We start from the raw sequence: 228536 nt of genomic DNA, 5'->3' as shown, positions 1-228536 counted from the left end.
GGCCGCGCGCGAGGACCACGTCTTCTGGCCGCTGAGCCGCCAGCCGCCGGGGACCCGCACCGCCCGGGCACGCAGCGAGGCCAGGTCCGAACCGGCCTCCGGCTCCGACCAGGCCTGCGCCCAGACGGTCTCGCCGCGCGCCATCGCGGGCAGCACCCGCGCGCGCTGCTCCTCGGTGCCGTGCGCGAACAGGGTCGGCGCGAGGAGACTCACGCCGTTCTGGCCGACCCGGCCCGGGGCGCCCGCCGCGTAGTACTCCTCCTCGAAGAGCAGCCAGCGCACGAGGCCGCACTCCCGTCCGCCGTACCGCCTCGGCCAGTTCACCGCCGACCAGCGGCCCGAGGCCAGTTCGGCCTCCCACGCGCGGTGCGCGGCGAAGCCCTCGGCGGTCTCCAGCGAGGGCAGCGGCTCGGGCGGCACGTGCGCGTGCAGCCATGCCCGGGCCTCGGCGCGGAACGCCTCGTCGGCGGGGGAGTGCGTGAGATCCACGGGCGCTCTCCTACGGGTGTTTTTCGCGGGACCGTTCTTCCCTAACAAGTGTTTGGTAGGTTAGCGTGGCTCCATGACAGGCGTCGAGAGTCCGGCATACGTGCCCGGCCACGGGCTGCTCAGGGGGCGCACCGCCGTCGTCACGGCCGCGGCCGGGGCCGGCATCGGCGGAGCCGTCGCACGGCGCTTCCTGGAGGAAGGGGCGCGTGTGCTGATCAGCGACGCCCACACCCGGCGGCTCAAGGACCACGAGAGCGCGCTGGCCGAGGAGTTCGGGCCGGAGTCGGTGGCGGCCCTGCCCTGTGACGTCACCGACGAGGACCAGGTGCGGGCCCTGTTCGACGCCGCCGTCGCCGCCCACGGCAGGCTGGACGTCGTCGTCAACAACGCCGGCCTCGGCGGCACCGCGCACCTCGCGGACATGACCGACGACCAGTGGAACCGCGTCCTCGACGTCACCCTGAACGGCACCTTCCGCTGCACCCGGGCCGCCCTGCGGCGGATGCGCGACACCGGCGGCGGCGTCATCGTCAACAACGCCTCCGTCGTCGGCTGGCGCGCCCAGGCCGGCCAGGCGCACTACGCCGCCGCGAAAGCGGGCGTGATGGCGCTGACCCGCTGCGCGGCGATCGAGGCCGCCGCCTACGGCGTACGGGTCAACGCCGTCTCACCCAGCCTCGCCATGCACCCGCACCTGGTGAAGGTCACCTCCGCCGAACTGCTGGAGGAGCTCACCGCACGCGAGGCCTTCGGACGGTACGCCGAGCCCTGGGAGGTCGCCAACGTGATCGTGTTCCTGGCGTCCGGCTACTCCTCGTACATGACCGGCGAAGTGGTCTCCGTCAGTGGCCAGCACCCCTAGGCGGACAATGAACGCGTGCCCCCTACGACGCCTCCCACGAAGCCCCCTGCGAAGAAGAAGCCCCAGGTGACCGCCGCGCCCGCCCGGCGCCGCGAACTCCTCGAGACCGCCGCCGAGGTCTTCGCCGAGCAGGGCTACAACGCCACCACCGTGCGCAAGATCGCGGACCACGCGGGCATGCTCGCGGGCAGCCTCTATTACCACTTCGACTCGAAGGAGTCGATGCTCGAGGAGATCCTGCGCAGCTTCCTCGACGAACTGTGGGACGGCTACGACACCGTCCTCGCGGCCCCGCTGGGCCCCCGCGAGACCCTCGAGGCCCTGGTCACCGAGTCGTTCCGGGAGATCGACCGGCACCGCGCCGCCGTCGCGATCTACCAGAAGGAGAGCCGGCAGCTGGTGGCGCAGGAACGGTTCGCGTTCCTCGCCGACTCCCAGCGCAGGTTCGAGACGGCCTGGCTCTCCACGCTGGAACGCGGAGTCGCGGCCCGGGTCTTCCGGGCCGATCTCGACGTCCGTCTCACCTACCGGTTCGTCCGCGACACGGTGTGGGTCGCCGCGTCCTGGTACCGGCCCGGCGGGCAGCACAGCCCGGAGGAGATCGCCCGCCAGTACCTGTCGATGGTGCTGGACGGCATCGCCGTCCGTGAATAGTCCACTGACGTGCCCCTTTGCATGAGGGAGTTGCCATGGCCGAGGCCTACATCGTCGAAGCGGTCCGTACGCCCGTCGGGCGGCGCAGGGGGGGTCTGTCCGGGGTGCACCCGGCGGACCTCGGCGCGCACGTGCTGAAGGAGCTCGTCGCCCGCTCGGGCGTGGACCCGGCGGCCGTCGAGGACGTCGTCTTCGGCTGCCTGGACACGGTCGGACCGCAGGCCGGCGACATCGCGCGGACCTGCTGGCTGGCCGCAGGCCTCCCCGAGGAGGTGCCGGGCGTGACCGTCGACCGGCAGTGCGGCTCCTCGCAGCAGGCCGTGCACTTCGCCGCCCAGGGCGTACTGTCCGGCACCCAGGACCTGGTCGTCGCGGGCGGTGTGCAGAACATGTCGCAGATCCCGATAGCCTTCGCCACCCGGCAGGCCGCCGAACCGCTCGGCTTCACCCAGGGCCCCTTCGCCGGCAGCGAGGGCTGGCGCGCCCGGTACGGGGACCGGCCCGTCAACCAGTTCGCCGGCGCCGAGATGATCGCCGCCAAATGGGGCATCAGCCGGCAGGACCAGGAGGAGTTCGCCCTGCGCTCGCACCGCCGGGCGCTGCGCGCGATCGACGAGGGCCGCTTCACGCGCGAGACCGTCGCCTACCGGGACGTGACGACCGACGAGGGGCCGCGCCGGGACACCTCCCTGGAGAAGATGGCCGCGCTGAAGCCCGTGATCGACGGCGGCACCGTCACCGCCGCCTGCTCCTCGCAGGTCTCCGACGGCGCGGCCGCGCTGCTGCTGGCCTCGGAGCGGGCGGTGCGCGAGCACGGGCTGACGCCCCGCGCGCGCGTGCACCACCTCTCCGTGCGCGGCGAGGACCCCATCCGCATGCTGACGGCCCCGATCCCGGCCACCGCGCACGCCCTGAAGAAGACCGGCCTCACCATCGACGACCTCGACCTCGTCGAGATCAACGAGGCGTTCGCGCCCGTCGTGCTGGCCTGGCTGAAGGAGACCGGCGCGGACCCGGAGAAGGTCAACGTCAATGGCGGCGCGATCGCCCTCGGCCATCCCCTCGGCGCGACCGGCGCGAAGCTGATGACGACGCTGCTGCACGAACTGGAGCGCGTCGGCGGCCGGTTCGGACTGCAGACCATGTGCGAAGGCGGCGGCCAGGCCAACGTGACGATCATCGAACGGCTCTGACGGGCACCACAGGTTCCGACCGGTACGGATGCCCCGGGCGGCGAGGCTGTTCCGGAGCGGAGCGGCGGGAGCGGGGGCGGGGCGGGGGACGGGCTTGCGCGCCGGTCCTCACGTCCTTGCGAGCCGGTCCAGGGCCGTCAGCACGTCCTGCGCCTCCTTCATGATCCGTTCGACCAGGTCCGCGCACGACGGCAGGTCGTCGATCACCCCGGCGACCTGCCCGGCGGCCATCACCCCCGCCTCCGGGCGGCCCTCCACCATCGCGGACCTCAGCAGCATCGGCGTGTTCGCGGCCAGCAGCACCTGACTCCAGGCGAGGTCCTTGCCGTGGCGCAGCGCCAGTCCGTCGCGGACCATCTGCCGCCAGGTGAGACCGGACAGCCTGCGGAAGCCGGCCGCGTGACGCGCCGCCCGCAGCAGCGCCCTGCCCCGGCCCGCGTCCTCCAGGCCGTCGACCAGCGGCGTGCGCAGCATGCGGTGCGGAAGGCCGTCCACCGCCCGGGTGACGGTGACGTCCCGTACCGTCGCCACCAGGTACCGCGCCTTCACCGCCTCCGGGACCGGCGAGTCCGACGTGAGCAGGAACCGCGTGCCCATCGCGACGCCGGCCGCCCCGTACGCCAGCGCGGCCGCCAGCCCCCGCCCGTCGAAGAAGCCGCCCGCCGCCACGACGGGGATGTCCACCGCGTCCACCACCTGCGGAAGCAGGACCGTCGTCGCGACCTCGCCGGTGTGGCCGCCGCCCTCGCCGCCCTGCACGATCACCGCGTCCGCGCCCCACGCCGCCACCTTCTCGGCGTGCCGGCGGGCCCCCACGGACGGGATCACGACGACCCCCGCCTCCTTGAGGCCGGCGATCAGCTCGGCGGAGGGGGCGAGTGCGAACGACGCGACCCGCACCCCCTCGTCGACGATGATCCGCACCCGGTCACCGGCGTCCGCCGCGTCGGCCCGCAGATTGACGCCGAACGGCGCGTCCGTGCGCGCCTTCACCTCCCGCACCGCCGACCGCAGCTGGTCGGGGGTCATCGTCGCCGAGGCCAGGACGCCCAGCCCCCCCGCGTCCGCCGTCGCCGACACCAGCCGCGGGCCCGCCACCCACCCCATGCCGGTCTGCACGATCGGGTGACGGACCCCGACCAGCCGGGTGAACGCCGTCTCCATCAGGCCGGCACCTCCCGGGCCCGGGCGCCGTCCGGGTCGATCACCTCACGGATCAGCCGCAGCTCCGCAGCGGTCGGCTCACGGGTGTACGGCACCTCGTCCGCGACGGCCAGGTCGAACCCCGTCGCCTCCCGGACCTGCTCCACACTCACCCCGGGATGCAGCGAGGCCAGCCGCATCGACCGGTCGGGCGTGGCGAAGTCGAAGACGCCCAGGTCGGAGACGACCCGCGGGATGCGGTGATACCGGGCTCCGGCCGCACGGTCGTACCCGACGCCGCACACCATGTCGACCTTCGCGACGAAGACCCGCCGGGAGTGCCTCGGGATCCAGTAACTCGTCGGATTGTTCAAGGTGTTGACGGGCGCACCGCGCACCCCGAGGAGCTGGCGCACCGGCTTGGCCCAGTCGCCGACGCAGGAGATGTTCTGGTTGCCGTACCGGTCGATCTGGCTCGCGCCCATCATCACGTGCCGCCGGCCGCCGGTGACCAGCTCCAGATGCTGCCGGTAGGGCAGCCAGCCCTCCGTCGTCCCGTCCGGGCGCACGATCAGCGCCTCGCCGTCGGTCAGCAGGAGATCCGGCGAGAAGGTGAGCCGGGCGAGCCGGGCGCCGGCCGAGGGGATCACGCCCATGGGGCTCGCCAGGATCTCGCCCCCGCCCCGCCAGGCCTCGGCGCAGGCGATCACGCAGTACTCGGCACGCGTGGTCCCGCTCACGAGTCCTCCCCGACCGCCGACCGGTACGCCTGTTCGTCCCCGGCGAGGTAGCGGGCCGAGAACTGCGCCCAGGGCGTCGTCGCGTACCGCTTCTGGAACGCCTCGTCCCGGCCGTAGTCGGGGGCGCAGGACGTGAAGTGCGCCCCGTTCGGGGCCTCCACCACCCCCGTCACCGTGTGCCGCTTGATCAGCAGCGACTGCGGCGGCGCCTCCTTCGTCAGCTCGGCCGTGTCGACGACGCGTTCGCAGCTGACGTACGCCGTGTCCGCCGCCTCGCAGAACAGGTCGTCGAAGTACGGGTCCGGGCCCAGGTACTGCCCGTTGCCCAGCCGGTCGGCCCGGTTGACGTGCACCAGCGCCGCGTCGAGCCGCAGGGCGGGCATGGCCACGAACGTCTCCCCGTCCTCGTACGGCGACGTCACCGTCCGCAGACCGGGGTTGACCCGCATCACGTCCGAGCCGAGGCCCGCCCGCACGGGCAGGAACGGCAGCCGGTGCGCCGCCGCGCGCAGCCCCCACAGGAACATCGCCTCGTCGACCTCCGTCAGCTCCAGCGTCCCGCGCTCGCGGGCCGCGCGGTAGTGCGGCTCCAGCGGGATCGAGTCCAGCGTGGCGAACGCGGCGACCAGCCTGCGGATCCGCCCGGCCGCCGCGAGCATGCCGACGTCCGGGCCGCCGTACGACACCACGGTCAGGTCGGTGACCTCCGACCGCAGCAGCGCCCGCACCAACGCCATCGGCTTACGGCGCGAGCCCCAGCCGCCGATGCCGAGAGTCATGCCGCTCTCCAGACGGGAGACGGCCTCCTCGGCGCTCATCGTCTTGTCACTCACCCGGGCCCTCCTCCCGTGCGACCCTGCCGAAGGCGTCCCGGACCCGGTCGGCCACTCCACCGACGCTCGCCTCATAGGTGAAGCCCTGCTCGAAGCGGTAGCTGCGACGCACGTCGACCGGATCGATGCCGTTGATGGCGGCCTTCGCCAGACGCACCAGCTCGCCGTCCTTCGCGGCGATCTCGCCGGCCACCTCCAGCGCGGCCGCGCGCAGTTCACCGGCCGGCGCCACCCGCCACACCGAGCCGTGCGCCTGCAGTTCGGCCGCCGTGACCGTGCGCGAGGTGTAGTAGAGGGCGCGCAGCAGATGCTGGGGCACCAGCCGGGCCAGATGGGTGGCCGCGCCCAGCGCGCCCCGGTCCAGCTCGGGCAGCCCGAACACGGCGTCCTCGCTCGCCACGATCACGTCCGCGTTCCCCGCGAGGCCGACGCCGCCGCCCAGACAGAACCCCTGCACCGCCGCCACGACCGGCACCTCGCACTCGTACACCGCCGCGAACGCCTCGAAGCAGCCGCGGTTGGCGCCGATCAGCGCGCCCGGCCCGTGTGCCTGGATCTCCTTGATGTCGACGCCCGCGTTGAAGCCCCGCCCCTCGGCGGCCAGCACCACGCACCGCGTGCCCGGATCGCGGCCGGCCGCGCGCACGGCGTCGGCCAGGGCGAACCAGCCGTGCACCGGCAGGGCGTTCACCGGCGGGAAGTCGACCGTGACGAGCGTGATTCCCTTTTCCGCCCCCTTTTCCGGGGACGAGGTGGAGACACCCATGGAAGCATCAGCTACCTTTCCACCAAACGTTTGTTAGGTAGGAAGGTAGCAGCCGATGAAGCTGGACGGGAAGGTCGCCGCAGTCACCGGCGGCACCCGGGGAGTGGGCGCCGGGATCGCACGCTCCCTCGCGCGCGCCGGCGCCGAGGTCGTCGTCTGCGCCCGCCGGCCCCCCGACACCCCGGTTCCCGGAGCCCGCTTCGCGCCGCTCGACGTACGGGACGCCGACGCCGTGCACACCTTCTTCGCCGGGCTGCCCCGGCTCGACGTCCTCGTCAACAACGCGGGAGGCGCCCCCTACCGGCCGCTCGCCGAGGCCGACGCGCACCGCCACGCGCGCGTGATCGAACTCAACCTCCTCGCCCCGCTCACGGTGTCCCTCGCCGCCCACGACCACCTCAGGCGTGCGCGGGGCTCCATCCTGATGATCGGCAGCGTCAGCGGCAGCCGCCCCTCACCCGGCACCGCCGCCTACGGCGCCGCCAAGGCAGGCCTGGAACACCTCGCACGGTCCATGGCCGTCGAATGGGCGCCGGAGATCCGCGTGAACACCCTGGTCGTCGGCATGGTCCACACCGAACGCACCCACCTCCACTACGGCGACGACGACGGCGTCGAGGCCGTCGCCCGCACCGTCCCCCTGGGCCGCCTCGCCCTCCCCGACGACGTCGGCGACGCGGCCGCCTTCCTCGCCTCCGACGCGGCCGCCTACATCAGCGGAGCGAGCCTGCTCCTGCACGGCGGAGGCGAACTGCCCGCCTTCATCGACGCCGCGACCGCCAACAAGAAGACCTGAGACGCCCGGGACGACCTGAAGGACTGGCAGACGCCAGAGACGCCAGAGACGTGAGAGGAGAACCGCGATGAGCGGAATCTGCGACGGACGGGTCGTCGTCGTCACCGGCGCCGGACGCGGCCTCGGGCGCGCCCACGCCCTCGCCTTCGCCGCCGAGGGCGCCCGGGTCGTCGTCAACGACCTCGGCGTCGGACTCGACGGCGTCCCCGGCCCCGACAGCCCCGCCCGGCAGGTCGCCGACGAGATCCGCGCGGCCGGCGGCACCGCCCTCGCCCACGGCGGCGACATCGCCACCCCCCAGGGCGCCGCGTCCCTCGTGACGACCGCCCTGGAGACGTACGGCCGGCTCGACACCCTCGTCAACAACGCCGGCTTCCTGCGCGACCGCATGCTCGTCAACCTCGACGAGGACGACTGGGACGCCGTCCTGCGCGTCCACCTCAAGGGCCACTTCCTCACCCTCAAACACGCCGCCTCGCACTGGCGCGCCGAGGCCAAGGCAGGCCGCACACCCACCGCCCGCGTCGTCAACACCGCGAGCGGAGCGGGACTGCTCGGCTCCCTCGGACAGGGCAACTACAGCGCCGCGAAAGCCGGCATCGTCGGCCTCACGCTCGTCGCGGCCGCCGAACTCGCCCGCTACGGCGTCCAGGTCAACGCGATCGCGCCCGCCGCCCGCACCCGCATGACGGAACACACCTTCGCCGCCACCATGGCCGCCCCCGAGACCGGCTTCGACGCCATGGCCCCCGGCAACGTCTCCCCGCTGGTCGTCTGGCTCGGCTCCACCGCCAGTGAAGGCGTCACCGGACGCGTCTTCGAGACGGAGGGCGGCCGGATCACCGTCATGGAAGGCTGGCGGCCCGGCCCGACAGCGGACACCGGAAGACGCCGCAGCCCCGCCGAGGCGGGAGAGACCGCACGCAAGCTCCTCGCGGAAGCGGAACCACCGGGACGCGTCTACGGCGCGTGACACCCGCACCGCCGCACGGGCCCGTGCCCCTCCGCCACCGCACCACACCTCACGTGTCGCACTCCAGCACCGTCCCGCACAACCCGCAGCGGGCCCGGACCCGCCCCCTGACCGGAACCCGAATCCGCTGCCGACAGGTAGGACAGGGGAACATCACCCGCAACGGCCCCTGCGGATCGTGCACGAACACATACGGGGCGCCCGCGTCCCCCGACCCCGCCCGCACCCCCTGCGCGTGCCGCCGGTCACGCGCGTAACGCCGCCGGCCCGCCCACCCCGCCGCCGTCAGCGGCGGCTGCCGCTCGTCGAACCGGGCCCGCTCCAGACCCCGCCCGTACGCCTCGTACGCCTGCGCACTCGTGAACCACACCGACGGATCCTCACCGAACACCAGCGACCGCTTCGCCAGCACGTACCCGAACTCCTCCGGCGTCAGATACCCCAGCTTCTGCGACGACGCCCCGTCCACCCGGTACGCGTCCAGCAGCAGCCAGCCCGCCCCCAGATACGTCGTCGCCGTGTCCGTCAGAATCTCGTCGTCCCGCGTCCCCGCGAACGACAACCCCACCCGGTGCAGGTAGACATGCATGATCTCGTGTGCCAGCGCCGCACCGATGTCCCGACGATGCGTCCGGAAACGGTCGTTCAGCTCGACGAAGTACTCCGGCCCCGCCGCGAGCTCGATGTGCGCCGCATGCTCCATCTCCCGGAACGCCACCACCATCCGCGCGTCCGGCAACCGGTAGTGCCGCACCAGCTCCCGGGCCACCCGCTGCGCCCCCAGATGCAGATCATCGGTGTCGCAGAACGCCACGTCGGCCGGGGCCACACTCGTCGCGAACTGGTGGATCGTGTCGTACGACAACCGCTTGTACAGCGCCGTCAGCGCCGCCCGCACCGTCTCCAGATGCGGGTAACCGTGCTCGACCGGCCCGCCGTTCGCCACGCCGCACCCCCAACACGCCGAGGACCCCATTCCACTGTACGGGCAGCCCGCAATGCCTGTCGGGACATGCCCTAGGGTGATCGCCCATGACCACCAGCAACACCCACGCGCCCGGCGCCGGCGACGTCGACCCCGCCGTCCGCGAGGAGCTCGCCCGGCTGCGCGACAGCATCGACAACATCGATGCGGCCGTCGTGCACATGCTCGCCGAACGCTTCAAAGCCACCCAGCAGGTCGGCCACCTCAAGGCCCGCCACCAGCTCCCGCCCGCCGACCAGGCCCGTGAGGCCCGCCAGATCGCCCGGCTGCGGACCCTCGCCGAGAGCGCCAAGCTCGACCCCGCGTTCGCCGAGAAATTCCTCAACTTCATCATCGCCGAGGTCATCCGCCACCACGAGCGCATCGCCGAGGACACCGCGGCGCCCCCACGCGACTGACCCGAACCGGCCCGCACCCCACAAGCCGAGGCCGCACCACCGATGCGGCAGCACCGGGACCGCAGCACCGGGACCGCGCACCCGATGCCGCACCGGCGCGCACCGGCACACCGCACGGCCGCCGCCGACGCCCACGACAGGCATGTGACCGGCACATGCCCGGCACCTGCCCGGCGCGGAATCGCCACAGGACCGGCGCTCCGGCGCGAGAAGGGACATAGGGCGCGTACCGATCCGCCCCTGTGCCCGGCCAGCGGCATCAGGCAGCATGTCGTGCATGTCCGTACTGACGCGCGACGAAGCGCAGAACCGTGCCAAGCTCATCGACGTCCTCCGCTACACCATCGAGCTCGACCTGACGACCGGCGACGAGACCTTCGAGTCCAGCACCGTCATCCGGTTCGTCGCGCGCACCCACGGGGACACCTTCGTCGAGATCAGGCCCGCCGCACTGCACTCCGTCACCCTCGACGGCGAGCCCGTCGACCCCGACACGCTCGACGACAACCGGCTCCCCCTGACCGGCCTCACCGCCGGCGAGCACGAACTGCGCGTCCGCGCCGGTATGCGCTACTCCCGCACCGGCGAGGGCATGCACCGCTTCACCGACCCCACCGACGGCGAGACCTACCTCTACACCCAGCTGTTCATGGAAGACGTCCAGCGCGTCTTCGCCGCCTTCGACCAGCCCGACCTCAAATCGGTCTTCGAGCTCACCGTCCAGGCCCCCCAAGGCTGGACCGTCCTCGCCAACGGCATCACCGAACACCTCGGCGACGGCCGCTGGCAGGCCGCCCCCACCCCCCTGATCTCCACCTACCTCGTCGCCGTCGCCGCCGGCCCCTGGCACTCCGTACGCACCGAACACCGCGGACTGCCCTTCGGCCTCCACTGCCGCCGCTCCCTGGCCCCCTACCTCGACGCCGACGCCGACGAACTCCTCGACATCACCCGCGCGTGCTACGACCGCTACCACGAGAAGTTCGAGGAGCCCTACCCCTTCGACTCCTACGACCAGGCGTTCGTCCCCGAGTTCAACGCCGGCGCCATGGAGAACCCCGGCCTCGTCACCTTCCGCGACGAATTCGTCTACCGCTCCGCCGTCACCGACACCGAACGCCAGACCCGCGCCATGGTCATCGCCCACGAGATGGCCCACATGTGGTTCGGCGACCTCGTCACCCTCCAGTGGTGGGACGACATCTGGCTCAACGAGTCCTTCGCCGAGTACATGGGCTACCAGACCCTCACCGAAGCCACCCGCTTCCACGGCACCTGGACCGAGTTCGGCGTCGTCCGCAAACCCTGGGGCTACGACGCCGACCAACGCCCCTCCACCCACCCCGTCGCCCCCGAGAACGTCGACGACACCGCCTCCGCACTCCTCAACTTCGACGGCATCTCCTACGCCAAGGGCGCCTCCGCACTGCGCCAGCTCGTCACCTGGCTCGGCGAGAAGGACTTCCTCGCCGGCATCAACACCCACTTCGCCCGACACCGCTTCGCCAACGCCACCCTCGCCGACTTCATCGACTCCCTCGCCGCCCACACCGACCGCGACGTCCACGCCTGGGCCGACGCCTGGCTGCGCACCACCGGAGTGGACACCCTCCTCCCCACCGTCAGCGGCTCCAACGGCGACCACACCCTGACCGTCGACCACCAGGGCAGCCGCCCCCACCGAGTCGGCGTCGGCCTCTACGACCTCGACCTCGCCGACGAGGACCGCCACCTCACCCTGCGCCGACGCCTCGAGATCGACATCCCGCAGAGCACTCCCGCACCCCTGGGCAAACGCCCCGCCCTGGTCCTCCTCAACGACGGCGACCTCACCTACGCCAAGGTCCGCTTCGACCCCGGATCCTTCGACACCGTCCGCGCCCGCCTCAGCGGCCTCCCCGACCCCCTCACCCGGGCCGTCGTCTGGAACGCCCTGCGCGACGCCGTCCGCGACGGCGAACTCGCCCCCGCCGCCTACCTCGAGACCGCCCGCGCCCACCTCCCGTACGAGACCGACCTCGCCCTCGTCCAGGGCGTCCTCACCTTCGCCTCCACCCAGGCCGCCGACCGCTACGCCACCCCCGAACAGCGCCCCGCCGCCCTCGCCGCCCTCTCCGCGCTCTGCCGCGACCTCATCCGCCGCACCGAGGACGGCGACCACCCCAGCCTGCGCCTCATCGCCGTACGCCACTTCATCGCCGTCGCCGCCCACCCCGAGACCATCGCCGCCTGGCTCGCCGACGGCACCGTCCCCGGCGGCCCCGAACTCGACCCCGACCTGCGCTGGCGCGTCCTCGCCCGGCTCGCCGTCCTCGGCGCCGTCGACGACGCCGACATCACCGCCGAACTCGACCGCGACCCCTCCGCCACCGGCCGGGAAGGCGCCGCCCGCTGCCGCGCAGCCCTGCCCGACGCCGAGGCCAAACGCACCGCCTGGGTCGCCATGTTCGAGGACGACGACCTCTCCAACTACCTCTTCACCGCCACCGCCCAGGGCTTCTGGCAGCCCGAACAGGCCGACCTCGTCGCCGACTACGTCCCCCGCTTCTACCAGGACGCCGTCGCCCTCGCCGCCCGCCGCGGCCCCGCCATCGCCGAGGCCGCCGGCCGCTGGGCCTTCCCCGGCCACGCCGTCGACCCCGACACCCTGCGCCTCGGCGAACAGTGCCTCGCCGACGCCCACCCCATCCCCGCCCTGCGCCGCAAACTCGTCGACCAACTCGACGACCTCACCCGCGCGTTGCGCGTACGCGAAGCCCGCCAGGCCTGACACTCCGGCCACGGCCCCCGTAGGGCCCCGCACGCCCCGGTCGGCGTGCGGGGCCCTACGGCCGCCGAGCCTCAACCCGGCCCGCCGCAAAGCCCCTTCGCGCGGCCCCGACCGCCGGTCACCGAGCGTCCCGGCACCCGGAGGACCCGGCTCCGCCACGGTGAAGCCCAGCCGCTGGAGGAAACGTTCCCCCGGCACCCCACCCGCACAACCCCACCCGCACAACCCCATCCGTGCGCACCGCGCCGAAATACCCACTTTCGGGTTCCTGTCGCCGGGCTTTCCGGGCGCGTCGCCGCCCCACCCGACAAGCTGGACCTCCCCGCTGCGGGCATCCGCCCCCGGCCCCGGAGGAACCCCCGTGAGCATGCCGCCCCTCGCCTCAGGCCCCGAAGGCTCCGACGCCCTGCGCCCCCTGCTGGCGACCGTCCTCGACGCGCTCGACGCCGGCGCACGCTCACGCGGAGGACCACTGCCCGCAGGCGGACCGCACACGGTGGCCGCACACGTCCGTGAGGCCCTCGGCGAGCCACTGCCCGAAGACGGCGACCCCGACGCCCTGCACACCCTCGTCCGCACCCTCGCCGCAGGCGCCGCCGACCCCGCCCACCCCCTCTGCGCCGCCCACCTGCACTGCCCGCCCCTCGCCGTCGCCACCGCCGCCGACCTCGCCGTCTCCGCCCTCAACCCCTCCCTCGACTCCTGGGACCAGGCCCCCGCCGCCTCGGAACTGGAAACCCTGCTCACCCAAGCCCTCGCCGCGGAGATCTACGGCCACCCGAACCCGGCACCCCCCACGGGCCCCACGCCCGCGCCCAAGGGCCCCACACCCACCCCCAACGACCTCACGGCGCCCACCACCCGCCGCCGGCCCGCCACCGTCCCCACGCCCCCCGCCGACGCCCTCGTCACCACCGGCGGCACCGAAGCCAACCACCTCGCCCTGCTCCTCGCCCGGGAAACACACGGACCCGCCCTCCGGCTCGTCTGCGGCGCCAACGCCCACCACTCCCTGCCCCGCGCCGCCTGGCTCCTCGGCCTCCCCGAACCCGTCATCCTCCCCACCCCCACCGGCGTCCTCGACCCCGCCACCCTCCACCACACCCTCACCACCCGACCCGGCCCCCACCTCGTCGCCGCCACCGCCGGCACCACCGACGCCGGACTCATCGACCCCCTCCCCGCCCTCGCCGCCCTCTGCCACACCCACGGCGCCCGCCTCCACATCGACGCCGCCTACGGGGGCGGCCTCCTCTTCAGCGACCGGCGCCGCCCCCTCCTCACCGGCCTCGAAGCAGCCCACACCGTCACCCTCGACCTCCACAAACTCGGCTGGCAACCCGTCGCCGCCGGACTCCTCGCCGTCCGCGACCCCCACGACCTCACCGCCCTCCACCACCACGCCGACTACCTCAACGCCGACGACGACACCGAAGCAGGCCTCCCCGACCTCCTCGGCCGCTCCCTGCGCACCACCCGCCGCCCCGACGCCCTCAAGATCGCCGTCACCCTCAAAACCCTCGGCCGCAGCGGCCTCGGCGCCCTCGTGGACCGGGTCTGCGACCACGCCCGGCAACTCGCCGACCTCATCACCGCCCACCCCGGCCTCGAGCTCCACGCCCCACCCACCCTCAGCACCGTCCTCTTCCGGCCCGCACACGCCACCGACAACGCCGTCGCCGACATCCGCCGCCGCCTCCTCATCCACGGCCACGCCGTCCTCGGCCGGGCCCGCCTCGACGGCCGGCTCTGGCTCAAGACCACCCTCCTCAACCCCCACACCCGGCCCGCCGACCTCACCGCCCTCCTGCGACTGGTGGAAGGAAACACCCCCGCATGAACACGCCCCACCCCGACGCCGACACCCCCCGCGACCTCGTCGGCATCGGCGTCGGCCCCAGCAACCTCTCCCTCGCCGCCCTCGCCCACCCCCTCGCCGAAATCGACGCCGTCTTCTACGAACAACGCCCCCGCTTCGACTGGCACCCCGGCCTCCTCCTCGACGGCGCCCGCATCCAGGTCCCCTTCCTCGCCGACCTCGTCACCCTCGCCGACCCCACCAGCCCCTGGACCTTCCTCAACTACCTCAAAACCCACCACCGCCTCTACCCCTTCTATTTCGCCGAGCGCTTCCACATCCAACGCGCCGAATACGACGCCTACTGCCGATGGGTCGCCGACCAACTCCCCGGACTCCATTTCCGCCACCAGGTCGACTCCGTCCGCTGGAACCCCGAACGCGACGTCTTCGAAGTCGACTACACCCAACTCGACACAGCCGGCGAAGCCGAAGCCCTCGGCCGCACCCACACCCGCAACGTCGTCATCGGCATCGGCACCACACCCCACATCCCCGACCCCCTGCGTCCCCTCGCCGACGCCCCCGGCGTCCCCGTCCTGCACGCCGACGACTACCTCACCCACCGCGACACCCTCCTCACCGCCGGCCACATCACCGTCGTCGGATCAGGACAGTCCGGCGCCGAAGTCTTCCTCGACCTCCTCCGCCACCGCCCCACCGGCCACGAACGACTCCACTGGATCGGCCGCACCGAAGCGTTCGCCCCCATGGAGTACTCCAAACTCGGCCTCGAACACTTCACCCCCGACTACACCCGCTACTTCCACGCCCTCCCCGAAAACGTCCGCGACCGCCTGCTCGCCGGCCAATGGCAACTCCACAAAGGCATCGACGCCGACACCCTCGCCGCCATCCACGACGAGCTCTACCGCCGCACCCTCCACGGCGGCTGGCCCGACACCGTCCTCACCCCCGGCGTGACCGTCCGCACCGCCGGCCGTATCTCCACCACCCAGATCGAACTTCACCTCGAACACACCCAGCAGAACACCCGCAGCCGCCTCACCACCGACGCCGTCATCCTCGCCACCGGCCACCGCGAACACACCCTCGACCGCATCCTCGCCGGCCTCGACCCCTACATCCGCCGCGACAACAGCGAACGCCCCCGCATCGACGCCCACTTCCGCCTCGTCCTCGACCCCTCCATCACCGCCACCGGCTGCAACGTCCACGTCCAGAACGCCGAACGCCACACCCACGGCGTAGGCGCGCCCGACCTCGGCCTCGCCGCCTGGCGCAGCGCCACCATCCTCAACGCCCTCACCGAAAAGGAGACCTACCCCCTGCCGACCCGGACCGCCTTCACCACCTTCGGACTCGAACAACCCCAACCCTCACCCCGCGTCCCCACCGCCCGCCAAGCACCCACCCTCACCCCCCTCGTCGACCGACGCTAGACACCACCAGCACACGAAGAAGGGCGGTGCGCACACGGTGACCCACCGGGCCACCGCACGACACACCGCCCCAGGGAACCAGGGAACTCAAAAACCCCTAGAACACCGGCGTACCGTCACGCGTCAGCTTCCAGTCCACCGACGCGAAGTCCTTCGGGTCCAGCACACCCTTCGCCGTCACCCACTCCGAGATCCGCGTACGGATCTCCGTCGACTCCGACCACAGCTCCTGCGCCGACGCCACATGCGGGAACGCGCCACCGCCATTGGCCCGGTAGTTGTTCACCGCCAGCACGAACTGCTGCGCGTCGTCCAACGCCGCCCCGTTGTACGTGAGGTTCCTGATCCGCGAACCCGCCGCCTGCGCGATGTCGATGTCGTACGACAGACCCGACACATAGTCGTAGTTGTAGTCCGGACGCCCCGCCGCGTTCGTCAGCTTCTCCGTGTCGACCACCGCACCCGCCGCCGTCCGCACGAAGTACTCCGCCGAGTACTCCAGGTACGCCCGCACCTGCGCACCCGTCATCAACTTCGCCACCAGCGTGTTGTCGTACACATACAGACTCGACAGATCCCGGATCGTCACCTGCCCCGCCGGGATCTCCGATGTCCGGGAGAACGGCGACGCCTGCGCGATCACCGGCAGCGACGCATACGACGTCCCCGCCAACGCCGCCTTGACGACGTCCTCCTGCACCTTCGTGATCAGATCGATGATCGGCGCGTCCTTGAACCGCGCCTCCACCGTCGTCAACGTCTCCGTCGCCGAACCCACCACCTGGTTGACGTACGCCACGACCTTCGCGTGCTCGTCACCCAGCAACTTCGTGATCTTCGGGTCGTCCGCGACCGAGTTGGAGTTCAGCACCTTCGAAGACACCGACTCGACCGACCACCGCCCCTTCTCGAACACCAGCTCCACATCGAACACCGACAGCCGCTCCGCGTACGCCAACGGCTCCGACAGCACGACCGTCTTCCCGGTCTTCGCGTTGACGACCTTCAGCTCCGGAATCTCCACATGCGCGTGACCCACCAGCACCGCGTCGATGTCCGGCACCTGCTGCGCCACCAACGCCGCCGAGTTCTCCACATACGGCAGCTGGTCACCGTACGACGACGTACCCGACGAACCCGAGTGCGCCGACACGATCACCACATCAGCACCCAGCGACTTCAGCTTCGGCACCCACTTCGCCGCCTGCTCCTCCAGACCCGGGAACGCCAGCTTCCCCTGCACATACGCCTTGTCCCAGATCGCGATACCCGGGTTCGTCAGGCCCAGCACCGCCACCTTCACCGGCGGCGCGCCCTTCACGCAGAACGTCTTGATCACATACGGCTGGAACGCCGGCCGCAGCGTCTTCGCGTCCACCGCGTTCGCCCCCAGCAACGGGAACCGCAACTGCGACTCGAACTTCCGCAGCGTCTCGATGCCGTAGTTGAACTCGTGGTTGCCCAGCGCCGCCGCGTCGTACCCGATCGCGTTCATCGCCTGCGCCATCGGATGCACCGGACCGCCCTTGGCGGTGATCGGGTCCACCTTCGCGTAGTAGTACGTCAGCGGAGTGCCCTGGATCGTGTCACCCGCGTCCAGCAGCAGCGTGTTCTCCCGCCCCTTCTCCGCACGGATCCCGTTCACCAGCGTCGAGATCCGCGCCAGCCCCTGCGCGTTGCCGGCCGCGTCCTTGTACTCCGCGTCCTTGAAGTAGTCCCAGTTGAAGACGTGACCGTGCAGGTCCGTCGTACCCATCACGGTCAGCGCGTACCGCTTCGGCTGCTTGACCGGCTTCCCCGGCAGCTTCGCCGCCGCGGCCTGCGCCGACGGAGCCGCCACAGCTCCCGCGATCGCCACCCCCGCCCCGGTCACGGCGGACTTCTTCAGGAACTTCCGGCGGTTCAACGACATGACTCGTGCTCCTCGGGGATGGCGGACGACGCGCGTAGACCAACGCGCGTAGATTGTGCACCGCCCACCACCGACCGCAACAGGTCACGGAGGTTTCGATCTGATGACCGGAACCCTCCCCCCACCCACCGAAACGGCAAAGCCGGGACAACCTGGGACGTACGACTTCCCCACCCACCCCCCCGACGACCTCACCCGCCGCGACATCACTGCCCTCGACCTCCTCGAGTCCTGCGGCGACTCCGTCGAACCCCAGTGCATCCACGTCCGCGCCGAAGACGCCGCACGCTTCACGGTGAATCCACCACGCCGGTGAATTCACCCGTTCGGGGAATTCACCTACAAGAGGAAATAATCCCCACGGAAAACAACCCGCGCTCAGAAGAGCGGCACCCCGCACACTTTAGAAGTTGTCAACAACCCTTCACCCAAAGGTTGTTGAGCAGTCACGTGCCCCCAATTCGCTACCCACCGGTAAGACATAAGCTCGAAACATGCGCCGAGCAAAAATCGTCTGCACCCTGGGCCCCGCAACCGACTCCTACGACCAGCTCAAAGCCCTCGTAGAAGCCGGAATGGACGTCGCCCGCTTCAACCTCAGCCACGGCACCCACGCCGAACACGAGGAGCGCTACCGCCACGTCCGCAAAGCCGCCGACGAAACCGGCCACAGCGTCGGCACCCTCGCCGACCTCCAAGGCCCGAAGATCCGCCTCGGCCACTTCGCCCAAGGACCCGTACTCCTCGAACGCGAAGACACCTTCACCATCACCGTCGAAGAAGGCATCGCAGGCGACACCACCCACTGCGGCACCACTCACGCAGGCCTCGCCGACGACGTCACCCCCGGCGAACGCATCCTCGTCGACGACGGCAAAGTCACCCTCGAAGTCACCCACGTCGACGGCCCCCGCGTCCACACCCGCGTCGTCGAAGGCGGCGTCATCTCCGACCACAAAGGCCTCAACCTCCCCGGCATCGCCGTCTCCGTCCCCGCCCTCTCCAAAAAAGACGAAGACGACCTGCGCTGGGCGCTGCGCACCGGCTTCGACGTCATCGCCCTCTCCTTCGTCCGCAGCGGCCGCGACATCCTCGACGTCCACCGCATCATGGACGAGGAAGGCCGCCGGCTCCCCGTCATCGCCAAGGTGGAGAAGCCCCAGGCCGTCGAGAACATCGACGAGATCGTGGCCGCCTTCGACGGCGTCATGGTCGCTCGCGGCGACCTCGGCGTCGAAATGCCACTCGAACAGGTCCCCATCGTCCAGAAACGCGCCATCAAACTCGCCAAGCGCAACGCCAAACCGGTCATCGTCGCCACCCAGATGCTCGACTCCATGATCGAGCACTCCCGCCCCACCCGCGCCGAAGCCAGCGACGTCGCCAACGCCGTCCTCGACGGCACCGACGCCGTCATGCTCTCCGGCGAGACCAGCGTCGGCAAACACGCCGTCCAGACCGTCCGCACCATGGCCAAGATCGTCACAGCGGCGGAGGAGGACCTTCTCGCCAAGGGCCTGCCCGAGTTGACGGAGAACAACAAACCCCGCACCCAGGGCGGAGCCGTCGCCCGCGCCGCCGCCGAGATCGGCGACTTTCTCGGCGCGAAGTTCCTCGTCGCCTTCACCCAGAGCGGCGACACCGTCCGCCGCCTCTCCCGCTACCGCTCCCCGATCCCCGTCCTCGCCTTCACCCCGGAACCGGCGACCCGCTCCCAACTGAGCCTGACCTGGGGCGTGGAGACGTTCCTCGGCCCTGCGGTCGCCTCCACGGACGCGATGGTCGACCAGGTCGACGAACTGCTGCTGCGGTACGGCCGCTGCGAGAAGGGCGACGTGGTCGTGATCACGGCAGGTTCCCCGCCCGGCGTCGCGGGCTCCACGAACCTGGTCCGAGTCCACCACATCGGCGAGGACGACAGCCCGAGGTAGGGCTCGGTATGTGCGCTGATGCAGCCGTCGCCGAGAGAGAAGCCCAAGAGGTAGGCGTACGCCGCCGGGTCCTCAGGGTGACCTGGCAGGACTCGGCAGTGGGGGCACGGCTGGCCCGTACGTCGACGAGGCTCAACGCGTGCATGCCGCGAACGGATCGCTGCGCGGGAGACACCGGTTTCCTTGCTGACAGAGTTCAGGCTGCGCCCCTGCGCGACCAGAGAGATTGCTCGCTTGCGTGTAGTGACGTCGTACATGCGGCCACTGTGTGAGAGAGATCGCGACGACACGCAGCAAAAAGCGGATGCTCACGAGAACGGGAACATCCGCTTCCAGGTGTACACCTTGGATTCGAAGGAAAAGTGCCCCAGGTGGGATTCGAACCCACACTGTCCGCTGTTTGAGAGCGGCCTCTCTAACCAAGTTGGAGTACTGGGGCCTTCGAAAGGAAGGAGGAGTCCAACCCCTCGCGCACCCACCTTACCGCAGCTAGGTAGGCTCTTGTCAGCAGTACCCCTGCCCCTGAACGAGGAGCCCCCGTGACCGCCCCCGAGTCGCCCCAGCCCGTGGACGCGCCCGACGACGACAAGTCGCACGTACCTCCGCTGACGACCCGTGTCGTCATCGCCGAGGACGAGGCGCTGATCCGCCTCGACCTCAAGGAGATGCTGGAGGAGGAGGGCTACAGCGTCGTCGGAGAGGCCGGCGACGGTGAGCAGGCGATCGAGCTCGCCCGCGAGCACAAGCCGGACCTCGTCATCCTGGACGTGAAGATGCCCAAGATGGACGGCATCTCCGCGGCGGAGAAGATCGCCGAGGAGCGCATCGCGCCGGTGCTGATGCTGACCGCGTTCTCGCAGCGCGACCTGGTCGAGCGGGCGCGTGACGCCGGCGCGATGGCGTACCTCGTGAAGCCGTTCAGCAAGAGCGATGTCGTCCCGGCGATCGAGATGGCCGTCTCGCGTTTCACGGAGCTGCGGGAGCTGGAGAACGAGGTCGCGGACCTCACGCTGCGGCTGGAGACGCGCAAGCTGGTGGACCGGGCGAAGTCGATTCTGCAGACGGAGTACGGGCTGACGGAGCCGGCGGCGTTCCGGTGGATCCAGAAGACGTCGATGGATCGTCGGATGTCGATGCAGCAGGTGGCGGAGGCCGTGATCCAGGACGCCGAGGAGAAGAAGGCGGACAAGGCGTAGTCCGCGAGACGGAGTCGGACGTCCGCGTCACATGGACGCGTACACGACGAGGCCCGCGCCCGGAGAAGGGGCGCGGGCTTCGTCGTGTGCGGGTGGTTCAGTCCTCGCCGAGGTAGGCCTTGCGGACGGACTCGTCGTGGAGGAGTTTCTGGCCGGTGCCGGAGAGGACGATCTTGCCGACCTCCATGACGTGGCCGTGGTCGGCCAGGGAGAGGGCCGCCTGGGCGTTCTGCTCGATGAGCAGGATGGTGGTGCCCTGGGACTTGAGTTCCTGGATGGTGGCCATGATCTTCTGCATCATGATCGGTGAGAGGCCCATGGAGGGTTCGTCGAGCATGAGCAGTTTGGGCCGGGACATGAGGGCGCGGCCCATGGCGAGCATCTGCTGTTCGCCGCCGGAGAGGGTGCCTGCGGCCTGCTTTCGGCGTTCTCCCAGGATGGGGAAGAGGTCGTAGGCGCGCTGGATGTCCTTCTCGATGTCTTCCTTGTCGTTGCGGAGGAAGGCGCCGAGGCGGAGGTTGTCCTCGATGGTCATGCGGGGGAAGATGTGGCGGCCTTCGGGGGAGTGGGCCAGCCCCAGCGAGACGATCTTGTGGGCGGGGATCTTGTTGAGCACCTTGCCGTCGAACTTGATCTGGCCGCCGAGGGGCTGGAGGAGGCCGGACAGGGTGCGCAGGGTGGTGGTCTTGCCGGCGCCGTTGGTGCCGATGAGGGTGACGACCTCGCCTGCGGCGACCTTGAAGGAGATGCCCTTGACCGCCTCGATCTTGCCGTAGGCGACCCTGAGGTCTTCGACCTCGAGCAGTGCGGTCACTTCTCGTCTCCTTCCGTGGTGCTGTGCGCCTCGGCGGCCTCCGCGGCTTCGACTTCGGCGACTTCTTCCGCTCCTGGTGCGCCCTCGAAGGGGGTGCCGAGGTAGGCGGCGATGACGCGTTCGTCTGCCTGGACGACTTCGGCGGGGCCTTCGACGATCTTCTCGCCCTGGACGAGCACGGCGACGCGGTCGCAGAGGTTCATGATGAACCGGATGTCGTGCTCGATGACGAGGACGGCGATGCCCTGGTCGCGGATGGCGAAGATGAGTTCTTCGGCCGCGCGCGTTTCCTGGGGGTTCATGCCGGCGGTGGGCTCGTCGAGGAGGAGGAGGCCGGGGTCGCTGGCGAGGGCGCGGGCGATTTCGAGCTTGCGCTGTTCGCCGTAGGGGAGGTTGCGGGCGAGGTGGTCGGCCTTGGCGGCGAGGCCGGTGAACTCGAGGAGTTCCATGGCTCGTTCGCGGGAGGCGTCTTCGGCCTTCTTGAAGCTGGGCAGGCGCAGGAGCGCGGACCAGAGGCCTTCGTGGGTGCGGGTGTGGCGTCCGACGAGCACGTTTTCCAGGACGGTCATGTTGGCGAAGAGCCGGATGTTCTGGAAGGTGCGGGCGATGCCGGCCTGGGTGACCAGGTGGGGCTTGGGCGGGAGGACGGTGCCTTTGTAGCTGACTGTGCCGGTGGTGGGGATGTAGAGGCCGGTGAGGCAGTTGAAGAAGGTGGTCTTCCCGGCTCCGTTGGGGCCGATGAGTCCGACGATCTCGCCGCTGTTGACGGTGAGGTCGACGGAGCGTACGGCGGTGAGGCCGCCGAACTGCATGGTGACGCCGGAGGCGTCGAGGACCGTGGTGGTCGTGGCGGTTGTCGTGGTGGTGGTCATCGCGGTCACGCCCCTGCCTTGGCGACGCCGGTGGCGGTCTCGGGCAGGCCCTTGTCGTCGGGTACGTCGAGCTGTCCGGTTTCGTGGAATTCGAGCTGCTTCCTGCGGTCGGCGACGAGGCCTTCGGGGCGGAAGCGCATGAGGAGCATGAGCGCGACGCCGAAGAGGAGCAGCTGGTACTCCGCCATGAACTGGAGTTTGGCGGGGATGAGGTAGAGCAGTGCGGCGCCCACGAGCGGCCCGCTGATGGTGCCCATGCCGCCGAGGATGACCGCTGCGAGCAGGAAGGCCGAGTTGGGCGGCACGGAGCCGGCGAACTGGTACTGCTCGGGGGTGACGCTGTAGGAGACGTGTGCCTGGACGGTGCCGGCGAGGCCGGCGAGGGAGGCGCCGAGGGCGAAGGCGAGGAGCTTGAGGCGGAAGCCGTTGATGCCCATGGCGGTGGCGGCTGTCTCGTCTTCGCGGATGGCGACCCAGGCGCGGCCGATGCGGGAGTCGGCGGAGCGGCGGAAGACCGTGACGACGACGAGGGTGCAGAGGAGCATCAGCAGGTAGTAGTTGCCGGAGCGGGTGAGCTCCTGGCCGAGGACGTCGTGCGGGATTCCGAGGTCGAATCCGAAGATCTCCAGGTCGGGGATGTTCGGGATGCCGTTGGAGCCGTTGGTGACGTCGGGTCCGCTGTTGCCGTTGAGGTTGTTCATGGTGATGCGGAAGATCTCGCCGAAGCCGAGGGTGACGATGGCGAGGTAGTCGCCGCGCAGCCGCAGGGTCGGGGCGCCGATGAGGACGCCGAAGATCAGTGAGGCGGCGGCGCCGGTGAGGACGGCTGCCCAGAACGGGAACTGGACGCCGATGCTCGACTGGGGGGAGCCGGAGACCAGGGCGGCGGCGTAGGCGCCGACGCCGAGGAAGGCGACGTATCCGAGGTCGAGGAGGCCGGCGAGGCCGACGACGACGTTGAGGCCCAGGGCGACCGTGGCGAAGATGAGGATGTTCGCGCCGATGAGGGCGAACTGGTCGTTGGTCTGGGTGAAGGGGAAGCAGATCGCGGCGACGAAGGCGGCGGTGAGGGTGACGGTGCGGTATTTGGCCGTCAGTGCCGAGAGCCGCTTGAGGAGGCCGGCGCGGGTGAGTGCGGTGAAGCTGAACCCGGTGATGATGAGGAAGCCGATGAACAGTTCGGGGTTGTCGGTGTCGATGCCGATGCCGAAGGAGAAGACGTAGAGGCCGATGCCGAAGGCCGTGGAGATGATGAGGATCTCTGCCCAGGAGGGGAGTTCCTTGGCGCGGCCGGGTTCGGGGGCGGCGAGGCTGTGGCGGAATCGGGCCCAGGGGTTCGTCGCGTCGTCGGCGTCGCGGGGGACGTCGGCGGGGAGTGCGAAGGCGCCGAGGGCGGCGATGAGCGCTCCGATGGCGGAGACCCAGGCGCCGGGTTCGAGGTTGACGACGCCGCCGAGGACGTAGCTGATGGCGCCGAGGGCGTAGCCGGTGGCGCCGAGGACGCCGAGGCTGGTGGCGCGGGCGGGGCTGTGGGTGCCGCCGGGGGTGAGCCAGCGCAGGCCGCGGATTCCGTACCCGGAGAGGGCGAAGAGGATGGTGAGGGCGGCGCCGATGAGGGTGAGGACCTGGAGGCCGCCGGGGTAGCCGGTGATGGTGAGGTTGCCGGGGAACTCGTCGGTCCAGGTCCAGGCGAGGAAGGTGCCGGCGAGGGCGACGGCGGATCCGGCGAGGGTGAGGACGCGGGCGAGGGCCGCGGGCAGCGGGATGAGGGGGGCCGTGTCGCCGGTGGGCGTCTTGACGGCGTCGGTGCTCTTCTGGGTGGGGATGTTGGTGGTCATCGCTATCACGCCCGATCCGCGACGCGTTCGCCGAGCAGGCCTTGTGGCCTGAACAGCAGGACGAGGATGAGGAGGGCGAACGCCCAGACGTCCTTCCAGGCGCCGCCGCCGAAGAGGTCCATGCCGGGGATGTCGCCGATGTAGCCGGTGGCGAGGGATTCGGCGACGCCGAGGACGAGGCCGCCGAGCATGGCGCCGTAGATGTTGCCGATGCCGCCGAGGACGGCTGCGGTGAAGGCCTTGAGGCCCATGAGGAAGCCCATGCGGAAGCCGACCTGGCCGTTCTTGAGGCCGTAGGCGACTGCTGCGATGGCGGCGAACGCGGCGCCGATGGCGAAGGCCATGACGATGATGCGGTCGGTGTTGATGCCCATGAGCTTGGCGGTGTCGGGGTCCTGGGCGGTGGCCTGCATGCCGCGGCCGGAGCGGGTCTTCGTGACGAAGAAACCGAGGGCGACCATGCACAGGGGTGCGGCGATGAGGACGAAGAGGTCGCCGCGCTGGATGTTGGCGCCGAGGACGTCGATGGGGCCGCCGTCGAACTGGGGGAAGGGGCGGTCCTTCTTGGCGTCGGGGTACCACATCCATACGGCCTGCTGGAGGACGATGGAGAGGCCGATGGCGGTGATGAGGGGTGCCAGTCGCGGGGCGGTGCGCAGGGGCCGGTAGGCGAAGCGCTCGGCCGCGGTGGCGACGGCGACGGAGACGACGACGCCGCCGAGGATCATGAGGGGTATCGCTGCGCCGAGGGCGAAGCCGCCGGGGAGGATGAGCCAGACGGTGAGGGCCCCGAAGCCCCCGACCATGAAGATCTCGCCGTGGGCGAAGTTGATGAGCTGAACGATGCCGTAGACCATCGTGTAACCGATCGCGATGAGTCCGTACATCGCGCCGAGGATGAGTCCATTGGCCAGCTGTTGCGGCAGTTCGTGCACCGCAGGGCCTCCGTGGAGTGGTTCGGATATGGCGCCGCGCGGGAGCGCTGGTGGGCACTCCCGCGCGGTCTGATCACTGCGTGAAGTGGGGAGGAGTGGTTGCTCCTGCTTCGTTCAGCTGACGTTGGGTGCGGCGCTGTATTCGGGCGTCCACGCGCCGCCGGTGACCTTGTAGGCGGTCATCATGTGGTTGGTGGTGTCGCCGAACTCGTCGAAGGAGATGGTGCCGGTGACGCCGTCGAACTTGACCTTCGCCATGGCGTCGAGGACTGCCTTGCGGCCCTCGGCCGGGACCTTGCCGTCATTGCCTTCGACGGCCAGCTTGACGGCCTCGATGACGGCCCAGGTGGCGTCGTAGGTGAGGCCGCCGTAGGCCTCGTAGGCGTCCTTGTAGCCGGCCGTCTTGTAGTTCGCGATGAACTCCTTGGCGGAGGGCAGGTCTTCGACGGGCTTGCCGACGGAGGTGGCGAGGTCGCCTTCGGCCTTCTTGTTGAGCTTGGGGAACTCGCCGGAGTAGATGCCGTCGCCGCCCATGAGGGGGATGTTCTGGCCGCTGTCCTTGAGCTGCTGGCTCAGGGGTGCGGCGGCGGGGTATTCGCCGCCGTAGTAGAGGGCGTCGGCGCCGGTCTTCTTGATCTTGGCGACGACGGCGTTGAAGTCGCGGTCGTCGGGGTTGACGTGGTCGGTGCCGACGATCTGGCCGCCGAGCTTGGTGAAGTTCGCCTTGAAGGAGGCGGCGAGGCCGGCGCCGTAGGTCTTCTGGTCGTCGATCAGGTAGACCTTCTTCTTGCCGGCCTTGGAGAAGAGGTACTCGGCGGCGAAGGCGCCCTGGATCTCGTCCGTGGTGGCGGTGCGGAAGAACGTCTTGAAGGGGCGGACCGAGTTGCCGGTCTTCCAGCCGTCGCCCTGGGTCAGCTCGGTGCCGGTGTTGGCGGGGGAGACCTGGGTGAGGCCTGCGTCGCTGAAGGGCTTCTGCATCTGCTGGGAGACGCTGGAGTTCAGCGGGCCGACGACGCCGAGGACTTCCTTGTCGCTGATGAACTTCTGGGCGTTCTGCTGGCCGACGGAGGGCTGCGCCTGGTCGTCGAGGGCTTCGATCTTGAATTCGACGCCCTTGACGTATTCCTTCTTGTTGGCGGTCTTCGCGGCGAGGTCGGCGGAGTTCTTGATGCCGAGGCCGAGCGCGGACAGGTCGCCGGTGAGCGGGGCGTCGACGCCGATCACGACGGTGGTCTTGTCTCCGCTGCTGCTCTTGCCGTCGTCGTCACGCGACCCACAGGCAGTGAGTGTCAGCGATCCCGCCGCGAGTGCGGCGGTGATGGCGATGATCGAACGTTGACGCACGAATCAGGTCCTTTCCCTGGCACGGCGGTCCCCCCTGGAACTCGCCGAGTCGAGCGCTGGGCCGAATGGACTTCGAAACCGGTGGCGCGGTGACTGGGCGTGACTCTAGGCGCGGGGAGGGAACTCGGAGGAGGGTCTGACCAAGGCTGTGACGCTCTTGTTATGACACGAGGTAATGCAGAGCGGTACTTGGAGGGTGGAAGAGTGGAGATAGCACCGATTCGTCCTGTCCACATGGTGAGAACGTGCAGGACGAACCCGGCGGGGTTCAGGTGTCTCGAGCATTTTGGTAATGACCAGGATTTGTTGCTGGAGGCGACCTGTAGGGCCCCGAAGGGCTTGCGCGCAGAGGGCGGGCCGGGGCCGGAACCCCGTTCTCGCATTGCGCCCGCATTACGTAGAGTTACGTCCGGGAAAGAAAGTCCGACGTTGAGCGACGCTTTTCCGTGGGGAGTTGCCTGCGCCGCTTCGAAAAAATCGGCGGATGCGGGCCGGGGCGGGGTGAGTTGAGCCCGGGCGGGGTGCGCCGTCGGCTTCCCGGGGGTGCCGGAAGGCGTGGGACGCCGGCCGGCGCACCCCGCGGGCGTCAGTCGCTCGAGGGGAGGTGGGCCCCGTCGCCGGCGCGGACGTCGCGCAGCAGGCAGGTCAGCCGTGCCGTGCACACGCGGCGTTCGTCCTCGTCGCTGATCACGATCTCGTAGGTGGCGGTGGAGCGTCCGCGGTGCACCGGTGTGGCCACGCCGGTGACCAGGCCGGAACGGGCTCCGCGGTGGTGGGTGCAGTTCAGGTCGACGCCGACGGCGATCTTGGAGCTGCCGCCGTGCAGCATGGCGCCGACCGAGCCGATCGTCTCGGCGAGGACCGCGGAGGCGCCGCCGTGCAGCAGTCCGTAGGGCTGGGTGTTGCCCTCGACGGGCATGGTGGCGACGACCCGGTCGGCGGAGGCCTCGAGGATCTGCACCCCCATGCGGGTGCCGAGGTGTCCGGCGGAGAACAGGGCGAGGATGTCCACGCCGAGCGCGGCGTACTCGTCGATGACTTCCTGCGGGAACTTCACGTGCTGCTGCTCGCCCATGGGGCCCGGCTCCGTTCGTCGATACAAGTCCGGCGGTGACTTAAGCGAACGCTCAGTCGGTCGCCGATTGTTCCAGACGGACCACGACGGACTTGCTCGCGGGCGTGTTGCTGGTGTCCGCGGTGGCGTCCAGCGGCACCAGCACGTTGGTCTCCGGGTAGTAGGCGGCCGCGCAGCCCCGCGCGGTCGGGTAGAGCACCACGCGGAAGCCCGCGGCGCGCCGCTCCACGCCGTCCCGCCACTCGCTCACCAGGTCCACGTACACGCCCTCTGCCAGGCCCAGCGTGCGCGCGTCCTCGGCGTTCACGAGGACGACCCGGCGGCCGTTCCTGATGCCCCGGTAGCGGTCGTCGAGGCCGTAGATCGTGGTGTTGTACTGGTCGTGCGAGCGCAGCGTCTGCAGCAGCAGGCGGCCTTCGGGCAGCCGGGGGAACTCGACCGGCGCGGCGGTGAAGTTGGCCTTGCCGGTGGCGGTGGGGAAGCGGCGCTCGTCGCGCGGGGCGTGCGGCAGGGTGAAGCCGCCGGGCCGCGCCACGCGCGCGTTGAAGTCCTCGAAGCCGGGGATCACGCGCGCGATGCGGTCACGGATCGTCCCGTAGTCCTTCTCGAACTCCTCCCACGGGGTCCTGCTGTCCGCGCCGAGGACCCGGCGCGCGAGGCGGCAGACGATGGCGGGCTCGGACAGCAGGTGGGCGCCGGCGGGTGCGAGGCGGCCCCGGGAGGCGTGCACCATGCCCATGGAGTCCTCGACGGTCACGAACTGCTCGCCGCCGCCCTGCAGATCGCGCTCGGTGCGGCCCAGGGTCGGCAGGATCAGGGCACGCGCGCCCGTGACGACGTGCGAGCGGTTCAGCTTCGTCGACACGTGCACGGTCAGCCGGGCGCGCCGCATGGCCGCCTCGGTGACGTCGGTGTCGGGGGAGGCCGCCACGAAGTTGCCGCCCATGGCGAAGAACAGCTTCGCCTCGCCGTCGCGCAGGGCGCGGATGGCCCGTACGACGTCGAAGCCGTGCTCGCGCGGCGGCGTGAAGCCGAACTCCTTCTCCAGGGCGTCCAGGAAGGCCGGCGCGGGCCGTTCGAAGATGCCCATGGTGCGGTCGCCCTGCACGTTGGAGTGGCCGCGCACCGGGCACACGCCCGCGCCCGGGCGGCCGATGTTGCCGCGCAGCAGGAGGAAGTTGACGACCTCGCGGATGGTGGGCACGGAGTGCTTGTGCTGGGTGAGGCCCATGGCCCAGCAGACGATGGTGCGCTCGGAGGCGAGCACCAAGCGCAGGGTTTCCTCGATCTGCGCGCGCGTGAGGCCGGTCGCGGTGAGCGTCTCGTCCCAGTCGGCGGCGCGGGCGGCGTCGGCGAACTCCTCGAAGCCGTGGGTGTGTTCGGTGATGAACGCCTCGTCGAGCGCGCCGTCCGTCTCGAGGACGAGCTTGTTGAGGAGGCGGAAGAGGGCCTGGTCGCCGCCGATGCGGATCTGCAGGAACAGGTCGGTGAGCGCCGCGCCCTTGAGCATGCCCTGCGGGGTCTGCGGGTTCTTGAAGCGCTCCAGGCCTGCCTCGGGCAGCGGGTTGACGCTGATGATCTTCGCGCCGCCCGCCTTGGCCTTCTCCAGCGCGGAGAGCATGCGCGGGTGGTTGGTGCCCGGGTTCTGCCCGGCGACGATGATCAGGTCGGCCTGGTGGAGGTCCTCGAGCAGGACGCTGCCCTTGCCGATGCCGATGGTCTCCGACAGTGCCGAACCGGACGACTCGTGGCACATGTTGGAGCAGTCCGGCAGGTTGTTGGTGCCGAGTTCGCGGGCGAAGAGCTGGTAGAGGAACGCGGCCTCGTTGCTGGTGCGGCCCGAGGTGTAGAAGACGGCCTCGTCGGGGGAGGCGAGGGCGGCGCACTCCTCGGCGACGATGTCGAAGGCGCGCTCCCAGGTGACCGGCTCGTAGCGGTCCGCGCCTTCGGGCAGGTACATGGGGTGGGTGAGGCGTCCCTGCTGGCCGAGCCAGTAGCCGCTGCGGCCGGCGAGGTCGGCGACGGTGTGCGCGGCGAAGAACTCGGGGGTGACGCGGCGCAGGGTCGCCTCCTCCGCGACCGCCTTCGCGCCGTTCTCGCAGAACTCGGCGGCGTGCCGGTGCTCGGGCTCGGGCCAGGCGCAGCCCGGGCAGTCGAAGCCGTCCTTCTGGTTGACGCGCAGCAGCGTCAGCGCGGTGCGCCTCACGCCCATCTGCTGCTGGGCGATCCGCAGGGAGTGTCCGACGGCCGGCAGGCCCGCCGCCGCGTGTTTCGGCTCGGCGACGAGCGGCGCGTCCTGGACCGGATCAGCCTTCGGCGGCTTCGTTGCCATCGCACGCTCTCCTTCGACCTGCCACGGGTGCGGTATGCCACCGATCCTCGCACGCGGCGCCGACATCGAACCCGGGCGGGCCGGGTCCCCCCGGGGCAGGCCCGCGAAGCGGGGGAGCGGCGGGTTCCGCGGGGCGGTTCCGCGAGGCCGGGTGGCGGGATCCGTGGCGGCCGGGACCGAGTGTCAGTGGGGCGTGGCAGGATCGGGGGCGTGGCAGAGACAGCATCGAAGAAGACCGAGACCCCCTCCGGCGAAAGCCGTCCGCGCCTGATGCTCATGGACGGGCACTCGCTGGCCTACCGCGCGTTCTTCGCGTTGCCCGCGGAGAACTTCACCACCGCGACGGGCCAGCCCACCAACGCGATCTACGGCTTCGCGTCGATGCTCGCCAACACGCTGCGTGACGAGGCGCCCACGCACTTCGCGGTCGCGTTCGACGTCTCCCGCAAGACGTGGCGTTCCGAGGAGTTCACCGAGTACAAGGCGAACCGCTCCAAGACGCCCGACGAGTTCAAGGGCCAGGTCGAGCTGATCGGCGAACTGCTCGACGCGATGCACGTCTCCCGCCTTCGCGGTGGACGGCTTCGAGGCCGACGACGTCATCGCCACCCTGGCCACCCAGGCCGAGGCGGCGGGTTTCGAGGTGCTGATCGTCACCGGCGACCGCGACTCCTTCCAGCTGGTCTCCGAGCACACCACCGTGCTGTATCCGACGAAGGGCGTCTCGGAGCTGACCCGGTTCACCCCGGAGAAGGTCTTCGAGAAGTACGCGTTGACCCCGGCGCAGTACCCCGACTTCGCGGCCCTGCGCGGCGACCCGTCGGACAACCTGCCGGGCATTCCGGGCGTCGGCGAGAAGACGGCCGCGAAGTGGATCAACCAGTTCGGTTCGTTCGCGGAGCTCGTCGAGCGCGTCGAGGAGGTCAAGGGCAAGGCCGGGCAGAACCTGCGCGACCACCTGGAATCGGTCAAGCTCAACCGCCGCCTCACCGAGATGGTCCGTGACGTCGAGTTGCCGAAGTCGGTCACCGACCTGGAGCGCATCCCGTACGACCGCACCGCCGTCGCGATGATCCTGGACACCCTGGAGATCAGGAACCCGTCGCTGCGTGAGCGGCTGCTCGCCGTGGACCCGGGGGGCCAGGAGGCCGAGGCCGCCCCGGTGATCACCGGCGGTGTGGAGCTGGACGGCACGGTGCTGGGCGCCGGCGAGCTGGCCGGCTGGCTCGCCGAGCACGGCGCGCTGACCCTGGGCGTGGCCACCGTCGACGCCTGGGCGCTGGGCGCCGGCTCGGTCACCGAGATCGCGCTGGCCGCCTCCGAGGGAGCGGCCGCCTGGTTCGACCCGACGGAGCTCGACGAGACGGACGAGAACGCGTGGGCGGCCTGGCTCGCCGCCGAGGACCGCCCCAAGGTGCTGCACGACGCGAAGAGCGCCATGCGGGTCTTCGCCGAGCACGGCTGGTCAGTCGCCGGCGTCCTCATGGACACCGCTCTCGCCGCCTACCTGGTCAAGCCCGGCCGCCGCTCCTTCGACCTGGACGCGCTGTCCCTGGAGTACCTGGGCCGCGAACTGGCTCCGGCCGCCGCGGCCGACGGCCAGCTCGCCTTCGGCACGGACGACGGCGCCGAGGCCGAGGCGCTCATGGTGCAGGCCCGCACCATCGTGGACCTCGGCGCGTCCTTCCGCGGCCGGCTGGACGAGGTCGGCGCGGCGGACCTGCTGCGCGACATGGAACTGCCGACGTCGGCCCTCCTGGCCCGTATGGAGCGGCACGGCATCGCGGCCGACCGCGCCCATCTGGAGGCCATGGAGCAGATGTTCGCGGGCGCGGTCCAGCAGGCCGTGAAGGAGGCGCACGCGGCCGCCGGCCACGAGTTCAACCTGGGGTCGCCCAAGCAGCTCCAGGAGGTGCTGTTCGGCGAACTGGGCCTGCCCAAGACGAAGAAGACCAAGACCGGCTACACCACCGACGCCGACGCGCTGGCCTGGCTCGCCGGCCAGACGGACAACGAGCTGCCGGTCATCATGCTCCGCCACCGCGAGCAGGCAAAGCTCCGTGTCACCGTCGAGGGCCTGATCAAGACCATCGCCGCGGACGGCCGTATCCACACGACCTTCAACCAGACGGTCGCCGCGACGGGCCGCCTGTCGTCCACCGACCCCAACCTGCAGAACATCCCCGTCCGCACGGACGAGGGCCGGGCGATTCGCCGCGGGTTCGTCGTCGGCGAGGGCTTCGAGTCGCTGATGACGGCCGACTACAGCCAGATCGAACTGCGCGTGATGGCCCACCTCTCCGAGGACGCGGGTCTCATCGAGGCGTTCACCTCCGGCGAGGACCTGCACACCACGGCCGCCTCGCAGGTGTTCGGCGTCGCGCGGGACGCGGTGGACGCGGAGATGCGCCGCAAGATCAAGGCCATGTCGTACGGGCTGGCGTACGGTCTGTCGGCGTTCGGCCTGTCCCAGCAGCTGAACATCGAGGCCGGTGAGGCCCGCGCCCTGATGGACGCCTACTTCGAACGCTTCGGCGGAGTACGGGACTACCTGCGCCGCGCCGTCGACGAGGCGCGCGCGACCGGCTACACGGCGACCCTGTTCGGCCGCCGCCGCTATCTGCCCGACCTCAACAGCGACAACCGTCAGCGTCGTGAGGCGGCCGAGCGCATGGCTCTCAACGCGCCCATCCAGGGCACGGCGGCGGACATCGTCAAGATCGCCATGCTCAAGGTGGACGCCGCGCTGCGGGCGGCGGACCTCAAGTCGCGCATGCTGCTCCAGGTCCACGACGAAATCGTCCTGGAGATCGCGCCCGGCGAGCAAGCGGCGGCGGAGGAGCTGGTCCGCCGCGAGATGGCCGTGGCCGTCCAGCTCAGGGCCCCTCTCGACGTGTCGGTCGGCGCGGGCACGGACTGGGAGTCGGCGGCGCACTGACCTCGCCGGCCGGGCGGCCCCGCGGAGTCCGGCCGGCCCGCGGAGTCCGGCCGGCGGAGGTCGACCGGCCCGCGGAGGCCGGCCGGGCCCCGGTGGCCGGCCGGCCGCTCGAGTCCGGTGGGTTTCCGGGCGCATGCTTCCCGCTTGCGGGCGTCCGGCTCGTGCCTGCGTCGGTGACCGGCCGGGCTTCCGGCAGCCGATCGGGCGGCGACGTGACGTCGTTCCCACCCCGGGTACGACGTGGGGCCGTTCAGGGTCCCGGCGCGGTCAGCGGCCGGCTCTGGCTCTCCGGCGGTCGGACGGTCTTGCCTCGGCGGCCGGCGGGGTGGGTACTCCGGCGGCCGTTCCGCGTTCCGGAGGTCGGGGCGGGTCCACCGCCGGTGGATCGGGCTGCCCGTCGATCGGGCTGCCGGCCGTCGGCACGGTGGCTGCGCGCGATCGGGCAGCCCCGGGCGGTCGGTGGCGCTTCGCGTGTCCGCAACCGGGGGCGGCCCTGTCGGCGGTGCTCTGCCGACGCGGACACGGACGCCGGGGACCGGGCCCCTTCCCCCACCGAGGAGCCTCACCCGCGTGGCCCCCGAGAACAGGACCGGACCGACTCCGGCCGTCAGGATGCGGCCATGGGTATACGCATGCTCCACCGCCGCAAGGCCCACGCACGCGTTCACGCCACGGCCGCCGCGACCGGGCGGCTCCGCCCCGGCAACGCTCCCTGGAGCCGCCCCCGCCCCGCCCGCGCCCCCCGGGCCGCCACTCCCCGCATCCCGAGCACCCCCGACGCCGCCCTGCGCACGGCCGCCGTACGGCTGCGCGGCACGGGGCCCGCCCGAATCGTGCCCCCGTCGCCGGCCCGGCTCGTCCGTCCGTCCGTCGGCCCGTTCGTCCGTCGGCTCGTCCGGCGCGGCGACGCCTGGCGGCAGTGGGGCGAGGCGGCGCACGGCCGCCTGGCACGCGTCCTCGGCGCCCTCAGCGTCCTCCGTGTCCTCGGTCGGCTCCGCGGACCGCGCAGGCAGGCTGCCCGCAGCCCTCTCTTCGTCGCGCCCCCCGCGCCTCTCACCGGGCCCCGGGACGGCTTCCTCCCGCGCTGACCTCCGCCGACTCCGGCTCCCCGGCGCGCCCGCCGGGGGCGGCCGGACGCCACACCCGCACGCCGACGGCGTACACCAGCAGACCCAGGACCAGCCCCGACCCCGCGCCGAAACACACCGTCGGGACGAGCTCCCACGGCTTGGCGTTTCGCGCACCCCAGTAGTCCCACCATCGCGTGGCCCGCCGTACCGCTGCGACCAGCGCACAGCCGCCGATCACGGCGGCGGCCCACCACCGGTCCGCCGCCGACAGCACCGTGACCCCGACCGGCTCGGCATCGGGCGCCCGGCGCACCGCGCGCACCAGGAACACGGCGATCACCACCGCCGCGGCCGCGGACCCGCCGTACTGCAGATACCAGTACAGGGGCGAGCCCGCGATCTTCTCGCCGAGCACGGGGAACAACCGCATGCCCCAGCGGTCGAGGTGGGTGAACGCGTCCCACACCACGTGAGTCAGCGCGCCGAGCACCGCAGACACGTACCACCACAGGGCCGTGGACGCCCGGGCACGCGCGCGGGGTGCTCCGCAACGGGTCAGTGCGGCCGTTCGGCCCTGCCGGGCGCGCGGCAGCAGCGCGACCAGTGGTTCGCGCACCAGCAGCCACATCCCGACGAGCGCCCACGCCAGCGGCACGTCGACCGTGAACACGCCGGTGAAGGAGTGCGTGACGTCGCCCAACTCCATGGCCTCGGGCCGGACGCTCGCCGCGTAGTAGGTCAGGTCGGGGGCGAACGACCCCGCCACGAGAACGGCAGGCACCAGCCGTCCGCGGCCGGAGCCGTCGGTGCGCACGGCGGGCAGCACGGCCGCGGCGTGACTCAGAGTGAACGGCAACGGGGCTCCCGGGGGCGGATGTCGACGGGCCGGCCGACCCGATGATCAACGACGTCCGGTGTGCGGGGCGCGGTTCCCGGCACCCGTCACGTGGGCGGCCGGTGAAAACGACGCTCGAACGGGTGCCGGTCAAAAAGAAGTTGTCGTAGGGTCGCCTGGGTCGCCGCGTCCGAAGGCGTGCCGAACAGAAGAACAGAACAACGCAAACCGCCCACGTGTGCAACCTGCGGGGCGGGTTGATCGTCACACGAGTGGCAGTTGATTCGTCACGCGAGTGGCAACGGCGACACCGGGAGGGTCTCACTTCATGTCGGCGCACTTCGGCACCAGGCTGCGCAAGGGGGCGGTCAACACGACCGTGGCCGCACTGGCGGTCGCGGCTCTGGCCGCGTCCCAGGCACCGGACGTCACGGCCGACACCCAGGGCAGACGGACCGCCGCGGACACGCCCGCCACCGAGGCCGGCGCCGACGCCGGCACGGACGACAGCGCCACCGGCAACTCGCCCTACTACACGGACCTGCCGCCCCTGCACAGCCCCAACCCGGCGCCGACCCAGAGCTCCGCCACCACTCCGGCGGGCGGCGGCGCCGGCGAGGCCGGCATCCCCGCGACCGTTCTGGACGCCTACAAGAAGGCCGAGGCCCAGCTGGCGCAGGCCAAGCCGGGCTGCAACCTGCCCTGGCAACTCCTCGCCGCCATCGGCAAGGTCGAGTCGGGCCAGGCGCGCGGCGGCGACGTCACCGCCGACGGCACGACCGTCTCGCCGATCCTCGGACCGGTCCTCAACGGCAGCGGATTCGCCAACATCAGGGACACCGACAACGGCGCCTACGACGGCGACCGGACCTTCGACCGTGCCGTGGGCCCCATGCAGTTCATCCCGTCCACCTGGGCGTGGGCGGGCCGCGACGGCAACGCCGACGGCAAGAAGGACCCCAACAACATCTACGACGCCGCCCTCGCCGCCGGCCACTACCTGTGCCGTTACGGCTGGGACATGGCGACGACGTCCGGGATGCGCACCGCGATCCTCAGCTACAACAACTCCACGGACTACCTGAACACGGTCCTGTCGTGGCTGGAGTACTACCGCAAGGGCTCGCACGAGATCCCCGACGGCACCGGCACCGTGCCGACCGACCGCAGCGACGACTACACGCCGTCCCCGCCGTCCGTCCCGACGACGCCCGGTACGCCGTCGGTCCCGAACGCGCCCGGCAGGCCGACGAAGCCGTCCACGCCGGGTAAGCCGACGAAGCCGTCCACGCCCACCAAGCCGACTCCGACGCCCACGCCGGCCCCCACGCCGACCGAGACGGTCCACCACCTCGAGGCCGCGGGCCCGGCGAAGATCACCGCCATGGCGGGCGACGTCTACACGGACCGCGTCAGCGCCCGGGCGGAGACGGCGGCCGGCAAGGCCGTCGCCAAGGTCAGGATCCGCTTCACCATCGTCGGCGACACCGACGCCGAGTTCACCGGCGGCGAGAACGTCGCCACGATCGTCACCGACAGCAAGGGAATCGCCCTCGCGCCCGCCCTCCAGGCGGGCGAGAAGAGCGGCGCCTTCACCGTCCGCGCCACCGTCCTCGGCCGCACGCTGTCCGCGCTCGACTACGCGGCCACCGTCACCCCCCGCGCCGCCGACGTCCTCACCCGCACCGGCGACACCGCACTCACCTGCACCGTCGGTGGGGAGTTCGCCGACGCGGTCGAGGTGAAGGCCACGTACAAGGGAACGGCGGCGGGCAAGGTCGCGGCCACCGCCACCCTGGTCAAGGCGGCCGACGACCCGACCGTGAACGACAAGGGCCCGTACTTCAAGGGCGCCGCCGACAGCCCCGTCCGCACCCTGGACCTGCAGACGGACGCCGACGGCCTGCTGCGGCTGCCCCAGTTGTACGCGGGCGACACCGCCGGCGCCTACCTGCTGCGCATCACCACCACCGGCGGAGCCGTCCTCACGGTCGAGCTGACCGTCACGGCCGCCGAGACGTCGACGCCGACCGCCGCACCCGTCGAGTCGGAGCCGGAGGCGACGCCCTCCGCTTCGTAGGACCGGGCGGCGGGGCGGCCGGGCCGCAGCCGCCCGCACGTCCGTACCCGCCCGCACGTCCCATGCGGTCCGCACCGCTCTCCGCACGATGACGGCGGCCCCTCTCCGCACCGAGGGGCCGCCGTCGTCGTGTCCGACGTGTTCTCATCTCGCGCGCCCGTTGCTACGGTGCCCGACCTGACGCCCTGTCAGTTCGTGCGAGTTCCGCCGCTTCAGGAGGCCCCGATGCGCGCTCTGATCGCCGCCGCGACCGGCCTCGCCCTCGCGCTCGCCCTGGTGTTCGCCCTCACCGCGCTCGGCGCCCCGGCCGGCCGGACCTCCCCGAAACCCCTGCTGACCACCGTCCCCGCCCACCCCTGACCCCACCGCCGCCCGCGAAGGAGGCCGAGATGCGCCGCACGACAAGTCTGATCCTGCTCGCCCTCGCCGTGTTCTTCGCGGCGCTCTCCCCGCTCATGCGCTGGTACGCCTTCCCCCGCCTGGCCAAGATCCCCGCGAACGAGTACCAGACGATGGTCCTGGAGGCCAGGAACGCCACCCTCCTCGACTACGGCAGCCTCACCGCCCGCACGGTCCCCCGCGTCACCATCGTGCAGACGCTCAAGGGAGACGTCGAAGCCTCCGAGAAGATCGAGAAGACGGCCGGCCGGGACGTCGTCGTCTGGGACGGCCTGTCCTACGTCCAGGGACCCGACGGCAAGATGGTCTCCCAGGTCCCCGAGCGCTACATCTTCGACGCCCACACCCAGGAACCCGTCCACGCCACCGGCGAGATGGTCGACGGCGACCCCGTCCGCCGCAAGGGCATCGAGTTCAAGTGGCCGTTCCTGACGGAGAAGCGCGACTACGAGTACTTCGACGCCCAGACCCGCACCAGCGCCCCCATCCACTACCAGGGCACCCGGACCTTCCGCGGCCTGACGGTCTACTACTTCGAGCAGACCGTCCCCTGGACCCAGGTCGCCCTGCCCAAGGCGATGCCGGTCAAGGGCATCACCCCGGCGGACGTCGCCAGGACCGGCACCACCCGCTGGTACACCACGGTCCGCAAGTTCTGGGTCGAACCCGTCACCGGAGCACCCGTCAACGGCGAGGAGATCCATCAGGAGGAACTGCGCGGCGGCACCCTCCTCGGCGGCCGCGCCAAGGTCACCGCGTTCGCCGGACACGTCAAGATGCGCGAGGACTACATCGATCACACGGTGTCCGTCGTCAAGGCCAACCGCACCCTGGTCCTGCTGCTGACCTCCTACCTGCCGTGGAGCTTCCTCCTGCTGGCCGTCCTGCTCCTGTCGCTCTCCCTGTACCTCGAGGCCCGCGCCCGCCGCCCCCGGCCGCCCGCTGCCGCGGCCCCCGCCGCACCGCGGCCGGTCACCGCCTGAGCCGCGCGTTGGTGTGCCGGGTCGGCTCCGCGCCCGCCGGATCCTCCGGCCAGGGATGCTTCGGGTACCGGCCGCGCAACTCCGCCCGCACCCCCTTGTATCCCTCCCGCCAGAAGGACGCGAGGTCCGCGGTGACGGCCACGGGCCGCCCGGCGGGCGACAGCAGGTGCACCAGCAACGGCACCCCCGCCACCCGCGGCGACTCCTGCAGTCCGAACATCTCCTGCACCTTCACCGCCAGCACCGGCCGCTCCGGATCCGCGTAGTCGATCCGCACCCGGGACCCGCTGGGGACGGCGATCCGCTCGGGCGCCAGCTCGTCCAGCCGGCCCGCCGCACCGGACGCCCACGGCAACAGCCTCCCGAGCGCCGCCCCCGCGTCGATCCGCCCGAGATCGCTCCGCCGCCGCGCCCGGCCCAGCTCCGGCTCCAGCCATTCGTCCACGCGCGCGTGCAACGACGCGTCGCCGACGTCGGGCCACGGCTCACCGAGCCGCAACCGCAGAAAAGCCAGCCGCTGCCGCAGGACGGCCGCCTCGGCCGACCAGCGCAGCAGCCCCAGCCCCTCCTTCTCCAGCCCCTCCACCAGCGCACCGCGCACGAGCGCCGGGTCGGCGTCCCGCAGCGGACGCGCCCCCAGCTCCACCGCCCCGAGCCGCTCCACCCGCCGCGCCACCACATCCCCGTCGGCCCAGTGCACCTCGTCCCGCTCGTCCAGCAGCGCGCCGGCCGCGAGCCGGGCCACCTCCTCGTCCACCACCGCCGCCAGCTGCACGCGCGCGTGCCCCCTGCCCACCGGCCGGTCCGCGACGGCCACGGCCAGCCAGCGGGCGCCCCGCAGACCCGACCCGTCCCGCACCTCCGCCCGGGTCCCCGAGACCATCAGCCAGGACCCCCCGTCGGACCTCGCGACCCGCTCCGGGAAGGCCAGGGCCACCACACGGCCGACGGTCAGATCCTCACCGTCGGCCGCCCCGCCCCTCGAGGCTCCCGCAGCCGACGACGCCCGCCGCGCGGGCGGCACGTCGACGTCCGCCGCGACGGCCCGCAGCCGCCGCACCTCCGACCGCCACCTCCCCGCATAGGCGTCGCCCCCACGTAGGGCGCCACGCAGCGCCGCCGCCAGATCGTCGCCGTACTCCCGCGGCGCCTCCTCGCTCAGCAGCGCGACCACCTCCGCCGCCCGCTCCACCCCCACCAGCGCCGCCCCGTCCAGCAGCGCCCGCCCCAGCCGCGGATGCAACCCCAGCCGAGCCAGCCGCACCCCGCGGGACGTCGCCCGGCCCGCCGCGTCGACCGCGCCGATCGCCGTCAGCAGCTCCCGTGCCGCCGCCATCGCCCCGGCCGGCGGTGCGTCCAGCAACGCCAGCCCCGACGCGTCCGGATCGCCCCAGCAGGCCGCCTGCAGCGCGAACGCCGTCAGATCGGCCACCTTGATCTCCGGAGCCGGGAACGCCGGCAGCCGGCCGTCCTCCGCCTGCGCCCAGCACCGGTACACCGCCCCCGGCGCCTCACGCCCGGCCCGCCCCGCCCGCTGCCGTCCCGCCGCCTGCGAGGCCCGCACGGTCGTCAGCGCGCTCAGCCCACGCGCGTGGTCCACCCGCGGCTCCCGCGCCAGACCCGAGTCCACCACCACCCGTACCCCCGGCACGGTCAGCGAGGACTCCGCCACGGACGTGGCGAGCACCACCCTGCGCCGCACACCGGGCGACAGCACCGCGTCCTGCACCTGGGCCGGCGACCGGCCGTGCACCTGCAGCACGTCCACTCCCGGCGGCGCCCCCAGCTGCCCCGCGACCCGCGCGATCTCCCCGACGCCCGGCAGGAAACACAGCACGTCCCCCGACCGCTCCGCGAGCGCCCGCCGCACCACCGACGCCACATGCGCCAACAGAGCCGGATCGACCCGCATCCCGTGCGGCGGGCGCACGGCGCGCACCGGCGGCGCCCACACCACCTCGACGTCGAACGCCGAGCCGTGGGCCCGGACCACCGGCGCCCCGCCCAGCAGCCGCGCCCAACCGGCCGTGTCCGTCGTCGCGGAAGCGGCCACCAGCCGCAGCTCGGGCCGCAGCGTCTCGCGCACGTCCCACAGAAATGCCGCCGAGGCGTCCGCGTCGAGATGGCGCTCATGGCACTCGTCCAGCACCACCACGTCGACACCCGTCAGCTCCTGGTCGCGCTGGAGCCGCTGCAGCAGCACGCCGGTCGTGACCACCTCCACACGCGTGTGCCGCCCCCCGACCCGCTCCCCACGCACGGTGTGACCGACGCTGTCCCCGGGCCGCTCGCCCAGCAGCCAGGCCATCCGGCGCGCCGCGGCCCGCGCCGCGATACGCCGCGGCTCGGCCACCACCACCCGCCGCGCGGGCCCCTCGCCCAGCAGCCCGGCCAGCACCAGCGGCACCAGCGTCGTCTTGCCGGTGCCGGGCGGCGCGGCGAGCACGGCCGCGCCGTGCCCCTCCAGGGCGTCGTTCAGGTCGGGCAGGGCGGCCCGCACGGGCAGCGCGTCCAGGGCGTCGAAACGGGGGATCACGCACCCAGTGTCGTACGCCCCGCCCTCCCTGCACGTACGCGCGCGTGCGCGGACGGCCGTATACGAACGCGCGCGTAGGCGGACGGGCGCGATGGACAGCGAGGCGCGACGGGACGGCAGGGCGGAGCGAGCGGTCGGGCACGGTCGGACACGTCCCTGGCCAGGGGCGTGTTTCGAAAGTCCCGCCTGCCCGGCGGCGTCTGGCACGCACGCTCGCCCTAGTCGCGCTCGCAGACGAAGACGGCCGTCCCCGGGATCAGGTTTCCGCGCAACGGGGACCAGCCGCCCCACTCCGACGAGTTCCAGGCCGGCCACTCGGGCTCGACCAGGTCCACCAGCCGGAAGCCGCCCGCCACGATGTCGCGGACCCGGTCGCCGAGCGTGCGGTGATGCTCCACGTACACGGCGCGGCCCTGATCGTCCTGCTCGACGTAGGGAGTGCGGTCGAAGTAGGAGGCGGACACGGACAGGCCCTCGGGACCCGGCTCGTCGGGAAACGCCCAGCGGATCGGGTGGGTCACCGAGAACACGAAGCGCCCGCCCGGACGCAGCACCCGCCGCACCTCCCGCAGCACCAGCACCGGATCGGCGACGAACGGCAGCGCTCCGTACGCCGAGCAGGCCAGGTCGAAGGAGGCGTCCGCGAAGGGCAGCGCGCCCGCGTCGGCGCACACCAGCGGGAACGAGCCGCCGATGCGCAGCGCGTGCTGGAGCTGCCGGTGGGAGAGGTCCAGGGCGACCGGACGGGCGCCCTGCGCGGCCAGCCAGCGCGCGCACTGCGCCGCACCCGCGCCGATCTCCAGGACCGACCGTCCCTTCAGTTCCTCCGGCGGGCCGAGCAGCTCGGCCTCCACCTCGTCCAGACCCTCGGGTCCCCACACGAAGCGGTCGTCGCCGAGGAAGGTGCCGTGCTCGACCTGGTATTCGTCCGCGTTGCGGTCCCACCAGCCCCGGTTGGCCCGGGAGCTCTCGGCGACGTCGGCGTCGCGTCGGGTGGCTTCCGGCTCGAGGGCCGGCTCGGACGATGCGGGCTCTTGGATGATGGGCTCCCTCGTCGTACTCTTCCGTGCAACCCGCCCGACGGCGCACCGAGGTGTCGCCGGAGGGGCTTCCTGCGGCCTGCATGGCCTCAGGAGAAAGGTTGTGTGCCGGGTATGCGGTGTTCCGCCCCGGGTGTGCGCCTTCGCGCATTGACCCTGCCCGGCTGCCCCCGTATGCTACAAGTTGCGCTGCGAGCCTGCGCACCTCAGACGTAGCAGGCTGCGCTCGCATCTGTTGTATGTCCCTCGGTTTTCGAGGCGTCGTCACCGGTTCCTGGTGGGGCGCGTCCTTGGCTGTCCGGCTTCTTCAGAGCGACACGGGCTCCCGGCGTAGCAGTACCTACGACTTTCTGTCCGTAACCGGAGCCCTTTCCCACATGACGAGCAGCACCGAGACCACCGCCACCACCCCGCAGGTTGCGGTCAACGACATCGGTAACGAGGAAGCCTTCCTCGCCGCGATCGACGAGACGATCAAGTACTTCAACGACGGCGACATCGTCGACGGCGTCATCGTGAAGGTCGACCGGGACGAGGTCCTGCTCGACATCGGTTACAAGACCGAAGGTGTCATCCCGAGCCGCGAACTCTCGATCAAGCACGACGTCGACCCCAACGAGGTCGTCGCCGTCGGTGACGAGATCGAAGCCCTTGTTCTCCAGAAGGAGGACAAGGAAGGCCGCCTGATCCTCTCGAAGAAGCGCGCCCAGTACGAGCGCGCCTGGGGCACGATCGAGAAGATCAAGGAAGAGGACGGCATCGTCACCGGCACCGTCATCGAGGTCGTCAAGGGTGGTCTCATCCTCGACATCGGCCTCCGTGGCTTCCTGCCGGCCTCCCTCGTCGAGATGCGCCGCGTCCGCGACCTCCAGCCCTACGTGGGCAAGGAGCTCGAGGCCAAGATCATCGAGCTGGACAAGAACCGCAACAACGTGGTCCTGTCCCGCCGCGCCTGGCTGGAGCAGACCCAGTCCGAGGTGCGCCAGACGTTCCTCACGACCCTCCAGAAGGGTCAGGTCCGCTCCGGCGTCGTCTCCTCGATCGTCAACTTCGGTGCCTTCGTGGACCTGGGTGGCGTCGACGGTCTGGTCCACGTCTCCGAGCTGTCCTGGAAGCACATCGACCACCCCTCCGAGGTCGTCGAGGTCGGCCAGGAGGTCACGGTCGAGGTCCTCGACGTCGACATGGACCGCGAGCGCGTCTCCCTGTCGCTGAAGGCGACCCAGGAAGACCCGTGGCAGCAGTTCGCCCGCACCCACCAGATCGGCCAGGTCGTGCCCGGCAAGGTCACGAAGCTGGTTCCGTTCGGTGCGTTCGTCCGCGTGGACGAGGGCATCGAGGGTCTGGTCCACATCTCCGAGCTGGCCGAGCGCCACGTGGAGATCCCGGAGCAGGTCGTCCAGGTCAACGACGAGATCTTCGTCAAGGTCATCGACATCGACCTCGAGCGTCGTCGGATCTCGCTGTCGCTGAAGCAGGCCAACGAGTCCTTCGGCTCCGACCCGGCCTCGGTCGAGTTCGACCCGACGCTCTACGGCATGGCCGCGTCGTACGACGACCAGGGCAACTACATCTACCCCGAGGGCTTCGACCCCGAGACCAACGACTGGCTCGAGGGCTTCGAGTCGCAGCGTGAGGTCTGGGAGAACCAGTACGCCGAGGCGCAGACGCGCTTCGAGCAGCACCAGGCTCAGGTCATCAAGTCCCGCGAGGCGGACGAGAAGGCCGCTGCCGAGGGCGGCGACACGGCGGGTGCGGCTCCGGCCGCGTCCAGCGGTGGCGGCGGCTCCTACTCCTCCGAGGGTGCCGACACGTCCGGCGCGCTGGCCTCGGACGAGGCGCTCGCCGCGCTGCGCGAGAAGCTGGCCGGCGGCCAGAGCTGATCGCAGCAGACCGCAGCAACCGCTGCGATCGCAGCCACTGAGGCGTAGCACGTAGCCGAGGGCCCGCACCTTTCGAGGTGCGGGCCCTCGGTGCTGACCGCGGCCCACGCCCCGCACGAGTCGTCCGATCATGGAGCTCGGACGGGAATGCCCACGCTGCCACGGGCGTTGTTCCAAAGGAACACGAGGAGGAGCGGTCCAAGTGCTTGATCCGCAGAGTCTGTACGCATGGGAGCCGAAGGGCCTGGCAGTCGTCGACATGGCGCTGGCCCAGGAGTCGGCCGGACTTGTCATGCTCTACCACTTCGACGGATACATCGACGCGGGCGAGACCGGCGACCAGATCGTCGAGCGGCTGCTCGACTCGCTGCCCCACCAACTCGTCGCCCGCTTCGACCACGACCGGCTCGTCGACTACCGCGCCCGCCGCCCGCTGCTCACCTTCAAACGCGACCGGTGGAGCGAGTACGAGGAACCGGCCATCGAGGTACGGCTCCTCCAGGACACCACCGGCGCGCCCTTCCTCCTGCTGTCGGGCCCCGAGCCGGACGTCGAGTGGGAGCGCTTCGCCGCCGCCGTACAGCAGATCATCGAACGGCTCGGCGTCCGCCTGTCCGTCAACTTCCACGGCATTCCCATGGGCGTACCGCACACGCGACCCGTGGGCCTCACCCCGCACGGCAACCGCACCGACCTCATGCCCGGCCACCGCAGCCCCTTCGACGAGGCCCAGGTCCCCGGCAGCGCCGAGGCGCTCGTCGAGTACCGCCTGATGGAAGCCGGCCACGACATCCTGGGCGTCGCCGCGCACGTGCCGCACTACATCGCCCGCTCCGCGTACCCCGACGCCGCCCTGACGGTCCTCGAGGCGATCACCGCGGCGACCGGACTGGTCCTGCCCGCCGTCGCCCACGCCCTGCGCACGGACGCACACCGCACGCAGACCGAGATCGACCGCCAGATCCAGGAAGGCGACGAGGAGCTGACCTCACTCGTCCAGGGCCTCGAGCACCAGTACGACGCCGCCGCCGGCGCCGAGACCCGCGGCAACATGCTCGCCGAGCCGGTCGACATCCCGTCCGCCGACGAGATCGGGCTGGAATTCGAACGCTTCCTCGCGGAACGCGAGGGCGAGGGCTGAGCAGCCCGCTGCCTCCCGGGCGACGCCGCACACGGACGGGCGCCCGGGAATCGGTGGGCCGGGACCGCCGGGCGCGCCGTCGCCGGCAGGCCCTAAGCTACCGCTCATGCTGAAGGTGGGCCTGACCGGCGGGATCGGCGCCGGCAAGAGCGAGGTGTCACGGCTGCTCGTCGAGCGAGGAGCCGTGCTCATCGACGCGGACCGCATCGCACGCGAGGTCGTCGCCCCGGGCACCCCGGGTCTCGCGGCGGTCGTCGACGCCTTCGGGAAGGACGTGCTGACGCCCGACGGCACCCTCGACCGTCCCCGGCTGGGATCCATCGTCTTCGCCGACCCCGAGCGACTCGCCCTCCTCAACTCGATCGTGCACCCCCTCGTCGGCGCCCGCTCCCACGACCTCGAGACGGCGGCCCCCGACGACGCCGTGGTCGTCCACGACGTCCCCCTCCTCACCGAGAACGGCCTCGCCCCCCTGTACGACGTCGTGATCGTCGTCGACGCAGGACCCGACACCCAGCTCGACCGGCTCGTCCGGCTGCGAGGCATGACGGAGGAGGACGCCCGCGCCCGCATGGCCGCCCAGGCGACCCGTGAGAACCGCCGGGCGATCGCCGACATCGTGATCGACAACGACGTGCCGTGGGCGGAACTCGAACAACGCGTGCAGGACGTCTGGGACGACCTCGTGCGCCGAGCACACGCACGGCGCGAGGCCTCCCCGGAATAGCGCCGCCGGCTCCGCGCGTTGAACCCTTCCAGCAAGGGAAGGATTTTTCCGTGCCCAATACCGCAGGTTCGACCGGACGTACTCCGGAGACGCACGTCATCGACTTCCGTGCCGCGGAACAGCTCCTCGCCGCACGGGACCCGCGGGGCGCGGTGAAATTGCTCGACTCGGTCATCGCCGCACACCCCGAGAACACCGCCGCCCGGCTCCTGCGGGCGCGCGCCTTCTTTGCCGCCGCACAACTGCGCCCCGCCGAGCTGGAGTTCACGGTCGTGCTGGAGCGGGAGCCGGACAACGCGTTCGCGCACTTCGCACTCGGCCGCACCTACGAGCGACAGGGCCGCGGCGACCAGGCCAAACGTCACTTCCGGCTGGCCGCCGCACTGGACCCCAACCCCGAGTACCTGAAGGCCGCCCGCTTCGACAGCTGAAGCGGGCCCTTCACCACGGACGACGCTCCGGCGGCCGGTACGGAGGAACGTCCCGGCCGGGCTGGTAGTGGGGGCCCTGCCGCAGGTGCCTGACGACGACCACCACGTCGACGGTGATCACCAGCCACAGCACCCCGCAGGCCGCCGCCCACCCCGTGCGCCCCACCACGGCGAACGCGGCCGTCCCGAAGACCGCCCAGGCCAGTCCCCACAGGGACAGCCACAGACGCATCCGCAGCGCACTGCGCGCTGTCGTCGGCTCACTGCCCGTACGCATCCCGATCACCGCTCCTCATCTCAACGTACTCCTCCGCCCCGACGTCATCCACAGGCCCTCGCGCTCCCACAGGTGCCCTCGAACAGCGGGTCATCCCTCGAACGGGTGAACCGGCGCAGAGCGGGAACGGCCCCCGGCAACCCGCCCGTTGGACGGGTATGACACGAGGAATGCGCGACGGATACAAGGGAACCGGCCCCGGTGCGATCACCCCCGACGGCTGCGCGGTCGAGGTCTACACCCGGCTCCCGGTCGGGAACGAGCCGGACGTCATCGCGACGGCGGCACCCGCCGGCGCCCACATCCTCGAGCTCGGCAGCGGCGTCGGGCGAGTGACCCACGCGCTGCTGCAGCGAGGATTCACCGTCACCGCCGTCGACGAATCCGCCGAGATGCTGGAACACGTCCGCGGAGCACGCACGATATGCGGTCCCATCGAGCACCTCGACCTGGGCGAGACGTTCGACGTGGTCATGCTCGCCTCCTTCCTCGTGCACAGCGGAGACGTCGAGGTCCGGCGCGGGCTGCTGCGCACGTGCTCACGCCATGTCGCCGAGGGCGGATGCGTGCTGATGCAACGCGAGGGCGAGGACTACCACACCGACCTGCCCCGCGAACGGGTCTACCCCAGCGGCTTCACGACGCGGATCGTCTCCGCCGAGCCCGCCGGGGACGGCGTCCGCTCCGTGCACGCGGAGTACGAGTTCTCCGGCGCCGTCTGGACACAGACCTTCCTGTCCAGGCCCCTGACCCGGGAACAGTTCGAGGAGGCACTGGCCGAAGCCGGCCTGCGGGTGGACCGGTACCTGACCGAGGACAGGGTCTGGGTGCGGGCGGTGCCGATGACGGCACGGTAACCCGACAGGGCGGGAAAACCTGGTGTGAGGCGATGAGTTGTGTGCCGGAGGCCGGTCTACCTCTGCGACAGGCGACACCATTGCGGACCGCTCACCACAGGAGAACCCCATGTCCGACACCACCGCTCCGCTCACCCCCGCGACGGACTCCCCCTCCGTTCCCACCGGCGGCCGCCGCGCCAGGATCGCGCTGCGGGGCCTGCAGGTGATCCTCGCGCTGTTCTACGGGATCGCCAGCGCGCTGCCGAAGCTGATCGCGCACCCGTCGGCTTCCGAGGCCTTCGACACGCTGGGCTGGGGCAGCGCCGGCATGTACACCATCGGCGCTCTCGAACTCGCCGGTGCGGTCGCCCTGCTGGTCCCGGTCCTCCAGTCCGTGGCGGCGATCGGACTGGCGGCGCTGATGGTGGGGGCGTTCGTCGTCCAGGTCACGGTCTTCGACGGGCAGAACGCGGCGACACCGCTCGTCCTGCTGGTGCCGCTCGCGCTCATCGCCTGGACCCGACGCGAGTCGAACGCGGGACTGCTGAGGCTTGCCCGACGCCGGGGGTGACGGGGAGGGGGTGGGGGAGAGGGGGAGGGGAGGGGGAGGCCCCCCAGGGTTGCTCGAGGTGGTCTTACGGTGGAGGCATGGACGCCTCCGACGCCTCCCACACCCCCGACTCACCCGGCACTCCCCGCGCCCGCTCGGGTCGCTCCGGTCGTTTTGCCGTTCCCGTCGAGGCGGGGGGCGGGTCCGGGCCGGCCCTTGTGGAGCTTGACCGGCGTGTCGCGGGGTGTGGGGCGTGTCCTCGGCTGGTGGCCTGGCGGGAAGAGGTGGCGCGTGACAAGCGGGCGGCGTTCGCGGACTGGACGTACTGGGGGCGGCCCGTTCCCGGGTTCGGGCCGGCCGATGCGCGGCTGTTGATCGTCGGGCTGGCCCCGGCCGCGCACGGCGGGAACCGTACGGGGCGGATGTTCACGGGCGACCGTTCCGGGGACGTGCTGTACCAGGCGCTGTACGACGTGGGACTGGCCTCGCAGCCCACCGCCGTCTCCGTCGACGACGGCCTGGAGCTGTACGGCGTCCGGGTCACCTCGCCGGTGCACTGCGCGCCGCCGGCCAACCGGCCCACTCCGGGGGAGCGGGACGCGTGCCGGCCCTGGCTCGTACAGGAGCTGCGGCTGCTGCGACCGACGTTGCGGGCGGTCGTGGTGCTCGGCGCCTTCGGCTGGCAGGCCGCGTTGCCCGCGTTCGCCGCGGCGGGCTGGGTCGTGCCGCGGCCGAGGCCGGGATTCGCGCACGGAACGCGGGTGCGCCTGGACGGCCCGCAGGACGGTGACGGTCTCGATGTCTTCGGCTGCTTCCATGTCAGCCAACGCAACACCTTCACCGGTCGGCTCACCCCCGAGATGCTGTGCGACGTGCTGCGGAAGGCCGCGGGGGCGGCGGGACCGGAGTAGTCCGCCGCGTCAGCCGTTGGTGGGCGACGGGTTGCGGGTGACCCGCCGCGTGGCGGGAACCGCACGGCGGGTCACCGGTCACCCGTCATGGTCAGCGGGGGGCGCCCCGCGGTTCAGGCGGACGACGGGGCTTCGGGGACGTGCCCGAAGAGGTGCCGCACGGTGGAGCGGTAGTTGGCCTGCACATGGTGGAGGGCATGGGTGCGGGCGCGATCGGGGTCGCCGGAAGCGATGGCGTCGTAGAGCTCCTGGTGTTCGGTGAGGAGCTGGGGCCATTCCTCGTTGCGTCGGGTGAGCCATTGCAGGCGTCCGGCGACGGGTTCCATGACCGAGATCAGCAAGGCGTTGCCGGCCATCGCGAGGAGACGGTCGTGGAAGCGGGTGTTGATGTCGGTGATCGCCTCGGCGTCCCCGGCTTCGGTGGCGCTCGCCGCCCGTGTCAGGAGTTCGCGCAGCTCGGCGAGGTCCTCCGGGGTGGCGCGGGCGGCGGCGAGCCCGACGGCGTAGACCTCCAGGGCCTCGCGCAGTTCGAAGAGCTCGTTGACGTCGGTGGGGCTCAGGGGGCGTACGACGGTACGGCGCGGGGTTTCGAACAGGACGAAGCCTTCGGCCACGAGGGCCCGGATGGCTTCCCGCACCGGAACTCTGGAGACGCCGAACCGTTCGGCGAGCTCACGCTCGACGAGTCGGTCTCCGGGGCGGAGACTGCCGGCGATGATCTCCTGCCGAAGGGCGCCCAGCACCCGTTCGCGCACCGCTCCGAGCGGTTCGATCTTCGTCATGGACCCATCCTCGCCGATGCGAGGGGGCTTTTACGGGGCCGTAACGGGACGGACATCGGTCAGAACGCTTGACGGCGGGACCATGTCCACAGTTTGGTATACCAAACGGCCGGTCGTAGTCCTCCTCCTCCGTCCCCTCGCCCAGGGAGGCCCCGTGTCCCTCGCCGACAGCGCCGAAGTCACCGGCGCGCCAGCGTTCGTCCCCGATCCCCGGCTCACCAACGAAGACCTCGCACCCGCCGACAAGCGGAACTGGAAGGTCTTCGACCTCTTCGCCATGTGGATGTCGGACGTCCACAACCTCGGCAACTACACCTTCGCCGCCGGTCTGCTGGTCCTCGGCATGAACGTCTGGCAGATCTTCACGTCGCTTCTCGTGGGCTTCGTGCTCATCTACGTCGGCATGAACTGGATGGGCAGGATCGGCCAGCGGCACGGGGTGCCCTTCCCGGTCGTCAGCCGTATCAGCTTCGGAGTCTGGGGAGCCAACATCCCGGCTCTCATCCGGGCCGTGATCGCCATCATGTGGTACGGCATCCAGACCTACCTCGCCTCGGTCGCCGTCAACGTGATGCTGCTGGCGGCCTGGCCGGGCCTCGAGTCCTGGACGCACAGCTCGTTCCTGGGCCTCGACGCGCTCGGCTGGGTGTCGTTCGTGTCGCTGTGGCTGATCCAGGCGCTGATCATCAGCCAGGGCATGGAGTCGGTGCGCAAGTTCCAGGACTTCTGCGGTCCGGCGATCTGGATGGTGATGATCGCGCTGGCGGTGTGGGTGCTGTCCAAGGCCGGCTGGACCATCTCGCTCACCTCCACCCCGCACCCGGTCTCCGTGGGGGAACAGTGGCGGCAGTGGTTCGGCGCGATCGGCCTGATCCTCGCCACCTACGGCACGCTGATGCTGAACTTCTGCGACTTCTCCCGCTTCGCGCCCGACTACCGGACGGTCCGGCGCGGCAACTTCTGGGGTCTGCCGCTCAACTCGACGGCCTTCGTGGTGGTTTCCGTGATCGTGACGGCCGGCTCGCTGGAGGTGTTCGGCGAGGCCATCACCGACCCGGCGGAACTGGTCGCCAAGGTCGGCAACACCTGGGTGCTCGTCCTGGGCGCGCTCACCTTCGCCGTCGCGACCATGGGCGTCAACATCGTGGCCAACTTCGTCTCGCCCGCGTACGACCTCGCCAACGTCTGGCCGCAGAAGATCACGTTCAAGGTCGGCGGCATGATCAGCACGGTTGCCGCCCTGGTCGTCACGCCCTGGAACCTCTTCTCCAACCCGACCGTCGTCAACTACTTCCTCGGCGGCCTCGGGGCCTTCCTCGGCCCCCTGTTCGGCGTGATCATGGTCGACTACTACTGGGTGAAGCGCGGCCGGGTCGACGTGCAGGAACTGTTCGACGGCCGGCCCGGCTCCCGGTACTACTACCGCAAGGGCGTCAACCCCCGCGCCCTGTGGGCGTTCCTGCCCTCCGCGGCGGTCGCGGCGGTCCTCGCGCTGGTGAAGACGTTCAGCGACGTCGCTCCCTATTCCTGGTTCATCGGGACGGCCCTCGGCGCCGGCCTCTACGTCCTGCTGTGCCGCGACGAGCGGACGCCCGGCGCCGTGGCCGTCGACGAGAAGCCGGTGGAGGTCTGACCAGGGTGCGGAACGTGCGGATCGTCGTCACCAACTGCAACACCACGCGGGAGATGACCGAGGAGATCGTACGAGGCGCCCGGGCCGCGGCAGGCCCGGGCACCGCCGTGACCGGGCTGACCCCCGCGTGGGGGCCCGAGTCGGCGGAGAGCTGGCTGGACAGTTATCTCTCCGCGACGGCGGTCATGGACGCGCTGCGGACCTATGACGGACCGCCCTACGACGCCGTCGTCATGGCCGGTTTCGGCGAGCACGGCCGGGAGGGCGTGCGGGAGCTGGTCGACGTGCCCGTCGTCGACATCACCGAGGCCGCGGCGCATCTGGCGTGTCTGCTCGGGCGCCGGTACGGGGTGGTGACCACGCTGGAGCGCTCCTGCGGTCAGATCGAGGACAGCCTGGAGCTCGCCGGAGTGGGCCGCAACTGCGCCGCCGTCGTCGGCACCGGGCTCGGCGTTCTCGACCTCGGCGACTCCGGGCGCACCCAGGCTGCCTTCCTGGCCGCGGCCGAACGGGCCCGGCAGGCGGGGGCCGAGGTGCTGGTCCTCGGGTGCGCCGGGATGACGGGACTCCAGCGGACGGTGGAGGACAAGCTGGGGCTTCCGGTCGTCGACGGGGTGGGGGCGGCGGTGAAGCTGGCGGAGGGGCTGGTGGGCTTGGGCCTGACGACCAGCCGGGCGGGGAGCTTCGCGAAACCGGAGCCCAAGGGAAGGACATGGCGGCCCGCACGGACGGACGGCCCGGGGCCGTCCGTCCCGTGACGTGAGGCCGGCAGGGTGAGGCGCGGGCGCCGGTCCCGGAGCGGGCGCGGCAGCTGACGGCTCACGGAGTCACCTCCGCCCGCGCCGCTGCCGATCACGCCGCTGAGGCGCACCCGCGGCGATTTAACCGTTGGACAGCGCGGACCGTCTTCGCCAGGCTTCTGCCATGCGCAGCAAGAACCTGGGCCGTTTCACGGCGGCGGACTTCTAGCGGGCCACGCCGGAAGTCCCGGCGGGCCGCAGGAGGTCTGCCATGTCCCGAACCGTCCATCACGTCCCTCCCCGGCATCGCGTCGAGCCCCTTGACCTGCCGGTCGGGGGCGGGCACCTCGTCACCGGGCACCGTCTCGCGGAACTCCGTTACCGCGCCGCGGACTTGACCCGTGCGCGGCGTGAGGGGCGACGTCCGACGCCCGTACTGCTGGTCCGGGCGTTCCGCGCCCACACCTTCCCCCGGAGCCTGAACGAGAAGGTCGACGGCCCTTACGAGCGGCGTGCCCGCGCGGCCCTGGCCGTTTTCCGCTCGACCGCCCGCAACCGTCTGCGTGCGGCTCCGCCCGGCGCTCTCCTCGCCGAGGCCGAGGAACTGGACCATCCGCCGACCCGCCACCGTCACCAGAACCTGTGGTGATGCTGACCGGCACGACGCAGGCAAGGCCGTGCGCGTGAGGGTCGACGACGACGCCGGCGCGGTGCGCCCCGCCCGTGCGCCCCGCCCGGCGGGAGGAGCGGGTGGATCGGACGGGACGCCCCGTTTCGGTACCAGAGGCGCTCTTCGGGCGTTGCGTTCATAAAGAACCCGGGATCGGTCGCAGCCGTCACCTCGTCGCAACGCAACGGCCCCGCTTCGCACAGAACCACCACCTACCGTGGACACCGCAGCTCACCGCTGACCGCCCCGGCCACCGTCGCCCGAAGGCGCACCCCGCCCTCGCCCCGACAGGAGCTCCGTGTTCCCGCGCCCGCACATTCCCGCTCGCGCACATGCCGTTCTGCCGCCCTGGCTCTCCCACGCCCTGCGCACCCAGCGCGGGCCGGTGCCGTGGAGCGCGGTCACCCGCGGAGCGCTGTCGGCCGGCCCCCTTCTCCTGGCCGCCCTGCTCGCCGGCCAGATCTCCCTCGGGGTCGTCGCCGCCATCGCCGCCATGCTCGCCGGGATCAACGACCGGCCCGGCAGCCGGCGTGCCTCCGTCAAGCGGCTGGGGGCGCCCGCGTTCGCCGGGGCGGCCGGACTGGTCGTCGGCACGTACGGCGGGGACCGGCTGGGGGCCGTCGCGCTGACGGCGGTCCTGACCGGCCTCGGGCTCGTCGCCGGCGGGATGAGCGCGATCGGGCCGGTCGCCTCCGCGGCGGGTACGCAGTTGCTGGTCGGCGCGGCGGTCGGGGCCGGGATGCCGTTGCCGGAGGCGGGATGGACGCGTGCCCTCGCCTACCTCGCGGGGGCGGGGTGGCTGCTGGCACTGCGGCTCGCCCTGCCCACGCCGGGCGCGCTGGCCGGCGACTTCCGCTTCGACGGGGAGCGGGACGCGGTGGCCCGCGTCTACGACGCCGTCGCGGAGCTGCTCGACACCGTCGGCACGGGGCGCGCCACCGAGCGCCGGGCCGCGCTCACCGCCGCCCTCGACCATGCCCAGGACGCCCTGGCCGGGCCCCGGCTGCGCCGCCGGGCGGGCTCCGCGGCCGAGCGGCGGCTGCACGCGCAGTACGGCGCCGCACTGCCGCTCGCCGAGGCCGCGACCGCGCTGGCCTGGACCGGGGAACCGCTCTCGGACCGGGCCTCCGTCGGACCCCGCCGGCTCGCCGACGCCGTACGCCGGAACGCGCCCACCGGCCCGCTGCCGGCGCCCTCCCGGTCCGCCCCCGCGCTGCGCGCCCTCGACGACGCCCTGCTGCACGCCGCCGACGCCTTCGACCAGGGGCGTGGAAGCGATCTGCACACCCGGCGGCGCGGCGCACGCGACCTGCTGCGCGCCGCGTTCGGGGCGGGCGGCCGCGAGTACGGGCTGCGGGTCGCGCTGTCCTTCGGCGCCGCCGTCGCCGTCGCCCAGGCCCTGTACCACTCGCACGGGTACGGGCGGCACCCGCACTGGTACTGGTTGCCCGCCACGGCCGTCTTCCTGGTGAAACCCGACCTCGGGCCCCTGGTGTCCCGGGTCCTCTGCCGGGCGGCGGGGACCGTGCTCGGTGCGCTGCTCTTCGCCGGCTTCGCCGCCGTGCTGCCCCGGCCGGAGGGACTGGTCGCGCTGGTCGCCGTATGCGGTGCGCTGATACCGGTCGCCACCCGGCACTTCGCCGCGCAGACCGCCGTTGCCACCGTCCTCGTGCTGGCGCTGGTGATGGTGGGCGGGGAGCCGCAGGCCTCGGTCAGCCGGATCGTGGAGACCCTGCTGGCCTGCGCGATCGTGCTGATCGTCGGGCATCTGCCGATGCCGGCGGAGCGCGGCGGGCAGGTGCGCGCCCAACTCGCCACGGCCGCGGACGCCGCCTACGCCTACCTCGCCCACGTCCTCGGCGGTTCCGACGACGGCTTGGTTCCCGGCACCTTTGTACTCGGCGGGTCGGACGGCGGCTCGGTTCTCGGAACCTCCGTACTCGGCGGTTCCGACGACGGCTCGGTTCTCGGCGGCTCCGACGACCGTTCCGTCCGCTGGACGCTGCGCCGGGAGGCCTACCGCACGCTTTCCGAGGCTCGCACCGCCATCGCTCTCGCCGCCCACGAACTGCCCGCGCTCGCCCGGCACTCGAAGGGCACGGACGAGGTCGCCGCCGTCCTGGAACGGCTCGTCGACACGGCCACCGCCTGCGCGGTCCACCTCGACGACACGGGACGGCTCACCACCCGGCACCGGAAACGCCTCACCGAGCTCCTCGGCGAACTCGCGGCGGGCAGCGCACGGGTGGGGCTGCCCGGCCCGGCGCCTTCCCTGCCTTCCGCGACGCGGGCGAACCTGTCCGCCCCGGGCTGAGGATCTCCGCGACGGCGAGGAGTTCCGGACGACCGGACGGCCCGTCGGTGGTGGGAGGCCGGCTGTGCGGGCTGAGCGCGCACGGGTGGACGGTCCCCCGGTTCTCGTCCGCCGTAATGGCGCGTACGACTGTCCGCCGTCACGGCGCGTACGACTGCTGACACGCAAGGTGCCGGGGATGCTCGGCAGGTGACCGGATTCTCACACTCCGCACCCAACGCGTGTCACCTATGTCTCAGTCCCGCAACCGGGCGAGGCGATCGGCCTCCGTGGAGCGTTAACTCCTACAAGTACGACGCTGATCGGAGGTGCGAGATGGTGAACGGGCGAACCGTGCTCGAGCGCTTTCCCGCGGGCGGCCCGCGCGGGTCGTGGCCCGCGGAGGAGTTCGCGCACGCGCGGCGCATGGAGGGCATGGCCGCCGAGGTCGTCATGGACCTCGCCACGGACACGTTCCTGGTGGTCGTCCGCAGCGTCGACGCCACGCGGTGAGGCAGCCGGCCGGTGCCCCGGTCGGCGGCCGGTGGCCGGCGGCCCGATGCCGGCCCGCCGGTGACCGGGGCGGCCGCCGGTGAGGGGTGTCAGGCCGACGGGGACCGGGCCGGAGTCTGCACCGTGAACTGCTCGGCCTGCAGCGCGTACAACTCGGCGTAGACGCCCCCGCCCGCCAGCAGCTCGTCCGGTGTCCCGGACTCCACCAGCCGGCCCTGGTCGAGGACGTGCACCAGGTCGGCGTGCCGGACAGACGCCAGCCGATGGGTGATCAGGACGACCGTCTGACCGTTGCCGGCCAGCGCGCGGATCTTCTCGAAGACCTCCAGCTCGGCCCGGGCGTCCAGGGCCGCCGTCGGCTCGTCCACGATCAGGATGCGTCCGCGCCGGTACGCCGCCCGTGCGATGCCCAGGCGCTGCCACTGGCCGCCGGACAGCTCGTGTCCGCCGCTGAAGTGCCGGGCGAGCAGGGTGTCCAGACCGCGCGGCAGATCCGCGACGACCTCCCCGGCCCCGGCCTCCGCGATCGAGGCGGCCAGCCGTTCCTCGGTCAACGGCGCGGCGGAACACCCGACGGCGATGTTGACCCGGGCCGTGAACGGCCACCGTTTGAAGTCCTGCGCCACCATCGCGATCCGCTCGGCGAGTCGGTGGCGGTCCGCCTCGGCGGCGTCCACACCGTCCCACAGGATCCGTCCGCCGTCCGGCTTGTACAGCCCGGCCAGCAGTTTCACCAGCGTCGTCTTGCCGGAGCCGTTCTCGCCGACCAGCGCGATGATCCGGCCCAGCGGGAGCGAGAGGGTGACGTCGTCCAGGGCGGGGCGTGCCGACTCGCCCGGATAGCCGAACGTGACGTTCTCGAAGCGGATCTCGCGCGGATCCTCCGGGAGGGCCACGCCGCCCACCGGGATCGCCCGTTCGGCCGCCTCGACGTACAGCCGCTGCAGATCGCCCACGAACAAGGCTTCCTCGTGCAGCTGGTTGACCTCCAGGACCAGGGTGTTGAGGCTCGCCGAACCGCTGCGGATCGCGATGACGGCCGTCCCCGCCACCGCCAGCGCCATCGTCCCGGTGAACAGCAGTCCGCCGAGCGTGGCGTATGTGGCCAGTGTGGCCACCCCTGTCCAGGTCGCCGCGACCAGTCCGGTGCGGGCGGCGAGCCGGGCCAGCCGGGCCTGTTCCGCCTCGGCGGTCTCCGACATCGCGCGGAAGTGCCGCAGCAGGAACGGACCGACCCCGTGGACGCGGATCTCGGGCGCCGCCGCCGGCTCGGTGAGCAGACTCGCGATGAGGTGCCCCGCGCGCGCGTGCTGCACCCAGGTGTGGAAGGACTCGTAGCGGCGCCGGGCGTTCGTCAGGGCGCTCCAAGCGCTGGGCAGGGTCATCGTCACCAGCAGGGGCAGCAGGAGCGGATGCAGCACCGTCAGGACGCCGGCCGAGGCGATCAGCGAGATCAGCGCGTTCACCACGCGCGTGCCGTGGCTGATCATGTAGCGGCTGGAGCGGGCTCCGTACTGCGCGGTGTCCAGCAGCTTGTGGAAGGCGTGGTCCTCGATCGCGGCGAGCTCGACCGCGGCCGCCCGCTCCAGATACAGCTCCGTCGCCACCCGCTCCACCTTGGGCTCCAGCCGCCCGGTGGCGTACGTCGACGCGGCCCTCAACAGCGCCGCGAGCAGGAGCACCGCGGCCATCAGGGCCAGCGCGGGGGCGGCGCCGCGCAGCCGGTCCTCGATCACGCCGCCGGTGATCAGCCTGCCCAGCACGGCGTTCATCGCCAGCAGGCCGACCGCCTGCGCCGCGCCCCGGGCGATCTCGGCGGCCAGAACGATGCGGGCGGCTCGCGGGTCGGCCTGCCGGGCCAGACGGAGGGTGGCGGTGAGCAGGGACGGCAGGCGGGTCACCATGGCCCGGAAGTTGAGCTCCAGGAAGGCGTCCTGGTGCTGGTTCCAGCCCGTGTCGTAGCGGAGCGGTCCGCCGAACAGCAGCCGCTCCGACTCGGAGACGTCCCGCTCGTCGGGCCGCGCCCCCTGAGCCTCCGGCCGTTCGTGCCCTTCCTGATCTTCGCGCCCCTCCTGTTCCTCCCGTTCCTCCGGTTCCTTCTGTCCCTCTCCCCTGGTGTTCTTCTCGCGCTGCTTGCCCCGCGCCTGTCCTTCCCTCGCCCCGTGCCCCGCCTGCGGCGCCTCCGCCGCCCGTCGTGCCTGTCCCACCGTCGGCCTCCCCGGTCGCGATCGCGGACGACGGCCACTATCGCGGGAGGAGGAGGCCCGAGGGCAGGGCGCAGGAGGAGGGAGACGGCACGCGCGGGCGTGCGCCTGGTCGGCGGTCATGACGGCCGCTCGCCCGGGGTCGGGAAGGCGTCGCTCAGGCGCTGATCGGCCGCGACCAGGAGGGCGTCGTGCCCGTGAGGCGGCACAGGGCCAGGTACAGGGGTATCGGCGGGGTGTACGGCAGGGTGCCGTCCGGTCGGTGGAGGAGACCGGGGACCTGCGGGGAGTCCGTCAGGAGCGCGCCGGTGGTGTACTGCGCGGGCGCGGGCCATTCCAGCGCGTAGTCGGAGTCCGCGGGGACCAGCCACCACCAGTGCGCCTGGTCGGCGTAGACACAGCCGATGCGCGGCAGCCGTGACATCAGCGGCGGGCCCAGCCGGGCGGGGACGGAGACGGCGTCGCAGCCCAGCGGGGCGGTCATGCCCTCGGGGACGGCGAGCCGGCGCGGGGGTGCGGCGCCGGGCGGGCTGCCCGGTCCGCGGCGCAGGCGCACCAGTGTGTCGAGCGTGCGCACCGGGGCCCGGCCGGGGCCGGGGCTCACGTCCTTCCCCGCTCGCGACCGTGCTCGAGCGGGTGGGGGAGCGGGAGCGGGAGCGGGAGCGGGAGCGGGAGTGCGGCCGGGGGGCGGCCGGGCGCCCGGCCGTGTCGGGCGTCGCGGCCCTCGACGGCGTTGTGATCGGCCGCGCGGTGCTGCCACTGCGGTGTGACCCGGGCGGCCAGGACGCCCGTGCCGGACGCGGGGTGCGGGCGGGCCGCCGCCGGGCCGCCCGGCGCGTGGATTCGCTGTTCGGCGGGCTCGTTCTCGTCAGCCGGGTCGTCGCCCGTCCCCGGCTTCGGGCGGGCGCCCCAGCCGAGGTCGTTGCGCGGTCCTGCGGGGCCGGCGGACGGCTGTGCGGGGCCGTCGTGGAACTCGTCCCGGGTGTCGAGGAGGCCGCCGAGGTCGCAGGGGTGCGGTGCGGCGGTGTCGCCGTCGAGGCGGTTGCAGGGTTCGGCCGGGTCACGAGGCACGTCGGCCTTGCGCAGCAGGTCGGCCCAGACCAGCAGGCCGGGCCCGTGTTCCTGGGCGCCCCAGGAGTGACAGAGGGCCTCGACCAGGATCAGTCCCCGCCCGTGCTCCTCTTCGGGCCGCTGCGGAGAGGGGTGCGGCTCACCGGGCGCGCAGCCCTGGTCGCGCACGGCTATGCGGACCAGGTCGTCGCCGTCGTGCAGCTCGCAGACGACGATGTCGCTCGCGGTGTGCACGATCGCGTTGGTGACCAGCTCGGAGACGACCAGGACGGCGGTGTCGCAGGTGTCCTCGCACACCGACCAGCCCGTCAGCCGGGCCCTCGTCAGGCGTCTGGCCTGGGCGGGGGAACCCGGGTGGGCGGCCAGTTCGAATCGGAACCGGCGCTCGGCAGCGGCCTGGTCGGGGCCTGCTCCCGCGCTGGCACCGAGACCCTGGGGGCGGCCTGCGGCGGCGTCTGTTCCTAAGGGCGCGGACGGAATCACGCTTGCCACTATCGCCCCGCCGTGAACACTTGGCAAGTGTCACTCTGGAAAATGCAGAGTGCTGTGTGACGCGGTGGAGGGCCGTGGCACACTGCTCCGCAACAGCACGTAGAACGGCGCCGGTCGGGATCGCCGGAGATCCGCACTCACCTGTACTCATCCGTACTCACCTGTACTCATTCGTACTCATCCGTACAGATCTTGGGACATGTCCTCGAGTGGCGCCGTAGGGCTGTCGGGATTCTTTCGTGGACCGGCCGGGGCGGGGCTCGTGGGCCCCCGCGCGACCGGCCGGGCTCTTCGTGGAGGTGGAGCGTGAGCGAACCGCGGTCCGCGCCGACGGTCGGACAGGTCGTCCTCGGTCGGCGTCTGCTGGACCTGCGGGAACGCGCCGGGCTCAAGCGCGAGGAAGCCGCCGGCATCCTGCGCGTCGCGCCCGCCACGGTCCGCCGTATGGAGATGGCGGAGGTCAGCCTCAAGATCCCCTACCTCCAGCTGCTGCTGAAGGCCTACGGGGTCACCGACGAGGAGGCCGAGGGCTTCGTCCAGCTCGCCGAGGACGCCAACAAGCCGGGCTGGTGGCAGCGCTTCCACGACGTCCTGCCTGGCTGGTTCTCGATGCACGTCAGCCTCGAGGGCGCCGCGGCCCTCATCCGCCAGTACGAGCCCCACTTCGTCCCCGGACTGCTCCAGACCGAGGACTACGCGCGGGGGGTCCTCAAGTCCGGCGCGATCGGCCAGACCCGGCCGGAGGACATCGAGCGCCTTGTCGCGCTGCGCATACAACGCCAGGATCTGCTCACCCGCGAGGACGCGCCCCGGTTGTGGGTCGTGATGGACGAGACGGTCCTGCGCCGCGCAGCCGGCGGCCCGGAGGTGATGCGCGCGCAGATCGACAAACTGCTCGAGACCGCGGAGCTGCCGAATGTGACGTTGCAGGTCGCCCCGTTCGCGAACGGGCCGCACCCGGGCACGTACGGGCCCTTCGTGCTCTTCCGATTCGCCATGCCGGAGCTTCCGGACATGGTCTACAGCGAGTACCTGACCGGCGCGGTCTATCTCGACGCGCGCACCGAGGTGGCGACCCACCTCGAGGTCATGGACCGCATGGCGGCGCAGGCCGCTACAGCACATCGCACGAAGGAGATCCTCCGGGATCTCCGCAAGGAGTTGTGAATGGATCGCATCAAGCCGCGCAAACGGGTCTACAACGGCATGCCCGCGCGGGACTTGGGCAGCGAAGGCTGGCACAAGCCGTGGAGCGGCGGGAACGGCGGGAACTGCCTGGAGGCGATGAAGCTCGCCGACGGCCGGATCGCCGTCCGTCAGTCCACCGACCCGGACGGTCCGGCGTTGATCTACACCACCGACGAGATGACGGCCTTCATCGAGGGAGCGAAGGCGGGAGAGGCGGACTTCCTGTTGTCCTGACGTGACTGCTGTGACGTTTCTGCGATGCCGCGGCGTCCATCGATTGTCTTTTCCCGCTCGGCTTCCTAATTTTGGCACTGAATTGATCTTCATTGACCGCATCAGGCGCTCACGGAGCGCCTCCTGACCTGGAAGGATCCGACCCCCGGAGGCCGGGACCGCTGCCCCGTCGAGGTCCAGCACCCCGTCGACGGACTGCTGTGGCTCATCCGTCGGCGGGGTGCCGCCGCGGGTACGGCGGGAGCCCTTGGCACAGTGCGTCCAGGGCCGCCCCGTAGGCGTGGTCCGGCGGCGTCGCGTATCCGACGACGAGTCCGTCCCGCACCGCCATGTCCGTGGCCGGATGGCGGAAGGCGGCCAGGCCGTCCAGCGCGACGCCCTCACGTGCGGCAGCCTCCAGCGCCGACCGCTCGGTGCCCGGCGGCAGCCGCAGCACCGCGTGGAGACCGGCCGCCATCCCGGTGACCTCGACGTGCGGCGCCTGCGCGGCGAGCGCCTCGACCAGCCGGTCCCGGCGACCGCGGTACCGCTGCCGCATACGCCGTACGTGACGGTCGTACGACCCGGACGTGATGAGGTCGGCAAGGCCGAGCTGGTCCGGAACGCTCGCCCACGCCTCCCGCTCGCCCTTGGCCGCGAGGACCCCGTCCACGTACCGCCCGGGCAGCGCCATCCATCCGAGGCGCAACGCGGGCGACAGGCTCTTGCTGACCGAGCCGAGGTAGATCACCCGCTCGGGATCGAGTCCCTGGAGCGCACCGACCGGCTTGCGGTCGTAGCGGAACTCCCCGTCGTAGTCGTCCTCCAGGACGACGCCGCCACGCGCGCGTGCCCAGTCGATCACTGCCGCCCGGCGGTTCGCGTGCAGCGGGCCGCCGGTCGGGAACTGGTGCGCCGGCGTGAGCAGCACCGCCCGCTCGCGCCCCAGTTGTCCGACGCACGCCCCGTCCTCGTCCAGGGGCAGGGGCGTCGTCCGCACGCCCGCCGTCGCCAGCAGCTCCCGGTGGAAGCCCAGCCCGTAGGCCTCCACGGCCAGCGGACCGCGCAGCACCCCGCTGCCGGGAGCGAACAGCAGACGCAGTGCGTGAGCGAAGCCCGAGCAGATCACGAGGCGCTCGGGCACGGTGCGCACGCCACGCGCGCGTGCCAGGTACTCGGCCAGGGCCTCCCTCAGCTCCCGGCGTCCGGCGGGGTCGCCGGGCCCGAACGCCTCGGCGGGGGCCTGCTGGAGGGCGCGCCGGTAGGAGGCCAGCCAGGCCGCACGCGGGAACGACGAAGCGTCCGGGACGCCCTGCCGCAGATCGTGCCGGGGGCCACGCGCGCGTGCGGGCGCCCCGACGGCCGCGCGTTCGGACCGGCGCAGCGGCTCGGCCCGTTCGGCCACCCGCGTGCCGGAGCCCTGCCGGGCGGTCAGCCAGCCCTCCGCGACCAGCTCCGCGTACGCGTCGGCCACCGTGTTGCGGGCGACGCCGAGGTCGGCGGCGAGGGAACGGTAGGGCGGCAGCCGGGCTCCCGGAGCGAGCCGTCCGGTGCGCACGGCCTCGCGCAGCGCCCGGATGAGCGCGGCGCGCCGCCCGCCCGGCCCGGACAGCTCCAGATGCAGGTCCGCGCCGATCCGCCGCGCGGAATCGACCCATGAATCCGCCATGGGGATGCACCCTACCGGCGGTCTTTTCTCACCCAGGGGACCGGACGACGTCTACGCCGGGGCCGGGCCCGCTTCGACGCGTGCGCACCGGCCCAGTCGTCGTCCCCTCCGCACGATCACCACAGGGGAACCGTCTAGACGCTCATCGGCCGGTCGTACGGTCCGATCGGCGCCGGCAGCCGGGAACTCCCCGTCAGACGACGGTCCACGGCCGCCGCCACCGCCCGCCCCTCGGCGATGGCCCACACGATCAGCGACTGGCCGCGGGCCGCGTCCCCCGCGGCGAAGACGCCGGGGATGTTCGTCGCGAAACCGGCGTCCCGCGCGATCGTCCCGCGCGGCTCCAGGGCCAGCCCGAGCTGCTCGACGAGCCCGTCCTCCAGGTCGGGCCCCGAGAAGCCGAGGGCGAGCAGCACCAGATCGGCGCGGAGGGCGCGGGCCGTGCCCGCCACCGGCCTGCGTCGCGCGTCCACCTCGGTCAGGTGCAGGGACCGCACGTGACCGGTCCCGTCGCCGGTGAAGCGGAGCGTGGACGCGGCGAACAGCCGGGCGTCCGCGTCCGCGACCGGCGCGGACTCCAGATCGCGCGCCTCCTCGTGCGCCGCCGAGAGCCGGTAGATCTTCGGATACGTCGGCCAGGGGTCGGCGTCCTCGTCGCGTTCCGCGCCGGGCTGTGCGTAGATGTCCAGCTGGGTCACGGACGCGGCGCCCTCGCGCACCGCCGTGCCCAGGCAGTCGGCGCCCGTGTCGCCGCCGCCGACGATGACGACGTGCTTCCCCGAGGCGGACATCGGAGACCTCTCCAGATCCCCCTCGCACACCCGGTTGGCCAGCGGCAGATACTCCATCGCCTGGTGTATGCCGGTCAACTCCCGCCCCGGGACGTGCAGTTCGCGCCACTCGGTCGCTCCGGTGGCGATCACCACGGCGTCGTAGCGGGTCCGTAGATCCGCGGCCATGACGTCCCGCCCGACGGTGGTCGAGGTACGGAACTTCGTGCCTTCGGCCCGCATCTGCTCGATCCGTCGTTCGAGATGACGCTTCTCCATCTTGAACGCGGGAATGCCGTACCGCATCAGCCCGCCGACGCGGTCGTCCTTCTCGTAGACGGCGACCGTGTGCCCGGCCCGGGTCAGCTGCTGCGCGGCGGCCAGTCCGGTGGGCCCGGAGCCGATCACGGCCACCGTCTTCCCCGACAGCCGGTCCGGCGGCCGCGGCGGCGTCAGACCGTCGGCCCAGGCCCGGTCGGCGATGGCCGCCTCGACGTTCTTGATGGTGACGGCGGGCTGGTTGATGGCCAGGACGCAACCGGCCTCGCACGGCGCGGGACACAACCGGCCGGTGAACTCGGGGAAGTTGTTCGTCGCGTGCAGCCGCTCGGCGGCCGCCCGCCAGTCCTCCCGGGACACCAGATCGTTGAAGTCCGGGATCAGATTGCCGAGCGGGCAGGCGTCGTGGCAGAACGGCACGCCGCAGTCCATGCACCGGTCGGCCTGCTTGGTGATGAGGGGCAGCAGCGCTCCGGGGACGTACACCTCGTCCCAGTCCGCGACCCGTTCCTCGACCGGCCGACGGGGCCAGTCCCGGCGCGGTGTGGTCATGAATCCCTTGGGATCGGCCATGGGCGTGCCCCTTGTGTACGCGTACGACAGGCCGAGCGTCGTCGGGCGGCACTCTTTCGGCCACGATACGTTCTGTCGGCCCCCCGTGCAGAGGGGAGTGACGGGGGTGCTTCGGTCAGATCAGGGCGAGGAGGTACACGGCCGCCGAGGCCGCGGACGCCAGCGTGCGCACATGGTTCCACCGCGTCCACTCCCGCAGGTAGACGGGCCAGTACGCGACGGCCTCCGGCGTGCCCGGCTCCTTCCGCATCAGCGTCTCGTTGCGCGGCACGTTCGCCACGACGGTCACCCCGAACGCGCCGCACAGGTACAGCGCGCTGCCCACCAGCAGGCGTGCGGTCCCGTGGTCCGGCCACAACACGAACGTCACCACGGTGATCACCGCGCACAGCGCCGCGGAGCCGAGGAACAGGACCACGAACACCGGTGTCATGGCCGAGGCGTTGATCGCGTTCATGGCGGTGACGCCCTGCGCGGGCGGCAGTGCGGCGAGCCCCCGCATCACCAGGACGGAGAAGGCGCAGAAGACCCCGGCCATCAGTCCCGTCGTCAGTGCGCCCAGCACCGCGAGCACCACATACGGTCCCTCGATCATGACAACGTCAACTCCCACCCGTCGAGCGTGATCCTGCCCGGTGCCGTCTCTCACCTCAAGTGAAATCCCGGTCAAGATCGTTTGACCATCGTCGAGACGCGCGAGGACATGCGCGGCCGTCCGGGCCCGCGCCGTACGTACCCCGCTTCTATGCCGCGGTTCCGTCCCGGGCCGTCCGGGCGTCCCGGTCCTCACCCCATGTGCGGATCAGGGTCTCCACGTCCGCCGCGATCAGGCGGCGCGCCTCGTACCGTGGCACGCCGCTCATCAGCAGCCGGTCGTACGGCGTGTCCACATGCCGGACGGACGCCCTGACCGCGAAGACGACCGCCGCCTCGGACAGGGCCCTCCCGGCGGCGCTGCGGCCGACCCGGCCGCTGCCGCGCAGTGAGGCATGCGCGGCGATCCCGCGCGCCCGGTCCGCCGGACAGCCGGGGAACAGCCGCAGGATCTCAGCCGCGAACAACTCCGCGAAGTGCGCGTCCTGTGCCGACCGCAGCCGGGCGTCGCGCGCCCGACGCCGGCGCCGGGCCTCCGCGTCCGCCAGGCACCGCTCCTCGGCGCGGGCGAGCGCCGCCTCCTCGACCAGGACGCCCTCTCGTTCGTAGCGCCCTTTGCGCCGGTTGAACCGGACGACCACCACCGACAGCCCGCTCTCCTCCCGTGACCTGCGCGTCAGCGCCGTGTCGCCGCGCGGCAGGTACACCAGGTGCCCGAGGTCGGCGCAGTCGAGGCAGCGCGGTGCGGCGTCCTCCAGGACCAGCATCGACAGCGGCCCACGCCGGCAACCGGCGCAGTGTTTCCGCCGCAGCGGCTGGACGACCAGAAGACCGGCCCCGAAACCGACCGCGGGTCCGGGGCCGCCGGTACCGACCGCGGACCCGATTCCGGGTGCGGGGCCGGGGACGGGTGCGGGTGCGGGTGCGGGGACGGGGCCGGGTGCGGGTGCGGGGACGGGGCCGGGTTCGGGGGTGGGGAGGGCTGCGCTTGCCATAGCGGCTTCATTCCCCGTCCCCGGCGCGGCGGCACCTGCCCCGTCGCCCGTCACGAACCCCGTCGCCGGTCCTCAGGCCGCGTACCGTCCGCGCACTGCCCGTCACGAGCCCCGCCGCCCGCCATCAGGCAACGCATCGCCCGTGCACCGCCCGTCACGAGCCCCGTCTCCCGCCCGCTGGAGACCGCCCGCAGGCCGCCGCTGCGGGCGCCTGACGCATCATGGCGGTGTGCGACTCGAAGCGATCACCTGGGAACGGCTCGGCGACCTCCTCACCGAGCGCCTGCTCGACCTGGAACCGGACGACGGCAGCCCCTGGCGGCGCATCGCCTTCGACGGCGCGCCGGCGGCCCGCCCCGGAGAGCTCGCCGAGCGCGTCGCGGAAGCGCTGCGCACCCGCGGCCGGCCCTCGTGCGTCGTGGACACGCACGGCTTCCTGCGCCCGGCCTCCCTCCGCCTGGAGTACGGCCGGTACGACGTGGACGCCTACCTCGACGGCTGGTTCGACACCGGCGCCCTGTGGCGCGAGGTGTTCAACCCGCTCGAAGCCGACGGCGACGGGCGGATCCTGCCCGACCTGCGGGACCCCGTCACCGACCGTGCCACCCGCAGCGGTTACGTCCCGCTGCCCCCGGGAGGCTTTCTGCTGCTGCACGGACCGCTCCTTCTGCGGCACTGGTTCCCCTTCGACCTGACGATCCACGCCCTCCTTTCCCCGGCCGCCCTGCGCCGCCGCACCCCCGAGGCCGACCACTGGACGCTGCCGGCCTTCGAGCGGTACGCCCAGGAAACCGACCCCGCCGCCACCGCGGACGTGCTCGTCCGCGCGGACGACCCCCGCCACCCGGCCTGGGGCGGCTGACCTCCGGGACCGGCCGGCCGGCTTCCGTGCCGACGACCGCACACGGCCGGCTTCCGTGCCGACGACCGCACACGGCCGGGACGTCACCGAGCGTCTCCGCCCGAGCAGCAGCGCGGAGTTGAGATGCGTCGGCCCGGCGGCGCGGCGAGAATGAAGGGCACCGGGACTGCGGCGCCCCCCGCGCCACGCCGGCCGTCCGGCACCGGGAGGTACGTCATGACCACCGCCGGAGACATCATGCACCGGGGCGCCCAGTGGATCCCCGCCCGCGAGACCCTCGACCGCGCCGCGCAGCTGATGCGCGAACTGAACGTCGGGGCGCTGCCGATCAGCGACGAGAACGAGCGGCTCTGCGGCATCCTCACCGACCGGGACATCGTCGTCGGCTGCGTGGCCGTCGGACGCGACCCGGCCCAGGTCACCGCCGGAGACATGGCGCACGGAACGCCACGCTGGGTCGACGCGGGCGCGGACGTCGGCGAGGTGCTGCGGGAGATGAAGGACCACCAGATCCGCCGGCTTCCCGTCATCGAGAACAAACGCCTGGTGGGCATGATCAGCGAAGCCGACCTCGCCCGGCACCTGACCGACGACCAGATCGCCGCATGGGCGGAGAGCGTCTACGCGCGGAGCGGACCGACCCCGGCATGACGACACCCCGGGCCTTCTGGGTCAGAGCCAGCCGTTGCGCCGGAAGCCGCGGTGCAGGATGCGGCAGCCGACGGATATCACCACGATGACCAACGGATAGCCGAACCTCCAGTGCAGCTCCGGCATGGTGTCGAAGTTCATGCCGTACACCCCGCAGATCATCGTGGGCACGGCGATGACCGCCGCCCAGGCCGTGATCTTGCGCATGTCCTCGTTCTGCGCGACCGTGACCTGCGCCAGATGCGCCTGCAGGATCGAGTTCAGCAGTTCATCGAAGGCCGCGATCTGCTCGGTGGCACGCAACAGGTGGTCCGAGACGTCCCGGAAGTAGGCCTGTATCTCCTGGTCGACCACCCGCACCGGCCGGTCCGCGAGGTCCAGGAGCGGACGGCCGAGCGGGACCACCGCCCGTTTCAGCTGCAGGAGTTCCCGCTTGAGCTGGTAGATGCGCCCCGGGTCGGCGCGCGCGCCGTTCTCCGCGAACACGTCCGTCTCGACCTGGTCGATGTCCGCCTGCACGGCGTCGACGACGTGGAGATAGTCGTCGACCACGTGGTCCGCGACGGCGTGCAGCACCGCCGACGGCCCCTTGGCCAGCTGCGCCGCGTCCGACTCCAGCTCCTCGCGCAACGGTCCGAGCGAGCCGTGCCGTCCGTGCCGCACCGTGATCACGAAGTCCCGTCCGACGAACACCATGATCTCACCGGTGTCGACCACTTCGCTGGTCGCGGTGAGCTCCTCGTGCTCGACGTAGCAGACCGTCTTGAACACCGCGAACAACGTCTCGCCGTACCGCTCGACCTTCGGTCGCTGATGGGCCTCGACGGCGTCTTCGACGGCCAGCGGATGCAGGTCGAAGAGCTGGGCGACGCCGCCGAACTCGTCGTTCGTGGGCTCGTGCAGACCGAGCCACACGAAGCCGTGACCGCTCCGGCGCATCCGCTCCACCGTGTCGACCAGATCCACGCCGTGGCCGGCCCGCACGCCGTCCCGGTACGTCACGCAGTTCACCACCGAGGACCCCAACGGGGACCGTGCGTGATGACTCAGGTCGACCCGCGGGCGTTGCCGCGCCAGCCTCGCCACCCCCCGCAGGCCGCCGACCCTTCCGAGGCCCGTGACCTTCCGCAGATTCCCCGCCATGGTCATCCGGGTCTCCTTGCGTGTGTCCCCTCGCGCCGCGACCTGCGCCCTTCAGCGCCAGTCTGCCAGGCCCGCGCATGGCGTGGGCAAGCCTGTGGAAAGGAAGGATTCCGTTCTGTTCCCACCTGTGGACGAAGGCACTTCGGGCTGCTCAGGAGAGCTGCGACCGCCCCTCCCGACACGCGATCCCGGCCGCGTCGACCACCTCCGGCGGGTCGCCCGGCTGGGATGATCGGCGTATGACGCGATCCGACGGATACCTCCTCGACAACCGGCAGCCCGAGGCGGGGGAGCGCTTCGACGCCTTCGCCGCCCTCTTCGACCCGACCACGTTCCGTCATCTCGAAGGGCTCGGGGTCGGGCCCGGCTGGCGCTGCTGGGAAGCCGGCGCGGGCGGCACCTCCGTCGTGTCCTGGCTCGCGAAGAAGGTCGGTCCGACGGGCAAGGTAGTCGCGACCGACATCGACACCTCCCGCCTGACGTCGGCCGCCCGCCCACCGGTCGAGGTCCGCGTCCACGACCTCGGCGCCGGCGAGCCGCCGATGGAGGGCTTCGATCTGGTGCACGCCCGGCTCGTGCTGGTCCACGTACCGGACCGGGAGCGGGCGTTGCGGTCGATGGTGGGCGCTCTGCGCCCGGGCGGACGGCTGCTGATCGAGGACGCCGACCCCGCCCTGCAGCCTTTGCTCTGCCCCGACGAGCACGGCCCCGAGCAGCAGCTCGCGAACCGTCTGCGCCACGGCTTCCGCCAGCTCCTCGCCGGCCGGGGCGCCGACCTCTCCTACGGCCGCAAACTGCCACGCCTGCTGCGCGAGGCCGGACTGCGCCGCGTCGAGGCCGACGCCTACTTCCCGGTCACCTCGCCCGCCTGCGCCGCCCTGGAGTCCGCGACGGTGCGCCAGATCCGCGAGCAGCTCGTCGGGGCGGGCGTCGCGACGGACGAGGAGATCGACCGGCATCTGGCGAACGTCGCCGAGGGCAGCATGGACCTGGCGACGGCCCCGATGATCTCGGCCTGGGGACGCAAGGGGTAGCGAGGCCGCAGAGCCGCGTACGGACGAAGGCTCGCCGCGCCGGAAGACGCAGCGAAGGCGCACGGGCGGGGACGGACGGCTCGGCGCCGGACAGGGGGACCCGTCCGGAGCGCCCGCCCGGAGCGCCTGGCAGGGGCGCGCCGCAGGGGCTCGCGGCGTCAGCCCGCCACGCTGGTCCGGTCCGTCGTCGTCGCGCGCTCTTGCGGGGTCGGCGGTCTGCCGCCCACCCGTTCCACGGCCCGGGCCCCCGCCCGGCATCCCTCGACCGCCGCGGCCGCGGCGTCGACGCCGGCGAGCAGTGCGGCGAGGAACGCGCCGGTGAAGGCGTCGCCGGCGCCGGTGGTGTCCCGGGGAGTCGCGGGGACCGCGGGAACGCGGGCGAGGACCGTGCCCCCACCGGCCACCAGCGCGCCGTCCGCCCCCTGCTTGGCCACCACCAGCGGTACGTGGCGGCTCAGTTCGGCCGCCGCGTCCGCCCCGTCGGGCACCCCGGTGAGCAGCCGGGCCTCGTCACGGCTGGGCAGCAGCACGTCCACGTCCGCGACGAGGCCCAGGAAGCGGGGGAGGCCCAGCTCCACCAGAAAACCCGCCGACGCCGGATCGAGGCTCACCGGGATTCCCCGCGCGCGTGCCGCCCCCGACGCCGTACGCACCAGTGCCCGCCCCGACTCCGAGAACAGCAGATAGCCGGAGAGATGCAGCCGGCCGACGCCGTCCAGCAGCGAGTCCGACCAGTCCGCGGGGGCGAGGCGCAGGGAGGCGCCGCTGTCGGTGAGGAACGTCCGCTCCGCTGCCGCGTCCGCGTCGACGAGGCAGATCACCGTGCCGGTCGACGCCTGTGGATCCACGACGAGAAGGGGCCGCACCCCGCCGGCGGTCAACGCCCGTTCGTGCCAGGCCGCCGATTCCGCGCCCACCCTGCCGAGCAGCCGGACGTCCGCGCAGCCCCAGTGGGCGGCCCAGCAGGCCACGTTGGCGCCCGCGCCGCCCGGCAGGGTCCGGATCACCGCGACCGTGTCCGTTCCCGAGGCCAGCGGACCCCGGTGCCGGGCGACGACGTCCGTCACCACGTCCCCGACGACCAGCAGCGCCCCGCCCCCCGCCGGCGCGCGACCGGACAGAGCCTCGGACAGGCCCTCGGACAGGCCCTCGGACAGGCCCGTCGCCTCCGGGCCGGCCGACGCCCCGGATCCGGCCCGCACGTCCGCGCCCGACGTCTCCTCCGCGCCGGGCGTCGGCGTCGCGCCCGACGGCGCGTTCGGGCTCCGGACGGGGCCGGCGTGATCACGGCTCGCCCCGTCCGGTCGCGCCGTCATGCCTCGGACCACGCCGTCGCGATCCGCGCCGCCAGACGTACGTTGCCGCGCACCGCCGCCAGATTGGCGCTCAGGGACGCGCCGTCGGTGTGCCGGACCAGGTAGTCGAGCAGGAACGGCGTGACGCCCTGGCCAAAGACGCCGGCCTCCTCGCACGCGTGCAGGGCGTCGGCGAGCACACGCGCGTGCAGCGCGGGATCTAGCTGCTCCTCCTCGGGGACCGGATTGGCGACGATCAGAGCCGAGCGGGGCGCGCCGAGCGCGTCCTGGGCCCGCATCACGTCGGCGACCTGCCGGGGACCGTGCACCGTCCAGTCCACCGGATGACCCGAGTCGGACAGGTAGAACCCGGGGAAGCGGTCGGTGCCGTACCCGGCGACCGCGACGCCCAGCGTCTCCAGCCGTTGCAGGGTCGCGGGCACGTCCAGGATCGACTTGACCCCCGCGCAGACCACCGTGATCCGCGTGTTCGCCAGCAGCCCCAGGTCGGCCGACTCGTCCTGGGTGACCGTCCACTCCCGGTGAACTCCGCCGAGGCCGCCCGTCGCGAACACCCGCAGGCCCGCCAGCGACGCCAGCAGCGCCGTCGCCGACACCGTGGTCGCGCCGCTCGCACCGGAGGCCACCGCCAGCGGCAGGTCGCGGTGGCCCAGCTTGCGGAACCCGTCCTCGTCGGCGACCCGCTCCAGCTGCTTCTCGTCCAGGCCCACATGGGGCCGCCCGTCGAGCACGGCGATCGTCGCCGGCACCGCGCCCTCGGCGCGTACGACGGCCTCCAGCTCCGCCGCCACCTGAAGATTGCGCGGGCGGGGCAGCCCGTGCGAGATGATCGTCGACTCCAGCGCCACCACGGGTTGACGCGCGTCGACCGCGTTCCGCACCTCTTCCGACACCACCAGCACCACGCGCCCGCCTCCTGTCCGTCGGTCTCCTTTCATCTCTGGCGGGCGGCGCGCCCGGTCAAACCCTTGCGTCCTGTGGGGCAGGACACCAGCCTGGAAGGCATGACAGAGCACACGGCACGCCTCGACCACGTCGTCCTGTGGGTGCGCGATCCGGCGGCCGCAGCCGTCTTCTACGAACAGGCCGTCGGGCTGACGCCCGTCAGACTTGCCGAGTTCATCGCGGGCGAAGAGCCCTTCCCCTCCGTCCGCGTCAGCGAGGACTGTCTGCTCGACCTGATGCCGTCGGCGGCGGCGGAGCACATGAAGATGCTTCCCGGCGCCGCCGACAGCGCGGGGCATCCCGTCAACCATGTCTGCCTCGCCCTGCCCAGGGGAGACTTCGACGCCCTCCGCACCCGTCTGGAGGAGCGCGCCGTCCCGGCCTCGGACGTCACGCACGGCTCCTTCGGCGCCCGGGGCGACGCCACGCGCAGCTTCTACTTCCGCGACCCGGACGGCAACGTCGTGGAGGCGCGGCACTACGACTGACGAGTGCCGCCTTCGCCGCCGCGGCTCCCGTTCCGGGTGAACAGCGCCAGGGCGGCCAGCGGGAGGAGCAGGGTCGCCGCGGCAACGTTGAGCCACCCGTAGCTCGCCCGCGCCACCACGAGCCCGGCGATCGCCCCGCCGACACCCGCCGAGGTGTTCATGGTGAGGTCGGAGATGCCCTGGGCGGCGGCCCGCGCGGACTGCGGCACCGCGTCGGTGAGCAGTGCCGAACCGGACACCAGCCCGGCCGACCAGCCGAGGCCCAGGACGAACAGTCCGGCGGCGGTCTGCCGGTGGTCGTCGCCGGCCGTCCCGGCCAGGAACAGGGCCACGGCCAGCAGCCCGGCCGCGAGGCCCGTCACCGAGAAGCGCCCCACCCGGTCGGCCAGCCGCCCCATCAACGGCGCGAACGCGTACATGCCGGCGATGTGCCCGCTGATGACCAGCCCGATCAGCTCGACGCTCGCGCCGTGGTGGGAAAGGTCCACCGGGGTCATCGACATGACCGAGACCATCGCCGTGTGCGACACCGCCACCGTCACCAGCGCCAGCCGTGCGTGCGGCGAGGCGGCGACGGCCGTCAGACCCGCCCGCAGGGAACGGGCCTCGGGGGAGCGCTCGTCCTCCGGGGCGAGCGCGCGGGCCGTCAGCAGCGGGTCCGGGCGCAGCAGGACCGCCACGACCACCGCGGCCAGGACGAAGATGCCGGCCGCCCACAGGAAGGGGCCCGCCGCCTCGGGTATCCCCAGCCCGGCGATGCTGCGTCCGGCGGGCGCGGCGATGTTCGGGCCCAGGACCGCGCCGATGGTCGTCGCCCACACGACATGGGAGATGGCCCGGGCCCGATGCTGCGGCTCGGCGAGGTCGGCGGCGGCGAACCGGGCCTGCAGATTCGCCGAGGAGGCCGCGCCGAACGCGGCCATGCCGCACAGCAGCAGCGGGAAGTTCCCGAGGCGCGCCGCCACCACCACGACCCCCGCTCCCAGGGCGCCGACGAGGTAGGCCAGCACCAGCCCCGGCCTGCGCCCGCGCGCGGTCATCAACGCGGCCATCGGCATCGACAGCACGGCCGTACCGGCGACGGTCGCGGTGGGCGCGAGTCCGGACAGGGCCTCGGTGCCGCTGACCTGCCGGGCCAGGACGGCGGCCAGCGCGATGCCGGTGGCGACGCCGAGCCCTCCGAGGATCTGGCTGGTGATGAGCACGACGGTCGTGCGACGGCGCAGGGCGGGCAGCCGCACCGCGTCCACGTGCGGCACCGCGGTGCGCTCGGCGGCGGTCACATCAGGCTCCTCTCCGCTGCACAGGCCGGCATCGCCGCACGGACGACCCGCACCACGACAGGGACCCGCGCCGCCGCGTGGCCGTGCGCGACGGCCTCGCCACGCCGACAGACGGACATCCGGGTCACCGGCGCAGTCTCCCCCCTCCGCTCCCCGCCGCCCAGACCTCCGGCCGAGCGGCTCGGACCACCGAGACGAACGGTTCAGAACAACGGCTCGGGCAGGACCCCCTCCAGAGCGAGCAGCTTCCTCTTGGTCTCCAGACCGCCGCCGAAGCCGCCGATGCCGCCGTCCCTCTCCACCACCCGGTGGCAGGGCACGACGACCGGCAGCGGATTGGACCCCATCGCGGCTCCCACCGCCTGCGCCGCCCCCGGCTGGCCGACCCGCTCCGCCAGATCGCCGTAGCCCACGACCGCCCCGTAGGGAACGCCGGTGGCCAGCTCGCGCAGCACCTGGCGGTTGAAGCCCGAGATCAGGGACCAGTCCAGGGGCAGCTCGAAGACCTGCCGCTCTCCCGAGAAATAGGCCTGGAACTGGCGTATCGCCTCAGCCAGCAACGGGGAGCCGGGCGCCTCGACGGGCTCCGTGCCCAGCCGCTCCGCCAGCCTGGCGAGCGCCTTGTCGCGAACCGCGTCGGTGGCGTGGAAGACCACGTTGAGCAACCCCTCGGTGCTCGCCACCAGCATCAGCGGTCCGATGTCGGTGCCCACGACGGCCCACACGACCCGCCGCCCGTACTCCGCATGGCTGTCCATGCGCCCACGGTACGGGCAGCCACCGACAACGCACCGTGAGGGCCGCACGTCAGTACCAGTACAGCGCCCGCCGCACCACGTCCGGCCGGTCGGTGATGACGCCGTCGACGCCGTACCCGGCGACGGCCCGGGCGGTCGCCGCGTCGTCGACGGTCCAGGTGAAGACCTTCATCGGCCGCCCGTGCGGCCCGGTGAGCTCGTGCACCGCGGCGACGTACGCCTGGGAGAGGGCGTGGTAGGACGGGTTGATCTGGTCGGCGAACACCGAGAACCGGGGCAGGTCCGACAGAGCCGGCATGCCGAGCAGGCCGATGCGCACCGCGGGCACCAGCTGGTGGACCGTCCGCAGGCAGTCGGCGCTGAAACTCTGCACGATCAACCGGTTGGCGAGGTGGCGCTCGTCCAGCCACCCCTCGTCGCCCAGGAGTTTGAGGACCTCCTGCTCGATGCCCGGGTAGATCTCGGGATTCTTGATCTCCAGGAGCAGCTTCTGGTGGTTGCGGTCGACCCGGTCGACGTACTGCGTCAGCGTCGGCACGCGCACGCCCGCGTAGTCGGGGCCGAACCAGCTTCCCGCGTCGAGCCGCGCGATCTCGGCGGCGGTGAAGTCCTTCACCCTCCAGGGAGCGCGGCCCGGAAAGACCTCTTCGACGTCGGTCGTCCGACGGAGGCTGTCGTCGTGGACGACGACGAGCTCGCCGTCCCGGGTGCGCTGGACGTCGTTCTCCACCCAGAGGGTGCCCAGCGACGCCGCGCGGTCGACGGCCTCCAGGGTGTTCTCCGGGGCGACGGCGGAGGCGCCCCGGTGGGCGACCACCGCAGGCCGCAGCGCGCTGCCCGCGCGGGCGCTGTGGACGGGGAGCAGGAGCGCCACGGCGCCCAGGACCGCGGTGGTCGTGACGGCAACTATGCGTGTGTGCATGCGTACTCCTCGCGTCGAGCGATCACATACAGCTCAACTGTGACAGCGAAGGGTCCACGACGAGGGGTGATGCGGGACGGTCACACGGGAGGAGGAGGCGCCGGACGCCGTCACCGGTGCCGCACATGTGGGGCAAGGACGTGTTTCTTTGCCGGAAAATCGTTCGACCATTCCGGTGGGAGTCATACTTTCCCTCAGCCTTGACCGCGCGCAGCGGTCCTGGAAGGCCGCGTTCCAGAGGTATCGGGCAAGATCCGGCAACAGGGCGAAGGGCAACCGCGCATGCACGGCACGGTCGACGGTTTCAGCTACGGACTCGTCACCCCGCTGGTGGCCTACGTCATGGCCTGCCTCGGCGGTGCGCTGGGTCTGCGCTGCACCACCAGAGCCCTGCTCGTCGCCCACACCTGGCGGCCGGGCTGGCTCGCCCTCGGCTCCGCGGCGATCGGCTCCGGCATCTGGACCATGCATTTCATCGCGATGATCGGCTTCACCGTCCGGGGCGCCCCGATCCACTACGACAAACCCATGACCTACGGCAGCCTGGGCGTCGCCGTCGTCATGGTGGGCGTCGGGGTCTTCATCGTCGGCTACCGCGGCGCGACCGGAACCGCGCTGTTCACCGGAGGGACCCTCACCGGCCTCGGCATCGCGTCCATGCACTACCTCGGCATGGCCGGGATGCGCCTGAACGGCACGTTCACGTACAACACGCTCACCGTCGCCGTCTCCGTCGCCGTCGCCATGGCCGCCGCCACCGTCGCCCTGTGGGCCGCGGGGCAGGTCAGGGGCTTGCTGTGGAGCGTGGGCGCCGGCCTGGTCATGGGGCTCGCCGTGACCGGCATGCACTACACCGGCATGGCCGCCCTCAGCGTCCATCTGCACACGGGCGGCGCCCCGGCCGCGGGCGACTCGCCGGCAACCCTGCTCGCACCCATGCTGATCGGCCCCCTCGCGTTCCTCTGCCTCGCCGGCGCCGTCGTGCTGTTCGACCCGCTCATGGTGCTGGGCAAGCCCGACCGGGCCCCCGCCCCGCACCCACCCGGCGTCCCGGCGCACCAGACCGTCGGGCATCCGGCGCGCGGCGCCCGCCTCCGCGGCCGCCGGGACGTGGCCCACCGGGAGTCCCGCACCCCGCAGAACCGCTGAGCCGGCGCCTGCGAACGCCCCGGAACCCTTGATCGGACCCCGTTGTCAGTGGGGGGTCGTACGGTGGATGGCATGCGGCCCGTTTCCCACATCGAACGCACGGTGGCGCCCTTCGAGGTCGTCAGTCCCTACCAGCCCAGCGGCGACCAGCCGACGGCCATCGCCCAACTCGCCAAGCGTGTCGAGGCGGGCGAGAAGGACGTCGTCCTGCTCGGCGCGACCGGCACCGGAAAGTCCGCCACCACCGCGTGGATGATCGAGAAGCTCCAGCGCCCCACCCTGGTGATGGCGCCGAACAAGACCCTGGCCGCCCAGCTGGCGAACGAGTTCCGAGAACTGCTGCCGAACAACGCGGTCGAGTACTTCGTCTCGTACTACGACTACTACCAGCCCGAGGCGTACGTCCCGCAGTCGGACACCTACATCGAGAAGGACTCCTCGATCAACGAGGAGGTCGAGCGCCTGCGCCACTCCGCGACCAACTCGCTGCTCACCCGCCGTGACGTAGTCGTGGTCGCCTCGGTGTCCTGCATCTACGGCCTCGGCACCCCGCAGGAGTACGTGGACCGCATGGTCCCCCTGCGCGTCGGCGAGGAGCTCGACCGGGACCAGTTGCTGCGCCGCTTCGTCGACATCCAGTACACGCGCAACGACCTGGCGTTCACCCGCGGCACCTTCCGGGTGCGCGGCGACACCATCGAGATCTTCCCGGTGTACGAGGAGCTCGCCGTCCGCATCGAGATGTTCGGCGACGAGATCGAGGCCCTGTCCACCCTGCACCCGCTCACCGGCGAGATCATCAGCGAGGACCAGCAGCTGTACATCTTCCCCGCCACCCACTACGTGGCGGGCCCCGAGCGTCTCGAGCGGGCCGCGAACGACATCGAGAAGGAGCTCGGCGAGCGTCTGGCCGAGCTGGAGAAACAGGGCAAGCTGCTGGAGGCCCAGCGCCTGCGCATGCGCACCACGTACGACCTCGAGATGCTCCGCCAGATCGGCTCCTGCTCCGGCGTCGAGAATTACTCGATGCACTTCGACGGCCGCTCGCCCGGCTCCCCGCCGAACACGCTGCTCGACTACTTCCCGGACGACTTCCTGCTCGTCATCGACGAGTCCCACGTCACCGTGCCGCAGATCGGCGCCATGTACGAGGGCGACGCCTCCCGTAAGCGCACCCTCGTCGACCACGGCTTCCGGCTGCCCTCGGCCCTCGACAACCGCCCGCTGAAATGGGAGGAGTTCCAGGAACGCATCGGGCAGACCGTGTATCTGTCGGCGACGCCCGGCAAGTACGAGCTCTCACGCGGGGACGGCGTCGTGGAGCAGATCATCCGCCCCACCGGCCTCATCGACCCCGAGGTCGTCGTCAAGCCCACCGAGGGCCAGATCGACGACCTGGTGCACGAGATCCGGGAGCGCGTCGAGAAGGACGAGCGCGTCCTGGTCACCACGCTCACCAAGAAGATGGCCGAGGACCTCACGGCCTACTTCCTGGAACTCGGCATCCAGGTGCGCTATCTGCACAGCGACGTCGACACGCTGCGGCGGATCGAGCTGCTGCGCGAGCTGCGCGCCGGCGAGTTCGACGTCCTGGTCGGCATCAACCTCCTGCGGGAGGGCCTCGACCTGCCCGAGGTGTCCCTGGTGGCGATCCTCGACGCCGACAAGGAGGGTTTCCTGCGCTCCGGGACCTCACTGATCCAGACCATCGGCCGCGCGGCGCGCAACGTCTCCGGTCAGGTCCACATGTACGCCGACAAGATCACCCCGGGCATGGAACGGGCCATCGACGAGACCAACCGGCGCCGGGAGAAGCAGGTCGCCTACAACACGGCCCACGGCATCGACCCGCAGCCGCTCCGCAAGAAGATCAACGACATCGTCGCGCAGATCGCCCGCGAGGAGGTCGACACGGAGCAGCTGCTCGGCTCCGGCTACCGCGCGAAGAAGGACGGCCGCGCCACCAAGGCCCCGGTGCCCTCCCTCGGCGACAAGGCGGGCAAGGGCGCGAAGTCCGGGCAGGCCAGGGGCAAGGCCGGGGCGACGGTGCCGACCGACCGTCCGGCGGCCGAACTCGCCGAGCAGATCGAGGAGATGACCGAGCGCATGCGGGCCGCAGCAGCGGACCTGCAGTTCGAGGTGGCCGCCCGGATCCGCGACGAAGTCTCCGAGATGAAGAAGGAATTGCGCCAGATGAAAGAGGCGGGTCTGGCCTGACGGACCCGTGCGACTCCTGTGCCCCGGCCCCGCACGTGCTGTGTTGCAAGACCGACACAAAGTGCGGGCCTGGGTGCGGCACTGTCAGTGCCTTTGCGTAGGGTTTCCGTCAACCGCGGGCGCCGCGGCAACAGGGGACAGTCCGAGAGGGGAATCAGCGCGTGACCGTCAACATGACCAAGGGTCAGGCCATCAGTCTGCAGAAGAACGACGGGGGCAGCCTGACCGCGGTGCGCATGGGTCTCGGCTGGCAGGCGGCCCCGCGGCGCGGCCTGTTCGGCTCCCGGACCCGGGAGATCGACCTCGACGCCTCCGCCGTTCTGTTCGCGGACAAGCAGCCGGTCGACGTCGTCTTCTTCCGTCACCTGGTGAGCGACGACGGCTCGGTCCGCCACACCGGTGACAACCTGGTCGGCGGCGTCGGCCAGGGCGGCGACGACGAGGCGATCCTCGTCGACCTCGCGCGCGTGCCGGTCCACATCGACCAGATCGTCTTCACCGTGAACTCCTTCACGGGCCAGACGTTCCAGGAGGTGCAGAACGCCTTCTGCCGCCTGGTCGACGAGACCAACGGCCAGGAGCTGGCGCGCTACACGCTCGCGGGCGGCGGCGCCTACACGGCGCAGATCATGGCGAAGGTGCACCGGGTCGGCGCAGGCTGGAACATGACGGCCCTCGGCACTCCGGCCAACGGCCGTACCTTCCAGGACCTGATGCCCGCGATCCTGCCGGCGCTGTAAGGCCGTCGGCCGGCGAGCGGCATCACCACAACACCACACGTGACGCAGGGGGACGACAGGCGATGACGGCCGAGCTGGTGCGGGGGCAGAACCACCCGCTCTCCCAGGTCCGGCTCGAGATCCGGATCTCGGCCGGCAAGCCCGTCGTGGCGACGGCCGTTCTCGGCGACGAGAGCGGCAGGATCCACGGCGTCGAATGGGTGGCCCATCCGGGCGTGCCCACACTGCCCGGCCTGGAGGTCTCCCGCCAGGCCGCCGCGGACCACCGCCTCGCGGTGGACCTCGACGCCGTGCCGGCGGCCGTGCACCGGGTCGGCGTCGTGCTGGCGCTGCCCACGGGAGTCGGCGGACCGGTCGGCTTCGGCTCGGTCGCGGCCCCCTTCGTCGCGGTCACCGGCCTCGACGGGGCCGAGATCGCCACCTTCACCCTCACCGGCCTGGACGCGGAGTCGGCCGTCATCGCGCTGGAGCTGTACCGGCGGCAGGGCGCCTGGAAGGTGCGCGCCGTCGGTCAGGGCTATGCGGGCGGCCTCGCCGAACTCCTCACCGACCAGGGCCTGCCGCAGGCGCACCGGCTCGCGACCGAGATCAACGAGGCCGTGGTGCGGGGCCTGGCCCGCTCGGTGCCGGCCCCACCGCCGCGCCCGTCCGACGCCGACCGCTCCCGCCAGACGGCCGCGTCCGCGCTCGGCCCGGACCAGAGCGGCTCGCCGTACAACTCTCAGAACACCCCCGGAGCCCAGGGAACGCACGGCGCCCAGGGCATCTCCGGCAGCCAGGGCACCGGCGGCCCCTACGGAGCGACGCCGAGCACCCAGGGGACCGCGAACCAGACCGGCGGCGCCACGCCGTCCGACCCCGAGCCCGCGCAGTCGGCGTCCGCGCCCGCCGCCGGCGGTCCGATCGACTACAGCCATCCGCGCCGGCAGACCACCGCTCCGCCTCCGCCTCCGCCCACCGCGCCCCCGGCACAGCCAGGGGAGCCCGCCCGGCCGGTGGCCGGCGACGCGACCGGCTGGTCCATGGAGGAGCGGCTGTACAACCAGGTCTGGGGCATGTTCGAGGACCTGGCCCGCAGCACCGCCGCGTACCGCAGCGCGGTCGACTTCGCCGACGCGCGGATGGAGAAGGAGCTCGACCAGGCCCTGTCCGACCCGCGCAGCAGGATCGGCGGCCAGGGCGAGGCCGCCCGCGAGGCGGCGCAGGCCAAGCACAGCCGGCTCGTCGACCAGGCCCGGGAGGCCCTGGACCGCGACCTCGGCCAGCTCGGCGCCGAGGCCGACGTCGTGGAACCGGCGCTGCCCGCCGCGTACGCGCGCTGGGACAGCCCCGTGTGGCACGCCTACCGCGTCCCGATGGAGATGCCCATGGCGCTGCGCCTGGGCGACCTCCACGTGCCCGAGAGTGAACCGCTGCGCATCCCCATGCTGGTTCGGCTCCCGCTCGAACGCGGGCTGTGGATCGACAGCGGACGCACCGGCTCGTCCGACGGGCTGTTCACCGACGCGCACGACATGCGCCGCCTGGCCATGGAGTCGGCCGTGGCGCACACGGCCCGGCTGCTCGCCGTGCATCCGGCCGGCGAGTTCACCGTGCACGTCCTCGACCCGGCCGGTTCGGCCGCCGGGGAGCTGTCGCCGCTGGTGCGGTCCGGGGTCCTGGCGGCTCCGCCCGCGGCCGGCGCGGCGGGTGTGGCGGCGGTCCTCGGGCAGCTCACCGAGCGCGTCGACCTGGTGCAGATGGCGGTGCGCGGTGGAGTGGCCGACTCGCTGCCGCCCGGGTTCGACACCGCCCAGCAGTTGCTCGTCGTCAACGACTTCCCGCACGGCTTCGACGACCGTGCCGTGACCCAGTTGCGCTATCTCGCGGACGAGGGCCCGGCCGTCGGCGTGCACCTGATGATGGTCGCCGACCGGGAGGACGCGGCCGGTTACGGTCCGTTGCTGGACCCGTTGTGGCGCGGGCTGCTGCGGCTGACCCCGGTGGCCGACGACCACCTCGCCGACCCCTGGGTGGGGCATGCGTGGACGTACGAACCGGCCCTGGCGCCGCCCGGAAGTCAGGTGCTGCACCAGGTGCTGGCGCAGGTGGCGGCGGCCCGTACCAACTATTAGTAAACTCTCCTGACCTGCGGACTTGGCCTTTCTTTTGCCAAGCGCTTTACCTTCTCTTGGTGATTGGGGTACTCTTCTTCTCACGGAGGGGAGTACTCCCTGCTGCGGCGTACCCGTCAATACGGATCAGGCCTGATCCCGGGGCGTCGGCCCGTCTCGGGTGGAAGAGACCTCCGGCAGCGCGACGGCGCTGTTCACCTGCCGTTACGTACTGCCGGAGGCGCAGTGGATGTTTCCGTGAACCTGTGGGTTCTGACCATCGTCGGCCTGGCCGCCCTGATCGCGGTCGACTTCTTCATCGGCCGCAAACCGCACGACGTCTCGATCAAGGAAGCCGGGATCTGGACGGTCGTCTGGATCGCCCTGGCCGGGCTGTTCGGCCTCGGCCTCTTCCTCTTCTCCGGGGGACAGCCCGCCGGAGAGTTCTTCGCGGGCTTCATCACCGAGAAGTCGCTCAGCGTCGACAACCTCTTCGTGTTCGTCCTGATCATGGGCAAGTTCGCGGTCCCGTCGCAGTACCAGCAGCGGGTCCTGCTCGTCGGCGTCCTCATAGCCCTGGTCCTGCGGGCCGTCTTCATCGCGGCGGGTGCGGCGATCCTCGCCAGCTTCGCCTGGGTCTTCTACCTCTTCGGCGCCTTCCTGATCTGGACGGCCTGGAAGCTCATCCAGGAGGCGCGCGCCGACGACGAGGACGAGGAGTTCGAGGAGAACAAGCTGCTCAAGGCCGCGGAGCGAAGGTTCGGCGTGGCGGACCGCTACCACGGCACGAAGCTGTGGATCGAGCAGAACGGCAAGCGGGTCATGACCCCGATGCTGGTCGTGATGCTCGCGATCGGCACCACCGACGTGCTCTTCGCCCTCGACTCCATCCCCGCCATCTTCGGGCTGACCCAGGACCCCTACATCGTGTTCACCGCGAACGCCTTCGCACTGATGGGTCTGCGGCAGCTGTACTTCCTCATCGGCGGTCTGCTGAGGAAGCTGGTCCACCTCAGCTACGGCCTGTCGATCATCCTCGGCTTCATCGGCGTGAAGCTGGTCCTGCACGCGCTGCACGAGTCCGGGGTGCACGTGCCCGAGATCAGCATCCCGGTCTCGCTCGGCGTCATCTGTTCGGTCCTGATCGTCACCACGATCACCAGCCTGCGGGCCTCCCGGAAGCAGGCGGCGGCCGAGGAGGCGCAGACGGCGAGTGAAGGCGCTCCGAAGGACAGCATCGGAGCCTGACCTCGTACGACGTAGGGACAACCACCCCCGGGAGCGGTGCGCGGCGAATTGCCGACCACCGCTTCCGGTGCTTCCTTGGTACCGGGCGTTTCCACTTCGGGACGCCGCAGCCGGGGGGTGGAGGCACCATGAGCACGTCGCAGAAGTTCGTGCAGATCGTCGACTTCGAGACCGACCGCATCGACGAGATGCGCGCTCTCGCCGAGGAAGGGGAACGGGGCTTCGCGGGCCGGGAGGACGCCCCGAAGCGCCGGCTCGTCCTCAGGGACCGGAACCGGCCGAACCATTATCTCGTGGTGGTCGAGTTCGACTCCTACGAGGCGGCCATGCGCAACAGCGAGTCCGAGGAGACGGGCAAGTTCGCGGAGGGGATGGCCGCGCTGTGCACCCGGCCGCCGTCCTTCACTGACTGCGACGTCGTGGACGCCGCCGAGTTCTGAGGGCACCTCCGCCGGCGGCAGTGCCGTACGGGTCGTAGGGGTCGCCCGGGCCGGGGCGGGCCGGAGTGCGCGGCCCGTACGGCTCTGCGACGATCACAGCATGCTCGCTCGGCTCAGGTCGGTCGCGACCCGGTGGACGGCCCTCGTGCCGGCGCTGGCGGTCGTGCTGCTGGTCCTGACCTGGGGGCGCGACCTGCCGGGTCCGCTGGTCGCGCTGGTGACCCTGGTCCTCGCCGGAGCGGTCCTGGCCGCCGTGCACCATGCGGAGGTCGTCGCCCACCGGGTGGGTGAGCCGTTCGGCTCGCTCGTCCTCGCCGTCGCGGTGACGATCATCGAGGTGGCACTCATCGTCACCCTGATGGCCGACGGCGGCGACAAGAGCTCGACGCTGGCCAGGGACACGGTCTTCGCGGCCGTGATGATCACCTGTAACGGCATCGTCGGCCTCTGTCTCCTGGTGGCCTCCCTGCGCCACGGAACGGCGGTCTTCAACCCCGAGGGCACGGGAGCCGCCCTGGCGACCGTCGCCACCCTGGCCACACTGAGCCTCGTCCTGCCGACCTTCACCACCAGCAAGCCGGGACCGGAGTTCTCCGGCGTCCAGCTCACGTTCGCCGCCGTCTCCTCACTGATCCTCTACGGCCTCTTCGTGGCGACGCAGACCGTACGGCACCGCGACTACTTCCTGCCGGTCACCCGCCAGGGAGACGTGATCACCGCGGACGACCACGCGGGCGTCCCCACCTCCCGGACCGCCCTGATCAGCCTCGCGCTGCTCGGTCTCGCCCTGATCGGCGTGGTGGGCCTCGCCAAGGGGGTCTCGCCCACGATCGAGTCCGGGGTGGAGGCGGCCGGACTCCGCCACGCGGTCGTCGGCGTGGTCATCGCACTGCTCGTGCTGCTCCCCGAGACCATCGCCGCACTGCGCTCCGCGCGCCGCGACCGGGTGCAGACCAGCCTCAACCTGGCGCTCGGATCCGCGATGGCCAGCATCGGCCTGACCATCCCCGCGGTCGCCCTGGCTTCGATCTGGCTCAAGGGACCCCTCGTCCTCGGGCTCGGCGCCACCCACATGGTGCTGCTGGCGCTCACCATCGTGGTCAGCTCGCTCACGGTGGTCCCGGGACGGGCCACCCCGCTGCAGGGCGGCGTCCACCTGGTGCTCTCCGCCGCCTACCTGGAACTGGCGATCAATCCGTAGCGGCGGCTCGCGTCCCCAGACAGGCACCCGCCGATCGCGCCCCCGCCCCCCGCCCTCGTCCCCGCCCTCGCCCCCGCGCCCGCTACCGCGACCCGCGTGCCGCGCCGTCCGTGACGGGCCGTAGCGCCGTCGCCGGACGCGTCTCCGGCAGCAGCGCGAAGCAGCCCAGGCTGAGCAGAGCGACCCCCGCCAGATACGCTCCGACACCCCACGGGACGCGCCCCGAATGCTCGGCGAGCGCCGTCGCCACGAGGGGCGTAAGCGCCCCTCCGAGAACCCCGCCGAGGTTGTAGCCGACCGACGCGCCCGTGCAGCGCACCCGCGGCGCGTACAACTCCGGCAGATAGGCCGCCACCACCGCGAACATCGTGACGAACGCGATCAGCGCGCCGAGGGACCCGAGGAACATCGGCAGCGGCTCCCCGGTCGAGAGCAACGCCACCATCGGGAACATCCACAGGGCTGCGGCCGCGCAGCCGGCCAGACACAGCGGCCGCCGCCCGTGGCGGTCGCCGAGCAGCGCCATCACCGGTGTCAGCGCCCCCTTCACCACCACGGCGGCCATGACGCAGGTCAGCATGACGGTACGGCTCACGCCGAGCCGTTCGGTCGCGTACGCCAGCGACCAGGTCGTCACGGCGTAGAAGACCGCGTACCCGACGGCGAGCGCGCCGCCGGTCAGCAGGACCAGCCGCCAGTGGTCGCGCAGCAGCTCGGCCAGCGGCACGCGCGCGTGGTCGTCGATCTCCAGGAAGCGGGGACTTTCGGGCAGCGACGACCTGAGCCACAACCCGAGCAGGGCGAGCGCTCCGGCCGCCCAGAAGGGCACCCGCCATCCCCACCGCGCGAACTGCGCGTCGGTCAGCGCCGCAGACAGGGCCAGCACCGCCCCGTTGGCGAGGAGGAAGCCCACCGCGGGCCCGACCTGCGGGAAGCTCGACCACAGGGCGCGCCGCCCGGCCGGCGCGTGCTCCGCCGTCAGCAGCACCGCCCCGCCCCACTCACCGCCGAGCCCGAGCCCCTGCAGGAAGCGCAGCACGAGCAGCAGCAGGGGAGCGGCCACGCCGATCGCGTCGTACGTCGGCACGCAGCCGACCGCGACCGTCGAGGCGCCGGTCAGCAGCAGGGAGACGACGAGGACCGGGCGTCGGCCGTGCCGGTCCCCGACGTGACCGAAGAGGACCGCACCGAGCGGCCGGGCCACGAAGCCCACGCCGAACGTCGCGAACGCGGCCAGCGTCCCCGCCGACGGCGAGAACGTGGGGAAGAACAGGGGCCCGAGGACCAGTGCGGCCGCCGTCCCGTAGACGAAGAAGTCGTAGAACTCGATGGCGGTCCCGGCGAGCGAGGCGGTCGCGAGCCGGAGCATGGAGGGCGTCCCCGCGGTGCGTGCGTCGTGCATGCCGCGTCAACCCACCGCGGCGACCACCGGTTACGGGGCGCACGAGATCACGGCCCGGTGCTCCGCCGGGTCAGTAGGTGACCGTGATGCGCCGGGCCGGTCCGTCCACGCGGACCGTGCCGCCGTAGGGGATCACCAGCTGGGGGTCCGTGTGGCCGAAGTCGACGTCGAAGACGGCCAGCGTGTCGGGGGCGTAGGCGGCCAGCGCGCGCTCCACCGCCTCGCGCTGCTCGGTGGCGTACCGGGCGGCCGCCTCGGGGGAGTTGGGGTGCGCGAAGGACCACGTCCTGGCACGGGCCATGAGCAGGGCCGGGAAGCGCCGCAGCAGGCCGCGCTCGCCCATGCTGCGCAGGATCAGGAAGACCTCCGTGGCGCTCGGCAGTTCCTCCGACGTCTCCAGGATCAGCACGCCGCCGTCGTACGCCGACGGGTCGGGGGAGATCTCGCGGTCGGCCATCAGCAGCCAGGACAGGATCTCCAGGTTGCCGCCCCAACTGCGGCCCTCCACCACGCGGTCGGGGCCCCGCCAGGTCCAGCCGCCCTGCTTCGGCGTCTCCGGCTCGGCCGCGAAGGTCGCCGGATCGGCCCAGTCGCCGTTGACGTCGCCCCAGCGCTCGGCGGGCCGCAACTCGTAGGTGCCGGTGGTGAACAGCGCGGCCCGCAGCGATTCGGCGGTCTGCGGGTGCATAGCTCCGGGGCGCCCGAACTCGACCATCACACTCGTGCCGTGGTAACCGACGACCCCGGACGAGTACAGGAACGCCAGCAGGTTGGTGTTGTCGCTCATCCCGAAGAACGGCTTGGGATGGGCCCGGATCAACTCCCGGTCCAGGAAAGGCAGGACGGTGATCTGGTCGTCGCCGCCGATCGACGCGATCACCGCGGTGACGTCCGGGTCGGCGAACGCGGCGTGGATGTCGTCGGCGCGCGCCTGCGGCGTCGCATCCATCGTGCGCGTGGTCGGGTACTCGACCGGCTCCAGGCCGAAGTCCTCACGCAGCCGGGCGAGGCCCAGCTCGTAGGGGCGCGGGTAGAGCGCCGGCAGGCCGGCCGAGGGCGAGAGGACGGCTATGCGGTCTCCGGGGGAGGGCTTGGGCGGGTACACCGGGGTCGTCATGCCCGGAGCGTACGGCTTCCCGTCCCGCTCTTTCACCGTGATAAACCGGGGTCGAGCGGCGGCCCGGACGGCTGCCCCGACGGACCGGAGGAACCGTGCCCCGCAGCCTGGCCAACGCCCCGATCATGATTCTCAACGGCCCCAACCTGAACCTTCTGGGACAGCGTCAGCCGGAGATCTACGGTAGCGACACCCTCGCCGACGTCGAGGCGATGTGCGTCGAGGCGGCGGCCGGGCACGGCGGCACGGTGGACTTCCGCCAGTCCAACCACGAGGGCGAGCTGGTCGACTGGATCCACGAGGCGCGGCTGAACCACTGCGGCATCGTGATCAACCCGGGCGCCTACTCGCACACGTCCGTCGCCATCCTCGACGCGCTCAACACCTGCGACGGCATGCCGGTGCTGGAGGTCCACGTCTCCAACATCCACCGGCGTGAGTCGTTCCGGCACCACTCCTACGTCTCGCTGCGCGCCGACGGCGTCATCGCGGGCTGCGGGGTGCAGGGATACGTGTTCGGCGTGCAGCGGGTCGCGACGCTCGCGGGCCCGGCCAGGGCGGACGCGTAAGTGCGCCGGGGCCGCCGGTCGAGGGCGGGGAACGTGGACCGGCGGCCCATCCGCGCCGGAGCCGTCATCCCGCGCGGGGCTGCAACCAGTTGACCGCGCAACCACGTATGAGGGGGAGCGCGCGTGGAGCGTCGGCGCGTGCACGCGATTCACACGGGGCGCGCGTTCAGGGGCGCGCGCCCCGTGCGGGGAGGTGTCACCACCTTGGGCAGGCCTCACCGTCCTCGGCAGGGGCTCATCACCCTCAGGCTCACCACCCGCGCGCGTGCCACTCCGGAAGATGCGGCCGCTCGGCGCCGAGCGTCGTGTCGTCGCCGTGTCCCGGATAGACCCAGGTCTCGTCCGGCAGCACGTCGAAGATCTTCGTCTCGACGTCGTGGACCAGACGCGCGAAGGCCTCCGGGTCCTTACGGGTGTTGCCCACGCCTCCGGGGAACACCACAGCACGCGCACACACGAGGTCACGGCGGCGCGTAGACCTACCGGCCGTGCCTCCGTGGCGTCGAAGAGGGCCGACCGCGTCAGATGCCTGTGCCATGAGGCCGGCCGTGCTCTTCTCAGCGGTGGCGCGGGCGAGGCAGCAAGGCGAACGCGGTCTCCGCGATCGAGGTCAGGCGGTCGGGACTGTGGCCGTACGCGCCTACGACATCGGTCCCGCGGACGATGGTCAGCAGGAGGTAGGCGAGGTCGTCGGGGTCCGCGTCGGGGTCGATGTCGCCGTTGCGCTGGGCCGCTCGCACGCACTCGGCCACCGCCGTGCGGACTACGGAGAAGCAGTCGCTGGCCAGGCGTTTGACCTCGGGGTCGGAGGCGCCGATCTCCAGGGCCATCTTGGCGGCGAAGCAGGCCGCCGCCGTCCGGTCGGGGGCGGGGGGTACGTCGGCGGCGAGTGGCACCCCGTGGACGGCGCGGAGCAAGTACGCGTGCAGTCGTTCCAGGGCGCCCTCGTCCGGTCCGGCGAGCATGTTCCGCGGACCCTGCGCCAGCCGGGCGAAGTAGCTGGCCATCGCCCGCAGCAGCACGCCGTGTTTGCCGTCGAACGCGGCGTAGAGGCTGCCGCGGCCCAGGCCGGTGGCGGCGCTGATGTCGTCGACGCTCGTGCCGTTGTAGCCCGAGGCGCGGAACTGGCGCTCGGCGGCATGCAGGACGTGGTCGGGGTCGAAGCTTCGTGGTCTCGCCATACACCGAAGGTAAAGCCGGCCCGCCGTTATTGACAACCCAGTACAGAACCATCTAGGTTTCTGACTGTTCAGTACACAACCATCCTGAGCTCACCGGACAGGGTGTGTGTACGCCTGGCGCGATGGAGAGCAACCCATGCCTTTGCGCTCCTCCGCGCCGCCCGACGTTGCGACGCCTTCCAGGCCGGCAAGGCCCGGTCTGAATCTCGCGATCCTGGCGACGGCGAGTTCCATCGCCGGACTGGACCTGTACATCACGACGTCGGGCTGTCCTCGGGGCGGGGCACTTCCTGTACCTCGAACAGCCCAAGGCGGTCGCCGACCACATCCTCGGCTTTCTGAACGGCTGCCCCCCCTCCAACCACCCAGAACTCGAAGGGTTGACCGAACCATGACCGACAAGGAAAGGCAGGAGGCCATGGCTGTGGCGACTCCTCCGTACGCGAGCGACGCACTGGCCGAGGGGACCGTCGACGCGGTGGTGATCGGCGGGGGCGCCGCGGGGCTGAACGGTGCACTGATCCTCGCCCGCTCCCGCCGCTCGGTCGTCGTGATCGACAGCGGCTCCCCGCGCAACGCGCCCGCGGAGGCCGTGCACGGTTTCATCGTCTTGGACGGCACCCCGCCGTCCGAGATCCTTCGCCGGGGCCGGGAGCAGGTGCGCCAGTACGGCGGACGCGTCGTGTCCGGCGAGGTGGTCTCGGCCGAGTCCGCCGCCCCGTCGGCGGACGGGGACCTGCGGTTCACCGTCACCCTGGCCGACGGCCGCAGCATCACCGCCCGCCGCGTCCTGGTGGCCACCGGTCTCAGGGATGTGCTGCCGGAGGTGCCCGGGCTCGCCGAGCACTGGGGGCACAGTGTGGTGCACTGCTCGTACTGCCACGGCTGGGAGGTGCGCGACGAGCCCATTGGCGTCCTCGCCACCGGACCGGTCTCCATCGAGCACGCGTATCTGTTCCGTCAGCTGACCGAGGACCTGACCTACTTCACCCACGGCACCGGCCTGGACGAGGACAGCCGCGCTCGCTTCGCCGCCCGCGGCATCCGCGTCATCGACACCCCGGTCACCGAGGTCGTCAACGACGCCGACGGTGCCCTCGCCGGGGTGCGCCTGGCCGACGGCCAGGTCGTGGCCCGCCGCGTCGTCGCGGTCGTCGCGCAGCTGCAGGCCCGCACCAAGGGCCTGGAAGGTCTGGGCCTGCCGGTGCAGGACCTGCCGAAGGGCCGCGGTTTCGCGTCCGGCGTGGCTGGCGCCACCGAGGTGCCGGGTGTGTGGGTGGCCGGCAACGTCACCGATCTGGTCGCCCAGGTCGGGGCCTCCGCAGCGGCCGGCGCACTGGCCGGCGCCGACATCAACAGGATGCTGGCCGCCGCGGACACCGACGCGGCCCTCCAGGGGATCGCCGAGGCAAGCCCGCAAGGGGCCACAGGGTGATCTTGAAGCTCGGAGATCTCAGCCCGTCGCCCGCTCGCCTCACGGGCAATCAAGTGCTTCCGCTCGTCCGCCCCGTTCCCCTCAGGAGCTACTGATGTCCTTCCTTGCGAACACCCCCGTGGAGAAAATGAGCGGGCCGTACGCGCGGCGCTGGTGGGCGCTGCTCGTCCTGTGCCTGAGCCTGCTGATCACGGTGATGGCGAACACGTCGCTGATCGTCGCCGCCCCCGACATGACCACGGAGCTGGGCCTGAGCAGCAGTGATCTGCAGTGGGTCGTCGACGGCTACACCGTTCCGTACGCGGCGCTGATGCTGGTGCTGGGCTCGATCGGCGACAAGTACAGCCGGCGCGGCGCGCTGGTGCTGGGTCTGCTGATCTTCGCCGGCGGTTCGGTGATGGGGAGCATGGTCGACGAGACTGCGCTGGTCATCGTGGCCCGCGCGATCATGGGTGTGGGTGCCGCGGTCGTGATGCCGGCCACGCTGTCCCTGGTGGTCGCGACCTTCCCCCGGAGCGAGCGGACCAAGGCCATCACCGCCTGGGCCGCGACCTCCGGGGTGGCGGTAGCCGTCGGCCCGCTGGTCTCCGGCTGGCTGCTTGAGGACCACGCCTGGGGCTCGACCTTCCTGATCAACGTGCCGATCGCGGTCGTCGCCGTGTTCGGCGCGCTCGCCCTGGTACCGCCGTCCAAGGCGGAGGGCATGGGCCGGATCGACTACGTCGGTGGTCTGCTGTCGATCGTCACCGTCGGCTCCCTGATCTACGCCGCCATCGAGGGCCCGCACTTCGGCTGGGGCGCCGGCCCCGTCACCGCCGCCGTGGTCGCCGGTGCCGGTCTGGCCGCCTTCGTAGCCTGGGAGCTGCGGCACCCGCACCCGATGCTGGACGTCCGAAAGTTCGCGCTGCGGCCCTTCAGCGGCTCGATGCTCGCGGTGATGTTCTTCTTCTTCGGTATGTTCGCCGTGCTCTACTACTCGACGCAGTTCCTGCAGTTCGTCCTCGGCTACGGCGCCCTGGACACGGGCCTACGGCTGCTGCCGCTGGGCGGTGCGGTGTTCCTCGGGTCCGCGCTGACCGGGGTGTTCACCCCGAAGCTGGGGGTGAAGGTGATGGTCGTGACCGGCATGGCCATCGGCACGGCGGGCATGTTCCTGCTCACCCAGATCGACAAGGGGTCGACGTACGGGGACTTCCTGGCGCCGCTGATGATGCTGGGCCTCGCGCTCGGACTGGCCATCTCCCCGGCGACCGACACGATCATGGGCTCCTTCCCCGAGTCCGAGCTGGGCGTCGGCGGCGGTGTCAACGACACCGCGCTGGAGCTGGGCGGGGCGCTGGGCATCGCGGTGCTGGGCTCGCTGCTGGGCACGGCCTACCGGGACGAGCTGACCGACCTGGTGGGCAACCGGCTCCCGGGCGAGGCGATGGAGACCGCCAAGGACTCGGTCGGCGCCGGCCTGGCCGTCGCGGAGCGGGTCGCGCAGGATCCCTCCGCCGGGCCCCAGCAGGCCCAGGCCGCCGTGGACGCCGTCCACCAGGCCTTCGCCCACGGGGTCGCCCAGACCAGCCTCATCGGCGGAATCATCATGGCCGCCGGAACGCTGATCGTCCTCGCGGTCCTGCCGGGCCGGCGCGGCTTCGCGAAGCAGAGCGCCGAGCCGGGGGCCGGGACGACGGCGAGCGAGGCGGCCACTGTGCGGGAGCACAGCGGGTCCACCCACTAGATCGCCGACGGGGCGTCCACGGGATCGCCGGAGCGACGGGCACCGCCTCCGCCGGGTCGCCCGCCAGGTGCGTCAGGCAGGAGCCCGGCGGCGCGAGACGCGCAGGGCGCGGGCGTGGTCACGGTCCAGGGCCACGCGGATCCTCTGCCGGAACACCTCACCGTCCTCGGCCTCCGGGGCGCCCCGGGCTCTCCTGCGGGGCGGCCCGCAGGTCAAGGGTCGTGAGGTGACAGCGGCGGTCGCAGCCCGCTCGAGCCCGAGCGCGGAACGGGCCTGAATGCGCGACCGCCCCCGCTTCGGTTTCGAAACAGGGGCGCTCGGCGTTGGACGGTTACCAGCCTCGTGCGCGCCACTGCGCGAGGTGGGGCCGCTCCGTGCCGATGGTGGTGTCGTTGCCGTGGCCGGGATAGATCCAGGTCTCGTCCGGAAGGACGTCGAACAGCTTGGTCTCCAGGCCGTCCATCAGGGAGTTGAACTCTTCCGGACGTGTTGTCCTTCCAGGACCGCCCGGGAACAGGCAGTCGCCGGTGAAGACGTGGGGGTGGCCGTGCGGGTCGTCGTAGACCAGGGCGATCGAGCCCGGCGTGTGCCCGACCAGGTGGCGTGCCGTCAGCTCCACGTTCCCGACCCGGATGACGTCGCCGTCGTCGACCGGGACGTCGGTCGGTACCGGGATGCCGGCGGCGTCCTCGCGGCCGGCGAAGGTACGCGCCCGCGTGGCCGCCACGACCTCGGCGAGCGCCTGCCAGTGGTCGCCGTGCTGATGGGTGGTGACGACGGACGCGATGCCGTCGGCACCGATGGTGCCGAGCAGTGCCTGCGCGTCGTTAGCCGCGTCGATCAGCAGTTGCTCGTCGGTGGCCCGGCAGCGCAGCAGATAGGCGTTGTTGTTCATCGGGCCGACCGCGATCTTGGTGATCATCAGGTCCTTGAGCTCGTGCACGTCCGCCGGGCCGCCGACCGTCACCTGTCCGCTGTACGTCATGGTCGCAGCCTATAGCGGGGGAAGGGCCGGGAGCGGCCCGCCGTCGATCGTCAGCCCGGCTCCGTCACGGCGTCCGGCGAGCCAGCCGAGGAGGTCCGCCGGGGTGCCGGTGACGGTCACCTCGGGCTCGTCGGCCTTGCGGCCCGTGCGCCACGCGCGCGTGCCGTCCGTGAGGCGGGTCGGCGGCACATCGGGATGCCCGGCGAACCGCTCGGCGAGGAACTCGGTCTCCCGCACGGTGAACTCAGACGGCAGGTCCTCGAGCTCGTAGCCGATGCCGAGGTCCACGGCATGCAGCTCGACCTCCACCCACCGCCGGAACGGCACGCGGGCCGCCGCGTCGACGACGCCGTTGCGCAGCTCCACCGTCCGCGACCAGTCCGCGGGCGCGGCCGCGGCCGCCTGGAAGCGGGCCGCGCTCTCCCGGACGTCCGCGAGCTGGACCGGAAGGGGGCGCGGGGCGTCCCGCTCGATGTCGGCGTCGCGCACCTGGGCGTCGGCGTACATGGGACGGCCCTCGAAGACGTTCACCAGGGCGTCCGCGTTGCGGGCGAGGTGGGCGAGGACATGGCCGCGGCTCCAGCCGGGCAGCCGGGAGGGCTCGGCGACCGATGCGTCGTCCCGTCCGGCGAGTGCGTTGAGCAGCCGTTCGGTCGCGGTACGTACGGACTCCAGGTCATGAGCGTGATCAATCATGGTGCTGACCCTAGTCTCGCCACTCGTTCGGGTGAAGGAGGTCGGCCGAGACCGCTAATCGAATGTGCGTGCTATAAGGTCGGTGGCGGCGTCGGGCATGCTGGAAGGCCGGGGATTGTTGTGAACCGGTGAACCCCGGCCGAATCCCGACCGGCGTTGTCAGTGGCTCCCCCTAGTCTGAGGAAGACGGGGGCCCCGCCCCTGTCACTTCTCTCAAGAAAGGTGCGGACCGGCGTGGCCGACCGTCTCATCGTCCGTGGCGCGCGCGAGCACAACCTCAAGAATGTCTCGCTCGACCTGCCACGCGACTCGCTCATCGTCTTCACGGGCCTGTCGGGGTCGGGCAAGTCCTCGCTGGCCTTCGACACCATCTTCGCCGAGGGCCAGCGGCGCTACGTCGAGTCCCTCTCGTCCTACGCCCGGCAGTTCCTGGGGCAGATGGACAAGCCGGACGTCGACTTCATCGAGGGCCTCTCCCCGGCCGTCTCGATCGACCAGAAGTCGACCTCGCGCAACCCGCGCTCCACGGTGGGCACGATCACCGAGGTCTACGACTACCTGCGGCTGCTCTTCGCGCGCATCGGCAAGCCGCACTGTCCCGAATGCGCCCGGCCGATCACCCGCCAGTCGCCGCAGGCCATCGTCGACAAGGTGCTGGAGCTGCCGGAGGGCAGCCGCTTCCAGGTGCTCTCGCCGCTGGTGCGCGAGCGCAAGGGCGAGTTCGTCGACCTCTTCGCCGATCTCCAGACCAAGGGCTACAGCCGCGCGCGGGTGGACGGCGAGACGGTCCAGCTGTCCAGCCCGCCCACGCTGAAGAAGCAGGAGAAGCACACCATCGAGGTGGTCATCGACCGCCTCACGGTGAAGGACACCGCCAAGCGCCGGCTCACCGACTCCGTGGAGACCGCCCTCGGGCTCTCCGGCGGGATGGTGGTGCTCGACTTCGTCGACCTCGCCGCGGACGACCCCGAGCGCGAGCGCATGTACTCGGAGCACCTGTACTGCCCGTACGACGACCTGTCCTTCGAGGAGCTCGAGCCGCGCTCGTTCTCCTTCAACTCGCCCTTCGGCGCGTGCCCCGAGTGCTCCGGCATCGGCACGCGCATGGAGGTCGACCCCGAACTGATCGTCCCGGACGAGGACAAGTCCCTCGACGAGGGCGCCATCCACCCCTGGTCGCACGGCCACACCAAGGACTACTTCGGCCGTCTGATCGGAGCGCTCGCCGACGCGCTCGGCTTCCGTACCGACATCCCCTTCGCGGGCCTGCCCCAGCGGGCCAGGAAGGCCCTGCTGCACGGCCACAAGACGCAGATCGAGGTCCGCTACCGCAACCGGTACGGCCGGGAGCGGGTATACACGACGCCCTTCGAGGGGGCCGTCCCGTTCGTCAAGCGCCGGCACGGCGAGGCCGAGAGCGACGCCAGCCGGGAGCGCTTCGAGGGCTACATGCGCGAGGTGCCCTGCCCCACCTGCCAGGGCACCCGGCTGAAGCCGCTCGTCCTCGCGGTCACGGTCATGGAGAAGTCCATCGCCGAGGTCTCCGGCATGTCCATCAGCGACTGCGCCGAGTTCCTGGGCGAGCTGAAGCTCGACGCCCGCGACAAGAAGATCGCCGAGCGGGTCCTCAAGGAGGTCAACGAGCGGCTGCGGTTCCTGGTCGACGTCGGCCTGGACTACCTCTCGCTCAACCGCGCGGCCGCCACGCTCTCCGGCGGCGAGGCCCAGCGCATCCGGCTGGCCACCCAGATCGGCTCCGGCCTCGTCGGCGTCCTGTACGTCCTCGACGAGCCGTCCATCGGCCTGCACCAGCGTGACAACCACCGGCTGATCGAGACCCTGGTCCGGCTGCGGGACATGGGCAACACACTGATCGTCGTCGAGCACGACGAGGACACCATCAAGGTCGCCGACTGGATCGTCGACATCGGCCCCGGCGCCGGCGAGCACGGCGGCAAGGTCGTGCACAGCGGCTCCCTGAAGGAACTGCTGGCCAACGCCGAGTCGCAGACGGGGCAGTACCTGTCCGGCAAGAAGGCGATCCCGCTGCCGGACATCCGGCGCCCGCAGGACCCCTCGCGGCGGCTCACCGTCCACGGCGCCCGTGAGAACAACCTGCAGGACATCGACGTGTCCTTCCCGCTGGGCCTGTTCACCGCGGTCACCGGCGTCTCCGGCTCCGGCAAGTCCACGCTGGTCAACGACATCCTGTACACCCACCTGGCCCGCGAGCTGAACGGCGCGAGGAACGTGCCGGGACGGCACACGCGGGTGGACGGCGACGACCTCGTCGACAAGGTGGTGCACGTCGACCAGTCGCCGATCGGCCGCACCCCGCGTTCCAACCCGGCCACCTACACCGGCGTCTTCGACCACGTCCGCAAGCTCTTCGCGGAGACGACCGAGGCGAAGGTCCGCGGCTACCTGCCCGGCCGCTTCTCCTTCAACGTCAAGGGCGGCCGCTGCGAGAACTGCGCCGGCGACGGCACGATCAAGATCGAGATGAACTTCCTCCCGGACGTCTACGTCCCGTGCGAGGTCTGCCACGGCGCCCGGTACAACCGGGAGACCCTGGAGGTCCACTACAAGGGCAAGTCCATCGCCGAGGTCCTGAACATGCCGATCGAGGAGGCGACGGAGTTCTTCGAGGCCGTTCCCGCGATCGCCCGCCACCTCAACACCCTGAAGGACGTCGGCCTCGGCTACGTCCGGCTCGGTCAGGCCGCGACCACCCTGTCGGGCGGCGAGGCGCAGCGGGTGAAGCTCGCCAGCGAGCTGCAGAAGCGCTCCACCGGCCGCACGGTCTACGTCCTGGACGAGCCGACCACGGGCCTGCACTTCGAGGACATCAGCAAGCTGCTCAAGGTGCTCTCGGGCCTGGTCGAGAAGGGCAACACGGTCATCGTCATCGAGCACAACCTCGATGTGATCAAGACCGCCGACTGGGTCGTCGACATGGGCCCCGAGGGCGGCGCGGGCGGCGGACTCGTCATCGCCGAGGGCACGCCGGAGGAGGTCGCCGCGGTGGCGACCAGCCACACCGGGAAGTTCCTGCGTGAGATCCTCGGCGCCGACCGGATCAGTGACGGGGCCCCGGTCAAGGCCCCGCGCAAGGCCGCGGCGAAGAAGACGGTCGCGGCCCGGGCGACGACGCGGAAGACGGCCGCCACCGCCACGACCGCCGCGAAGAACACGGCGAAGTCAGCTGTCGCCAAGCCCGCCGAGACGAAGGCGACAGCCGCGAAGAAGACGACGCGGGCCCGCAAGGCCTGACGCGGGCACTCCGCGCGCGTGGGCCCGGGCCCTGGCGCGCGCAACGGTGAAAGGACGGCGCCCCGCGGGACTCCCGCGGGGCGCCGCCGCGTCCTCAGGCCGGGGCGAGGAGACGTTGCGCACGGAGGGGAGAGCCCTCCCGGTCAGTCGCGCCGGTCAGTCCCAGTCCCAGCCGATGCCCACCATCCCCGACCGCACCCGCGGCTCCACGAGATGCACCGAGCGGTGCCGGCCGCTGAGCGGCAGTTCCTGGCGGCCGCCGCGCGGCGCCGCCGCCGAGTGCTGGGTGAAGCGGTGGCAGCGCACCGGAATCGCGTTCTCCGTGAAGCGGACCTGGAGGGCGTACTGGCCGCCGGCCGTCCCGAAACCGCGCACGTACTCGCGGCACACGCCGGCGGTGCCGTCCTCGACGCCGTAACGGAAGAGGAAGGTGTCACCGGCCCGCAGCCGGGTGTCGAACAGGAGCTCCGCCACGAGCACGCCGGTGTCGTGATGGCGGCGGACACGGCCGGCCCGGCAGTTCTCCAGGGCGTGCACGGTCATCCGCTCAGGCGCGCAGCCGGGGTCGCCGTGATGGACGGCGACGAAGCGGTCGACGCCGTCGTGATGGGCGCGCACGATGTGCTGCGACTCCCGGCTGGAAAGCTCGCGGCGCGCCCCGATGCGCACCCGCTCGTGATGGCCGAGCGTGTGCAGACCCCCGTCCACGGAGCACTCCAGTTCGGCGAGCAGCCGTTCGAGAGCTCCGGAGGCCTGCAGCAGCGAACGGTAGGAGCGTCCGGCGGACTCCCTTGCCGACGCGGTCCCGTGTCCGTCGTCGGACTCCGCGAGCAGCCGGATGAGGGACTCGTCCGGCAGATGCAGGATCTCCTCCAGCGCGCGCACGGCGCGCAGCGACTCGGGGCGCTGCGGCCGCCGGGCGCCCTGCTGCCAGTAACTCAGGCTTGTGACGCCCACCCGGACCCCGTACCGCGACAGATGATGCTGGACGCGCTGCAGCGGCAGTCCGCGGGCGGCGATCGCGGCCCGCAGCGCCACGTGGAAGGGGCCGCCCTGCAGGGCCGTGTCCAGTTCCGCGGCGGGGGCCTGGCCGGCGGTGTCCGCGTGCTGTGGGGCGTGCGGCATGCAAGGGGCCTTTCTGTGAATGCTCACGACGGTTGGTCGGACCGTTCGTGCGAAGGGCCGGGGCCTTGCCGGCCACGCGGAGCGCCTTCACATCCGAAAGGCGGCGTTCAGGCCCCGAGTTCCCCCGCATTGAAGCGTGTTGACCAAGTCCCGACAACACCTGATGCCCGAGTGGCATGTGCGTGTGGCCGAGTCGACGCCCCCGGCCCCGCCCCTGCCGAGCCTCCGCCCCACCCTTGCCGCGCCCCCCGGCCCCACCCGCCCCGCGCCCCCGGCCCCACCTCTGCCGTGCCCGTGCCCGCACAGGGCCCGGGCGGCCGCCCCGGACGTTGTCCACAGCCCCACCGGAGTGTCACCCCGCGCCAGTAGGGTGTGAGACATGGCCGATCCCTCCAGCTACCGCCCCAAGCCGGGACAGATCCCGGACTCTCCCGGGGTGTACCGGTTCCGCGACGAGCACCGCCGGGTGATCTACGTCGGAAAGGCGAAGAGCCTGCGCCAGCGCCTGGCGAACTACTTCCAGGATCTGGCGGGCCTGCACCCGCGCACCCGCTCGATGGTCACCACGGCCGCGTCGGTGGAGTGGACGGTGGTGTCCACGGAGGTCGAGGCGCTGCAGCTGGAGTACTCCTGGATCAAGGAGTACGACCCCCGGTTCAACGTCAAGTACCGCGACGACAAGAGCTACCCGTACCTCGCGGTCACGATGAACGAGGAGTACCCGCGTGTGCAGGTGATGCGCGGCCAGAAGAAGAAGGGCGTCAGGTATTTCGGGCCGTACGCGCACGCGTGGGCGATCCGGGACACGGTCGACCTGCTGCTGCGCGTCTTCCCCGTGCGCACCTGCTCCGCCGGCGTCTTCAAGAACGCGTCGCGCACCGGCCGGCCCTGCCTGCTCGGCTACATCGGCAAGTGCTCCGCACCCTGTGTGGACCGCATCGGCGCCGACGACCACCGGGAACTGGCCGACGAGTTCTGCGACTTCATGACCGGCCGCACCGGCACCTACCTCCGCCGTCTGGAGAAGCAGATGACGGAGGCGGCCGACGAGATGGAGTACGAGCGGGCCGCCCGCCTGCGCGACGACATCGAGGCCCTGAAGAAGGCCATGGAGAAGAACGCGGTCGTGCTCGCGGACGCGACCGACGCCGACCTGATCGCCGTCGCCGAGGACGAGCTGGAGGCGGCCGTCCAGATCTTCCACGTCCGCGGCGGGCGGGTGCGCGGTCAGCGTGGCTGGGTGACCGACAAGGTCGAGGACGTCACGACGGGCGCCCTCGTCGAGCACGCCCTCCAGCAGCTGTACGGCGAGGAGCGCGGCGACTCCGTGCCCAAGGAGGTCCTGGTCCCCGCCCTGCCCGAGCCCGTGGAACCCGTCCAGGACTGGCTCACCGGGCGCCGCGGGTCGAACGTGTCCCTGCGCATCCCGCAGCGGGGCGACAAGAAGGCCCTGATGGAGACCGTCGAGCGCAACGCGCAGCAGGCGCTCGTGCTGCACAAGACCAGGCGTGCCTCCGACCTGACCACGCGCTCGCGTGCCCTGGAGGAGATCGCCGAGGCGCTCGACCTGGACAGCGCCCCGCTGCGGATCGAGTGCTACGACATCTCCCACCTCCAGGGCGACGACGTGGTGGCCTCGATGGTCGTCTTCGAGGACGGCCTCCAGCGCAAGAGCGAGTACCGCCGCTTCCAGATCAAGGGCTTCGAGGGCCAGGACGACGTCCGCTCCATGCACGAGGTGATCACCCGCCGCTTCCGGCGCTACCTCGTCGAGAAGGAGCGCACGGGCGAGTGGACCGACGGCGAGAGCACCTCCGCCGACACCACCGGCCTGCCCGCGGCCGACGCCACCGGACTGCCCTCCGACACCACCGGACTGCCCTCCGACGCCACCGAACTGCTCTCCGCCGACGGCGCGGAAGGCGTTCCTGCGCATGCCACCGGAGTCACGCGGGTCCACGACGCGGGGGAGCTCCTGACCGATGCGTCCGAAGCGCCCCTGACCAGCAGCCTCAAGGACGAGGACGGTCGTCCCAGGCGCTTCGCCTACCCGCCCCAGCTCGTCGTCGTCGACGGCGGACAGCCGCAGGTGGCGGCCGCCAGGCGGGCGCTGGACGAGCTGGGGATCGACGACATCGCCGTCTGCGGCCTCGCCAAGCGCCTGGAGGAGGTCTGGCTGCCGGGCGATGACGACCCGGTCGTCCTGCCCCGCAGCAGCGAGGGGCTCTACCTGCTCCAGCGCGTGCGCGACGAGGCCCACCGCTTCGCGATCACCTACCAGCGCACCAAGCGGGCCAAGCGCTTGCGCTCCGGCCCGCTCGACGAGGTGCCGGGTCTCGGAGAGACCCGCAAGCAGGCGCTGATCAAGCACTTCGGCTCGGTGAAGAAGCTGCGGGCCGCGACGATCCAGCAGATCTGCGAGGTCCCGGGGATAGGCCGCAAGACGGCCGAGACCATCGCCGCGGCCTTCGCCCGGGCGGCGCCGCCCGCCCCCGCCGTGAACACGGCCACCGGAGAGATCATTGAGGAAGAGGAACCCGGCGCCACGCCGGATTCCCCCGGAGACCCCGTCACCGCGGGCGCCCCGGAAGAACGACGGGGGCAGGAGACATGACCGAGCACGACGCAGACCCCACGCAACGGCGGGAACAGTCGCCCACTACTGTGCCGACAGCCGCGTCCCAGCAGGGACACAGGGATCCCGGAGAGGATCCCGCCCAGCACCCCGCGGTCCCCGACAGCCCGCAGCCAGAAGCACGCCATGAAGACGGAGCACAGGTGAGTACCGACGTCGCGCCGCCCGGGATCCCCGAGGCGGCCATCCCCGAGCTGGTGATCATCTCCGGCATGTCCGGGGCCGGCCGTTCGACCGCGGCCAAGTGTCTGGAGGACCTCGGCTGGTTCGTCGTCGACAACCTGCCGCCCGCCCTGATCCCGACGATGGTGGAGCTGGGCGCCCGTTCCCAGGGCAACGTGGCGCGGATCGCGGTCGTCGTCGACGTCCGCGGCCGGCGCTTCTTCGACAACCTCCGCGAGTCGCTCGCCGACCTCGAGACGAAGGGCGTCACCCGGCGGATCGTCTTCCTCGAGTCCTCCGACGACGCCCTGGTGCGCCGCTTCGAGGGGGTACGGCGCCCGCACCCCCTGCAGGGGGACGGCCGCATCGTCGACGGCATCGCCGCCGAGCGTGAGCTGCTGCGCGAGCTGCGCGGCGACGCCGACCTGGTGATCGACACCTCCAGCCTGAACGTGCACGAACTGCGCGCCAAGATGGACGCCCAGTTCGCCGGCGAGGAGGAGCCCGAGCTGCGGGCGACCGTCATGTCCTTCGGCTTCAAGTACGGCCTGCCGGTCGACGCCGACCTGGTCGTGGACATGCGGTTCCTGCCCAACCCGCACTGGGTCCCGGAGCTGCGCCCCTACACCGGGCTCAACGAGGAGGTCTCGGCGTACGTCCTCAACCAGCCCGGCGCCAAGGAGTTCCTGGACCGGTACGCGGAGCTCCTCCAGCTGGTCGCCGCGGGCTACCGCCGGGAGGGCAAGCGCTATGTGACCATCGCGGTCGGCTGCACGGGCGGCAAGCACCGCTCGGTGGCCATGTCGGAGAAGCTCGCCGTGCGCCTCGCGGCCGAGGGCGTGGAGACGGTGGTCGTGCACCGGGACATGGGACGGGAATGACGGGACGTTCTCCACGGCTCGGCCGGCTGCGCAAGGTCGCCCCGGAGGGGCGCACGGGCCGGCCTGCCGAGGCCCGCGGCGGCAAACCGCGCCGCCGCGGCGCCCAGCCCAAGGTGGTCGCCCTCGGCGGCGGCATGGGCCTGTCCGCCTCGCTCACCGCACTGCGCCGGATCACCGGCGACCTCACCGGCGTGGTCACGGTGGCCGACGACGGCGGCTCCAGCGGCCGCCTGCGTGAGGAACTGGGCGTCCTGCCGCCCGGCGACCTGCGCAAGGCGCTCGCCGCGCTGTGCGGCGACGACGACTGGGGCCAGACCTGGGCCCGGGTCATCCAGCACCGTTTCCAGTCGCAGGGCGAGATCAACGGCCACACGGTGGGCAACCTGCTGATCGTCGCCCTGTGGGAGCAGCTCGGCGACCACGTGCAGGCCCTGGACCTGGTCGGCCGGCTGCTCGGCGCGCAGGGGCGCGTGCTGCCCATGTCGGCCGTGCCGCTGGAGCTCCAGGCGCTGGTGAAGGGGCACGATCCGGAGCGGCCCGACGACGTCGACACGGTCCGGGGGCAGGCGACCGTGGCGCTGACACCGGGCGAGGTGCAGTCCGTGCACCTGGTGCCGCACGACCCGCCGGCCGTCCCGGAGGCCGTCGAAGCGGTCCTGGACGCCGACTGGGTGGTGCTGGGGCCGGGCTCCTGGTTCTCCTCGGTCATGCCGCATCTGCTGGTGCCCGACCTGCTCGACGCGCTCATGGAGACGAAGGCGCGCCGGGTGCTCTCGCTGAACCTCGCTCCGCAACCCGGTGAAACCGACGGCTTCTCCCCGCAGCGTCATTTGGAGGTTTTGGGACGACACGCCCCTAAACTCGCCCTGGACGTGGTGCTGGCCGACGAGGCAGCCGTGCCCGACCGCGACTCGCTGGCCGACGCCGCCCAGAGGTTCGGAGCCGCGGTCGAGCTGGCGCCGGTGGCCCGGCCCGACGGAACCCCGAGGCACGACCCGGAGCTGTTGGCCGCCGCGTACGACCGTATTTTTCGGATGCATGGAAGGATCGGCCCATGGCGATGACGGCAGCGGTGAAGGACGAGATCTCCCGGCTCCCCGTCACCCGGACCTGCTGCAGAAAGGCGGAGGTCTCCGCCATCCTGCGGTTCGCCGGCGGCCTGCACCTGGTGAGCGGGCGCATCGTGATCGAGGCGGAGCTGGACACGGCGATGGCGGCCCGTCGGCTCAAGCGGGACATCCTGGAGATCTTCGGGCACGGCTCGGAGCTGATCGTGATGGCGCCCGGCGGTCTGCGCCGCGGTTCGCGCTATGTCGTGCGGGTGGTCGCGGGCGGTGACCAGCTCGCCCGGCAGACGGGGCTCGTGGACGGCCGCGGGCGCCCCATCCGGGGCCTGCCCCCGCAGGTGGTCTCCGGCGCGACCTGTGACGCGGAGGCGGCCTGGCGCGGCGCGTTCCTGGCGCACGGCTCGCTCACCGAGCCCGGCCGCTCCTCCTCGCTGGAGGTGACCTGCCCGGGCCCCGAGGCCGCGCTCGCGCTGGTCGGCGCTGCCCGCCGGCTCTCCATCGCGGCGAAGGCCCGGGAGGTGCGCGGGGTCGACCGGGTCGTGGTCCGCGACGGCGACGCGATCGGCGCCCTGCTCACCCGGCTGGGCGCGCACGAGTCGGTGCTGGCCTGGGAGGAGCGCCGGATGCGCCGCGAGGTGCGCGCCACGGCGAACCGGCTCGCCAACTTCGACGACGCCAACCTGCGCCGTTCGGCGCGCGCCGCGGTCGCCGCCGGGGCCCGTGTCCAGCGGGCGCTTGAGATCCTCGCCGACGAGGTGCCCGAGCACCTCGCGGCGGCCGGCCGGCTGCGCATGGACCACAAGCAGGCCTCCCTGGAGGAGCTGGGCGCGCTCGCCGACCCGCCGCTGACGAAGGACGCGGTCGCCGGGCGGATCCGCCGGCTGCTGGCGATGGCCGACAAGCGGGCCTCGGACCTCGGCATCCCGGGCACGGAGTGCAACCTGAGCGAGGAGCTCGCCGACAACCTGGTGGGCTGATCGCTCGTCAGGAGGCCGGTGGGGGCGTCCGATCGGGCGACCCCACCGGCTTTTGTCTGGCTATGAGGCGCTCTTGACTGGATCATGAACTGTCATGAGCCTGGCAGAGTTCGCTGCTGTGGCGAACTCACGCTAGGGGGGTTCATGAGACCTAGAGCGAGATCGATCCTCGCTGTCGGCGCACTCCTGCTCGGCGGAGCGGCACTCGCGCCCATCGCCCAGGCGCAGCCCGCACACTCACCGAAGCCCGATCCGGCCGAGGTCAAGGTCTTCCGCGCCGAGGTCACCGGACAGCAGGTACCCCTGCTGCTGGCGGCCGGACAGGACGGACACGAACTCAGCGAGCAGGTGCCCGCGAAGGGCACCGCCACCGTCGAGGTCTACCTCACGGACGAGCAGGCGAAGAAACTCGGCAAGCAGGGTGTCCGGCTCGCCGAGCACACCCTCTCGGCCACGTCCGAGAACCGGGTGGAGGCCGCCGCCGAAGGCGTGTTCCGCCCGTACAGCGGAAGCGGCGGCCTGCGGGAGGAGATCCTGCGCACCGGCCGGCAGAACCCGGGCCTCACCAAGGTCGTCTCCCTCGGCAAGACCGTGAACGGCCAGGACATCCTCGCGGTCAAACTGACCAGGGACGCGAAGAAGTCCGCCGACGGCTCCAAGCCCTCGGTGCTGTACATGTCCAACCAGCACGCGCGTGAGTGGATCACCCCCGAGATGACCCGGCGGCTGATGCACTACTACCTGGACAACTACCGGACCGACAAGCGCGTCAAGAAGATCGTCGACTCCAACGAGCTGTGGTTCGTCCTGTCGGCCAACCCCGACGGCTACGACTACACCTTCAAGAGCACCGACAACCGCATGTGGCGCAAGAACCTGCGGGACGTCAACGGCGACGGCGCGATCTCCACCGGCGACGGCGTCGACCTCAACCGCAACTTCGCCTACAAGTGGGGCTACGACAACGAGGGTTCCTCGCCGAACCCCACCAGCGAGACCTACCGCGGCGCGAAACCCGCCTCCGAGCCCGAGACCAGGGCGCTCGACGCCTTCGAGAAGCGCATCGGCTTCACCTACGGCATCAACTACCACTCCGCCGCCGAACTCCTCCTCTACGGGGTCGGCTGGCAGGTCGCCACCGACACCCCGGACGACGTCGCCTACGAGGCGCTCGCCGGCACCCCCGAGAACTCGGCCGTCCCGGGCTACCACCCGCAGGTCTCCTCGGAGCTGTACACCACCAACGGCGAGGCGGACGGCCACGCCTCGAACGTCAACGGCATGGCCATGTTCACCCCCGAGATGTCGACCTGTCAGACCGCGTCGAACGTCGACCCCGACGACCAGTGGAAGAGCGCGGACTGCCGGTCGGTCTTCACCTTCCCGGACGACGAGAAGCTGATCCAGGCCGAGTTCGCCAAGAACGTCCCGTTCGCGCTGTCGGTCGCCGAGTCCGCCGCGCGCCCCGACCGCCCGAAGTCCTCGGTCGGTCTGGCCGCCGCCGACTTCACCCCGGCGCCGTTCACCACGTCCTACGCGCGCGGTGCGGACCAGCAGGTCTCCGTCGTCGTCCGCAAGGCGGTCCGCGACAAGGAGCTCAAGTACCGCGTCAACGGCGGCCGCACCCGGGACCAGGCGCTCCGGCACTGGAAGGGCGGCGAGACCTACGGCGGGGAGGACAACCTCTACTTCGACGCCTACCGGGCCAAGGTGAAGGACGGCAAACCGGGCGACAAGGTCGAGGTGTGGTTCACCGGGAAGGCCGAGAACGGCAAGAAGGTCTCCAGCGCGCACTTCACCTACACCGTCGCCGCGCGGCCCCAGGCCGACACGCTGGTGGTCGCCGAGGAGGGCGCGGCCGCCACGCAGGCGCAGACGTATGTGGACGCGCTGAAGGCCAACGGCCGCAAGGCGATCGTCTGGGACGTCGCCGCACAGGGGGCGCCCGACGCGCTCGGCGTGCTGAGCCACTTCCGCACGGTCGTCCACTACACGGGCGCGAGCACCCCCGGCAACCCGACCCAGCTCGCGCTGCGCGCCTTCCTCAACGAGGGCGGCAAGCTGATCGAGGCGGGCGAGCTGGCCGGCGGCAGCGTCGCGCTCGCCGACGGCACCCCGTCGAACGACTTCAGCCAGTACTACCTGGGCGCCTACTCCCGCACCTCGACCCCCGGCGCCACCGGCTTCACCGGTTCCGGCAGGCTCGGCGCACTGAGCGCGGCTCTCGGCCCGGCCACGGGCAACCCGCTCGACAAGGCGGGCACCTACGCGGTCACCTCGGACGAGCTGCCCGCGGCCGCCTACCCGCAGTTCGCGAGCGCGGGCGCCGGCCAGTTCGCCGGGACGGTCAACCCCTACGGGCCGTACGCGGGCTCGTACATGGCCGCGGCCGTGCACACCGACGACGCCTACAAGCGCCTCACCCGCACCGTCGACCTCAGCGGCGTCGGCGCGGCGGCCAAGCCGACGCTGCGCACCCAGCTGCTGTGGGACACCGAGCCGGGCTACGACAACGCGATCGTCGAGATCCACACCGTCGGCGGCGACGACTGGACCACGCTTGCGGAGGCGGGCGGCGCCACCAGGACCACCGTGCCCGCGGAGTGCGGGGCCGGTTTCTACGTCGGTGAGCACCCATGGCTCGAGCACTACCTGACCCTCGCCGCGAACGACTGCACCGCGACCGGGTCCACCGGCTCCTGGAACGCCCTCACCGGCGCCTCCAGCGGCTGGCAGCAGGTGAACTTCGACCTGAGCGCGTACGCGGGCAAGAACGTCGAGGTCTCGATCGCCTACGTCACCGACCCGGGCAGCGGCGGCCGCGGCGTGCTCGCGGACGACGCCTCGCTGGTCGTCGGCGGCGGCGCCGTCGAGACCGAGGGCTTCGAGACGTCGCTCGGCGCCTGGAAGGCCGGCGGACCCCCCGCGGGCAGCCCGGGCGTGCTGAAGGACTGGGCGCGCACCGGCGTCCTGTTCCAGACGTACGGAGCGGTCACCACCGACGACACCGTGCTGCTCGGCTTCGGCCTGGAGCACGTCGCCGCGGCGGCCGACCGAAAGGCGCTCATCGGAAAGGCGCTCGCCTCACTTGGGCGATGACACGCCCAAGTCAACCCTTCGTGACGGTTCGTAACCGGATCGAGTGATCGGGCCCGTCCGGCCCGTGCGGTCCGTACCCCTACTGGCGGGTACGGACCGCCGTGCCGTGTATGGGCCGACTCGATGTCACTCCGGCGGCCCCGGAGAGGTAGGGTCGTGGGTGGTCGGGGACATCCCAAATACAGCTCGCCGGCACCTCGTGGCCGGCGTACCAACGAGGAGATCGGTTCGTGACGATCCGCGTAGGCATCAACGGCTTTGGCCGCATCGGTCGTAACTACTTCCGCGCGCTGCTGGAGCAGGGTGCTGACATCGAGATCGTGGCTGTCAACGACCTGGGTGACACCGCGACCACCGCTCACCTGCTCAAGTACGACACCATCCTGGGCCGTCTCAAGGCCGAGGTGTCGCACACGGCAGACACGATCACTGTGGACGGCCACACCATCAAGGTGCTGTCCGAGCGCAACCCCGCCGACATCCCGTGGGGCGACCTCGGCGTCGACATCGTGATCGAGTCGACCGGCATCTTCACCAAGAAGGCCGACGCCGAGAAGCACATCGCGGGCGGCGCCAAGAAGGTCCTCATCTCGGCTCCGGCCAAGGACGAGGACATCACCATCGTGATGGGCGTCAACCAGGACAAGTACGACCCGGCGAACCACCACGTCATCTCCAACGCCTCCTGCACCACCAACTGTGTGGCGCCGATGGCCAAGGTCCTCGACGAGAACTTCGGCATCGTCAAGGGTCTGATGACGACGGTCCACGCGTACACCAACGACCAGCGCATCCTGGACTTCCCGCACTCGGACCTGCGCCGCGCCCGCGCCGCCGCCGAGAACATCATCCCGACCACGACGGGCGCCGCGAAGGCCACCGCCCTGGTCCTGCCGCAGCTCAAGGGCAAGCTGGACGGCATCGCGATGCGCGTGCCGGTCCCGACCGGCTCGGCCACCGACCTGGTCGTGACCCTCCAGCGCGAGGTCACCAAGGACGAGGTCAACGCCGCGTTCAAGAAGGCCTCCGAGGACGGCGACCTCAAGGGCTACCTGGCCTACACCGAGGACCCGATCGTCTCCTCGGACATCGTCAGCGACCCGGCCTCCTGCACCTTCGACTCCTCCCTGACCATGGTCCAGGAGGGCAACTCGGTGAAGATCCTCGGCTGGTACGACAACGAGTGGGGCTACTCCAACCGCCTCGTGGACCTGACGGTCTTCGTCGGCGCCCAGCTCTGATCGACAGAGCGAGCACGTTGATGTGAGAGCAGGGCCCGGGCGGCGCAAGGACGCGCCGCCCGGGCCCTGACTCACGTGCAGACCAGCCCTCTTAGGATCACGAGCACCACCAGTCCTCCCGGGAGCCCACTCAATGAAGACGATCGACGAACTTCTCGCCGAAGGCGTCGCAGGCAAGCGCGTCTTCGTCCGCGCCGACCTGAACGTGCCGCTGGCCGGCACCACCATCACCGACGACGGCCGTATCCGCGCCGTGCTGCCCACCGTCAAGGCGCTGGCCGAGGCGGGCGCCCGCGTGGTCGTCGCCTCCCACCTGGGCCGCCCCAAGGGCGCTCCGGACCCGGCCTTCTCCCTCGCTCCCGCCGCCGCGCGCCTCGGTGAACTCCTCGGCGCCGACGTGGCCTTCGCGACCGACACCGTCGGCGACTCCGCCACGGCCACCGTCGCCGGCCTCGCCGACGGCCGGGTCGCGGTCGTCGAGAACCTGCGCTTCAACGCCGGCGAGACCTCGAAGGACGACGCCGAGAGGGCCGCCTTCGCCGACCGGCTGGCCGTCCTCGCCGACGTGTACGTGGGCGACGGCTTCGGCGCGGTGCACCGCAAGCACGCGTCCGTGTACGACCTCCCGGGCAAGCTGCCGCACTACGCCGGCTACCTGATCGCCACCGAGGTCGGCGTCCTGAAGAAGCTCACCCAGGACGTCGCGCGCCCCTACGTCGTGGCGCTCGGCGGCTCCAAGGTCTCCGACAAGCTCGCCGTCATCGACGAACTGCTCGGCAAGGCCGACCGCATCCTCATCGGCGGCGGCATGGCCTTCACCTTCCTCAAGGCCCAGGGCCACGAGGTCGGCACCTCCCTCCTCCAGGAGGACCAGATCCCGGTCGTCACCGAGTACCTGGAACGCGCCGAGAAGCAGGGCGTCGAGCTGGTCCTCCCGGTCGACGTCGTGGTCTCGCCCGGATTCCCGGACCTGAAGGCCAAGGCGCCCACCGAGCACGCCGCCGTCGACGCGGACAAGATGCCCGAGGGCCGGCTGGGCCTGGACGTCGGCCCGAAGACGGGTGAGCTGTACGCGGGCAAGCTCGCCGACGCCGCGACCGTGTTCTGGAACGGTCCGATGGGCGTCTTCGAACACCCCGACTACGCCGAGGGCACCAAGGCGGTCGCCCAGGCTCTCATCGACTCGGACGGCTTCACCGTCGTCGGCGGTGGAGACTCCGCCGCGGCCGTGCGCACGCTCGGCTTCGACGAGAACGCATTCGGCCACATCTCGACCGGTGGCGGCGCCTCCCTCGAATACCTCGAGGGCAAGACGCTCCCCGGCCTCGCCGCACTGGAAGGCTGACCCCGCATGACCACTCGTACGCCGCTGATGGCGGGCAACTGGAAGATGAACCTCAACCACCTCGAGGCCATCGCGCACGTCCAGAAGCTCGCCTTCGCCCTGGCCGACAAGGACTACGAGGCCGTCGAGGTCGCCGTCCTGCCGCCCTTCACCGACCTGCGCTCCGTGCAGACCCTGGTCGACGGTGACAAGCTCAAGATCAAGTACGGCGCCCAGGACATCTCGGCGCAGGACTCCGGCGCCTACACCGGCGAGATCTCCGGTGCGATGCTCGCCAAGCTGAAGTGCACGTTCGTGGCGATCGGCCACTCCGAGCGCCGGCAGTACCACGACGAGACCGACGAGCTGGTGAACGCCAAGGTCAAGGCCGCCTACAAGCACGGCCTGACCCCCATCCTGTGCGTCGGCGAGGAGCTGGACGTCCGCGAGGCGGGCAACCACGTCGCCCACACCCTCGCCCAGGTCGAGGGCGGTCTGAAGGACCTACCGGCCGAGCAGGCCGAGTCCGTCGTGATCGCCTACGAGCCCGTGTGGGCCATCGGCACCGGCAAGGTCTGCGGCGCCGAGGACGCGCAGGAGGTCTGCGCCGCCGTCCGCGCCAAGATCGCCGAGCTCTACACCCAGGAGCTGGCCGACAAGGTCCGCATCCAGTACGGCGGCTCCGTCAAGTCCGGCAACGTCGCCGAGATCATGGCGCAGGCCGACATCGACGGCGCGCTGGTCGGCGGCGCCTCGCTGGACGCGGACGAGTTCGTCAAGATCGTGCGCTTCCGCGACCAGTGATCCGAGCTGTGAGTATGCGGTAGCGGCGATCCGTCGTACTCTTGCGGGGGCATAGCGCCACGCGGCGCAGCCGCACGGGAATCGGCGCTGTGCCCCCGTTGTCCGTTCCGGTCCTTATCCGAATCCGAGGAAGTTGGTCCAGCCGTGGTTTTGGGGTTCTCGATCGCCCTGATCGTCTTCAGCCTGCTGCTGATGCTGCTGGTGCTGATGCACAAGGGGAAGGGCGGCGGCCTCTCCGACATGTTCGGCGGTGGCATGCAGTCCTCCGTCGGCGGTTCCTCGGTCGCCGAGCGCAACCTCGACCGCATCACCGTCGTGGTCGGGACGCTGTGGTTCGCCTCCATCATCGTCCTCGGCATCCTGATGAAGACGAACAACTGATCAGCTTCTCACAGGCACGCACATTCCGGTACGTAAGGCCCCATGTTCGGTACGCGCAGCAGAGCGCGGCCTATCATGGGGCTTGCGTCCAGGTGTGGGAGCTGTAACTCCAATCACTGGACGCGCGTTGGGCCTTACGTAGACTGAGGCGCTCGCGGCGAAGCGAAACGCCGACTCGCTTCGCGGCACCATCACGCAGGGAGTTACGACCGTGGCAAGTGGCAACGCGATCCGAGGTAGCCGGGTCGGGGCGGGGCCGATGGGCGAGGCCGAGCGGGGCGAGTCCGCGCCCCGTCTGCGCATCTCCTTCTGGTGCTCCAACGGACACGAGACGGTGCCCAGCTTCGCCAGCGACGCGCAGGTTCCCGAGACCTGGGACTGCCCGCGCTGCGGCTTTCCCGCCGGGCAGGACCGGGACAACCCCCCGGACCCCCCGCGCACCGAGCCCTACAAGACGCACCTCGCCTATGTGCGGGAGCGGCGCAGCGACGCGGACGGCGAGGCGATCCTCGCCGAGGCGCTCGCCAAACTGCGGGGCGAGATCTAGGGCGGACACGCCCTGGTGACGTAGACCGGCCGGGTGCCCGAGGGCGCCCGGCCGAAGCTGTTTCGCGCCCGGGCCGTCAGCCCGCGCAACGGTCCTCCGCGCTGCCCTCCGCCGTTCGCCGCGGCCCTGCCTCGTCGCACACACCGCCGCCGCGCTGATACCCGAGCGCCTGCGGGACGTACCTCCTGTTGCCCCGGGCGCCACGGCACGTCCGCTCGTGCTCACTCCTGATCAACTAGGTTGGGAGCGGCGGGGCAAGGCGTGCGAGGCAGCACGGACAGGTGAGGAAGGGCTGAAGTCCGAGATGAACGCAGACGGCCGTACGAGGCTGAACCAGACGCCCGAGTGGACCGCTCTGGCCGAACACCGCGAGGAACTCGGCGAGGTGCGGCTGCGCGAGCTGTTCGCCGCCGACCCCGACCGCGGCGCCGGTCACACCCTGCAGGTCGGCGACCTGCACATCGACTACTCCAAGCACCTCGTCACGGACGAGACACTGCGACTGTTGCGTGAGCTGGCCGCGGCGGTCGACGTGTTCGGGCTGCGGGACGCCATGTTCCGCGGCGAGCGGATCAACACCACCGAGGACCGCGCGGTGCTGCACACCGCCCTGCGCGCCCCGCGCGACGCGGTGATCGAGGTCGACGGGGAGAACGTCGTCCCCGCCGTGCACGCCGTCCTCGACAAGATGGCCGGCTTCGCCGAGCGGGTGCGCTCCGGAGAGTGGACCGGCCACACCGGCCGGCGCATCCGCAACGTCGTCAACATCGGCATCGGCGGCTCCGACCTGGGCCCGGCGATGGCCTACGAGGCGCTGCGCAGTTACACCGACCGCGACCTCACGGTCCGCTTCGTGTCCAACGTGGACGGCGCGGACCTGCACGAGGCGGTCCGCGACCTGGACCCGGCGGAGACGCTGTTCATCGTCGCGTCGAAGACCTTCACCACCATCGAGACGATCACCAACGCCACCTCGGCCCGCTCCTGGCTCCTCGACGGACTGGGCGGCGACGAGAAGGCGGTCGCCCAGCACTTCGTCGCCCTGTCGACGAACGCCGGGAAGGTCGCCGGCTTCGGCATCGACACGGCCAACATGTTCGAGTTCTGGGACTGGGTCGGCGGCCGCTACTCCTACGACTCGGCGATCGGCCTGTCGCTGATGATCGCCATCGGCCCGGACCGCTTCCGTGAGATGCTCGACGGCTTCCACCTCGTCGACGAGCACTTCCGCACCGCGCCCGCCGAGTCCAACGTCCCGCTGCTGTTGGGGCTGCTGGGCGTGTGGTACGGCAACTTCCACGACGCGCAGTCGCACGCCGTGCTGCCGTACAGCCACTACCTGTCGAAGTTCGCCGCCTATCTCCAGCAGCTGGACATGGAGTCCAACGGCAAGCACGTCGGCCGCGACGGCACGGAGGTGGACTGGCAGACCGGCCCCGTCGTCTGGGGCACGCCGGGCACCAACGGGCAGCACGCCTACTACCAGTTGATCCACCAGGGCACGAAGCTCATCCCGGCCGACTTCATCGGCTTCGCCCGGCCGGTCGACGAGCTCAGCGGCGAACTCGCCTCCCAGCACGACCTGTTGATGGCGAACTTCTTCGCGCAGACGCAGGCGCTGGCCTTCGGCAAGACGCCCGAGGAGGTCCGCGCGGAAGGAGTGCCGGAGGAACTGGTGGCGCACAAGACGTTCAAGGGCGACCACCCCACCACGACCATCCTGGCGAAGGAACTCACTCCGTCCGTCCTCGGCCAGCTCGTCGCCCTCTACGAGCACAAGGTGTTCGTGCAGGGCGCGGTGTGGAACATCGACTCCTTCGACCAGTGGGGCGTGGAGCTCGGCAAGGTCCTCGCCAAGCGCGTGGAGCCCGCCCTCACCGAAGGCGCCGACGTCGCCGGTCTGGACGGGTCCACCCGGGCCCTCGTCGCCACGTACCGGGAGCTGCGCGGCCGGCAGTGAGGCGACCCCGGCCGGAGCGGCCCTGCTGACGGTGCCGATCTGCTGCTGACAGCACTCGACGCCGGGTCCCTGGACGGGACCCGGCGTCGAGTGCTGTCGCGCAGAAGGCGTTACGACGAAGCCGGCGGATACAGCGACCTCGGCAGCCGCGAGGCCGCCGCCGAGTCCAGCAGCCACAGGGTGCGGGCGCGTCCCTGGGCTCCCGCGGCCGGGGCCTGGATCTCGCCCGCTCCGGACAGGGCGATCGCCGCGGCCTGCGCCTTGTCCTCGCCGGCCGCGAGCAGCCACACCTCACGGGCCGCCCGGATCGCCGGGAGGGTGAGCGTGACGCGGGTCGGCGGGGGCTTGGGCGCGCCGCGGACGCCGACCACCGTGCGCTCGGTCTCCCGCACGGCCGGCAGCTCCGGGAAGAGCGAGGCCACATGGGTGTCCGGGCCGACGCCCAGCATCAGCACGTCGAAGGACGGGACCGTGCCGTGGTTCTCGGGACCGGCCGCGCGGGCCAGTTCCTCGGCGTAGGACGCCGCGGCCGCCTCCACGTCGGCGCCGTCGGGACCGTCCGACGCGGGCATGGCGTGCACACGCTTCGGGTCCACCGGGACGGAGTCGAGCAGGGCCTCACGGGCCTGCGTGACGTTGCGCTCCGGGTCGCCCTCGGGCAGGAACCGCTCGTCGCCCCACCACAGGTCGAGCCGCGCCCAGTCGACGGCGTCGCGGGCGGGCGCGGCGGCCAGCGCGGCCAGCAGGCCGTTGCCGTTGCGGCCGCCGGTGAGGACCACGGACGCATGGCCCCGGGAGGCCTGCGCGTCCACGATCTTCGTGATCAGCCGGGCCGCCGCGGCCTGCGCCATCAGCTCCTTGTCGCGGTGGACGACCAGCTGGGGCGTGCTCACTGCTGATCCGCCTTCCTGACCGGGGGCATCTGCGCGGGAGACGGCCGGTCGCCGTCACCGGAGCCCGGTGAGGCGGTGGCCGGCGCGGCAGGGGCGGCCGGGCCGGAGTCACGGCCGGCGGCAGCCGGTTCCGCCACGGCGCGGACCGGCAGGGACGGCGGGGGCTGGGAGGCCGCCTCGGCCCGCTCCGCCACCCGCTCGGCGGCCGACTGCAGGCCGCCCAGCCGGTCCACGCCGAACCGCAGGGCGGACGCGTACGTGTCGTCGGGGTCGAGCCTGCGCAGCTCCTCCGCGAGCAGCTCCGACGTCTCCCGGCGCTTGAGCGCCACCGCCCGGTCGGGCTGGCCGGGCAGCGCCAGGGTGGCCATCGCCCCGTCCGACCGGTGCAGCGTGATCGGGCCGCCGGTGGTCTCCATTCGCACCTGGGTCAGACCGGGGCCGGCCGAGACCGCGCGCCGGACGTGCACATGGAGCCGGTCGGCGAGCCACATGGCGAGCAGCTCGACGCTCGGGTTGGACTCCTCGCCCGCCACCTCGGCGGACACGATCTCGCAGCTGACCTGGTCGAGTGCGGCGGCCAGCATGGAACGCCACGGAGTGATCCGGGCCCACGCCAGGTCGGTGTCGCCCGGCTCGTAGCTCTCGGCGCGGGAACGCAGCTCGTCGACGGGCTTCTCCGCCGTGTAGCTGTCGGTGACCCGGCGCTGGCCCAGGGCGCCCAGCGGGTCGCCCGCCGGGTCGCGCGGAGCGTCCACCGACCACCAGACCACCACGGGCGCGTCCGGCAGCAGCAGCGGCAGCACGACGGACTGGGCGTGGTCGGACACCTCGCCGTACAGCCGGAGGATGACCGTCTCGCCGCTGCCGGCGTCCGCGCCGAGGCGCACCTCGGCGTCGAGGCGGGACTGGGTGCGGCCCCGGGGGGAGCGGGAGACGCGCTTGATGACCACGAGCGTGCGCGAGGGGTGCTCGTGCGACGCGTCGTTGGCGGCCTTCAGGGCGTCGTAGGCGTTCTCCTCGTCCGTGACGACGACGAGGGTGAGCACCATGCCGACGGCGGGTGTGCCTATCGCACGGCGGCCCTGCACCAGCGCCTTGTTGATCTTGCTGGCAGTGGTGTCCGTGAGGTCCGTTTTCATGGCCGGCGCCAGCTCCGTCCGTCTCGCTCGAGCATCTCGTCGGCCTCGACCGGCCCCCAGGTGCCCGACGGGTACTGCGCGGGCCTGCCGTTCTTGTCCCAGTACTGCTCGATCGGGTCGAGGATCTTCCAGGACAGCTCGACCTCCTCGGTGCGGGGGAAGAGGTTCGAGTCGCCCAGCAGCACGTCCAGGATCAGCCGCTCGTACGCCTCGGGCGAGGACTCGGTGAAGGACTCGCCGTAGGCGAAGTCCATCGACACGTCCCGGATCTCCATGGAGGTGCCGGGCACCTTGGAGCCGAAGCGGACCGTGATCCCCTCGTCCGGCTGGACCCGGATGACGATGGCGTTCGCCCCGAGCTCCTCGGTGGCCGTGGAGTCGAAGGGGGAGTGCGGGGCCCGCTGGAAGACGACCGCGATCTCGGTCACCCGCCGGCCGAGCCGCTTGCCGGTGCGCAGGTAGAACGGGACGCCCGCCCAACGGCGGTTGTCCACGCCCAGCTTGACTGCCGCGTAGGTGTCGGTCTTCGACTTGGGGTCGATGCCGTCCTCTTCGAGATAGCCGACGGCCTTCTCGCCGCCCTGCCAGCCGGCCGCGTACTGACCGCGCACGGTGTCGCGGCCCAGGTCCTTCGGCAGCCGGACGGCGCCGAGCACCTTGGTCTTCTCCGCGGCCAGCGCGTCCGCGTCGAAGGAGGCGGGCTCCTCCATGGCGGTCAGCGCCATCAGCTGGAGCAGGTGGTTCTGGATGACGTCACGGGCGGCGCCGATGCCGTCGTAGTAGCCGGCCCGGCCGCCGATGCCGATGTCCTCGGCCATGGTGATCTGCACATGGTCCACGAAGGACCGGTTCCAGATCGGCTCGAACATCGTGTTCGCGAAGCGGAGCGCCAGGATGTTCTGGACGGTCTCCTTGCCCAGGTAGTGGTCGATGCGGAAGACCTGGTCCGAGCCGAAGACCTCGTGGACGACCTTGTTGAGCTCCTCGGCCGAGGCGAGGTCGTGACCGAAGGGCTTTTCGATGACCGCGCGCCGCCAGGAGCCGTTCTGCTGGTCGGCCAGCCCGTGCTTCTTCAGCTGCTTGATGACCACCGGGAAGGAACGCGGTGGCACCGAGAGGTAGAAGGCGAAGTTGCCGCCCGTGCCCTGGGCCCGGTCCAGTTCGTCGATCGTCGCGCGCAGCCGCTCGAACGCCTCGTCGTCGTCGAAGGTGCCCTGCACGAAGCGCATGCCCTGGACGAGCTGCTGCCAGACCTCCTCGCGGAAGGGCGTGCGGGCGTGCTCCTTGACGGCGTCGTGGACCTCCTGCGCGAAGTCCTCGTGCTCCCACTCCCGGCGGGCGAAGCCCACCAGGGAGAAACCCGGCGGCAGCAGACCCCGGTTGGCGAGGTCGTACACGGCGGGCATGAGCTTCTTCCGGGACAAATCGCCCGTGACGCCGAAGATGACCAGGCCCGACGGCCCCGCGATACGCGGGAGCCGTCGGTCGGCGGGGTCACGCAGCGGGTTGCTGCTCGACAAATTCTCAGCCCTCCGAGGGGGCGAGGCGCTGGAGCTCCGCCTCGGTCGACTTGAGCAGGTCGTTCCAGGACGCCTCGAACTTCTCGACGCCCTCGTCCTCGAGGAGCTGGACCACCTCGTCGTAGGAGATGCCGAGCTTCTCGACGGCGTCGATCTCGGCGCGGGCCTGCTCGTAGGTGCCGGCGACGGTGTTGCCGGTGATCGAGCCGTGGTCCTCGGCGGCGAACAGGGTCGCCTCCGGCATGGTGTTCACCGTGTTCGGGGCGACCAGGTCGTCCACGTACAGGGTGTCCTTGTACGCGGGGTCCTTCACGCCGGTGGAGGCCCACAGCGGACGCTGCTTGTTGGCGCCCGCCTTCTCCAGCGCGGCCCAGCGCTCGCCGGCGAAGACCTCCTCGTACGCCTGGTAGGCGAGGCGCGCGTTGGCGAGTCCGGCCTTGCCGCGGGCGGCCTTGGCCTCGTCGGTGCCGAGCGCGTCGAGGCGCTTGTCGATCTCGGTGTCCACGCGGGACACGAAGAAGGACGCCACGGAGTGGATCTTCGACAGGTCCAGGCCGCGCTCCTTGGCCTGCTCCAGGCCGGACAGGTAGGCGTCCATGACCTGGCGGTAGCGCTCCAGCGAGAAGATCAGCGTGACGTTGACGCTGATGCCCAGGCCGATGACCTCGGTGATGGCCGGCAGGCCGCCCATGGTGGCCGGGATCTTGATCAGCGTGTTGGGGCGGTCGACCAGCCACGCGAGCTGCTTGGCCTCGGCGACCGTCGGCTTGGTGTGGTGCGCGAGGCGCGGGTCCACCTCGATGGACACCCGGCCGTCCTGGCCGCCGGTGGCGTCGAAGACCGGGCGCAGGATGTCGGCGGCGTCACGGACGTCCGCCGTCGTGATCATGCGGATGGCCTCTTCGACCGTGACCCCGCGGGCGGCGAGGTCGGAGAGCTGATGGTCGTAGCCGTCGCCCTGGGAGATCGCCTTCTGGAAGATCGACGGGTTGGTGGTGACGCCCACGACGTGCTGCTGGTCGATCAGCTCGGCGAGGTTGCCGGACGTGATCCGCTTGCGCGACAGGTCGTCCAGCCAGATCGCGACGCCCTCCTCGGAGAGGCGCTTGAGTGCGTCTGTCATGGAATTACATCTCCTACGGGTCGTGTGTGAGCGTCAGCGCTGGGCGGCGGCGAGGGATTCCCGCGCCTTGGCCGCCACGTTCTCGGCAGTGAAGCCGTACTCCTGGAAGAGGACCTTGCCGTCGGCGGAAGCACCGAAGTGCTCCAGGGAAACGATGCGGCCGGCGTCGCCGACGTACTTGTGCCAGGTGAGGCCGATACCGGCCTCGACCGACACGCGGGCCCTGACGGACGGGGGCAGGACGCTGTCCCGGTACCCCTGGTCCTGCTCCTCGAACCACTCCACGGACGGCATGGAGACCACCCGGGTGGGCACTCCGTCGGCTTCCAGCCGCTCGCGCGCCTCGACGGCGACGTGCACCTCGGAGCCGGTCGCGAGCAGGATCACCTCCGGCGTTCCCGTGGAGGCCTCGAAGAGGATGTAGCCGCCCTTGGCGGTGTCCTCGTTGGGTTCGTAGGTCGGCACGCCCTGACGGGTGAGGACCAGGCCGTGCGGGGCGCCCTTGCCGAAGACCTTCGTCCAGCGCTTGAGGATCTCGCGCCAGGCGATCGCGGTCTCGTTGGCGTCGGCCGGGCGGACCACGTTCAGGCCGGGGATCGCGCGCAGCGACGCGAGGTGCTCGACCGGCTGGTGGGTGGGGCCGTCCTCGCCGAGACCGATGGAGTCGTGCGTCCACACGTAGGTGACCGGCACGTGCATCAGGGCAGAGAGCCGGACGGCGTTGCGCATGTAGTCGGAGAACACGAGGAACGTGCCGCCGTAGACGCGCGTGTTGCCGTGCAGCGCGATGCCGTTCATCTCCGCGGCCATGGAGTGCTCGCGGATGCCGAAGTGGACCGTGCGGCCGTACGGGCTCGCCTCGGGCAGCGGGTTGCCCTCGGGGAGGAACGACGACGTCTTGTCGATGGTGGTGTTGTTGGAGCCGGCGAGGTCGGCGGAACCGCCCCACAGCTCGGGGATGACCGCGCCGAGCGCCTGGAGCACCTTGCCGGACGCGGCACGGGTGGCGACGCCCTTGCCGGGCTCGAAGACCGGGAGCTTCTCCTCCCAGCCGGCGGGCAGCTCGCCCGCGGCGACGCGGTCGAACTCGGCGGCGCGCTCGGGGTTGTTGTCCCGCCACTGCTGGAACGACTTCTCCCACACGGCGCGGGCCGCCTGGCCGCGGTCCAGGGCGCCGCGGGTGTGGGCGATGACCTCGTCCGCGACCTCGAAGGACTGCTCCGGGTCGAAGCCCAGGACGCGCTTGGTCGCGGCGACCTCGTCGTCGCCGAGCGCCGAGCCGTGCGCGGCCTCGGTGTTCTGCGCGTTCGGGGCGGGCCAGGCGATGATCGAGCGCATCGCGATGAAGGACGGCTTGTCCGTCACCAGCTTCGCGGCCTCGATGGCGTCGTACAGGGCGTGCGGGTCCAGGTCGCCGTCCGGCTTGGGGGCGACCCGCTGCACGTGCCAGCCGTACGCCTCGTAGCGCTTGACCGTGTCCTCGGACACGGCCGTCTCGGTGTCGCCCTCGATCGAGATGTGGTTGTCGTCCCACAGCAGGACCAGGTTGCCGAGCTTCTGGTGGCCGGCCAGCGAGGACGCCTCGGCGGAGATGCCCTCCTGGAGGCAGCCGTCACCGGCGATGGCGTAGACGAAGTGGTCGAACGGCGATTCGCCGGCCGGGGCGTCGGGGTCGAACAGACCGCGCTCGTAGCGCGCGGCCATCGCCATGCCCACGGCGTTGGCGACACCCTGGCCCAGCGGGCCGGTCGTCGTCTCGACGCCCGTGGTGTGGCCGTACTCCGGGTGCCCAGGGGTCTTCGAGCCCCAGGTGCGGAAGGCCTTCAGATCGTCCAGTTCCAGGCCGAAGCCGGCCAGGTACAGCTGGGTGTACAGCGTCAGGGACGAGTGGCCGGCGGACAGCACGAAGCGGTCGCGGCCTACCCAGTCGGCGTCCGCCGGGTCGTGTCGCATCACCTTCTGGAAGAGGGTGTACGCGGCAGGCGCCAGGCTCATCGCCGTACCGGGATGGCCGTTGCCGACCTTCTGTACGGCGTCGGCGGCCAGGACGCGGGCGGTGTCCACGGCCCGCTGGTCCAGCTCGGTCCACTCGAGGTCTGTGGTGGTCGGCTTGGTGCTCACCCTGGGTCAGGGCTCCTCTCCACATGTCACACATGTCGAATACCGGTGCACGCGGCGCCCACCGGCCGTTGTCGAGCCTACCCCCGTCAGAACGTGCATTTTTTCGAGTCATTCCAGACTGCCGGGTAGCTTCGCGATCCGCCCGCCGACCGGCGAGTTTCCTGTTCAGCAAGTGAATACGGACCCGCTCGTACGAGTGCTCAACAGAGTGCGTTCCGGCTCTTCCGCGGGCCCCGTCCAACACGACCCCACCCCCGCGAATATCGGGGTATGGGCAACGTCTACAGTGGCGTGGTACGCGCGAGCCTTTACCCCGTATTCACGTGGGGAGCTCGCTGGGAGTCTCTGTCAGGGGTGTGCGTGACGGCCGTTGAATCCCGTCCAGTGGGGATTGTCGGGGCGAGCCAGAGCCCGAGCCGGCGGCCGGTCGGGGCCCGGGTCAAGGCGTTCGTGGCGCTGACCAAGCCGCGGATCATCGAACTGCTGCTGATCACCACCGTCCCGGTGATGTTCCTGGCGCAGCAGGGCGTTCCCGACCTCGGCCTGGTGGTGCTGACCTGCCTGGGCGGATATCTGTCCGCCGGCGGCGCCAACGCGCTGAACATGTACATCGACCGCGACATCGACGCCCTGATGGACCGCACCTCGCAGCGGCCGCTGGTCACCGGGATGGTCAGCCCGCGTGAATGCCTCGCCTTCGGAATCACCCTCGCGGTGGTCTCGACCCTGCTGTTCGGGCTCACGGTCAACTGGCTGTCGGCCTGGCTCGCCCTCGGCGCGCTCCTCTTCTACGTCGTCGTCTACACGATGATCCTCAAGCGGCGCACCTCGCAGAACATCGTGTGGGGCGGCATCGCAGGCTGCATGCCGGTCCTGATCGGCTGGTCGGCCGTGACGAACTCGGTGTCCTGGGCACCGGTCGTCCTCTTCCTCGTCATGTTCTTCTGGACGCCGCCGCACTACTGGCCGCTGTCCATGAAGGTCAAGGACGACTACGCGCGCGTCGGCGTGCCGATGCTGCCGGTCGTCGCCTCCAACAAGACCGTCGCCAAGCAGATCGTCCTCTACAGCTGGGTGATGGTCGGCGTCTCGCTCCTGCTGCAGCCGCTGGGCTACACCGGCTGGTTCTACACGGCGGTCGCGCTGACGGCGGGCGGCTGGTGGCTGTGGGAGGCGCACGGACTGCAGAACCGGGCGAAGGCCGAGGTCACGGGCGGCAAGCTGAAGGAGATGCGGCTGTTCCACTGGTCCATCACCTATGTGTCGCTGCTCTTCGTGGCGGTCGCGGTGGACCCCTTCCTGCGCTGAGCTCCCGACGGCCGGGGTGCGTGGTGGACGCCACGCACCCCGGCCGTCGCCGTTCGATCTACCCGTCGGTAGCATCCTGGCCATGGCAGACACCAAGCAGGTTGACGAGACAGCCGACGCCAAGCAGGCCGCGAAGTCCGAGCGCGCGGCCGCACGGCTGGCCCGGCGGATCAGCGCCTTCGCCAAGGAGCACGGCGGAGCCGAGGGCCAGGTCGCGCACCTCGGCGAGCGCGGCGCCCGGATCGTCCTGGTCGGCGAGGACGGCGGCTGGGGCGACCTGGTGGCCCCCTCGGTCGCCGTCGCCGAGCAGGCCGTCGGGAAGGCCGGCATCACCGTCCACGAGGCCTTCGACGGCGAGTTCGCGGCGAAGGTGCGGACCGGCCCCTACGAGTGGACGCGGATGGCGGGCATCCAGGTCGGCGGTCCGAAGAACGGCTGAGCGGCGAACGGTCGGCCAGCACCAACACCTGAGGCCCCGGTCACCCGTTAGGACCCGTAGAAGCGACGTGCAAGCGACGTGGTCCATCTCCCGGGGAGTCCGGATGATCGAAACGCCGTCCTTGGTGGACCAGTACTGCCACGGCGTCCTGCGTACGGAGCTGGGTCTCGGCACGTTCGAGGCCCAGCTGGCCCTGACCTCGGGCCCGCCGGCCCCCGGCACGACGCTGTTCGACACGCAGACGGGGTTCGCGGTACGCCGCTGGTGCCCCCCGCTGCTCGGTCTGGAACCGCACGCGCCGCCCGCCCGCTATCTCGCCCGGCGCCGTGAACTCGGCGTACTGGAGGCGGGCCGCCGGCTGCTGCGCGGCAGCGGCATCACGACGTACCTGGTCGACACGGGCCTGCCCGGCGATCTCACCGGACCGGGCGAGCTGGCCTCCACGGGCGACGCCGAGGCCCGCGAGATCGTGCGTCTGGAACTCCTCGCCGAGCAGGTCGCCGACACCTCCGGCAGCGTCGAGTCGTTTCTCGCGAACCTCGCCGAGGCGGTCCACGGGGCCGCCGCGAACGCCGTGGCCTTCACCTCCGTCGCGGGCGTGCGGCACGGCCTCGCGCTGGCGCCCGAACCGCCCGGGCCGGGGGAGGTGCGGGGTGCGGCGGGCCGCTGGCTGGCCGGGCGCAGGGCCGGCGGCGAGCTGAGCGACCCGGTGCTGCTGCGGCACCTGCTGTGGAGCGCCGTCGCCTCGGAGCTCCCGTTGCAGCTGCACGCGGGCCTCGGTGCGCCGGGCGCGCGGATCGACCGCACCGACCCCGCCCTGCTCACCGACTTCGTCCGCGCCACGGCCGGCTTCGGCACCGACCTCGTCCTGCTGCACGGCTACCCCTACCACCGGCACGCCGCCCACCTCGCGGGTGTCTTCCCGCACGTGTACGCCGACTCCGGCGCGGCCCTCGTCAGGACCGGCGCCCGCGCGGCGACCGTCCTCGCGGAGATCCTCGAGCTGGCGCCCTTCGGGAAGATCCTCTTCTCCACCGGCGCACACGGGCTGCCCGAGCTGCACGTGGTCGGGGCCCGGCTGTTCCGGGAGGCACTGGCGCGGGTGCTGGGCGGCTGGGTCGCGGAGGGCGCGTGGTCGCCGACGGACGCGCAGCGGGTGGCGGGACTGATCGCGTCGGGCAACGCCCGCCGGGTGTACGGGCTGGGCTGAGACGCGGGTACGGCCGGACGGCCCGGCCCGGGCGCGCGCGAATCAGACGCGGGTGCCGGCCGTCGCCTCCGGTGCCGGGTGCGGCAGGGCGGTCGGCGTTCCGGCGCGTTCGCGCAGCGCCAGGGGCACGCGCAGGACGGCGATCCACACCAGGCACGATCCGAGCATGTGCAGGGCGACCAGGATCTCGGGCAGGTCGGTGAAGTACTGGACGTAGCCGATGACGCCCTGGGAGAGCAGCACCAGGAACAGGTCCCGGGTACGGTCCAGCGGGCTCTTCGGGGCGTCCACCGCCTTGAGGATGAACCACAGGGCGAACGTCAGCGTCACCACGATCCAGGCGAGGACGGCGTGCAGCTTGGCCACCGTCTCCCAGTCCAGGGGCATCCGCTCGACCTCGCTGGAGTCGCCGGCGTGCGGTCCCGCGCCGGTGACGACCGTGCCGACGGCGATCAGCAGCGTCGAGGCGAGGACCAGGAACCACACCAGCTGCTGCACGGGCCTGCCGACCAGTGCGCGGGGCTCCCCGTCGCCCTCCCTGGTGCGCTGCCACATCACCGCGGCGACCGCGATCAGCGCCGAGGCGGCCAGGAAGTGCGCCGCGACCGTGTACGGGTTGAGCCCGACGAGCACGACGATCCCGCCGAGGACCGCGTTGCTCATCACCAGCCAGAACTGCGCCCAGCCCAGCCGGGTCAGGCTCCGGCGGTGCGGCTTCTCCGAGCGCGCGGCGATGATCGCCCAGCCGACGGCCGCGCACAGCACGTACGTCAGCATGCGGTTGCCGAACTCGATGGCGCCGTGGAAGCCCATCGCGCTCGTCGCGGTGAGCGAGTCGTCGGTGCACTTGGGCCAGGTCGGGCAGCCGAGGCCGGAGCCCGTGAGGCGGACGGCGCCACCGGTGACCACGATCACCACCGACATCACGAGCGCGAAGAGAGCCGCCCGCCGAACCGTCCGGGGAGCGGGGGTCCAGCGCGCGGCGATGAAGGCGAGGGGGTTGCGCACGGCGGCTACGGCGTCGGCACGGGTCACGTTCAGCACGCGTCCCATCGTAAGCGGGCTGCTTGTGCACGCTTTCACGAGGGTCCCCGGTGGCCGGGCGCCCTTATTCCCAGCGGAAGAACCGGCCGGCCGCCGTGAGGCCCACGACGGCCCAGACCGCCAGGATCGCCAGGTCGCCCCAGGGCATTCCCGCGCCGTGCCGGAGCACGTCCCGCAGGCCGTCGGAGAGCGCGGTGACGGGCAGCAGGCCGAGCACGTCCTGGACACCGGACGGGAACTTGTCGAGCGGCACGATCACCCCGCCGCCCACCAGCAGCAGCAGGAACACCAGGTTGGCCGCGGCCAGCGTCGCCTCCGCCTTGAGGGTGCCCGCCATCAGCAGGCCGAGGCCGGAGAAGGCGGCCGTGCCGGCGACCAGCAGCAGCAGGACGGCCGCCGGACTGCCGTGCGGGTCCCAGCCCAGCGCGAAGGCGATCCCCGTCAGCAGGATCACCTGGAGGATCTCCGTGACCAGTACCGACAGCGTCTTCGCCGTCATCAGGCCCCAGCGCGGCAGCGGGGAGGAGGCGAGCCGCTTCAGCACCCCGTAGCGGCGCTCGAACCCGGTCGCGATGGCCTGACCGGTGAAGGCCGTCGACATCACGGCCAGCGCGAGAATGCCGGGGGTGAGGAAGTCCACCGCCTCGCCCGCGCCGGTGTCGACCACGTCCACCGTGCTGAACAGCACCAGCAGGAGGGTCGGGATCACCACGGTGAGCAGCAGCTGCTCGCCGTTGCGCAGCAGCATCCTCGTCTCCAGCGCCGCCTGGGCCGCGATCATGCGGGGGAGCGGGGCCGCGCCGGGCCGCGGGGTGTAGGTGCCGGTGGCGGTCACGAGCGCAGCTCCTTGCCGGTCAGTTCGAGGAAGACGTCCTCCAGAGTGTGGCGTTCCACCGAGATCCGGTCCGGCATCACCCCGTGCTGCGCGCACCACGAGGTGACCGTGGCGAGCAGCTGAGGGTCGACCTTGCCCATGATCCGGTAGGAGCCCGGGGTCAGCTCGGCGGCGGAGCTGTCGGCCGGCAGGGCCTTCAGCAGCGAGCCGACGTCGAGCCCGGGGCGGCCGGTGAAGCGCAGGGTGTTCTCGGCGCCGCCGCGGCACAGCTCCTCGGGGGAGCCCTGCGCGATCACCGTGCCGGCGTCGATGATCGCCACGTCGTCGGCGAGCTGCTCGGCCTCGTCCATGTGGTGGGTGGTCAGGATGACCGAGACGCCGTCCGCGCGCAGGTCCCGCACGAGATCCCAGGTGGCGCGCCGGGCCTGCGGGTCGAGGCCGGCCGTCGGCTCGTCCAGGAAGACCAGTTCCGGGCGGCCGACGACGGCCATCGCGAGCGCGAGGCGCTGCTGCTGGCCGCCGGAGAGCCGGCGGTAGCTCGTACGGCCGCACGAGCCGAGACCGAGGCGCTCGACGAGGGCGTCGACGTCCAGCGGATGCGCGTGCAGCTTCGCCACGTGGCGGAGCATCTCGTCGGCCCGCGCACCCGAGTACACGCCCCCCGACTGCAGCATCACGCCGATCCGGGGACGCAGCTCCGCGGCCTGGCCCACCGGGTCGAGGCCGAGGACGCGCACCGTGCCGGAGTCCGGCCTGCGGTACCCCTCGCAGGTCTCGACCGTGGTCGTCTTGCCGGCGCCGTTGGGTCCGAGGACGGCGGTGACGCCTGCCCGGGCCGTCAGATCGAGGCCGTTCACCGCGGTCTTCGCCCCGTACCGCTTCACCAGGGCCTGGACCCGGACGACAGGCTCACTTCGCATGGCTCAAGAGTCTAGGTTCGCGGTCCGAAAGCCGGACCGCCGGGTAGGGGCACCGGCCGGACGCCGCGCACCCGGCGGGGTCCGGCCCGCGGGGGCGCTCAGCACTCGTCCTCGCGGGAGCGGTGCAGGGGCAGCCACCGCTGCGCGTACGCCACCGAGTCCGCGACCGGGAAGAGCCGGGCGTCGGCCGCCCCGGCCGTGCCCCGCACGACGGGTCGGTCCCGTTCGAAGTCGTGGCCGAGCTCGTCGAAACGGGCGGCGCTGATCGACACCTCGGTGACCTCCGTCCAGCCGTCCGGACCGGGCCGTCCCACCCGCACCAGCGGAGCCGGTATGCGGTATTCGGCGAGGTGGAAGCTTGTGCAGGCGCCGTAGCCCGTGCCGAGCATGAGCACCCGCGCGCCCTCCTGCTCCAGGCGGGCCAGCGGGCTGCGCTCGCCCAGCCGGCAGTCGGGCGCGTGCCCGTGGACGATCTCGGCGGCCCGTGCCCCGAGCGCCGCGAACGAGGCGTGCGGATGCGCGCTGCGCCGGGCGCCCGGCCAGGTGCGGACCGTCTCCGGGATCACGCCGACGCCGCGGGTGGGGGTGATGAGGGGGTCGTAGACGGGCATCGCCGCCCGGATGGTCTCCCACCACGGCTCGGGCACCGGAGGATCGCTCCACGCCGCCGGATCGGACAGCTGCCCGCTGTGGGCCGGGACGACGAGCGTGCCGTCCGGACCGAGCGCGTCCAGCAGCCCGTGCACGACCGCGACGGCGCCCCCGCACACCCAGCCGAGGGCGCTGAGAGAGGAGTGGACCAGGAGGATTTCTCCGGATTCGACACCGAGCGCGCCGAGGTCCGCAGCGAGGGTGCTTCGGGTGACGAGTGGGCCGGTGGGAGCAGGTGTGGGCATGGTCGCGCAGTCTCCTGGAAGACGGCCGCGCCGGCCAGCCGTTTGTCCGCCGGGCCGGGCGCCGCCGGTCGATCAAAGATCGTTTCTCCAGGTCAGATTAGGTATGCCTAAGTGATGCAGGGCACCGCCGGGTGGATCAAGCGTGGCTTGCCTGCCCCTGAGGAATTACGCAACAATGGCGTTGTGAAAAACGTCGGCGAGGCTCGGGAGACCCGCACGGGGACCCCGCAGGAGGAGCTCGCGACCGGAGAGCGCTCGACGCGCAACCGGGTCGCGCGGTCCGTCCTGGACCACGGGCCCTCCACCGTCGCCGAGCTGGCCGGCCGGCTGGGCCTCACGCAGGCCGCCGTGCGCCGGCACCTCGACGCCCTGGTCGCCGACGATGTCGTGCAGCCCCGTGAGCAGCGCGTGTACGGCGCGCGCACCCGCGGCCGTCCGGCCAAGGTCTTCGCCCTCACCGACTGCGGCCGGGACGCCTTCGACCAGTCCTACGACAAGCTCGCCGCGGACGCCCTGCGCTGGATACAGGAGCGCCTCGGCGGGGACGAGGCCGTGGTCGCGTTCGCCCGCGCGAGGATCGCCGAGCAGGCCGCCGGATACCGTCGGGCGATCGAGGCGGCCGCCCCGGAAGAGCGCACCGAAGCCCTGGCCAAGGCCCTGAGCGCGGACGGGTACGCTGCTACGGCGCGCAGCGCACCGGTCGGCGAGCAGCTGTGCCAGCACCACTGCCCCGTCGCCCATGTCGCGGAGAAGTTCCCGCAGCTCTGCGATGCGGAGACCGAGATCTTCTCCCAGCTGCTCGGGACGCACGTCCAGCGGCTGGCGACCATCGCGCACGGCGACGGCGTCTGCACGACGTTCATCCCCAGAATTTCCACAGCCACCCAGAACGCATCCGCAAGCACGGCCGGGAGGAACCCCGCATGACGCTCCCCACGGAGACTGCCCACCCCGAACTCGAGGGTCTGGGCAAGTACGAATACGGCTGGGCCGACTCCGACACGGCCGGCGCCTCTGCGAAGCGCGGCATCAACGAGGACGTCGTCCGGGACATCTCCGGGAAGAAGTCCGAGCCCGAGTGGATGACGAAGCTCCGCCTCAAGGGCCTCAGGCTCTTCGAGAAGAAGCCCATGCCGAACTGGGGCTCGGACCTGTCGGGCATCGACTTCGACAACATCAAGTACTTCGTGCGATCCACGGAGAAGCAGGCGGAGTCCTGGGAGGACCTGCCCGAGGACATCAAGAACACGTACGACAAGCTCGGCATCCCCGAGGCGGAGAAGCAGCGCCTCGTCGCGGGCGTCGCGGCCCAGTACGAGTCCGAGGTCGTCTACCACCAGATCCGTGAGGACCTGGAGGAGCAGGGCGTCATCTTCCTCGACACCGACACCGCGCTCAAGGAGCACCCGGAGCTCTTCAAGGAGTACTTCGGCACGGTCATCCCGGTCGGCGACAACAAGTTCGCGTCGCTGAACACCGCGGTGTGGTCCGGCGGCTCCTTCATCTACGTGCCGAAGGGCGTGCACGTGGAGATCCCGCTCCAGGCCTACTTCCGTATCAACACGGAGAACATGGGCCAGTTCGAGCGGACCCTGATCATCGTCGACGAGGGCGCCTACGTGCACTACGTCGAGGGGTGCACGGCCCCGATCTACAAGTCGGACTCGCTGCACAGCGCCGTGGTCGAGATCATCGTCAAGAAGAACGCCCGCTGCCGCTACACGACCATCCAGAACTGGTCGAACAACGTCTACAACCTGGTCACCAAGCGCGCCGTGGCGTACGAGGGCGCGACCATGGAGTGGATCGACGGCAACATCGGCTCCAAGGTGACGATGAAGTACCCGGCCGTCTACCTCATGGGCGAGCACGCCAAGGGCGAGACCCTCTCCATCGCCTTCGCGGGCGAGGGCCAGCACCAGGACGCCGGCTCCAAGATGGTCCACATGGCGCCGAACACCTCGTCCAACATCGTCTCCAAGTCGGTGGCGCGCGGTGGCGGCCGCACCTCCTACCGCGGTCTCGTCGAGATCGGCGAGGGCGCCCACGGCTCCAAGTCGAACGTGCTGTGCGACGCGCTGCTCGTCGACACCATCTCGCGCTCCGACACATATCCCTACGTGGACGTCCGCGAGGACGACGTGTCCATGGGCCACGAGGCCACCGTCTCCAAGGTCAGCGACGACCAGCTCTTCTACCTGATGAGCCGTGGCATGACCGAGTTCGAGGCGATGGCGATGATCGTGCGCGGCTTCGTCGAGCCCATCGCGAAGGAGCTGCCCATGGAGTACGCCCTCGAGCTCAACCGGCTGATCGAGCTGCAGATGGAAGGCGCGGTCGGTTAAGACCCCGCCCTCCACCACCAGCTAGCGAAATCTGACGCAGGAAAGAGAGCAGACCGACAGCCATGGCTGAGGCTACGAATATCCCGGTGGGGTCCACCACCGCCGGCCAGATCGCGGTGGCCGCCGAGTCGACCGTCGCCACCCGCATGAGCGCGCCCCCGTCCTTCCACGTCGCGGACTTCCCGGTCCCGCACGGCCGCGAGGAGGAGTGGCGGTTCACGCCGCTGGAGCGGCTGCGCGGCCTGCACGACGGCACCGCCGTCGCCACGGGCGAGGGCGTCAAGGTCGCCGTCGAGGCCCCCGAGGGCGTCATCGTCGAACTCGTGGACCGCGACGACCCGCGGCTCGGCAGGGCCGGCGCGCCGGTGGACCGGGTCGCCGCCCAGGCCTACTCGGCGTTCGAGAAGGCCGGCGTGGTCACCGTCCCCAAGGAGACGGTCCTCACCGAGCCGATCCGCATCGCGGTGCACGGCGAGGGCGGGGTGTCTTACGGCCACCAGGTCATCGAGCTGGGCGCGTTCGCCGAGGCGGTCGTCGTCATCGACCACACCGGTGACGCCGTGATCGCCGCCAACGTCGACTACGTCCTCGGGGACGGCGCGAAGCTGACCGTCGTCTCCGTCCAGGACTGGGACGACAAGGCCGTGCACGTGGCCCAGCACAACGCCCTCGTCGGCCGTGACGCCAGCTTCAAGTCGGTCGTGGTGACCTTCGGCGGCGACCTCGTCCGCCTCCACCCGCGCGTGACGTACGCCGGCCCGGGCGCCGAGGCCGAGCTGTTCGGCCTGTACTTCACGGACGCCGGCCAGCACCAGGAGCACCGCCTGCTGGTCGACCACAACGTGCCGCACTGCAAGTCCAACGTCGTCTACAAGGGCGCCCTCCAGGGCGAGGCCGCGCACGCCGTGTGGATCGGTGACGTGCTCATCGAGGCCAAGGCCGAGGGCACCGACACCTACGAGATGAACCGCAACCTGGTCCTCACGGACGGCGCGCGCGTCGACTCGGTGCCCAACCTGGAGATCGAGACCGGCGAGATCGTCGGCGCCGGCCACGCCTCGGCCACCGGCCGCTTCGACGACGAGCAGCTCTTCTACCTGATGGCCCGCGGCATCCCCGCCGACGAGGCCCGTCGCCTGGTGGTCCGCGGCTTCTTCGCCGAGCTGGTCCAGCAGATCGGCGTGGCCGACATCGAGGAGCGGCTGCTCGCCAAGATCGAGACCGAGCTGGAGGCCACGGTCTGATGACGGCCTTCGTACGCGCCTGCGGACTGAGCGAGCTGGAGGACGACACCCCGAAACGGGTGGAGCTCGACGGCACGCCGGTCTCGGTCGTCCGCACCGAGGGGGAGGTGTTCGCGATCTACGACATCTGCTCCCACGCGAACGTCTCGCTCTCCGAGGGCGAGGTGGAGGACTGTCAGATCGAGTGCTGGCTGCACGGTTCCTCGTTCGACCTGCGCACCGGCAAGCCGTCCGGCCTTCCCGCGACGCGCCCCGTCCCCGTATACCCCGTAAAGATCGAAGGGGACGACGTGCTCGTCTCCCTCACCCAGGAGTCCTGAGGCACCCATGGCAACGCTTGAAATCCGAGACCTGCACGTCACCGTCGAGGCCGACAACGCCACGAAGGAGATCCTCAAGGGCGTCGACCTCACCGTGAAGCAGGGCGAGACGCACGCCATCATGGGCCCCAACGGCTCCGGCAAGTCGACGCTCGCCTACTCGCTCGCGGGTCACCCGAAGTACACGATCACCGGCGGCACCGTCACCCTCGACGGCGAGGACGTCCTGGAGATGTCCGTCGACGAGCGCGCCCGCGCCGGCCTGTTCCTCGCGATGCAGTACCCGGTCGAGGTCCCCGGTGTCTCCGTGTCGAACTTCCTGCGCACCTCCGCCACCGCGATCCGCGGCGAGGCCCCCAAGCTCCGCCTGTGGGTCAAGGAGGTCAAGGAGGCCATGCAGCGCCTCCACATGGACACCTCCTTCGCCGAGCGCAACGTCAACGAGGGCTTCTCCGGCGGTGAGAAGAAGCGCCACGAGATCCTCCAGCTGGAGCTGCTCCGGCCGAAGGTCGCGATCCTCGACGAGACGGACTCCGGACTGGACGTCGACGCGCTGCGCATCGTCTCCGAGGGCGTCAACCGCGTCCGCGAGACCGGCGAGGTCGGCACCCTGCTGATCACGCACTACACGCGCATCCTGCGCTACATCAAGCCCGACTTCGTCCACGTCTTCTCGGGCGGCCGCATCGTCGAGTCCGGTGGCGCCGAGCTCGCCGACAAGCTGGAGAACGAGGGCTACGAGGCGTACGCGAAGCAGGACGAAGTCGACACGAAGGGTGGCGTATCCGCGTGACACAGCTGCCGGGCCTCCTCGACGTCGAGGCGATCCGCAAGGACTTCCCCATCCTGGATCGACAGATCCACGACGGCAAGAAGCTCGTGTACCTGGACAACGCGGCGACCTCGCAGAAGCCGCGCCAGGTGCTGGACGCTCTCAGTGACTACTACGAGCGCTACAACGCCAACGTCCACCGCGGTGTGCATGTGCTCGCCGAGGAGGCCACGGCGCTGTACGAGGGCGCGCGCGACAAGGTCGCCGCGTTCGTGAACGCGCCGAGCCGCGACGAGGTGATCTTCACCAAGAACGCCTCCGAGTCGCTCAACCTCGTGGCCAACATGCTCGGCTGGGCCGACGAGCCCTACCGGGTCGACCACGAGACCGAGATCGTCATCACCGAGATGGAGCACCACTCCAACATCGTGCCGTGGCAGCTGCTGGCGCAGCGCACGGGCGCGAAGCTGAAGTGGTTCGGCCTGACCGACGACGGCCGGCTCGACCTCTCCAACATCGACGAGATCATCACCGAGAAGACGAAGATCGTCTCCTTCGTGCTGGTGTCGAACATCCTCGGCACGGTCAACCCCGTCGAGGCGATAGTGCGCCGCGCGCAGGAGGTCGGCGCGCTGGTGTGCATCGACGCCTCGCAGGCCGCGCCGCACATGCCGATGGACGTGCAGGCCCTCCAGGCCGACTTCGTGGCCTTCACCGGCCACAAGATGTGCGGCCCGACCGGCATCGGCGTCCTCTGGGGCCGCCAGGAGCTGCTCGAGGACCTGCCGCCGTTCCTCGGGGGCGGCGAGATGATCGAGACCGTGTCGATGCACTCGTCGACGTACGCCCCGGCGCCCCACAAGTTCGAGGCGGGCACCCCGCCGATCGCTCAGGCGGTCGGTCTGGGCGCGGCCATCGACTACCTGTCCGCGATCGGCATGGACAAGATCCTCGCCCACGAGCACGCGCTCACCGAGTACGCGGTGCGCAGGCTCGGCGAGGTCCCCGACCTGCGGATCATCGGCCCGACGACGGCCGAGGACCGGGGTGCGGCGATCTCCTTCACGCTCGGCGACATCCACCCGCACGACGTGGGCCAGGTGCTCGACGAGCAGGGCATCGCGGTCCGGGTGGGCCACCACTGCGCCCGTCCCGTCTGCCTGCGCTACGGAATTCCCGCGACCACGCGAGCGTCGTTCTATCTGTACTCCACGACGGCCGAGATCGACGCCCTGGTCGACGGTCTGGAGCACGTACGGAACTTCTTCGGCTGAGGGGTTGGCGAGCGAGCGCATGAAGCTGGACTCGATGTACCAGGACGTCATCCTGGACCACTACAAGCACCCGCACGGGCGTGGTCTGCGCGATGGCGACGCCGAGGTGCACCACGTGAACCCGACGTGCGGCGACGAGATCACCCTGCGGGTGAAGTACGACGGCACGAGGATCGAGGACGTCAGTTACGAGGGCCAGGGCTGTTCCATCAGCCAGGCCAGCGCGTCCGTACTGAACGACCTGCTGGTCGGCAAGGACCTGACCGACGCGCAGAAGATCCAGGAGACGTTCCTGGAGCTGATGCAGTCCAAGGGGAAGATCGAGCCCGACGACGCCATGGAGGAGGTGCTGGAGGACGCGGTCGCGTTCGCCGGCGTCTCCAAGTACCCGGCCCGGGTCAAGTGCGCCCTCCTCAGCTGGATGGCGTGGAAGGACGCGACGGCCCAGGCGCTGGGCGCCGACGCCGACGTCGAAAGGAAGACGGCATGAGCGAGACCCTGGAGATGAAACCGGCCTCCGAGGAGGAGGTCCGCGAGGCCCTGTACGACGTCGTCGACCCGGAACTGGGCATCGACGTCGTCAACCTCGGACTCATCTACGGCATCCACATCGACGACGCGAACATCGCGACGATCGACATGACCCTGACCTCGGCGGCCTGCCCGCTGACGGACGTGATCGAGGACCAGGCCAAGTCCGCCACGGACGGCATCGTCAACGAGTTGCGCATCAACTGGGTCTGGATGCCGCCGTGGGGCCCGGACAAGATCACGGACGACGGCCGCGAGCAGCTGCGCGCGCTCGGCTTCAACGTCTGAGAGCCGTCCCCGCGCACCGAGCAACGCGCACCGCACAGGAAAGCGGCGGCACCCCCGGCCGGGGGTGCCGCCGCTTTCCTGTGCGGGTGAGTCGGTGGTTCGGTGACTCGGCGGGTCGGTGGGGCTCAGCCCAGCGGGCCCGCGAGCCGGAACGCGAAGTCCGTCCGGTTCGTCGTGTTGTAGCCGTACGGGTCCAGGCGCAGCTGGAAGTCCTTGTGACGCAGCGCGTAGTTGGGGTAGTTCACCGACTGGAACAGCACCGCGCCCGAATACCCCGAGTACCCGGGGCAGAAGGTGGCGTCCTGCCGGAACAGCGAGGAGCCGTCGTTGTATTCGGCGCGCAGGAGGAAGTTCCGGTGGCGCAGGTAGCGGCCGTCGTGCGTCGAGAACGAGACGCAGGAGCTGTCGTACAGCCCGCTCACCACGTGGAAGGTGGAGTCCTCGCGGGACTCCGAGCCACGCGGCGCGTCGAGCTTCACCAGCGAGTCGCTCACATGCCAGTAGCGATCGGGGTAGTTGACCGCCTGCACCGACCGTTCGTCACCGGAGGCCGGCGGCTTGGACGGCTTCCCGGGCGCGTGCGCCGAGGGAGCGGTCGAGACGCCCGGCGACGAACTGCCCTGCGGGCGGGGGGAGGAGGACGGCTCCGACGACGCCGACGGGGAGGGGGAGGTGGACAGGTGCTGCTTACCCGTGGGCGTCGGGGATCCGCTGGAGGGCGTGGCGAAGGAGATGAGACCGCCGGCCGTCTCGTCGTCCGACAGCGTCTGCTGCCGGCCGGCCTCGGACTTCTGCTCAACGGGCCTGTCGTTCAAGGCGATCGCGGTCACGCACGCCAGCACGGTGGCGACGGCGAGGCCGCCGGCAAACCACAGGCGTCGTGTTCCGGGGGCCCGGGAGGTGTCCGGGGCCCAGCCGTTCTCCCAGGGCTGCTCCTGGGACGACCGGGACTTGTCTTCTGGCATGCGCTGTTCCTCCAGCGGCGTCCCGGCTGCAAGAGCCGGTGTGTGAACGGTGAAACAGTAGTGGAAGCTGTGGCTCGCGTTCATCCGTTTGGGCGAGCGCTTTCCATAACGCTTTCGAATCTCCCGTCACTTGGGCGCGAGCGGCGGGCATCCGGTGTGCCGGTGTGTGCCGTTGTGCGTGCCGATGTGTGCCGATGCCTGCCGTTGTGCGTACCGGGGCGTACGCGTGGGTGCGTGCCCATGTGTGCGGGGCGGGTGCCGACGGGAACGGGGCGGGCGCGCCGATGTGCGCGGGGGCGGGTGTTCGACGACGACGGGTGCGCGCCCCTGCGGGAGGGGGGTCGGTGTCGGTGGGAACAGGGGAGAGGCTCCATGTGTACGTCCGTACGCATCACTGTGTACGCTCGTACACATGGGATACCTGACACTCGCCGGCGCCATCGCCGCCGAGGTGGCCGCGACGACGGCCATGAAGTACAGCGAAGGCTTCAGCAAGCTCTGGCCCGCGCTGCTGACGGCCGTCGGCTATGTGCTCTCCTTCCTCCTCCTCGCGCAGACGCTCAAGACCGTCGGGATCGGCACCGCCTACGCGATCTGGGCCGGGGCCGGCACCGCGGCCATCGCCCTCATCGGGCTCGTCCTGTTCGGGGAGGCCCTGACACCCGTCAAGATCGCGGGAGTTCTGCTGATCGTCGGGGGAGTGGTCCTGCTGAACCTGGGCGGTGCGCACTGATGGCCCGCCGCTACGATCCCGAGCGGCGCCAGCGGATCATCGACGCGGCGATCCGGGTCGTCGGGGCGAAGGGGCTGGCCGGACTGAGCCACCGCTCGGTCGCGGCCGAGGCCGACGTCCCGCTCGGCTCCACCACGTACCACTTCGCCACCCTCGACGAGCTGATGACCGCTGCTCTGCGGCAGGCCAGCGAGGGCTTCGCCAAAGCGGTCGCGGCGCACGGCGGACTGACGGACGCCCGCGTCGACCTGCCGGCGGAACTGGCCCAACTGCTCGGCGAGTGGCTGGCCGGCGACCGCACCGGCGTCGAGCTGGAGTACGAGCTCTACCTGGCCGCCCTGCGCCGCCCGGCGCTGCGCCCCGTCGCCGCGGAGTGGGCCGAGGACCTCGCCGCCCTCCTCGCCCGCCGCACCGACGCCCGCACCGCGCGGGCCCTGGTCGCCCTGATGGACGGCATCTGCCTCCAGGTGCTGCTGACGGACGCCCCCTACGACGAGGAGTACACCCGCGAGGCCCTGGCCCGGCTGCTCGCCCCCGCACGTCCGGGCACCGCAGGCCGCTGACCGCCGTCACCTCCCGCCGAGTGCCGCCCGGTCCCGGCGGGGCGGTGCGCCCGGCGCGTCGTCAGCGGGCGCCGAGGTCGCGCGCGGCGTCCAGGGCCGCCGTCACGCTGCCCGCGATGTCCGTGACCGGGTACTGCACATGGCGCACGACGCGTTCCCGGTCGACGATCAGCGTCAGCCGCTTCAGCCGGCTCGTCCCGGCGGCCCGGAACGTCGGCAGGCGCAGGGCGCTGATCAGCGTCAGGTCCGCGTCCGAGAGGAGCGGGAAGCCGAGCCGCTCCTTCTCGGCGAACGCCCGCTGCTCGTCCGGACGTTGGGTGGAGACCCCGTGCACCGCGGCGCCCGCCGCGCGGAACCCGGCCAGACGGTCGCGGAACGTGGACGACTCCAGGGTGCAGCCCGACGTGCCCGGGATGTCGGTCCAGCCCGGCGGATAACCGTCCGCGCGGGCGTAGGCGCCGGGAAAGCAGTACAGAACGGTGCAGGAGGCGTCGTCGGACACGGGATCGCGCGGGGTCCCCCGGTCGTCGACCAGCCGGAGCGCGGGAAGCCGGGCGCCCACGAGGGCGTGCACACGCCGTGCCTCGGCGGACGCCTCCTCGGCCGTGGCCGTGGCACTGCCGTCGCCGAGGATCCAGGTGTCGCCCCAGTCCTGGAGGGCGACCAGGACCGGCAGCAGGGCCCGGCCGCGCGGGGTGAGTCGGTACTCGTACCGCGGCGGGCGCTCCTGGTACGGCACCCGGGTGAGCACGTCCGCCTCGACCAGCAGTCGCAGCCGCTCCGTCAACACCTTGCGGGACAGGCCGAGTTCGCGCTGGAGCTCGTCGAACCGGTGCACACCGCGCGCGGTGTCCCGGACGATCAGCAGGGTCCACCAGTCCCCGACGACGTCCAGGGACTGCGCGATGGCGCAGCCGGAGTCCTCCAGACTCGTCCTGCGCGCCATGTGTGTCCTGCCCTCCCTCTCCCGGCCGGCACCGGCCTCCCGCGGCTGCTCCCGGCCTCGCGCGGAGGCCGGAGCGCCATGCTGACACAGTTGGTTCCCACGGGGAACTCAGCAGGCGGGCGGGGTTCCGCGGCCCGTCTCCTGAGACACCGCTGTGCGGGTTGGCCTCCGCGGCCCCCCGCCGGTTAGGTTGCCCACATGACCGACACCACTGCTCCTCGCACCACCGGCGCCGCGGCCACCGGCCTTGCCACGATCGCCGCCGACGGCACTGTTCTCGACACCTGGTTCCCCGCGCCGGCGCTCGTCGCCGGGCCCGGCCCGTCCGGCACCGAGCGGCTCTCCGCCGACCAGGCCGTGGAGCTCCTCGGCGAGGCCGCGGCGAAGGCGATCGGCCCGGACGCCCGCCGGGGCGTCGAGGTGGTCGCGGTCCGCACGGTCATCGCCTCCCTCGACGACAAGCCGCTCGACGCGCACGACGTCTACCTGCGTCTGCACCTGCTCTCCCACCGGCTGGTGAAGCCGCACGGGCAGAGCCTGGACGGCATGTTCGGCCACCTCGCCAACGTCGCCTGGACCTCGCTCGGCCCGGTCGCCGTCGACGACGTCGAGAAGGTCCGCCTGAACGCCCGCGCCGAGGGCCTGCACCTCCAGGTCACGTCCATCGACAAGTTCCCGCGCATGACGGACTACGTCGCCCCGAAGGGCGTCCGCATCGCCGACGCCGACCGGGTCCGCCTCGGCGCGCACCTCGCCGAGGGCACGACGGTCATGCACGAGGGCTTCGTCAACTTCAACGCCGGAACCCTCGGCACCTCGATGGTCGAGGGCCGCATCTCCGCGGGCGTCATCGTCGGCGACGGCTCCGACATCGGCGGCGGCGCCTCCACCATGGGCACGCTGTCCGGCGGCGGCAACGTGATCATCTCCATCGGCGAGCGCTGCCTCATCGGCGCCGAGGCGGGCGTCGGCATCGCCCTCGGCGACGAGTGCGTCGTCGAGGCCGGCCTGTACGTCACCGCGGGCACCCGCGTCACCATGCCCGACGGCCAGATCGTCAAGGCCCGCGAGCTCTCCGGCGCCTCGAACATCCTGTTCCGCCGCAACTCGGTCACCGGCGCGGTCGAGGCCCGCCCGAACAACGCGGTCTGGGGCGGCCTGAACGAGATCCTCCACAGCCACAACTGATCACCGCGGTCGCGGCCCGCGGCCGCCCCGCCACGACGGTGCGTGCGCGGTGACGCCTGGGACGTGGGCGTCGTCGGCTCATTCGTCCTGACGGGTCGTGGCACACGTGTCCGTGGGCGCGTTCGTGGCGCCGTCGGTTCCGGCCGCCCCGGCCTGCGCCGGGGCGGGCGTATCGGCGGCCGCGCGCGCGGAGGCCCGCCGCGCCCGCTGTGCCCGCAGTGCCGCCCTCGCGGCGGCGGCCTCCCGCTGCAGCTGCTCCGTCAGCAGGCGTATCCGGGCCTCGCGCTCCGCGCCGGTCAGACCCGTGAGGCCCAGCCTGGCGTCACGTTCCTCCTGGGACATGACGTCCTTCCTCTCCTCGGCCGCTGTCGGACGGCGCCGACGACGGCCCCGGCGCCGGCCGCCGGGGCACAGGGCCGCCTCCGGCCGGCAGGCCGGCGGCGAACGCGGCCAGCGCCGTGAAGTCCTCGTCCCGCAGACCCACGCGCGGGTTCACATGGTGGAGCAGGGCCGGTCCCGGGTGGTGGGCGGTGACGTACGTCGAGTCGGCGGGCGACTGCTCGTCGTCGACCCAGGCGAACGGGCGGCCTGCGGCGTGCGCGACGATCGTCTCCGTCTTCCAGTGGACGCCGTCGGTCCGGTGGGCGAACAGCACCGCGCCGAAGTCGACGTACGGCAGCTCGGGCAGGCCGATGACGGGGGCGATCCAGCGGTTGGCCTCGGCCATCCAGGTCGTGGCCCAGCACAGCTCGTAGGGAAGACGCAGGAGAGCGGCGCCGTGCTCCGGGTGCAGCCACACCCGCAGGGGGCGCGGCCGGCCCACGGACGCCCTGATCGTCGTATAGCCGGCAGGTCGCTTCGACGGCTTGGCGGCATACGGATTGAGTGGACCGTCGACGTCGAGGTAGAGCAGCGGCCGGCTCATGAGGCCACCGTACGCAACACGGCCGCGCGCCCGCCGGGGAATTCCGGGCTTCCGTGAGGCCGCAGGCGCATCGCAAGGCGGGGAGGCGGGCGGGTGTGGAGCCTCGGCCGGGTCCGCCGGGAGCCCTCCGTGGAGGCGGGCGCGGTCAGGCTGTCAGCCGGTCGTGGGCGGCGCGCAGCCCGGCGACCGTGTCGCGGCCGGCGGGCCGCAGCGGTGGACGGACCGGACCGGCCGGCAGTCCCAGATCGCCGAGCAGCGCCTTGGCGGTGACGGCTCCCGGCAGACCCGACGCCATCATCGACTCCACCAGTTCCGCGGTCCGCCGCTGGAGCCGGGCGGCTTCGGCGGTGTCGCCCGCGTCGAACGCGTCCAGGACGGCGCGCATGTGCTCCGGGACCGCGTTCGCGACCGTGCTGACGTATCCGGCCGCGCCGACCGCGTAAAGGGCGAGGTTGTGTTCGTCGCAGCCCGCGTAGTACGCCAACGCGGTGCGGGCGAGCACCTTCTGCGCGCCCAGGAAGTCGGCGGAGCAGTCCTTGACCGCGACGATCCTCGGGTGCTCGGCGAGCCGGATCAGCGTGTCCGGCTCGATCCGGACGCCGGTACGGCCGGGGATGTCGTACAGCATCACGGGCAGAGCGCAGGCGTCCGCGACCTCCCGGAAGTGCGCCTCGAGGGCGTCCTGCGGCGGCAGGCTGTAGTACGGGCTGACCACCAGCACGCCGTCCGCGCCCGCCTTCTCGGCGTCCGAGGCGAGCTCCACGGTGTGCCGGGTGTCGAAGGTGCCCACTCCCGCCACGATCGTCGCCCGCGCGCCCACCGCGTCCCGCACCGCCCGCACCAGCTCCGCCTTCTCGGTGTCCGAGGTGGTCGGCGACTCGCCCGTGGTGCCGGAGAGCACCAGCCCGTCGCAGCCCGCGGACACCAGGCGGTCCGCCAGCCGCTGCGCACCGTCGAGGTCGAGCCCGCCGGAGCCGCTGAACGGGGTGATCATCGCGCAGAGCGCGCGTCCGAAGGCGGGGGTGGCGGGGGCGGTGGGGTGGGTGGAGTCGGCGGGGGCGTGGGCGGGGGCGGGAGCCGGGGGCGTGGCGGGCTTCGTCATACGCGTAGTCTCGGCCCGGAGATCGTGAAGCTCCACTTAATTCTTCTGTGAGATATGTGTAAGCAATGCTACGTGGTGGAGTGGGGCTGGGGAGCCGCGTCGAGGGTCGTCGTGGGCGTGGGGATGGCTGGGGGCGGCCGGGGTACCCGGAGGTATCGGAATTCACAGGAGGCGGAGTGCCCCGACCCGGCGCGCCGCCCGCCCCGGGGCGCCTCTCCAGGTGGTATCGGGGCCGAACTCGCCGAGATACAGGAGAGGGGTGCGTCGATGACGGACAGTACGGCTGCGGGCCTGCGTCGGCAGATCGAGCGAGCCGGGCGGCAACTGGGCTCTGCGGCAGGGGAGTTGATGACCAGGGCCGATGTGCGCGGCCGCGCCGGCGCCCGCGCCGCCGACCTCCTGGACCGAGCCGGCGCGGTGAGCGTGCAGCTGCGCAGCACGGCGTCCCAGGCCAGGCGGCACCTGCGGGACCGGGCGGGCCGTCCCGGCCGTGCGGGGGACGGGCGTGCGAGCCGCGCAAGCGCCCTGGCGGCCGTCGCGCAGATGCCGTCACGCCGGGCGGTGCACGCTGCACGCACGACGCACCCGACCTTGCGGCGCACGGCGCGCACCGCGCACATCACACGCGCCGCGCACCCCCTGCGCGCCGCGCACGCCGACCTCCCGTTCGCGCTGCGGCGTCCGCGACCGGCGGTGCTCGCGGGTGCGGCGGCCGTGACACTGGTGGCGGCCGGGGCGATCGGGAGGAGCCGGGTGAGGCGGTGACCGGCCTGCCGAGTTCGATCGGCTGCCCGCTGCCCGCTGCCCGCTGCCCGCTGCCCGCTGCCCGCTGCCTGCCGCCTGCCGCCTGCTGCCCGTCTCCCGTCGCCCCCGCGTGCCCCCGCCCGCCGCCTGCTGCCCGTCTCCCGCTGCCCTTCCTGCCGCCGGGTGGCCGAGGCCCGGCACCCCGAACCGCCGGGGTGCCGGGCCTCGGTCGTGCCCGCCGCCGCCCCCGCCCGCCCGTCCCGCGGTCGGCCCACGCCCGCCCTCCAACCGAAAACTCGAACCTCCTGGACAAAAAAAGTTTTCGGTGAGACGGTGGACGCATGCTGGACGTCACCGTGATCGAGGACCCCGAGGCCGCAGCCGCCTCCCTGGACCCCATACGGGCCCGACTGCTCGCCGAGCTGGCCGCCGGACCCGCGTCGGCCGCGATGCTGGCCGGGAAGGTCGGGCTGCCGCGGCAGAAGGTGAACTACCACCTGAAGTCGCTGGAGCGGCACGGCCTGGTCGAGTTGGCCGGCGAGCGACGCAAGGGCAACGTCACCGAGCGGCTGATGCGGGCGACCGCGGCGTCGTACGTGATCTCGCCGCTCGCCCTCGCCCAGGTGCAGCCCGACCCGGACCGCTTCCGCGACCAGCTCTCCGCCCGGTGGATGCTCGCCCTCGGCGCCCGGCTGGTCAGGGACGTCGGTTCGCTGATCACCGGGGCCGCCAAGGCCCGCCGGCGGCTGGCGACCTTCGCCCTGGACGGCGAGGTGCGCTTCGCCTCGGCGGCGGAACGGGCCGCGTTCATCCAGGAGTTGACGGCCGGCGTCGGCGCCTTGATCCGCAAGTACGACGCCCCTGACGCGGAGGGCGGCCGCGATCACCGGATCGTCGTCGCCGTGCATCCGACGGTCAAGGACCAGCAGCAGACCCCCGAACTGGACCGATAGGCAGCAGGAGCTCACCATGTCCAAGGAATTCGAGATCGTCAGCGAGTTCGAGGTCGACGCCACCCCGGAGCAGGTGTGGGAGGCGGTCACCCACGGCACCGGCGCCTATCTGTGGCCGATGGACCCGCCCGAGCCGCGGGTGGGCGGCGCCGCCGCCTTCGGTTCGACCGTCACCGCCTGGGACCCGCCGCACCACCTCACCGTCCGCAGCGAGAACGTCGGTTTCGGCGCCCAGAGCGCGAACCAGCTCGAGCACGTCATCGAGGCGCGCGACGGCGGACGGCGGGCCTGGGTGCGCTATGTGCACAGCGGCATCTTCACGGACGACTGGGACAACCAGTACGACGGCGCGGCCAAGCACACCGACTTCTATCTGCACACCCTGCGCGAGTACCTCACGCACTTCGCGCCCCGGCCGGTGACCTTCGCCTCGGCCGAGGGCCCCGAGGCGTCGGCCACGTCCGAGGCGCTCGCCGCCGTCGGCGCGGCGCTCGGCCTCTCGGCGGACGACGACCGGGGCGCCCGGGTGACCGTGCGCGGGCCGCAGGAGTTCGACGCCGTGCTGGACTACCGCAACCCGTACTTCCTCGGACTGCGCACCGGCACCGCCCTCATCCGTGTCTTCGGCCGCGGCCGCTGGGGCGCCCCGGTCGGCGTCAGCGTCCACGACTTCGCGCCGGACGCCGACGCCGAGGCGACCGGGAAGGCGTGGCAGGGCTGGCTGAACGGCGTGTTCAGCCGGCCCTGACCGCGCCGTCGGTCACGGCTCGAAGCGCAGCACCTGCGGGTCGTGGTCGCTGATCTGGTCGTGGAACTCCGAGTTGATGTGCACGCTGTCGTACGCGAAGCCGCAGCCGCGCCGGATCGACGGGCTCACCAGGATCTGGTCCAGGACCTGCTGGTTGCCCTGGTAGTCGTAGCTGTAGCGCTCGCTGCGGGGCAGCGACTTGATCGCCGACCACAGCGCGCCGTCGCTCTCGAGGATCTGCGCCGTGCCGGAGAACTCGAAGTCGTTGATGTCGCCGAGCGCGACGACGTCCGCGTTCTTCTGTACGTCGAGGATGTCCTTGACGAACGCGTTGACCAGCGTCGCCTGCTGGTGGCGCTGGACCTCCGAGCTGCGTGCCACCGGCTGGTACTGCGAGGTCAGCCCCTGGTCGCCGCCCTTGGAGTTGAAGTGGTTGGCGATCACGAAGACCGTACGGCCGCGGAAGACGAACTCGCCGGCCAGCGGCTTGCGGCTGTTCGCCCAGGCCGCGTCGGCGGGCGCGATCCGGCCGGGGGAGGCGCTGAGCTGCGCCTTGCCGCGCACCTTGGAGACGGCGACGGCCGTGGTGGCGTCGCCGCCCGCGCGGTCGGTGAAGGACACCCGCTGCGGGTTGAACAGGAACACCTGGCGGATGTTGCCGCCCGGCTCGCCGCCGTCCGCGTTGTTCACGGGGTCGATCGAGCGCCAGTCGTACTTCGGGCCGCCGGCGGCCACGATCGCGTCGATCAGCTTGCCGACCGTGACGTCGGCGGCGACCGTGCCGTCGTTGGTCGCGCCGTTGTCGTCCTGGATCTCCTCCAGGGACACGATGTCGGGCGACTTCAGGTTGTTCACGATCGCGGCGGCGTGCTCCTCGAACGTGGCGTCCGACGGGTCGAGGTTCTCGACGTTGTACGTCGCGACCGCCAGCTCGTTCTTCTTCTGCTTCTGCGTCGTCTCCCGCTGCAGGCCGCCGCTCTTGAGCGCGCCGAGCTGGTTCGCGACGAGCGTGTAGCCGCCGAACTGGTTGTAGTCCAGCGGGCCCGCGGTGACGCCGGTGAGGGTGTCGCCGACGTTCGCGACGGGGAAGTCGGCCGTCGCGCCGAGCGACTGGATCTGCAGCCGGCCGGTGTTCTGCGAGGTGTAGGAGCCGTACAGCGTGCCGCCTCGGCGGCTGGTGTTCTCCCGCGGTTTCACCGTGACCCACAGCTCGGTGTACGGGTCGGTGGCGGTGACCACGCGGGCGTCGGCGACCTGGACGTTCATGCCCTCGAGGGACTCGTAGTAGTCCAGGGCGTACGTGCCGGGCCGCAGCGTCAGGCCGTTGACCGAGTTCGCCGCCGCGGCGTCGCCGGCGGGGGTGTAGGCGGCCGGGACCGACCGCGCGTTCACGACGGTCGCCGCCGGGACCGCGTTGCCGCCGGAGACGACCGTGACCGTCGGCTTGGTGATCTCCGTGATCGACTGGTTGCCGGTGGACGTGCCGCCGGGCACGAACTCCGACACCGTGCCGGTGACCGTGACGGAGTCGCCGACGGCGACCTTGGGGGCGGAGCTGGTGAAGACGAAGACGCCCTCACTGGTGGCCGGGTCGGCGTCCGGGTTCGGATCCTGGATCCAGAACCCCTTGGACGAACCGTAGGGGCGCACGCCGGTGACGATTCCGGCCACACCCGTGACCGCCTTGCCGGCGTACGGCGATATCCGGGTGGTGCCCTGGATGTCGTGAATGGCCACCGTCTCCGCGTGCGCGGGTGCGGACAGGGCGACGGTGGAGGCCGCGGAACATACTGCGGCGACGGTGAGCGCGGCGAGACGCGCGGACTTCTTGCTCGGCAACGGAATCCCTCCGGGGACGTACGTGAGCGCCGGGACGAGGGTGGAGCAGGGACGCTGGGGCCGCGACCGGTGGGGCGGTCCGCGACGCGCGTAGAAAATACAGTGAACAGATGTCCATTCGATTTCTACGCGCGTCAATCTCCTGCCTGCTCAGGCCACTTGTCAAGGTTTCGGCCATGTACGGCACCTGACCGGGAGATGAACCGGGCGGCATGCGTCCATATCCGTCTAGGCTGAGTGGCCCCGTGCCCACAGCGGGCCGGTGGCACGAAGCGCCTAGGAGAACCAGCCGATGTCAGACAGCTCCCCCCTGCCGCCGGTGCGCCTGCACCCCGAAGCGGAGCTGGCGCGCGACGCGCTGTCCACGCCGTTGCTCTCCCGGGCCGTTCTGCTCGCCCGCTGGGCCGGGCCCGACACCCGGGTCGACGCCGGCGGCGGGCTCGTCGAGGAGCAACTGGCGTCCGCCGCCGAGTCCCTGGGCCTGACCGGGGAGGACGCCGCCGCCTACGCGAGCGAGGCCTGGCGGGTCGCCGTGGACGCCGGCCTCGTGGAGATCGTCGACGAGGAGGCCGGCACCGTCGCGGCAGGCGAGGAACTGGCCCTGCTCACCGCCGGCTCCCCGCACGACGTCCTCGCCGTCTGGCTCGCCGCCCTCGAGACCGTGCTCGCCGACGCGGCCGTCCCCGACCTGGACGAGCTGATGGACGCGATGGACGAGGGCGGCGAGGTCGACTTCTCCCGGCTCGACTGGAACCCCGAGGCCGAGGCCGAGTTCCTCGACGGCGTGCTCGGCAACCTCTACCTCCTCACCGCCAGCGAGGACGGCCCCGGCGACGGCCCCGTCCCGCTCCCCGCGCTCGCCGCCTCCATGCTCGTGCCCGGAGACATGGACGAGCCCACCAACGACGTCCTGGAGCAGGTCTCCGACGCGATGATGCGGCTCGACGACCAGTTCCGGCTGCTGGAGCCCATCGGCCTCGTCGCCTACCGGCCCGTCGACGAGGCCTTGATGGCGGACCCCGACGAGGAGCCCGCCGCCCCGGTCGACGAGACCGACGTCACCCGCTACGGCATGGTCCGCCTCACCCCGCTCGGCCTCTACGGCATGCGGGCCCGGCTGCTGGAGGCCGGCTTCGACGCCCCGGCCGTCGGCGACCTCGCCGACAAGGGCGCCGACGCCCTCCTCGACGGCAGCGCCGGTTACGGCTCGCGCGCCGCCCTCGCCGAGACCGAGCACTGGCTGGCCCGCCGCGAACCGCTCGCCGCCGCACGGGAGTTGCTGGCCGCCGCCCGCGGCTCCGACCCCGGCGCCCCGCTGCGCCGGCTGCGCTGCCAGCAGGCCCTCTCCCTGCTCGGCGGCCAGGCCGAGCCCGCCGTCCGCGAGGTCCTCGACGACGCCGAACTCGGCGGCCTGGCCCGCGTCTGGCTCAGCGAGCTCGGCGCGACGGACGTGCCCGCACCCTCCGAGGACCTGGTCTTCTGGCTCACCGTCGACACCCTGGCCGCACAGCTCGCCGCCGAGGGCAACTCCGAGGAACTGCAGGCCCTCGTCGAGGGACTGGCGCAGCAGCACAGCGGGTTCTTCGCGGCCGCCTGGCGCGTCGACCACCCGGCCACCCCCGACGTCCTCGAGGCGATGGGACGCCTGCACCCCGACAAGCGCATCGCGAAGGCAGCCCGCAAGGCCGCCTTCAAGGCGCGCTCCCAGCAGGGCGGCTGACCGCTCGCGGGGGGACCTCTTTGAGCTTCCGTGGCCTGATGCGTACGGATTCATGAAAGCAGGTCCCCCGAGGCCGCCCCGCGTTCAACTCCCGTTCAGGCATGGACGGGACGGTGACGCCGAACCGAGGTCCACCACCCTCCCCGGCACATCACCGTCTCAGGAGACACACCATGTCGCTCACCCGCAGGGACTTCGCCAGGCAGTCCGCCCTCACCGGCGCGGGAGTCGCGCTGGCGGGCAGCGTAGGCGCCCTCGCCAGCGCGCCGAACGCCCTCGCCGCCACGGACGCCGACCACACCGCGAACGCCGACCACGCCGAGGACGCGGCGCGGGGGCCGGCGGCCGGCGCGCACCACGGGGTCGGCTACGGACCGCTGATCCCCGACCCCGACGGCCTCCTCGCGCTGCCCGCAGGCTTCAAGTACCGCGTCATCACGTACAGCGGCAGGACGAAGCTGGAGTCCGGCGAGATCACCCCGTCCAACCACGACGGCACCGCCGCCTTCTGCGGCCCGCGCGGCGCGACCCTGCTCGTCAACAACCACGAGCTGAAGGGGCCGCGCTCCGGCTGGCAGTACCCGGTGCCGCTGACCGAGGGCCTGGTCTACGACCCGGCGGCCTCGGGCGGCTGCACGGTCGTCGAGGTGCGCCCCGGCGGGCACGTCGCCGAGTGGGTCGGCATCGCCGGCACCTCCACCAACTGCGCGGGCGGCACCACCCCCTGGGGCACCTGGCTCACCGGTGAGGAGACCGAGGACAAGGCCGGCCAGAACGGCATGACCAAGGACCACGGCTACATCTTCGAGGTCGACCCCGCCGACCGCCGCGCCAACCGCGCTCCCAAGCCGGTCAAGGCGTTCGGCCGCTACGCCCACGAGGCCGTCGTCATCGACCCCCGGCGCGGCCACGCCTACCTCACCGAGGACGCCTCCGGACCCAACGGCCTGCTCTTCCGCTGGACCCCGCCGGCCGGCTTCCACCACGGCCGCGGCAGGCTGCGCACCCTCGCCGACGACGCGGGCGTCCTGCAGGCCTTCAAGTGCTTCGACGCGAACGGGAAGTTCGTCGACGACCTCTCCCGCGCCACCAAGACCGGCACGGTGTACGGCGTCGACTGGGTCGACGTCCCCGACCGCGACGCCCGCACGGTGCCTGTCCGCAAGCAGTTCAGCGCGGGCCAGGTCACCCGCGCCCGCAAGCTCGAGGGCATGTGGTGGGCCGACGGCGGCACGTACATCGTCTCCTCCTACGCCCGTGACGAGAGCCCCGTGCAGCACGACGGCGCCGTGTGGTTCTACGACCCCAAGCGCCGCACGCTGACCCTGAAGGTGCTGCTCGGGGTGAACCCCGACCCGTCCGTCGACGGCGCCTTCGACGGCCCCGACAACATCACCGTCTCCCCCTACGGCGGCCTCGTCATCGCCGAGGACGGCGAGGGCGTCCAGCACCTCTTCGGGGCCACCGACAGCGGCCGCACCTACCCCATCGCCCGCAACGAACTGAACATCGGCACCGAGGACGAGCCGGAGTACAGCGAGTTCACCGGGGTCACCTTCTCGCCCGACGGCCACACCCTCTACGCCAACATCCAGACGCCGGGCATCATGCTGGCGATCACCGGACCGTGGAAGCGCCACAAGCGGTAAACGACGAACGGCATTTAATTCGCTCGCCCGATCCGCGGCCGTCCTCCTAAAGTGATGCACGTCCAGGTGCGAAGGCAGGACCTACTTCCACTCTTAATGGGGAGGCCGCGGGTTCGAATCCCGCCGCCGGCACCACACGCCGGTGTAGCTCAGGGGCAGAGCACCTTGTCGGTTCCGCCGGCCTCGATCTCTGGACACCACAACTTCACAGCACCTCCCGGTGCGCGGGCTGCGGCTACTTCTCTCCAACAGAAACCGATGCCGCCGTCGAACTGATCTCGGGAGGCGCAGCATGAGGTGGGTGCCCGGTGCGCAGGCAACGGTTACTTCATTGGATCGGACGGTCGCGGGTTCGAGTCCCGTCACCGACTTCGGGTCGGTGTAGCTCAGTCGGTAGAGCATCTGGCTAAGTCCGTCGCCGACCCCTGAACTCGGGCACCTTCCCTTTGCTGCGCGCTCCCCGAAAAGCGAGCCGCCGACCGGCGGACGCGATGAATATCGAATTCGGGGGAATTCACCATGGCGCGTTTCAATGTCCGTGCCCGTAAGGCGCAGCCCACCTCGCCCGTGACCACCACGGGCCGGGTGCTGCGCACCCACCAGGGCGGCCGCGGCCACGAGCGGGACGCCCGCTCCGAGCTCTTCCTGCTGGCGCTGGCCAACTTCGTCTCCCAGCAGACCTTCTACGAGGACGGCGCGGCCCGCGACGACCGCTTCGCGAAGCTGGTGCGCGAGCTCGCCGTCAGCGACCCGGACTGGACGGCCGGCCTGCTCGGCTGGCTGCGCGGCGAGGGCAACCTCCGCACCGCCGCCATCGTCGGCGCCGCCGAGTACGTCCACGCGCGGCTCGCGGCGGGCGCCACCGGCGGTCCCTCGAACCGGCAGGTCGTGGACTCCGTCCTGCGGCGGCCGGACGAACCCGGCGAACTGCTCGGGTACTGGACGGCGACGTACGGCCGGAACATCCCCAAGCCCGTCAAGCGCGGGGTCGCCGACGCCGTACGACGGCTCTACCACGCCAAGTCGCTGCTGAAGTACGACACCGCGTCCAAGGGCTACCGCTTCGGCGACATCCTGAACCTGGTGCACGCCGCGCCGGATCCGGCCAAGCCGTGGCAGGGCGACCTGTTCCAGTACGCCCTCGACCGCCGGCACCACCCGGACACGGCCGTGGTGCCGGGGTCGCTGCCGCTCCTGGCGGCGCACCGCGACCTGATGGAACTGCGTCCCGCCAAGCGGCGCAAGGTCGTCACGGGGGCGGGCGGCGCGCAGCGTCTGGCTGAGGCGGGCATGACGTGGGAGGCGCTGGCGGGCTGGCTCCAGGGGCCGATGGACAAGGCGGCCTGGGAGGCGGTCATTCCGTCCATGGGGGCCATGGCGCTGGTCCGCAACCTGCGCAACTTCGACGAGGCGGGAGTCTGTGACGAGGTCGCCGCCCAGGTGGCGGCGAAGATCAGCGACCCGGCGGAGGTCGCGCGTTCGCGGCAGTTCCCGTTCCGGTACCTCGCCGCGTACCAGCACGCGCCGTCGCTGCGCTGGGCGTACCCGCTGGAGCGGGCGCTCGGCCACTCGCTGGCCAACGTGCCCGCGCTGCCCGGCCGCACGCTGGTGCTCGTCGACCGCTCGGGCTCGATGTTCTACTCGCGGCTGTCGGAGCGTTCGGAGCTCAACCGGGCCGACGCGGCGGCGGTCTTCGGCACGGCCCTCGCCCTGCGGGCGGCCGACGCGGACCTCGTCGAGTTCGGCAGCACCAGCAAGGAGATCACGTTCCGTAAGGGGGAGTCTGTGTTGAAGATTCTGGAGCGCTTCGGTGACCTCGGGGGTACGGACACCACCGAGGCCGTGCGCCGGCACTACCGCGGGCACGACCGGGTGCTGCTCGTCACCGACGAGCAGTACGCCTTCAGCCGCCACGGCGGCCCGACCGACCAGGTTCCGGCGCACGTGCCGGTCTACACCTGGAACCTGGCCGGATACCGGGCGGGCCACGGCCCGTCGGGCACGGCGAACCGGCACACCTTCGGCGGACTGTCGGACGCGGCCTTCCGGATGGTGCCCCTGCTGGAGGCCGCCGACGACACGAAGTGGCCGTGGGCGGCCTGAGTCCCGCGGTCGTGCGGCCCGCGCCTTCACCGAAGGCGCGGGCCGCGTGTCTTTCCCCCCGGGCCCTTGTCGCCCGACAGACTGACATCTAACATTTCAGTTCATGGACACTGTGCCACGCACTCTGCTCAGGGACCGCGCCTACACGGCGATCCGTGACGCCATCGTGGCCGGGGCCATCGCGCCCGGCGCGGTGGTGCGCGACGCCGACCTCGCGCAGCGGCTCGGACTGTCCCGGGCGCCGGTGCGCGAGGCGTTCGCGCGGCTGGTCGACGAGGGGCTGCTGGAGAGCAAGCCGCAGAGCTACACCCGGGTCACCCCCGTCGTCGCCTCCGACGTACGGGACGCGGCGGCCGTGGTGGGCGCCATGCACGAGCTGGTCACCCGGATCGCGGTGCCCCGGCTGTTCGCGGCGGACGTCGAGGGGATGCGCGCCGCCAACGAACGCTTCGCCGCGGCCGTTCGCGCCTCAGACGTGGACGCGGCCCTGCGCGCCGACGACGAGCTGCACGACGTCCTCGTGCGCGCCGCCGGCAACCATGCGGCCGCCGCCACCGTCGCCCGCTACACCCCCCTCATCCGGCGGCTGGAGCGACGCCGCTTCGGCGAGGGCGGCACCTGCCGCTCGGCCGGCCTGCACGGGCGGCTGATCCAGGCGTGCGCCGCCGGCGACGTGGACAAGGCGGTCGAGGTCACGGCGGAGATCTGGCGCACCCTCGCGGACCTCGCCGGCTCCGAGGGCGGCGCCGGAATCGACCCCTGCGACGACACCGACGCCGACACCGACGAGGACGGCGCCGACCGACCACGCGAATCGCGGCGACCGACGTGGCCGACCGGCCGTGCGACGGGCCGCGCCGACTCATCACGCGACTGATCACGCCGACCGTTCGCACCGACTGATCACGCCGACCGTTCGCACCGACTGATCACGCCGACCGTTCGCACCGACTGATCACGCGATCGGTCGCGCCGACCCGACGGCACCGACCGATGGTACCGACCGATGGCGCCGACCGAACCCCTGCTCCCGGAGGCCCCGTGTCCCTCTCGTCGTACGAGCGTTTTCCCCTCCTCTTCGGCCCCTCGCCCGTCCACCCGATGGAACGCCTCACCGCGCACCTCGGCGGTGCCGCCCTGTGGGCCAAGCGCGAGGACTGCAACTCCGGGATCGCGTACGGCGGCAACAAGACCCGCAAGCTGGAGTACCTGGTCGCCGACGCCCTCGCACGGGGGTGCGACACGCTGGTCTCGATCGGCGGCGTGCAGTCCAACCACACCCGCCAGGTCGCGGCCTGTGCCGCCCGGGCCGGGATGAAGTGCGTGCTGGTGCAGGAGAGCTGGGTCGAGTGGCCGGACCCGGTGTACGACAAGGTCGGCAACATCCTGATCAGCCGGCTCGCCGGCGCCGACGTCCGGCTGGTGCGGGCCGGGTTCGGGATCGGCTTCAAGGAGAGCTGGGAGCAGGCGCTCCGGGAGGTCGAGGAGTCGGGGGGCAAGCCGTACGCCGTCCCGGCCGGCGCCTCGGACCATCCGCTCGGCGGACTGGGCTTCGCGAACTGGGCTCACGAGGTCGCCGGGCAGGAACGGGAGCTGGGCGTCTTCTTCGACACCGTGATCGTGTGTTCGGTGACCGGGTCCACCCAGGCGGGCATGGTCGCCGGGTTCGCCGCGCTGGAGGAGGCGGGCGGCCGGCCCCGGCGCGTCCTCGGGATCGACGCGTCGGCCGAGCCCGCCAGGACCCGGGAGCAGATCGCCCGCATCGCACACCGCACCGGCGGGCTGATCGGCGTCCGGCGCGAGCTGACCGTCGAGGACGTCGAACTCGACGAGCGCTACCACGCCGGCGTGTACGGCGTCCCGGACGAGACGACGCTGGCCGCGATGCGGCTCGCCGCCCGGACCGAGGGCATGGTCACCGACCCCGTCTACGAGGGGAAGTCGATGGCCGCGCTCGTCGACCTGGTGGCCCGCGGCGAGATCGGCCGCGACGCGACCGTGCTGTACGCGCACCTCGGCGGGCAGCCCGCGCTGAACGCCTACAGCGCCCTGTTCTGACCGCTCGCGGCCGGTGTCCCGCGCCGACGCGGCCCGTTAAGGTGCGAAGGGAGTCCCCGGTGCGCGAGGAGTATGTGGATGCCGCAGGTCAGGCCCATGCGTGCGGACGCCCGCCGCAACTACGAGCGCCTGCTGAAGGTGGCGGCGGAAGCCTTCGCCGAGCATGGTGAGGGCGCCTCCCTCGACGACATCGCCAGGCGGGCGGGCGTCGGGTCCGGCACGCTGTACCGGCATTTCCCGACCCGGCAGGCGCTGCTGGAGGCCGCCTACCTCGACCGTATGGAGGCGCTCGCGGCCCGGGCGGACGAGCTGGCCGCCCGGCTTCCGGCGGGCGAGGCGCTGGTGGAGTGGCTCAACGAACTGTGTGTCGGGACCCTCGAGGTGCGCGGGATGAAGTCGCTGCTGGGGTCCGCCGTGACGGACGGCGGCGCGGTCGCGGTCACCGCCTGCGGCACCGGCATGAAGGAGGCGGCGGCCCGGCTGGTGGAGGCGGCCCAGCGGGAGGGGACACTGCGGGCGGACGTCGCCCCGCTCGACGTGCTGCGGCTCGCCCACGGGGTGGCCACGGCGTCGGAGCTGGCGAACGGTGACGGGAGCGCCGTCCGCCGGTATGTGTCGCTGCTGACGGAGGGGCTGCGGTCCGCGCGGTGACGGCGGCGGGCGCCCCCGTGGTGGCGGGCGCCCCGCGCCGGACGACTGCTCGACGAACCCGGATCAGAGGGACTCGGCGCCCGGCTTGACCATGTTGCGCACGGTCCGCGCCTTCACGAAGGTGCCGATCGCCGTCATCTCCCACTCGCCGGAGTACTGCCGGATCAGCTTGGCCATCAGCACGCCGGTCTGTGCCTCGGCGCCGGTGAGGTCGAAGCGGACGAGCTCCTCGCCGCTGGAGGCGTCCAGCAGACGGCAGTAGGCCTTGGCGACCTCGGTGAACTTCTGCCCGGAGAACGAGTTCACCGTGAACACCAGCCCGCTGACCTCCTGGGGCAGCCGGCCGAGGTCGACGACGATCACCTCGTCGTCACCGCCGCCCTCGCCGGTGAGGTTGTCGCCGGAGTGCTTGATCGCTCCGTTGACGATGGAGAGCTTGCCGAAGTAGCAGCTGTCGATGTGGTTGCGCTGCGGGCCGTAGGCGATGACCGAGGCGTCCAAATCGATGTCCTTGCCGCGGAACGCGGGCTCCCAGCCGAGGCCCATCTTGACCTGCGAGAGCAGCGGGCGGCCGCCCTTGACGAGGGACACCGTCTGGTTCTTCTGGAGGCTGACGCGCCCCTTGTCCAGGTTGATCTTCCCGGTGCCGGGCGCGGGCGGGGGCGGGGCCTGGGGCATCGGCGGGGCGGCGGGAGCCGCGGGGGCTGTGGGGGCGGCGGGCGTCATGGCGGGCGTCGGCGGCGCCTGCGCGGCTGCCGGGGCCGCCGGTTCCTCCACCGTCACGCCGAAGTCGGTCGCGATCCCGGCCAGGCCGTCGGCGTATCCCTGACCGACCGCGCGGGCCTTCCAGGCGCCGTTGCGCAGGTAGATCTCGACGACCACCAGCGCCGTCTCCGTGCCGAGCCGCGGGGGAGTGAAGGTGGCCAGGACACCGCCGTCGTCCCCGCTGCGGATGGTGGCGGTCGGTTCGATGCCCTGGAACGTCTGCCCCGCGGCGTCCGGGCTCGCGGTGACCACGATCTTCTCGATGCCCGGCGGGACGGCGGCGGTGTCGACCACGATGGCGTCGGGGGACGTGCCGCCGCCCGAGCGGTAGGTCACCCCCGGGCCGGCGGGCTGGTTGTAGAAGATGAAGTCGTCGTCGGAGCGCACCTTGCCGTCGGCGGTGAGCAGCAGGCCCGAAACGTCGAGCCGCACCGGGGCGGCGACGTCCACCGTCACGCGCGCGGTGGGGAGAGGGATGTTCGAGCCGGGGGTCATAGCTGTCATACCCGGTGAACGACCGAGCCCACTTTGCCGTTCCCTTACCTGAGCACTCCTCCCGCGGGCGCCCCGCGACGCCGCCGGAACGTCCACCCCGCGACCCCGCGACCCCGCGACCCCGCGACCCCGCGACCCCGCGGCCCCGCGGCCCTGCGGCCCCGCCGTCAGTACGGCCAGATCGGCGGGTCGCTGACGAAGTGGCCGCCGAGGTGGGCGTGGGCGATGTTCTCCGGGTCCAGCTCGCCCTGTTCGGCGATCAGCTTCTCGGCGTACGGCTCGGAGTCGTCCTGCGGTGCGTAGCCGAGCGCCCGCGCGGTGGAGAGGTCCCACCACAGCCGGGTGTTGGCCGAGGATCCGTGGACGACGGTGTGGCCGACGTTCTCGGCGGTGAGGGCCGCGTGGAAGAGGCGGGCGCCGTCGGCCGGGCTCATCCACACCGACAGCATGCGCACGCTCGTCGGTTCGGCGAAGCAGGAGCCGATGCGAACCGACACGCTCTCCAGACCGTGCTTGTCCCAGTACAGCTGGGCGAGGTCCTCGCCGAAGCACTTGGACAGGCCGTAGAAGGTGTCCGGGCGGTGCGGGGTGTCCACGGGGATCAGGGGGTCGTCGCCCTGCGGGCGCGGGGTGAAGCCGACCGCGTGGTTGGAGGAGGCGAAGACGATCCGCTGCACGCCTTCCTCGCGGGCGGCCTCGTACAGGTGGTACGTGCCCTCGATGTTCGCCTTGAGGATCTTCTCGAAGGGGGCTTCCAGGGAGATGCCCGCGAGGTGGATGATCGCGTCGACGCCCCGGACGGCCTCGCGGACCGCGTCCCTGTCGGCCAGGTCGGCGATGATCGAGTCGGGCTCGCCGTCGACCGGGCGCAGGTCGAGCAGGCGCAGACGGTAGCCGTAGGCGGGCAGCAGGTCCCGCATCAGGGTGCCGAGGCCGCCGGCGGCGCCGGTGAGCAGGACGGTGCGGGGAGCGGGCATCCTCGGGTCTCCTTGGCGTCTACGGCCGCGTGTGTGGACGGTATTCACATGCATGGACACGCTAAGGATCTCTCGTGCCTCGCGTCAAGTGTGCCGCGGGCCAGGCCGTTCCGCCTTTCGTGCGGGAGCGCCGGGCTTGACCTGGCGGGAAAGGCCTTCATAGGCTGACCGCGTTCAGAAATGTGGACATTAGTCAGAAGAACGCACGCGCCGTCCCAGGGAGTGTCGTGACGCCAGCCCCGCTCGCCGCCCGCCTCCGCGTCGCCGGCGGACCGCTGTTCTTCCCCGTCACCGCGTACGGACCCGACGGCTCGCTCGACCTCGACGTCTACCGCGCGCACGTCCGCCGGGGCGTCGAGGCCGGCGCCGCCGCCGTCTTCGCGTGCTGCGGCACCGGGGAGTTCCACGCGCTGACGCCGGAGGAGTTCGAGGCCGCGGTGCGGGCGGCCGTCGACGAGACAGCCGGCCGGGTGCCGGTCGTCGCGGGCGCCGGCTACGGGACCGCGCTCGCCGTGCGCTACGCCCTCCGGGCGCGGGCGGCCGGCGCGGACGGCCTGCTGGCGCTGCCGCCCTACCTCGTCGTCGCGGCCCAGGAGGGCCTGCTGCGCCACTACCGCGAGGTGGCGGCGGCGACCGACCTCCCGGTGATCGTCTACCAGCGCGACAACGCCGTCTTCACCCCGCCGACCGTCGTCGAACTCGCCCGCACCGAGGGGATCGTCGGCCTCAAGGACGGCCTCGGCGACCTCGACCTCATGCAGCGGATCATCAGCGCCGTGCGCACCGAGACCCCCGGCGACTTCCTCTACTTCAACGGCCTGCCGACCGCCGAACAGACCCAGCTCGCCTATCGCTCCCTGGGCGTCGACCTCTACTCCTCGGCCGTGTTCTGCTTCGCGCCCGAGATCGCCCTGGCCTTCCACGGGGCGCTCGCCGACGGCGACGACCGCACGGTCCACCGCCTGCTCGACGGGTTCTACCGGCCCTTCGTCGAACTGCGCGCGCAGGGCCGCGGGTACGCCGTCTCCCTGGTCAAGGCGGGAGTGCGGCTGCGCGGCCTCGAGGTCGGGGAGGTCCGTCCGCCGTTGCACGAGCCGGGCGAGGACCATGTCAAACAGCTCGCCCGGGTGATCGAGCGCGGCTACGCGCTGCTGGAGGAGGAAACCGCGTGAAGGCGTCGACATTCGTCTATCCCTGGGACGTCATCGGCGACCCCGGGGCGCCGGACCGGATCGCCGGGCTCGGTGTGGAGCAGGTGACCCTCGCCGCCGCCTACCACTCCACCCGCGCCCTCACCCCGCGCCACCCGCGGCACCGGGTCGTCACCGCCGAGCACGCGGCCGTGCTGTACCCGGTCGGCGACCGCTGGGCGGGCCGCGCCCTGCGCCCGTACCCGGCCGGCGGCTGGGCGCCCGGCGACGCCTTCGGAGAGGCCGCCCGGGCCCTCGCGGGCGCCGGCCTCGACGTCCACGCCTGGGTGGTGCTGGCGCACAACTCCCGGCTGGGCGCCGAGCATCCGCACACCTCGGTCGTCAACGCGTACGGCGACCGCTACCCCTGGGCCCCCTGCATCGCCCAGCCCGGCACGCGCGCGTACCTCGTCGACCTCGCCGCCGAGGCGGCCGTGCGCCCGGGCGCGAACGGCGTCGAACTGGAGTCCCTCGGCTGGTACGGCCTCCAGCATCTGCACGCCCACGACAAGACCGGCGGCGTCGGCCTCGGGGACGCCGGGCAGTACCTGATGGCGCTCTGCTTCTGTCCCGCCTGCCGGGCCGGCTACGGCGAGCAGGGCCTGGACGCCGACGTGCTCGCCGCCGCCGTCCGGGACGCGCTGGAGCCGCTGTGGCGCGGGGAGGCGGACGACGCGCGGGGCTGGGCGGGCGTCGAGAAGCTGCTCGGCGAGGAGACGGCGGCGGCCACGCGCGCGTGGCGCGAGGACAGGGCCCGCACCCTCCAGGAGACGGCGGTGCGCGCGGTGCGGGCCGCCGCGTCCGACGGTTTCCAGGTCCTGCTGCACGCAGACCCCGTGACCCACCACGTCGGCGCCAACCCGGGCGTCGACCCGGCGCACATCCTGTCCGTGGCGGACGGCGTGGTGGTGCCCTGCGCGGGCGGGCCCGGGCTGTTGACGCCGTTCGCCGAGCACCGCCGCGAGGGCACGGTCCTCGCCGCCAACCTCGGCGTCGTCTCCGGCATGGGCGGCAGCCCGGGGACGCTCGCGGCCGACGCGGCGCGGGCGAAGGAGCACGGGGCGACGGAGCTCCGGCTGTATCACGCGGGACTGGCGTCGGACGGGGACCTGGCGTCCGTACGCGAGGCGCTGGCCGCCCGCTGAGCGCCGCCGCGCAGCAGCGGCACGACGGTCACCAGCCGCACCAGCCCGAGGGCGACCAGCAGCGGCTGATACGGCAGCAGTTCCACCAGGGCGGCCCCCAGCGCGAGGCCGACCGCGTTCGGCGCGTACATCAGGGTGCCGGCCGTGGCGGCGACCCGGCCCAGCAGCGCGTCGGGGGTCTCCCGCTGGACGGCCGTCAGCGCGGCGATCAGCACACACGGCAGCCCCGCCCCGATCGCCGCGGCGCACACCAGGGCCACCGCGTCCGAGGGCACCGCCCGCACCGCGACCGCGACGGCCGTCAGGGCGATCCCGCACGCGGCGAACCGGCGCTCCCCGAACCGTCGCATCGCGGCCCCCGACAGCAGGCCCACCGCCGCCGAGCCGGCCCCCTGCACGGCGTAGAGCGCGCCGGCGTACGCGGGCGAGTGGCCGAGGCCCTCGACCACGGCGTAGAGCAGCGCGCCGTTGAGGCCCGCGCACAGCATCGTCGTCCCGCCGGCGGCCACCAGGGGGCGCAGTGACGGGTGCCCCCACAGGAAGCGGACGCCCTCGGCCGTCCCGCCCCGCAGGCCGCGGCCGCCCGTCCGCGGGCGTCCCTCGTGGACCCGCACGCACGCGTAGAGCCCGGCCGCGCACACGAAACCGGCCGCGTCGAGCAGGGCCACGGCCGGACCGCCGTACGCCGCGTAGACCCCCGCACCCGCCAGCGGGGCCACCAGCTTCATGCCCTCCGTCGTCGTGGTGCGCAGCCCGTTGAAGTCGCCGAGCAGCCCCACGGGGACGACGGCGGCGACGAGTGCGGACTCGGCCGCGTCGGCCACGACGGCGGCGGCCCCGTAGACGAACAGCACGCTGTACAGCAGCCACAGCCGGCCGGGGGAGCCGACGACGAGGAGCACCGGCAGCACGGCCGCGGGGCCCAGGTTGACGGCGAGGAGCAGCGGCCGCCGGCGGACCCGGTCGGCGAGGGCGCCCAGCAGCGGGCCGGCCAGGGTCGGCGCCCACAGCGCCAGCACCGTCAGCGCCGCCGCCCCGTTCGACCCGGTGAGGTCCTTGACCCACACACCGGCCGCCAGCCACAGCGCGGAGGTCCCGAAGCCGGAGATCACCGACGCCGTCAGAAAGATCGCCGCGCCGCGGTCCCGCAGGACGCGCACCACGGACCAGTTCTTCGTCATGCCTGGTCATCGTGGGCCTAAGGCCTCCGGCCGGGCATCGGGCAGATGCCCTATCCGGCGGCCGCGGACAACCGCGGAATCCGGCGCGCGCCAAGGCGCTGCGCCAGGAAGGCGCTGCGCCAGGAAGGCGCTGCGCCAGGAAGGCGCTGCGCCAGGAAGGCGCGCGCGCCGCGCCGATGAGTTCTCGCGATGCCGCCGGTCCACCCCGTATGACCGACACCGACGACACGACCCTCACCTTCGACCTCGGCCCCCAGGCCGCCGTCGTGGCGCGCCTCGCGGAGGCCGTCCGCGACGACCGGCTCGACGACGGGACGCCCTGCCCCGGCTGCGCCGTCCGGAACCTGCTGGGGCACCTGACCGGCCTCGCCGTGGCCTTCCGCGACGCCGCCCGCAAGGATCTCGGCCCCACCACCGACACCCCGCCGGACGCCGCCGCGCCCGACGTCGGCCCCGGCTGGCGCGAGGAGCTGGCCAAGGCGCTCGACGCCCTCGCCGAGGCCTGGCGCGACCCCGCCGCCTGGACCGGCACGACCCGCGCCGGCGGCGTGGACCTGCCCGGCGCGGTCGCGGCCGCCGTCGCCGCCGACGAGCTGGTGATCCACGGCTGGGACCTGGCCCGGGCCACCGGCCAGGCGTACGCGCCCGACCCCGCGGCGCTGGCGGCGGCGCACGCCTTCCTCGCCGGCGCGGTCGACCCCGTCACCGGGAACGGAGTCTTCGGGCCCGTCGTCCCCGTCCCCGACGACGCGCCCCTGCTCGACCGGGCGCTGGGACTCAGCGGACGCGATCCGGGAGGGCCGGGCCGGCCGTAGACGCGGGCATCAGGTTGCCGTAGACGGACGTAGTCGGGGGGTGCCCGGCGAGCGCGAAACGTACGCTCGCGACCATGCCCCTCAGCCTCACCGTCCTCGGCACCGCCTCTCCGAACCCGGCCCCGGGCCGCCCCTGCTCCGGGTATCTGCTGCGCGGAGCGGGGGCGGAGGTGTGGGTGGACGCCGGGCCCGGCACGTTCGCCGAGTTGCAGCGGCACACGGATCCCGAGCGGCTCACGGCGATCTGGATATCCCATCTGCACGCCGACCACAGCGCCGATCTCCTCGCCGCCGCCTACGCGTTCGCCTACGGCGGGATGACCCCGCCGGCCCCGATCCCGGTGTACGCGCCGCTCGACTGCGCCCGGCGCGTCGCGGGCTTCCTCGGCCGGTCGGACGTCCGCTTCCTCAGCGACGTCCTCGACTTCCGGGCCCTGTTCGACGGGCACACCGTGCGCCACTGGAACCTGCGCCTCACCTCGCGCGCGATGGCCCACGACACCGAGGCGTACGGACTGCGCGTCGAGTGCCAGGGGAGCGTCCTCGCGTACTCCGGGGACACCGGCCCGTGCGGGGCGCTCACCGAACTCGCCTCCGGCGCCGATCTGTTCCTGTGCGAGGCGGACATCGACAGCCATCGCGAAGGCGAACAGGACGAGCAGGTCCATCTCACGCCGGAGGACGCCGGGGACGCGGCCCGCAGGGCGGGAGTGCGCGAGCTGTACATCACCCATGTGGGTCCCACGCTGACCCGCAAGGCGGCCACCGAACGGGCGGCCGTCGCCTTCGGCGGGCCGGCCCGTACCGCGCGCGAGGGCGAGACCATCCCCCTCTGACCCGGCCCCCTCTGACCCGGCCCCTCCGATCCGGCCCCCTCTGGCCGATCTCTCTCGGTTCCGTTCCCTTTCGGTTCCGTTCCCTTCCGACACTTCTTTGTCAGAAGCATTGACGAAACACAGGGGCGCTTCTACCTTCAACGCGTCGTACTTCGTACGTCATATATGAGACGCGATACGCGAGATCAGATACGCGACACCGAGAGGCGCGCATGACCTCTGTGCCCACGCCGATCCCGTCCCGCACGCAGTACGTGCTGGAGGAGATCAAACGCCGCATCCTCACCGGGCGCCTGACGCCCGGTCAGGCCCTGGTCGAAACCGAGCTCGCCGCGCAGTTCGGGGTCTCCAAGACCCCGGTGCGCGAGGCACTGAAGACCCTGGCCGGCACCGGACTGGTGGTCATGAGCCAGTACAAGGGCGTCACGGTGCGCATGGTGGACGCGGACATGGCGCGCGAGGTGTACGACGTCCGCCTGCTCCTCGAACCCGAGGCGCTCAAGCGGGCCGTGCGCCGGGGCGCCTCCCTGGACGCCGCGCGCTCCGCGCTGACCAGGGCGGACGAGGCGACCGACACCGCCGAACGCTCCCTCGCCAACCGGGAGTTCCACCGCGCCCTGTACCTGCCGTGCGGGAACCCGCTGCTCGGCCGGATGCTCGACGAGGTCCGCGACCAGGCCGCCCTGGTCTCCGCCGTCGCCTGGGCCGCCTCGCCCTCCTGGGAGCGGGAGGCCGGGGAGCACCGCGAGATCCTCCGGCTCGCCCTGGCCGGTGACGCGGACGGCGCGGGCCGCGCCCTGCACGCCCACATCGCGTCCTTCGTGCACCGGGCGTTCCCCGAGACCGCCGAGACGGACCAGTCACCCGAACAGGAAGGCCGGGAATGAGCAGCGTGGCGTTCGAGACCCAGCGTGCGGCCCTGGCCGACGTGGTGGCCATCCCGGTGACCCCGTTCGCCGAGGACGGCTCCGTCGACCAGGACGCCCACCGGGCCCTGGTGCGCAGGCTGCTCGACGGCGGCATCACCACCCTCACCCCGAACGGCAACACCGGCGAGTTCTACGCCCTCGCCCCCGAGGAGCGCCGGCTGGTCCTCGAGCTGACCGCCGACGAGGCGGGCGGACGGGCCGTGATCCTGGCCGGCGTCGGACACGACGTGCCGACCGCCGTGGCCACCGCCCGGTACGCCCGTGCACTGGGCGCGCAGATGGTGATGGTCCACCAGCCGGTCCACCCATACGTCTCGCAGAGCGGCTGGGTCGACTACCACCGGGAGATCGCGGAGGCGGTGCCGGAGCTGGGCGTCGTCCCGTACATCCGCAACACGCAGCTGCACGGTGAACGCCTCGCCGAACTCGCCGACTCCTGCCCGAACGTCATCGGCGTCAAGTACGCCGTGCCGGACGCCTCCCGGTTCGCGGCCTTCGCACGGGACGCCGGCCTGGAACGGTTCGTCTGGGTCGCCGGACTCGCCGAGCCGTACGCGCCCTCCTACTTCTCCGCGGGCGCCACCGGCTTCACCTCCGGGCTGGTGAACGTCGCCCCGGCCGTCTCGCTGAACATGATCGAGGCGCTCCGCTCGGGTGACTACCCGGCCGCGATGAAGGTGTGGGAGCAGATCAGACGCTTCGAGGAACTGCGGGCCGCCGACGGCTCCGCCAACAACGTGACCGTCGTCAAGGAGGCCCTCGCCTCCCTGGGCCTGTGCCGCCGCGAGGTCCGTCCGCCGAGCAGGCCGCTGCCCGAGGACGAGCGCGCCGAGGTGGCGGCCATCGCCGCCGGGTGGTCCATATGAAGGCGCCCGAGGAACTGCGCAGCCACCAGTGGTACGGGACCGAAGGGCTGCGGTCCTTCAGCCACCGCGCCCGCACCCGCCAGCTCGGCTATCTCCCCGAGGAGCACCTCGGCAAGCCGGTCATCGCGATCCTCAACACCTGGTCCGACATCAATCCCTGCCATGTGCACCTGCGCGACCGCGCGCAGGCCGTGAAGCGCGGGGTGTGGCAGGCAGGCGGCTTCCCCCTCGAGTTCCCGGTCTCCACCCTCTCCGAGACCTTCCAGAAGCCGACCCCGATGCTCTACCGCAACCTGCTGGCGATGGAGACCGAGGAGCTGCTGCGGTCCTACCCGGTGGACGGAGCGGTGCTGATGGGCGGCTGCGACAAGTCCACGCCCGCTCTGCTCATGGGGGCGGCCTCGGTCGACCTGCCGACCGCCTTCGTGCCCGCCGGGCCCATGCTTCCGGGGCACTGGCGCAACGAGGTCCTCGGCTCCGGCACCGACATGTGGAAGTACTGGGACGACAAGCGGGCCGGCCTCATCGGCGACTGCGAGATGACCGAGCTGGAGAGCGGCCTGGCCCGTTCGCCCGGCCACTGCATGACGATGGGCACGGCGTCCACGCTGACCGCCGCGGCCGAGGCGCTGGGCGTCACGGTGCCGGGCGCGTCGAGCATCCCCGCCGTGGACTCCGGGCACGACCGGATGGCGGCCATGACCGGCCTGCGCATCGTCGAACTGGTCCACAGCGACCGCCGGTTGAGCGACATCCTCACCGCGGAGGCGTTCGAGGACGCGGTGACGACCGTCCTCGGCCTCGGCGGCTCCACCAACGCCGTCATCCATCTCATCGCGATGGCCGGCCGGGCGGGCGTCCGGCTCACCCTCGACGACTTCGACCGCATCGCCCGCACGGTGCCGGTGCTCGCCGACGTACGCCCCGGCGGCCGGAAGTACCTCATGGAGGACTTCCACTTCGCCGGCGGCCTGCCCGGCTTCCTCTCCCGCATCACCGACCTGCTGCACCTGGACCGGCCGACGGTCTCCCACGACACCCTGCGCGAGCAGCTGGCCGGCGCGCGGGTGCACAACGACGACGTCATCCGGCTCCGGGACGACCCCGTGGCGGCCGAGGGCGGAGTCGCCGTGCTGCGCGGCAACCTCTGCCCGGACGGCGCGGTCATCAAGCACATCGCCGCCGAGGAGCACCTGCTCAAGCACACGGGGCCGGCCGTCGTCTTCGACGACTACCGGACGATGCAGCGGACGATCAACGACCCCTCCCTCGGCATCACCGCCGACAGCGTGCTCGTGCTGCGGGGCTCGGGGCCCAAGGGCGGCCCCGGAATGCCCGAGTACGGCATGCTGCCCATCCCCGACCACCTGCTGAAGCAGGGCGTGCGGGACATGGTGCGGATCTCCGACGCCAGGATGAGCGGCACCAGTTACGGCGCGTGCGTGCTGCACGTCGCGCCCGAGTCGTACGTCGGCGGCCCGCTGGCCCTGGTCCGCACCGGGGACCCGATCACCCTCGACGTCGAGGCGCGCACCCTCCATCTCCATGTGGACGACGCGGAGCTGGAGCGGCGCAGGGCGGACTGGACGCCACCGCCCACCCGTGACGAGCGCGGTTACGGAGCGCTCTACAACGAGCAGGTCACGCAGGCCGACACCGGCTGCGACTTCGAGTTCCTCGCCCGTCCGGGCCGGGTCGCCGACCCGTACGCGGGCTGAACCACCGCACGACGCACCACCGCACCACGGGATCACGGACCACCGCACCACGGGATCGCACCACCGCACCACGGGATCACCGCACTACCGCACCACGCGACAACAGCAGGACAGCGCACGCGTCTGCACAGGGAGAAAGCGCTTCCCGAACGTCGTGATCCCGCACCACGCACCACGCACCACGCACCACGCACGCACGACGCACCGAGAACGGAGAACAGTGATGGCCCAAGCCGCAGCCGTGGCGAAACGGCCCGCGCCGCCCCGGCGGCGCCGTGCCTCCGCCACGCCCCGCAGGCTGCCGTACCTGCTGATCGCGCCGGCGGCCCTGCTGATGCTGGGCTTCATCGCCTACCCGGTCGTCAGCGTCTTCTACTACAGCCTGCAGAACTACAACCCCACCAAGCCCTGGCGCAACGGCTTCGCGGGCTTCGACAACTTCGTCCACGCCTTCACCGACGACCCGCAGTTCTGGGACACGCTGACCTTCAGCGCCCAGTGGGTCTTCGTCGAGGTCGGGCTGCAGCTGCTGTTCGGTCTGGCGCTGGCGCTGATCGTCAACCAGACCTTCGTGGGACGCTCGCTCGGCCGCGCGCTGGTCTTCTCCCCGTGGGCCGTCTCCGGCGTGCTGACCTCCGCGATCTGGGTGCTGCTCTACAACTCCCAGACCGGCATCACCCGTTACCTCGCGGACATGGGGATCGGCGAGTACGGCACCAGCTGGCTGTCGGACACCTCCACCGTCTTCTCGGCGGCGATCGTCGCCGACCTGTGGCGCGGTGTCCCCTTCTTCGCGATCCTCATCCTCGCCGACCTCCAGTCCGTCTCCAAGGACCTGTACGAGGCCGCCGAGGTCGACGGCGCCAGCCGGATCAAGCAGTTCTGGCACATCACCCTGCCCCACCTGAAGGACGCCATCGTCCTGTCCACGCTGCTGCGCGCGGTGTGGGAGTTCAACAACGTCGACCTGCTGTACACGCTCACCGGCGGCGGCCCGGCGGGGGAGACCACCACCCTCCCGCTCTACATCGCCAACACCAGCGTCGACGCCCACAACTTCGGTTACGCGTCCGCCCTGACCACGGTCGCGTTCGTGATCCTGCTCTTCTGCTCGTTGGTCTATCTGCGGCTGAGCAAGTTCGGAGGAGGCGCCAAGTGATCACCAAGGAGGCCCCCGAGGTGGTGCCCGCCCCCGTGCGCGAGCCCGCCGCACCCGCCCGCCGCCCGTCCCGCCACAAGCGTGCCTGGGACGAGGCCCCCCGCTGGCAGATCTACCTCCCGCTGGGGATCTACCTGGTCTTCACCCTGGTCCCCTTCTACTGGATCCTGCTCTTCGCGCTCCGCCCGGCCGGCTCCACCTCGCTGGTGCCCTGGCCGATGACCTTCGACCACTTCGAAAAGGTCTGGAACGAGCGTGACTTCGCCGTCTACTTCCAGAACAGCGTGCTCACCGGCGTGGCGACCCTGCTGCTGACCACCGGCGTGGCCCTGGCCGGCGGCTACGCCCTCGCGCGCTTCGACTTCAAGATCAAGCGTGGCTTCATGCTCGCTCTGCTGTGCACCCAGTTCGTGCCGGGCGCGCTGCTGCTCGTCCCGCTCTTCCAGATCTTCGCCGAGCTGAAGATGATCAACTCGCTGGGCAGCGTCATCATCGCCGAGACGGTCTTCCAGCTGCCCCTGTCGATCATCCTGATCAGCGGCTTCATCCGGAACGTGCCCTACTCCCTGGAGGAGGCGGCCTGGGTCGACGGCTGCAACCGGCTCACCGCCTTCCGGATCGTCGTCCTGCCCCTGCTGCGGCCCGGGCTGATCGCCGTAGGCTCCTTCGCCTTCGTGCACGCCTGGAACCACTTCCTGTTCGCCCTGATGTTCCTCTCCGACCAGAGCAAGCAGACGATCCCCGTCGGCCTCAACACCCTGATGAGCGCGGACAGCGTCGACCTGGGCGCGCTGGCCGCGGGCGGCATCATCGCCGCCGTCCCCGTGGTGATCGTCTTCGCCTTCATCCAGAAGTGGCTGATCACCGGGTTCAGCGCCGGGGCGGTGAAGGGATGAGGAGCCGTCAGGCCGTCACGTCCGGGGGGAGCCGGCCCGTGGGCCTCCTCGCGATCCACCACGCCCACGGCGGCGGGCGCGACCGCACGGCGGACCGCGGCCGGACGCCTACCCTGCACGCAGTGATCGACAGCGCCGCGGCAGCCGACCGCACGGTGGCACGCGGCGCGGGCGCAGGGAGGATTCCATGAGCACCGCTGTACCGATCGTCCTGGCGGGCGCGCGCGGCCACGGCCGCTGGCACCTGGACAACATCCGCAGGCTCCAGGACAAGGGCATCGTCCGCCTGGCGGGCGTCTGCGAGCTGACCCCGCTGACCCGGGCCGAGATCCCCGAGGGCCTCGGCGCGCCCGAGCAGTCCGCGGACTTCGGCGCGCTGCTCGACTCCACCGGAGCCCGGATCGCCGTGATCTGCACCCCGATCCCGACCCACGCCGACCTCGCGCTGACGGCGGCCCGCAAGGGTGTGCACCTGCTCCTGGAGAAGCCGCCGGCGCCGTCGTACGCCGAGTTCCGCCGGATGGCCGAGGGGATCGCCGAGGCCGGCGTGGTCTGCCAGGTCGGCTTCCAGTCGCTGGGCTCGCACGCCGTGCCCGCGGTCCGCGCCCTGATCCGCGACGGGGTGATCGGTGAGATCGCGGGGGTCGGCGGCGCCGGCGCCTGGGCCCGCGCCGAGTCCTACTACCGGCGCGCCCCCTGGGCGGGCAGGCGGCGGCTGAACGGTGTCGACGTCATCGACGGGGCGCTCACCAACCCCCTCGCGCACGCCGTCGCCACCGCCCTCGTGCTGGCCGGAGCCACGCGGGCGCAGGACGTCGCCGGCATCGAGACCGAGCTGGCGCACGCCAACGCCATCGAGTCCGACGACACCTCCTGCGTCCGCGTCACCACGGCGGACGGCCTGCAGATCGTCGTCGCGGCCACGCTGTGCGCCGAGGACCCCGACGACCCGTACGTCGTCGTCCACGGCAGCCGCGGCCGGATCACCTACTGGTACAAGCAGGACCGCGTCCTGCTCCAGCGGGCCGGCCACGGTCCCGAGGAGTTCGAGTACGGCCGCACCGACCTGCTGGAGAACCTGGTCGAGCACCTCGCCGACGGGACGGAGCTGCTGGTCCCGCCCGCCGTCACCGAGTCGTTCATGCGGGTCGTGGAGGCGATCCGGGTCGCGCCCGACCCGGTGCAGCTGCCCGACGACGCCTGGCGTCTGCTGCCCGACGAGGACCGGCGGGTCGTCCCCGGCGTCGACGGCCTCGTCGCGGCCGCCGCCGACACCCTCGCTCTCTACTCCGAACTGGGCGCCCCCTGGGCGTTCACGACCGCGCATCCGAAAGAGGTGAGCCCCTGATGACCGCACCGGCACCCGACTCACCGGTCGTCCTGCGTGTCGCCGGCCGCCCGGTCGGCCGCTACGTCACGCGGCCCGAGCTGCCCGCCCGGCTCTCCCCGCGCCCCTATCTGCACCCCGTCAGCACCCTGGCCGGCGCCACGGTCACCGAGCTCAGCCCCGCCGACCACCTTCACCACCTCGGCGTCGGTGTAGCCGTACCCGACGTCGAGGGGCACAACTTCTGGGGCGGCCGCACCTACGTCCGAGACCGGGGCCCGACCGAGCTGGACGACCACGGCGCGCAGCGGCACGGGTCCTTCCAGCTGCGCGACCCCGACGGCTTCGTGGAGGAGCTGCGCTGGGTGGCGTCGGGCACGGAGCTGCTGCGCGAGCGCCGGACGGTCGCGGCGACCGAACTGACCTCCTCCGCCTGGGCGCTGGACTTCACCTTCTCCCTCACCAACGTCTCGGGCGCCCCGCTGTCCATCGGCAGCCCGGCGACGAACGGGCGTCCCGGCGCGGCCTACGGCGGCTTCTTCTGGCGGGCCCGCAAGGAGGACCGGGCCCCCGACGTCTTCACCGCGGACACGGAGGGCGAGGCGGCCGTGCACGGCTCACGCGCCGACTGGCTCGCGCTGGCCGGCGCGGGCTGGACGCTCGTCTTCGCGGGCGCCACCGACGCCACCCGCCGCGACCCCTGGTTCGTCCGCACCGCCGAGTACCCGGGCGTCGGCTCCTCGCTGGCGTTCGCCGAACGGCTGTCCGTGCCGCCCGGGGAGACGGTCGTCCGCCGGATCGTCACCGTCGTCGCCGACGGCCGCCCGGACCGGGGCGAGGCCGCGGCGCTGGTCCGGAAGGCGGTCAGCCAGTGACGGGGGAGCAGCACGGGACGTACACGAACCCGGTCCTGAACGCCGACTGGTCCGACCCGGACGTCGTGCGTGTCGGCGACGACTTCTACCTCACCGCCTCCAGCTTCGGCCGGGCCCCCGGACTGCCGCTGCTGCACTCGCGCGACCTGGTGAACTGGACGCTGGTCGGCCACGCCCTGGAACGCCTGGAGCCGGTGGGCGACTTCAGGACTCCGCGGCACGACTGCGGGGTGTGGGCGCCCTCCTTACGGCACCACGACGACCGTTTCTGGATCTTCTGGGGCGACCCCGACCAGGGCGTGTTCCAGGTCAACGCGCCCGGGATCCGGGGGCCCTGGACCCGTCCGCACCTGGTCAAGGCGGGCAAGGGTCTGATCGACCCGTGCCCCCTGTGGGACGAGGAGAGCGGCGAGGCCTATCTGGTGCACGCCTGGGCGAAGTCCCGCGCGGGCGTCAAGAACCGGCTCACCGGCCACCGTATGCACCCCGACGGGACGTCCGTCCTCGACGAGGGCAAGGTGATCGTCGACGGGGACGGCATCCCCGGCTGGTTCACCCTCGAAGGCCCCAAGCTCTACCGTCACGACGGCTGGTTCTGGATCCTCGCCCCGGCCGGAGGGGTGGAGACGGGCTGGCAGGGCGCGTTCCGGTCGCGGGAGTTCTTCGGCCCGTACGAGGAACGGATCGTCCTGGAGCAGAAGGACACCGAGGTCAACGGCCCGCACCAGGGCGGCTGGGTGCGCACCGCGTCCGGCGAGGACTGGTTCGTGCACTTCCAGCAGCGCGGTGCGTACGGCAGGGTGGTCCACCTCCAGCCGATGCGCTGGGACGGTGCGGGAGGCTGGCCGGTGATCGGCGACGAGGGCGCCCCCGTCCTGACGCACCGGCGGCCCGCCCTGCCCCCGCAGCCGCCCGCTGCGCCCGCCGTCGACGACGACTTCCCCGGCGGGCGCCCGGGCCGCCAGTGGTCGTGGACGGCCAACCCCCAGGCCGGCTGGGCCGTCCGGCACTCGGCCGACGGACTGCGGCTGACCTGCGTGCGGACGCCGGACGCGCATGATCTGCGCACCCTGCCGAACGTCCTCACCCAGCGGCTGCCCGGCGTCCCGTCCGCCGTCGAGGTGGAGCTGCGGCTGCACAGCGAGGAGCCGGGCGCACGCGCCGGACTCACGGTCCTCGGCGACGCGTTCGGCTGGATCGGGCTCCAGCGGGACGCCGACGGCACGGTCCGGCTCGTCCACCGGTTCGCCGAGCCGGTCGCCGAGAGCGAGCGGGACGCGGCCCGGCCACGGCTCGCCCCCGACGGCCGGGCACGGCTGCGCATCGAGATCGGCGCGGGCGCGCGCTGCCGTTTCGCCTACGACGTCGGCGACGGCCCGTGCCCGTCCGGCCCCGTCTTCGCGGCCACCCCCTGGCGCTGGGTCGGAGCCCTGCTCGGCCTCTTCGCCGTCGCGCCGACCGGTACCGGGCACGTCGGCGCGGCCACGTTCAGCGAGTTCCGCATCCGAACACTCTGACCCACTTCCGCTGTAAGCCTGTTGGGAGCCGCAATGACGCACTTCCCTAGCAAGCGCTTGCCAAGGCCGCCGGCGGTCCTGGCGGCCGTCGCCGGCCTGCTGGCGGCGTGCTGCCTCGGCGCGGCCGGCGAGGCCCGGGCCACCGCCTCCGCACCGGAGGCTCACTCCGCACCGGGGACCCGTTCAGCGCCGCGGACCGCCGCCCCGGCCGCCTCGGCGTCCCGCTGGACGGACCGGGCCCACGGCTTCGCCTCCCTCGCCGGCGGCACCACCGGCGGCGCGGGCGGCAAGGTCGTCACCGTCACCGACCAGGCCTCGCTGGCCCGGTACGCCGCGGCCGAGGAGCCGTACGTCATCCGCGTCAAGGGAGCGGTGGCCGTCGAGCCGTTCGGCTCGGACATCGTCGTGACCTCGAACAAGACGATCACCGGGGTCGGGGACACCGGTGAGATCGTGCACGGCGAGCTGCACCTGAACCCCGGCACGCACAACGTGATCATCCGCAACCTGACGATCCGGGACAGCTACGTCGAGGGCGACTGGGACGGCAAGACCACCGACTTCGACGCCATCCAGATGGACACGGTCGACCACGTGTGGATCGACCACAACCGCTTCACGCACATGGGCGACGGGCTGCTCGACATCCGCAAGGACAGCCAGTACATCACCGTCTCCTACAACCGGTTCAGCAACCACAACAAGGCGCTGGGCATCGGCTGGACGACGAACGTCCTGACCCAGATCACCATGGACCACAACTGGTTCACGGGCACCAAGCAGCGCAACCCCTCGGCGGACAACTGCGCCTACGCCCACCTCTACAACAACTACCTCTCGGCGCAGGTCGCCGACGGGGACCCGGTGTGGACGTACGGGAACTGGTCGCGGGGCCGCACGAAGATGGTCATCGAGAACAGTTACTACGACCGGGTCCAGCACCCGTACCAGGCCGACGCGACGGCCGAGCTGGTCGAGCGCGGGTCGATCCTGCGGAGGACGAGCGGACGGACCGACGAGTGGGGCGCGGCCTTCGATCCGCGGGCGTTCTACGCCTACCGGCTGGACCCCGCGGCGGCCGTCCCCGCGCTGGTCACCCGGTTCTCCGGGCCGCAGAAGCAGATCGGTGACGCGGTCACGCTGAACGTGCCGGGCGACTACCCGACGGTCCAGGCCGCCGTCGACGCCGTGCCCGACGGCAACGCCGTCGGCGTCACCGTCGCCGTCGCGCCGGGCACGTACCGCGAGAAGGTGTACATCCCCGCGAGCAAGCCGAACATCGCGCTGCGCGGCACCGGACACCGCCGCTCGGACACCGTCATCGTGTACGACACGCCCGCCGAGTACGGGGGTTCGACGGGGAGCGCCACCGTCCGGATCGCCGCGAACGACGTCACCGCCCGCAACCTCACCTTCAGCAACGACTTCGACGAGGCCGCGGTCGAGCTGAAGGGCGAGCAGGCCCTCGCCATGAAGACCACCGGCGACCGGATCGTCTTCGAGAACACGGCGTTCCTGGGCAACCAGGACACGCTGATGACCGACAGCCCCAAGCTGACGACCCCCAGTCGGGTGTACGTGCGGGACTCCTACATCGAAGGCGACGTCGACTTCGTCTACGGACGGGCCACGACCGTGATCGAGCGGTCGGTGATCCGGCTGCTGAGCCGGGGATCGGCCACCAACAACGGCTATATGACGGCCGCTTCGACCTGGACGGGCAATCCGTACGGGTTCCTGATCACCCGGTCCGAGGTCGTCAGCGACGCGCCGGAGCAGTCCTTCCATCTCGGGCGGCCCTGGCACCCCGGCGGGGAGCCGGCGGCGGTCGGCCAGGTGCTGATCCGCGACACCGCGTTGCCGGCGGCGGTCAAGTCGTCGCCGTGGACCGACATGAGCGGGTTCTCGTGGCGGGACGCCCGGTTCGCGGAGTACCGCAACCACGGGCCGGGGGCGACCGTCACCGCCGACCGCCCCCAGCTGAGCGACGCCGACGCGAAGGCGCACACCGTCACGGCCTACCTCAAGGGCGCGGACGGCTGGGCGCCGCACCGCCGCACCACCCACTGACCCCCCACAACTTCATATCTCCGCAGGGATCCAGAGAAGAAGAGAGCCGACCACATGACAAGCAGCATCCGCAGAAGCAGGCGCGCCGCCCTGGCCCTCGCCGTCACCACCGTGCTCGCGCTGACCGCCACCGCCTGCGGCGACGACGGCAGCGGTGCGGCGGGAGACAAGGGAGGCGACGGCTCCGGCAAGGGGGAGATCACCTTCTGGGACAACAACGGCGGTGTCCGCACCGACGTCTGGAAGGAGATCATCGCCGACTTCGAGAAGGCGAACCCGGACATCAAGGTCAAGTACGTCGGTGTGCCGGCCGACAGCGTCCAGTCCAAGTACGACACCGCCATCCAGGGCGGCGGACTGCCCGACGTCGGAGGGGTGGGCGCCGCGATGCTCGCCGAGGTCGCGGCGCAGGGCGCCCTCGAACCGCTCGACAGCCGGCTGGAGAAGAGCGGCCTCGGCGGCAAGCTCAACGCGAAGTTCCTGGACAGCGTCAAGGCCGCCGGCATCGACGGCAAGACGTACTCCGTGCCGACCTCCGCCAACAACGGCACCCTCTGGTACCGCACGGACCTCTTCCAGAAGGCGGGCCTGGACGCGCCGACCACCTGGTCGAAGTTCTACGAGGCCGCCGACAAGCTGACCGACAAGGACAAGAACGCCTTCGGCTACACCATCCGCGGCGGTTCCGGCTCGATCTCCCCGGCCCTCGACGCGGCCTACGGGCAGAGCGGCATCACCGAGTTCTGGAGCGGTGACAAGACCACCGTCAACGACCCGAAGAACGTGGCCGCGCTGGAGAAGTACGTCGGCCTGTACAAGAAGGACACCCCGGCCGCCGACGTCAACAACGACTTCACCAAGATGGTCGCCCAGTGGGACTCCGGCACCATCGGCATGCTGAGCCACAACCTGGGCTCGTACAAGGACCACCAGAAGGCGCTGGCCGGCAAGTTCAAGGGCGTGCCCGCTCCGACGATGGACAACGGCACCCGGGTGCAGGTCTCCAACCCGGTGGACGGGCTCGGCCTGTTCAAGTCGAGCAAGAACAAGACCGCCGCCTGGAAGTTCATCGAGTTCGCCGCCTCGCACGCGTCCAACAGCAAGTGGAACAAGTCGGCGGGCTCGATCCCGGCGAACCTGGAGGCCGCGCAGGACAGCTGGGTCCAGGAGTCCGAGCCGACGAAGCTGGCCGCCGAGGCGCTGACGGGCACCACCACGAAGATCGTGCAGCTGCCCTACTACCTGCCCGACTGGAACACCATCTCGAAGGCCGACAACGAGCCGAACTTCCAGAAGGTGCTGCTCGGCAAGATGACCGCGAAGCAGTTCCTGGACACGCTCGCCGACCAGCTGAACACCGCCCAGGCCGACTGGAAGAAGAACCACAAGTAACCGCCAGGGCGATCGTCGTCACGGGGGACTGCCGGCCCGTCCCGGCAGGCCGCGCAGTTCCCCCGTGCCTCCCACGCGAAAGGTGCACGTAGGTGTCGCTCACCCGCAGACAGGTCACCGCCGCGGCGCTCGCCGCCGTTCCGCTCGCCGCCACGGCCGCCGGCCCCGCCGGCGCAGGCGCCCGCCGGCCCCGCACGCTCTACATCGCCGGCGACTCCACCGCCGCCCAGAAGTACTCCGACGCCGCACCCGAGACCGGGTGGGGCATGGCACTGCCCTTCTTCCTGCACGCCGGCCTGCCCGTCGTCAACCACGCGGTGAACGGCCGCAGTTCCAAGAGCTTCATCGACGAGGGCAGGCTCGACGCCGTCCTCGCGGCGATCCGGCCGGGGGACCTGCTGCTCGTCCAGTTCGCGCACAACGACGAGAAGACGACCGATCCCACCCGCTACACCGAGCCCTGGACGACGTACCAGGACTGCCTGCGGCAGTACCTCGCCGGCGCCCGGGCGAAGGGGGCCCGCCCGGTCCTCGCCACGCCCGTGGAGCGGCGCCGGTTCGACGCCGCGGGCAAGGCCCAGCCGACGCACGGCGAGTACCCCGCCGCCATGCGCGCGCTCGCCGCGCAGGAACGGGTCGCGCTGCTCGACGTCCAGGCGCTGTCGCTGGCGCTCTGGCAGCAGCTGGGCGTCGAGGAGACGAAGGCGTACTTCAACTGGACCGCCACCGAGCAGGACAACACGCACTTCAACCCGCCGGGCGCGATCGCCGTGGCGCGGCTCGCCGTACGGGAGCTGCTGCGCACACGGGTGCTGGCCCCGTGTGACGTGGTCCGGCTGAACGAGCAGATCCCCCCGTCCTGGATCACCTGGCCCGACCCGCTGGCGTAGCACCACCCGCCGGCCCGACCCGCCGGCCCGACCCGTCGGCCCGACCCGCCGGCCCGACCCGTCGGCCCGACCCGCCGGCCCGACCCGTCGGCCCGACCCGTCGGCCCGACCCGTCGGCGCGGGCCGACCCGCCGCCGCAACAGAAGGAGAACCGCACAGTGCGTACACAGAGATGTCATGGACGTGTCATTGGTGTCCTGGTGGGCTGCACCGCGCTGGTGCTGTCCGTGACCGGCACGGCGTCCGCCCAGGGCGAGCACCACGGCCGCGCCCGGCACGCCGCCCCCGACCTCGGCCGCCAGGTGCTGCCCGCGAACGACGGCTGGGCCTCGTCCGGCACCGGAACGACGGGCGGCTCGGCCGCCGACGCCGCCCACGTCCACACCGTCACCACCTGGGCCGAGTTCAAGGCCGCCCTCGCCGCCGGGGGCAACACGCCGAAGATCATCAAGGTGAAGGGCGTCATCGACGCCGTCGCCGAGGGCTGCGACGCCTTCGCCGCGCCCGGATACGACTTCGACGCCTACCTCGCGAAGTACGCGCCCGAGGCCTGGGGACTGGACACCGACCTCGCCGCCGAGCCCGCCGGCAGTCCCGAGGGGCTGCGGCGAGTCTCCGCCGCCAACCAGGACAAGGCCATCAAGGCGAACATCCCCTCCAACACCACCATCGTCGGCATCGGGCGGAACGCCGGATTCAAGGGCGTCAGCCTGCAGATCAAGGCCGTCGACAACGTGATCCTGCGCAACATGTCCTTCGAGTCGCCCATCGACTGCTTCCCCCAGTGGGACCCCACCGACGGGGACAAGGGCAACTGGAACTCCGAGTACGACACCGCCGTGGTCTACGGCGCCACGCACGTCTGGCTCGACCACAACACGTTCACCGACGGCGCACACCCCGACAGCGCCGCCCCGACCTACTTCGGCATGCTCTACCAGCAGCACGACGGCGAACTCGACATCGTGCGCGGCGCCGACTACGTCACGGCCTCCTGGAACGTCTTCAGCGACCACGACAAGACGATCCTCATCGGCAACAGCGACAGCGAGTCCACCGCCGCCGGCGACCGGGGGCACCTGCGGACGACGTTCCACCACAACCTGTTCGCGAACCTGGTCGAGCGCGCGCCCCGCGTCCGCTTCGGGCAGGTCGACTCCTACAACAACCACTTCGTCGCGAACGGCGACTACACCTACAGCTTCGGCATCGGCAAGGAGTCCAAGCTCGTCGCCGAGCACAACGCGTTCACCCTGCCGCAGGGGGTCAGCGCGGCCAAGGTGCTCAAGCGGTGGAACGTCTCGCCGCTGACCGCCGCCGACAACTACGTCAACGGTGTGAAGACCGACCTGATCGCCGTCCACAACGCCCAGATCCCCGCCGAGACCCTCGAGTCCGGCGCCGGCTGGACGCCCACCCTGCGCACCCGGGTCGACCCGGCGAAGGCGGTCCCCCGCATCGTCGACTGCGGCGCGGGCGCGGGACGCCTCGGCTGACCTCGTACGACCGTCAGACGGCCGGGGCGACGCCCCTCGTCGCCCCGGCCGCACCGGCAGACCTCAGAGCCACCCCCGCAGAGCCGCACCGTCAAGGAGCACCCGCATGCACCCCGTTTCGAGAAGACGGTTCCTCGCCGTGAGCGCCGCGAGCGCGGGAACGGCCGCCGCCCTGGCCCTGGGCGCCCCGTCCGCGCAGGCCGCCGCGGACGCCCGCGTCTCGGCGGGCGGCCGCCGCCCGTTCGGCCGGTACGGCTCCCCGGCCGCCCGCCGCACCCCGCAGACCCTCTACGTCGACCCGCTCGGCCGGGGCGACTTCACGACCGTGCGGGACGCCGTCGCCGCCGCCTCGGGCAGCGGCTGGACCCTCGTCCTCGCCCCCGGCGTCTACCGGGAGACCGTGGTCCTCGATCCCACCCGCACCGAGGCCACCTGGATCGGCGCCTGCGAGGACCCCCGGGACGTCGTGATCGTCTACGACAACGCGGCCGGCACCGCCAAGCCCGGCGGCGGCACCTACGGCACCACCGGCTCGGCCACCACCACCCTGCAGGCCGCCGGCTTCACCGCCCACCGGATCACCTTCGCCAACGACTGGCTGCGCGCCGACCACCCCGACATCACCGGCACCCAGGCCGTCGCCGTCAAGGTCCAGGGCGACCGCTCCGCCTTCCACCACTGCCGCTTCCTCGGGCACCAGGACACCCTGTACGCCGACTCGATGTCCCTGACCGCCTTCGCCCGGCAGTACTACACGCACTGCTACGTCCAGGGCGACGTCGACTTCGTCTTCGGCCGCGCCACCGCCGTCCTCGAGCGGTGCCACTTCCGCACCCTGAACCGCACCGACCTGGCCGGCGCGCCCTACGGCTTCGTCTTCGCCCCCTCCACGGCGGGCGCCAACCCGCTCGGCCAGCTGGTCACCGGGAGCCGGATCAGCAGCGAGGCCCCCGACGCCTTCTACAAGCTGGCCCGCCCCTGGGTCCCCAGCTCCGACACCACCGCCCGCCCGATGCTCACCGTCCGCGACACCCGCATGGACGCCGGCATCGACGCGGCCGCGCCCTACACGAACATGTCGGCCTCCTTCCCCTGGCAGAGCCAGCGGTTCGCCGAGTACCGCAACACCGGGCCGGGAGCACGGATCACCGTCCCCGAGAACCGCCCGCAGCTCACCCGCGACCAGGCCCGGTCCGCGACCCGCGAGGCCTACCTCGGCGACTGGGAGCCCTGGAAGGGGGAGTGCTGAGATGCTGCCCCGCCGCACCCTCCTCGCCGCCGCCACCGGCGCCGCCCTGCTCACCGGGGCGCCCGCCGCCCACGCGCACTCCCGCCGCGTCCTGCACGTCCGCCCCGGCGACAGCGTCCAGGCGGCCGTGGACGCCGTCTCCGGCCCCGGCTGGACGATCGTCGTCCACCCGGGAACGTACCGGGAGGTCGTCGCCGTCCCGGCGGACAAGGCGGAGCTGACCCTGCGCGGCGCGAGTCGCGACCCACGCGCCGCCGTCATCGTGTACGACAACGCAGGCGGCACGCCCAGGCCGGACGGGTCGGGCCCCTACGGCACCGCGGGCTCCGCCGCCTTCACCTCCGCCGCGCCCGGCCTCACCGTGCGCGACCTCACCCTCGCCAACGACTGGCTGCGCGCCGACCACCCGGAGACCACCGGCACCCAGGCCGTCGCCGCCCACGTCACCGGCGACCGCTCGCACTTCGAGAACGTCCGGTTCCTCGCTCATCAGGACACCCTCTTCGCGGACACCACCGCACTCGACGCCTTCGACCGGCAGTACTACCGCCACTGCCACATCGAGGGCGACGTCGACTTCGTCTTCGGGCGGGCCCGGGCCGTCTTCGACGCCTGCCGCTTCCACACCCTGCGGCGGGACGTGTCCTTCACCCCCAAGGGCATGGTCTTCGCCCCCGCCACCGCCCGGGCCGACCCCTACGGCTTCCTCGCCCTGCGCGGCCGGATCACCTCCGCCGCGGAGGACGCCGCGTACAAGATCGCCCGGCCCTGGGTGCCGTCCTACGAGACGACCGCCTGGCCCTCGCTGGTCGTCCGGGACACCTGGATCGGCCCCGGTGTCGACGCGGTGACGCCGTACGCCAACATGCGCGAGGGCTATCCCTGGCAGACCATGCGCTTTTGGGAGTACGCCAACTCCGGTCCGGGAGCGGTGATCTCGGTGCCGGAGAACCGGCCGCAGCTGACCCCCGCGGAGGCCGCCCTGCACACCCGGGGGACGTACCTGGGCGACTGGAGGCCTTACGGGCGCCGGTGACCCCGGCGGGCTCCCCAAGGGGTCGCGGACCCCGGCGGCGACGCCCTCGGGTCGACGGTCATGAACTGAGCCCGTCGGGGCGCTTGACCCGTTTTTTGCCCGGCGGGTCTCGCGCTCACCCACGTGACGCGCGTAGAAAACGTGTCATGCATAAGCCACTGCGCATCGCGGCCGTCGCCGCGGCCTGTGCCGTCGCCGGCGCCGCCCTCTACGGCGCCGGCGCGGCCACGGCCGGCCAGTCCACGGCCAACTCCACGCACGAGCCCTACAACATCGGGCTCCTGGTGAAGGACATCGACACCTACTACGGCACCGCCCCGGACGCCGACGGCGTGTACCAGGCGTCGCCGACCAGCCCGTACGCCAAGGACCTCGCGAGCATCGACAAGGCCGCGCGGAAGTACATCGACCAGTCCGCCCGCAAGGCGGTCAGGAAGCACCAGCGGCCCGCGGTCGTCTTCGACATCGACGACACCCTGCTGCTCAGCCTCGACTACGAGAAGCGGTACAACTACACGTACAACTCCGCCAGCTGGGCGGCGTACGTGAACAAGGCGGACCGGCCGGCCGTCTTCGGCAGCCCCGAGCTGGTGCGGTACGCGGAGAAGAAGGGCGTCGAGGTCTTCTACAACTCGGGCCTCGGCGAGGCGCAGCGCACCGCCGCGGTCGACAACCTGAAGAAGGTCGGCGCCGACGTCAACCTCGACGCCGCGCACATGTTCCTCAAGAACGCCGCCGCCCCGCCGTCCTACCTGAGCGGCTGCGCCACCCCGGGCGCCTGGACCTGCACGACCGTCCAGTACAAGTCCGGCACCCGCAAGCACATCGAGCGCGACCTCGGCTACGAGATCATCGCGAACTTCGGTGACCAGTACTCCGACCTCGACGGCGGCTACGCCGACCGGACGTACAAGCTGCCGAACCCGACCTACTTCGTCAGCTGACGTTCCGTAGGTTCCGCACGTTCCCTGCGTTCCGTGCGGGGACGGGATCGTCCCGCCCCCGCACGGCCGGCCCGGTCGGTCCATCCGGTCCAGCCGGTTCAGTCCTTCTTGTCGTCGTGGGAGGCGAAGTCGCCGCCCACGACGGTCTGACGGCCGTCCGAGCGGCCGGCGATCGCGTAGGTGTCGTCGTGCGCGTCACGGCCGCCGCGGTCGTGGTCGTACTGCCCGGCGAACACCCACTCGCCCTTGGGGACCGTACGGCCCTGTCTGAGCACCCAGGTGTAGACGAGGAAGCCGTCCCGTTCGGCCACCGTGAACACGAAGTCGCCCTCGGGCAGCGAGCGCCAGGCGCCCGCCGACGAGACCCCGCCGGTCTGCGCGACCTTCAGCTGCACGGTGAGCGCGGTGAGCGCCTCGGACGTCTTCAGCGTGACGTTGCTCTGCGCCCAGAAGTCGTTGCTGTGCGGGTCCACCGAGCCGTCCGACCACAGCGGGCCCTCCGCCTCGTCGGTCGTCACCGGCAGCAGGGACGCCGTGGGCGTCGAGGGCTTGGCCGCGGGACTCTTCGGCGGGGAGACGCCCGGCCCGGCGGGGGTCCGGCCGCCGCCCGGGGCCGGAGTCGGCCGGGGCGAGAGGGGCGGGCGGCTGGTGGCGCCCGGGGACTCGACCGGCGGCGAGGAGGCGGAGACGGACTGCTGCGCCGGGGCGTCGCCCTTCACGGCGGACGCCACCGCGTAACCGCCGACCGCGAGCATGCCCGCGACCGCGGCCGTCGCGCCCACGATCCGCGCCCAGCTCCACAGCGGCGGGCGGGTCGCCCGGTGGGCGGAGCGGACCTGTGCCTGTCCCTGCCCGGCCATGCCGCGCTCGACCCGGGCCAGGATGCGCGCCCGGTCGGGCTGGTGCGCCTCGGCCGCCGCGTGCAGCCGGGTGCGCAGTTCGCCGTGCACGTCCCGCTGCGTCGTCATCGGTCCCTCCCTGCGGCCTGACGGTCGCGTGCCATCGCAGGCACCCTAACCGGAGCCCCTCTGCCGCCCAGCAGCTTCTGCAGCTCGGCCATCCCCTTGGAGGTCTGGCTCTTCACCGTACCCACGGAGACGCCGAGCGCGAGCGCGGTGTCCTTCTCCGACAGATCGAAGGCGTGCCGCAGCACCACACAGGCCCGTTTGCGGAACGGCAGTCTACGCAGCGCCGACTGGACGTCCACGACTCCGGCGACGTCGGGGTTCTCCGTCTTCTCCTCACGCTGCGACCAGAACAGCGCGATCCTGCGGCGCTCGCGGACGGCGCTGCGGATGCGGGTGCGGGCGAGGTTGGCGACCACCCCGCGCGCGTACGCGACGGGATGGTCGGCGGCGCGCACCCGGTCCCAGCGGTTCCACAGCGCGAGGAGCGCGTCCGCCGCCAGGTCGTCGGCGGCGTCCGCCTCGCCGGTCAGCAGGCAGGCGAGACGGGACAGTTCGGCGTAGTGGCGGTCGAAGAAGGCGTGGAACTCCACGGAGGCGGCGTCGTCGACGACTGTGCCCACGGGTTACCTCTTCTCGGTGCGACCTGTGCTGTGCGTGCCATGTGAATGACATGGGGATGTCCCGGGGAGGCGGTCGGGACGAGATCGGGAAGCGTAGCAGTGCGCAACCCCCCGGTTCGGTCGGGGGTTCGAACATCGCATGGCAGACCGAACGTGTCCGGAACCCGATTCCGTAACACGGCGAAAACCTGAAGAGGGTTCAACGGGGGAACAATCCAGCCAGCATCCGCATCGAGATCGTTCCGGCCCCCAGGAGTCGCAGTCATGTCCGAGACGCAGCAGAAGGCCGACCGGCCCACTCGTGAGAGACCGGCGGTGAACAGCCTCGACCGGTACTTCCGGATATCCGAACGAGGGTCCACGTTCGCCCGGGAGATACGCGGCGGCACCGCCACGTTCTTCACCATGGCCTACATACTTGTCCTGAATCCCATCATCCTGGGCAGTGCCGAGGACAAGTTCGGGCACCGCCTCGACAGCGTGCAACTCACCACCGCCACAGCCCTGGTGGCCGCGGTGATGACCGTCGTCATGGGCGTCGGCGGCAACCTGCCCCTCGCCCTCGCCGCGGGTCTCGGCCTGAACGCGGTCGTCGCCTTCCAGATCGCCCCGCTGATGAGCTGGGACGACGCGATGGGTCTCATCGTCCTCGAAGGCCTGCTGATCTGCGTGCTGGTGGCGACCGGACTGCGCGAGGCCGTCATGCACGCCATCCCGCAGCCGCTCAAGCAGGCGATCAGCGTCGGCATCGGCCTGTTCATCGCCTTCATCGGCTTCGTCGACGCCGGCTTCGTCAGCCGCATCCCCGACGCCGCGCACACCACCGTCCCCGTCCAGCTCGGCGGCACCGGCACGCTGGGCGGCTGGCCCGTCCTCGTCTTCTGCCTCGGTGTGCTGCTCACCGTCGGACTGCTCGCCCGCAAGGTCAAGGGCGCGATCCTGATCAGCATCGTGGCGATGACACTGCTCGCGATCGTCATCGACTCGCTCGCCGACATCAAGTCCTGGGGACTGACGACGCCTTCGTGGCCGCAAGACGTCGTCGGCGCCCCGGACTTCGGGCTGATCGGCCACTTCAGCCTGTTCGGCGCGTTCGGCCGGACCGGCGTCGTCACCGTCGTCCTGCTGGTCTTCACGCTCCTCCTGTCCGACTTCTTCGACACCATGGGCACCGTCGTCGGCATCAGCGCCGAGGCCGGACTGCTGAACGACAAGGGCGAGGTGCCCAACCTCGGCCGCGTGCTGCTCATCGACGGCGCGGCGGCGGCGGTCGCGGGCGGCGCGGCCTCGTCGTCCTCCGCGACCTCCTACATCGAGTCGGCAGCCGGCGTCGGCGAGGGCGCGCGCACCGGGTTCTCCAACCTCGTCACCGGCGCGCTCTTCGCCCTCGCGCTGTTCCTGACGCCGGTCCTCACCATCGTCCCGCTCCAGGCGGCCGCCCCGGCCCTCGTCGCCGTCGGCTTCCTGATGATGACCCAGGTCAAGAACATCGACTGGGACAGGTACGAGATCGCGATCCCGGCCTTCCTCACCATCGCGGTGATGCCCTTCACCTACTCGATCACCAACGGCATCGGCGCCGGCTTCGTCGCGTACGTCGTCGTCAAGACCGTGCTCGGCAAGGCGAAGGAGGTGCACTGGCTGCTGTGGGGCGCCTCGGCGCTGTTCCTGGTGTACTTCGCGATCGACCCGATCGAGCAGATCCTCGGCGTCAAGTGACGTGACGGGGGCGGCCGTTCCCCGGTCCGCCCCCGCAACCGCCGGTCACTTCCGCAGCGCCGCCTCCATCATCGCCTTGGCGACGGGGGCGGCCAGGCCGTTGCCGCTCACCTCGGAACGCGCCGCGTCGGACTGCTCGACCACGACCGCCACGGCGACCTGCTCGCCGGACGAGTCGGACTTTCCGTACGAGGTGAACCAGGCGTACGGGGCCTTGCTGTTGTTCTCGCCGTTCTGGGCCGTGCCCGTCTTGCCGCCGACGGTGACGCCGTCGATGAGCGCGTTGGTGCCCGTGCCCTTCTCGACGACCGTCCGCATCGCCGACCGCAGCTGCTCGGCGGTCGAGGAGCTGACCACCTGGGTGGTGGTCGCCTTGTCGTCGTAGTCCTGAAGGACGTCGCCGCCGCCGTTCGTGATCTGCTCGACCATGTGCGGCGAGACCAGCTTGCCGCCGTTGGCGAGGGCCGCCGACACCATGGCCATCTGCAGCGGCGTCGCCGTCACGTCGAACTGGCCGATGCCGGTCAGCGCGGTCGACGAGGCGTTCATGCCGGACGGGTACACGCTCGCGTAGGCCCGCACCGGCACGTCCTGGCTGTCGTCGTCGAAGCCGAACCTGTCGGCCATCGCCTTCAGCTTGTCCTCACCGAGCTGGACGGCCATGTGCGCGAACACGTTGTTGCAGGAGTACTGCAGCGCCACCCGGATCGAGGCGTCCTCGCAGGGCGCGGACCTGCTCTCGTTCGCCAGGTCCGTCCGCGTGCCCGGCAGGGTGTACGGGTCCGCGCTGTCGGTCTTCTCGTCCACGGACGTGTACAGCCCGTCCTCCAGCGCGGCCGCCGCCACCACCAGCTTGAACGTCGAGCCCGGCGCCAGCGGTTGCCGCAGCGCCCGGTTGACGAGGGGCTTGTCGGGGTCCGCGGTCAGCTTCTTCCAGGCCGTGCCGGCGGTGTCGGCGTCGGTCAGCGACGAAGGGTCGTACGACGGCGTCGAGACGACCGCGAGGATCCGGCCCGTCGTGGGGTCGATCGCGACGGCCGCGCCCTTCTTGTCGCCGAGCGCGTCGTACGCCGCCTTCTGCACCGCCGGGTCGATCGTGGTGAGCACGTCGCCCGGGTCCGCCCGCTGGTTCGTGACCGTGTCCAGGACCGTCTTCAGCCGGGGGTCGGTGCCGTTGAGCAGGTTCGCGTACACGCCCTCCAGCTGCGTCGGGGCGTAGCTCTGCGAGGCGTAGCCGGTCACCGCCGCGTACAGCTCGCCGTCGGTGTACGTGCGCTTGTATCTGAGGTCGCTGTCCGAGGTGACGGCCGATCCGGTGATCGCCTTCCCGGCCACGATGATGTTCCCGAGCGGCGCCGCGTACGTCGTGATCGCGTTGCGCCGGTTGTGGGTGTCGTCCGCGAGCGCCCGGCCCTCGTAGAACTGCACCCAGGTCGCCCGCAGCAGCAGGGCGAACACCAGCAGCAGCGTGAAGACCGAGGCGCGTCTGATCGTCTTGTTCATGGCGAGGGGAAGACGAACGGGACGGGGGAGTGCGTTCCCTCCGTCCCGGATTCTCATCGGCTGTTCATCCGCACCCGGCTCACTTCTCCAGCCGCAGGACGACCTCCTCGATCTCCGCCTTCCGCGCGGGGGCGTACCCGGTGGCGCGGGCGGTGGGCACGAAGCCGCACTTGACGAGGACCCGGAGGGAACCGGCGTTGTCGGCCGCCGCCCGCGCGAACAGCGGGCGCTCCGGCACCTCGGTGAGCAGGGCCGCCAGCGCCGCCGTGGCGATGCCCCGGCCCCAGTACGCACGGTCCACCCAGTACGTCACCTCGCGCTCGCCGGGCTCCCCGTACACGGCCGCGCTGCCCACCACGTCTCCGTCCACCAGGATCGTGCGCACCACGGCGGACGAGGCGCGGATCCTGTTCCAGCGGTCGTCGAAGGCGTCCCGGTCGGTCGGGTCCTCCGGGGTGAAGGCGGCCATGGTGAGGGACTCGGGGTCGTTCGTCTGCCGGAAGAACACCGGCAGATCGCTGTCGTGGACCCGGCGCAGAGCGATCGGCATACCGCAGAGGGTAGGGCCTTCGCGCCCTGGGTTCAGAGCCGCCGGGTGGCCAGGGTCAGCCGGTCGCGTGCGTCGAACAGGGCGTCCTTCACCAGCTGCTCGTGCGCCGGCGTGAGCCGCGCCACCGGCACGGAGCAGCTGATCGCGTCCCGGGCCGGCGTGCGGTAGGGGATAGCCACGCCGAAGCAGCGCAGGCCCAGGGTGTTCTCCTCGCGGTCCACCGCGAAGCCCTGCTCGCGGACCTGGTGCAGCTCCTCGATGAGCTTCTCGCGGTCCGTGATCGTGTGCTCGGTGAGCGCCGGGAGCGTCTCCGGGAGCAGCTTGCGGACCTGCTCGTCGGTGTAGGTGCTCAGCAGGGCCTTGCCGAGCGAGGTGGAGTGCGCGGGCAGCCGGCGGCCGACCCGGGTGAACGGGCGCAGGTAGTGCTGCGACTGGCGGGTGGCGAGGTAGACGACGTTCGTGCCGTCCAGCCGGGCCAGGTGGATGGTCTCGGTGGTGTCGTCCGAGAGCCGGTCCAGGGTCGGCCGGGCGGACGCGACCACCTCGTCGCCGTCGATGTACGAGGTGCCGACGAGCAGCGCCCGCACCCCGATGCCGTACCGCGTGCCCGTCGCGTCCGTCTCCACCCAGCCCAGTTCCACGAGCGTGCGCAGCAACATGTACAGACTCGACTTGGGGTATCCGACGGCCTCCTGGACCGACGCGAGGGAGTGCATCCCGGGGCGGCCGGCGAAGTATTCCAGCAGCTCAACCGTCCTTACCGCGGACTTGACCTGCGCTCCGCCCCCCGTCTCGACAGCCGACATCGCCCTTGACCCCTTCGTTCGACGGGAAATACGCTCCGACAGCATATTCATCATCAGAGACAGCGTTCAGCATATCGAACGCCCCTGGTGGATGAGCCAGTACCAAACGTGGAGGGACCCGCGGTGGCAGCAGCACCAGTCTGGAGTGTCGACCCCCGAACCGGGAAGCAGCGTGAACAGGTTGCGGTGGAGGCCACAGCCCAGGAGGTCGACGCCGTCGTCCGTGCCGCCCACGAAACGCGCGGCTCCCTCACGGACCGTGCCGTCCGCGCCGCGTTCCTGCGCTCCGCCGCCGACCGCCTCCAGGCCGCCAAGGACACCCTCGTCGAGGTGGCCGACGCCGAGACCGCGCTCGGCCCGGTCCGGCTGAACGGCGAGCTCGCCCGCACCTGCTACCAGCTGCGCGCGTTCGCCGACATCGTCGACGAGGGCGCCTTCCTCGACGTCGTCGTCGACCACCCCGACGACACCGCCACCCCGCCCGTCCCCGACCTGCGCCGCTACAAGGTGCCGCTCGGCGTGGTCGCCGTGTACTCGGCGTCGAACTTCCCCTTCGCCTTCTCCGTCGTCGGCGGCGACACCGCCAGCGCGCTGGCGGCCGGCAACCCGGTCGTCGTCAAGTCCCACCCCGACCACCCGGGGCTGTCCGAGCTGGTCGCCAAGGTGGTGCGCACGGCCGCCGCCGAGCACGGCATCCCGGCGAGCGTGCTCGGCCTCGTGCACGGCTTCGACGCCGGGGTCGAGCTGATCGGGCACCCGCTGGTCGCCGCCGCCGGCTTCACCGGCTCGATCCGGGGCGGACGGGCCCTGTTCGACGCGGCGGCCGCCCGGCCGACGCCGATCCCGTTCCACGGCGAGCTGGGGTCGCTGAACCCCGTCGTGGTGACCGAGGCGGCCGCCGCCGAGCGCGCCGAGGCCATCGGGACCGGACTCGCCGGGTCGATGACGATGGGCGTCGGCCAGTTCTGCGTCAAGCCCGGGCTGGTCCTGGTGCCGTCCGGCGCGTCCGGCGACGGGCTGCTCAAGTCCCTGACCGACGCCGTGAGCGACACCGAGGCGGGTGTGCTGCTCGACCACCGGATGCGGGACGACTTCGTCGCCGGGGTCGCCGAGCGCGCCGCGCTGCCCGACGTGGAGTCGCCGGTCACGCCCGGCGCGGGCGGGGAGCACACCGTGAGCGCGGGGTTCCTGACCGTGCCCGCCGCCCGGCTCACCGCCGCGGGCACGCACGACCTGCTGCTCGAGGAGTGCTTCGGGCCGGTCACCGTCGTGGCCCGCTACGAGGACGACGACGAGGTCAGGGCCGTGCTGTCGCGGCTGCCGGGCAACCTCACGGCGACCGTCCAGCTGTCCGAGGGCGAGGCGGCCGGTGAGGGACGCGGCGGGGAGATCCTCGCCGAGCTGACGCCGCTCGCCGGGCGGGTGCTGGTCAACGGCTGGCCGACCGGCGTCGCCGTGGCACCGGCGCAGCACCACGGAGGGCCCTACCCGGCCACCACGTCGACCTCCACCTCGGTGGGCGGCACGGCGATCGAACGGTGGCTGCGGCCGGTCGCCTACCAGAACACCCCTGCCGCGCTGCTCCCCGTGGAGCTGCGGGACGAGAACGAGCCGGGTCTTCCCCGGCGGTTCAACGGGCGTCTGGAGCGATAGCGCCTGGGGCTCCGCGTGAACGTCCGATAATCAGACCATGGACTTCTCGCTCCCCGAACTGCCCTTTCCCCTGCGTACCTACGGGCCCGACGGGCACTGGTTCCACGAGGACGGGGTGCTCACCGGCTGGGCCGGAGCGCGGCAGGACCGGTTCGTGACGCCCACCGGGGAGGCGCTGGACGCCGCCGCCGACGCCCCCCGCCTGCTGGGGGCCCCGGAGGGCGACTTCCAGCTGATCGCACGGGTCACCGTGGGGTTCACCGGGGCCTTCGACGCGGGGACGTTGTACGTCCAGGTCGGCGAGCGGGCCTGGGCCAAGCTCTGCCTGGAGTACTCCCCGGACGTGGCGACCGTCTGCACGGTGGTCACCCGGGGACACTCCGACGACGCCAACGCCTTCACCGTGGAGGGGAGTTCGGTCTGGCTGCGGGTGAGCCGGACCGGCCGGGCCTTCGCCTTCCACGCCTCCCGGGACGGCCGCCGCTGGACCTTCGTCCGCCTGTTCACCCTCGGCGACGAGGAGCGGACCGGCGCGGCCCTGGTCGGCTTCATGACGCAGTCGCCGATCGGGGAGGGCTGCGTGGTGACGTACGACCACCTCGAGTTCAGGCCCGAGTGGCCGGCCGACCTGAGGGACGGCAGCTGACCGGTCCTGCGAGTGGGGGACGGAACCGGGGCGACGGCCGTCACGTCCTCCCGGCGCGTGAGCGGCGGCGCCGGGCCGGGGAATGAAGCGGGCTGCTTGAACGTTCATGCACCTGGCGGAGGGAACCTCCGTGTCAGCCGCACGACCTGAAGAGAGCCGAGACATGCGCGTCGAGATCTGGAGCGACATCGCCTGCCCGTGGTGCTACGTGGGCAAGGCCCGCTTCGAGAAGGCGCTCGAGGCCTTCCCGCACCGCGACCAGGTCGAGGTGGTCCACCGTTCCTTCGAGCTGGACCCGGGCCGCGCCAAGGGCGACGTGCAGCCGGTACTCGCCATGCTCACCAAGAAGTACGGGATGAGCCAGGCGCAGGCGCAGGCCGGCGAGGAGAACCTGGGCGCGCAGGCCGCCGCCGAGGGCCTCGACTACCGCACCCGGGACCGCGACCACGGCAACACCTTCGACATGCACCGTCTGCTGCACTTCGCCAAGGAGCAGGGCCGCCAGGACGAGCTCATCCAGCTCCTGTACCGGGCGAACTTCGCCGAGGAGCGGTCCGTCTTCACCGAGGGCGACGAGCGGCTCGTGGAGCTGGCGGTCGAGGCGGGCCTGGACGCCGACGCCGCCCGCACGGTCCTCGCCGACCCGGCCGCCTACGCCGACGAGGTCCGCGCCGACGAGCGCGAAGCCGCCGAGCTCGGCGCGAACGGCGTGCCCTTCTTCGTCCTCGACCGCGCCTACGGCGTCTCCGGCGCCCAGCCCGCGGAGGTCTTCGCCCAGGCCCTGACCCGGGCGTGGGGGGACCGCTCGCCGCTGCAACTGATCGACGACGGCGGCGCGCAGGCCTGCGGCCCGGACGGCTGCGAAGTCCCCCAGCGGTGAAACCTCAGGTCAGCGCCCATCCATAAGCGTTCCTTAGGGGAATCGCGTAAAAATCGGCAATGGACGGGGAGATCCGTGGGGCCCAGAGTGGAGGCATGGAGACCTTCGAGAGCCGTGTCCGTGCCGAGTTCACCCCGAAGACCACGTATCTGAACACCGCGAGCAACGGCCTGCTGCCCGCGAGGGCGGTCGCCGCCCTGCACGAGGCGGTGCTGCTGCGGGCCGAGGGGCGGCCGCTGACCCCGCTGCACGAGGACGTGGAGGCCTGCCGGGCCGCCTACGCCCGGCTGGCCGGCGTCCCCGTGACCCGGGTGGCCCTCGGCACCTCCGTCGCCGCGCACACCGGGGTGATCGCCGCCGCGCTCCCGGCCGGCGCCGAAGTGCTCACGGCGGAAAACGACTTCACCTCCGTGCTGAACCCGTTCCACGTCCGCGGCGACCTCAAGGTCCGGGCCGTCCCGCTGGAGCGGATCGCCGAGTCCGTCCGTCCCGGCACCGCGCTGGTCGCCGTCAGCGCCGCCCAGTCCGCCGACGGCCGGATCGCCGACCTGCCCGCCCTGCGCGAGGCGGCCCGGGCGCACGGGGCACGTACCTACGTCGACTTCTCGCAGTCCGCCGGCTGGCTGCCGACGGACGCCGGCGCGTACGACTTCTCCGCCGCCGTGTCCTACAAGTGGCTGCTCGGCCCGCACGGCGCGGCCTTCCTCGTCGTCCCGGAGGACTTCGGCGGGCTGTCGCCGATCCTCGCGGGCTGGGTCACCGGCGAGGAGCCCTGGGACAGCTGTTACGGCCCGGTGGCCGAACTCGCGCACTCCGCACGGCGGTTCGACCTGGCACCCGCCCTGCTCGGCTACGCCGGACTGCGGCGCTCCCTGGAACTGGTCGAGGAGATCGGCGTCGAGGAGATCGGCGCACACGACCTGGCCCTCGCCGACCGCTTCCGCGCCGGACTCGCCGCACTCGGCCGCGAACCCCTCCCCGCGCCCGGCTCCGCGATCGTCTCGGTGCCCGGACTCGGTTTCCGGCAGCCCGAGTTGGCCGCGGCAGGCATCCAGGTCTCCGACCGCGCGGGCAGCCTGCGCGCCGCGTTCCACCTCTACAACACGGCCGCCGACGTCGACCGCCTGCTGGACGTCCTGTCGGGCTGACGCGACCGACCGCCGCCGGGAGCTTCCGGCGGCGGTCGGTCGCGTCAGCCCGGCGTCAGGGGACCGGGCAGCGGCTCGTCGCGCAGCGGCTCATCGCACCGGGGTGAAGTGAAGTCCCTGGCCCCGATGAACTCCGGACGGCGGATCGGCGCCGCGAACGGCTCCACCGCCGTGTTCTCCACGCTGTTGAACACGATGAAGACGTTGCTGCGCGGGTAGGGCGTGATGTTGTCGCCCGACCCGTGCATGCAGTTGCAGTCGAACCAGGTCGCCGAACCGGCCCTGCCGGTGAACAGCCTGATGCCGTGGGCATCCGCCATCGAGGTGAGCGCCTCGTCGGACGGCGTGCCCGCGTCCTGCATCTGCAGCGACTGCTTGTAGTTGTCCTTCGGCGTGGCCCCGGCGCAGCCCAGGAACGTCCGGTGCGAACCCGGCATGATCATGAGTCCGCCGTTGGTGTCGAGGTTCTCGGTCAGCGCGATCGACACGGACACCGTCCGCATGTTCGGCAGCCCGTCCTCGGCGTGCCAGGTCTCGAAGTCGGAGTGCCAGTAGAAGCCCCCGGCCCCGAAGCCCGGCTTGACGTTGATCCGCGACTGGTGGACGTACACGTCCGACCCCAGGATCTGCCGGGCCCGCCCGACGACCCGCTCGTCACGGACCAGCGCGGCGAACACCTGGCTGAGCTTGTGCACCTCGAAGACGGACCGGATCTCCTTCGAGCGCGGCTCGACGATCGACCGCTCGTCCGCCCGGATCTCCGGGTCGGTGACGAGCCGCTCCAGCTCACGCCGGTACACGGCGACCTCGTCGTCGCCGATCAGCTGGTCGACGGTGAGGAAGCCGTCGCGCTCGTAGGAGTGCAGAGCGGCGGCCGGGATCGGGCCGGGGGCGTCGGGGGAGCCCCAGAGGACGGGGTCCTGGCGGGGGACGGACACCTCGGTGGTGCCACGGGTGGGGTAGAGATCGGTGAGCGTGGTCACGATGCCTGCACCTCCTCGGGCTCGGTCAGCAGGGGGTAGACGCCGTTCTCGTCGTGGTCCTCCCGTCCGGTGACGGGCGGGTTGAACACGCAGAGGCAGCGGAAGTCCTCCTTGACGCGCAGCGTGTGCCGCTCGTGCCCGTCGAGGAGGTACATGGTGCCGGGCGTGACGGTGTGCGTCAGCCCGCTCTCGTGGTCGGTCAGCTCGGCCTCGCCCTCGACGCAGACGACGGCCTCGACGTGGTTCGCGTAGTGCATCGACGTCTCGGTGCCCGCGTACAGAATCGTTTCGTGCAGCGAGAATCCGACACGCTCCCGGGCCAGGACGATGCGTTTGCTCTCCCAGGTGCCGGACGCCGCCCGCACATGCCGGTCGGTGCCCTCGATGTCCTTGAACGAACGGACGATCACGGTGTCGCGATGCCTCCTAGGTAGGTGACGGATGGCCCGGCCGCCGAAGCGGCCGGTGCGCGGGCCGGGCCGGGGTCGCGGCCGGCCCGCACGGGAGCGTCAGACGGTCTCCCGCACGGCCCGGGCGACGATGCTCAGGCCCTCGTCCAGCTCCTCCGGGGTGATGGTCAGCGCCGGCAGCAGCTTGACGACCTCGCTCTCCGGGCCGGACGTCTCGATCAGCAGCCCGAGTTCGAAGGCGCGCCGCGCGACCCGGCCGGCCCGCTCCTTCTCGTGGAACTCCAGGCCCCACACCAGACCGCGGCCCCGGTACTCCTTGACGTCGGCGAGGTTCTCCTCGGTGATCGAGATGAGCCCCTGCTCGATCTGCTCGCCGCGCGTCCGGGTCTGCTTCTCCATGGCCGACCCGTCGGCCCAGTACGTCTCGAGCGCGGCGGTGGCGGTGACGAAGGCCGGGTTGTTGCCGCGGAAGGTGCCGTTGTGCTCGCCCGGCTCCCACACGTCGAGCTCCGGCCGGAACAGGCAGAGCGACATGGGCAGTCCGTAGCCGCTGATGGACTTGGACACCGTGACGATGTCCGGGACGATGCCGGCCTCCTCGAAGGAGAAGAAGGCCCCGGTGCGCCCGCACCCCATCTGGATGTCGTCGACGATCAGCAGCATGTCCTGGCGCTCGCACAGATCCTTGAGCGCCCGCAGCCACTCCGGACGCGCGGCGTTGATGCCGCCCTCGCCCTGCACGGTCTCGACGATCACGGCGGCGGGCTTGTTGAGGCCGGAGCCCTGGTCCTCGAGCAGCCGCTCGAACCAGAGGAAGTCCGGGACCTGGCCGTCGAAGTAGTTGTCGAACGGCATCGGCGTGCCGTGCACCAGGGGGACGCCGGCGCCGGCCCGCTTGAAGGCGTTGCCGGTCACGGCGAGCGACCCGAGGGACATGCCGTGGAAGGCGTTGGTGAACGACACGATGGCCTCGCGGCCCTTCACCTTCCGCGCCAGCTTCAGTGCGGACTCCACGGCGTTGGTGCCCGTCGGGCCCGGGAACATGACCTTGTAGGGCAGGTCACGGGGGCGCAGCACCAGGTCCTGGAAGGTCTGCAGGAACGTCCGCTTGGCGACCGTCGACATGTCGAGCCCGTGCGTGACGCCGTCCCGCAGCAGGTAGTCGATCAGCGCCCGTTTCAGCACGGGGTTGTTGTGGCCGTAGTTGAGCGATCCGGCGCCGGCGAAGAAGTCCAGGTACCGATGGCCGTCCTCGTCGTACATGCGGCTGCCCTGCGCGCGGTCGAAGACGACGGGCCAGCCGCGGCAGTAGCTGCGCACCTCGGATTCGAGGGTCTCGAAGACGCTGAGGTCGGGCTGGGTGAGGGTCACGGCGAAAACACTCCTTGTGTGGGGTCGGCAGGAGAGCGGTACGGGGGCGGGGACGCGGGGGGAGGCGGGAGAGCGCGGGCGGATCAGAAGGAGAGCGGGCCGATCCGGTACAGCACCTCGGGGTCGTGCGGGCCGTCGGGGAACAGCCCGGCGCCGAACAGCACCTCGCGGGTGACGGTCGCCCCGTGCCGTTCGGCGTACGAGGCGAACAGCCGCTCGGAGGCGGTGTTGCCCGGCGTGATGGTGGTCTCGACGGTGGTGAGCGGGCGCTGGGCGGCGAGTCGCGCGGTCAGCCCGTCGAGCAGCGCGGCGGCGAGTCCGCGACCTCGGTGGGCGGCGTCGACGGCCACCTGCCAGACCAGCAGGGTGCGCGGGTCCTCCGGCCGTACGTAGCCGGTGACGAAACCGACCGGCGCGCCGTCCTCCGCGCGCGCCACCGCCGAGGTGCCGGCGAAGTCGCGGCACCACAGCAGATAGCTGTAGGAGGAGTTCAGATCGAGCGTTCCGGATTCCTTGGCGAGACGCCAGAGGGCGGCTCCGTCAGCCACCGACGGGCGGTCGATACGCAGGTCTGCTTGTGCGGCAGTCATGCGGATGGAACTTACCGAGCGAAATTCGATAACGCATGGAGAGGCCGTGGTGATTCCGTGATGCCGGAGAGGCGGGAGCCCTGTTTGTCCTGATTCACACCGCGCAAAAGGTGCATATAGTCGAACTTGTGCAATGCGTCACGCAGTTCCGGGGCACCCGGAAATTACTGCGTTTAGGCATGGGAAAGTGGGGCAGAAGCACTCGGGAAAGCTATCGCGGGGAAGTCCCCGAAAAATATCCGGAATGAATTTCCGAATTACCTTCCGTTCAGGTTCCGGTCACTCCGTCGATGCGCTCGCGGAGAATGTCGGCGTGGCCGTTGTGGCGGGCGTACTCCTCGATCATGTGGACGAGCACCCAGCGCAGGCTGACCTCGAGCCCGGCCATCGGGCCGTCCACGATCCGGCCGGTGTCCTCGAGCGACCGCCCGGCGATCAGCTCGCGCCCGCGGGCGATCTCCCGCCGCCAGACGGTCAGCGCCTCGTCGAGGCCGCGGTCCGCGTCGAGTGCGTAGCCGGTCCTCTCCCCGAAGACCGGCGGCACCTCGAGACCGGCGAACGCCCGCTGGAACCAGTTGCGTTCGACCTCGGCGAGATGCTGCACCAGGCCGAGGAGGGTGAGCGAGGACGGCTCGGCGGACGCCGTCCGCGCCTGCCCGTCGTCCAGCCCGGCGCACTTCAGCTCCAGCGTGGCCCGGTGGAACGCCAGCCAGCTCTCCAGCATGGGGAGTTCCTCGCCGGTCAGCAGCGGGACCGGGCGGCCGTCGGGAAGTTTCCGGTGCGCGTCGGTGGTCATGACGGCAGCATGCCACCGGCCTCCGACACCGACGGCCGATTCCGGCCGCCGTCCGGCCGGTTCGGCCTTCCGATCGGTTCCCGTCGCCCCTCCGGTCGGTTCCCGTCGCCCCTCCGGTCGGTTCCCGTCGCCCCTCCGGTCGGTTCTCGCCGTTCCTCCGGTCGGTTCTCGCCGTTCCTCCGGTCGGTCCTGGTGGTGCCGTCAGTTCCGGCCGCGCTCCGTGGCCCGGCGGGCCGCGTCCAGGTCGACGGGCAGGCCCTTCCCGGTCAGGGCGGCGCCCAGGGCGGCCAGGCATCCCCGCACCGCGCCCAGGGTCGCGTCCGCCCCGTAGTGGTTGACCCGGATCATCTCACCGGCCGGCGCGCCCCCGCCCGCGGCCAGCGGCAGCGCGGGGTCGATCGCCAGCGCCCGGGCCACCAGCTCCGACGCCGGCACGCCCGCCGGCGCCCGCAGCGTCGTGGCGACCGGCGCCGCCTCCGCCGCGTCGTGCACATACGGCTCGAGCCCGCCGCCCAGCGCCGACGCGCCCGCCCGCGTCGCCGCCGCCGCGGACGCGTGACGGGCCATCACCGTCTTCAGCCCCTCGGTCTCGATCCGCTCGACGCACGCCTCGAGGGCCAGCATCTCCAACTGCGCCGGCGCGTGCGGCAGGGCCGTGCGGCCGCCGTCGATCCAGCGCTGCTTCCAGTCCAGCAGGGACAGGTAGGAGCGGCGCGGGGCCTGCGGGTTCGCGGACATCCGCGTCCACGCCCGCTCGCTCACCGAGACCGCCGACACGCCCGCCGGGCCGCCCATCGCCTTCTGCGCGCCGATCACGCACAGGTCCACGCCCCACGCGTCCGGCAGCACCGGCTCCGCGCCGATCGAGGCGACCGCGTCCAGGTAGAACAGCGCGCCGTGCTCCCGCACCACCTCGCCGACGGCCGCGACCGGGTTGGTGTTTCCGGTCGCCGCCTCCGCGTGCACCAGCGACACGAAGTCGATCTCCGGGTGCTCGGCGAACGCCTCGCGGACCTGTGCCGCCGTCACCGCCGTGTGGAAGGGGACCGCCAGGTCGATCACGGTCGCGCCGCAGTCCCGCAGCCAGTCGCCGAAGGTCTGCCCGTACGGGCCGGTGATCACGTTGAGGGCCGTGGTGCCCGGACCCGCCGCGCCCCGGATCGCCCCCTCCAGGGGCAGCAGTGCCTCGCCCTGCATGACCACGACGTCCTGCCGGGTGTCCAGCAGCCGGGCCACCCGGTCCTCGATCGAGGCGAAATGTGCGGCGCTCAGCGGTGCGAGGTCCAGGAACGGGTGTGTCACGACGGTGCTCTCTTCGCTGACGGGGTAGAGGGACGAGAGTAACCGGGACATCCTCCCCCCTCTCCACTGGTGACTTCGTAGGTCGGACGACCTCGTGGCCATCGGATTGGTTTGAGAGACTCAAACTCATCCTTATAATCGGAACCCATAGTTCCCTTACAGGAAGGCCCGCCGTGATCCCCCTCTCCGGGCGCCGGACCCGCATCCTGGCCGCTGTCACCGCGACGGCCGGGCTCGTGCTCGTGGCCGCCTGCACGTCGAGCGACGACGGCGGCAGCGGCTCCAAGACCGCCGCCGGCGGGGTCGAGCTCGTCAAGGCGGGCCGGCTCACCACCTGCACCCATCTGCCCTACCCGCCCTTCCAGTCGGAGATCGACGGCAAGGTGCAGGGCTTCGACGTCTCCCTGATCGACCTGGTCGCCAAGAACCTCGGCGTGAAGCAGGCGATCGTCGACACGCCCTTCGAGAACTTCAAGACCGGCGCCTTCCTGAACTCCGGCCAGTGCGACCTTGCCGCGGCCGGCATGACCATCACCGACGAGCGCAAGAAGAACGTCGACTTCTCCGACCCCTACTTCGAGGCCACCCAGGCCGTCCTGGTCGACAAGGGCGCGGGCGTCACCTCGCTCGCCGACGTGAAGGCCAAGGGCGTCAAGCTGGGCGCGCAGGCGCAGACCACCGGCGAGGACTACGCCGAGAAGCAGGGCTTCGACGCGGTCTCCTTCGAGTCCTCCGACGCCGTCCTCAACGGACTGCGCACCGGTCAGGTCAAGGCCGTCATCATCGACTACCCGGTGGTCCAGGGCTGGCTGAAGGACAAGGCCAACGCCGACGCCTTCAAGGTCGTCGACAACCTCAACACCGGCGAGCAGTACGGCTTCACGGTGAAGAAGGGCAACGCGAAGCTGGTCGCCGCGATCAACAAGGCGCTGGCGGACGCCAAGGCCGACGGCACGTACAAGACGCTGTACGAGAAGTGGATCGGCCCGTACGACGCGTCCGCGGCCTCCCCGTCGGCGTCATGACCGCCGCGGACGTACCGCTCCGGCCGAAGAGGAAGGGACCGACCCGGCGGCAGAGGCGCCGGCTGTCGCGCGGCGCGCAGTACGCCGTGTTCGTCGCCGCCGTGATCGTCTTCGCGGTGACGGCCGACTGGGGCCGGCTGAAGAACCAGTTCGCCCAGTGGGACATCGCGAAGGAGATGTTCCCGGACGTCATCACGCTGGCGCTGAAGAACACCGTCCTGTACACCCTGTCGGGCTTCCTGCTGGGGCTGGTGCTCGGCCTGGTCATCGCGCTGATGCGGCTGTCCTCGGTGGGCCCGTACCGCTGGGTGGCCGGCGTGTACATCGAGATCTTCCGGGGTCTGCCCGCCCTGCTGATCTTCGTGTTCATCGGCGTGGCCGTGCCGTTGGCCTTCCCCGGCACGGAGATCGTCGGCGGCACCTACGGCAAGGCGGCCCTCGCGCTCGGCCTGGTGGGCGCCGCGTACATGGCGGAGACGTTCCGCGCGGGCATCCAGGCGGTGCCCAAGGGGCAGACGGAGGCGGCGCGCTCGCTGGGCTTCTCGCCCGCCCGCGCGATGATCTCCATCGTCATCCCGCAGGCGTTCCGGATCATCCTGCCGCCGCTCACCAACGAACTGATCATCCTCTTCAAGGACTCCTCCCTGGTCCTGCTCCTCGGTGTGACCCTTCAGGAGCGCGAACTGTCCAAGTTCGGCCGGGATCTGGCCAGCGACACCGCCAACTCCACGCCGATCCTGGTCGCCGGCCTGTGCTACCTGCTGGTGACCGTCCCGCTCGGCTTCGTCGTGCGCCGCATGGAGGCCAAGGCCCAGGAGGCCGTGAAATGAGCCGACCCGAGATCGAAGTGCGCGGCCTGCACAAGGCGTTCGGCGACAACGAGGTGCTGCGGGGCATCGACCTGGAGATCGGCCGGGGCGAGGTCGTCTGCGTGATCGGCCCCTCCGGCTCCGGCAAGTCGACGCTGCTGCGCTGCGTGAACCTGCTGGAGGAACCGACGAAGGGCCAGGTCTTCGTCGGCGGCACCGAGCTCACCGACCCCGATGTCGACATCGACGCCGTGCGACGCCGTATCGGCATGGTCTTCCAGCAGTTCAACCTGTTCCCGCACCTGTCGGTGACCGAGAACCTGACGCTGCCGCAGCGCCGGGTGCTCGGCCGCGGCAAGGCAAAGGCCGCCGAGGTCGCGGCCCGGAACCTGGAGCGGGTGGGCCTGTCGGAGAAGGCGCACGCCTATCCCTCCTCCCTCTCCGGCGGCCAGCAGCAGCGCGTCGCGATCGCCCGCGCGCTGGCCATGGGCCCCGACGTGATGCTCTTCGACGAGCCGACGTCCGCGCTCGACCCGGAGCTGGTCGGGGACGTCCTGGCCGTCATGCGCATGCTGGCGAACGAGGGCATGACGATGATGGTCGTCACCCACGAGATGAGCTTCGCCCGCGAGGTCGCCGACCGGGTCGTCTTCATGGACGGCGGAGTGATCGTCGAGGACGGCGCCCCCGCCCAGGTCATCGGCGCTCCGCGGCACGAGCGCACCCGCCACTTCCTCTCCCGCCTCCTCGACCCGGCGATGGCCGACGTGGAGGAGGAGACCTCCGACCAGGTGGGCAAGACCACTGGCTAGGGTGCACGCATGAGCGATCACCCGGTGCTGCACGTGAAGGGCAGGGTCCTGGCCGGACCCGACGACGTCCGCGACGAGCTGTGGGTCGTCGGCGGCCGGATCTCCTACGGCCGTCCCGCCGGGGCCCGCGAGGTCCGGACCGTCGAGGGCTGGGCGCTGCCCGGTCTCGTCGACGCGCACTGCCATGTGGGCCTCGGCGCGCACGGGCCGGTCGAGCCGGACGTCGCGGAGAAGCAGGCGCTGACGGACCGCGGGGCCGGCGCCCTGCTGCTGAGGGACGCCGGCTCGCCCTCGGACACCCGCTGGGTCGACGACCGCGACGACCTCCCGAAGATCATCCGTGCGGGCCGGCACATCGCCCGCACCCGCCGCTACCTCCGCGGCTACGCGCACGAGATCGAGCCCGACGACCTCGTCGCGTACGTCGCCCGGGAGGCCCGGCGCGGCGACGGCTGGGTCAAGCTGGTCGGCGACTGGATCGACCGCGAGGCAGGCGATCTGGCCCCCAGCTGGCCGCGGGAGGCGGCGGAGGCGGCCATCGCCGAGGCCCACCGGCTGGGCGCGCGCGTCACGGCGCACTGCTTCGCCGAGAACTCGCTGCGCGATCTGGTCGAGTCCGGCATCGACTGCGTCGAGCACGCGACCGGCCTGACGGACGATCTCGTCCCCCTGTTCGCGGAGCGGGGCGTGGCGATCGTCCCGACCCTGGTCAACATCGCCACGTTCCCGGAGCTCGCAGCCGGCGGGGAGGCCAGGTTCCCGCGCTGGTCGGCCCACATGCGCAGGCTCCACGCGCGCCGGTACGACACCGTCCGCTCCGCCTACGACGCCGGCATCCCGGTCTTCGTCGGCACGGACGCCGGCGGTTCGCTGCCGCACGGTCTGGTGGCGGCCGAGGTCGCCGAGCTGGTGACCGCGGGCATCCCCCCGCTGCGGGCGCTCTCGGCGACGACGTGGGGCGCACGCGCGTGGCTCGGACGCCCCGGACTGGACGAGGGAGCGCCGGCGGACCTGGTGGTGTACGAGACGGACCCGCGCGCCGACGTCCGCGTGCTGGCGGCGCCCCGGAGGATCGTGCTGAACGGCAGGATCGTGGGCTGAGGCGGACCGCGCGCCGGCCTCGACGTGTCCCTGCTCAACAGATCCGTCGCCGTCCCGCTCGCCGTCTCCCTCAACGAGGTGCACGCGCCGCAGAGCGCCGAGAGGACCGCCGCCGACGGCCGGGTCGGACGGCGTCGCCGGCGGAAGGCCGTTCAGTGGGCCGCGCGCCGACGTCGCCGAGGCCAGGGCGGCGGTGGACGGGAGGAACGCCGAGGCGTCCACCCGCCTCGTCCACGCCAGGCTGCACGTCCCCCGGCTTCCGCTGCTCTGCGTCGCCCCGGCCTTTCCGCTCCTGCGCGCCGCCCGTCCTCGCGCCCTGCCCCTCGTGCCTCGCCCCTCGTGTGGCTTTCGCGCGTTCCGTCCTTCGTGCCCTTTCAGCCGCGCGTCAGCGCCAGCGCCTGGTCCAGCGCCTGGAGAAAGCGGTTGACCGTCACCCGGTCCCGCACCGCCAGCCGCAGCCACTCCTCGTCCAGCCCCGGGAAGGTGTCCCCGCGCCGGACCGCGAACCCCAGGACGCGCAGCTGCCGGCGGACCGCGGCCGCCCGCGGCAGCCGGACGAGCACGAAGGGGCCCTGGGCCGGCCCCGCTACCCGCAGCCCGTCCGAGGCGAACTCCTCGAGGCCGGCGACGAGATGGGCCCGGTCCGCGGCGATGCGGTGCGCCGCGTGCCCGGCTTCCGCCAGCGCCTGCGGTTCCACGCAGGCCTGTGCGGCGGCGAGCGCCGGCGTGGACACCGGCCACAGCGGCTGTGCCCGCTCCAGTTCGGCGATCGTCTCCGGCGCGGCGAGGACGTACCCGATCCGCAGTCCCGCGAGTCCCCAGGTCTTGGTCAGGCTGCGCAGCACCACCAGACCGGGCACGTCCGCCCGCCCGGCGAGGGCCTCCCGCTCGCCCGGCACCGCGTCCATGAACGCCTCGTCGACCACCAGCGTCCGCCCGGCCCGCGCCAGCCGCCGGATCGTGTCCGCGGGGTGCAGCACCGACGTGGGGTTCGTCGGATTGCCGATCACCACCAGGTCGGCGTCGTCGGGAACGGCCGCCGGATCCAGCCGGAAGCCGTCCCGCGCGCGCAGCAGCACCCGGCCCACGTGGTGCCCGGCATCGCGCAGCGCCGCCTCCGGCTCGGTGAACTGCGGATGCACCACCACCGGCCGCCGCACCCGCAGGGCCCGCGCCAGCAGCACGAACGCCTCCGCCGCGCCCGCCGTCAGCAGCACCCGCTCCACGGGCAGGCCGTGCCGCGCCGCGACGGCCGCCCGCGCGGCCCGCCCGTCCGGATAGGCCGCGAGACCGCCCAGGGAGGCCGCGACGCGCTCGAGCAGCCAGCGCGGAGGCGTGTCCGCGCGGACGTTCACGGCGAGATCGACCAGGGCCGAGCCGTCGTCCCGCGTCTCGGCGTCACCGTGGTGGCGCAGGTCGTGCGTGGGGTCGGGAACGCCGCCCCGGCCGTCGGCGTGCTCGTCGGCTTGTCCGTCGGTGTGCATGGGAGTGCGCGTTTCCCTGTCCGTGAGGGTGATGCCCGGGTGGGGGATGTCCGTGCGGCTCGCGCTCGTCGCGGCGACGTCGTCCGGGGGCGCGGCGGCGGATTCGGCGTGGGCGGATTCGGCGGGGGCGCCGGGCAGGCCGGGGCGGCCAGGTCTGCGCGCGACGGCGCAGGTCGCCCTAGCCGGCGTGCCGGCCGACCGGCGTTTGGGCACCACGAGCTCGCCCCCGCCGATCAGCGCGGCCGCCTCCGCCACCGACGCGGTGCCCAGGGCGGCGAACGGCGCGTCGGAGGGGTGGGGCACCCTCACACCCGCCAGCTGCCGCGCGGAGTACGTCACCACGGGCACGCCGAGCCGCCGGGCGGCCTCCACCAGACCCGGCTCGCCGGCCCGGACGTCGACCGTGGCGAGCTCGGCGAGGTCACGGACGGACCGCCCCGCCTCCCGCACCGCGTTCTCCACCAGCTCGACCACCTCGGCGGCGGGAACTCCCGTGGACGCGCCGACCCCGACGACGAGGAACGCCACGCCGTCCCCGCCCACGCTCCCGTGCGTCTCGGGGCAGGCGTCCACCGCGTCGGACGTCGCGGGGGCGGCCGCCGGGGATCCGGACGGCACGGGGGCGTGCGCCGGGGCGGCGGCGGCGTCGGTCATACGGGCACGTCCTCTCACCAGGGTCTGTGCGGCTTCGGTGTTTCCGCGCTTTAGGAGGTTTCGTCCGGGCTTGGCGTCGTCACGTCGCGGCGCGGATGTGCGCGATCGGGGGTCGATCGGATAGCAAGGGTCCATGGCGGTCTTCGTCGCGCTCGGCGCGTTCCTCATGACGCTGGCCGGCGGCTGGACGGCACAGCGGGTGACCGACCGCCGCCACCTCGTGCTGGGCCTGGCCGGCGGCCTGATGCTGGGCGTGGTCGGCCTCGACCTGCTGCCGGAGGCGCTCGACGCGGCCGGCACCGAGGTCTTCGGCGTGCCGGCCGCGCTGCTGCTCTTCGTGGCCGGGTTCCTGCTGGCCCATCTGGTGGAACGGCTGCTCGCGGCCCGCCAGGCGGCGCACGGCGCGGAGGAGACGGCCCTGCGCGCGCCCGAGGTGGGTCTCACGGCCGCCGCCGCGATGGTCGGCCACAGCGCGATGGACGGCGTGGCGATCGGCGCGGCCTTCCAGGTGGACGGCGGCATGGGAGCGGCCGTGGCGCTCGCGGTCATCGCCCACGACTTCGCGGACGGCTTCAACACGTACACGATCACGAGCCTCTACGGGAACGCCCGTCGCAAGGCCCAGGCCATGCTGGTGGCGGACGCGGCGGCCCCGGTCGTGGGCGCGGCCTCGACGTCCTTCGTCTCCATCCCGGAGCAGGTGCTCGGCGGCTATCTCGGGTTCTTCGGGGGCGCGCTGCTGTACCTGGCGGCCGCCGAGATCCTCCCCGAGGCCCACCACGAGCACCCGGCCCGCTCGACCGTGCTGTGCACGATCGCGGGCGCGGTCTTCATCTGGCTGGTGGTCGGCCTGGCGTCCTGAGTGCCTGTGGACCGACCCGCGCCCGGGCCCGTACGGGGGCCGGTGCACGGGCTCCGAGCGGCGGGCGCGCGCCGGACGGAAGCCGGTCAGGGCCCGCGGCCCCGGCTGCCCGACGGCCCGCCTGCCGCTCATGACGTCCGGCACCTCTCCACGAACCGGCGGACCACGCCCGGTTCGGACGCCCAGTGCGTGTGCAGATAGCTCGCGTGCACGCCGCGCTCCACGAACCCCTCGAGCCGCCGCTGTGGGGTCCGCAGCCCCCAGGCGGGGGTCGTACCCGCGCCGGGTTCCACGACGGTCCGGTGGAACTCGTGGCCCCGCATCCGGGTCCCGGCCACGGCCAGCGCGCTGTCGCTCACGGCGACCGCGTCCCGGTACCCGAGCGTGAGCCGTCCGCTCATCCGCGCGCTCGCGTCGAGCACCCCGCACATGGGCTGCCCGTCCAGCTCACGGCACAGATAGAGCAGCCCGGCGCACTCGGCGGCGACGGGCGCCCCCCGGTCCACGAGGACCGCGACCGACTTGCGCAGCGGCTCGTTCGCGGACAGCTCGGCCGCGTACATCTCGGGGAACCCGCCCCCGACGACCAACCCCGCGGTTCCTTCGGGCAGTCGCTCGTCCCGCAGCGGATCGAAGGGGAGGACCTCGGCGCCGGCGGCGGTGAGCAGTTCGGCGTGCTCGGCGTAGGAGAAGGTGAAGGCGGAGCCGCCGGCGACGGCGACCACCGGCCGGCCCGTGCCGCCCGGCCGCAGCCCGCCGGCGTCGGACCGCGGAGCCCGGACGTCGAGAGCAGGCGTGCCGAGGGCCGGCGTGTCGAGGGCCGGTGCGGGCACGGCGGCCCGCAGGGCCTCGGCCGCGTCCCACTGCGCGCAGGACAGGTCTCCCGCGCCGCGTGCCAGTGCGAGCAGCGCCTCGAGGTCGCACCCCTGCGCCACCTGTGCCGCCATCGCCGCGACGGAGTCCACCGCCTCGGCCCGCCGTTCGGCGACCGGCACCAGCCCGAGGTGCCGGGACGGCGTGTCCACCCGCGGGGCCCGCCGCACCACGCCCAGCACCGGCGTCCCGGCCGACTCCAGGGCGTCCCGCAGCAGTTCCTCGTGCCGGTCGGAGGCGACCTTGTTGAGGATCACGCCCCCGACCCGTACCTCCGGGTCCCAGGAGATGAACCCGTGCACCAGTGCCGCCACCGACCGGGACTGCGACGAGGCGTCGACCACGAGCACCACCGGCGCCCGCAGCAGCTTCGCCACCTGGGCGGTGGAGGCCAGTTCGCCCTCTCCCGCGGCCCCGTCGTACATCCCCATCACGCCCTCGACGATCGCCAGGTCGCAGCCGCGCGCACCGTGCGCGAACAGCGGGCCGACCAGCTGCGGCCCGCACAGGTACGCGTCGAGGTTGCGGCCCACCCGCCCGGTCGCGAGCGAGTGGTACCCGGGGTCGATGTAGTCCGGCCCGACCTTGTGCGGGGACACGGCGAGTCCGCGCGCGGCGAACGCGGCCATCAGCCCCGTCGCGACGGTGGTCTTGCCGCTGCCCGAGGAGGGCGCGGCGATGACGAGCCGGGGTACGGAGGACGAGGCCGAAGGCGCCGGGGGCGGAGGCGCGGACGGCGTCGCGGCGGGGGGCGTCAGCACGGCGTCACCACTCGATGCCCCTCTGCCCCTTCTGCCCCGCGTCCATCGGATGCTTGACCTTGGACATGTCGGTGACCAGGTCGGCGAAGTCCACGAGCTTCCCGGGCGCGTTGCGTCCGGTGATGACGACGTGCTGCGTCCCCGGCCGGTCCCGCAACACCGAGATCACCTCGTCGACGTCGATCCACCCCCAGTGCAGCGGATAGGCGAACTCGTCGAGCACGTACAGCTTGTACGCCTCGGCGGCGAGGTCCCGCTTGACCTGCTCCCAGCCCTCGCGGGCCTTCTCCTCGTTGTCGAGCTGTTGGTCGCGCTGCACCCACGACCAGCCCTCGCCCATCTTGTGCCAGTCGACGGAACCGCCCTCGCCGGACGCCCCCAGCACCCGCAGCGCGTTCTCCTCGCCGACCTTCCACTTCGCCGACTTGACGAACTGGAACACCCCGATCGGCCAGCCCTGGTTCCAGGCCCGCAGCGCGAGCCCGAAGGCGGCGGTCGACTTCCCCTTGCCGATGCCCGTGTGCACCATGACGAGTGCCCGGTTGCGGCGCTGACGCGTCGTCAGTCCGTCGTCCGGCACGACACTCGGCTGTCCCTGCGGCATTAAGCGGCCCTCCTCGAAGTTCCCTGCACGTTCTTCACCAATCCGGCGATGGAGTCCGCCCGCAGCTCGTCCAGCGTGACGGCGGTTCCCCCCAGCTCTGCGGCGAGCTCCCCGGCGAGCCCGAGCCGTACCGGCCCCGACTCGCAGTCGACGACCACGCTCGCGACGCCCTCGGCCGCGAACAGCCGGGCAGCCCGTCCGGCCGTCGCGACCGGCTCGGGACCCCCGGTGGCCCGTCCGTCCGTCACCACGACGACCAGGGCCCGCCGCGCCGGATCCCGCAGCCGCTCCACGCGCAGCACGTCGTGCGCCCGCAGCAGCCCGGCGGCCAGCGGTGTGCGCCCCCCGGTGGGCAGCGACTCCAGGCGTACGGCGGCCGCGTCCACCGAGGAGGTGGGCGGCAGCGCGACGTCCGCGGCCGAGCCGCGGAAGGTGACGAGCCCGACCTTGTCCCGCCGCTGGTACGCGTCGAGCAGCAGCGACAGCACCGCGCCCTTCACCGCGCCCATCCGCTGCCGGGCGGCCATCGACCCCGAGGCGTCCACGACGAACAGCACGAGGTTCCCCTCGCGCCCCTCCCGGACCGCCTGCCGCAGATCGTCGCGCCGCACCACCAGCCCCGGCCCGGTCCGTCCCCGCGCCCGCTGGTGCGGGGCGGCCGCGTGCACGGTCGCCGCCAGGTGGAGCTTGGTGAGGGTGCCCCGGGGGCGTCGCGCGCCGGTGGTCCGGCCGTGCTCGGTGCGCGCCCGCGAGCGACGTCCGGCGGCGCCCTCGCCGATGCCGGGCACGCTCAGCGTCTTCGTGCGGAACGGCTCGGCGGCCCGCACGGGGGACTGCTCCCCGGCTCCCGGGCCGGCCGGCTGCGGCTCCGCGCCGCCCCCCTCGCTCCGCCCGGCGTCGGGGCCGGCGCCGTCGCCCTGCGGCGGCACGGTGGCGTCGGCGGCCTCGTCGCCGGACTGCGGCGGCAGGCCGCCCCCGCCGTCGGGACCGCCGTCAGGGCCGCCCTCGGGGCCCTGCGGGCCGGGGCCGGGGTCCTCGTCGTCCGAGCCGCCGAACTCCTCCAGCGTCTCGTCGAGCTTGTCCTCGTCGAGTCCGGGCGCGTCGAAGGGGTTGCGCCGCCTGCGGTGCGGCAGCGCGAGCAGCGCGGCCTGCCGCACGTCCTCCGCGAGCACGTCGGTCCGTCCGGCCCACGCGGCCAGCGCCGTGGCCGTGCGCGCCATGACGATGTCGGCGCGCATGCCGTCCACCTCGAACGCGGCGCACGTCGCCGCGATCTGCCGCAGCGCCGCGTCGCCCAGCCGCACCGACGGCAGCAGTTCCCGCGCGGCCGTGATCCGGGCGCGGACGGCGGCCTCCTCGTCCGCCCAGCGCGCGGCGAACGCCTCGGGGTCGTCGTCGTGCGCGAGCCGCCGCCGCACCACCTCCACCCGCTGGTCGGGCTCGCGCGAGGCCGCCACCTCCACCGTCAGCCCGAACCGGTCGAGCAACTGCGGCCGCAGCTCGCCCTCCTCGGGGTTCATGGTGCCGACGAGCAGGAACCGGGCCGCGTGCCGTACGGAGACGCCCTCGCGCTCGACGTACGAGGCGCCCATCGCGGCCGCGTCCAGCAGCAGGTCGACCAGATGGTCGTGGAGGAGGTTGACCTCGTCGACGTAGAGGATGCCCCGGTGCGCGTCGGCGAGGAGTCCCGGCTCGAAGGCCTTCACGCCCTCCGCCAGCGCCCGTTCGATGTCCAGCGCTCCCACCAGCCGGTCCTCGGAGGCGCCCACCGGCAGTTCGACCATCCGCGCCGGCCGTGTCTCGGACGCCCCCCGCTCGTGCGGTCCGTCCGGGCAGGCCGGGTCGGGCGAGGCCGGGTCGCAGGAGAACCGGCAGCCGGTCACCGCGTCCAGCGCCGGCATGAGCGCCGACAGCGCCCGTACCGCCGTCGACTTGGCGGTGCCCTTCTCGCCGCGCACCAGCACACCGCCCACCGCCGGCGACACGGCGTTCAGCAGCAGCGCGAGCCGCAGGTCGTCCTGGCCGACGACGGCCGTGAACGGGAAAGGAGTACTCACTTCTCGTTGCCTTCCAACTCGCCCTCCGGCGCGGGACGGACGTCCCGCAGCCGTTCGGTGGTGGCGCGCCGCGGCCACCGGCCGGACTCTTTCTGGAACGGGTCGCCGCCGGCCGACGGCGACGGCCCGGCGCCCACGCGGTCGACCACGCGCCCGCTCGTGCGCCCGCTCACGCGGGCGCTCCCGGGGGAACGAACGGCAGTCCCCGCGGCGCGCCCGACTCGATCAGCCGCCAGAGCGCGTCGGTGTCCGCGTGCTCCTCGATCAGGTCGCCGAGCCGGTCCAGCTGTTCCTCGCGCAGCGCGGCGAACGAGGTGTCGGGAGCGGGCACGAAACGCCGGCCCGCGGCCGCGGCCACCTCGCGCAGGAATGCCCGCCGGAACCCGTCCGACTCCAGCGAGCCGTGCCAGTGCGTGCCCCACACCTGCCCGACCCGGCAGCCGTCCAGGGGGTTCCCGCGGTCGTCGCGCAGGAACGCCTCCCCGCCGTCCACGGTGGCCACCCCGTGGTGGATCTCGTACCCCTCGACGGACTCGCCGAGGGCTTCGCCCACCGGGCGGGTGAGGGTCTTCTCCGGGGCGAACCGCACCCGCACGGGGAGCAGGCCGAGCCCGTCGACCCGGCCGAGCCGGCTCTCGACCTCGTCCTCGATCCGCGTGCCGAGGATCTGGTAGCCCCCGCAGACGCCGAGGACGGGCCGCTGCTCGGCGGCCCGGCGCACCAGCGCGTCGGCGAGGCCGCGTTCGCGCAGCCACTGAAGCGCCCGCACGGTGCCCCGGGTGCCCGGTACGACGACCAGGTCGGCGTCGGCCAGTTCCTCGGGCCGGTCGACGAACCGCACGACGACGCCGGGCTCGGCGGCCAGCGCGTCCACGTCGGTGAAGTTGGACATCAGCGGGACCGCGCAGACGGCGACCCGCAGCACGTCCTCGCCGACCGGCGGAGCGGTGTTCGACTCCCGCACGGTCCCCCGCAGCGAGACCCTCAGCCCGTCCTCCTCGTCGATCCCGAGCCCGTGCCGGAACGGCAGCACCCCGTACGTCCGCCGTCCGGTGAGCCCGTGCAGCATGTCCAGGCCCGGCTCCAGCAGGGAGACGTCCCCGCGGAACTTGTTGACGAGGAACCCGGCGACCAGTTCCTGGTCCTCGGGCGACAGCAGGGCGACGGTGCCGAAGAACGACGCGAAGACCCCGCCCCGGTCGATGTCGCCGACGACGAGCACGGGCAGCCGCGCGCTCCGCGCGATCCCCATGTTCACGATGTCGGTCCGCCGCAGGTTGATCTCGGCGGGACTGCCCGCCCCCTCACAGATCACCGCGTCATACGTGCCCCGCAACTCGGCGAGACAGTCGAGAACGGTGCCGAGGAGTCTTTGCTGCCGGCCCCCGTGGTACCCGCGGGCGCTCATCTCGCCCACCGGCCTGCCCAGCAGCACGACCTGGCTGCTGCGCTCCCCGCCCGGCTTGAGGAGCACGGGGTTCATCAGCGCGGTCGGCTCCACCCGGCAGGCCTGCGCCTGCATGGCCTGCGCCCGCCCGATCTCGGCGCCCTCCCGTGTCACGAAGGAGTTGAGGGACATGTTCTGCGCCTTGAACGGCGCGACCTTGACGCCCTGTCGCACCAGCCACCGGCAGATCCCGGCGGTGACGACGCTCTTGCCGGCGTCGGAGGTCGTGCCGGCGACGAGGAGCCCCCCGCTCATGACTGACGTCCCTTCGCGACCAGGCGCGCGGCGACGGTGACGCCGAGCGCGAGCAGACCGACGCGGCGGGAGAGCCGCGCGGCGCGTTCGATGTCGTGCACGGCGACGGGCCGTCCGGCCGCCCCGTTGAGCACCGGGCGGTGTTCGACCCGGCCGCCGTACGCCAGGGTCCCGCCCAGCCGTACCCCGAGGGCGCCCGCGAAAGACGCCTCCACGGGGCCCGCGTTGGGGCTCGGGTGACTGCGGGCGTCGGCGCGCCAGGCCCGCAGCGCGCCGCGCGGGTCGTCCCCCGCGGCGGCGGCCAGCACGGCGGTCAGCCGCGCCCCGGGCCACCCGGCGAGGTCGTCGAGCCGGGCGGCGGCCCAGCCGAAGCGCAGGTACCGCGGCGAGCGGTGACCTACCATCGCGTCAAGGGTGTTGACGGCCCGGAACCCGACCAGTCCCGGCACGCCGCCCACGGCGCCCCACACCAGCGCCCCGACGACGGCGTCGGAGGTGTTCTCGGCGACGGACTCCACGACGGCCCGGGCGATCCCGTCGGCGTCCAGCGCCTGGGGGTCCCGCCCGCACAGACGCGGTAGCCGTGCGCGGGCCGCCTCGACGTCCCCCGCCTCCAGGGCCCGCCCGATCGCGCGGGCCTCGCGGACGAGCGAACTGCCCCCGACGACGGCCCAGGTGGCGGCGGCGGTCAGGGCGACGGAGGCGGCGGGGGAGTGGCGCACACCCCGTGAGGCGACGGCCCCGAGGGCCACGGCGCCGCCCGCGCACACGGCGGTGTGCAGGGCGCCCCACCCCCGGTTGTCCCGCCACAGCAGCCGTTCGACGGCGCCCGCGGCCCGCCCGAACCCGGCGACCGGATGCCCGCGGCGGGGATCGCCGAGGAGCAGGTCGCCGAGCAGGCCGGCGGCGGCGCCGTACGCGTGGACGCGCTCGGCACCCATCGGGTCAGCCGGCTGTGGGGGCGGGGGTCGGGTCGGTGGTGACGCTCGGTCGGCAGCCGCACATGGCAGAGGTCCTCACTCAGGGTGTCCACGCCCTGGTTCGACGAGACCGGCGGCGAGAGTTCCTGGCTCCCGGGGGTTTCCTCCCGGTGACAGTGGCGGGACCGCGCCGGACTCGCACCGGCTTCCTCTTCTGCCGCCGTAATGGCCCGGGCAGTCCACCACGGGCCCGGAAGGGCCGTCAACTTGCTGTTGACCTGCGCGGGGAGGATGTGCAGAACCCCACACGGCGGGGCCGGCGGGGTTCGGGAACGGGGTGCGGGGAGCGGGTACGGGCACGCGATGCGCGGCCGGGCACGGGAACGGGGTGCGGCACGGCGATCCGTCCCGCACCCCTGAGGCCCACGTCCCGTCGGTCCACGACCCGCCGGACGACGGCGCGTCAGACCACGATCAGCGAGATGCCGTAGGCCACCGCCGCCGCGCAGGCGGCGAAGCACGCGTACGCGCCCGTCACCGCGAGGGCGGCCGAGCCGCCCTCGGCCGTCGCGCGTTCCCTGCGCGACAGGCCCATGACGCCGAGGGTGAACAGGGCGACGAGGCCCACGGTGACCACGAGGCTGACGCCGAACACGGAGCCCAGGGCTGCCCAGTCGATCTTCATGCCGGTTCTCTTCCTTCGTTCCGGTGGCGCGGGCTCAGACGGCCGCGGCCGGGGGAGCGGCGGGGGCGGGCGGCGCGGCCGACGCGGCCGGCGCCGGGATGGTGGCCGTCAGGACCGTCGTGACGTCCTCGGCCGGCGTGCCCGTGGGCGGCGGCGCGACCATGGCGATGGCCGTGGTGATCACACCGGCCGGCTCCTCGGACTCGTTGACGTTCGACGCGTCGACGACCTCGCGCCGGGAGATCTTCCAGATGGCCGCGCTGGAGGCGATCAGGAAGACGGCGACCACGGCCGTGCCCCAGTCGCCGAGCCCGGTGACCGACTCGGCGAGCGCGCCCACCAGGGCGGCGGCCGGGAGGGTCAGACCCCACGCGACGAACATGCGGGTCGCGGTCGACCAGCGGACCACGCCGCCCTTGCGGCCCAGCCCCGCGCCCATCACCGCACCGGAGACCGAATGCGTGGTGGAGAGGGAGAAGCCGAGGTGAGAGGAGGCCAGGATGACCGTCGCGGCACTGGTCTGCGCCGCGAAGCCCTGCTGCGGCTGGAGATCGGTCAGCCCCTTGCCCATCGTGCGGATGATGCGCCAGCCGCCGAGGTAGGTGCCGAGCGCGATGGCCAGACCGGCCGAGAGGATGACCCAGGTGGGCGGGTCGGAGTCGGGCGCCACGGCGCCGCCGGCCACCAGGGCCAGGGTGATGATGCCCATCGTCTTCTGGGCGTCGTTGGTGCCGTGGGCGAGGGAGACCAGGCCGGCCGAGGCGATCTGGCCCGCGCGGTAGCCCTTGTCCGCGGCCCTGCCGTCGGCCTTGCGGCCCAGCGTGTAGGAGAGGCGGGTGGCGAACATCGCCGCGACGCCCGCGACGATCGGCGCGGCGACCGCCGGCAGCAGCACCTTGGTGACCAGCACGTCGCCGTGCACCGCGCCCGTACCGGCCGAGGCGATGGTGGCGCCGATCAGACCGCCCATCAGGGCGTGCGAGGAGCTGGAGGGCAGGCCCACCAGCCAGGTCAGCAGGTTCCAGAGGATCGCGCCGACCAGGGCGGCGAAGATGACCTCGGGACGGATGCCGGTCTCGTCGACGAGACCCTTGGAGATCGTGTTGGCGACCTCCACCGAGAGGAAGGCTCCCACAAGGTTCAGCACGGCGGACATGGCCACCGCGACCTTGGGCTTGAGTGCACCGGTCGAGATGGTCGTGGCCATCGCGTTGGCGGTGTCGTGAAAACCGTTCGTGAAATCAAACGCAAGTGCGGTTACCACCACAATCGCGAGGATCAGCGAGAAGTTTTCCATTTACCCAGGCAATCGTTCGAAGTCATTGGCTGATTGACCGTAGGCAACCCGGGTGAACGGAAGATGAACTGAGGCGGGCGTCACGGTGTCCGGATGACACGGGTGCGCTATCGCCCGCGCGCGGGGCGCCGACCGCCCCCGGGAGGGCCTGGCAGGATCGCGGCATGGCTGAGCATCGAGGCGAACGACCGGACGTCCGGCGGCGGGGGCGGCAGGCCTCGCCCGAGGAGGCGCGGGCCTGGGCGGAACTGGTGGCGGCCGCCCGCCCGCACGGTCGCCGACGGGCTGGTCGTCGGCACTTCGGGCAACGTCTCGGTGCGCGTCGGCGACACCGTGCTCGTGACGCCGTCCGGCGTGCCCTACGAGCGGCTGGCCCCGGCCGACGTCACGGGCGTCGACCTCACCGGCCGGCAGGTCCTCGGCGCGCTGGTCCCCACCAGCGAACTGCCCATGCATCTGGCCGTGTACCGGGCCACCGACGCCGGGGCGATCGTGCACACCCACGCCGTGCACGCCACCGCCGTCTCCACCCTCGTCGACGAACTCCCCCTGATCCACTACATGGCGAGCGCGCTCGGCGGACCCGTCCGCGTCGCGCCCTACGCCGCGTACGGCACCGAGGAGCTGGCCGCGCACACGCTCCGGGCCCTCGAGGGGCGGTCCGGCTGCCTCCTGCGCAACCACGGCACCCTGACCCATGGCGCCGGGCTCGACCAGGCGTACGACCGCACGGCCCAACTGGAGTGGATGTGCCGCCTGTGGCTGACCGCTTCCTCGGTGCCCGGCCGCACGCCCGCACTGCTGACGGAGGAACAGGTCGCCCAGGTTGGGGAGCGTCTGCGGGGGTACGGCCAGCCGGACTGACGGCCGCGGCCGAGGGCCCGGCCGACGGTCGTGGCTTCGGCGCGCGTCACCCCGGCCGGCCGCACCACTGGCCGGTCCGCGGGATGGCCGGGACACTGGGCTCGTGCGCACTGTCACAGCGACGGCCGCCGCCGTCACCGCAGCCCTGGCCGCCGGCGCCGCCGGTGTCGTCGCCGGCCGGTTCGCCAGCGACGTCGCGTTGAAGGCGCCGCCCGGCCGGCCCCTGCCCACCGAACCCCGGCTCACCGTGCACGGCACGGCCGCCGGACAGGTCACCCTCACGCGCGACCTCGCGGCCTTGCGCCCCGGCGCCTACGGCCTCTCCGGCGACGGTTCCCACGCCGTCGTCGGCCCGGTCCTGCCCGACGCCCCGCACACCGCCGACACCGTCGTCCGTCGGCTGGAACGCGTCACCCACGGCTCCCTGGACGCCGGTGACGCGGTCCGGCTCACCCCGAACCTGTACGTCGGCGACCCCGGCACCGCCCTCGGTCTCGACCACGCCGACGTCGACGTGCCCGGCGAACTGGGCAACCTGCCCGCCTGGTTCGTCCCCGGAGCCCGTCGCACCTGGGTGATCGCCGTGCACGGTCTGGGGACCACCCGGGAACACGCCCTCAACCTCATCGGCTTCCTGCACGGCGCCCGCTTCCCCGTGCTCGCCCTCGCCTACCGCGGAGACCTCGGCGCGCCCCGTTCCCCGGACGGCCTGAACCACCTCGGCGCGACCGAGTGGCGCGACCTGGACGCGGCGATGCGGTACGCCGTGCGCTACGGCGCCCGGCGCGTCGTCCTGCTCGGCTGGTCCACGGGCGCCGCCATGGCCCTGCGCGCCGCCGCCGACTCCGGCCTGCGCGACCTGGTCTCGGGACTCGTGCTGGACTCCCCGGTCCTCGACTGGCGGACGACGGTGCGCGCCCTCGCCGCCGCCCGGCACACCCCCGCCGTCCTGCTGCCGCTCGCCGTCCGCGCCGCCGAGGGCCGCACCGGCATGGCGGGCGGCGCGCCCGGCGGCACGGGCGGACCCGGCGGCGCGGACGGCAGCCCGGCCCGGCTGCGGGTCCCGACCCTGATCCTCCACGGACCCGACGACACCGTCGCCCCCTGGGCCGACAGCCGCCGGCTCGCCGACCGCCGCCCCGACCTGGTCACCCTCCACACCGTCCCGCACGCCCCGCACGGCGCCATGTGGAACCCCGACCCCGCCGCCTACGAGGAGACCCTGCGCCGCTTCCTGACCCCGCTGATGTGACCCGCCCCCCGGCTCGCGCCCCGGCGCGCCCTCCGGCCTCCTGTGGCTCGCGCCGTGACCTCCGCCGGCTCGCGGGACCGCCGTGGAGCGAACCCGGCCCGGCCGCGGCGTCGCCCGCCGACGTGACGCGACGGCCCGCTCCCGCAGCGGTCCGCCCGGAGCGGGACCGAACATTCCGTTTAACCCGGTACCACTGGCCTGAAGGCGTGTCCCCTGCCTTCACGGCACCCCGTGCGCCGAGCGGTCCCGCGGCCCGCCGTGCCATTCCGTTTGGGTTTTCGGACCGTCAACCGGAAGACTGCACCCGTGACGTCCCGTATCCCGCGCGACTCCAGGCTTCGACTCGTCCGCCCGCGACCCCTGGCCGCCGCCCCCTCAGCTGTGAACGAGCGGCGCCCGCGCCGCCCCGCACCCCGCCCGCCGGAGGGCACTCCGGCGCCCGCGGAGCTGGCCAGAATGGCGCGCTCCGGACTGGCCGCCGCGGCCCGTGTCGCCCGCTGGGCCGACAACGCCCTCGGCCCCGGCCGCGACGCGGCGACGGCCGACGGCAAGGCCACCCTCTCCGAGTCGACCGCTGAACGGGCGGCCTCCGATCTGGGTCTGACGACCGATCGGATCCGCGCCGACTGGGACACCGCCCGCCTCGCCGGCCTGGTCGAGGTGCACGGGGACAGCGCCCGCCCCGGCTGGCGGCTGCGCGCCTGGGACCGTGACGACAGCGCCGTCCTGCGTGGCTGGGTCGCCCTGTTCGACGCCTGGTCGCTCGCCTCCCCGGAACCCGAGGAGCAGGAGCCCGCCGCCGTCGCCGAGGTCGTCTCGGCCATGCCGCAGGTGCTCTCCTTCCTCCAGCTGTCCGCCGGGCCCGTCCCCGTGGAGCAGCTTCTGGACCTGCTGCGCCAGCGCGTCACCGAACTGCGCACCGAACGCTGCGAGGTGCCCTACGGCGCCGGTTCCGAACCCGCGGTCCCGCTCGCCCCGGTCCCCGTCGACGCCGACCCGGCGGAGCCCGCCGAGGACGCCGAGCTGGCCCCCCTCCTCGACTGGGCCCTGAACGCCCTCGCCTCGGTGGGAGCGCTCACCTGCGGCGGCGGGCAGGCCACCCTGACACCGCTGGGCAGCTGGGCGGTCTGGGTCAAGCTCGAGCAGATCTGCGTCGCCGCGCAGAGCCCCGCCGGCAACATCGAGCAGTCGGCCGAGGGCATGCTCCGCGGCTGCGCCCAGCTCCGGCCGAACGCGGCCCGCGCCGAGTACCGCGCCTGGCTCGCCGCCCGGACCGTCGGCAGCGCCGTCAGCGAACTGCTGCTGGCCGCCCGCGGCGACGACGCCCTGCTGCGCGGACTCGCCTTCGAGGCGCTGCGCGTGGTGGGCGCCCCCGCCGAGCCGGACGTCCGCGCGGTCGTCGAGGAGCCGGCCCTGCGGCCGTACGCCCTGCTGTGGCTCGCCGAGCACGACGGCGTCGACCCGGAGGACGCCCACGAGGTGCTCACCCGGCAGGAGGCCACCTGGCTGTGGGTCGACACCGCCGCGGCCGTCGCCGACCACGGCGAGGCGCCCATGCTGGTACGCCACCTGGAGTCCGCGCTGCAGCCGACCGTGCCCGCCCTGCTGACCGAGGTGCGGGCCGTCGGGCACCCGCGCACCGTGCAGGTGCTGGTGGCGCTGGCCGCCGCGCACCCCGATCCGGCGCTGGCCAAGGCGGTCCGCCGGGCCGCCTTCCAGGTGCACACCGGCGGCAGCTGACCGCGAGGCGGGCGGCTGCGGGGGCGCCGGTCCGACCGCGCGCGGCGGTTCGCCGGCGCTCAGCCCTGCGTCTCGGGCGCGTATGTGCCGAAACTCCAGATGTTGCCCTCGAGGTCGCGGGCCATGTAGTCGCGCGAGCCGTAGTCCTGGTCGGTCGGCGGCATCAGGATCTCCGCGCCGTGCTCCGCGGCCCGCCGGTGGTGTGCGTCCACGTCGTCCACCACGACGTACACGCCGGCCGGGCCCGCGTCCTTCATCGCCGTGGCGAAGACGCCCCCGCGGCCCTTCGAGCCGAGCATCACCGCGCCGTTGCCCTGCACCAGCTCGGCGTGCAGGACCGAGCCGTCCTCGCCCTCGTACACGGACAGTTCGGTGAAGCCCAGGGCCTCCGTGAGCTGCCGGATCGCGGCCTTCGCGTCGGCGTACAACACCGTCGGGAAGACGCTCGGGCGCCCGCCGTGCGTGCCTGCCATGCCGATCACTCCTTTGTGACCCGTGCCGGATGCGTGACCTGGCGCCCAGTCTGGCACCCGCCACCGACAACGCCCCGCGACGACGCCTCCCGCGAAGATCGAACACCTGCACGCAGAAAAAGTGCTTGCACGGTCCCGTTAGACTGGCCCCCATGGCCATTCTCCTCGCGCATTAGACGGCGGGAACGTCCTCAGCCGCCCATCCCGCCAACGACCCCGCACTGGAGTCTGTCCGTGATCTCCGCCTCCGGCATCGAGCTGCGCGCCGGCGCTCGCATCCTCATCGAGAACGCCTCCTTCCGTGTGGCCAAGGGCGACCGCATCGGCCTGGTCGGGCGCAACGGCGCCGGCAAGACGACGCTGACCAAGGTCCTGGCCGGCGAGGGCATCCCGGCGGGCGGCACCGTCACCCGCTCCGGAGAGGTCGGCTACCTCCCGCAGGACCCCCGCACCGGCGACCTCGACGTCCTCGCCCGCGACCGCATCCTCTCCGCGCGCGGCCTCGACGTCCTGATCCGCAAGATGCGCGAGAACGAACAGCGGATCGCCAACGGCTCGGGCGCCACCCGCGACAAGGCGATGCGCCAGTACGAGCGCCAGGAGACGGAGTTCCTCACCAAGGGCGGGTACTCCGCCGAGGCCGAGGCCGCCACCATCGCCGCCGCGCTCAACCTGCCCGACCGGGTGCTCGGCCAGCCCCTGCACACGCTCTCCGGCGGTCAGCGCCGCCGCGTGGAGCTCGCCCGCATCCTCTTCTCCGACGCGGACACGCTGCTGCTCGACGAGCCGACCAACCACCTCGACGCCGACTCGATCGTCTGGCTGCGCGACTACCTCAAGACCTACCGCGGCGGCTTCATCGTCATCAGCCACGACGTCGACCTGGTCGAGACGGTCGTCAACAAGGTGTTCTACCTGGACGCCAACCGCTCCCAGATCGACGTCTACAACATGGGCTGGCGGCTCTACCAGCAGCAGCGCGAGTCCGACGAGAAGCGCCGCAAGCGGGAGCGGCAGAACGCCGAGAAGAAGGCCGCCGCACTGCACTCGCAGGCCGACAAGATGCGCGCCAAGGCCACCAAGACGGTCGCCGCGCAGAACATGGCCCGCCGCGCCGACAAGCTGCTCTCCGGCCTGGAGGCGGTGCGCGCCTCGGACAAGGTCGCCAAGCTCCGCTTCCCGGAGCCCGCTCCCTGCGGCAAGACGCCCCTGATGGCCGAGGGCCTGTCGAAGTCCTACGGCTCGCTGGAGATCTTCACCGACGTCGACCTGGCCATCGACAAGGGCTCCCGCGTCGTCATCCTCGGTCTGAACGGCGCCGGAAAGACGACCCTGCTGCGGCTGCTCGGCGGCGCTGAGAAGCCCGACACGGGAGAGGTCGTCGCCGGTCACGGTCTCAAGCTCGGCTACTACGCGCAGGAGCACGAGACGCTCGACCCGGAGCGCACGGTCCTGGAGAACATGCGGTCCGCCGCCCCCGACCTGGACCTGGTCGAGGTCCGCAAGACGCTCGGCTCGTTCCTGTTCTCCGGCGACGACGTCGACAAGCCCGCCGGCGTCCTCTCCGGCGGTGAGAAGACCCGGCTGGCCCTCGCGACCCTGGTGGTCTCCTCCGCCAACGTGCTGCTGCTCGACGAGCCCACCAACAACCTCGACCCGGCCAGCCGTGAGGAGATCCTCGGCGCGCTGCGCACCTACAAGGGGGCGGTCGTCCTGGTCACCCACGACGAGGGCGCGGTGGAGGCGCTGCAGCCCGAGCGGATCATCCTGCTGCCCGACGGCGTCGAGGACCTGTGGGGCGCCGACTACGCGGACCTGGTCGCCCTGGCCTGACCGCCGACCGGCGGTCGGGGCCGACGACCGGGCGACCGCCCGGCGAGAAGACCGGCCCGGCGCGTGATCGCCCGTGGTGGATCATCCGTCTGGATCATTCGGCCTACCGGTGATCCATCATCTGTGTGAGATCTCCTCGTATCGAGGTGTGTCCTACACCCATTTCACGGCCGATCCCTTTGTCGACAGGGGGTCGGCCGTCGCGCGTCTCTGACCTGCTCTTTCGTGCAACAACCCGTTCGGCCGTACGAACGCCGTCGGCTGGAATGACAGGTTCCGTTTGTGGGTGCGTGCTCCCGTCGTCAAAAGCCTGTCGCACGGACCTTGCCGAATGGGTGGCCATCGGGGCGCTGAGGGGTGATCATGAGGAGACCAGAGCGCACTTCCCATGAGGAGGCACGGGTGGCCGAGACTCTGAAGAAGGGCAGCCGGGTGACCGGCGCCGCGCGCGACAAGCTCGCGGCAGACCTGAAGAAGAAGTACGACTCCGGTGCGAGCATCCGGGCGCTGGCCGAGGAGACCGGCCGCTCGTATGGCTTCGTGCACCGGATGCTCAGCGAGTCGGGCGTCACGCTCCGTGGGCGTGGCGGGGCGACTCGAGGCAAGAAGGCCGCCTCGTCCTGACCGGGGGCGGCCCATCGGCTTCGACGGTGGCCACCCGGTCGGCGTCCTCCCGAGCCCTGTGAGGGGCCCGGGGGAACCTGAGACCGGCCGGGTGGTTACTGTGCAGTCACTTAGCTGACCGCTAGCTGACCGCACCCACCGGAGGCGCCCCATGGCCACGCCCGACCAGGAACTCGTTCCCCTGCTCGACAAGGACGGCGTACGGCTCACCGTCGACGACACGCTCGCCACGGTGACGCTGGCCAACCCGGCCAAGCGCAACGCGCAGAGTCCCGCCATGTGGCGGGCGCTCGCGGAGGCCGGGCGACTGGTGCCGGGCTCCGTCCGCGTGGTCGTGCTGCGTGGCGAGGGCAAGTCCTTCTCCGCGGGGCTCGACCGGCAGATGTTCACGCCCGAGGGGATCGAGGGCGAGCCGTCCTTCATCGATCTCGCACGCGGTGACGACGCCGAACTCGACGCCGCGATCGCCGGCTTCCAGGAGGGTTTCACCTGGTGGCGGCGCAATGACGTCGTGTCCATCGCCGCCGTCCAGGGCCACGCCATCGGAGCGGGCTTCCAGCTGGCCCTCGCCTGTGACCTGCGCGTCGTCGCCGACGATGTGCAGTTCGCCATGCGCGAGACCAGCCTCGGCCTGGTGCCGGACCTGACGGGCACGCACCCCCTCGTCTCCCTCGTCGGCTACGGCCGCGCGGTCGAGATCTGCCTGACCGGCCGCTTCGTGCACGCCGAGGAGGCGGTGAGCAGCGGGCTCGCCAACATCGCCGTTCCCGTGCAGGACCTCGACGCCACGGTCCGTGAACTGGCCGCGGCGCTCCTCGCCGCGCCCCGAGAGGCCGTCATCGAGACCAAGGCGCTGCTGCGCGGCGCGGGCGAGCGCACGTACGACGCCCAGCGAGCCGCCGAACGCGCCGCCCAGGCCCGCCGTCTGCGCGACATGGCCGGCCTGGGGGAGTGAGCACCGGCTGAGGCCGCCGTCCGGCGTGCCCCGCAACCCGTGAGCCGGTGCGACCCGTCCGGCCGGCCTCTGCGGGGGCGGGCGGATGCCGGCCGACCGCGCTCAGTCGACCGCCGTCACCAGCACCGTGACCGTCGGACGGTCCGGCAGGGCCGCCGACACGGTGGCGCGGACCGCGAGCGCCACGTCCAGCGTGCGGTGGGTGGCCGCCGCCGTGATCTCCAGCTGGGCGTGGCGGCGCGGCAGGGTCGCCGTCATGTCGTCACGCTCCTCGATCCGGACCGCCCGTCCGAGGACGCCGCTCGTGCCGGTCACCCCCGGCACCGCCAGGGCCGCCGCGGCCGCGAGGGCCTCGTCACCCGCCAGAACGGATCCGGCCGGCACCGGGGCCGCCACCGGCACCGGGGGTGGGGCCGGCACCGGGGGCGGGGCCGGAGCCGACGCCGGTGTGACGCCCGGCAGGGGCTGCCGACCGGGCTCGGGCCCCGTCCCCGGCCGCGTGCCCGCGCCCAGGCCCTCCTCGACGTCCGACCTCGTGCCCGCGCCCACGCCGCCCACCTCGACGGCCGGCCTCGGGTCTGCCGCCGTGCCCGACTCCACGTCCGGCCTCGCGCCCGTGGCCTCCCTGACCGGCTCGGTGCCGAGCAGGTCCGTCACCCGCAGGTCGACCTCCGACACCACCAGTCCGAGCCGCTCCGCGGCCGTCGACGCCAGGGCGCTGCGCAACCGTGCCGTCGTCGTCGGCAGCGGCTCGGAGGCCGACGCCGCGCACTCCGCGGTCACTCGCAGCGGCCCCGGCGGCAGCGCGCTCGGCGGAGCCGGCACGGCGGACTCGAACGGCCCGTCCGGATCGGCGAGCCCGAGCCGCAGCACTCCCAGCCGCACGCCCGCAACGTGCCGCGCCGCCCGGCGCAGCACCGCCTCCGCGGCCGCCTCGGTGAGCCACGCACCGTCCCGGGGCCCGCCGAGGGGAAGCAGTCTGCCGAGGCCCGGCCGGTGCCGCACCGCGCCCGTCCATCCGTCCGACGTCATTGCTCCAGCCTGCCGCATTCCCGGGGCGAGGTCGGGCAACCGCGCTTACCGTGGTCGAAAGGGACGACGAAACGAAACGAACCGGACGTAAGGACGTACGGCGATGAGCGAGTCAACGGAGCAGATCCGTACGCAGACCCCCGACGGCGGTACCGAGCCCTTCCAGACCCGCAAGGCGACCCGGCGCGGCGGCGGGGCCCCGGCGAGCCGGGGGCGCACCACCGTCGCCGACGGGGTCGTGGAGAAGATCGCCGGCCTCGCGGCCCGCGACGTCCTCGGTGTGCATGCCATGGGAAGCGGCATAAGCCGCACCTTCGGCGCCGTGCGAGACCGGGTGCCCGGCGGCTCGAAGTCGGTCTCCCGGGGCGTCAAGGCCGAGGTCGGCGAGGTACAGACGGCGCTCGACCTCGAGATCGTCGTCGACTACGGCGTGGCCATCGCCGACGTCGCCCAGGCCGTGCGGGAGAACGTGATCGCGGCGGTGGAGCGGATGACGGGCCTGGAGGTCGTCGAGGTCAACATCGCGGTGAGCGACGTCAAACTGCCCGACGAAGAGGACGAGGAGCCGGAACCCCGGATCCAGTGAGACGCAGATGAGGCGCAGATGAGACGCAGACGGCCGGGTGACCGGACCGCCGAGGGGAGTGCAGCGTGAGCATGGCCGTGGTCGGCATGATCGCCGGCATGGCGCTGGGCTTCGCCGGGTACTTCGGCGGGTTCGGGGCCTTCCTGCTGGTGGCGGCGCTGGGCGCCGTCGGGTTCGTCGTCGGCCGGTTCCTGGAAGGGGACCTGGAACTCGGCGACTTCTTCCGCACCCGCGACGACCGGCGCCGGTGAGCTTGGTGAGCGGGGGAAGCGACGCCGGCGCCGCGCTCGGCGCACGCCGGGCCGCCGTCATCCCTCCGGGCGAACGCGGCGCGACCCGCATCGCCGACCGGGTTGTGGCGAAGATCGCCGCACAGGCCGCGCGCGAGGCGGTGGGTCCGCTGCCGCTCGACGCCGGACGCCCGCACGCCACCGTCGTCGTCCGCCCGCACGTGCACCCCGGCTCGGGCGGGCGAGGCCCCGTCGACGCCGCGCACGTCCATGTGCACCTGGAACTCGACTACCCGAGCGACCTCGGCGCCCGCTGTCGCGCCGTGCGTCGGCATGTCACCGAGCGGGTAGGCGCATTGGCGGGAATGACGGTTCCGGAGGTCGCCGTCCAGGTCGAACGGCTCCACCTGGCGCCGGACCCCGGCGCGGCACACGGGAGGACGCGATGAGCGAGCCCGGAGGCTTGCAGCAGGGCGGGGCGCCCGTCCTGGAGAGGAGCACCGAGGACGCCGCCCCGCCCGGTCAGGGGGATGGTCCCGGCGGCCGGCGCCCCGCCGACCACCGGTTCTGGTCGGCTCGCCGGGTCCCGGGCGGCGTCGTCGCGGTCCTGCTGGCGGCGGTAGCGGGGGTGTTTCTCTACGACGTGGTCGCCGTCCGCGCCCACCGGCCCGCCATGGCGTGGCGGCGCGGACTCGCCCACCAGCTCGCCGAGCGGCCCCTCGACGATCCAGGGGTGCTCGTCGGCGCCGGGGGCGCGGCCGCCCTCGGCCTGTGGCTGGTCGTCCTGGCCGTCACGCCCGGGGTCCGGCAGCTGCTTCCGATGCGCCGCCCCCGCCCCGACGTACGCGCCGGGCTCCACCGTGACGCCGCCGCCATGGTGCTGCGCGACCGGGCCATGGAGGTCGCCGGCGTGCGGTCGGCGCGGGCGCGGGCCGGCCGTCGCAAGGCCGACGTGTCGGTCGTCTCCCACTTCCGCGACCTGGACGAGGTCCGCGCCGACCTGGACTCCGTCCTCACCGAAGCGGTCCACGGACTGGGGCTGGTCCGGCCGCTCGCGCTCTCCGTCCATGTGCGCCGGGCCGGGAAGAAGGGGTGAGGGCGATGCCCGGGACCGTCAACCGTGTGCTCCTCGCCGTCGTCGGACTGGTGCTGCTCGCGGTCGGCGGCGCGGTGCTGGCCGTGGGGCTGGGTGCGCCGCCGCCGTCCTGGTGGCTGCACGACGGCCCGCACGACGCGCTCCTCAGCGTCGCCGAACGCACCCGCTGGCGCGGCGAGGCGTGGTGGTGGCCGACGGTCATCGCCGTCCTGGCCGTTCTCGTCCTGCTCGCGCTGTGGTGGCTGAGCGCGGTCCTGCACCGCCGCCGGCTCGCCGAGGTCGTCGTCGACACCTCAGACGGCGCGGGTGCGCTGCTGCGGGGCCCCGCCCTGGAAGGAGTGCTGTCGGGTGAGGCCTCCCGGCTGGACGGCGTCGCCCAGGCGCACGTCCGGCTGACCGGGCGGAGCGAGGCCCCCGAGGCGCGGGCGCGTCTGCTGCTGGAGCCGCACGCGGAGCCGGTGGCCGTCCTGGACGACCTCAGTGCCCGCGCGCTCGCCCACGCGCGGGACTCGGCGGCGCTGCGGGCCCTGCCGGCCGAGGTCCGTCTGACGGCCGCCAGGCACAAGTCGGAGAGGGTCTCCTGAACGACGCGAAGGCGCGGGCCCGGCCCGGGCGTTCGCGCCGGCGGCCCGTTGCGGGACGTACGCGCTCGGCGGGGTGCCGCTCGGTGTGTGCCGGCGGGCGGCGGTCCGCACGGGTCGGATCGGGTCGCCGTCCGACGGGGAAGGCGCGGGCCCGGCCCGGCAGGCCGGGCCCGACGACGTGGCGTCGCGGGGCGTGCGCGACCGGCCGGGCCTGCCGGTGCGGCGGTGTGTGCCGCTCAGAACCCGTGCCGCATACCGCCGTCGACGGGCAGCATGAGGCCGGTCAGGTAGGAGGCGGCCGGCGACAGCAGGAACGCCGCCGTACGCCCGAACTCCTCCGGAAGGCCGTAGCGCCGCAGCGGAATCCGGGACTCGTTCGCGGCCCGGGTCGCCTCGGGGTCGGCCGACAGGCCGTCCAGCTCCCGCACCCGGTCGGTGTCGATGCGCGCCGGCAGCAGGCCGACCACCCGGATCCCGCGCGGCCCCAGCTCGTCGGAGAGCGACTTGGCGAACCCGGCGAGCCCGGGCCGCAGGCCGTTGGAGATGGTCAGCCCGGGAATCGGCTCGTGCACCGAGCCCGACAGCACGAACCCGATGACCCCGCCCGCCTCCAGCTCGGCGGCGGCCGCCCGGGCGAGCCGGACCGCTCCGAGGAACACCGACTCGAAGGCGCTCTGCCACTGCTCGTCCGTGTTGTCGGCGACGAACCCGGGCGGCGGGCCGCCCACGCTCACCAGCACCCCGTCGAACCCGCCGAAGGCGTCCCGGGCCACCGCGATCAGCCGGGCGGCCGCGCCGGGGTCGGCGTTGTCCACGGCGACGCCGAGGGCGTTCGGCCCCAGCTCGGCCGCGGCGTCGGCGACGCGCTTCTCGTCCCGCCCGGTGAGGACGACCTTCGCGCCGTCCGCGACGAGCTCGCGCGCGGCGGCGTTGCCGAGTCCGCGGGTGGCCCCGGTGACGACGTACACCCGGTCCTTCAGTCCAAGATCCATGGCTCCTATCCTGCCTCCTCCCCGTCGAACAGGGCGAGGGCGGTGTTCACCAGGCCGATGTGGCTGAACGCCTGAGGGTGGTTGCCGAGGTGGCGGCCGGCCACCGGGTCGTACTCCTCCGCCAGCAGCCCCACGTCGTTGGTCAGGCCCACGAGCCGTTCGAACAGCTCCCGTGCCTCCTTGGTGCGGCCCGTCATGTGCAGGGCGTCGGCGAGCCAGAACGAGCAGGCCAGGAAGGCGCCCTCGTCGCCCGGCAGCCCGTCGACGGCCGCGCCCTCGGTGCTGTAGCGGCGCAGCAGGCCGTCGTGCCCGAGCTCCGCACGGATCGCGTCGACGGTGCCGACGACGCGCGGGTCGTCCGGCGGCAGGAAACCGACGCGCGGGATGAGCAGCAGGGCGGCGTCCAGTTCGGCCGAGCCGTAGTACTGGGTGAACGTGTTGCGCCGCGGGTCGTAGCCCTTCTCGCACACCTCGCGATGCACCTCGTCGCGCAGGTCCCGCCAGCCCGTCAGGTCGCCGCTGAGCTTCGGGTACGCCTCCAGCGCGCGGACGGCCCGGTCGGCGGCCACCCACACCATGACCTTGGAGTGCACGAACTGCCGCCGCCCGCCGCGCACCTCCCACAGCCCCTCGTCCGGCTGCCGCCAGTTGTCGCTGAGCCAGTTCATCAGCGCGCACTGCAGGGACCACATGTGCGGCCGCGGCGACATGCCCGAGGTCCGGGCCAGCGACAGGGAGTCCATCACCTCGCCGTAGACGTCCAGCTGGAGCTGCTGCACGGCGCCGTTGCCGATGCGCACGGGCCTGGAGCCCTGGTAGCCGGAGAGCCAGGGCAGCTCGCACTCGGGCAGCCGCCGCTCGCCGGACAGCCCGTACATGATCTGCAGGTCCGCCGGGTCGCCCGCGACGGCGCGCAGCAGCCAGTTGCGCCACGCCTCGGCCTCCTCCTCGTACCCGGCCGCGAGGAGGGCGCCGAGGGTGAGGGTGGAGTCGCGCAGCCAGCAGAAGCGGTAGTCCCAGTTGCGGACGCCGCCCAGCTCCTCGGGCAGGGAGGTGGTGAGCGCGGCCACGATGCCGCCGGTCGGCTGGAAGGTGAGCGCCTTGAGGGTGATCAGGGAGCGGACGACGGCGTCCCGGTGGGGGCCGGTGTAGCGGCAGCGGGCGGCCCATCGCCGCCAGTCGTCGACGCTGGTGGCGAGCGCCTCGTACGGGTCGACGAGCGCCGGGCGGGACTCGTGCGAGGGGTGCCAGGTGAGCACGAAGGCGACCGACTCGCCCTCGGCGAGGGTGAACTCGGAGTACGTGGTGAAGTCCTCGCCCCAGGTGTGCACGCCCGGTTCGCTGCGGAACCAGACCGCGTCGGGTCCGGCGACCGCCACGTGATGGCCGTCGGCGCGGCGCATCCACGGCACGACCCAGCCGTAGTCGAAGCGCAGCCGCAGTGTGCTGCGGACGGTGACCCGGCCGCGCAGCCCCTCGACGACGCGCACCACGTCGGGGGCCTGATCGCGCTGCGGCATCAGGTCGGTGACCCGGATCGCGCCGTCCTCGGTCTCCCACTCGGTGTCCAGGACGAGCGTGTCGGGCCGGTAGCCGCGCCGGGTGCAGGCGCCCGTCACGTCCCGTGGGGCGATGCGCCAGTGGCCGTTCTCCTCGCCGCCGAGGAGGCGGGCGAAGCAGGCTCCGGAGTCGAAGCGGGGCAGACAGAGCCAGTCGACGGAACCGTCCATGCCGACCAGGGCGGCGGTCTGCTCGTCGCCGATGAGGGCGTAGTCCTCGATGCGGGGGTGCACGCCTTGCGGTTTCCCGGCGAACCGGGGAGGCAATCAGGGGTGCGGCCGGGTGAGTGACGTCGGGTGCGCGGGGGCGGCCGTCGACGAGAAGACGACGCCCCGGTCCGACGGCGCCCGGTTCAGCACCCACAGGCCGATCAGCGTGGCCAGGGCGAAGACGACGGCGATCAGCACGGCCAGCACGAGCCGTCGCCGGCGTTCGCGCCGCAGCCAGTCGCCGCGGGCGGTGCGATAGGCGTCCGGAGCCGGCCGCACGCCGTCGGCCAGCGCCTCCAGCGCCTCCCGCAGCTCCCGCTCGGTGCGGTCCGTGGGGTTCATCGCCGGGCCTCCATCGCCTGGGTGAGCGCGGCGAGGCCGCGCGAGGTGTGGGTTTTGACGGACCCGCGGGAGATGCCCATGGCGGCGGCGATCTCGCTCTCCTTCAGGCCGAGCCAGTGCCGCAGCACGAGCGCCTCGCGCTGCCGGGCCGGCAGCTGCTGGAGCGCGTCGATCAGCACGCGCTGGTCGTCGCGCAGCAGCGCGGCGCTCTCCGCGGAGGCGACGGTCTCCTCCGGCAGCTGCGGCGGGCTCTCCACATGCCGGCGGGCGACCTGTAGATGCCGTATCCGCATCCGGGTCAGATTGCAGACGGTGGAGCGCAGATAGGCCTCCGCCGCCTCGACGTCCCGCAGCCGCCGCCACTTCCGGTAGATCTGGTAGTACGCCTCGGCGACCACGTTCTCCGGGTCGTCCGCGCCGAGCAGCACGGCCAGCCGCAGCATCGAGGAGTAGTGCAGTTCGAAGAGCCGGGCGAGACCGGCCTCGCGTTCCAGGTCGGCCGGATCGCCCGGCACGGGGGCGAGCGGCTCCACGGGGGGCTCCTGCACGGGGAGGGGGTGTCTGCGTCTCACGGGTGGTTCGCTCCCGTCTCGGGACGCCGCCTGAGGACCAGGCGGGAGGGCAGGTCGGTGGTGTCGGCGCCGCGGGGGACGCGCAGGCGTTCGAGGACCGCGGTGCCGGCGGCCGCGACGGTCAGGTTGAGCAGCAGGGCCACCAGCCCGGCGTAGACCGTCATCGGCCCGAAGCCGAGGCTGACGGTGGCGGAGAACCCCTCGCGCACCACGAGGTAGGTCCCGGCGGCCATGCCGGCCGCCCAGCCGGCGAGCAGCGCCCGCGGGTGCAGCCGGCCGGTGAACAGCCCGACGGCCACGGCGGGGAAGACCTGCAGGATCCACACCCCGCCGAGCAGCTGGAGGTTGACGGCGTCCTGGTCGCGCAGCCCGAACACGAAGGCCACCGCGCCCGCCTTCGCGGTCAGCGAGACGGCCTTGGCGATCCGCACCTGCCGCTTGGGCGTGGCCGTCGGATGGACGTACTCGACGTACACGTTGCGGACGAAGCTCGTGGCGGCCGCGATCGACATGACGGCGGCCGGGACCAGCGCCCCCACGGTGATCGCGGCGAACACCAGCCCGGCCAGCGCGGCGGGCATCAGCCGGTCGACGAGCATCGGCACGGCCGCCTCGGCGCCCCCGGCCGGGGCCCGCACCCCGGCCGCGACGGCGGCGACGCCGAGCAGGCCGAAGAGGGCGAGCAGCCCCGTCCACACCGGCAGCGCCGCGGCGACCTTGCGCAGGGTGCGCGGTCCGTCGGCGGCGAACCCGGCGGTGAGCACGTGCGGGTACATCAGCAGGGCCAGCGCGGAACCCAGCGCGAGGGTGGCGTAGGCGGGCCGCTGTCCGTCGGTGAGGACCAGCGAGGAGTGCGCCACGTCGGGTGCGCCGGACCGCCGGGCGGCGCCCTCGAAGACGGCGCCCGGCCCGCCGAGCCGCTGGAGCACCAGCCAGCACACGGCGGTCAGCGACACGAACACGGCGACCGCCTTCAGCGCGGAGATGACCGCGGGCGCCCGCAGCCCGTGCCGGTAGGTGGCCACCGCGAGCCCCGCGAACAGCGCCACCATGACCAGGTCCCCGGCCGCGCCGCGCGGATACAGGCCGCCGGCCGTCAGCACCGCGCGTATCCCGAGCAGTTGCAGCGCCAGGTACGGCATCGTCGCGAGGATCCCGGTCAGCGCCACCACGAGGGCCAGCGGCGAGGACCCGTAGCGCCCGCGCACGAAGTCGGCGGCCGTGACGTAGCCCTTGCTGCGGGCCACGCTCCACAGGCGGCTCAGCAGGACGAAGGCGAGCGGGCAGACGATCACGGTGTACGGCACGGCGAAGAACGCGGACGCCCCGTTGCCGTACGCCAGTCCCGGGACGGCGGTGAAGGTGTAGGCGGTGAAGATCGTGCCGCCGAGCAGCAGCCACGTCCAGACGGGGCCGAGGGAGCGGTCGGCGAGCGCCCAGCCCTCCAGGGAGGGCAGCCGGTCGCTGGGGCGAAGCCTGCGCGCGGTCGCGGCGAGCAGCGACGCCCCGCCGATCACGGCGAGGAACGTCGTGGTCATGGCGCCGTCGGCCATGGGTCACCGTCCTTGGTGTGCCTGTCCCTCACCGGTTCAGTTGCGCGGACGGCCGGTTCGGTTGACCGGGAGGCGGCGGAAAATCCACGGGGAATTCGCTGTCAACCGGTTCCGGCGGGCGGGCAACTCTTGCACAGACCGACAGCGAGCGGGGAGAGCCGCCCGTCGCTGATCTCCTGGCGCCCCGTGTCACGAGGCGCGCCGCACCGCCCAGGCGAGGAGCCGCCATGTCTGTGTCCACCCTGCCCGCAACCGGTCTTCCGGGGCCGGAAAAGTCGCGTATGTCACTGAGATCCGTCCTGCTGTGGGCGGCCGTCGCGCTGCTCGGCGCCGTCGCCTGGGGTGTCGTCGCCCTCGCCCGGGGGGAGCGGATCTCGGCGGTCTGGCTGGTGGTCGCGGCCCTCGGCTCGTACGCCATCGCCTACCGCTTCTACTCCCGCTTCATCGCCCGCCGCGTGCTGCGCCCGGACGACCGCCGGGCCACCCCCGCCGAACGCCTCGAGGACGGCGTCGACTTCCAGCCCACCGACCGCCGGGTCCTGCTCGGCCACCACTTCGCCGCGATCGCCGGCGCGGGCCCCCTGGTGGGACCCGTGCTCGCGGCCCAGATGGGCTATCTGCCCGGCACCCTGTGGATCGTCGCCGGAGTGATCTTCGCGGGCGCGGTGCAGGACATGGTCGTGCTGTTCCTCTCCATGCGCCGGGACGGCACCTCGCTCGGGCAGATGGCCCGCGACGAGATCGGCCGCGCGGGCGGAGCGGCGGCCCTCGTCGCCGTCTTCGCCATCATGATCATTCTGCTGGGCGTGCTGGCGCTGGTCGTGGTCAACGCGCTCGCCCACTCGCCCTGGGGGACGTTCTCCGTCGCGATGACCGTGCCCATCGCCCTGTTCATGGGCTTCTGGCTGCACCGCATCCGCCCGGGCCGGGTCGTGGAGACCAGCCTCATCGGCGTGGCGCTGCTGCTGCTCGCGATCGTGGGCGGCAGCTGGGTGCAGAACTCCTCGCTGGCCGGCGCCTTCACGCTCAGTCCGACGACCCTCGTCTTCTGCCTCGTCGGGTACGGCTTCGTCGCGTCCGTCCTGCCGGTGTGGATGCTGCTCGCCCCGCGCGACTACCTCTCCACCTTCATGAAGATCGGCACCATCGCGCTGCTGGCGGTCGGCGTGGTCGTGGCCGCGCCCGTGCTCAGGACGGACGCGGTCAGCGACTTCGCCTCGTCGGGCGCGGGACCCGTCTTCGCGGGGGCGCTGTTCCCGTTCCTCTTCATCACCATCGCCTGCGGCGCGCTGTCCGGCTTCCACGCGCTCGTCTCGTCCGGGACGACGCCCAAGCTGATCCAGAAGGAGTCCCAGGTCCGGCTCATCGGCTACGGCGCGATGCTGATGGAGTCGTTCGTCGCGATCATGGCGTTGATCGCCGCGGCCACCCTGGAGCCGGGCCTGTACTACGCGATGAACGCGCCGGCCGGACTGCTGGGCGCGACGGCCGGGTCGGCGTCCCACGCGGTCGCGGGCCTCGGCTTCACCATCAGCCCCGACCAGCTCACCTCCGCCGCCAGGGCGGTCGAGGAGCAGACCCTGATCGCCCGCTCCGGCGGCGCCCCCACCCTCGCTGTCGGCATGTCGGAGATCTTCTCCGGCGTCTTCGGCGGCACCGCGATGAAGGCGTTCTGGTACCACTTCGCCATCATGTTCGAGGCGCTGTTCATCCTGACCACGGTGGACGCCGGCACCCGCGTCGGCCGCTTCATGCTCCAGGACATGCTCGGCAACGTGTGGAAGCCGGTCGGCCGGGTCAACTGGAAGCCCGGCATCTGGCTCTGCAGCGGTCTGGTCGTCGCCGCCTGGGGCTACTTCCTGTACAGCGGCGCCACGGACCCGCTCGGCGGGATCAACCAGCTCTTCCCGCTCTTCGGCATCGCCAACCAGCTGCTGGCCGCCATCGCCCTGACCGTGTGCACGACGGTGCTGATCAAGTCCGGGCGGCTGCGCTGGGCCTGGGTGACGGGTGTGCCGCTGGCCTGGGTCGTGGCGATCACCTTCACCGCCGGCTGGCAGAAGATCTTCTCCGACGACCCCAGGATCGGCTTCTTCGCCCAGCGCGCCCGGTACGCCGACGCCCTCGACGCCGGGCAGGTGCTGGCGCCCGCCAAGTCGGCTGCCGACATGCACACGGTGGTCGCCAACTCCACGGTGGACGGCGTGCTGATCGCCGTGTTCCTGCTGCTGGTCGCCGTGGTGATCGTGAACGCGGCGGTGGTGTGCGTACGGGCCGTGCGCTCGTCGGCTCCGCTGCCGACGACCGAGGCGCCCTTCGTCGAGTCCCGGATCGACGTGCCGGCCGCGGTGGGATCGTGAGCGTCACCGTGCGCGGGGCGCGGGCGGGGCGCCGGCTCCTGCGGGCGGCCGTGGGCTGGGCGCGGGCCGTGCGCTGGTACCTGCGCGAGCTGACCGGCGAGGGGGAGTACGACCGCTACTGCGAGCGGCGCCGGCGCCACCACCCGCTCGCTCCGGTCCCGACCCCGCGCGAGTACCAGGCGCTGCGCAGCCGGCACCGCGAGGAGCATCCGCAGAGCCGCTGCTGCTGACGCGCGGGACACCGGAGCGCACAGGGTGCGGCGGGCGTGGCGGGGTTCGGCCGGGCCGGCGGTGCTACACCGTCGCCGGCTCGGCCGGCTCCGGCTCCCGGGCGGCCGCCGCGGCCCGCTCGCGCGCCTCGCGGCGGACCAGGATCAGCCAGCCGACGGGGACGCCGGCGGCGAACAGCCACCACTGGATGGTGTACGCGAAGTTCAGCGCCGCGTCCTCGCTGCCGGGCGGGCCCAGCAGCTCGGGGCTGTCGCCCTTGGGCGCGGGGGCCGTCAGCGCGATGTAGCCGCCGAGCACCTGTGTGCCGAGCCGCCGGGACTCCCGCTCGCTGTTGATCAGCATGACCTGCCGGTCCGGGAGCCCCTTGAGGTCCTTGATGCCGCTCGCCGCGGTCGTCTCGTCGGGCATCAGCCGACCGGTGACCGTGACCCTGCCGGCGGGCGGCGCGGGGATCTCGGGGAAGGCGGTCTGGGTCGGGCCGTCCGCGGGGATCCAGCCCCGGTTGACCAGCAGCACCTTGCCGTCCGTCAGG

Annotated in this window: 202 protein-coding genes, 1 tRNA gene, 7 pseudogenes and 1 riboswitch (2 of these 211 cut by a window edge); of the genes and pseudogenes, 123 read left to right on the top strand and 87 right to left on the bottom strand. The window is 72.1% G+C overall.

Annotated elements, in window-relative coordinates; all coding sequences use genetic code 11:
- On the bottom strand, positions 1–489 hold the 5' end (the start) of the coding sequence (locus QF032_RS10870; protein WP_307041909.1) for an acyl-CoA dehydrogenase family protein. The gene continues 651 nt to the left of window position 1, outside the view; only the first 489 of its 1140 coding nucleotides appear in the window; its start codon is at positions 487–489; its stop codon lies beyond the left edge, outside the window.
- Between the two features lie 73 nt (positions 490–562).
- On the opposite strand from QF032_RS10870, the gene QF032_RS10865 reads away from it, so the two are divergent.
- The 3 genes from QF032_RS10865 (at position 563) to QF032_RS10855 (ending at position 3198) form a co-directional block, all read left to right on the top strand.
- The gene (locus QF032_RS10865; protein ID WP_307055907.1) at positions 563–1351 is read left to right on the top strand and encodes an SDR family oxidoreductase; all 789 of its coding nucleotides are present in this window, start codon (positions 563–565) and stop codon (positions 1349–1351) included.
- Positions 1352–1417: 66 nt separating this feature from the next.
- A complete protein-coding gene (locus QF032_RS10860; RefSeq protein ID WP_266727575.1) occupies positions 1418–2005 on the top strand; it encodes a TetR/AcrR family transcriptional regulator in 588 nt (195 codons plus the stop codon).
- 35 nt (positions 2006–2040) lie between these two features.
- Complete coding sequence (locus QF032_RS10855) at positions 2041–3198, top strand: acetyl-CoA C-acetyltransferase (RefSeq protein WP_307041902.1); 1158 nt, start codon at positions 2041–2043, stop codon at positions 3196–3198.
- A gap of 108 nt (positions 3199–3306) precedes the next feature.
- Here the strand turns inward: QF032_RS10855 and QF032_RS10850 are convergent, their stop codons facing one another.
- From QF032_RS10850 to QF032_RS10835, 4 genes are read right to left on the bottom strand one after another with little or no spacing between them, the layout of a single operon-like run.
- Complete coding sequence (locus QF032_RS10850) at positions 3307–4362, bottom strand: NAD(P)H-dependent flavin oxidoreductase (RefSeq protein ID WP_307041900.1); 1056 nt, start codon at positions 4360–4362, stop codon at positions 3307–3309.
- A complete protein-coding gene (locus tag QF032_RS10845; protein WP_307041898.1) occupies positions 4362–5081 on the bottom strand; it encodes a CoA-transferase subunit beta in 720 nt (239 codons plus the stop codon). The genes QF032_RS10850 and QF032_RS10845 overlap by 1 nt, the downstream gene beginning before the upstream one ends.
- Positions 5078–5914, bottom strand: a complete 837-nt coding sequence (locus QF032_RS10840; RefSeq protein WP_307041896.1) for a CoA transferase subunit A — start codon at positions 5912–5914, stop codon at positions 5078–5080. Before QF032_RS10840 ends, QF032_RS10845 begins: the two co-directional genes overlap by 4 nt.
- Positions 5907–6680 (bottom strand): enoyl-CoA hydratase family protein, encoded by a 774-nt coding sequence (locus tag QF032_RS10835; protein ID WP_307041894.1) that lies wholly within the window; start codon positions 6678–6680, stop codon positions 5907–5909. Before QF032_RS10835 ends, QF032_RS10840 begins: the two co-directional genes overlap by 8 nt.
- A gap of 55 nt (positions 6681–6735) precedes the next feature.
- On the opposite strand from QF032_RS10835, the gene QF032_RS10830 reads away from it, so the two are divergent.
- Both QF032_RS10830 and QF032_RS10825 read left to right on the top strand, forming a co-directional pair.
- A complete protein-coding gene (locus tag QF032_RS10830; protein WP_307055905.1) occupies positions 6736–7476 on the top strand; it encodes an SDR family oxidoreductase in 741 nt (246 codons plus the stop codon).
- 67 nt (positions 7477–7543) lie between these two features.
- The gene (locus QF032_RS10825; RefSeq protein WP_307041892.1) at positions 7544–8449 is read left to right on the top strand and encodes an SDR family oxidoreductase; all 906 of its coding nucleotides are present in this window, start codon (positions 7544–7546) and stop codon (positions 8447–8449) included.
- A 49-nt stretch (positions 8450–8498) separates the two neighbouring features.
- Here the strand turns inward: QF032_RS10825 and QF032_RS10820 are convergent, their stop codons facing one another.
- Positions 8499–9395 (bottom strand): hypothetical protein, encoded by an 897-nt coding sequence (locus tag QF032_RS10820; RefSeq protein ID WP_307055903.1) that lies wholly within the window; start codon positions 9393–9395, stop codon positions 8499–8501.
- A gap of 86 nt (positions 9396–9481) precedes the next feature.
- On the opposite strand from QF032_RS10820, the gene QF032_RS10815 reads away from it, so the two are divergent.
- The 4 genes from QF032_RS10815 (at position 9482) to QF032_RS10800 (ending at position 15863) form a co-directional block, all read left to right on the top strand.
- Positions 9482–9832 carry a chorismate mutase gene (locus QF032_RS10815; protein WP_306953238.1) on the top strand — a complete coding sequence of 117 codons (351 nt, stop codon included), beginning with the start codon at positions 9482–9484 and terminating at the stop codon, positions 9830–9832.
- Positions 9833–10109: 277 nt separating this feature from the next.
- The gene (gene pepN, locus QF032_RS10810; RefSeq protein WP_307041888.1) at positions 10110–12602 is read left to right on the top strand and encodes an aminopeptidase N; all 2493 of its coding nucleotides are present in this window, start codon (positions 10110–10112) and stop codon (positions 12600–12602) included.
- 367 nt (positions 12603–12969) lie between these two features.
- Positions 12970–14442, top strand: a complete 1473-nt coding sequence (locus QF032_RS10805) for a pyridoxal phosphate-dependent decarboxylase family protein (protein ID WP_307060213.1) — start codon at positions 12970–12972, stop codon at positions 14440–14442.
- Positions 14439–15863, top strand: a complete 1425-nt coding sequence (locus QF032_RS10800; protein WP_307041886.1) for a lysine N(6)-hydroxylase/L-ornithine N(5)-oxygenase family protein — start codon at positions 14439–14441, stop codon at positions 15861–15863. The genes QF032_RS10805 and QF032_RS10800 overlap by 4 nt, the downstream gene beginning before the upstream one ends.
- 97 nt (positions 15864–15960) lie before the next feature.
- Here QF032_RS10800 and QF032_RS10795 read toward each other — a convergent pair whose 3' ends face one another.
- Complete coding sequence (locus QF032_RS10795; RefSeq protein WP_307041883.1) at positions 15961–17775, bottom strand: bifunctional metallophosphatase/5'-nucleotidase; 1815 nt, start codon at positions 17773–17775, stop codon at positions 15961–15963.
- A gap of 103 nt (positions 17776–17878) precedes the next feature.
- On the opposite strand from QF032_RS10795, the gene QF032_RS10790 reads away from it, so the two are divergent.
- Positions 17879–18091 carry a hypothetical protein gene (locus QF032_RS10790; RefSeq protein WP_307055901.1) on the top strand — a complete coding sequence of 71 codons (213 nt, stop codon included), beginning with the start codon at positions 17879–17881 and terminating at the stop codon, positions 18089–18091.
- A gap of 178 nt (positions 18092–18269) precedes the next feature.
- A complete protein-coding gene (pyk, locus tag QF032_RS10785; RefSeq protein WP_307055899.1) occupies positions 18270–19706 on the top strand; it encodes a pyruvate kinase in 1437 nt (478 codons plus the stop codon).
- A gap of 11 nt (positions 19707–19717) precedes the next feature.
- On the opposite strand, the pseudogene QF032_RS10780 reads toward pyk, so the two are convergent.
- Together QF032_RS10780 and QF032_RS10775 are read right to left on the bottom strand one after the other, a co-directional pair.
- Positions 19718–19963, bottom strand: a pseudogene (locus tag QF032_RS10780) (transcriptional regulator); the annotation flags it as partial.
- Between the two features lie 106 nt (positions 19964–20069).
- Positions 20070–20145, bottom strand: a tRNA-Leu gene (locus tag QF032_RS10775).
- Between the two features lie 100 nt (positions 20146–20245).
- On the opposite strand from QF032_RS10775, the gene QF032_RS10770 reads away from it, so the two are divergent.
- Complete coding sequence (locus QF032_RS10770; protein ID WP_057580221.1) at positions 20246–20902, top strand: ANTAR domain-containing response regulator; 657 nt, start codon at positions 20246–20248, stop codon at positions 20900–20902.
- Between the two features lie 97 nt (positions 20903–20999).
- Here QF032_RS10770 and QF032_RS10765 read toward each other — a convergent pair whose 3' ends face one another.
- The 7 genes from QF032_RS10765 to QF032_RS10735 form a co-directional block, all read right to left on the bottom strand.
- On the bottom strand, positions 21000–21716 hold the full coding sequence (locus QF032_RS10765) for an ABC transporter ATP-binding protein (protein ID WP_306953245.1): 717 nt from the start codon (positions 21714–21716) through the stop codon (positions 21000–21002).
- Entirely contained in the window at positions 21713–22588 is an 876-nt protein-coding gene (locus tag QF032_RS10760) for an ABC transporter ATP-binding protein (RefSeq protein ID WP_266727216.1), read from the bottom strand. Before QF032_RS10760 ends, QF032_RS10765 begins: the two co-directional genes overlap by 4 nt.
- Positions 22589–22593: 5 nt before the next feature.
- Positions 22594–24426 carry a branched-chain amino acid ABC transporter permease gene (locus tag QF032_RS10755; RefSeq protein WP_307041878.1) on the bottom strand — a complete coding sequence of 611 codons (1833 nt, stop codon included), beginning with the start codon at positions 24424–24426 and terminating at the stop codon, positions 22594–22596.
- 5 nt (positions 24427–24431) lie between these two features.
- The gene (locus tag QF032_RS10750; protein WP_306953247.1) at positions 24432–25361 is read right to left on the bottom strand and encodes a branched-chain amino acid ABC transporter permease; all 930 of its coding nucleotides are present in this window, start codon (positions 25359–25361) and stop codon (positions 24432–24434) included.
- A 114-nt stretch (positions 25362–25475) separates the two neighbouring features.
- A complete protein-coding gene (locus QF032_RS10745; RefSeq protein ID WP_373430315.1) occupies positions 25476–26705 on the bottom strand; it encodes a branched-chain amino acid ABC transporter substrate-binding protein in 1230 nt (409 codons plus the stop codon).
- Positions 26706–27291: 586 nt separating this feature from the next.
- Positions 27292–27780: a PaaI family thioesterase gene (locus QF032_RS10740; RefSeq protein ID WP_307041876.1), complete on the bottom strand. Its 489-nt coding sequence runs from the start codon at positions 27778–27780 to the stop codon at positions 27292–27294.
- A 52-nt stretch (positions 27781–27832) separates the two neighbouring features.
- Positions 27833–30112, bottom strand: a complete 2280-nt coding sequence (locus QF032_RS10735) for an FdhF/YdeP family oxidoreductase (protein WP_307055897.1) — start codon at positions 30110–30112, stop codon at positions 27833–27835.
- A 210-nt stretch (positions 30113–30322) separates the two neighbouring features.
- Here QF032_RS10735 and polA point away from each other — a divergent pair.
- Positions 30323–33050 (top strand): annotated as a pseudogene (polA, locus tag QF032_RS10730) (DNA polymerase I).
- A 620-nt stretch (positions 33051–33670) separates the two neighbouring features.
- Entirely contained in the window at positions 33671–34138 is a 468-nt protein-coding gene (locus QF032_RS10725; protein WP_307055895.1) for a hypothetical protein, read from the top strand.
- On the opposite strand, the gene QF032_RS10720 is transcribed toward QF032_RS10725, so the two are convergent.
- Positions 34104–34976, bottom strand: a complete 873-nt coding sequence (locus QF032_RS10720; protein ID WP_307055893.1) for a DUF4184 family protein — start codon at positions 34974–34976, stop codon at positions 34104–34106. The genes QF032_RS10725 and QF032_RS10720 overlap by 35 nt on opposite strands.
- A 307-nt stretch (positions 34977–35283) precedes the next feature.
- Here QF032_RS10720 and QF032_RS10715 point away from each other — a divergent pair, with 307 nt between their 5' ends.
- The 3 genes from QF032_RS10715 (at position 35284) to QF032_RS10705 (ending at position 38417) form a co-directional block, all read left to right on the top strand.
- The gene (locus QF032_RS10715; protein WP_307041865.1) at positions 35284–37035 is read left to right on the top strand and encodes a lytic transglycosylase domain-containing protein; all 1752 of its coding nucleotides are present in this window, start codon (positions 35284–35286) and stop codon (positions 37033–37035) included.
- A gap of 225 nt (positions 37036–37260) precedes the next feature.
- On the top strand, positions 37261–37395 hold the full coding sequence (locus QF032_RS10710) for an SPW_0924 family protein (RefSeq protein WP_306953258.1): 135 nt from the start codon (positions 37261–37263) through the stop codon (positions 37393–37395).
- A 29-nt stretch (positions 37396–37424) separates the two neighbouring features.
- A complete protein-coding gene (locus tag QF032_RS10705; protein ID WP_307041863.1) occupies positions 37425–38417 on the top strand; it encodes a DUF3068 domain-containing protein in 993 nt (330 codons plus the stop codon).
- Here QF032_RS10705 and hrpB read toward each other — a convergent pair.
- Positions 38407–40950, bottom strand: a complete 2544-nt coding sequence (hrpB, locus tag QF032_RS10700; RefSeq protein WP_307050026.1) for an ATP-dependent helicase HrpB — start codon at positions 40948–40950, stop codon at positions 38407–38409. The two genes, QF032_RS10705 and hrpB, sit on opposite strands and share 11 nt — an antisense overlap.
- A 221-nt stretch (positions 40951–41171) precedes the next feature.
- The gene (locus QF032_RS10695; protein ID WP_373430466.1) at positions 41172–41996 is read right to left on the bottom strand and encodes a class I SAM-dependent methyltransferase; all 825 of its coding nucleotides are present in this window, start codon (positions 41994–41996) and stop codon (positions 41172–41174) included.
- A gap of 374 nt (positions 41997–42370) precedes the next feature.
- Between QF032_RS10695 and rpsA the strand changes: the two genes are divergently transcribed.
- The 4 genes from rpsA (at position 42371) to QF032_RS10675 (ending at position 46175) form a co-directional block, all read left to right on the top strand.
- Positions 42371–43876 carry a 30S ribosomal protein S1 gene (gene rpsA / locus QF032_RS10690; RefSeq protein WP_057580242.1) on the top strand — a complete coding sequence of 502 codons (1506 nt, stop codon included), beginning with the start codon at positions 42371–42373 and terminating at the stop codon, positions 43874–43876.
- 202 nt (positions 43877–44078) lie between these two features.
- Positions 44079–45017: a PAC2 family protein gene (locus QF032_RS10685; RefSeq protein ID WP_306953261.1), complete on the top strand. Its 939-nt coding sequence runs from the start codon at positions 44079–44081 to the stop codon at positions 45015–45017.
- Positions 45018–45123: 106 nt separating this feature from the next.
- Entirely contained in the window at positions 45124–45744 is a 621-nt protein-coding gene (coaE, locus tag QF032_RS10680) for a dephospho-CoA kinase (RefSeq protein ID WP_307055892.1), read from the top strand.
- Positions 45745–45794: 50 nt separating this feature from the next.
- The gene (locus tag QF032_RS10675) at positions 45795–46175 is read left to right on the top strand and encodes a tetratricopeptide repeat protein (RefSeq protein ID WP_306953263.1); all 381 of its coding nucleotides are present in this window, start codon (positions 45795–45797) and stop codon (positions 46173–46175) included.
- Between the two features lie 10 nt (positions 46176–46185).
- Here the strand turns inward: QF032_RS10675 and QF032_RS10670 are convergent, their stop codons facing one another.
- Positions 46186–46452 carry a DUF6343 family protein gene (locus tag QF032_RS10670; protein WP_307055890.1) on the bottom strand — a complete coding sequence of 89 codons (267 nt, stop codon included), beginning with the start codon at positions 46450–46452 and terminating at the stop codon, positions 46186–46188.
- 170 nt (positions 46453–46622) lie between these two features.
- Between QF032_RS10670 and QF032_RS10665 the strand changes: the two genes are divergently transcribed.
- The 3 genes from QF032_RS10665 (at position 46623) to QF032_RS10655 (ending at position 48752) form a co-directional block, all read left to right on the top strand.
- Positions 46623–47309 carry a class I SAM-dependent methyltransferase gene (locus QF032_RS10665; RefSeq protein WP_307055888.1) on the top strand — a complete coding sequence of 229 codons (687 nt, stop codon included), beginning with the start codon at positions 46623–46625 and terminating at the stop codon, positions 47307–47309.
- Positions 47310–47418: 109 nt separating this feature from the next.
- Positions 47419–47862 (top strand): DoxX family protein, encoded by a 444-nt coding sequence (locus QF032_RS10660; protein ID WP_307055886.1) that lies wholly within the window; start codon positions 47419–47421, stop codon positions 47860–47862.
- Between the two features lie 77 nt (positions 47863–47939).
- A complete protein-coding gene (locus tag QF032_RS10655) occupies positions 47940–48752 on the top strand; it encodes a uracil-DNA glycosylase (protein WP_307055884.1) in 813 nt (270 codons plus the stop codon).
- 113 nt (positions 48753–48865) lie between these two features.
- Here QF032_RS10655 and QF032_RS10650 read toward each other — a convergent pair whose 3' ends face one another.
- Positions 48866–49534, bottom strand: a complete 669-nt coding sequence (locus QF032_RS10650; protein ID WP_307055882.1) for a GntR family transcriptional regulator — start codon at positions 49532–49534, stop codon at positions 48866–48868.
- A 154-nt stretch (positions 49535–49688) separates the two neighbouring features.
- Here QF032_RS10650 and QF032_RS10645 point away from each other — a divergent pair, with 154 nt between their 5' ends.
- The 5 genes from QF032_RS10645 to QF032_RS10625 all read left to right on the top strand — a co-directional run bounded on the left by QF032_RS10645 (position 49689) and on the right by QF032_RS10625 (position 55383).
- A complete protein-coding gene (locus tag QF032_RS10645; RefSeq protein WP_307055880.1) occupies positions 49689–51167 on the top strand; it encodes an NCS1 family nucleobase:cation symporter-1 in 1479 nt (492 codons plus the stop codon).
- 14 nt (positions 51168–51181) lie between these two features.
- Complete coding sequence (locus QF032_RS10640) at positions 51182–51925, top strand: aspartate/glutamate racemase family protein (protein ID WP_307041850.1); 744 nt, start codon at positions 51182–51184, stop codon at positions 51923–51925.
- A gap of 253 nt (positions 51926–52178) precedes the next feature.
- Complete coding sequence (locus tag QF032_RS10635) at positions 52179–52556, top strand: hypothetical protein (protein WP_307041848.1); 378 nt, start codon at positions 52179–52181, stop codon at positions 52554–52556.
- Positions 52557–52875: 319 nt separating this feature from the next.
- Complete coding sequence (locus QF032_RS10630) at positions 52876–54891, top strand: FUSC family protein (protein ID WP_307055878.1); 2016 nt, start codon at positions 52876–52878, stop codon at positions 54889–54891.
- Between the two features lie 315 nt (positions 54892–55206).
- The gene (locus QF032_RS10625; RefSeq protein WP_307041844.1) at positions 55207–55383 is read left to right on the top strand and encodes a hypothetical protein; all 177 of its coding nucleotides are present in this window, start codon (positions 55207–55209) and stop codon (positions 55381–55383) included.
- Positions 55384–55472: 89 nt separating this feature from the next.
- Here QF032_RS10625 and QF032_RS10620 read toward each other — a convergent pair whose 3' ends face one another.
- The 3 genes and pseudogenes from QF032_RS10620 to QF032_RS10610 all read right to left on the bottom strand — a co-directional run.
- On the bottom strand, positions 55473–57287 hold the full coding sequence (locus QF032_RS10620; RefSeq protein ID WP_307060209.1) for an ABC transporter ATP-binding protein: 1815 nt from the start codon (positions 57285–57287) through the stop codon (positions 55473–55475).
- Positions 57288–57744: 457 nt separating this feature from the next.
- Positions 57745–58191 (bottom strand): hypothetical protein, encoded by a 447-nt coding sequence (locus QF032_RS10615; RefSeq protein ID WP_307055876.1) that lies wholly within the window; start codon positions 58189–58191, stop codon positions 57745–57747.
- 257 nt (positions 58192–58448) lie between these two features.
- Positions 58449–59150 (bottom strand): annotated as a pseudogene (locus QF032_RS10610) (ATP-binding protein); the annotation flags it as partial.
- Between the two features lie 306 nt (positions 59151–59456).
- On the opposite strand from QF032_RS10610, the gene QF032_RS10605 reads away from it, so the two are divergent.
- Together QF032_RS10605 and QF032_RS10600 are read left to right on the top strand one after the other, a co-directional pair.
- Positions 59457–60317: a helix-turn-helix domain-containing protein gene (locus QF032_RS10605; protein ID WP_306953277.1), complete on the top strand. Its 861-nt coding sequence runs from the start codon at positions 59457–59459 to the stop codon at positions 60315–60317.
- Positions 60318–60572 carry a DUF397 domain-containing protein gene (locus QF032_RS10600; RefSeq protein ID WP_057580268.1) on the top strand — a complete coding sequence of 85 codons (255 nt, stop codon included), beginning with the start codon at positions 60318–60320 and terminating at the stop codon, positions 60570–60572. It abuts the gene before it with no gap.
- 205 nt (positions 60573–60777) lie between these two features.
- Here the strand turns inward: QF032_RS10600 and pdxR are convergent, their stop codons facing one another.
- The 4 genes from pdxR to QF032_RS10580 form a co-directional block, all read right to left on the bottom strand.
- On the bottom strand, positions 60778–62220 hold the full coding sequence (gene pdxR, locus QF032_RS10595) for a MocR-like pyridoxine biosynthesis transcription factor PdxR (protein WP_307055874.1): 1443 nt from the start codon (positions 62218–62220) through the stop codon (positions 60778–60780).
- Between the two features lie 134 nt (positions 62221–62354).
- The gene (locus QF032_RS10590) at positions 62355–63842 is read right to left on the bottom strand and encodes a glutamate synthase subunit beta (protein WP_307055871.1); all 1488 of its coding nucleotides are present in this window, start codon (positions 63840–63842) and stop codon (positions 62355–62357) included.
- Between the two features lie 115 nt (positions 63843–63957).
- Entirely contained in the window at positions 63958–64437 is a 480-nt protein-coding gene (locus QF032_RS10585) for an anthrone oxygenase family protein (protein ID WP_307060207.1), read from the bottom strand.
- A 148-nt stretch (positions 64438–64585) separates the two neighbouring features.
- On the bottom strand, positions 64586–65431 hold the full coding sequence (locus QF032_RS10580) for a DUF2293 domain-containing protein (RefSeq protein ID WP_307055869.1): 846 nt from the start codon (positions 65429–65431) through the stop codon (positions 64586–64588).
- Positions 65432–65660: 229 nt separating this feature from the next.
- Here QF032_RS10580 and QF032_RS10575 point away from each other — a divergent pair, with 229 nt between their 5' ends.
- Both QF032_RS10575 and QF032_RS10570 read left to right on the top strand, forming a co-directional pair.
- Positions 65661–66293 (top strand): uridine kinase, encoded by a 633-nt coding sequence (locus QF032_RS10575; protein WP_306953283.1) that lies wholly within the window; start codon positions 65661–65663, stop codon positions 66291–66293.
- Between the two features lie 216 nt (positions 66294–66509).
- Positions 66510–66944 (top strand): CBS domain-containing protein, encoded by a 435-nt coding sequence (locus tag QF032_RS10570; RefSeq protein WP_306953284.1) that lies wholly within the window; start codon positions 66510–66512, stop codon positions 66942–66944.
- Positions 66945–66965: 21 nt separating this feature from the next.
- Here QF032_RS10570 and QF032_RS10565 read toward each other — a convergent pair whose 3' ends face one another.
- Positions 66966–68093 carry a magnesium and cobalt transport protein CorA gene (locus QF032_RS10565; RefSeq protein ID WP_307055866.1) on the bottom strand — a complete coding sequence of 376 codons (1128 nt, stop codon included), beginning with the start codon at positions 68091–68093 and terminating at the stop codon, positions 66966–66968.
- A gap of 233 nt (positions 68094–68326) precedes the next feature.
- On the opposite strand from QF032_RS10565, the gene QF032_RS10560 reads away from it, so the two are divergent.
- Positions 68327–69121, top strand: a complete 795-nt coding sequence (locus QF032_RS10560) for a methyltransferase (RefSeq protein ID WP_307041825.1) — start codon at positions 68327–68329, stop codon at positions 69119–69121.
- A gap of 158 nt (positions 69122–69279) precedes the next feature.
- Here QF032_RS10560 and QF032_RS10555 read toward each other — a convergent pair whose 3' ends face one another.
- Positions 69280–70437, bottom strand: coding sequence for a carbohydrate kinase family protein (locus QF032_RS10555; protein ID WP_307055864.1), 1158 nt, complete (start codon positions 70435–70437; stop codon positions 69280–69282).
- Positions 70434–71342: a pseudouridine-5'-phosphate glycosidase gene (locus QF032_RS10550; RefSeq protein WP_307055862.1), complete on the bottom strand. Its 909-nt coding sequence runs from the start codon at positions 71340–71342 to the stop codon at positions 70434–70436. The genes QF032_RS10555 and QF032_RS10550 overlap by 4 nt, the downstream gene beginning before the upstream one ends.
- A 99-nt stretch (positions 71343–71441) precedes the next feature.
- Between QF032_RS10550 and QF032_RS10545 the strand changes: the two genes are divergently transcribed.
- Positions 71442–71870, top strand: coding sequence for a VOC family protein (locus tag QF032_RS10545; RefSeq protein WP_307041820.1), 429 nt, complete (start codon positions 71442–71444; stop codon positions 71868–71870).
- Here the strand turns inward: QF032_RS10545 and QF032_RS10540 are convergent.
- From QF032_RS10540 to QF032_RS10530, 3 genes are all read right to left on the bottom strand, one after another.
- Positions 71861–73153: an MFS transporter gene (locus QF032_RS10540; protein ID WP_307041818.1), complete on the bottom strand. Its 1293-nt coding sequence runs from the start codon at positions 73151–73153 to the stop codon at positions 71861–71863. The genes QF032_RS10545 and QF032_RS10540 overlap by 10 nt on opposite strands.
- Before the next feature lie 203 nt (positions 73154–73356).
- Positions 73357–73911, bottom strand: a complete 555-nt coding sequence (locus tag QF032_RS10535; protein WP_307055860.1) for a methylated-DNA--[protein]-cysteine S-methyltransferase — start codon at positions 73909–73911, stop codon at positions 73357–73359.
- Between the two features lie 49 nt (positions 73912–73960).
- On the bottom strand, positions 73961–74833 hold the full coding sequence (locus QF032_RS10530) for a glycerophosphodiester phosphodiesterase (protein WP_307055858.1): 873 nt from the start codon (positions 74831–74833) through the stop codon (positions 73961–73963).
- A 282-nt stretch (positions 74834–75115) separates the two neighbouring features.
- On the opposite strand from QF032_RS10530, the gene QF032_RS10525 reads away from it, so the two are divergent.
- From QF032_RS10525 to QF032_RS10495, 7 genes are all read left to right on the top strand, one after another.
- Complete coding sequence (locus QF032_RS10525; protein WP_307055856.1) at positions 75116–75982, top strand: MHYT domain-containing protein; 867 nt, start codon at positions 75116–75118, stop codon at positions 75980–75982.
- Between the two features lie 72 nt (positions 75983–76054).
- Positions 76055–78199, top strand: a complete 2145-nt coding sequence (uvrB, locus tag QF032_RS10520; protein WP_307055854.1) for an excinuclease ABC subunit UvrB — start codon at positions 76055–76057, stop codon at positions 78197–78199.
- 161 nt (positions 78200–78360) lie between these two features.
- Positions 78361–78939 carry a TerD family protein gene (locus QF032_RS10515; RefSeq protein ID WP_306953298.1) on the top strand — a complete coding sequence of 193 codons (579 nt, stop codon included), beginning with the start codon at positions 78361–78363 and terminating at the stop codon, positions 78937–78939.
- A gap of 62 nt (positions 78940–79001) precedes the next feature.
- Positions 79002–81053 (top strand): TerD family protein, encoded by a 2052-nt coding sequence (locus tag QF032_RS10510; RefSeq protein ID WP_307055852.1) that lies wholly within the window; start codon positions 79002–79004, stop codon positions 81051–81053.
- Between the two features lie 225 nt (positions 81054–81278).
- The gene (locus tag QF032_RS10505) at positions 81279–82280 is read left to right on the top strand and encodes a TerC family protein (RefSeq protein ID WP_307041805.1); all 1002 of its coding nucleotides are present in this window, start codon (positions 81279–81281) and stop codon (positions 82278–82280) included.
- A gap of 128 nt (positions 82281–82408) precedes the next feature.
- A complete protein-coding gene (locus QF032_RS10500) occupies positions 82409–82720 on the top strand; it encodes a hypothetical protein (RefSeq protein WP_307041803.1) in 312 nt (103 codons plus the stop codon).
- A 100-nt stretch (positions 82721–82820) separates the two neighbouring features.
- Complete coding sequence (locus QF032_RS10495; RefSeq protein ID WP_307055849.1) at positions 82821–83921, top strand: calcium:proton antiporter; 1101 nt, start codon at positions 82821–82823, stop codon at positions 83919–83921.
- Positions 83922–84003: 82 nt separating this feature from the next.
- Here the strand turns inward: QF032_RS10495 and QF032_RS10490 are convergent, their stop codons facing one another.
- Both QF032_RS10490 and QF032_RS10485 read right to left on the bottom strand, forming a co-directional pair.
- Complete coding sequence (locus tag QF032_RS10490; RefSeq protein ID WP_307060205.1) at positions 84004–85290, bottom strand: MFS transporter; 1287 nt, start codon at positions 85288–85290, stop codon at positions 84004–84006.
- 103 nt (positions 85291–85393) lie between these two features.
- A complete protein-coding gene (locus tag QF032_RS10485) occupies positions 85394–86440 on the bottom strand; it encodes a S66 family peptidase (RefSeq protein ID WP_307055848.1) in 1047 nt (348 codons plus the stop codon).
- A 95-nt stretch (positions 86441–86535) separates the two neighbouring features.
- On the opposite strand from QF032_RS10485, the gene aroQ reads away from it, so the two are divergent.
- Positions 86536–87009, top strand: a complete 474-nt coding sequence (aroQ, locus tag QF032_RS10480; protein ID WP_306953304.1) for a type II 3-dehydroquinate dehydratase — start codon at positions 86536–86538, stop codon at positions 87007–87009.
- A gap of 250 nt (positions 87010–87259) precedes the next feature.
- Here the strand turns inward: aroQ and QF032_RS10475 are convergent.
- Both QF032_RS10475 and QF032_RS10470 read right to left on the bottom strand, forming a co-directional pair.
- A pseudogene (locus QF032_RS10475) lies at positions 87260–87448 on the bottom strand (MBL fold metallo-hydrolase); the annotation flags it as partial.
- A gap of 118 nt (positions 87449–87566) precedes the next feature.
- A complete protein-coding gene (locus QF032_RS10470) occupies positions 87567–88190 on the bottom strand; it encodes a TetR/AcrR family transcriptional regulator (RefSeq protein WP_307041795.1) in 624 nt (207 codons plus the stop codon).
- A 418-nt stretch (positions 88191–88608) separates the two neighbouring features.
- Between QF032_RS10470 and QF032_RS10465 the strand changes: the two genes are divergently transcribed.
- Together QF032_RS10465 and QF032_RS10460 are read left to right on the top strand one after the other, a co-directional pair.
- Positions 88609–89625 carry an NAD(P)/FAD-dependent oxidoreductase gene (locus tag QF032_RS10465; protein ID WP_307060203.1) on the top strand — a complete coding sequence of 339 codons (1017 nt, stop codon included), beginning with the start codon at positions 88609–88611 and terminating at the stop codon, positions 89623–89625.
- Between the two features lie 94 nt (positions 89626–89719).
- Entirely contained in the window at positions 89720–91351 is a 1632-nt protein-coding gene (locus QF032_RS10460) for an MFS transporter (protein WP_307055846.1), read from the top strand.
- A gap of 331 nt (positions 91352–91682) precedes the next feature.
- Here QF032_RS10460 and QF032_RS10455 read toward each other — a convergent pair whose 3' ends face one another.
- Together QF032_RS10455 and QF032_RS10450 are read right to left on the bottom strand one after the other, a co-directional pair.
- Positions 91683–92336, bottom strand: coding sequence for an MBL fold metallo-hydrolase (locus QF032_RS10455; protein WP_307055844.1), 654 nt, complete (start codon positions 92334–92336; stop codon positions 91683–91685).
- Positions 92337–92345: 9 nt separating this feature from the next.
- Entirely contained in the window at positions 92346–93032 is a 687-nt protein-coding gene (locus QF032_RS10450) for a maleylpyruvate isomerase family mycothiol-dependent enzyme (protein ID WP_307055842.1), read from the bottom strand.
- Positions 93033–93266: 234 nt separating this feature from the next.
- Here QF032_RS10450 and uvrA point away from each other — a divergent pair, with 234 nt between their 5' ends.
- Positions 93267–96305 carry an excinuclease ABC subunit UvrA gene (gene uvrA, locus QF032_RS10445; RefSeq protein WP_307055840.1) on the top strand — a complete coding sequence of 1013 codons (3039 nt, stop codon included), beginning with the start codon at positions 93267–93269 and terminating at the stop codon, positions 96303–96305.
- A 156-nt stretch (positions 96306–96461) separates the two neighbouring features.
- On the opposite strand, the gene QF032_RS10440 is transcribed toward uvrA, so the two are convergent.
- Positions 96462–97430 (bottom strand): hypothetical protein, encoded by a 969-nt coding sequence (locus QF032_RS10440; RefSeq protein WP_307041785.1) that lies wholly within the window; start codon positions 97428–97430, stop codon positions 96462–96464.
- Between the two features lie 379 nt (positions 97431–97809).
- On the opposite strand from QF032_RS10440, the gene uvrC reads away from it, so the two are divergent.
- From uvrC to pgi, 11 genes are all read left to right on the top strand, one after another.
- Positions 97810–100044, top strand: a complete 2235-nt coding sequence (gene uvrC / locus QF032_RS10435) for an excinuclease ABC subunit UvrC (protein ID WP_307055838.1) — start codon at positions 97810–97812, stop codon at positions 100042–100044.
- Complete coding sequence (rapZ, locus tag QF032_RS10430; protein ID WP_307055836.1) at positions 100041–101108, top strand: RNase adapter RapZ; 1068 nt, start codon at positions 100041–100043, stop codon at positions 101106–101108. The genes uvrC and rapZ overlap by 4 nt, the downstream gene beginning before the upstream one ends.
- Positions 101105–102172 carry a gluconeogenesis factor YvcK family protein gene (locus QF032_RS10425; protein WP_307041779.1) on the top strand — a complete coding sequence of 356 codons (1068 nt, stop codon included), beginning with the start codon at positions 101105–101107 and terminating at the stop codon, positions 102170–102172. The genes rapZ and QF032_RS10425 overlap by 4 nt, the downstream gene beginning before the upstream one ends.
- Positions 102163–103152, top strand: coding sequence for a DNA-binding protein WhiA (whiA, locus tag QF032_RS10420; protein WP_307041777.1), 990 nt, complete (start codon positions 102163–102165; stop codon positions 103150–103152). Before QF032_RS10425 ends, whiA begins: the two co-directional genes overlap by 10 nt.
- A gap of 144 nt (positions 103153–103296) precedes the next feature.
- Complete coding sequence (locus QF032_RS10415; protein ID WP_307041775.1) at positions 103297–106251, top strand: M14 family metallopeptidase; 2955 nt, start codon at positions 103297–103299, stop codon at positions 106249–106251.
- Between the two features lie 230 nt (positions 106252–106481).
- Positions 106482–107492 (top strand): type I glyceraldehyde-3-phosphate dehydrogenase, encoded by a 1011-nt coding sequence (gap, locus tag QF032_RS10410; protein WP_306953319.1) that lies wholly within the window; start codon positions 106482–106484, stop codon positions 107490–107492.
- Positions 107493–107625: 133 nt separating this feature from the next.
- Positions 107626–108837, top strand: a complete 1212-nt coding sequence (locus QF032_RS10405; RefSeq protein ID WP_307055835.1) for a phosphoglycerate kinase — start codon at positions 107626–107628, stop codon at positions 108835–108837.
- 6 nt (positions 108838–108843) lie between these two features.
- Positions 108844–109620, top strand: a complete 777-nt coding sequence (gene tpiA / locus QF032_RS10400) for a triose-phosphate isomerase (RefSeq protein WP_306953321.1) — start codon at positions 108844–108846, stop codon at positions 109618–109620.
- Between the two features lie 144 nt (positions 109621–109764).
- A complete protein-coding gene (secG, locus tag QF032_RS10395; RefSeq protein ID WP_107444596.1) occupies positions 109765–110001 on the top strand; it encodes a preprotein translocase subunit SecG in 237 nt (78 codons plus the stop codon).
- Positions 110002–110212: 211 nt separating this feature from the next.
- Positions 110213–110548, top strand: coding sequence for an RNA polymerase-binding protein RbpA (locus QF032_RS10390; protein WP_078615979.1), 336 nt, complete (start codon positions 110213–110215; stop codon positions 110546–110548).
- 304 nt (positions 110549–110852) lie between these two features.
- A complete protein-coding gene (gene pgi, locus QF032_RS10385; protein ID WP_307055833.1) occupies positions 110853–112508 on the top strand; it encodes a glucose-6-phosphate isomerase in 1656 nt (551 codons plus the stop codon).
- A 110-nt stretch (positions 112509–112618) separates the two neighbouring features.
- On the opposite strand, the gene pgl is transcribed toward pgi, so the two are convergent.
- Genes pgl through tkt form a run of 5 tightly spaced genes read right to left on the bottom strand, consistent with a single transcriptional unit; the run spans position 112619 to position 119304 of the window.
- Positions 112619–113401, bottom strand: a complete 783-nt coding sequence (pgl, locus tag QF032_RS10380; RefSeq protein WP_307041768.1) for a 6-phosphogluconolactonase — start codon at positions 113399–113401, stop codon at positions 112619–112621.
- Positions 113398–114540 carry a glucose-6-phosphate dehydrogenase assembly protein OpcA gene (gene opcA / locus QF032_RS10375; RefSeq protein ID WP_307041766.1) on the bottom strand — a complete coding sequence of 381 codons (1143 nt, stop codon included), beginning with the start codon at positions 114538–114540 and terminating at the stop codon, positions 113398–113400. The genes pgl and opcA overlap by 4 nt, the downstream gene beginning before the upstream one ends.
- A complete protein-coding gene (gene zwf / locus QF032_RS10370; protein ID WP_306953328.1) occupies positions 114537–116060 on the bottom strand; it encodes a glucose-6-phosphate dehydrogenase in 1524 nt (507 codons plus the stop codon). Before zwf ends, opcA begins: the two co-directional genes overlap by 4 nt.
- 4 nt (positions 116061–116064) lie before the next feature.
- Positions 116065–117183 (bottom strand): transaldolase, encoded by a 1119-nt coding sequence (gene tal, locus QF032_RS10365; protein WP_306953329.1) that lies wholly within the window; start codon positions 117181–117183, stop codon positions 116065–116067.
- A gap of 33 nt (positions 117184–117216) precedes the next feature.
- Positions 117217–119304 (bottom strand): transketolase, encoded by a 2088-nt coding sequence (gene tkt / locus QF032_RS10360; protein WP_307041764.1) that lies wholly within the window; start codon positions 119302–119304, stop codon positions 117217–117219.
- A 354-nt stretch (positions 119305–119658) separates the two neighbouring features.
- Between tkt and QF032_RS10355 the strand changes: the two genes are divergently transcribed.
- From QF032_RS10355 to QF032_RS10345, 3 genes are all read left to right on the top strand, one after another.
- Positions 119659–120612 carry a heme o synthase gene (locus tag QF032_RS10355; protein ID WP_306953333.1) on the top strand — a complete coding sequence of 318 codons (954 nt, stop codon included), beginning with the start codon at positions 119659–119661 and terminating at the stop codon, positions 120610–120612.
- An 82-nt stretch (positions 120613–120694) separates the two neighbouring features.
- Complete coding sequence (locus QF032_RS10350; RefSeq protein ID WP_306953335.1) at positions 120695–121051, top strand: hypothetical protein; 357 nt, start codon at positions 120695–120697, stop codon at positions 121049–121051.
- Positions 121052–121154: 103 nt separating this feature from the next.
- Positions 121155–122261 carry an amidohydrolase family protein gene (locus QF032_RS10345; RefSeq protein ID WP_307041762.1) on the top strand — a complete coding sequence of 369 codons (1107 nt, stop codon included), beginning with the start codon at positions 121155–121157 and terminating at the stop codon, positions 122259–122261.
- A gap of 42 nt (positions 122262–122303) precedes the next feature.
- Here the strand turns inward: QF032_RS10345 and QF032_RS10340 are convergent, their stop codons facing one another.
- From QF032_RS10340 to QF032_RS10325, 4 genes are all read right to left on the bottom strand, one after another.
- Positions 122304–123314 carry a COX15/CtaA family protein gene (locus tag QF032_RS10340; protein ID WP_307055830.1) on the bottom strand — a complete coding sequence of 337 codons (1011 nt, stop codon included), beginning with the start codon at positions 123312–123314 and terminating at the stop codon, positions 122304–122306.
- Between the two features lie 55 nt (positions 123315–123369).
- Positions 123370–124086, bottom strand: coding sequence for an ABC transporter permease (locus QF032_RS10335; RefSeq protein WP_307050016.1), 717 nt, complete (start codon positions 124084–124086; stop codon positions 123370–123372).
- 50 nt (positions 124087–124136) lie between these two features.
- On the bottom strand, positions 124137–125060 hold the full coding sequence (locus QF032_RS10330; protein WP_306953340.1) for an ABC transporter ATP-binding protein: 924 nt from the start codon (positions 125058–125060) through the stop codon (positions 124137–124139).
- 98 nt (positions 125061–125158) lie between these two features.
- The gene (locus QF032_RS10325) at positions 125159–125956 is read right to left on the bottom strand and encodes an aminoglycoside N(3)-acetyltransferase (protein ID WP_307055829.1); all 798 of its coding nucleotides are present in this window, start codon (positions 125954–125956) and stop codon (positions 125159–125161) included.
- Positions 125957–126139: 183 nt separating this feature from the next.
- Between QF032_RS10325 and QF032_RS10320 the strand changes: the two genes are divergently transcribed.
- The 8 genes from QF032_RS10320 to QF032_RS10285 all read left to right on the top strand — a co-directional run bounded on the left by QF032_RS10320 (position 126140) and on the right by QF032_RS10285 (position 132730).
- A complete protein-coding gene (locus tag QF032_RS10320) occupies positions 126140–126883 on the top strand; it encodes a helix-turn-helix transcriptional regulator (protein WP_307041756.1) in 744 nt (247 codons plus the stop codon).
- On the top strand, positions 126880–128301 hold the full coding sequence (gene sufB, locus QF032_RS10315) for a Fe-S cluster assembly protein SufB (RefSeq protein WP_307041754.1): 1422 nt from the start codon (positions 126880–126882) through the stop codon (positions 128299–128301). The genes QF032_RS10320 and sufB overlap by 4 nt, the downstream gene beginning before the upstream one ends.
- A gap of 62 nt (positions 128302–128363) precedes the next feature.
- On the top strand, positions 128364–129545 hold the full coding sequence (gene sufD, locus QF032_RS10310; protein WP_307055827.1) for a Fe-S cluster assembly protein SufD: 1182 nt from the start codon (positions 128364–128366) through the stop codon (positions 129543–129545).
- Positions 129545–129865 carry a non-heme iron oxygenase ferredoxin subunit gene (locus QF032_RS10305; RefSeq protein ID WP_306953347.1) on the top strand — a complete coding sequence of 107 codons (321 nt, stop codon included), beginning with the start codon at positions 129545–129547 and terminating at the stop codon, positions 129863–129865. Before sufD ends, QF032_RS10305 begins: the two co-directional genes overlap by 1 nt.
- 7 nt (positions 129866–129872) lie before the next feature.
- Entirely contained in the window at positions 129873–130658 is a 786-nt protein-coding gene (sufC, locus tag QF032_RS10300; RefSeq protein ID WP_306953348.1) for a Fe-S cluster assembly ATPase SufC, read from the top strand.
- Positions 130655–131911, top strand: coding sequence for a cysteine desulfurase (locus QF032_RS10295; protein ID WP_307041750.1), 1257 nt, complete (start codon positions 130655–130657; stop codon positions 131909–131911). The genes sufC and QF032_RS10295 overlap by 4 nt, the downstream gene beginning before the upstream one ends.
- A 19-nt stretch (positions 131912–131930) precedes the next feature.
- On the top strand, positions 131931–132401 hold the full coding sequence (gene sufU, locus QF032_RS10290) for a Fe-S cluster assembly sulfur transfer protein SufU (protein ID WP_306956150.1): 471 nt from the start codon (positions 131931–131933) through the stop codon (positions 132399–132401).
- The gene (locus tag QF032_RS10285) at positions 132398–132730 is read left to right on the top strand and encodes a metal-sulfur cluster assembly factor (protein ID WP_005477879.1); all 333 of its coding nucleotides are present in this window, start codon (positions 132398–132400) and stop codon (positions 132728–132730) included. The genes sufU and QF032_RS10285 overlap by 4 nt, the downstream gene beginning before the upstream one ends.
- Positions 132731–132855: 125 nt before the next feature.
- Here QF032_RS10285 and QF032_RS10280 read toward each other — a convergent pair whose 3' ends face one another.
- Positions 132856–133695 carry an AbfB domain-containing protein gene (locus tag QF032_RS10280; protein ID WP_307055825.1) on the bottom strand — a complete coding sequence of 280 codons (840 nt, stop codon included), beginning with the start codon at positions 133693–133695 and terminating at the stop codon, positions 132856–132858.
- Between the two features lie 412 nt (positions 133696–134107).
- On the opposite strand from QF032_RS10280, the gene QF032_RS10275 reads away from it, so the two are divergent.
- Positions 134108–134428: a DMT family transporter gene (locus QF032_RS10275; protein ID WP_306953358.1), complete on the top strand. Its 321-nt coding sequence runs from the start codon at positions 134108–134110 to the stop codon at positions 134426–134428.
- Positions 134428–134991 (top strand): TetR/AcrR family transcriptional regulator, encoded by a 564-nt coding sequence (locus QF032_RS10270; protein WP_306953359.1) that lies wholly within the window; start codon positions 134428–134430, stop codon positions 134989–134991. The genes QF032_RS10275 and QF032_RS10270 overlap by 1 nt, the downstream gene beginning before the upstream one ends.
- Before the next feature lie 61 nt (positions 134992–135052).
- Here the strand turns inward: QF032_RS10270 and QF032_RS10265 are convergent, their stop codons facing one another.
- Entirely contained in the window at positions 135053–135937 is an 885-nt protein-coding gene (locus tag QF032_RS10265) for a winged helix-turn-helix transcriptional regulator (RefSeq protein ID WP_307041746.1), read from the bottom strand.
- Positions 135938–136135: 198 nt separating this feature from the next.
- Between QF032_RS10265 and dapD the strand changes: the two genes are divergently transcribed.
- Positions 136136–137125, top strand: coding sequence for a 2,3,4,5-tetrahydropyridine-2,6-dicarboxylate N-succinyltransferase (gene dapD, locus QF032_RS10260; RefSeq protein ID WP_307041744.1), 990 nt, complete (start codon positions 136136–136138; stop codon positions 137123–137125).
- Positions 137126–137203: 78 nt separating this feature from the next.
- Here the strand turns inward: dapD and QF032_RS10255 are convergent, their stop codons facing one another.
- The 3 genes from QF032_RS10255 to dapA all read right to left on the bottom strand — a co-directional run bounded on the left by QF032_RS10255 (position 137204) and on the right by dapA (position 139188).
- Positions 137204–137467 (bottom strand): hypothetical protein, encoded by a 264-nt coding sequence (locus QF032_RS10255; RefSeq protein WP_307055823.1) that lies wholly within the window; start codon positions 137465–137467, stop codon positions 137204–137206.
- Positions 137448–138050, bottom strand: a complete 603-nt coding sequence (locus QF032_RS10250) for a hypothetical protein (RefSeq protein ID WP_307041741.1) — start codon at positions 138048–138050, stop codon at positions 137448–137450. Before QF032_RS10250 ends, QF032_RS10255 begins: the two co-directional genes overlap by 20 nt.
- Before the next feature lie 145 nt (positions 138051–138195).
- Positions 138196–139188 carry a 4-hydroxy-tetrahydrodipicolinate synthase gene (dapA, locus tag QF032_RS10245; RefSeq protein ID WP_373430313.1) on the bottom strand — a complete coding sequence of 331 codons (993 nt, stop codon included), beginning with the start codon at positions 139186–139188 and terminating at the stop codon, positions 138196–138198.
- A gap of 231 nt (positions 139189–139419) precedes the next feature.
- On the opposite strand from dapA, the gene QF032_RS10240 reads away from it, so the two are divergent.
- From QF032_RS10240 to QF032_RS10230, 3 genes are all read left to right on the top strand, one after another.
- Complete coding sequence (locus tag QF032_RS10240; RefSeq protein ID WP_307055820.1) at positions 139420–139917, top strand: circumsporozoite protein; 498 nt, start codon at positions 139420–139422, stop codon at positions 139915–139917.
- Between the two features lie 320 nt (positions 139918–140237).
- Positions 140238–140849: an ArsR/SmtB family transcription factor gene (locus tag QF032_RS10235; RefSeq protein ID WP_306953371.1), complete on the top strand. Its 612-nt coding sequence runs from the start codon at positions 140238–140240 to the stop codon at positions 140847–140849.
- A 16-nt stretch (positions 140850–140865) separates the two neighbouring features.
- The gene (locus QF032_RS10230) at positions 140866–141597 is read left to right on the top strand and encodes an SRPBCC domain-containing protein (RefSeq protein WP_307055818.1); all 732 of its coding nucleotides are present in this window, start codon (positions 140866–140868) and stop codon (positions 141595–141597) included.
- A gap of 12 nt (positions 141598–141609) precedes the next feature.
- On the opposite strand, the gene QF032_RS10225 is transcribed toward QF032_RS10230, so the two are convergent.
- Positions 141610–143436: an endonuclease/exonuclease/phosphatase family protein gene (locus QF032_RS10225; RefSeq protein ID WP_307041730.1), complete on the bottom strand. Its 1827-nt coding sequence runs from the start codon at positions 143434–143436 to the stop codon at positions 141610–141612.
- Between the two features lie 292 nt (positions 143437–143728).
- Here QF032_RS10225 and QF032_RS10220 point away from each other — a divergent pair, with 292 nt between their 5' ends.
- From QF032_RS10220 to QF032_RS10195, 6 genes and pseudogenes are all read left to right on the top strand, one after another.
- A complete protein-coding gene (locus QF032_RS10220; RefSeq protein ID WP_307041728.1) occupies positions 143729–145156 on the top strand; it encodes a hypothetical protein in 1428 nt (475 codons plus the stop codon).
- 173 nt (positions 145157–145329) lie between these two features.
- Positions 145330–146805: an alkaline phosphatase PhoX gene (locus QF032_RS10215; RefSeq protein ID WP_307041726.1), complete on the top strand. Its 1476-nt coding sequence runs from the start codon at positions 145330–145332 to the stop codon at positions 146803–146805.
- 519 nt (positions 146806–147324) lie between these two features.
- Positions 147325–148908: a TROVE domain-containing protein gene (locus QF032_RS10210; RefSeq protein ID WP_306953379.1), complete on the top strand. Its 1584-nt coding sequence runs from the start codon at positions 147325–147327 to the stop codon at positions 148906–148908.
- 103 nt (positions 148909–149011) lie between these two features.
- A pseudogene (locus QF032_RS10205) lies at positions 149012–149647 on the top strand (GntR family transcriptional regulator); the annotation flags it as partial.
- A 302-nt stretch (positions 149648–149949) separates the two neighbouring features.
- A complete protein-coding gene (locus tag QF032_RS10200) occupies positions 149950–150966 on the top strand; it encodes a 1-aminocyclopropane-1-carboxylate deaminase (protein ID WP_307055816.1) in 1017 nt (338 codons plus the stop codon).
- Positions 150967–151044: 78 nt separating this feature from the next.
- Positions 151045–151617, top strand: a complete 573-nt coding sequence (locus QF032_RS10195) for a TetR/AcrR family transcriptional regulator (RefSeq protein WP_307055814.1) — start codon at positions 151045–151047, stop codon at positions 151615–151617.
- 63 nt (positions 151618–151680) lie between these two features.
- On the opposite strand, the gene QF032_RS10190 is transcribed toward QF032_RS10195, so the two are convergent.
- Positions 151681–152877 (bottom strand): TerD family protein, encoded by a 1197-nt coding sequence (locus QF032_RS10190; protein ID WP_307055812.1) that lies wholly within the window; start codon positions 152875–152877, stop codon positions 151681–151683.
- Between the two features lie 167 nt (positions 152878–153044).
- The gene (locus QF032_RS10185) at positions 153045–153854 is read right to left on the bottom strand and encodes an NAD-dependent epimerase/dehydratase family protein (RefSeq protein WP_307041717.1); all 810 of its coding nucleotides are present in this window, start codon (positions 153852–153854) and stop codon (positions 153045–153047) included.
- A 227-nt stretch (positions 153855–154081) separates the two neighbouring features.
- Between QF032_RS10185 and QF032_RS10180 the strand changes: the two genes are divergently transcribed.
- Complete coding sequence (locus QF032_RS10180; RefSeq protein WP_307041714.1) at positions 154082–155026, top strand: 5-dehydro-4-deoxyglucarate dehydratase; 945 nt, start codon at positions 154082–154084, stop codon at positions 155024–155026.
- Positions 155023–156189, top strand: a complete 1167-nt coding sequence (locus QF032_RS10175; protein ID WP_307055810.1) for a hypothetical protein — start codon at positions 155023–155025, stop codon at positions 156187–156189. The genes QF032_RS10180 and QF032_RS10175 overlap by 4 nt, the downstream gene beginning before the upstream one ends.
- On the opposite strand, the gene QF032_RS10170 is transcribed toward QF032_RS10175, so the two are convergent.
- On the bottom strand, positions 156126–157370 hold the full coding sequence (locus QF032_RS10170; RefSeq protein WP_307055808.1) for an MFS transporter: 1245 nt from the start codon (positions 157368–157370) through the stop codon (positions 156126–156128). The genes QF032_RS10175 and QF032_RS10170 overlap by 64 nt on opposite strands.
- 209 nt (positions 157371–157579) lie before the next feature.
- Here QF032_RS10170 and QF032_RS10165 point away from each other — a divergent pair, with 209 nt between their 5' ends.
- The 17 genes from QF032_RS10165 (at position 157580) to QF032_RS10080 (ending at position 177385) form a co-directional block, all read left to right on the top strand.
- The gene (locus QF032_RS10165; RefSeq protein WP_307041707.1) at positions 157580–158185 is read left to right on the top strand and encodes a TIGR03086 family metal-binding protein; all 606 of its coding nucleotides are present in this window, start codon (positions 157580–157582) and stop codon (positions 158183–158185) included.
- Positions 158186–158259: 74 nt separating this feature from the next.
- On the top strand, positions 158260–159021 hold the full coding sequence (locus QF032_RS10160) for an MBL fold metallo-hydrolase (RefSeq protein WP_307055806.1): 762 nt from the start codon (positions 158260–158262) through the stop codon (positions 159019–159021).
- A gap of 212 nt (positions 159022–159233) precedes the next feature.
- Complete coding sequence (locus tag QF032_RS10155; RefSeq protein WP_307055804.1) at positions 159234–159908, top strand: GntR family transcriptional regulator; 675 nt, start codon at positions 159234–159236, stop codon at positions 159906–159908.
- Entirely contained in the window at positions 159905–160816 is a 912-nt protein-coding gene (locus QF032_RS10150; protein WP_306953396.1) for a dihydrodipicolinate synthase family protein, read from the top strand. The genes QF032_RS10155 and QF032_RS10150 overlap by 4 nt, the downstream gene beginning before the upstream one ends.
- Entirely contained in the window at positions 160813–162534 is a 1722-nt protein-coding gene (araD, locus tag QF032_RS10145) for an L-arabinonate dehydratase (RefSeq protein ID WP_306953398.1), read from the top strand. The genes QF032_RS10150 and araD overlap by 4 nt, the downstream gene beginning before the upstream one ends.
- Positions 162535–162757: 223 nt before the next feature.
- Positions 162758–163693, top strand: a complete 936-nt coding sequence (locus QF032_RS10140) for a carbohydrate ABC transporter permease (RefSeq protein WP_306953399.1) — start codon at positions 162758–162760, stop codon at positions 163691–163693.
- Positions 163690–164589 carry a carbohydrate ABC transporter permease gene (locus QF032_RS10135; RefSeq protein ID WP_307041701.1) on the top strand — a complete coding sequence of 300 codons (900 nt, stop codon included), beginning with the start codon at positions 163690–163692 and terminating at the stop codon, positions 164587–164589. The genes QF032_RS10140 and QF032_RS10135 overlap by 4 nt, the downstream gene beginning before the upstream one ends.
- A gap of 187 nt (positions 164590–164776) precedes the next feature.
- Complete coding sequence (locus QF032_RS10125; protein ID WP_307055803.1) at positions 164777–165937, top strand: Gfo/Idh/MocA family protein; 1161 nt, start codon at positions 164777–164779, stop codon at positions 165935–165937.
- Positions 165937–166791: a DUF6807 domain-containing protein gene (locus QF032_RS10120; protein ID WP_307041695.1), complete on the top strand. Its 855-nt coding sequence runs from the start codon at positions 165937–165939 to the stop codon at positions 166789–166791. Before QF032_RS10125 ends, QF032_RS10120 begins: the two co-directional genes overlap by 1 nt.
- Complete coding sequence (locus QF032_RS10115) at positions 166788–168308, top strand: glycoside hydrolase family 43 protein (RefSeq protein WP_307055801.1); 1521 nt, start codon at positions 166788–166790, stop codon at positions 168306–168308. Before QF032_RS10120 ends, QF032_RS10115 begins: the two co-directional genes overlap by 4 nt.
- Before the next feature lie 33 nt (positions 168309–168341).
- Positions 168342–170378 carry a pectinesterase family protein gene (locus tag QF032_RS10110; RefSeq protein ID WP_307055799.1) on the top strand — a complete coding sequence of 679 codons (2037 nt, stop codon included), beginning with the start codon at positions 168342–168344 and terminating at the stop codon, positions 170376–170378.
- Between the two features lie 54 nt (positions 170379–170432).
- On the top strand, positions 170433–171770 hold the full coding sequence (locus QF032_RS10105) for an ABC transporter substrate-binding protein (RefSeq protein WP_307041689.1): 1338 nt from the start codon (positions 170433–170435) through the stop codon (positions 171768–171770).
- Between the two features lie 92 nt (positions 171771–171862).
- The gene (locus QF032_RS10100; protein WP_307041688.1) at positions 171863–172660 is read left to right on the top strand and encodes a rhamnogalacturonan acetylesterase; all 798 of its coding nucleotides are present in this window, start codon (positions 171863–171865) and stop codon (positions 172658–172660) included.
- A gap of 158 nt (positions 172661–172818) precedes the next feature.
- Positions 172819–174156, top strand: coding sequence for a pectate lyase family protein (locus QF032_RS10095; protein WP_307055797.1), 1338 nt, complete (start codon positions 172819–172821; stop codon positions 174154–174156).
- A 106-nt stretch (positions 174157–174262) separates the two neighbouring features.
- Positions 174263–175405 carry a pectinesterase family protein gene (locus QF032_RS10090; protein WP_307055796.1) on the top strand — a complete coding sequence of 381 codons (1143 nt, stop codon included), beginning with the start codon at positions 174263–174265 and terminating at the stop codon, positions 175403–175405.
- Between the two features lie 4 nt (positions 175406–175409).
- Positions 175410–176441, top strand: a complete 1032-nt coding sequence (locus tag QF032_RS10085; protein WP_307060201.1) for a pectinesterase family protein — start codon at positions 175410–175412, stop codon at positions 176439–176441.
- 146 nt (positions 176442–176587) lie between these two features.
- On the top strand, positions 176588–177385 hold the full coding sequence (locus QF032_RS10080; RefSeq protein WP_307055794.1) for an HAD family acid phosphatase: 798 nt from the start codon (positions 176588–176590) through the stop codon (positions 177383–177385).
- Between the two features lie 98 nt (positions 177386–177483).
- On the opposite strand, the gene QF032_RS10075 is transcribed toward QF032_RS10080, so the two are convergent.
- Both QF032_RS10075 and QF032_RS10070 read right to left on the bottom strand, forming a co-directional pair.
- The gene (locus QF032_RS10075; protein WP_307041681.1) at positions 177484–178353 is read right to left on the bottom strand and encodes a hypothetical protein; all 870 of its coding nucleotides are present in this window, start codon (positions 178351–178353) and stop codon (positions 177484–177486) included.
- Positions 178350–178913 (bottom strand): SigE family RNA polymerase sigma factor, encoded by a 564-nt coding sequence (locus QF032_RS10070; RefSeq protein ID WP_306953417.1) that lies wholly within the window; start codon positions 178911–178913, stop codon positions 178350–178352. The genes QF032_RS10075 and QF032_RS10070 overlap by 4 nt, the downstream gene beginning before the upstream one ends.
- A 264-nt stretch (positions 178914–179177) precedes the next feature.
- Between QF032_RS10070 and QF032_RS10065 the strand changes: the two genes are divergently transcribed.
- Positions 179178–180632, top strand: coding sequence for an NCS2 family permease (locus QF032_RS10065; RefSeq protein WP_307055792.1), 1455 nt, complete (start codon positions 179178–179180; stop codon positions 180630–180632).
- 45 nt (positions 180633–180677) lie between these two features.
- Here QF032_RS10065 and QF032_RS10060 read toward each other — a convergent pair whose 3' ends face one another.
- From QF032_RS10060 to QF032_RS10050, 3 genes are all read right to left on the bottom strand, one after another.
- Entirely contained in the window at positions 180678–182135 is a 1458-nt protein-coding gene (locus QF032_RS10060; RefSeq protein ID WP_307055790.1) for a peptidoglycan D,D-transpeptidase FtsI family protein, read from the bottom strand.
- Positions 182136–182214: 79 nt separating this feature from the next.
- Positions 182215–182685, bottom strand: a complete 471-nt coding sequence (locus tag QF032_RS10055; protein ID WP_306953422.1) for a GNAT family N-acetyltransferase — start codon at positions 182683–182685, stop codon at positions 182215–182217.
- A gap of 32 nt (positions 182686–182717) precedes the next feature.
- The gene (locus QF032_RS10050) at positions 182718–183491 is read right to left on the bottom strand and encodes an IclR family transcriptional regulator (protein ID WP_107444662.1); all 774 of its coding nucleotides are present in this window, start codon (positions 183489–183491) and stop codon (positions 182718–182720) included.
- Between the two features lie 123 nt (positions 183492–183614).
- Between QF032_RS10050 and QF032_RS10045 the strand changes: the two genes are divergently transcribed.
- The 4 genes from QF032_RS10045 to QF032_RS10030 all read left to right on the top strand — a co-directional run bounded on the left by QF032_RS10045 (position 183615) and on the right by QF032_RS10030 (position 187818).
- Positions 183615–185144, top strand: coding sequence for an aldehyde dehydrogenase (NADP(+)) (locus QF032_RS10045; RefSeq protein ID WP_307041675.1), 1530 nt, complete (start codon positions 183615–183617; stop codon positions 185142–185144).
- 37 nt (positions 185145–185181) lie between these two features.
- Complete coding sequence (locus tag QF032_RS10040) at positions 185182–185790, top strand: DUF1349 domain-containing protein (RefSeq protein WP_307041673.1); 609 nt, start codon at positions 185182–185184, stop codon at positions 185788–185790.
- A 163-nt stretch (positions 185791–185953) separates the two neighbouring features.
- Positions 185954–186670, top strand: coding sequence for a DsbA family oxidoreductase (locus QF032_RS10035; protein ID WP_307055788.1), 717 nt, complete (start codon positions 185954–185956; stop codon positions 186668–186670).
- 95 nt (positions 186671–186765) lie between these two features.
- On the top strand, positions 186766–187818 hold the full coding sequence (locus QF032_RS10030; protein ID WP_307041669.1) for an aminotransferase class V-fold PLP-dependent enzyme: 1053 nt from the start codon (positions 186766–186768) through the stop codon (positions 187816–187818).
- Positions 187819–187862: 44 nt separating this feature from the next.
- On the opposite strand, the gene thpD is transcribed toward QF032_RS10030, so the two are convergent.
- The 6 genes from thpD to QF032_RS10000 all read right to left on the bottom strand — a co-directional run bounded on the left by thpD (position 187863) and on the right by QF032_RS10000 (position 193270).
- Positions 187863–188804 carry an ectoine hydroxylase gene (gene thpD / locus QF032_RS10025; RefSeq protein WP_373430465.1) on the bottom strand — a complete coding sequence of 314 codons (942 nt, stop codon included), beginning with the start codon at positions 188802–188804 and terminating at the stop codon, positions 187863–187865.
- A complete protein-coding gene (locus tag QF032_RS10020; RefSeq protein ID WP_107444667.1) occupies positions 188798–189211 on the bottom strand; it encodes an ectoine synthase in 414 nt (137 codons plus the stop codon). The genes thpD and QF032_RS10020 overlap by 7 nt, the downstream gene beginning before the upstream one ends.
- A gap of 99 nt (positions 189212–189310) precedes the next feature.
- Positions 189311–190582, bottom strand: coding sequence for a diaminobutyrate--2-oxoglutarate transaminase (gene ectB, locus QF032_RS10015; RefSeq protein WP_307041663.1), 1272 nt, complete (start codon positions 190580–190582; stop codon positions 189311–189313).
- A gap of 83 nt (positions 190583–190665) precedes the next feature.
- Positions 190666–191172 carry a diaminobutyrate acetyltransferase gene (gene ectA, locus QF032_RS10010; protein ID WP_307055784.1) on the bottom strand — a complete coding sequence of 169 codons (507 nt, stop codon included), beginning with the start codon at positions 191170–191172 and terminating at the stop codon, positions 190666–190668.
- 268 nt (positions 191173–191440) lie between these two features.
- A complete protein-coding gene (locus QF032_RS10005; protein WP_307041660.1) occupies positions 191441–191968 on the bottom strand; it encodes a DinB family protein in 528 nt (175 codons plus the stop codon).
- 201 nt (positions 191969–192169) lie between these two features.
- Positions 192170–193270 carry a pyridoxal-phosphate-dependent aminotransferase family protein gene (locus tag QF032_RS10000; RefSeq protein WP_307060199.1) on the bottom strand — a complete coding sequence of 367 codons (1101 nt, stop codon included), beginning with the start codon at positions 193268–193270 and terminating at the stop codon, positions 192170–192172.
- Positions 193271–193443: 173 nt separating this feature from the next.
- Here QF032_RS10000 and QF032_RS09995 point away from each other — a divergent pair, with 173 nt between their 5' ends.
- The 5 genes and pseudogenes from QF032_RS09995 to QF032_RS09975 form a co-directional block, all read left to right on the top strand.
- Positions 193444–194295, top strand: coding sequence for a transporter substrate-binding domain-containing protein (locus QF032_RS09995; RefSeq protein ID WP_307041656.1), 852 nt, complete (start codon positions 193444–193446; stop codon positions 194293–194295).
- Positions 194292–195125, top strand: coding sequence for an amino acid ABC transporter permease (locus QF032_RS09990; protein ID WP_307041654.1), 834 nt, complete (start codon positions 194292–194294; stop codon positions 195123–195125). The genes QF032_RS09995 and QF032_RS09990 overlap by 4 nt, the downstream gene beginning before the upstream one ends.
- Positions 195122–195916 carry an amino acid ABC transporter ATP-binding protein gene (locus QF032_RS09985; protein WP_306953445.1) on the top strand — a complete coding sequence of 265 codons (795 nt, stop codon included), beginning with the start codon at positions 195122–195124 and terminating at the stop codon, positions 195914–195916. Before QF032_RS09990 ends, QF032_RS09985 begins: the two co-directional genes overlap by 4 nt.
- Before the next feature lie 9 nt (positions 195917–195925).
- On the top strand, positions 195926–197017 hold the full coding sequence (locus tag QF032_RS09980) for an amidohydrolase family protein (protein WP_307041652.1): 1092 nt from the start codon (positions 195926–195928) through the stop codon (positions 197015–197017).
- 9 nt (positions 197018–197026) lie between these two features.
- Positions 197027–197285: pseudogene (locus tag QF032_RS09975) on the top strand (SCO1860 family LAETG-anchored protein); the annotation flags it as partial.
- A gap of 106 nt (positions 197286–197391) precedes the next feature.
- Here the strand turns inward: QF032_RS09975 and cobC are convergent.
- Positions 197392–199155, bottom strand: a complete 1764-nt coding sequence (gene cobC, locus QF032_RS09970; protein ID WP_307055782.1) for an Rv2231c family pyridoxal phosphate-dependent protein CobC — start codon at positions 199153–199155, stop codon at positions 197392–197394.
- Positions 199156–199288: 133 nt separating this feature from the next.
- Between cobC and QF032_RS09965 the strand changes: the two genes are divergently transcribed.
- Positions 199289–200017, top strand: coding sequence for a ZIP family metal transporter (locus tag QF032_RS09965; RefSeq protein WP_307041647.1), 729 nt, complete (start codon positions 199289–199291; stop codon positions 200015–200017).
- Between the two features lie 128 nt (positions 200018–200145).
- Here the strand turns inward: QF032_RS09965 and QF032_RS09960 are convergent, their stop codons facing one another.
- The 8 genes from QF032_RS09960 to QF032_RS09925 form a co-directional block, all read right to left on the bottom strand.
- Complete coding sequence (locus QF032_RS09960; protein WP_307055781.1) at positions 200146–201651, bottom strand: cobyrinate a,c-diamide synthase; 1506 nt, start codon at positions 201649–201651, stop codon at positions 200146–200148.
- A 4-nt stretch (positions 201652–201655) separates the two neighbouring features.
- Positions 201656–202255, bottom strand: a complete 600-nt coding sequence (gene cobO / locus QF032_RS09955; protein ID WP_306953451.1) for a cob(I)yrinic acid a,c-diamide adenosyltransferase — start codon at positions 202253–202255, stop codon at positions 201656–201658.
- The gene (locus QF032_RS09950) at positions 202255–204312 is read right to left on the bottom strand and encodes a putative cobaltochelatase (protein ID WP_307055779.1); all 2058 of its coding nucleotides are present in this window, start codon (positions 204310–204312) and stop codon (positions 202255–202257) included. The genes cobO and QF032_RS09950 overlap by 1 nt, the downstream gene beginning before the upstream one ends.
- A complete protein-coding gene (locus QF032_RS09945) occupies positions 204309–204485 on the bottom strand; it encodes a hypothetical protein (protein ID WP_307041640.1) in 177 nt (58 codons plus the stop codon). The genes QF032_RS09950 and QF032_RS09945 overlap by 4 nt, the downstream gene beginning before the upstream one ends.
- A complete protein-coding gene (locus QF032_RS09940) occupies positions 204482–206014 on the bottom strand; it encodes a cobyric acid synthase (RefSeq protein WP_307055777.1) in 1533 nt (510 codons plus the stop codon). Before QF032_RS09940 ends, QF032_RS09945 begins: the two co-directional genes overlap by 4 nt.
- Complete coding sequence (locus tag QF032_RS09935; RefSeq protein ID WP_307041636.1) at positions 206011–206955, bottom strand: cobalamin biosynthesis protein; 945 nt, start codon at positions 206953–206955, stop codon at positions 206011–206013. Before QF032_RS09935 ends, QF032_RS09940 begins: the two co-directional genes overlap by 4 nt.
- A 100-nt stretch (positions 206956–207055) precedes the next feature.
- Positions 207056–207193, bottom strand: a riboswitch (cobalamin riboswitch).
- Positions 207194–207397: 204 nt separating this feature from the next.
- Positions 207398–207619: a hypothetical protein gene (locus tag QF032_RS09930; RefSeq protein WP_057581292.1), complete on the bottom strand. Its 222-nt coding sequence runs from the start codon at positions 207617–207619 to the stop codon at positions 207398–207400.
- Between the two features lie 34 nt (positions 207620–207653).
- On the bottom strand, positions 207654–208916 hold the full coding sequence (locus QF032_RS09925) for an inorganic phosphate transporter (RefSeq protein ID WP_307041631.1): 1263 nt from the start codon (positions 208914–208916) through the stop codon (positions 207654–207656).
- Positions 208917–209080: 164 nt separating this feature from the next.
- Between QF032_RS09925 and QF032_RS09920 the strand changes: the two are divergent.
- From QF032_RS09920 to QF032_RS09910, 3 genes and pseudogenes are all read left to right on the top strand, one after another.
- Positions 209081–209780: pseudogene (locus QF032_RS09920) on the top strand (class II aldolase/adducin family protein).
- 103 nt (positions 209781–209883) lie between these two features.
- Positions 209884–211032, top strand: a complete 1149-nt coding sequence (locus QF032_RS09915; protein WP_307041627.1) for an alpha/beta hydrolase — start codon at positions 209884–209886, stop codon at positions 211030–211032.
- 306 nt (positions 211033–211338) lie between these two features.
- Positions 211339–212772 (top strand): hypothetical protein, encoded by a 1434-nt coding sequence (locus QF032_RS09910; RefSeq protein ID WP_307041625.1) that lies wholly within the window; start codon positions 211339–211341, stop codon positions 212770–212772.
- Between the two features lie 59 nt (positions 212773–212831).
- Here the strand turns inward: QF032_RS09910 and QF032_RS09905 are convergent, their stop codons facing one another.
- Positions 212832–213245, bottom strand: a complete 414-nt coding sequence (locus QF032_RS09905; protein WP_307041624.1) for a VOC family protein — start codon at positions 213243–213245, stop codon at positions 212832–212834.
- Positions 213246–213479: 234 nt separating this feature from the next.
- Here QF032_RS09905 and QF032_RS09900 point away from each other — a divergent pair, with 234 nt between their 5' ends.
- The 3 genes from QF032_RS09900 (at position 213480) to QF032_RS09890 (ending at position 216657) form a co-directional block, all read left to right on the top strand.
- On the top strand, positions 213480–215078 hold the full coding sequence (locus tag QF032_RS09900) for an ABC-F family ATP-binding cassette domain-containing protein (RefSeq protein WP_306953466.1): 1599 nt from the start codon (positions 213480–213482) through the stop codon (positions 215076–215078).
- Positions 215079–215480: 402 nt separating this feature from the next.
- Entirely contained in the window at positions 215481–215702 is a 222-nt protein-coding gene (locus QF032_RS09895) for a helix-turn-helix domain-containing protein (protein ID WP_004002281.1), read from the top strand.
- Positions 215703–215853: 151 nt separating this feature from the next.
- Positions 215854–216657: an enoyl-CoA hydratase/isomerase family protein gene (locus QF032_RS09890; protein ID WP_307055775.1), complete on the top strand. Its 804-nt coding sequence runs from the start codon at positions 215854–215856 to the stop codon at positions 216655–216657.
- A gap of 102 nt (positions 216658–216759) precedes the next feature.
- Here the strand turns inward: QF032_RS09890 and QF032_RS09885 are convergent, their stop codons facing one another.
- Positions 216760–217689 (bottom strand): hypothetical protein, encoded by a 930-nt coding sequence (locus tag QF032_RS09885; RefSeq protein WP_307041620.1) that lies wholly within the window; start codon positions 217687–217689, stop codon positions 216760–216762.
- Positions 217690–217792: 103 nt separating this feature from the next.
- Here QF032_RS09885 and QF032_RS09880 point away from each other — a divergent pair, with 103 nt between their 5' ends.
- From QF032_RS09880 to amaP, 5 genes are all read left to right on the top strand, one after another.
- Complete coding sequence (locus QF032_RS09880; RefSeq protein WP_307041617.1) at positions 217793–218275, top strand: Asp23/Gls24 family envelope stress response protein; 483 nt, start codon at positions 217793–217795, stop codon at positions 218273–218275.
- 65 nt (positions 218276–218340) lie between these two features.
- Positions 218341–218526, top strand: coding sequence for a hypothetical protein (locus QF032_RS09875; RefSeq protein ID WP_062649848.1), 186 nt, complete (start codon positions 218341–218343; stop codon positions 218524–218526).
- 5 nt (positions 218527–218531) lie between these two features.
- Positions 218532–218954 (top strand): Asp23/Gls24 family envelope stress response protein, encoded by a 423-nt coding sequence (locus QF032_RS09870; RefSeq protein WP_307041615.1) that lies wholly within the window; start codon positions 218532–218534, stop codon positions 218952–218954.
- Positions 218951–219601 carry a DUF6286 domain-containing protein gene (locus QF032_RS09865; protein ID WP_307055773.1) on the top strand — a complete coding sequence of 217 codons (651 nt, stop codon included), beginning with the start codon at positions 218951–218953 and terminating at the stop codon, positions 219599–219601. The genes QF032_RS09870 and QF032_RS09865 overlap by 4 nt, the downstream gene beginning before the upstream one ends.
- Positions 219602–219606: 5 nt before the next feature.
- On the top strand, positions 219607–220185 hold the full coding sequence (gene amaP / locus QF032_RS09860; protein ID WP_307055770.1) for an alkaline shock response membrane anchor protein AmaP: 579 nt from the start codon (positions 219607–219609) through the stop codon (positions 220183–220185).
- Positions 220186–220421: 236 nt separating this feature from the next.
- Here amaP and QF032_RS09855 read toward each other — a convergent pair whose 3' ends face one another.
- The 5 genes from QF032_RS09855 to QF032_RS09835 are packed head-to-tail and all read right to left on the bottom strand — an operon-like array spanning position 220422 to position 225413.
- Positions 220422–221177 carry an SDR family oxidoreductase gene (locus QF032_RS09855; protein ID WP_307055768.1) on the bottom strand — a complete coding sequence of 252 codons (756 nt, stop codon included), beginning with the start codon at positions 221175–221177 and terminating at the stop codon, positions 220422–220424.
- Between the two features lie 5 nt (positions 221178–221182).
- A complete protein-coding gene (locus QF032_RS09850) occupies positions 221183–222970 on the bottom strand; it encodes a glycoside hydrolase family 15 protein (RefSeq protein WP_307041607.1) in 1788 nt (595 codons plus the stop codon).
- Positions 222971–223003: 33 nt separating this feature from the next.
- Positions 223004–223288, bottom strand: a complete 285-nt coding sequence (locus QF032_RS09845; RefSeq protein WP_307041605.1) for a hypothetical protein — start codon at positions 223286–223288, stop codon at positions 223004–223006.
- Positions 223285–223836, bottom strand: a complete 552-nt coding sequence (locus tag QF032_RS09840; protein ID WP_306953492.1) for an RNA polymerase sigma factor — start codon at positions 223834–223836, stop codon at positions 223285–223287. Before QF032_RS09840 ends, QF032_RS09845 begins: the two co-directional genes overlap by 4 nt.
- Before the next feature lie 20 nt (positions 223837–223856).
- The gene (locus tag QF032_RS09835) at positions 223857–225413 is read right to left on the bottom strand and encodes a sodium:solute symporter family protein (RefSeq protein WP_307041603.1); all 1557 of its coding nucleotides are present in this window, start codon (positions 225411–225413) and stop codon (positions 223857–223859) included.
- A gap of 227 nt (positions 225414–225640) precedes the next feature.
- Here QF032_RS09835 and QF032_RS09830 point away from each other — a divergent pair, with 227 nt between their 5' ends.
- Both QF032_RS09830 and QF032_RS09825 read left to right on the top strand, forming a co-directional pair.
- Complete coding sequence (locus QF032_RS09830) at positions 225641–227773, top strand: carbon starvation CstA family protein (protein WP_307055766.1); 2133 nt, start codon at positions 225641–225643, stop codon at positions 227771–227773.
- Positions 227774–227811: 38 nt separating this feature from the next.
- Complete coding sequence (locus QF032_RS09825; protein ID WP_306956154.1) at positions 227812–228003, top strand: YbdD/YjiX family protein; 192 nt, start codon at positions 227812–227814, stop codon at positions 228001–228003.
- Positions 228004–228067: 64 nt separating this feature from the next.
- On the opposite strand, the gene QF032_RS09820 is transcribed toward QF032_RS09825, so the two are convergent.
- Positions 228068–228536 carry the 3' portion of an SURF1 family cytochrome oxidase biogenesis protein gene (locus tag QF032_RS09820; protein WP_307041599.1) on the bottom strand. Its footprint extends 323 nt past the window's final position, so 469 of the gene's 792 nt are visible here — the last part of the coding sequence; its start codon lies beyond the right edge, outside the window; the stop codon is at positions 228068–228070.

Source organism: Streptomyces achromogenes, from assembly GCF_030816715.1.
In the GTDB taxonomy this organism is placed as follows: domain Bacteria; phylum Actinomycetota; class Actinomycetes; order Streptomycetales; family Streptomycetaceae; genus Streptomyces; species Streptomyces achromogenes_A.
Note: the sequence above shows the minus strand (reverse complement) of the source record. Positions and strands in the feature narration are given on the sequence as shown.

What these genes read in the sequence shown, in the direction of transcription:
- QF032_RS10865 (WP_307055907.1), top strand. Translation starts at nt 563, where the DNA reads ATGACAGGCGTCGAGAGTCCGGCATACGTGCCCGGCCACGGGCTGCTC.
- QF032_RS10855 (WP_307041902.1), top strand. Translation starts at nt 2,041, where the DNA reads ATGGCCGAGGCCTACATCGTCGAAGCGGTCCGTACGCCCGTCGGGCGG.
- QF032_RS10850 (WP_307041900.1), bottom strand. Translation starts at nt 4,362, where the DNA reads ATGGAGACGGCGTTCACCCGGCTGGTCGGGGTCCGTCACCCGATCGTG.
- QF032_RS10835 (WP_307041894.1), bottom strand. Translation starts at nt 6,680, where the DNA reads ATGGGTGTCTCCACCTCGTCCCCGGAAAAGGGGGCGGAAAAGGGAATC.
- QF032_RS10830 (WP_307055905.1), top strand. Translation starts at nt 6,736, where the DNA reads ATGAAGCTGGACGGGAAGGTCGCCGCAGTCACCGGCGGCACCCGGGGA.
- QF032_RS10825 (WP_307041892.1), top strand. Translation starts at nt 7,544, where the DNA reads ATGAGCGGAATCTGCGACGGACGGGTCGTCGTCGTCACCGGCGCCGGA.
- QF032_RS10815 (WP_306953238.1), top strand. Translation starts at nt 9,482, where the DNA reads ATGACCACCAGCAACACCCACGCGCCCGGCGCCGGCGACGTCGACCCC.
- pepN (WP_307041888.1), top strand. Translation starts at nt 10,110, where the DNA reads ATGTCCGTACTGACGCGCGACGAAGCGCAGAACCGTGCCAAGCTCATC.
- QF032_RS10805 (WP_307060213.1), top strand. Translation starts at nt 12,970, where the DNA reads ATGCCGCCCCTCGCCTCAGGCCCCGAAGGCTCCGACGCCCTGCGCCCC.
- QF032_RS10800 (WP_307041886.1), top strand. Translation starts at nt 14,439, where the DNA reads ATGAACACGCCCCACCCCGACGCCGACACCCCCCGCGACCTCGTCGGC.
- QF032_RS10795 (WP_307041883.1), bottom strand. Translation starts at nt 17,775, where the DNA reads ATGTCGTTGAACCGCCGGAAGTTCCTGAAGAAGTCCGCCGTGACCGGG.
- QF032_RS10790 (WP_307055901.1), top strand. Translation starts at nt 17,879, where the DNA reads ATGACCGGAACCCTCCCCCCACCCACCGAAACGGCAAAGCCGGGACAA.
- pyk (WP_307055899.1), top strand. Translation starts at nt 18,270, where the DNA reads ATGCGCCGAGCAAAAATCGTCTGCACCCTGGGCCCCGCAACCGACTCC.
- QF032_RS10760 (WP_266727216.1), bottom strand. Translation starts at nt 22,588, where the DNA reads ATGACCACCACCACGACAACCGCCACGACCACCACGGTCCTCGACGCC.
- QF032_RS10755 (WP_307041878.1), bottom strand. Translation starts at nt 24,426, where the DNA reads ATGACCACCAACATCCCCACCCAGAAGAGCACCGACGCCGTCAAGACG.
- QF032_RS10740 (WP_307041876.1), bottom strand. Translation starts at nt 27,780, where the DNA reads ATGGGCGAGCAGCAGCACGTGAAGTTCCCGCAGGAAGTCATCGACGAG.
- QF032_RS10735 (WP_307055897.1), bottom strand. Translation starts at nt 30,112, where the DNA reads ATGGCAACGAAGCCGCCGAAGGCTGATCCGGTCCAGGACGCGCCGCTC.
- QF032_RS10725 (WP_307055895.1), top strand. Translation starts at nt 33,671, where the DNA reads ATGGGTATACGCATGCTCCACCGCCGCAAGGCCCACGCACGCGTTCAC.
- QF032_RS10715 (WP_307041865.1), top strand. Translation starts at nt 35,284, where the DNA reads ATGTCGGCGCACTTCGGCACCAGGCTGCGCAAGGGGGCGGTCAACACG.
- QF032_RS10710 (WP_306953258.1), top strand. Translation starts at nt 37,261, where the DNA reads ATGCGCGCTCTGATCGCCGCCGCGACCGGCCTCGCCCTCGCGCTCGCC.
- QF032_RS10705 (WP_307041863.1), top strand. Translation starts at nt 37,425, where the DNA reads ATGCGCCGCACGACAAGTCTGATCCTGCTCGCCCTCGCCGTGTTCTTC.
- rpsA (WP_057580242.1), top strand. Translation starts at nt 42,371, where the DNA reads ATGACGAGCAGCACCGAGACCACCGCCACCACCCCGCAGGTTGCGGTC.
- coaE (WP_307055892.1), top strand. Translation starts at nt 45,124, where the DNA reads ATGCTGAAGGTGGGCCTGACCGGCGGGATCGGCGCCGGCAAGAGCGAG.
- QF032_RS10670 (WP_307055890.1), bottom strand. Translation starts at nt 46,452, where the DNA reads ATGCGTACGGGCAGTGAGCCGACGACAGCGCGCAGTGCGCTGCGGATG.
- QF032_RS10665 (WP_307055888.1), top strand. Translation starts at nt 46,623, where the DNA reads ATGCGCGACGGATACAAGGGAACCGGCCCCGGTGCGATCACCCCCGAC.
- QF032_RS10660 (WP_307055886.1), top strand. Translation starts at nt 47,419, where the DNA reads ATGTCCGACACCACCGCTCCGCTCACCCCCGCGACGGACTCCCCCTCC.
- QF032_RS10655 (WP_307055884.1), top strand. Translation starts at nt 47,940, where the DNA reads ATGGACGCCTCCGACGCCTCCCACACCCCCGACTCACCCGGCACTCCC.
- QF032_RS10650 (WP_307055882.1), bottom strand. Translation starts at nt 49,534, where the DNA reads ATGACGAAGATCGAACCGCTCGGAGCGGTGCGCGAACGGGTGCTGGGC.
- QF032_RS10635 (WP_307041848.1), top strand. Translation starts at nt 52,179, where the DNA reads ATGTCCCGAACCGTCCATCACGTCCCTCCCCGGCATCGCGTCGAGCCC.
- QF032_RS10625 (WP_307041844.1), top strand. Translation starts at nt 55,207, where the DNA reads ATGGTGAACGGGCGAACCGTGCTCGAGCGCTTTCCCGCGGGCGGCCCG.
- QF032_RS10620 (WP_307060209.1), bottom strand. Translation starts at nt 57,287, where the DNA reads ATGGTGACCCGCCTGCCGTCCCTGCTCACCGCCACCCTCCGTCTGGCC.
- QF032_RS10600 (WP_057580268.1), top strand. Translation starts at nt 60,318, where the DNA reads ATGGATCGCATCAAGCCGCGCAAACGGGTCTACAACGGCATGCCCGCG.
- pdxR (WP_307055874.1), bottom strand. Translation starts at nt 62,220, where the DNA reads ATGGCGGATTCATGGGTCGATTCCGCGCGGCGGATCGGCGCGGACCTG.
- QF032_RS10590 (WP_307055871.1), bottom strand. Translation starts at nt 63,842, where the DNA reads ATGGCCGATCCCAAGGGATTCATGACCACACCGCGCCGGGACTGGCCC.
- QF032_RS10585 (WP_307060207.1), bottom strand. Translation starts at nt 64,437, where the DNA reads ATGATCGAGGGACCGTATGTGGTGCTCGCGGTGCTGGGCGCACTGACG.
- QF032_RS10580 (WP_307055869.1), bottom strand. Translation starts at nt 65,431, where the DNA reads ATGGCAAGCGCAGCCCTCCCCACCCCCGAACCCGGCCCCGTCCCCGCA.
- QF032_RS10570 (WP_306953284.1), top strand. Translation starts at nt 66,510, where the DNA reads ATGACCACCGCCGGAGACATCATGCACCGGGGCGCCCAGTGGATCCCC.
- QF032_RS10565 (WP_307055866.1), bottom strand. Translation starts at nt 68,093, where the DNA reads ATGACCATGGCGGGGAATCTGCGGAAGGTCACGGGCCTCGGAAGGGTC.
- QF032_RS10560 (WP_307041825.1), top strand. Translation starts at nt 68,327, where the DNA reads ATGACGCGATCCGACGGATACCTCCTCGACAACCGGCAGCCCGAGGCG.
- QF032_RS10555 (WP_307055864.1), bottom strand. Translation starts at nt 70,437, where the DNA reads ATGACGGCGCGACCGGACGGGGCGAGCCGTGATCACGCCGGCCCCGTC.
- QF032_RS10545 (WP_307041820.1), top strand. Translation starts at nt 71,442, where the DNA reads ATGACAGAGCACACGGCACGCCTCGACCACGTCGTCCTGTGGGTGCGC.
- QF032_RS10535 (WP_307055860.1), bottom strand. Translation starts at nt 73,911, where the DNA reads ATGGACAGCCATGCGGAGTACGGGCGGCGGGTCGTGTGGGCCGTCGTG.
- QF032_RS10530 (WP_307055858.1), bottom strand. Translation starts at nt 74,833, where the DNA reads ATGCACACACGCATAGTTGCCGTCACGACCACCGCGGTCCTGGGCGCC.
- QF032_RS10525 (WP_307055856.1), top strand. Translation starts at nt 75,116, where the DNA reads ATGCACGGCACGGTCGACGGTTTCAGCTACGGACTCGTCACCCCGCTG.
- uvrB (WP_307055854.1), top strand. Translation starts at nt 76,055, where the DNA reads ATGCGGCCCGTTTCCCACATCGAACGCACGGTGGCGCCCTTCGAGGTC.
- QF032_RS10510 (WP_307055852.1), top strand. Translation starts at nt 79,002, where the DNA reads ATGACGGCCGAGCTGGTGCGGGGGCAGAACCACCCGCTCTCCCAGGTC.
- QF032_RS10500 (WP_307041803.1), top strand. Translation starts at nt 82,409, where the DNA reads ATGAGCACGTCGCAGAAGTTCGTGCAGATCGTCGACTTCGAGACCGAC.
- QF032_RS10495 (WP_307055849.1), top strand. Translation starts at nt 82,821, where the DNA reads ATGCTCGCTCGGCTCAGGTCGGTCGCGACCCGGTGGACGGCCCTCGTG.
- QF032_RS10490 (WP_307060205.1), bottom strand. Translation starts at nt 85,290, where the DNA reads ATGCTCCGGCTCGCGACCGCCTCGCTCGCCGGGACCGCCATCGAGTTC.
- QF032_RS10485 (WP_307055848.1), bottom strand. Translation starts at nt 86,440, where the DNA reads ATGACGACCCCGGTGTACCCGCCCAAGCCCTCCCCCGGAGACCGCATA.
- QF032_RS10470 (WP_307041795.1), bottom strand. Translation starts at nt 88,190, where the DNA reads ATGGCGAGACCACGAAGCTTCGACCCCGACCACGTCCTGCATGCCGCC.
- QF032_RS10465 (WP_307060203.1), top strand. Translation starts at nt 88,609, where the DNA reads ATGGCTGTGGCGACTCCTCCGTACGCGAGCGACGCACTGGCCGAGGGG.
- QF032_RS10460 (WP_307055846.1), top strand. Translation starts at nt 89,720, where the DNA reads ATGTCCTTCCTTGCGAACACCCCCGTGGAGAAAATGAGCGGGCCGTAC.
- QF032_RS10455 (WP_307055844.1), bottom strand. Translation starts at nt 92,336, where the DNA reads ATGACGTACAGCGGACAGGTGACGGTCGGCGGCCCGGCGGACGTGCAC.
- QF032_RS10450 (WP_307055842.1), bottom strand. Translation starts at nt 93,032, where the DNA reads ATGATTGATCACGCTCATGACCTGGAGTCCGTACGTACCGCGACCGAA.
- QF032_RS10440 (WP_307041785.1), bottom strand. Translation starts at nt 97,430, where the DNA reads ATGCCGCACGCCCCACAGCACGCGGACACCGCCGGCCAGGCCCCCGCC.
- uvrC (WP_307055838.1), top strand. Translation starts at nt 97,810, where the DNA reads ATGGCCGATCCCTCCAGCTACCGCCCCAAGCCGGGACAGATCCCGGAC.
- rapZ (WP_307055836.1), top strand. Translation starts at nt 100,041, where the DNA reads ATGACCGAGCACGACGCAGACCCCACGCAACGGCGGGAACAGTCGCCC.
- QF032_RS10425 (WP_307041779.1), top strand. Translation starts at nt 101,105, where the DNA reads ATGACGGGACGTTCTCCACGGCTCGGCCGGCTGCGCAAGGTCGCCCCG.
- whiA (WP_307041777.1), top strand. Translation starts at nt 102,163, where the DNA reads ATGGCGATGACGGCAGCGGTGAAGGACGAGATCTCCCGGCTCCCCGTC.
- QF032_RS10415 (WP_307041775.1), top strand. Translation starts at nt 103,297, where the DNA reads ATGAGACCTAGAGCGAGATCGATCCTCGCTGTCGGCGCACTCCTGCTC.
- QF032_RS10405 (WP_307055835.1), top strand. Translation starts at nt 107,626, where the DNA reads ATGAAGACGATCGACGAACTTCTCGCCGAAGGCGTCGCAGGCAAGCGC.
- tpiA (WP_306953321.1), top strand. Translation starts at nt 108,844, where the DNA reads ATGACCACTCGTACGCCGCTGATGGCGGGCAACTGGAAGATGAACCTC.
- pgi (WP_307055833.1), top strand. Translation starts at nt 110,853, where the DNA reads ATGAACGCAGACGGCCGTACGAGGCTGAACCAGACGCCCGAGTGGACC.
- opcA (WP_307041766.1), bottom strand. Translation starts at nt 114,540, where the DNA reads ATGAAAACGGACCTCACGGACACCACTGCCAGCAAGATCAACAAGGCG.
- tal (WP_306953329.1), bottom strand. Translation starts at nt 117,183, where the DNA reads ATGACAGACGCACTCAAGCGCCTCTCCGAGGAGGGCGTCGCGATCTGG.
- QF032_RS10350 (WP_306953335.1), top strand. Translation starts at nt 120,695, where the DNA reads ATGGCAGACACCAAGCAGGTTGACGAGACAGCCGACGCCAAGCAGGCC.
- QF032_RS10345 (WP_307041762.1), top strand. Translation starts at nt 121,155, where the DNA reads ATGATCGAAACGCCGTCCTTGGTGGACCAGTACTGCCACGGCGTCCTG.
- QF032_RS10340 (WP_307055830.1), bottom strand. Translation starts at nt 123,314, where the DNA reads ATGGGACGCGTGCTGAACGTGACCCGTGCCGACGCCGTAGCCGCCGTG.
- QF032_RS10335 (WP_307050016.1), bottom strand. Translation starts at nt 124,086, where the DNA reads ATGATCGCGGCCCAGGCGGCGCTGGAGACGAGGATGCTGCTGCGCAAC.
- QF032_RS10330 (WP_306953340.1), bottom strand. Translation starts at nt 125,060, where the DNA reads ATGCGAAGTGAGCCTGTCGTCCGGGTCCAGGCCCTGGTGAAGCGGTAC.
- QF032_RS10325 (WP_307055829.1), bottom strand. Translation starts at nt 125,956, where the DNA reads ATGCCCACACCTGCTCCCACCGGCCCACTCGTCACCCGAAGCACCCTC.
- sufB (WP_307041754.1), top strand. Translation starts at nt 126,880, where the DNA reads ATGACGCTCCCCACGGAGACTGCCCACCCCGAACTCGAGGGTCTGGGC.
- sufD (WP_307055827.1), top strand. Translation starts at nt 128,364, where the DNA reads ATGGCTGAGGCTACGAATATCCCGGTGGGGTCCACCACCGCCGGCCAG.
- QF032_RS10305 (WP_306953347.1), top strand. Translation starts at nt 129,545, where the DNA reads ATGACGGCCTTCGTACGCGCCTGCGGACTGAGCGAGCTGGAGGACGAC.
- sufC (WP_306953348.1), top strand. Translation starts at nt 129,873, where the DNA reads ATGGCAACGCTTGAAATCCGAGACCTGCACGTCACCGTCGAGGCCGAC.
- sufU (WP_306956150.1), top strand. Translation starts at nt 131,931, where the DNA reads ATGAAGCTGGACTCGATGTACCAGGACGTCATCCTGGACCACTACAAG.
- QF032_RS10285 (WP_005477879.1), top strand. Translation starts at nt 132,398, where the DNA reads ATGAGCGAGACCCTGGAGATGAAACCGGCCTCCGAGGAGGAGGTCCGC.
- QF032_RS10280 (WP_307055825.1), bottom strand. Translation starts at nt 133,695, where the DNA reads ATGCCAGAAGACAAGTCCCGGTCGTCCCAGGAGCAGCCCTGGGAGAAC.
- QF032_RS10275 (WP_306953358.1), top strand. Translation starts at nt 134,108, where the DNA reads ATGGGATACCTGACACTCGCCGGCGCCATCGCCGCCGAGGTGGCCGCG.
- QF032_RS10270 (WP_306953359.1), top strand. Translation starts at nt 134,428, where the DNA reads ATGGCCCGCCGCTACGATCCCGAGCGGCGCCAGCGGATCATCGACGCG.
- QF032_RS10265 (WP_307041746.1), bottom strand. Translation starts at nt 135,937, where the DNA reads ATGGCGCGCAGGACGAGTCTGGAGGACTCCGGCTGCGCCATCGCGCAG.
- dapD (WP_307041744.1), top strand. Translation starts at nt 136,136, where the DNA reads ATGACCGACACCACTGCTCCTCGCACCACCGGCGCCGCGGCCACCGGC.
- QF032_RS10255 (WP_307055823.1), bottom strand. Translation starts at nt 137,467, where the DNA reads ATGTCCCAGGAGGAACGTGACGCCAGGCTGGGCCTCACGGGTCTGACC.
- QF032_RS10250 (WP_307041741.1), bottom strand. Translation starts at nt 138,050, where the DNA reads ATGAGCCGGCCGCTGCTCTACCTCGACGTCGACGGTCCACTCAATCCG.
- QF032_RS10240 (WP_307055820.1), top strand. Translation starts at nt 139,420, where the DNA reads ATGACGGACAGTACGGCTGCGGGCCTGCGTCGGCAGATCGAGCGAGCC.
- QF032_RS10235 (WP_306953371.1), top strand. Translation starts at nt 140,238, where the DNA reads ATGCTGGACGTCACCGTGATCGAGGACCCCGAGGCCGCAGCCGCCTCC.
- QF032_RS10230 (WP_307055818.1), top strand. Translation starts at nt 140,866, where the DNA reads ATGTCCAAGGAATTCGAGATCGTCAGCGAGTTCGAGGTCGACGCCACC.
- QF032_RS10220 (WP_307041728.1), top strand. Translation starts at nt 143,729, where the DNA reads ATGTCAGACAGCTCCCCCCTGCCGCCGGTGCGCCTGCACCCCGAAGCG.
- QF032_RS10215 (WP_307041726.1), top strand. Translation starts at nt 145,330, where the DNA reads ATGTCGCTCACCCGCAGGGACTTCGCCAGGCAGTCCGCCCTCACCGGC.
- QF032_RS10210 (WP_306953379.1), top strand. Translation starts at nt 147,325, where the DNA reads ATGGCGCGTTTCAATGTCCGTGCCCGTAAGGCGCAGCCCACCTCGCCC.
- QF032_RS10195 (WP_307055814.1), top strand. Translation starts at nt 151,045, where the DNA reads ATGCCGCAGGTCAGGCCCATGCGTGCGGACGCCCGCCGCAACTACGAG.
- QF032_RS10190 (WP_307055812.1), bottom strand. Translation starts at nt 152,877, where the DNA reads ATGACCCCCGGCTCGAACATCCCTCTCCCCACCGCGCGCGTGACGGTG.
- QF032_RS10185 (WP_307041717.1), bottom strand. Translation starts at nt 153,854, where the DNA reads ATGCCCGCTCCCCGCACCGTCCTGCTCACCGGCGCCGCCGGCGGCCTC.
- QF032_RS10170 (WP_307055808.1), bottom strand. Translation starts at nt 157,370, where the DNA reads ATGACGAAGAACTGGTCCGTGGTGCGCGTCCTGCGGGACCGCGGCGCG.
- QF032_RS10165 (WP_307041707.1), top strand. Translation starts at nt 157,580, where the DNA reads ATGACCGACACCGACGACACGACCCTCACCTTCGACCTCGGCCCCCAG.
- QF032_RS10160 (WP_307055806.1), top strand. Translation starts at nt 158,260, where the DNA reads ATGCCCCTCAGCCTCACCGTCCTCGGCACCGCCTCTCCGAACCCGGCC.
- QF032_RS10155 (WP_307055804.1), top strand. Translation starts at nt 159,234, where the DNA reads ATGACCTCTGTGCCCACGCCGATCCCGTCCCGCACGCAGTACGTGCTG.
- QF032_RS10150 (WP_306953396.1), top strand. Translation starts at nt 159,905, where the DNA reads ATGAGCAGCGTGGCGTTCGAGACCCAGCGTGCGGCCCTGGCCGACGTG.
- araD (WP_306953398.1), top strand. Translation starts at nt 160,813, where the DNA reads ATGAAGGCGCCCGAGGAACTGCGCAGCCACCAGTGGTACGGGACCGAA.
- QF032_RS10140 (WP_306953399.1), top strand. Translation starts at nt 162,758, where the DNA reads ATGGCCCAAGCCGCAGCCGTGGCGAAACGGCCCGCGCCGCCCCGGCGG.
- QF032_RS10125 (WP_307055803.1), top strand. Translation starts at nt 164,777, where the DNA reads ATGAGCACCGCTGTACCGATCGTCCTGGCGGGCGCGCGCGGCCACGGC.
- QF032_RS10120 (WP_307041695.1), top strand. Translation starts at nt 165,937, where the DNA reads ATGACCGCACCGGCACCCGACTCACCGGTCGTCCTGCGTGTCGCCGGC.
- QF032_RS10110 (WP_307055799.1), top strand. Translation starts at nt 168,342, where the DNA reads ATGACGCACTTCCCTAGCAAGCGCTTGCCAAGGCCGCCGGCGGTCCTG.
- QF032_RS10105 (WP_307041689.1), top strand. Translation starts at nt 170,433, where the DNA reads ATGACAAGCAGCATCCGCAGAAGCAGGCGCGCCGCCCTGGCCCTCGCC.
- QF032_RS10090 (WP_307055796.1), top strand. Translation starts at nt 174,263, where the DNA reads ATGCACCCCGTTTCGAGAAGACGGTTCCTCGCCGTGAGCGCCGCGAGC.
- QF032_RS10080 (WP_307055794.1), top strand. Translation starts at nt 176,588, where the DNA reads ATGCATAAGCCACTGCGCATCGCGGCCGTCGCCGCGGCCTGTGCCGTC.
- QF032_RS10075 (WP_307041681.1), bottom strand. Translation starts at nt 178,353, where the DNA reads ATGACGACGCAGCGGGACGTGCACGGCGAACTGCGCACCCGGCTGCAC.
- QF032_RS10065 (WP_307055792.1), top strand. Translation starts at nt 179,178, where the DNA reads ATGTCCGAGACGCAGCAGAAGGCCGACCGGCCCACTCGTGAGAGACCG.
- QF032_RS10060 (WP_307055790.1), bottom strand. Translation starts at nt 182,135, where the DNA reads ATGAACAAGACGATCAGACGCGCCTCGGTCTTCACGCTGCTGCTGGTG.
- QF032_RS10055 (WP_306953422.1), bottom strand. Translation starts at nt 182,685, where the DNA reads ATGCCGATCGCTCTGCGCCGGGTCCACGACAGCGATCTGCCGGTGTTC.
- QF032_RS10050 (WP_107444662.1), bottom strand. Translation starts at nt 183,491, where the DNA reads ATGTCGGCTGTCGAGACGGGGGGCGGAGCGCAGGTCAAGTCCGCGGTA.
- QF032_RS10040 (WP_307041673.1), top strand. Translation starts at nt 185,182, where the DNA reads ATGGACTTCTCGCTCCCCGAACTGCCCTTTCCCCTGCGTACCTACGGG.
- QF032_RS10035 (WP_307055788.1), top strand. Translation starts at nt 185,954, where the DNA reads ATGCGCGTCGAGATCTGGAGCGACATCGCCTGCCCGTGGTGCTACGTG.
- QF032_RS10030 (WP_307041669.1), top strand. Translation starts at nt 186,766, where the DNA reads ATGGAGACCTTCGAGAGCCGTGTCCGTGCCGAGTTCACCCCGAAGACC.
- ectA (WP_307055784.1), bottom strand. Translation starts at nt 191,172, where the DNA reads ATGACTGCCGCACAAGCAGACCTGCGTATCGACCGCCCGTCGGTGGCT.
- QF032_RS10005 (WP_307041660.1), bottom strand. Translation starts at nt 191,968, where the DNA reads ATGACCACCGACGCGCACCGGAAACTTCCCGACGGCCGCCCGGTCCCG.
- QF032_RS09990 (WP_307041654.1), top strand. Translation starts at nt 194,292, where the DNA reads ATGACCGCCGCGGACGTACCGCTCCGGCCGAAGAGGAAGGGACCGACC.
- QF032_RS09985 (WP_306953445.1), top strand. Translation starts at nt 195,122, where the DNA reads ATGAGCCGACCCGAGATCGAAGTGCGCGGCCTGCACAAGGCGTTCGGC.
- QF032_RS09980 (WP_307041652.1), top strand. Translation starts at nt 195,926, where the DNA reads ATGAGCGATCACCCGGTGCTGCACGTGAAGGGCAGGGTCCTGGCCGGA.
- cobC (WP_307055782.1), bottom strand. Translation starts at nt 199,155, where the DNA reads ATGACCGACGCCGCCGCCGCCCCGGCGCACGCCCCCGTGCCGTCCGGA.
- QF032_RS09965 (WP_307041647.1), top strand. Translation starts at nt 199,289, where the DNA reads ATGGCGGTCTTCGTCGCGCTCGGCGCGTTCCTCATGACGCTGGCCGGC.
- cobO (WP_306953451.1), bottom strand. Translation starts at nt 202,255, where the DNA reads ATGCCGCAGGGACAGCCGAGTGTCGTGCCGGACGACGGACTGACGACG.
- QF032_RS09940 (WP_307055777.1), bottom strand. Translation starts at nt 206,014, where the DNA reads ATGAGCGGGGGGCTCCTCGTCGCCGGCACGACCTCCGACGCCGGCAAG.
- QF032_RS09935 (WP_307041636.1), bottom strand. Translation starts at nt 206,955, where the DNA reads ATGGGTGCCGAGCGCGTCCACGCGTACGGCGCCGCCGCCGGCCTGCTC.
- QF032_RS09930 (WP_057581292.1), bottom strand. Translation starts at nt 207,619, where the DNA reads ATGAAGATCGACTGGGCAGCCCTGGGCTCCGTGTTCGGCGTCAGCCTC.
- QF032_RS09925 (WP_307041631.1), bottom strand. Translation starts at nt 208,916, where the DNA reads ATGGAAAACTTCTCGCTGATCCTCGCGATTGTGGTGGTAACCGCACTT.
- QF032_RS09905 (WP_307041624.1), bottom strand. Translation starts at nt 213,245, where the DNA reads ATGGCAGGCACGCACGGCGGGCGCCCGAGCGTCTTCCCGACGGTGTTG.
- QF032_RS09890 (WP_307055775.1), top strand. Translation starts at nt 215,854, where the DNA reads ATGGCCACGCCCGACCAGGAACTCGTTCCCCTGCTCGACAAGGACGGC.
- QF032_RS09885 (WP_307041620.1), bottom strand. Translation starts at nt 217,689, where the DNA reads ATGACGTCGGACGGATGGACGGGCGCGGTGCGGCACCGGCCGGGCCTC.
- QF032_RS09880 (WP_307041617.1), top strand. Translation starts at nt 217,793, where the DNA reads ATGAGCGAGTCAACGGAGCAGATCCGTACGCAGACCCCCGACGGCGGT.
- QF032_RS09865 (WP_307055773.1), top strand. Translation starts at nt 218,951, where the DNA reads ATGAGCGAGCCCGGAGGCTTGCAGCAGGGCGGGGCGCCCGTCCTGGAG.
- amaP (WP_307055770.1), top strand. Translation starts at nt 219,607, where the DNA reads ATGCCCGGGACCGTCAACCGTGTGCTCCTCGCCGTCGTCGGACTGGTG.
- QF032_RS09855 (WP_307055768.1), bottom strand. Translation starts at nt 221,177, where the DNA reads ATGGATCTTGGACTGAAGGACCGGGTGTACGTCGTCACCGGGGCCACC.
- QF032_RS09845 (WP_307041605.1), bottom strand. Translation starts at nt 223,288, where the DNA reads ATGAACCCCACGGACCGCACCGAGCGGGAGCTGCGGGAGGCGCTGGAG.
- QF032_RS09835 (WP_307041603.1), bottom strand. Translation starts at nt 225,413, where the DNA reads ATGGCCGACGGCGCCATGACCACGACGTTCCTCGCCGTGATCGGCGGG.
- QF032_RS09830 (WP_307055766.1), top strand. Translation starts at nt 225,641, where the DNA reads ATGTCTGTGTCCACCCTGCCCGCAACCGGTCTTCCGGGGCCGGAAAAG.